General features: G+C 58.4%; 239 protein-coding genes, 4 tRNA genes, 1 other RNA gene and 3 pseudogenes (2 of these 247 only partly in view). 125 read left to right on the forward strand and 122 right to left on the reverse strand.

The window, feature by feature from the left end:
• A protein-coding gene (locus tag BCF46_RS05265) for a 2-hydroxyacid dehydrogenase (protein WP_170157864.1) crosses the window boundary here: on the forward strand, positions 1–183 show its final stretch. It extends 762 nt beyond the left edge of the window; the window shows 183 of its 945 coding nt (coding positions 763–945); the start codon falls outside the window, past its left edge; its stop codon occupies positions 181–183.
• A gap of 17 nt (positions 184–200) precedes the next feature.
• Here the strand turns inward: BCF46_RS05265 and BCF46_RS05270 are convergent, their stop codons facing one another.
• A complete protein-coding gene (locus BCF46_RS05270; protein ID WP_121022492.1) occupies positions 201–1256 on the reverse strand; it encodes a LacI family DNA-binding transcriptional regulator in 1056 nt (351 codons plus the stop codon).
• A 123-nt stretch (positions 1257–1379) separates the two neighbouring features.
• Between BCF46_RS05270 and BCF46_RS05275 the strand changes: the two genes are divergently transcribed.
• From BCF46_RS05275 to BCF46_RS05295, 5 genes are all read left to right on the forward strand, one after another.
• A complete protein-coding gene (locus tag BCF46_RS05275) occupies positions 1380–2462 on the forward strand; it encodes an ABC transporter ATP-binding protein (protein ID WP_121022493.1) in 1083 nt (360 codons plus the stop codon).
• A 29-nt stretch (positions 2463–2491) separates the two neighbouring features.
• Positions 2492–3829 carry an extracellular solute-binding protein gene (locus tag BCF46_RS05280; RefSeq protein ID WP_121022496.1) on the forward strand — a complete coding sequence of 446 codons (1338 nt, stop codon included), beginning with the start codon at positions 2492–2494 and terminating at the stop codon, positions 3827–3829.
• A 114-nt stretch (positions 3830–3943) separates the two neighbouring features.
• A complete protein-coding gene (locus BCF46_RS05285; RefSeq protein WP_121022498.1) occupies positions 3944–4858 on the forward strand; it encodes a carbohydrate ABC transporter permease in 915 nt (304 codons plus the stop codon).
• Complete coding sequence (locus BCF46_RS05290) at positions 4858–5730, forward strand: carbohydrate ABC transporter permease (protein ID WP_121022500.1); 873 nt, start codon at positions 4858–4860, stop codon at positions 5728–5730. Before BCF46_RS05285 ends, BCF46_RS05290 begins: the two co-directional genes overlap by 1 nt.
• Positions 5730–6434: a cytochrome b561 domain-containing protein gene (locus BCF46_RS05295; protein ID WP_121022502.1), complete on the forward strand. Its 705-nt coding sequence runs from the start codon at positions 5730–5732 to the stop codon at positions 6432–6434. Before BCF46_RS05290 ends, BCF46_RS05295 begins: the two co-directional genes overlap by 1 nt.
• Before the next feature lie 705 nt (positions 6435–7139).
• Here the strand turns inward: BCF46_RS05295 and BCF46_RS05300 are convergent.
• Positions 7140–7502: a hypothetical protein gene (locus BCF46_RS05300; RefSeq protein WP_121022504.1), complete on the reverse strand. Its 363-nt coding sequence runs from the start codon at positions 7500–7502 to the stop codon at positions 7140–7142.
• A gap of 413 nt (positions 7503–7915) precedes the next feature.
• Between BCF46_RS05300 and BCF46_RS05305 the strand changes: the two are divergent.
• Positions 7916–8065, forward strand: a pseudogene (locus BCF46_RS05305) (IS3 family transposase); the annotation flags it as partial.
• Positions 8066–8117: 52 nt separating this feature from the next.
• Here BCF46_RS05305 and BCF46_RS05310 read toward each other — a convergent pair.
• Both BCF46_RS05310 and BCF46_RS05315 read right to left on the reverse strand, forming a co-directional pair.
• Positions 8118–8396 (reverse strand): annotated as a pseudogene (locus tag BCF46_RS05310) (recombinase family protein); the annotation flags it as partial.
• Positions 8397–8619: 223 nt separating this feature from the next.
• Positions 8620–8695 (reverse strand) — tRNA-Thr (locus BCF46_RS05315).
• Positions 8696–8843: 148 nt separating this feature from the next.
• On the opposite strand from BCF46_RS05315, the gene BCF46_RS05320 reads away from it, so the two are divergent.
• On the forward strand, positions 8844–9716 hold the full coding sequence (locus BCF46_RS05320) for a hypothetical protein (RefSeq protein ID WP_121022509.1): 873 nt from the start codon (positions 8844–8846) through the stop codon (positions 9714–9716).
• A gap of 5 nt (positions 9717–9721) precedes the next feature.
• Here the strand turns inward: BCF46_RS05320 and BCF46_RS05325 are convergent, their stop codons facing one another.
• A complete protein-coding gene (locus BCF46_RS05325; protein WP_121022511.1) occupies positions 9722–9982 on the reverse strand; it encodes a DUF2312 domain-containing protein in 261 nt (86 codons plus the stop codon).
• A gap of 137 nt (positions 9983–10119) precedes the next feature.
• Between BCF46_RS05325 and BCF46_RS05330 the strand changes: the two genes are divergently transcribed.
• Positions 10120–10335, forward strand: a complete 216-nt coding sequence (locus BCF46_RS05330) for a hypothetical protein (RefSeq protein ID WP_121022513.1) — start codon at positions 10120–10122, stop codon at positions 10333–10335.
• A 3-nt stretch (positions 10336–10338) separates the two neighbouring features.
• On the opposite strand, the gene BCF46_RS05335 is transcribed toward BCF46_RS05330, so the two are convergent.
• From BCF46_RS05335 to BCF46_RS05345, 3 genes are all read right to left on the reverse strand, one after another.
• A complete protein-coding gene (locus BCF46_RS05335; RefSeq protein ID WP_121022515.1) occupies positions 10339–11088 on the reverse strand; it encodes an SDR family NAD(P)-dependent oxidoreductase in 750 nt (249 codons plus the stop codon).
• Positions 11089–11414: 326 nt separating this feature from the next.
• Positions 11415–13526, reverse strand: a complete 2112-nt coding sequence (locus tag BCF46_RS05340) for a 3-hydroxyacyl-CoA dehydrogenase NAD-binding domain-containing protein (RefSeq protein WP_121022517.1) — start codon at positions 13524–13526, stop codon at positions 11415–11417.
• Complete coding sequence (locus tag BCF46_RS05345; RefSeq protein WP_245989859.1) at positions 13523–14548, reverse strand: phosphotransferase family protein; 1026 nt, start codon at positions 14546–14548, stop codon at positions 13523–13525. The genes BCF46_RS05340 and BCF46_RS05345 overlap by 4 nt, the downstream gene beginning before the upstream one ends.
• A 103-nt stretch (positions 14549–14651) precedes the next feature.
• Between BCF46_RS05345 and BCF46_RS05350 the strand changes: the two genes are divergently transcribed.
• From BCF46_RS05350 to BCF46_RS05385, 8 genes are read left to right on the forward strand one after another with little or no spacing between them, the layout of a single operon-like run.
• Positions 14652–15872 (forward strand): acyl-CoA dehydrogenase family protein, encoded by a 1221-nt coding sequence (locus BCF46_RS05350; protein ID WP_121022519.1) that lies wholly within the window; start codon positions 14652–14654, stop codon positions 15870–15872.
• Positions 15872–16579, forward strand: a complete 708-nt coding sequence (locus BCF46_RS05355; RefSeq protein WP_121022521.1) for a dienelactone hydrolase family protein — start codon at positions 15872–15874, stop codon at positions 16577–16579. Before BCF46_RS05350 ends, BCF46_RS05355 begins: the two co-directional genes overlap by 1 nt.
• A gap of 32 nt (positions 16580–16611) precedes the next feature.
• The gene (locus BCF46_RS05360) at positions 16612–17022 is read left to right on the forward strand and encodes a protein tyrosine phosphatase family protein (RefSeq protein WP_121022523.1); all 411 of its coding nucleotides are present in this window, start codon (positions 16612–16614) and stop codon (positions 17020–17022) included.
• 3 nt (positions 17023–17025) lie between these two features.
• On the forward strand, positions 17026–17358 hold the full coding sequence (locus BCF46_RS20065) for an SH3-like domain-containing protein (protein WP_281272085.1): 333 nt from the start codon (positions 17026–17028) through the stop codon (positions 17356–17358).
• Positions 17355–17633: an SH3-like domain-containing protein gene (locus tag BCF46_RS20070; protein WP_281272086.1), complete on the forward strand. Its 279-nt coding sequence runs from the start codon at positions 17355–17357 to the stop codon at positions 17631–17633. Before BCF46_RS20065 ends, BCF46_RS20070 begins: the two co-directional genes overlap by 4 nt.
• Positions 17623–18264, forward strand: coding sequence for a nitrile hydratase subunit alpha (gene nthA / locus BCF46_RS05375; RefSeq protein WP_121022525.1), 642 nt, complete (start codon positions 17623–17625; stop codon positions 18262–18264). The genes BCF46_RS20070 and nthA overlap by 11 nt, the downstream gene beginning before the upstream one ends.
• A complete protein-coding gene (locus BCF46_RS05380) occupies positions 18264–19127 on the forward strand; it encodes a DMT family transporter (RefSeq protein WP_121022527.1) in 864 nt (287 codons plus the stop codon). Before nthA ends, BCF46_RS05380 begins: the two co-directional genes overlap by 1 nt.
• A gap of 3 nt (positions 19128–19130) precedes the next feature.
• Entirely contained in the window at positions 19131–20078 is a 948-nt protein-coding gene (locus tag BCF46_RS05385; RefSeq protein WP_121022529.1) for a lysophospholipid acyltransferase family protein, read from the forward strand.
• On the opposite strand, the gene BCF46_RS05390 is transcribed toward BCF46_RS05385, so the two are convergent.
• The 3 genes from BCF46_RS05390 to acnA form a co-directional block, all read right to left on the reverse strand.
• Positions 20030–20734, reverse strand: coding sequence for a DUF1223 domain-containing protein (locus tag BCF46_RS05390; protein ID WP_121022531.1), 705 nt, complete (start codon positions 20732–20734; stop codon positions 20030–20032). The two genes, BCF46_RS05385 and BCF46_RS05390, sit on opposite strands and share 49 nt — an antisense overlap.
• Positions 20735–20819: 85 nt before the next feature.
• Positions 20820–21266 (reverse strand): methyltransferase family protein, encoded by a 447-nt coding sequence (locus BCF46_RS05395; RefSeq protein WP_121022533.1) that lies wholly within the window; start codon positions 21264–21266, stop codon positions 20820–20822.
• Positions 21267–21370: 104 nt separating this feature from the next.
• Positions 21371–24139, reverse strand: a complete 2769-nt coding sequence (gene acnA / locus BCF46_RS05400) for an aconitate hydratase AcnA (RefSeq protein ID WP_121022536.1) — start codon at positions 24137–24139, stop codon at positions 21371–21373.
• Positions 24140–24304: 165 nt separating this feature from the next.
• On the opposite strand from acnA, the gene ccmA reads away from it, so the two are divergent.
• The 4 genes from ccmA to ccmD all read left to right on the forward strand — a co-directional run bounded on the left by ccmA (position 24305) and on the right by ccmD (position 26577).
• Positions 24305–24934, forward strand: coding sequence for a heme ABC exporter ATP-binding protein CcmA (gene ccmA / locus BCF46_RS05405; protein WP_121022538.1), 630 nt, complete (start codon positions 24305–24307; stop codon positions 24932–24934).
• On the forward strand, positions 24931–25587 hold the full coding sequence (gene ccmB / locus BCF46_RS05410) for a heme exporter protein CcmB (RefSeq protein ID WP_121022540.1): 657 nt from the start codon (positions 24931–24933) through the stop codon (positions 25585–25587). Before ccmA ends, ccmB begins: the two co-directional genes overlap by 4 nt.
• A 75-nt stretch (positions 25588–25662) precedes the next feature.
• A complete protein-coding gene (locus BCF46_RS05415) occupies positions 25663–26391 on the forward strand; it encodes a heme ABC transporter permease (RefSeq protein ID WP_121022542.1) in 729 nt (242 codons plus the stop codon).
• Between the two features lie 24 nt (positions 26392–26415).
• A complete protein-coding gene (gene ccmD, locus BCF46_RS05420; RefSeq protein WP_425454411.1) occupies positions 26416–26577 on the forward strand; it encodes a heme exporter protein CcmD in 162 nt (53 codons plus the stop codon).
• A gap of 7 nt (positions 26578–26584) precedes the next feature.
• Here ccmD and BCF46_RS05425 read toward each other — a convergent pair whose 3' ends face one another.
• The 3 genes from BCF46_RS05425 to BCF46_RS05435 form a co-directional block, all read right to left on the reverse strand.
• Positions 26585–27082 carry a MarR family winged helix-turn-helix transcriptional regulator gene (locus BCF46_RS05425; protein WP_121022546.1) on the reverse strand — a complete coding sequence of 166 codons (498 nt, stop codon included), beginning with the start codon at positions 27080–27082 and terminating at the stop codon, positions 26585–26587.
• An 84-nt stretch (positions 27083–27166) separates the two neighbouring features.
• Complete coding sequence (locus BCF46_RS05430; protein ID WP_121022548.1) at positions 27167–27445, reverse strand: succinate dehydrogenase assembly factor 2; 279 nt, start codon at positions 27443–27445, stop codon at positions 27167–27169.
• Positions 27442–27834 carry a helix-turn-helix domain-containing protein gene (locus BCF46_RS05435; protein WP_121022550.1) on the reverse strand — a complete coding sequence of 131 codons (393 nt, stop codon included), beginning with the start codon at positions 27832–27834 and terminating at the stop codon, positions 27442–27444. The genes BCF46_RS05430 and BCF46_RS05435 overlap by 4 nt, the downstream gene beginning before the upstream one ends.
• A gap of 92 nt (positions 27835–27926) precedes the next feature.
• Between BCF46_RS05435 and BCF46_RS05440 the strand changes: the two genes are divergently transcribed.
• A complete protein-coding gene (locus BCF46_RS05440) occupies positions 27927–29129 on the forward strand; it encodes a pyridoxal phosphate-dependent aminotransferase (RefSeq protein WP_073140631.1) in 1203 nt (400 codons plus the stop codon).
• A gap of 211 nt (positions 29130–29340) precedes the next feature.
• The gene (locus BCF46_RS05445; protein WP_121022552.1) at positions 29341–29871 is read left to right on the forward strand and encodes a GFA family protein; all 531 of its coding nucleotides are present in this window, start codon (positions 29341–29343) and stop codon (positions 29869–29871) included.
• Here the strand turns inward: BCF46_RS05445 and BCF46_RS05450 are convergent.
• Both BCF46_RS05450 and BCF46_RS05455 read right to left on the reverse strand, forming a co-directional pair.
• Positions 29868–30512, reverse strand: coding sequence for a glutathione S-transferase family protein (locus BCF46_RS05450; RefSeq protein WP_121022554.1), 645 nt, complete (start codon positions 30510–30512; stop codon positions 29868–29870). The genes BCF46_RS05445 and BCF46_RS05450 overlap by 4 nt on opposite strands.
• 229 nt (positions 30513–30741) lie before the next feature.
• On the reverse strand, positions 30742–31014 hold the full coding sequence (locus tag BCF46_RS05455) for a hypothetical protein (protein ID WP_121022556.1): 273 nt from the start codon (positions 31012–31014) through the stop codon (positions 30742–30744).
• 4 nt (positions 31015–31018) lie between these two features.
• Between BCF46_RS05455 and BCF46_RS05460 the strand changes: the two genes are divergently transcribed.
• From BCF46_RS05460 to BCF46_RS05470, 3 genes are all read left to right on the forward strand, one after another.
• A complete protein-coding gene (locus tag BCF46_RS05460; RefSeq protein WP_121022558.1) occupies positions 31019–31687 on the forward strand; it encodes a DUF6404 family protein in 669 nt (222 codons plus the stop codon).
• A gap of 71 nt (positions 31688–31758) precedes the next feature.
• On the forward strand, positions 31759–32163 hold the full coding sequence (locus BCF46_RS05465; RefSeq protein WP_121022560.1) for a hypothetical protein: 405 nt from the start codon (positions 31759–31761) through the stop codon (positions 32161–32163).
• 221 nt (positions 32164–32384) lie between these two features.
• Entirely contained in the window at positions 32385–33245 is an 861-nt protein-coding gene (locus tag BCF46_RS05470; RefSeq protein WP_121022562.1) for a CAP domain-containing protein, read from the forward strand.
• A gap of 40 nt (positions 33246–33285) precedes the next feature.
• Here BCF46_RS05470 and BCF46_RS05475 read toward each other — a convergent pair whose 3' ends face one another.
• Positions 33286–34647 carry an MATE family efflux transporter gene (locus tag BCF46_RS05475; RefSeq protein WP_121022564.1) on the reverse strand — a complete coding sequence of 454 codons (1362 nt, stop codon included), beginning with the start codon at positions 34645–34647 and terminating at the stop codon, positions 33286–33288.
• 199 nt (positions 34648–34846) lie between these two features.
• On the opposite strand from BCF46_RS05475, the gene BCF46_RS05480 reads away from it, so the two are divergent.
• A complete protein-coding gene (locus BCF46_RS05480; RefSeq protein WP_121022566.1) occupies positions 34847–35122 on the forward strand; it encodes a Flp family type IVb pilin in 276 nt (91 codons plus the stop codon).
• 35 nt (positions 35123–35157) lie between these two features.
• Here the strand turns inward: BCF46_RS05480 and BCF46_RS05485 are convergent, their stop codons facing one another.
• Positions 35158–35517: a hypothetical protein gene (locus BCF46_RS05485; protein ID WP_121022568.1), complete on the reverse strand. Its 360-nt coding sequence runs from the start codon at positions 35515–35517 to the stop codon at positions 35158–35160.
• A gap of 273 nt (positions 35518–35790) precedes the next feature.
• On the opposite strand from BCF46_RS05485, the gene parE reads away from it, so the two are divergent.
• Both parE and BCF46_RS20185 read left to right on the forward strand, forming a co-directional pair.
• A complete protein-coding gene (parE, locus tag BCF46_RS05490; protein ID WP_121022570.1) occupies positions 35791–37743 on the forward strand; it encodes a DNA topoisomerase IV subunit B in 1953 nt (650 codons plus the stop codon).
• 181 nt (positions 37744–37924) lie between these two features.
• Positions 37925–38329, forward strand: a complete 405-nt coding sequence (locus tag BCF46_RS20185; RefSeq protein WP_425454416.1) for a GmrSD restriction endonuclease domain-containing protein — start codon at positions 37925–37927, stop codon at positions 38327–38329.
• A 264-nt stretch (positions 38330–38593) separates the two neighbouring features.
• Here BCF46_RS20185 and BCF46_RS05500 read toward each other — a convergent pair whose 3' ends face one another.
• Entirely contained in the window at positions 38594–38989 is a 396-nt protein-coding gene (locus BCF46_RS05500) for a c-type cytochrome (protein ID WP_211332777.1), read from the reverse strand.
• Between the two features lie 130 nt (positions 38990–39119).
• The gene (locus BCF46_RS05505) at positions 39120–39506 is read right to left on the reverse strand and encodes a c-type cytochrome (RefSeq protein WP_170157867.1); all 387 of its coding nucleotides are present in this window, start codon (positions 39504–39506) and stop codon (positions 39120–39122) included.
• 106 nt (positions 39507–39612) lie between these two features.
• Here BCF46_RS05505 and BCF46_RS05510 point away from each other — a divergent pair, with 106 nt between their 5' ends.
• The 4 genes and pseudogenes from BCF46_RS05510 to BCF46_RS05525 form a co-directional block, all read left to right on the forward strand.
• Positions 39613–40296 carry a hypothetical protein gene (locus BCF46_RS05510; RefSeq protein ID WP_121022576.1) on the forward strand — a complete coding sequence of 228 codons (684 nt, stop codon included), beginning with the start codon at positions 39613–39615 and terminating at the stop codon, positions 40294–40296.
• A gap of 24 nt (positions 40297–40320) precedes the next feature.
• Positions 40321–41040 carry an SDR family NAD(P)-dependent oxidoreductase gene (locus BCF46_RS05515; protein WP_121022578.1) on the forward strand — a complete coding sequence of 240 codons (720 nt, stop codon included), beginning with the start codon at positions 40321–40323 and terminating at the stop codon, positions 41038–41040.
• Complete coding sequence (locus tag BCF46_RS05520) at positions 41037–41393, forward strand: hypothetical protein (RefSeq protein ID WP_121022580.1); 357 nt, start codon at positions 41037–41039, stop codon at positions 41391–41393. The genes BCF46_RS05515 and BCF46_RS05520 overlap by 4 nt, the downstream gene beginning before the upstream one ends.
• Before the next feature lie 144 nt (positions 41394–41537).
• Positions 41538–41924 (forward strand): annotated as a pseudogene (locus BCF46_RS05525) (DMT family transporter); the annotation flags it as partial.
• 32 nt (positions 41925–41956) lie between these two features.
• Here BCF46_RS05525 and BCF46_RS05530 read toward each other — a convergent pair.
• The 4 genes from BCF46_RS05530 to BCF46_RS05545 form a co-directional block, all read right to left on the reverse strand.
• Positions 41957–42931 carry an Ldh family oxidoreductase gene (locus BCF46_RS05530; RefSeq protein WP_121022582.1) on the reverse strand — a complete coding sequence of 325 codons (975 nt, stop codon included), beginning with the start codon at positions 42929–42931 and terminating at the stop codon, positions 41957–41959.
• Positions 42932–42934: 3 nt separating this feature from the next.
• Positions 42935–44752, reverse strand: a complete 1818-nt coding sequence (locus BCF46_RS05535; RefSeq protein ID WP_121022584.1) for an ABC-F family ATP-binding cassette domain-containing protein — start codon at positions 44750–44752, stop codon at positions 42935–42937.
• A 41-nt stretch (positions 44753–44793) separates the two neighbouring features.
• Positions 44794–45531 (reverse strand): GNAT family N-acetyltransferase, encoded by a 738-nt coding sequence (locus tag BCF46_RS05540; protein WP_121022586.1) that lies wholly within the window; start codon positions 45529–45531, stop codon positions 44794–44796.
• A 92-nt stretch (positions 45532–45623) separates the two neighbouring features.
• The gene (locus BCF46_RS05545) at positions 45624–46094 is read right to left on the reverse strand and encodes an outer membrane protein assembly factor BamE (RefSeq protein ID WP_121022589.1); all 471 of its coding nucleotides are present in this window, start codon (positions 46092–46094) and stop codon (positions 45624–45626) included.
• Between the two features lie 104 nt (positions 46095–46198).
• Here BCF46_RS05545 and BCF46_RS05550 point away from each other — a divergent pair, with 104 nt between their 5' ends.
• The 8 genes from BCF46_RS05550 to BCF46_RS05585 all read left to right on the forward strand — a co-directional run bounded on the left by BCF46_RS05550 (position 46199) and on the right by BCF46_RS05585 (position 51970).
• Positions 46199–46741 (forward strand): YceD family protein, encoded by a 543-nt coding sequence (locus BCF46_RS05550; protein WP_121022591.1) that lies wholly within the window; start codon positions 46199–46201, stop codon positions 46739–46741.
• 183 nt (positions 46742–46924) lie between these two features.
• Positions 46925–47131, forward strand: a complete 207-nt coding sequence (gene rpmF, locus BCF46_RS05555) for a 50S ribosomal protein L32 (RefSeq protein WP_073140558.1) — start codon at positions 46925–46927, stop codon at positions 47129–47131.
• 23 nt (positions 47132–47154) lie between these two features.
• Positions 47155–48270: a phosphate acyltransferase PlsX gene (plsX, locus tag BCF46_RS05560; RefSeq protein WP_121022592.1), complete on the forward strand. Its 1116-nt coding sequence runs from the start codon at positions 47155–47157 to the stop codon at positions 48268–48270.
• Between the two features lie 2 nt (positions 48271–48272).
• Positions 48273–49244 carry a beta-ketoacyl-ACP synthase III gene (locus BCF46_RS05565; protein ID WP_121022594.1) on the forward strand — a complete coding sequence of 324 codons (972 nt, stop codon included), beginning with the start codon at positions 48273–48275 and terminating at the stop codon, positions 49242–49244.
• 111 nt (positions 49245–49355) lie between these two features.
• The gene (gene ihfA / locus BCF46_RS05570; RefSeq protein WP_121022596.1) at positions 49356–49658 is read left to right on the forward strand and encodes an integration host factor subunit alpha; all 303 of its coding nucleotides are present in this window, start codon (positions 49356–49358) and stop codon (positions 49656–49658) included.
• Between the two features lie 26 nt (positions 49659–49684).
• Positions 49685–50647: a MerR family transcriptional regulator gene (locus BCF46_RS05575; protein WP_121022598.1), complete on the forward strand. Its 963-nt coding sequence runs from the start codon at positions 49685–49687 to the stop codon at positions 50645–50647.
• A gap of 96 nt (positions 50648–50743) precedes the next feature.
• Positions 50744–50820 (forward strand) — tRNA-Pro (locus tag BCF46_RS05580).
• Between the two features lie 58 nt (positions 50821–50878).
• Positions 50879–51970, forward strand: a complete 1092-nt coding sequence (locus BCF46_RS05585) for a 2'-deoxycytidine 5'-triphosphate deaminase (protein ID WP_211332778.1) — start codon at positions 50879–50881, stop codon at positions 51968–51970.
• Here the strand turns inward: BCF46_RS05585 and BCF46_RS05590 are convergent.
• From BCF46_RS05590 to BCF46_RS05625, 8 genes are all read right to left on the reverse strand, one after another.
• Complete coding sequence (locus BCF46_RS05590; RefSeq protein ID WP_245989865.1) at positions 51967–52878, reverse strand: DMT family transporter; 912 nt, start codon at positions 52876–52878, stop codon at positions 51967–51969. The genes BCF46_RS05585 and BCF46_RS05590 overlap by 4 nt on opposite strands.
• A 73-nt stretch (positions 52879–52951) precedes the next feature.
• Complete coding sequence (locus BCF46_RS05595) at positions 52952–53152, reverse strand: hypothetical protein (protein ID WP_121022601.1); 201 nt, start codon at positions 53150–53152, stop codon at positions 52952–52954.
• Positions 53153–53188: 36 nt separating this feature from the next.
• Positions 53189–53836, reverse strand: a complete 648-nt coding sequence (gene scpB / locus BCF46_RS05600) for an SMC-Scp complex subunit ScpB (RefSeq protein WP_121022603.1) — start codon at positions 53834–53836, stop codon at positions 53189–53191.
• Positions 53837–54631 carry a segregation and condensation protein A gene (locus BCF46_RS05605; RefSeq protein WP_121022605.1) on the reverse strand — a complete coding sequence of 265 codons (795 nt, stop codon included), beginning with the start codon at positions 54629–54631 and terminating at the stop codon, positions 53837–53839.
• Positions 54632–54634: 3 nt separating this feature from the next.
• Positions 54635–55627, reverse strand: a complete 993-nt coding sequence (locus BCF46_RS05610) for a glycoside hydrolase family 3 N-terminal domain-containing protein (protein WP_121022607.1) — start codon at positions 55625–55627, stop codon at positions 54635–54637.
• 61 nt (positions 55628–55688) lie between these two features.
• Positions 55689–56633, reverse strand: coding sequence for an SPOR domain-containing protein (locus tag BCF46_RS05615; protein WP_121022609.1), 945 nt, complete (start codon positions 56631–56633; stop codon positions 55689–55691).
• Between the two features lie 87 nt (positions 56634–56720).
• On the reverse strand, positions 56721–58463 hold the full coding sequence (gene argS, locus BCF46_RS05620; RefSeq protein ID WP_121022611.1) for an arginine--tRNA ligase: 1743 nt from the start codon (positions 58461–58463) through the stop codon (positions 56721–56723).
• Positions 58464–58599: 136 nt separating this feature from the next.
• Complete coding sequence (locus BCF46_RS05625; protein WP_121022613.1) at positions 58600–59772, reverse strand: deoxyguanosinetriphosphate triphosphohydrolase; 1173 nt, start codon at positions 59770–59772, stop codon at positions 58600–58602.
• A 149-nt stretch (positions 59773–59921) separates the two neighbouring features.
• Here BCF46_RS05625 and BCF46_RS05630 point away from each other — a divergent pair, with 149 nt between their 5' ends.
• Both BCF46_RS05630 and BCF46_RS05635 read left to right on the forward strand, forming a co-directional pair.
• Entirely contained in the window at positions 59922–60335 is a 414-nt protein-coding gene (locus BCF46_RS05630; protein WP_170157868.1) for a SpoIIAA family protein, read from the forward strand.
• Positions 60336–60410: 75 nt separating this feature from the next.
• Positions 60411–60740, forward strand: coding sequence for a HesB/IscA family protein (locus tag BCF46_RS05635; protein ID WP_121022617.1), 330 nt, complete (start codon positions 60411–60413; stop codon positions 60738–60740).
• A 62-nt stretch (positions 60741–60802) separates the two neighbouring features.
• Here BCF46_RS05635 and BCF46_RS05640 read toward each other — a convergent pair whose 3' ends face one another.
• The 3 genes from BCF46_RS05640 to BCF46_RS05650 form a co-directional block, all read right to left on the reverse strand.
• The gene (locus tag BCF46_RS05640) at positions 60803–60988 is read right to left on the reverse strand and encodes a hypothetical protein (RefSeq protein ID WP_121022619.1); all 186 of its coding nucleotides are present in this window, start codon (positions 60986–60988) and stop codon (positions 60803–60805) included.
• A 161-nt stretch (positions 60989–61149) separates the two neighbouring features.
• Positions 61150–61353: a hypothetical protein gene (locus BCF46_RS05645; protein ID WP_121022620.1), complete on the reverse strand. Its 204-nt coding sequence runs from the start codon at positions 61351–61353 to the stop codon at positions 61150–61152.
• A 179-nt stretch (positions 61354–61532) separates the two neighbouring features.
• Complete coding sequence (locus BCF46_RS05650) at positions 61533–61814, reverse strand: hypothetical protein (protein ID WP_121022622.1); 282 nt, start codon at positions 61812–61814, stop codon at positions 61533–61535.
• Between the two features lie 216 nt (positions 61815–62030).
• Between BCF46_RS05650 and xth the strand changes: the two genes are divergently transcribed.
• Complete coding sequence (gene xth, locus BCF46_RS05655; RefSeq protein WP_121022624.1) at positions 62031–62813, forward strand: exodeoxyribonuclease III; 783 nt, start codon at positions 62031–62033, stop codon at positions 62811–62813.
• Here xth and BCF46_RS05660 read toward each other — a convergent pair.
• Positions 62810–63400 (reverse strand): LysE family translocator, encoded by a 591-nt coding sequence (locus tag BCF46_RS05660; RefSeq protein WP_121023264.1) that lies wholly within the window; start codon positions 63398–63400, stop codon positions 62810–62812. The two genes, xth and BCF46_RS05660, sit on opposite strands and share 4 nt — an antisense overlap.
• Positions 63401–63476: 76 nt before the next feature.
• Complete coding sequence (gene dksA / locus BCF46_RS05665; RefSeq protein WP_121022626.1) at positions 63477–63899, reverse strand: RNA polymerase-binding protein DksA; 423 nt, start codon at positions 63897–63899, stop codon at positions 63477–63479.
• A 216-nt stretch (positions 63900–64115) separates the two neighbouring features.
• On the opposite strand from dksA, the gene BCF46_RS05670 reads away from it, so the two are divergent.
• The 4 genes from BCF46_RS05670 to BCF46_RS05680 all read left to right on the forward strand — a co-directional run bounded on the left by BCF46_RS05670 (position 64116) and on the right by BCF46_RS05680 (position 67959).
• Complete coding sequence (locus BCF46_RS05670; protein WP_121023265.1) at positions 64116–64955, forward strand: AAA family ATPase; 840 nt, start codon at positions 64116–64118, stop codon at positions 64953–64955.
• Between the two features lie 268 nt (positions 64956–65223).
• Entirely contained in the window at positions 65224–66588 is a 1365-nt protein-coding gene (locus tag BCF46_RS05675) for a DUF2927 domain-containing protein (RefSeq protein ID WP_121022629.1), read from the forward strand.
• A 7-nt stretch (positions 66589–66595) separates the two neighbouring features.
• Positions 66596–66769: a hypothetical protein gene (locus BCF46_RS19715; protein ID WP_170157869.1), complete on the forward strand. Its 174-nt coding sequence runs from the start codon at positions 66596–66598 to the stop codon at positions 66767–66769.
• Positions 66769–67959: a vWA domain-containing protein gene (locus tag BCF46_RS05680; RefSeq protein WP_121022631.1), complete on the forward strand. Its 1191-nt coding sequence runs from the start codon at positions 66769–66771 to the stop codon at positions 67957–67959. The genes BCF46_RS19715 and BCF46_RS05680 overlap by 1 nt, the downstream gene beginning before the upstream one ends.
• 60 nt (positions 67960–68019) lie before the next feature.
• On the opposite strand, the gene BCF46_RS05685 is transcribed toward BCF46_RS05680, so the two are convergent.
• On the reverse strand, positions 68020–68316 hold the full coding sequence (locus BCF46_RS05685; protein WP_121022633.1) for a hypothetical protein: 297 nt from the start codon (positions 68314–68316) through the stop codon (positions 68020–68022).
• Positions 68317–68607: 291 nt separating this feature from the next.
• On the opposite strand from BCF46_RS05685, the gene BCF46_RS05695 reads away from it, so the two are divergent.
• Positions 68608–69300 (forward strand): M48 family metallopeptidase, encoded by a 693-nt coding sequence (locus BCF46_RS05695; RefSeq protein ID WP_121022637.1) that lies wholly within the window; start codon positions 68608–68610, stop codon positions 69298–69300.
• Here the strand turns inward: BCF46_RS05695 and BCF46_RS05700 are convergent.
• From BCF46_RS05700 to BCF46_RS05710, 4 genes are all read right to left on the reverse strand, one after another.
• Positions 69297–69836, reverse strand: coding sequence for an RSP_2648 family PIN domain-containing protein (locus BCF46_RS05700; RefSeq protein ID WP_121022639.1), 540 nt, complete (start codon positions 69834–69836; stop codon positions 69297–69299). The two genes, BCF46_RS05695 and BCF46_RS05700, sit on opposite strands and share 4 nt — an antisense overlap.
• On the reverse strand, positions 69836–71047 hold the full coding sequence (locus BCF46_RS05705; RefSeq protein WP_121022641.1) for an RSP_2647 family RNA methyltransferase: 1212 nt from the start codon (positions 71045–71047) through the stop codon (positions 69836–69838). The genes BCF46_RS05700 and BCF46_RS05705 overlap by 1 nt, the downstream gene beginning before the upstream one ends.
• 197 nt (positions 71048–71244) lie before the next feature.
• Positions 71245–71403 carry an RSP_7527 family protein gene (locus BCF46_RS19720; RefSeq protein WP_170157870.1) on the reverse strand — a complete coding sequence of 53 codons (159 nt, stop codon included), beginning with the start codon at positions 71401–71403 and terminating at the stop codon, positions 71245–71247.
• 129 nt (positions 71404–71532) lie between these two features.
• Entirely contained in the window at positions 71533–72294 is a 762-nt protein-coding gene (locus BCF46_RS05710; protein ID WP_121022643.1) for an HpcH/HpaI aldolase family protein, read from the reverse strand.
• Positions 72295–72379: 85 nt separating this feature from the next.
• On the opposite strand from BCF46_RS05710, the gene BCF46_RS05715 reads away from it, so the two are divergent.
• The 5 genes from BCF46_RS05715 to BCF46_RS05735 all read left to right on the forward strand — a co-directional run bounded on the left by BCF46_RS05715 (position 72380) and on the right by BCF46_RS05735 (position 77171).
• Positions 72380–73390: a ligase-associated DNA damage response exonuclease gene (locus BCF46_RS05715; protein ID WP_121022645.1), complete on the forward strand. Its 1011-nt coding sequence runs from the start codon at positions 72380–72382 to the stop codon at positions 73388–73390.
• Positions 73387–74271, forward strand: a complete 885-nt coding sequence (locus BCF46_RS05720; RefSeq protein WP_121022647.1) for an alpha/beta hydrolase fold domain-containing protein — start codon at positions 73387–73389, stop codon at positions 74269–74271. Before BCF46_RS05715 ends, BCF46_RS05720 begins: the two co-directional genes overlap by 4 nt.
• Positions 74268–75863: an ATP-dependent DNA ligase gene (locus BCF46_RS05725; protein ID WP_121022649.1), complete on the forward strand. Its 1596-nt coding sequence runs from the start codon at positions 74268–74270 to the stop codon at positions 75861–75863. Before BCF46_RS05720 ends, BCF46_RS05725 begins: the two co-directional genes overlap by 4 nt.
• A 37-nt stretch (positions 75864–75900) precedes the next feature.
• Positions 75901–76806 (forward strand): amidohydrolase family protein, encoded by a 906-nt coding sequence (locus BCF46_RS05730; RefSeq protein WP_245989867.1) that lies wholly within the window; start codon positions 75901–75903, stop codon positions 76804–76806.
• Positions 76807–76877: 71 nt separating this feature from the next.
• Positions 76878–77171: an SCP2 sterol-binding domain-containing protein gene (locus tag BCF46_RS05735; protein WP_121022653.1), complete on the forward strand. Its 294-nt coding sequence runs from the start codon at positions 76878–76880 to the stop codon at positions 77169–77171.
• Here the strand turns inward: BCF46_RS05735 and BCF46_RS05740 are convergent.
• The 5 genes from BCF46_RS05740 to BCF46_RS05760 form a co-directional block, all read right to left on the reverse strand.
• Positions 77168–77944: a gamma-glutamyl-gamma-aminobutyrate hydrolase family protein gene (locus BCF46_RS05740; RefSeq protein ID WP_121022655.1), complete on the reverse strand. Its 777-nt coding sequence runs from the start codon at positions 77942–77944 to the stop codon at positions 77168–77170. The two genes, BCF46_RS05735 and BCF46_RS05740, sit on opposite strands and share 4 nt — an antisense overlap.
• A gap of 131 nt (positions 77945–78075) precedes the next feature.
• Positions 78076–78504, reverse strand: a complete 429-nt coding sequence (locus tag BCF46_RS05745) for a GlcG/HbpS family heme-binding protein (RefSeq protein ID WP_121022657.1) — start codon at positions 78502–78504, stop codon at positions 78076–78078.
• Between the two features lie 37 nt (positions 78505–78541).
• A complete protein-coding gene (locus BCF46_RS05750) occupies positions 78542–80701 on the reverse strand; it encodes a malate synthase G (RefSeq protein ID WP_121022659.1) in 2160 nt (719 codons plus the stop codon).
• 108 nt (positions 80702–80809) lie between these two features.
• Positions 80810–80953, reverse strand: coding sequence for a DUF2256 domain-containing protein (locus BCF46_RS05755; RefSeq protein WP_121022661.1), 144 nt, complete (start codon positions 80951–80953; stop codon positions 80810–80812).
• Between the two features lie 75 nt (positions 80954–81028).
• Positions 81029–81232, reverse strand: coding sequence for a hypothetical protein (locus BCF46_RS05760; protein ID WP_121022663.1), 204 nt, complete (start codon positions 81230–81232; stop codon positions 81029–81031).
• A 116-nt stretch (positions 81233–81348) separates the two neighbouring features.
• Here BCF46_RS05760 and pepN point away from each other — a divergent pair, with 116 nt between their 5' ends.
• The 4 genes from pepN to BCF46_RS05780 all read left to right on the forward strand — a co-directional run bounded on the left by pepN (position 81349) and on the right by BCF46_RS05780 (position 86104).
• The gene (pepN, locus tag BCF46_RS05765; RefSeq protein ID WP_121022665.1) at positions 81349–83901 is read left to right on the forward strand and encodes an aminopeptidase N; all 2553 of its coding nucleotides are present in this window, start codon (positions 81349–81351) and stop codon (positions 83899–83901) included.
• Positions 83902–83963: 62 nt separating this feature from the next.
• Positions 83964–84491 (forward strand): hypothetical protein, encoded by a 528-nt coding sequence (locus tag BCF46_RS05770; RefSeq protein ID WP_245989869.1) that lies wholly within the window; start codon positions 83964–83966, stop codon positions 84489–84491.
• Positions 84492–84614: 123 nt separating this feature from the next.
• A complete protein-coding gene (parA, locus tag BCF46_RS05775) occupies positions 84615–85250 on the forward strand; it encodes a ParA family partition ATPase (protein ID WP_121022666.1) in 636 nt (211 codons plus the stop codon).
• A 98-nt stretch (positions 85251–85348) separates the two neighbouring features.
• The gene (locus tag BCF46_RS05780; RefSeq protein ID WP_121022668.1) at positions 85349–86104 is read left to right on the forward strand and encodes an SDR family oxidoreductase; all 756 of its coding nucleotides are present in this window, start codon (positions 85349–85351) and stop codon (positions 86102–86104) included.
• 14 nt (positions 86105–86118) lie between these two features.
• Here the strand turns inward: BCF46_RS05780 and BCF46_RS05785 are convergent, their stop codons facing one another.
• Positions 86119–86862 (reverse strand): transglycosylase SLT domain-containing protein, encoded by a 744-nt coding sequence (locus BCF46_RS05785; RefSeq protein WP_245989871.1) that lies wholly within the window; start codon positions 86860–86862, stop codon positions 86119–86121.
• 263 nt (positions 86863–87125) lie between these two features.
• Between BCF46_RS05785 and gatB the strand changes: the two genes are divergently transcribed.
• The 4 genes from gatB (at position 87126) to BCF46_RS05805 (ending at position 90425) form a co-directional block, all read left to right on the forward strand.
• On the forward strand, positions 87126–88640 hold the full coding sequence (gene gatB, locus BCF46_RS05790) for an Asp-tRNA(Asn)/Glu-tRNA(Gln) amidotransferase subunit GatB (protein WP_121022672.1): 1515 nt from the start codon (positions 87126–87128) through the stop codon (positions 88638–88640).
• A gap of 99 nt (positions 88641–88739) precedes the next feature.
• Positions 88740–89180: a hypothetical protein gene (locus tag BCF46_RS05795; protein WP_121022674.1), complete on the forward strand. Its 441-nt coding sequence runs from the start codon at positions 88740–88742 to the stop codon at positions 89178–89180.
• Between the two features lie 465 nt (positions 89181–89645).
• Positions 89646–89915, forward strand: a complete 270-nt coding sequence (locus tag BCF46_RS05800) for a CBU_0592 family membrane protein (RefSeq protein ID WP_121022676.1) — start codon at positions 89646–89648, stop codon at positions 89913–89915.
• Between the two features lie 75 nt (positions 89916–89990).
• Positions 89991–90425, forward strand: a complete 435-nt coding sequence (locus BCF46_RS05805) for a DUF4177 domain-containing protein (RefSeq protein ID WP_121022678.1) — start codon at positions 89991–89993, stop codon at positions 90423–90425.
• Positions 90426–90436: 11 nt separating this feature from the next.
• On the opposite strand, the gene BCF46_RS05810 is transcribed toward BCF46_RS05805, so the two are convergent.
• The gene (locus BCF46_RS05810; protein WP_121022680.1) at positions 90437–90694 is read right to left on the reverse strand and encodes a BolA family protein; all 258 of its coding nucleotides are present in this window, start codon (positions 90692–90694) and stop codon (positions 90437–90439) included.
• A gap of 74 nt (positions 90695–90768) precedes the next feature.
• Here BCF46_RS05810 and BCF46_RS05815 point away from each other — a divergent pair, with 74 nt between their 5' ends.
• The 5 genes from BCF46_RS05815 to BCF46_RS05835 all read left to right on the forward strand — a co-directional run bounded on the left by BCF46_RS05815 (position 90769) and on the right by BCF46_RS05835 (position 96719).
• Positions 90769–91407 carry a J domain-containing protein gene (locus BCF46_RS05815; RefSeq protein WP_121022682.1) on the forward strand — a complete coding sequence of 213 codons (639 nt, stop codon included), beginning with the start codon at positions 90769–90771 and terminating at the stop codon, positions 91405–91407.
• Positions 91408–91517: 110 nt separating this feature from the next.
• The gene (gene cobS, locus BCF46_RS05820) at positions 91518–92504 is read left to right on the forward strand and encodes a cobaltochelatase subunit CobS (protein ID WP_121022684.1); all 987 of its coding nucleotides are present in this window, start codon (positions 91518–91520) and stop codon (positions 92502–92504) included.
• Positions 92497–94374 carry a cobaltochelatase subunit CobT gene (gene cobT / locus BCF46_RS05825; protein WP_121022686.1) on the forward strand — a complete coding sequence of 626 codons (1878 nt, stop codon included), beginning with the start codon at positions 92497–92499 and terminating at the stop codon, positions 94372–94374. The genes cobS and cobT overlap by 8 nt, the downstream gene beginning before the upstream one ends.
• A 158-nt stretch (positions 94375–94532) precedes the next feature.
• Positions 94533–96296, forward strand: a complete 1764-nt coding sequence (locus BCF46_RS05830) for an aminopeptidase P family protein (RefSeq protein WP_121022687.1) — start codon at positions 94533–94535, stop codon at positions 96294–96296.
• 81 nt (positions 96297–96377) lie between these two features.
• Positions 96378–96719 (forward strand): DUF427 domain-containing protein, encoded by a 342-nt coding sequence (locus tag BCF46_RS05835; protein WP_121023267.1) that lies wholly within the window; start codon positions 96378–96380, stop codon positions 96717–96719.
• A gap of 7 nt (positions 96720–96726) precedes the next feature.
• Here the strand turns inward: BCF46_RS05835 and BCF46_RS05840 are convergent, their stop codons facing one another.
• The 10 genes from BCF46_RS05840 to murB form a co-directional block, all read right to left on the reverse strand.
• Entirely contained in the window at positions 96727–98433 is a 1707-nt protein-coding gene (locus tag BCF46_RS05840) for a chloride channel protein (protein ID WP_121022689.1), read from the reverse strand.
• A 66-nt stretch (positions 98434–98499) separates the two neighbouring features.
• Positions 98500–100143, reverse strand: coding sequence for a DNA repair protein RecN (recN, locus tag BCF46_RS05845; RefSeq protein WP_121022691.1), 1644 nt, complete (start codon positions 100141–100143; stop codon positions 98500–98502).
• A gap of 38 nt (positions 100144–100181) precedes the next feature.
• Positions 100182–101057, reverse strand: coding sequence for an outer membrane protein assembly factor BamD (locus tag BCF46_RS05850; RefSeq protein WP_121022693.1), 876 nt, complete (start codon positions 101055–101057; stop codon positions 100182–100184).
• Positions 101058–101159: 102 nt separating this feature from the next.
• Positions 101160–102080 (reverse strand): UDP-3-O-acyl-N-acetylglucosamine deacetylase, encoded by a 921-nt coding sequence (gene lpxC / locus BCF46_RS05855; RefSeq protein ID WP_121022695.1) that lies wholly within the window; start codon positions 102078–102080, stop codon positions 101160–101162.
• Positions 102081–102327: 247 nt separating this feature from the next.
• Positions 102328–103902, reverse strand: coding sequence for a cell division protein FtsZ (gene ftsZ / locus BCF46_RS05860; protein WP_121022697.1), 1575 nt, complete (start codon positions 103900–103902; stop codon positions 102328–102330).
• Positions 103903–104272: 370 nt separating this feature from the next.
• Entirely contained in the window at positions 104273–104668 is a 396-nt protein-coding gene (locus tag BCF46_RS05865) for an ACT domain-containing protein (protein WP_121022699.1), read from the reverse strand.
• Positions 104669–106003: a cell division protein FtsA gene (gene ftsA / locus BCF46_RS05870; RefSeq protein ID WP_121022701.1), complete on the reverse strand. Its 1335-nt coding sequence runs from the start codon at positions 106001–106003 to the stop codon at positions 104669–104671. It lies immediately after the preceding gene.
• A 20-nt stretch (positions 106004–106023) separates the two neighbouring features.
• Complete coding sequence (locus BCF46_RS05875) at positions 106024–106911, reverse strand: cell division protein FtsQ/DivIB (RefSeq protein WP_245989872.1); 888 nt, start codon at positions 106909–106911, stop codon at positions 106024–106026.
• Complete coding sequence (locus tag BCF46_RS05880) at positions 106899–107813, reverse strand: D-alanine--D-alanine ligase (protein ID WP_211332780.1); 915 nt, start codon at positions 107811–107813, stop codon at positions 106899–106901. Before BCF46_RS05880 ends, BCF46_RS05875 begins: the two co-directional genes overlap by 13 nt.
• A gap of 83 nt (positions 107814–107896) precedes the next feature.
• Positions 107897–108814: a UDP-N-acetylmuramate dehydrogenase gene (gene murB / locus BCF46_RS05885; RefSeq protein WP_121023269.1), complete on the reverse strand. Its 918-nt coding sequence runs from the start codon at positions 108812–108814 to the stop codon at positions 107897–107899.
• Positions 108815–108982: 168 nt separating this feature from the next.
• Between murB and BCF46_RS05890 the strand changes: the two genes are divergently transcribed.
• Positions 108983–109546 (forward strand): hypothetical protein, encoded by a 564-nt coding sequence (locus tag BCF46_RS05890; RefSeq protein WP_121022705.1) that lies wholly within the window; start codon positions 108983–108985, stop codon positions 109544–109546.
• A gap of 94 nt (positions 109547–109640) precedes the next feature.
• Here BCF46_RS05890 and BCF46_RS05895 read toward each other — a convergent pair whose 3' ends face one another.
• The 4 genes from BCF46_RS05895 to BCF46_RS05910 form a co-directional block, all read right to left on the reverse strand.
• Positions 109641–109901, reverse strand: a complete 261-nt coding sequence (locus tag BCF46_RS05895; protein WP_121022707.1) for a DUF2484 family protein — start codon at positions 109899–109901, stop codon at positions 109641–109643.
• Positions 109902–109980: 79 nt separating this feature from the next.
• Positions 109981–111393 (reverse strand): UDP-N-acetylmuramate--L-alanine ligase, encoded by a 1413-nt coding sequence (murC, locus tag BCF46_RS05900; protein ID WP_121022710.1) that lies wholly within the window; start codon positions 111391–111393, stop codon positions 109981–109983.
• Positions 111390–112487, reverse strand: a complete 1098-nt coding sequence (locus BCF46_RS05905) for a UDP-N-acetylglucosamine--N-acetylmuramyl-(pentapeptide) pyrophosphoryl-undecaprenol N-acetylglucosamine transferase (protein ID WP_121022712.1) — start codon at positions 112485–112487, stop codon at positions 111390–111392. Before BCF46_RS05905 ends, murC begins: the two co-directional genes overlap by 4 nt.
• Positions 112487–113656, reverse strand: coding sequence for an FtsW/RodA/SpoVE family cell cycle protein (locus BCF46_RS05910; protein ID WP_121022714.1), 1170 nt, complete (start codon positions 113654–113656; stop codon positions 112487–112489). The genes BCF46_RS05905 and BCF46_RS05910 overlap by 1 nt, the downstream gene beginning before the upstream one ends.
• Positions 113657–113788: 132 nt before the next feature.
• Between BCF46_RS05910 and BCF46_RS05915 the strand changes: the two genes are divergently transcribed.
• Together BCF46_RS05915 and BCF46_RS05920 are read left to right on the forward strand one after the other, a co-directional pair.
• Positions 113789–114382: a DUF6151 family protein gene (locus tag BCF46_RS05915; RefSeq protein WP_121022716.1), complete on the forward strand. Its 594-nt coding sequence runs from the start codon at positions 113789–113791 to the stop codon at positions 114380–114382.
• A gap of 166 nt (positions 114383–114548) precedes the next feature.
• Positions 114549–114863, forward strand: a complete 315-nt coding sequence (locus BCF46_RS05920) for a hypothetical protein (protein WP_121022718.1) — start codon at positions 114549–114551, stop codon at positions 114861–114863.
• Between the two features lie 95 nt (positions 114864–114958).
• On the opposite strand, the gene murD is transcribed toward BCF46_RS05920, so the two are convergent.
• From murD to BCF46_RS05980, 12 genes are all read right to left on the reverse strand, one after another.
• Positions 114959–116362: a UDP-N-acetylmuramoyl-L-alanine--D-glutamate ligase gene (gene murD / locus BCF46_RS05925; RefSeq protein WP_121022720.1), complete on the reverse strand. Its 1404-nt coding sequence runs from the start codon at positions 116360–116362 to the stop codon at positions 114959–114961.
• Positions 116359–116694: a hypothetical protein gene (locus BCF46_RS05930; RefSeq protein WP_121022722.1), complete on the reverse strand. Its 336-nt coding sequence runs from the start codon at positions 116692–116694 to the stop codon at positions 116359–116361. Before BCF46_RS05930 ends, murD begins: the two co-directional genes overlap by 4 nt.
• A gap of 4 nt (positions 116695–116698) precedes the next feature.
• A complete protein-coding gene (locus tag BCF46_RS05935) occupies positions 116699–117355 on the reverse strand; it encodes an SDR family NAD(P)-dependent oxidoreductase (protein WP_121022724.1) in 657 nt (218 codons plus the stop codon).
• The gene (gene mraY / locus BCF46_RS05940) at positions 117352–118437 is read right to left on the reverse strand and encodes a phospho-N-acetylmuramoyl-pentapeptide-transferase (protein ID WP_121022726.1); all 1086 of its coding nucleotides are present in this window, start codon (positions 118435–118437) and stop codon (positions 117352–117354) included. The genes BCF46_RS05935 and mraY overlap by 4 nt, the downstream gene beginning before the upstream one ends.
• Positions 118438–118452: 15 nt before the next feature.
• Positions 118453–119859, reverse strand: a complete 1407-nt coding sequence (locus BCF46_RS05945) for a UDP-N-acetylmuramoyl-tripeptide--D-alanyl-D-alanine ligase (RefSeq protein WP_121022728.1) — start codon at positions 119857–119859, stop codon at positions 118453–118455.
• A complete protein-coding gene (locus tag BCF46_RS05950; protein WP_121022730.1) occupies positions 119856–121337 on the reverse strand; it encodes a UDP-N-acetylmuramoyl-L-alanyl-D-glutamate--2,6-diaminopimelate ligase in 1482 nt (493 codons plus the stop codon). Before BCF46_RS05950 ends, BCF46_RS05945 begins: the two co-directional genes overlap by 4 nt.
• A 38-nt stretch (positions 121338–121375) precedes the next feature.
• The gene (locus tag BCF46_RS05955) at positions 121376–123160 is read right to left on the reverse strand and encodes a peptidoglycan D,D-transpeptidase FtsI family protein (RefSeq protein ID WP_121022732.1); all 1785 of its coding nucleotides are present in this window, start codon (positions 123158–123160) and stop codon (positions 121376–121378) included.
• A complete protein-coding gene (gene ftsL, locus BCF46_RS05960; protein ID WP_073146243.1) occupies positions 123157–123531 on the reverse strand; it encodes a cell division protein FtsL in 375 nt (124 codons plus the stop codon). Before ftsL ends, BCF46_RS05955 begins: the two co-directional genes overlap by 4 nt.
• Positions 123531–124520: a 16S rRNA (cytosine(1402)-N(4))-methyltransferase RsmH gene (gene rsmH, locus BCF46_RS05965; RefSeq protein WP_121022734.1), complete on the reverse strand. Its 990-nt coding sequence runs from the start codon at positions 124518–124520 to the stop codon at positions 123531–123533. The genes ftsL and rsmH overlap by 1 nt, the downstream gene beginning before the upstream one ends.
• 4 nt (positions 124521–124524) lie before the next feature.
• A complete protein-coding gene (mraZ, locus tag BCF46_RS05970) occupies positions 124525–125037 on the reverse strand; it encodes a division/cell wall cluster transcriptional repressor MraZ (RefSeq protein ID WP_121023270.1) in 513 nt (170 codons plus the stop codon).
• A gap of 598 nt (positions 125038–125635) precedes the next feature.
• A complete protein-coding gene (locus tag BCF46_RS05975) occupies positions 125636–126076 on the reverse strand; it encodes a glyoxalase superfamily protein (protein ID WP_121022736.1) in 441 nt (146 codons plus the stop codon).
• Positions 126077–126254: 178 nt separating this feature from the next.
• Positions 126255–127313 (reverse strand): Mrp/NBP35 family ATP-binding protein, encoded by a 1059-nt coding sequence (locus BCF46_RS05980; protein WP_121022738.1) that lies wholly within the window; start codon positions 127311–127313, stop codon positions 126255–126257.
• Between the two features lie 337 nt (positions 127314–127650).
• On the opposite strand from BCF46_RS05980, the gene BCF46_RS05985 reads away from it, so the two are divergent.
• The gene (locus BCF46_RS05985) at positions 127651–127863 is read left to right on the forward strand and encodes a DUF1127 domain-containing protein (RefSeq protein ID WP_121022740.1); all 213 of its coding nucleotides are present in this window, start codon (positions 127651–127653) and stop codon (positions 127861–127863) included.
• Between the two features lie 229 nt (positions 127864–128092).
• On the opposite strand, the gene BCF46_RS05990 is transcribed toward BCF46_RS05985, so the two are convergent.
• Positions 128093–128545: an Lrp/AsnC family transcriptional regulator gene (locus tag BCF46_RS05990; RefSeq protein WP_121022742.1), complete on the reverse strand. Its 453-nt coding sequence runs from the start codon at positions 128543–128545 to the stop codon at positions 128093–128095.
• Positions 128546–128618: 73 nt separating this feature from the next.
• On the opposite strand from BCF46_RS05990, the gene BCF46_RS05995 reads away from it, so the two are divergent.
• Together BCF46_RS05995 and BCF46_RS06000 are read left to right on the forward strand one after the other, a co-directional pair.
• On the forward strand, positions 128619–129212 hold the full coding sequence (locus tag BCF46_RS05995; RefSeq protein WP_121022744.1) for a LysE family translocator: 594 nt from the start codon (positions 128619–128621) through the stop codon (positions 129210–129212).
• Between the two features lie 15 nt (positions 129213–129227).
• Positions 129228–130016, forward strand: coding sequence for a HalD/BesD family halogenase (locus tag BCF46_RS06000; RefSeq protein ID WP_121022746.1), 789 nt, complete (start codon positions 129228–129230; stop codon positions 130014–130016).
• A 6-nt stretch (positions 130017–130022) separates the two neighbouring features.
• Here the strand turns inward: BCF46_RS06000 and BCF46_RS06005 are convergent, their stop codons facing one another.
• The 3 genes from BCF46_RS06005 to BCF46_RS06015 form a co-directional block, all read right to left on the reverse strand.
• Complete coding sequence (locus tag BCF46_RS06005; protein WP_121022748.1) at positions 130023–132410, reverse strand: ATP-dependent helicase; 2388 nt, start codon at positions 132408–132410, stop codon at positions 130023–130025.
• An 85-nt stretch (positions 132411–132495) separates the two neighbouring features.
• On the reverse strand, positions 132496–133032 hold the full coding sequence (locus BCF46_RS06010) for a peptide-methionine (R)-S-oxide reductase (protein WP_147435960.1): 537 nt from the start codon (positions 133030–133032) through the stop codon (positions 132496–132498).
• Positions 133033–133147: 115 nt separating this feature from the next.
• The gene (locus BCF46_RS06015) at positions 133148–133465 is read right to left on the reverse strand and encodes a hypothetical protein (RefSeq protein ID WP_121022752.1); all 318 of its coding nucleotides are present in this window, start codon (positions 133463–133465) and stop codon (positions 133148–133150) included.
• 303 nt (positions 133466–133768) lie between these two features.
• On the opposite strand from BCF46_RS06015, the gene BCF46_RS06020 reads away from it, so the two are divergent.
• On the forward strand, positions 133769–134647 hold the full coding sequence (locus tag BCF46_RS06020; protein ID WP_121022754.1) for an AraC family transcriptional regulator: 879 nt from the start codon (positions 133769–133771) through the stop codon (positions 134645–134647).
• Here the strand turns inward: BCF46_RS06020 and betA are convergent, their stop codons facing one another.
• From betA to BCF46_RS06050, 6 genes are all read right to left on the reverse strand, one after another.
• Positions 134648–136306 (reverse strand): choline dehydrogenase, encoded by a 1659-nt coding sequence (gene betA / locus BCF46_RS06025; protein ID WP_121022756.1) that lies wholly within the window; start codon positions 136304–136306, stop codon positions 134648–134650.
• 68 nt (positions 136307–136374) lie between these two features.
• Positions 136375–137829 (reverse strand): betaine-aldehyde dehydrogenase, encoded by a 1455-nt coding sequence (gene betB, locus BCF46_RS06030; RefSeq protein WP_121022758.1) that lies wholly within the window; start codon positions 137827–137829, stop codon positions 136375–136377.
• Positions 137830–137866: 37 nt separating this feature from the next.
• A complete protein-coding gene (gene betC / locus BCF46_RS06035; RefSeq protein ID WP_121022760.1) occupies positions 137867–139375 on the reverse strand; it encodes a choline-sulfatase in 1509 nt (502 codons plus the stop codon).
• A complete protein-coding gene (gene betI / locus BCF46_RS06040; protein ID WP_121022762.1) occupies positions 139375–139944 on the reverse strand; it encodes a choline-binding transcriptional repressor BetI in 570 nt (189 codons plus the stop codon). Before betI ends, betC begins: the two co-directional genes overlap by 1 nt.
• A gap of 61 nt (positions 139945–140005) precedes the next feature.
• The gene (locus BCF46_RS06045; protein ID WP_121022764.1) at positions 140006–140905 is read right to left on the reverse strand and encodes a DMT family transporter; all 900 of its coding nucleotides are present in this window, start codon (positions 140903–140905) and stop codon (positions 140006–140008) included.
• A gap of 38 nt (positions 140906–140943) precedes the next feature.
• Entirely contained in the window at positions 140944–141546 is a 603-nt protein-coding gene (locus BCF46_RS06050) for a LysE/ArgO family amino acid transporter (protein WP_121022766.1), read from the reverse strand.
• A 92-nt stretch (positions 141547–141638) separates the two neighbouring features.
• On the opposite strand from BCF46_RS06050, the gene BCF46_RS06055 reads away from it, so the two are divergent.
• A complete protein-coding gene (locus BCF46_RS06055) occupies positions 141639–142514 on the forward strand; it encodes a LysR family transcriptional regulator ArgP (RefSeq protein ID WP_121022768.1) in 876 nt (291 codons plus the stop codon).
• A 77-nt stretch (positions 142515–142591) separates the two neighbouring features.
• Here the strand turns inward: BCF46_RS06055 and BCF46_RS06060 are convergent, their stop codons facing one another.
• The gene (locus BCF46_RS06060) at positions 142592–143332 is read right to left on the reverse strand and encodes a YebC/PmpR family DNA-binding transcriptional regulator (RefSeq protein ID WP_121022770.1); all 741 of its coding nucleotides are present in this window, start codon (positions 143330–143332) and stop codon (positions 142592–142594) included.
• 119 nt (positions 143333–143451) lie between these two features.
• On the opposite strand from BCF46_RS06060, the gene BCF46_RS06065 reads away from it, so the two are divergent.
• The gene (locus tag BCF46_RS06065; RefSeq protein WP_121022772.1) at positions 143452–145233 is read left to right on the forward strand and encodes an SLC13 family permease; all 1782 of its coding nucleotides are present in this window, start codon (positions 143452–143454) and stop codon (positions 145231–145233) included.
• A gap of 9 nt (positions 145234–145242) precedes the next feature.
• Here the strand turns inward: BCF46_RS06065 and BCF46_RS06070 are convergent, their stop codons facing one another.
• The 5 genes from BCF46_RS06070 to BCF46_RS06090 form a co-directional block, all read right to left on the reverse strand.
• Positions 145243–145584: a hypothetical protein gene (locus tag BCF46_RS06070; protein ID WP_211332781.1), complete on the reverse strand. Its 342-nt coding sequence runs from the start codon at positions 145582–145584 to the stop codon at positions 145243–145245.
• Positions 145585–145775: 191 nt separating this feature from the next.
• Complete coding sequence (locus BCF46_RS06075) at positions 145776–147554, reverse strand: SLC13 family permease (RefSeq protein WP_121022776.1); 1779 nt, start codon at positions 147552–147554, stop codon at positions 145776–145778.
• Complete coding sequence (locus tag BCF46_RS06080; RefSeq protein ID WP_121022778.1) at positions 147554–148459, reverse strand: DMT family transporter; 906 nt, start codon at positions 148457–148459, stop codon at positions 147554–147556. Before BCF46_RS06080 ends, BCF46_RS06075 begins: the two co-directional genes overlap by 1 nt.
• A 49-nt stretch (positions 148460–148508) precedes the next feature.
• Positions 148509–149324 (reverse strand): TIGR00282 family metallophosphoesterase, encoded by an 816-nt coding sequence (locus BCF46_RS06085; protein WP_121022780.1) that lies wholly within the window; start codon positions 149322–149324, stop codon positions 148509–148511.
• Complete coding sequence (locus BCF46_RS06090; RefSeq protein ID WP_121022782.1) at positions 149321–149908, reverse strand: 5-formyltetrahydrofolate cyclo-ligase; 588 nt, start codon at positions 149906–149908, stop codon at positions 149321–149323. Before BCF46_RS06090 ends, BCF46_RS06085 begins: the two co-directional genes overlap by 4 nt.
• 64 nt (positions 149909–149972) lie before the next feature.
• Here BCF46_RS06090 and BCF46_RS06095 point away from each other — a divergent pair, with 64 nt between their 5' ends.
• The 6 genes from BCF46_RS06095 to BCF46_RS06120 all read left to right on the forward strand — a co-directional run bounded on the left by BCF46_RS06095 (position 149973) and on the right by BCF46_RS06120 (position 153318).
• Positions 149973–150596 (forward strand): VOC family protein, encoded by a 624-nt coding sequence (locus BCF46_RS06095; RefSeq protein ID WP_121022784.1) that lies wholly within the window; start codon positions 149973–149975, stop codon positions 150594–150596.
• Complete coding sequence (locus BCF46_RS06100) at positions 150593–151084, forward strand: GNAT family N-acetyltransferase (protein WP_121022786.1); 492 nt, start codon at positions 150593–150595, stop codon at positions 151082–151084. Before BCF46_RS06095 ends, BCF46_RS06100 begins: the two co-directional genes overlap by 4 nt.
• Positions 151085–151116: 32 nt before the next feature.
• Positions 151117–151806: a molecular chaperone DjiA gene (locus tag BCF46_RS06105; RefSeq protein WP_121022788.1), complete on the forward strand. Its 690-nt coding sequence runs from the start codon at positions 151117–151119 to the stop codon at positions 151804–151806.
• A complete protein-coding gene (locus BCF46_RS06110; RefSeq protein WP_121022790.1) occupies positions 151803–152813 on the forward strand; it encodes an endonuclease/exonuclease/phosphatase family protein in 1011 nt (336 codons plus the stop codon). The genes BCF46_RS06105 and BCF46_RS06110 overlap by 4 nt, the downstream gene beginning before the upstream one ends.
• Positions 152814–152851: 38 nt before the next feature.
• Positions 152852–153163 (forward strand): hypothetical protein, encoded by a 312-nt coding sequence (locus BCF46_RS06115; RefSeq protein ID WP_121022792.1) that lies wholly within the window; start codon positions 152852–152854, stop codon positions 153161–153163.
• Positions 153164–153243: 80 nt separating this feature from the next.
• Positions 153244–153318, forward strand: a tRNA-Gly gene (locus tag BCF46_RS06120).
• Positions 153319–153406: 88 nt separating this feature from the next.
• On the opposite strand, the gene BCF46_RS06125 is transcribed toward BCF46_RS06120, so the two are convergent.
• From BCF46_RS06125 to BCF46_RS06140, 4 genes are all read right to left on the reverse strand, one after another.
• Entirely contained in the window at positions 153407–154531 is a 1125-nt protein-coding gene (locus tag BCF46_RS06125; protein WP_121022794.1) for a tyrosine-type recombinase/integrase, read from the reverse strand.
• A 1-nt stretch (position 154532) separates the two neighbouring features.
• Positions 154533–154946: a helix-turn-helix domain-containing protein gene (locus BCF46_RS06130; protein WP_170157871.1), complete on the reverse strand. Its 414-nt coding sequence runs from the start codon at positions 154944–154946 to the stop codon at positions 154533–154535.
• 139 nt (positions 154947–155085) lie between these two features.
• The gene (locus BCF46_RS06135) at positions 155086–155673 is read right to left on the reverse strand and encodes a recombinase family protein (protein ID WP_121022798.1); all 588 of its coding nucleotides are present in this window, start codon (positions 155671–155673) and stop codon (positions 155086–155088) included.
• Positions 155674–155881: 208 nt separating this feature from the next.
• Positions 155882–157060 (reverse strand): recombinase family protein, encoded by a 1179-nt coding sequence (locus tag BCF46_RS06140; RefSeq protein ID WP_121022800.1) that lies wholly within the window; start codon positions 157058–157060, stop codon positions 155882–155884.
• Positions 157061–157286: 226 nt separating this feature from the next.
• On the opposite strand from BCF46_RS06140, the gene BCF46_RS19725 reads away from it, so the two are divergent.
• The 9 genes from BCF46_RS19725 to BCF46_RS06185 all read left to right on the forward strand — a co-directional run bounded on the left by BCF46_RS19725 (position 157287) and on the right by BCF46_RS06185 (position 167979).
• Entirely contained in the window at positions 157287–157460 is a 174-nt protein-coding gene (locus BCF46_RS19725; protein ID WP_170157872.1) for a hypothetical protein, read from the forward strand.
• An 841-nt stretch (positions 157461–158301) separates the two neighbouring features.
• The gene (locus BCF46_RS06155; RefSeq protein ID WP_121022807.1) at positions 158302–158730 is read left to right on the forward strand and encodes a helix-turn-helix domain-containing protein; all 429 of its coding nucleotides are present in this window, start codon (positions 158302–158304) and stop codon (positions 158728–158730) included.
• A 97-nt stretch (positions 158731–158827) separates the two neighbouring features.
• The gene (locus tag BCF46_RS06160) at positions 158828–160828 is read left to right on the forward strand and encodes a type I restriction-modification system subunit M (protein WP_211332782.1); all 2001 of its coding nucleotides are present in this window, start codon (positions 158828–158830) and stop codon (positions 160826–160828) included.
• On the forward strand, positions 160825–162696 hold the full coding sequence (locus tag BCF46_RS06165; RefSeq protein ID WP_121022810.1) for an ATP-dependent nuclease: 1872 nt from the start codon (positions 160825–160827) through the stop codon (positions 162694–162696). Before BCF46_RS06160 ends, BCF46_RS06165 begins: the two co-directional genes overlap by 4 nt.
• Positions 162693–162839, forward strand: coding sequence for a hypothetical protein (locus tag BCF46_RS19730; RefSeq protein WP_170157873.1), 147 nt, complete (start codon positions 162693–162695; stop codon positions 162837–162839). The genes BCF46_RS06165 and BCF46_RS19730 overlap by 4 nt, the downstream gene beginning before the upstream one ends.
• Before the next feature lies 1 nt (position 162840).
• The gene (locus tag BCF46_RS06170) at positions 162841–163239 is read left to right on the forward strand and encodes a hypothetical protein (RefSeq protein WP_121022812.1); all 399 of its coding nucleotides are present in this window, start codon (positions 162841–162843) and stop codon (positions 163237–163239) included.
• The gene (locus BCF46_RS06175; RefSeq protein WP_147435966.1) at positions 163236–164558 is read left to right on the forward strand and encodes a restriction endonuclease subunit S domain-containing protein; all 1323 of its coding nucleotides are present in this window, start codon (positions 163236–163238) and stop codon (positions 164556–164558) included. Before BCF46_RS06170 ends, BCF46_RS06175 begins: the two co-directional genes overlap by 4 nt.
• A complete protein-coding gene (locus BCF46_RS06180; RefSeq protein ID WP_121022816.1) occupies positions 164555–164986 on the forward strand; it encodes a hypothetical protein in 432 nt (143 codons plus the stop codon). The genes BCF46_RS06175 and BCF46_RS06180 overlap by 4 nt, the downstream gene beginning before the upstream one ends.
• Positions 164983–167979: a type I restriction endonuclease subunit R gene (locus BCF46_RS06185; protein ID WP_211332783.1), complete on the forward strand. Its 2997-nt coding sequence runs from the start codon at positions 164983–164985 to the stop codon at positions 167977–167979. The genes BCF46_RS06180 and BCF46_RS06185 overlap by 4 nt, the downstream gene beginning before the upstream one ends.
• 330 nt (positions 167980–168309) lie before the next feature.
• Here the strand turns inward: BCF46_RS06185 and BCF46_RS06190 are convergent, their stop codons facing one another.
• On the reverse strand, positions 168310–169914 hold the full coding sequence (locus BCF46_RS06190) for a Hint domain-containing protein (protein WP_147435967.1): 1605 nt from the start codon (positions 169912–169914) through the stop codon (positions 168310–168312).
• 309 nt (positions 169915–170223) lie between these two features.
• Between BCF46_RS06190 and hisB the strand changes: the two genes are divergently transcribed.
• Positions 170224–170811, forward strand: a complete 588-nt coding sequence (gene hisB, locus BCF46_RS06195; protein WP_121022820.1) for an imidazoleglycerol-phosphate dehydratase HisB — start codon at positions 170224–170226, stop codon at positions 170809–170811.
• A gap of 51 nt (positions 170812–170862) precedes the next feature.
• Entirely contained in the window at positions 170863–171513 is a 651-nt protein-coding gene (gene hisH, locus BCF46_RS06200) for an imidazole glycerol phosphate synthase subunit HisH (protein WP_121022822.1), read from the forward strand.
• A gap of 3 nt (positions 171514–171516) precedes the next feature.
• Here the strand turns inward: hisH and BCF46_RS19735 are convergent, their stop codons facing one another.
• Together BCF46_RS19735 and BCF46_RS06205 are read right to left on the reverse strand one after the other, a co-directional pair.
• Positions 171517–171672 (reverse strand): hypothetical protein, encoded by a 156-nt coding sequence (locus tag BCF46_RS19735; RefSeq protein WP_170157874.1) that lies wholly within the window; start codon positions 171670–171672, stop codon positions 171517–171519.
• 131 nt (positions 171673–171803) lie between these two features.
• Positions 171804–172190 carry a DUF2147 domain-containing protein gene (locus BCF46_RS06205; protein ID WP_121022824.1) on the reverse strand — a complete coding sequence of 129 codons (387 nt, stop codon included), beginning with the start codon at positions 172188–172190 and terminating at the stop codon, positions 171804–171806.
• A gap of 118 nt (positions 172191–172308) precedes the next feature.
• Here BCF46_RS06205 and hisA point away from each other — a divergent pair, with 118 nt between their 5' ends.
• A complete protein-coding gene (hisA, locus tag BCF46_RS06210; protein WP_121022826.1) occupies positions 172309–173031 on the forward strand; it encodes a 1-(5-phosphoribosyl)-5-[(5-phosphoribosylamino)methylideneamino]imidazole-4-carboxamide isomerase in 723 nt (240 codons plus the stop codon).
• Between the two features lie 4 nt (positions 173032–173035).
• Here hisA and BCF46_RS06215 read toward each other — a convergent pair whose 3' ends face one another.
• On the reverse strand, positions 173036–173476 hold the full coding sequence (locus BCF46_RS06215; protein ID WP_211332784.1) for a DUF302 domain-containing protein: 441 nt from the start codon (positions 173474–173476) through the stop codon (positions 173036–173038).
• 123 nt (positions 173477–173599) lie between these two features.
• Between BCF46_RS06215 and hisF the strand changes: the two genes are divergently transcribed.
• Both hisF and BCF46_RS06225 read left to right on the forward strand, forming a co-directional pair.
• Complete coding sequence (gene hisF / locus BCF46_RS06220) at positions 173600–174364, forward strand: imidazole glycerol phosphate synthase subunit HisF (RefSeq protein ID WP_121022828.1); 765 nt, start codon at positions 173600–173602, stop codon at positions 174362–174364.
• Positions 174361–174669 carry a phosphoribosyl-ATP diphosphatase gene (locus BCF46_RS06225; RefSeq protein WP_121022830.1) on the forward strand — a complete coding sequence of 103 codons (309 nt, stop codon included), beginning with the start codon at positions 174361–174363 and terminating at the stop codon, positions 174667–174669. The genes hisF and BCF46_RS06225 overlap by 4 nt, the downstream gene beginning before the upstream one ends.
• Positions 174670–174673: 4 nt before the next feature.
• On the opposite strand, the gene BCF46_RS06230 is transcribed toward BCF46_RS06225, so the two are convergent.
• Complete coding sequence (locus tag BCF46_RS06230) at positions 174674–175726, reverse strand: hypothetical protein (RefSeq protein ID WP_425454412.1); 1053 nt, start codon at positions 175724–175726, stop codon at positions 174674–174676.
• Between the two features lie 144 nt (positions 175727–175870).
• Between BCF46_RS06230 and BCF46_RS06235 the strand changes: the two genes are divergently transcribed.
• Positions 175871–176278, forward strand: a complete 408-nt coding sequence (locus BCF46_RS06235; RefSeq protein WP_121022832.1) for a hypothetical protein — start codon at positions 175871–175873, stop codon at positions 176276–176278.
• A gap of 25 nt (positions 176279–176303) precedes the next feature.
• Here the strand turns inward: BCF46_RS06235 and BCF46_RS06240 are convergent, their stop codons facing one another.
• Positions 176304–176921, reverse strand: coding sequence for a TetR/AcrR family transcriptional regulator (locus BCF46_RS06240; RefSeq protein WP_342768419.1), 618 nt, complete (start codon positions 176919–176921; stop codon positions 176304–176306).
• Positions 176922–176973: 52 nt separating this feature from the next.
• Here BCF46_RS06240 and BCF46_RS06245 point away from each other — a divergent pair, with 52 nt between their 5' ends.
• Entirely contained in the window at positions 176974–177603 is a 630-nt protein-coding gene (locus BCF46_RS06245) for an NAD(P)-dependent oxidoreductase (RefSeq protein ID WP_121022834.1), read from the forward strand.
• Positions 177604–177798: 195 nt separating this feature from the next.
• Here BCF46_RS06245 and BCF46_RS06250 read toward each other — a convergent pair whose 3' ends face one another.
• Positions 177799–178506 carry a cupin domain-containing protein gene (locus tag BCF46_RS06250; RefSeq protein ID WP_281272087.1) on the reverse strand — a complete coding sequence of 236 codons (708 nt, stop codon included), beginning with the start codon at positions 178504–178506 and terminating at the stop codon, positions 177799–177801.
• A gap of 92 nt (positions 178507–178598) precedes the next feature.
• Here BCF46_RS06250 and gabT point away from each other — a divergent pair, with 92 nt between their 5' ends.
• A complete protein-coding gene (gabT, locus tag BCF46_RS06255; RefSeq protein ID WP_121022836.1) occupies positions 178599–179984 on the forward strand; it encodes a 4-aminobutyrate--2-oxoglutarate transaminase in 1386 nt (461 codons plus the stop codon).
• A 57-nt stretch (positions 179985–180041) separates the two neighbouring features.
• On the opposite strand, the gene mgtE (BCF46_RS06260) is transcribed toward gabT, so the two are convergent.
• Positions 180042–181424 carry a magnesium transporter gene (gene mgtE / locus BCF46_RS06260; protein WP_245989879.1) on the reverse strand — a complete coding sequence of 461 codons (1383 nt, stop codon included), beginning with the start codon at positions 181422–181424 and terminating at the stop codon, positions 180042–180044.
• Between the two features lie 396 nt (positions 181425–181820).
• Here mgtE (BCF46_RS06260) and BCF46_RS06265 point away from each other — a divergent pair, with 396 nt between their 5' ends.
• The 4 genes from BCF46_RS06265 to BCF46_RS06280 all read left to right on the forward strand — a co-directional run bounded on the left by BCF46_RS06265 (position 181821) and on the right by BCF46_RS06280 (position 188065).
• On the forward strand, positions 181821–182795 hold the full coding sequence (locus tag BCF46_RS06265) for a carbon-nitrogen hydrolase family protein (protein ID WP_121023277.1): 975 nt from the start codon (positions 181821–181823) through the stop codon (positions 182793–182795).
• Between the two features lie 66 nt (positions 182796–182861).
• The gene (locus BCF46_RS06270) at positions 182862–185603 is read left to right on the forward strand and encodes an aminotransferase class I/II-fold pyridoxal phosphate-dependent enzyme (RefSeq protein ID WP_121022838.1); all 2742 of its coding nucleotides are present in this window, start codon (positions 182862–182864) and stop codon (positions 185601–185603) included.
• A 23-nt stretch (positions 185604–185626) separates the two neighbouring features.
• Positions 185627–187084, forward strand: a complete 1458-nt coding sequence (locus BCF46_RS06275; protein WP_121022840.1) for a biotin carboxylase — start codon at positions 185627–185629, stop codon at positions 187082–187084.
• A 9-nt stretch (positions 187085–187093) separates the two neighbouring features.
• The gene (locus BCF46_RS06280) at positions 187094–188065 is read left to right on the forward strand and encodes a C45 family autoproteolytic acyltransferase/hydrolase (protein WP_121022842.1); all 972 of its coding nucleotides are present in this window, start codon (positions 187094–187096) and stop codon (positions 188063–188065) included.
• A 137-nt stretch (positions 188066–188202) separates the two neighbouring features.
• On the opposite strand, the gene BCF46_RS19740 is transcribed toward BCF46_RS06280, so the two are convergent.
• A tRNA-Tyr gene (locus BCF46_RS19740) sits at positions 188203–188286 on the reverse strand.
• Positions 188287–188380: 94 nt separating this feature from the next.
• Between BCF46_RS19740 and rlmB the strand changes: the two genes are divergently transcribed.
• The 3 genes from rlmB to BCF46_RS06295 all read left to right on the forward strand — a co-directional run bounded on the left by rlmB (position 188381) and on the right by BCF46_RS06295 (position 190113).
• Positions 188381–189157 (forward strand): 23S rRNA (guanosine(2251)-2'-O)-methyltransferase RlmB, encoded by a 777-nt coding sequence (gene rlmB, locus BCF46_RS06285; protein WP_121022844.1) that lies wholly within the window; start codon positions 188381–188383, stop codon positions 189155–189157.
• Positions 189158–189166: 9 nt separating this feature from the next.
• Entirely contained in the window at positions 189167–189454 is a 288-nt protein-coding gene (locus BCF46_RS06290; RefSeq protein WP_121022846.1) for an immunoglobulin domain-containing protein, read from the forward strand.
• Positions 189455–189639: 185 nt separating this feature from the next.
• The gene (locus BCF46_RS06295; RefSeq protein ID WP_121022848.1) at positions 189640–190113 is read left to right on the forward strand and encodes a CoA-binding protein; all 474 of its coding nucleotides are present in this window, start codon (positions 189640–189642) and stop codon (positions 190111–190113) included.
• Between the two features lie 5 nt (positions 190114–190118).
• On the opposite strand, the gene BCF46_RS06300 is transcribed toward BCF46_RS06295, so the two are convergent.
• Positions 190119–190532: a VOC family protein gene (locus BCF46_RS06300; protein WP_121022850.1), complete on the reverse strand. Its 414-nt coding sequence runs from the start codon at positions 190530–190532 to the stop codon at positions 190119–190121.
• Between the two features lie 80 nt (positions 190533–190612).
• On the opposite strand from BCF46_RS06300, the gene BCF46_RS06305 reads away from it, so the two are divergent.
• Both BCF46_RS06305 and BCF46_RS06310 read left to right on the forward strand, forming a co-directional pair.
• Entirely contained in the window at positions 190613–191905 is a 1293-nt protein-coding gene (locus BCF46_RS06305) for an O-acetylhomoserine aminocarboxypropyltransferase/cysteine synthase family protein (RefSeq protein ID WP_121022852.1), read from the forward strand.
• Positions 191906–192036: 131 nt separating this feature from the next.
• Positions 192037–194550, forward strand: a complete 2514-nt coding sequence (locus tag BCF46_RS06310) for a hypothetical protein (protein WP_121022854.1) — start codon at positions 192037–192039, stop codon at positions 194548–194550.
• On the opposite strand, the gene mgtE (BCF46_RS06315) is transcribed toward BCF46_RS06310, so the two are convergent.
• A complete protein-coding gene (gene mgtE / locus BCF46_RS06315; RefSeq protein ID WP_121022856.1) occupies positions 194547–195932 on the reverse strand; it encodes a magnesium transporter in 1386 nt (461 codons plus the stop codon). The two genes, BCF46_RS06310 and mgtE (BCF46_RS06315), sit on opposite strands and share 4 nt — an antisense overlap.
• A gap of 115 nt (positions 195933–196047) precedes the next feature.
• Between mgtE (BCF46_RS06315) and guaD the strand changes: the two genes are divergently transcribed.
• Positions 196048–197343: a guanine deaminase gene (guaD, locus tag BCF46_RS06320; protein ID WP_121022858.1), complete on the forward strand. Its 1296-nt coding sequence runs from the start codon at positions 196048–196050 to the stop codon at positions 197341–197343.
• Positions 197344–197351: 8 nt separating this feature from the next.
• On the opposite strand, the gene BCF46_RS06325 is transcribed toward guaD, so the two are convergent.
• The 4 genes from BCF46_RS06325 to BCF46_RS06340 form a co-directional block, all read right to left on the reverse strand.
• Complete coding sequence (locus BCF46_RS06325) at positions 197352–197837, reverse strand: CAP domain-containing protein (protein WP_245989880.1); 486 nt, start codon at positions 197835–197837, stop codon at positions 197352–197354.
• Positions 197838–197855: 18 nt separating this feature from the next.
• A complete protein-coding gene (locus BCF46_RS06330) occupies positions 197856–199199 on the reverse strand; it encodes an 8-oxoguanine deaminase (RefSeq protein ID WP_121022860.1) in 1344 nt (447 codons plus the stop codon).
• On the reverse strand, positions 199192–199989 hold the full coding sequence (hisN, locus tag BCF46_RS06335; RefSeq protein ID WP_121022863.1) for a histidinol-phosphatase: 798 nt from the start codon (positions 199987–199989) through the stop codon (positions 199192–199194). Before hisN ends, BCF46_RS06330 begins: the two co-directional genes overlap by 8 nt.
• Before the next feature lie 72 nt (positions 199990–200061).
• Positions 200062–200418, reverse strand: coding sequence for a helix-turn-helix domain-containing protein (locus tag BCF46_RS06340; RefSeq protein ID WP_121022866.1), 357 nt, complete (start codon positions 200416–200418; stop codon positions 200062–200064).
• Positions 200419–200566: 148 nt separating this feature from the next.
• Between BCF46_RS06340 and BCF46_RS06345 the strand changes: the two genes are divergently transcribed.
• On the forward strand, positions 200567–201526 hold the full coding sequence (locus tag BCF46_RS06345) for an NADPH:quinone oxidoreductase family protein (RefSeq protein ID WP_121022867.1): 960 nt from the start codon (positions 200567–200569) through the stop codon (positions 201524–201526).
• Here BCF46_RS06345 and BCF46_RS06350 read toward each other — a convergent pair.
• Complete coding sequence (locus tag BCF46_RS06350; RefSeq protein ID WP_121022869.1) at positions 201516–202400, reverse strand: LysR family transcriptional regulator; 885 nt, start codon at positions 202398–202400, stop codon at positions 201516–201518. The two genes, BCF46_RS06345 and BCF46_RS06350, sit on opposite strands and share 11 nt — an antisense overlap.
• Positions 202401–202523: 123 nt before the next feature.
• On the opposite strand from BCF46_RS06350, the gene BCF46_RS06355 reads away from it, so the two are divergent.
• Positions 202524–202727 carry a DUF1127 domain-containing protein gene (locus BCF46_RS06355; protein WP_121022871.1) on the forward strand — a complete coding sequence of 68 codons (204 nt, stop codon included), beginning with the start codon at positions 202524–202526 and terminating at the stop codon, positions 202725–202727.
• A 28-nt stretch (positions 202728–202755) separates the two neighbouring features.
• On the opposite strand, the gene BCF46_RS06360 is transcribed toward BCF46_RS06355, so the two are convergent.
• On the reverse strand, positions 202756–202992 hold the full coding sequence (locus BCF46_RS06360) for a DUF6356 family protein (protein ID WP_170157875.1): 237 nt from the start codon (positions 202990–202992) through the stop codon (positions 202756–202758).
• Between the two features lie 103 nt (positions 202993–203095).
• Here BCF46_RS06360 and BCF46_RS06365 point away from each other — a divergent pair, with 103 nt between their 5' ends.
• Together BCF46_RS06365 and BCF46_RS06370 are read left to right on the forward strand one after the other, a co-directional pair.
• The gene (locus tag BCF46_RS06365; protein ID WP_121022873.1) at positions 203096–203557 is read left to right on the forward strand and encodes an Lrp/AsnC family transcriptional regulator; all 462 of its coding nucleotides are present in this window, start codon (positions 203096–203098) and stop codon (positions 203555–203557) included.
• 133 nt (positions 203558–203690) lie between these two features.
• Positions 203691–204416: a Bax inhibitor-1/YccA family protein gene (locus BCF46_RS06370; RefSeq protein ID WP_121022875.1), complete on the forward strand. Its 726-nt coding sequence runs from the start codon at positions 203691–203693 to the stop codon at positions 204414–204416.
• Positions 204417–204530: 114 nt separating this feature from the next.
• On the opposite strand, the gene BCF46_RS19615 is transcribed toward BCF46_RS06370, so the two are convergent.
• Together BCF46_RS19615 and rpmG are read right to left on the reverse strand one after the other, a co-directional pair.
• Positions 204531–204950 (reverse strand): hypothetical protein, encoded by a 420-nt coding sequence (locus BCF46_RS19615; RefSeq protein WP_147435968.1) that lies wholly within the window; start codon positions 204948–204950, stop codon positions 204531–204533.
• A 231-nt stretch (positions 204951–205181) separates the two neighbouring features.
• Positions 205182–205349 carry a 50S ribosomal protein L33 gene (rpmG, locus tag BCF46_RS06375; protein ID WP_011454349.1) on the reverse strand — a complete coding sequence of 56 codons (168 nt, stop codon included), beginning with the start codon at positions 205347–205349 and terminating at the stop codon, positions 205182–205184.
• Between the two features lie 178 nt (positions 205350–205527).
• Between rpmG and ggt the strand changes: the two genes are divergently transcribed.
• On the forward strand, positions 205528–207276 hold the full coding sequence (gene ggt, locus BCF46_RS06380; protein WP_121022877.1) for a gamma-glutamyltransferase: 1749 nt from the start codon (positions 205528–205530) through the stop codon (positions 207274–207276).
• A 62-nt stretch (positions 207277–207338) separates the two neighbouring features.
• Here ggt and rnpB read toward each other — a convergent pair.
• The 6 genes from rnpB to BCF46_RS06410 all read right to left on the reverse strand — a co-directional run bounded on the left by rnpB (position 207339) and on the right by BCF46_RS06410 (position 211515).
• An RNA gene (rnpB, locus tag BCF46_RS06385) (RNase P RNA component class A) lies at positions 207339–207717 on the reverse strand.
• A 12-nt stretch (positions 207718–207729) separates the two neighbouring features.
• A complete protein-coding gene (locus tag BCF46_RS06390; protein WP_211332785.1) occupies positions 207730–208419 on the reverse strand; it encodes an N-acetylmuramoyl-L-alanine amidase in 690 nt (229 codons plus the stop codon).
• 4 nt (positions 208420–208423) lie between these two features.
• A complete protein-coding gene (locus BCF46_RS06395) occupies positions 208424–209131 on the reverse strand; it encodes a hypothetical protein (protein ID WP_245989881.1) in 708 nt (235 codons plus the stop codon).
• Positions 209132–209165: 34 nt separating this feature from the next.
• Entirely contained in the window at positions 209166–210653 is a 1488-nt protein-coding gene (gatA, locus tag BCF46_RS06400; RefSeq protein ID WP_121022881.1) for an Asp-tRNA(Asn)/Glu-tRNA(Gln) amidotransferase subunit GatA, read from the reverse strand.
• Positions 210653–210940: an Asp-tRNA(Asn)/Glu-tRNA(Gln) amidotransferase subunit GatC gene (gene gatC / locus BCF46_RS06405; RefSeq protein ID WP_121022883.1), complete on the reverse strand. Its 288-nt coding sequence runs from the start codon at positions 210938–210940 to the stop codon at positions 210653–210655. The genes gatA and gatC overlap by 1 nt, the downstream gene beginning before the upstream one ends.
• Positions 210941–211065: 125 nt before the next feature.
• Positions 211066–211515 (reverse strand): nucleoside deaminase, encoded by a 450-nt coding sequence (locus tag BCF46_RS06410; protein ID WP_121023281.1) that lies wholly within the window; start codon positions 211513–211515, stop codon positions 211066–211068.
• Between the two features lie 51 nt (positions 211516–211566).
• Here BCF46_RS06410 and BCF46_RS06415 point away from each other — a divergent pair, with 51 nt between their 5' ends.
• The 11 genes from BCF46_RS06415 to BCF46_RS06465 all read left to right on the forward strand — a co-directional run bounded on the left by BCF46_RS06415 (position 211567) and on the right by BCF46_RS06465 (position 222907).
• Positions 211567–212355 carry a pseudouridine synthase gene (locus tag BCF46_RS06415; protein WP_121022885.1) on the forward strand — a complete coding sequence of 263 codons (789 nt, stop codon included), beginning with the start codon at positions 211567–211569 and terminating at the stop codon, positions 212353–212355.
• Positions 212356–212449: 94 nt separating this feature from the next.
• Entirely contained in the window at positions 212450–213274 is an 825-nt protein-coding gene (locus BCF46_RS06420) for a TerC family protein (RefSeq protein WP_121022887.1), read from the forward strand.
• Between the two features lie 153 nt (positions 213275–213427).
• Positions 213428–214312, forward strand: a complete 885-nt coding sequence (locus BCF46_RS06425; RefSeq protein WP_121022889.1) for a 5-bromo-4-chloroindolyl phosphate hydrolysis family protein — start codon at positions 213428–213430, stop codon at positions 214310–214312.
• A gap of 3 nt (positions 214313–214315) precedes the next feature.
• Positions 214316–215503, forward strand: a complete 1188-nt coding sequence (locus BCF46_RS06430; RefSeq protein ID WP_121022890.1) for a toxic anion resistance protein — start codon at positions 214316–214318, stop codon at positions 215501–215503.
• 72 nt (positions 215504–215575) lie between these two features.
• The gene (locus BCF46_RS06435) at positions 215576–216454 is read left to right on the forward strand and encodes a DUF2927 domain-containing protein (RefSeq protein ID WP_211332786.1); all 879 of its coding nucleotides are present in this window, start codon (positions 215576–215578) and stop codon (positions 216452–216454) included.
• Between the two features lie 27 nt (positions 216455–216481).
• Complete coding sequence (locus tag BCF46_RS06440) at positions 216482–217606, forward strand: SPFH domain-containing protein (RefSeq protein ID WP_121022892.1); 1125 nt, start codon at positions 216482–216484, stop codon at positions 217604–217606.
• Between the two features lie 74 nt (positions 217607–217680).
• Entirely contained in the window at positions 217681–218790 is a 1110-nt protein-coding gene (locus BCF46_RS06445) for a TFIIB-type zinc ribbon-containing protein (RefSeq protein WP_121022893.1), read from the forward strand.
• Between the two features lie 16 nt (positions 218791–218806).
• Positions 218807–219727, forward strand: coding sequence for a carbohydrate kinase family protein (locus tag BCF46_RS06450; RefSeq protein ID WP_121022894.1), 921 nt, complete (start codon positions 218807–218809; stop codon positions 219725–219727).
• Positions 219724–220167 carry a D-aminoacyl-tRNA deacylase gene (dtd, locus tag BCF46_RS06455; RefSeq protein WP_121022895.1) on the forward strand — a complete coding sequence of 148 codons (444 nt, stop codon included), beginning with the start codon at positions 219724–219726 and terminating at the stop codon, positions 220165–220167. The genes BCF46_RS06450 and dtd overlap by 4 nt, the downstream gene beginning before the upstream one ends.
• Before the next feature lie 56 nt (positions 220168–220223).
• Positions 220224–221867 carry an AMP-binding protein gene (locus tag BCF46_RS06460; RefSeq protein ID WP_121022896.1) on the forward strand — a complete coding sequence of 548 codons (1644 nt, stop codon included), beginning with the start codon at positions 220224–220226 and terminating at the stop codon, positions 221865–221867.
• Positions 221864–222907, forward strand: coding sequence for a succinylglutamate desuccinylase/aspartoacylase family protein (locus BCF46_RS06465; RefSeq protein WP_121022897.1), 1044 nt, complete (start codon positions 221864–221866; stop codon positions 222905–222907). Before BCF46_RS06460 ends, BCF46_RS06465 begins: the two co-directional genes overlap by 4 nt.
• On the opposite strand, the gene BCF46_RS06470 is transcribed toward BCF46_RS06465, so the two are convergent.
• Both BCF46_RS06470 and BCF46_RS06475 read right to left on the reverse strand, forming a co-directional pair.
• Positions 222904–223518, reverse strand: coding sequence for an AAA family ATPase (locus tag BCF46_RS06470; RefSeq protein ID WP_121022898.1), 615 nt, complete (start codon positions 223516–223518; stop codon positions 222904–222906). The genes BCF46_RS06465 and BCF46_RS06470 overlap by 4 nt on opposite strands.
• Positions 223515–224056, reverse strand: partial view of an ATP-binding cassette domain-containing protein gene (locus BCF46_RS06475; RefSeq protein WP_121022899.1) — the 3' portion only. The gene runs 235 nt beyond the window's last position; the window shows 542 of its 777 coding nt (coding positions 236–777); the start codon falls outside the window, past its right edge; the stop codon is at positions 223515–223517. The genes BCF46_RS06470 and BCF46_RS06475 overlap by 4 nt, the downstream gene beginning before the upstream one ends.

A 224056-nucleotide genomic window follows, 5' to 3' on the forward strand; every position in this document is an offset into this window, starting at 1 on the left:
GCGTTAGACGTGTTTTTGAACGAACCTGAAATTGACCCTCGTTTCTTGGCACTGGACAATGTGCTGCTACAACCGCACCAGTCGTCTGGAACTATCGAGACGCGGAAAATCATGGGGCAGCTTCAACGCGACAATCTAGCTGCCTATTTCGCAGGAAAGCCCTTGCTGACGCCAGTTGTCTGAGTGTGGTTTCTGAATAGCTACGTGGTCTCGCCGCTGACAAATTCGACAGGCAACACAATGTTCCGTTCAATCGGAACACCATTGATGCGAGCCAGAAGATTTCTTGCACCGGTGACCCCCATCAAACGTCGCGGAGTGCGAATGGTTGTCAATCTTTTTGGCAGCACAGACGCGAGATCGAGCGAATTGAACCCAACAACCCCCATGTCGTCGGGAATTGAGAGTCCCAAGGAATTACACGCCATCATCCCGCCAAATGCCATGTGATCATTCAGAAAACAGATGATGTCTGGTTGCTCCTCGTTGATTAGCTCGGTGGCTCCTTGGAAACCGGCAGTGAACGCGCTTTGCAAGGGCGGGCGAGAAACCGGAACATGATTTTGGCCAATCTGCCTATAGATATCTCGTATTCCGGCAAGCCGGGCATCGGCGCGTATATCGTGACCTTTAGGGGTGCTAACAAAAGCGGGACACTTATACCCACGCTCGGTCGCATGCTGACCAATTGCCTGACCTGCTTTGAAATGGTCGATGCCAACACACAAGTCGATGGGATCATCCGTATGATCCCAAATCTCCAAAACCGGGAGCGGACTGGCCTTGAGCAATGCGTAGGTTTCTGGGTGATGATCCACGCCTGTCAGTATGACGGCAGCGGGCTGCCAAGACAGCAACCGCCGCACCCAGATCAGTTCGGCGTCTCTCGAATACTCGGTTGTGTCAATAACACTGGAATAACCGGCCTTCTCAAAGGTCTGTCGCATACCGTTCAGAATTTCTGCAAAAACCTCGCCTGCGAAGGTTGGAAGCGAAATTCCGACGAGATTTGAGTTGGCGACAGCAAGTGAACGCGCATTGCTGTTGGGAACGTAGTTAAGCGTCCTTGCGATCTTAAGAATCTCCGCGCGCTTCTTTTCCGAGACGCCTTCCACACCGCGCAAAGCCCGTGAAACTGTCATGATGCTGACATTGGCTTTGGCAGCTACGTCTTCGATTCTCGTCGCTTTTGCGCGGGGGGGGATGCTATTTCCTAACGCCAATTCATAATTCTTATCAGCAGCATAACCGCCCAACTACGTTAACGCTAACGTTCATTTTGCCTTTGGAGGCTTCTCGTGATGCCTTCTGTGGACGATCATGTGGAATAGCTATGGTTGGCCAGATAGACCACCAGCAGCGCTGTTTGGGAGGACGGAGTGCCGAAGATTACCTTCGATCAAGTAGCCAAAAGCTACGGTTCCGTTGAGGTTTTGCCGCCTTTCGATCTTGCGTTGGACGACGGCGAGTTCACCGTCCTTGTCGGACCATCCGGCTGCGGTAAATCGACGACTTTGCGCATGTTGGCCGGTCTCGAGACATTGTCTGGTGGTGAGATATTCTTCGACGAAAAACCGATCTCCAAGCTTGAACCGAAGGATCGTGATCTTGCAATGGTGTTTCAGGATTACGCCCTCTACCCGCACATGACGATTGCCAAGAATATGTCGTTCGCGCTGCGCCTCGCGCGCGCGCCCAAGTCCGAGATTGAAGAAAAAGTGCGGCGCGTTGCTGAAATGCTAAACATTGCGCCGCTATTGGATCGCAAACCCGCAGAGTTATCGGGTGGCCAACGTCAACGCGTCGCCATGGGCCGTGCTTTGGTCCGAGACGCTGGAACTTTTTTGTTCGATGAGCCGCTCTCCAACCTTGATGCCAAACTACGGGGCAAGATGCGGGCCGAGCTCGCGGAGATGCGCGACACGATCGATAAGAACATGGTCTATGTGACTCACGATCAGGTCGAAGCCATGACCCTTGGCGACCGGATCGTCGTCATGAGCGACGGTTTGATCCAGCAACAAGGCACACCTGAAGAGTTGTTCAAATCCCCGGTCAACAAATTCGTAGCTGGTTTCATAGGCTCTCCGAGCATGAATTTCATTGATGGCGAGCTGGTCGACGACGACGGAAAAACTTGGGTACATGGCGACGGCTTCAAGCTGCCGCTTGATTTGGACATCAGCGCACGGATGAACGATGTGCAGACGCGCGCGGTGACCGTCGGGCTACGCCCGTCCAGCTTAACAACCGATATATCGCGCGGCGCGCCGATAGAGTTGAAGGTCGTGGTGTCCGAATATCTTGGCGCCCAGTCCGTACTTGTTACCCGTTGCGGCGGGGCGGATGTGCTGGTCGAAACGCAAAGCACCTCGCCGGTACGGGCGGGCTCTGTTCAGACGTTCGGCGTGCTGACAAATGAAATCATGATTTTCGACAAAGCCTCAGGCTTGAGACTTTGAATAAGAATGGCATCTGGGAGGATTCAATAATGCTATCACTAAAAACAATTTTAACCGGGACGGCGCTTTCGCTCTCACTGGCCGGGGTCGCGGTCGCAGACGGTCATGGCGGGCCGTATGCGCCTTACGCCGGAACGACTCTTGTCATCAATGTTCCAGCACACCCGCACTACAACGCGATGATGAAAGTGCTACCTGAGTTCACCAAAGAAACCGGCATCGAGGTGGAAGTAGATCAACTGCAATACCTCAAAATGCGTGAGCGCCAAACGCTGGAACTGACAAAAGACGAAGGCGACTACGACATGATCGCCTATGTGGTTTTCTCGAAGGCTGATTACGTCTTTGCGGACCAACTGGAAAATCTTGCCAAATATTTCATGAACCCGAAGCTGTCTGATCCAAACTATGACGCAGAAGACTTGATTGACGGCTATGTCGCCAACATCGGCGTTGCAGGTGGTAAAAAGGGTTACCTGCCGGGTCAAACCGGATCGTTGTTCGGTATTCCATACGGCTCTGAGACATCGGTTCTAGCTTACCGCAAAGACATCTTTGAAAAGCACGGCATCGACGTTCCGCAAAACTACGACCAGCTATTGGACGCCGCTTGTAAAATTCCGGAAGTCGAAGAAGGCATGGGCGGCATGGCCTCGCGTGCAGCGTCCGGCCACCAAGCCTCGCACGCATTCTTGCTTCACCTCGCCCCGCTGGGTGGCCGCGTGTTTGATGACAATTGGAACCCGATCATCAACAACGAAGCCGGTGTGGCCGCCGCGAATGCTTTGAAAACCATCGTTGATTGTGGCCCTGAAGGTTCGCAAACCTTTGGCCCGGCAGAAGCAGCCGCGTCTTTCAGCCAAGGCACCTCCGCGATGTTCATGGACTCGATCGCATTTGCGGCTGGGTTCGAAGACCCAAGCAAATCCAAAGTTGCGGGTAAAGTCGGCTATGCCCTGCACCCCGAAGGTGTTCGTCGTGGTTCTCAAACCGGCGGGTTCGGCATCGCAATCCCGAAGAATGCGCAAAACAAAGAAGCGGCATTCTTGTTGATGCAGTGGCTGACATCCAAGAAGGGTGACTTGATGGCTGCGATGAATGGCGGCAACCCGTCACGGTTCTCTACCTACCAAGATGCGGGCCTGAATGCGAAATATCCGTATTCCGCGACCTTTGGGGAAGCGCTGAAATATGCTGATCCAGACTGGCGCCCCATCATCCCGACTTGGGGCAAGATCAACGCGGATATCGGCACTACTATGAGCCAAGTTCTGACCGAAGGTCTGGACCCACAAGAAGCGCTGGACGGTGTGGCAGCGCGTGCCAAGGATATCATGTCCGAGGCTGGCTACTACACTTGGCAATAGTCGCCTGAGGGAAAGCGGTAGGCCAATGGCCTGCCGCAACCTCACTCTTGAAAACCCGGGAGCTGGATAGGTCTTAACCAGCCCCCTACTCACCGTCCAATTCCGGATCATCCCATGCAAAGCGCGAATGTAAATCGGCTCACGCCATACTTGTTCCTCGCCCCTGCTGCGTTGATCATGGCTGTCGCGCTGCTCTACCCGATTGGGTACATGATCTACGCGAGCTTCCTTGACTGGAACCCCAGCCAACGGATTGGTGAGGCGGATTTCGTCGGTCTGCGCAACTACGTCAACCTCTTGAGTGATGCCGCCTTCCTCGAGAGTTTCTGGGTCACCATCAAGTTCGCGGCCATCGTCGTCTCCGTGGAGATGTTTATCGGTGTCGGTCTCGCTCTCCTGCTTGACCGCAATATTCGCGGCATGAGCTTGCTCCGCACACTGTTCATCCTGCCGATGATGATCGCACCTATCGTCGTGGGTCTGATGTGGCGCTATATGTATCACCCGACCGTGGGGATCTTTAACCGGACACTAAAGTCACTGGGCTTTGAGACTGTCCCTTGGTTGTCTGACGGGTCGTGGGCGTTTGCCTCGGTGGTTATTGCCGACGTGTGGCAGTGGACGCCGTTCATTTTCATTCTGTCATTGGCTGCCCTGCAATCTTTACCGCAATCAGCCATGGAAGCCTCTCGCATTGACGGGGCCACGGGCTGGCAGCAAATCATCCACATCAAGCTCCCGCTGATGATGCCGGTGCTGATCGTGACGCTGCTGTTGCGCCTTATCGACGCCTTCAAAGTGCTGGAGGTTATCTTGGTCCTGACCAATGGCGGGCCGGGTCTGTCGACCGAAATCCTGTCTCTTCGTATCTCTCGCACCGCATCCGAGTTCCGCGAGTTGGGAGAGGCCGCAGCCATGTCAAACTTCTTGCTGATCCTTCTGATGCTTCTGACCTTCGGCATGTTTTTCTACAATAAGGCCGTCGAGGTTCGTGCGGCCCGGTTACGCGCAGCGGCGGAGGAAGACTGATGTCGGATAAAACCTATGACAAGCAAAACCCCGCTTTCTACGCATTGTTGGTAGCCTTGGTCGTGATGGCAGTCGGGCCCATCGCGATGATGCTCATGACGTCTTTCAAGCTGAATGTAGACATCATGTCAGACACGTCGTCGCTGATCTTCATGCCGACGTTGCGGAATTACGAGACGGCCCTGTGCGACTTTCTTTGGTACGAAGCAGCCCATGTCGACTATTGCGACAAGACATTCGGGCGGGCATTGGTCAATTCATTGATCATCTCTCTGGTATCGACGGTCCTGACATTGGTCATAGGCTGCATGGCGGCCTATGCTCTGGTGCGCTTCCGGTTCATGGGACGCGACACGGTTTCCTTGTCTACACTGGCCATGCGTATGGTACCGCCCGCGGTATTGCTGGTGCCGGTCTTTGGCATCTGGACCTTCCAGTTTCAGATTGACGGCACGCGCGCCGGGATCATCTTAGTGTACGTGGCGATGAACCTGCCCTTCGTGATTTGGATATTGCAAAGTTTCATCGTTCAAGTGCCAATTCAGTTGGAAGAAGCTGCGCGCATGGATGGTGCAGGCCCCTTTCAGGTCTTCTTTCTTGTGGTGCTGCCTTTGATCAAACCCGGGCTTGCGGCGGCAGCGATCTTCACCTTCCGAGTGGCGTGGAACGAATTCCTGTTGGCCAATGCACTAGCGGACCGCAACTCCCGAACCGTTCCGGTAACCATCGTCAACTCGATGACCGAGTTTGACATTGATTGGGGAGTGATCATGGCAACGGGCATGTTGCTTGCCATACCACCAATCATATTCACCTTCGTGGCGTCACGGCAGATTATCACTGGCATGACCGCTGGTGCGGTCAAAGGCTGATGTTGGAGTGGCTGTTGGCTCCGATGGACGCTACGCGCGTCCACGAGGTAGGTTGGCATCTCAGTTGGCATGCACGAATTATGGTTTTGGCTTGGGGCATACTGGTCCCCTTGGGCATCATTGTCGCGCGCTACTGCAAGATTTCTCCGAAACAGAATTGGCCCGAACAGCTGGACAACCGGCTTTGGTGGAACACCCATCAATTCTGCCAATACAGCGCTTGTGCGCTGACGGGTGTTGGCGCGTGGTTCATTCTCAATGCGCCACCACTGGCGGGGGGCGGCGGGATACATTGGTATCTAGGTTGGACCACGCTCGCGTTGGCTTGCGTTCAGATCGCTGGTGGCGTGCTCAGAGGGTCAAAAGGTGGTCCCACAGACTCCGCTAAGAGTGAATCTGTTCGCGGAGATCATTTTGACATGACCACGCGGCGTTTGGTGTTTGAATTTGTCCACAAGGGAGCGGGTTATATTGTATTGGGCCTGTCATGTTTGACCATCTCTTCGGGCCTCTGGCAAGCCAACGCGCCGAAGTGGATGCTAGCAGTCATTGTCTTGTGGTGGATCACACTCATGGTCATCAGCGTTATACTACAGCGCAAGGGGCTGGCGTTCGACACCTACCAGGCGATTTGGGGACCGGACCCAAGTCTGCCCGGAAACAAGCGCAAGCCAATCGGGATTGGCATTTCGCGCAAGAAATAACAATTTAGCGGTCCCTATTTCCTTCACTAAGCAAAAGTGCCGCATTGTTGAGCAAACAATAGGTGCGCACACGGGCTCACATTAGGGGCTTAGATAATTGAAAATATTCCGATAGCTACATCACACAAACAATTGCCGTTAGACAATTCAACCGCCATTGATACCGGCGCTTTTACACGGATGCATGCTGCCGTTAGTGCGATCCAATTTGTCTGACGTCAGCGATTATGGGTCCATTTAGGGCTATTTGCTAAGAGAGTGTTTGTTGCTCACCGTACCACCGAGGAGTGGACGATGACGAGCAGGCGCATCTTATGGGCCATTCGATCGGTGCAATTCGTGGCAGACCCGTCTACGGCAGCGACTTGGACCTGCGTATCCGCGCGCTATTGCAGGAGATGATCTCGTTCGAGACGCCTACATAGAAGCCGCGTCCAATCAAGGTGCTGCGTCGCGAAATCGATATGATCTTGAATGAAAAAGGCCACCGAACTGAATGATTCAGTGACTCGTCGCCGCGGCAGTCAAGAGACCGGTGCGGATTGTGTCAAACTCGAGAAGCCTCGTCGCGCAAAGTCTGTTAAAGACATCCGCGCTGCAAAGTGTAAAGCTAAGAAGCTCCACATCAGCATTTGAATTAGTCCAACCCTAGGATAACAATTCACCCTCGGCCTGAGGGCCGAGGGTTTTTCTTTGTGCAGGTAATCAACTTCCAAGCAGTGCTTTGTCGTCACCCCAATTCCAATCAGCCGGTGCGCGACGAAGCACTACATCATCGCGTCTGAGCGTATCTGACTCGGCATCATAAATATATTTGCTACCCATATTGCCGTATTCCATCACGTTACCATCGACTTCTCCAGCGACCATGAAAGTCTCAAGCCGTCTGTTGAAATCAAGCGCTGTGGTCTCAATTTGTACGTTGCCCCCTCCGATATCGGATATCTGCAAGACTAATGCCTTTCTTGGATCAGCCCACCTTCCGACGAAATTTTCCGCGTCGTCTTCTCCGCACGCAGATAGAAGGACCAGTGGTAGCGACATTAGTAGTGTTTTGAGATAGAGCATAGTTTATTTCCGATTTCTGTATCCACAAGATGGGTGCGGTTCGTCCGCACTAACCAACTCAAGATAAAGCGATATTTTGTTAAGATTGAGTTTCCTCACTGCAGCAATCTTCGGATTTTTGGCAAAACCCCGTTTTGGAGCCCACGCCCAACCAACTGCTGCGGCGTGAGATTGAAGAGGTCCTCAACAAAAAGCCCACTGGCCGGGTAAATCTTTTACTCCGTAGCCGAGGCGTTCAACTATCAGGCCGCCGCTCGCTGGCCTCCTACGATCTTCCTGATCTCATCAAGTCGATCATTTTGCGATGACATCGCGATCGGCTCCGCTTGTCTGACGTCAGCGTTTATGGGTCCATTTAGGGCTATTTGCTAAGAGAGTGTTTGTTGCTCATCGTGACCACCGAGGAGTGGACGATGAGAAAGGCAACGACGAGCCCCGGCGAGAAGATCGTGAAAGACATCAAGCGAGCAACCCGCAAGCACTATTCATCCGAAGAGAAGATCAGGATCGTCTTGGATGGCTTGCGTGGCGAAGACAGCATTGCTGAGCCGTGCCGCCGTGAAAGCACACCCTAATATAACTGTTTAGCTTCCGTCCAAGTGAGTTCCATGGGGTCCCTTCCCTCTGACGTTCCAACATGATTGACCGCTCAAACTCAGCCACACCGCCCAAGACGGTCAACATCAACCTCCCTGTGGGGGTACTGGTATCAATCCCCATATCAAGAATACGCAACGCTGCACCCTTGTCAGTCAGGACTGCAAGGACTTCCAACAGGTGCGCAACAGAACGCGCAAGGCGGTCCAGCTTGGTGACCACAAGGGTATCGCCCTCCCTCACATAGCCCAGCGCTTCGTCCAGCTTGTGACTGGCTTTCACGTCCACTGAGGACAAGGGCCTTTTCCAGCGCCTCCCTGAGTTGCTCTAATGGATACCTTCAAGGACCTTTGGAACCCTGCGACGGTACTCAAAGCTGCCCGTTCTATTGTTCTCTCTTAGGTATTTCACTGTCACATTCCGCATCGCTTAGACCTACTTTGTGTAGCTAAACGTGTAGTTGGGTAGGATGCAAGAGGATCATTAATCCTTAAACATCAATGCCTTGTGAGTGAATTAGTGGTGCCCCCACACGGACTCGAACCGCGGACCTACTGATTACAAATCAGTTGCTCTACCAGCTGAGCTATAGGGGCACTGCGGGCGCTTATAATGCGAGAAAGTGCGCGTTCGCAAGGCTGTAAATGCAACTATTCCTACAACAATTCGCTTTCGCATTTGATTGCAAGATAATGGGTCGGTAAACAAGCGAGAACCTTTTTAAAGACGCAAGGCATCGCTCGCATGGAAATCGTCCTACACGTCGGCGCTCATAGCACGGATGAAGATAACCTTCTGAAATGCCTGTACAAAAACAAGGGTCAGCTCGGCAAAAGCGGAATAATCGTTCCAGAGCCCTCAAGGTACCGGCCCGCCATTCGCGAAACCATGCAAGCGCTGGACGGCGACATCGCACCCATTGAAACTCAGGAAGCGCTCATTGACAGTATCATGGACGAGGACCACGCAGAGCGGGTCATTCTCAGCCATGAGAGTTTTTTGTGTGTCCCCGGGCGCAGCATCGGTAAAGGTGAATTCTACCCGACGGCAAGCTTCAAGGCCTCTAGATTACGGAACTTGTTCTCTCGCGAAAACGTGCGGTTCTGCATCGCACTGCGCAACCCGGCGACCTTCATCCCGACGGTATTTGATCGGGCAAAAGACCCGAATTTCGAAAGCTTCCTCGATGGGACGGATCCCATGGACTTGCGGTGGTCAGGGCTTGTCACGCGCCTACGCACCATGGTGCCAGATGCCCCGATCACCGTTTGGTGCAACGAGGATACCCCCCTGCTTTGGCCGCAAATCCTAAAAGCGGTTGCAGGCACGGATGACGAATTTCGCTTTGACGGGGTGAACGACTTTCTTGGCACCATCATGGGCCGCGGTGGGCAAAACCGCTTGGAGAGCTACCTTGCTGCTCACCCGCCCCAAACTGAAAGCCAAAGAGAGCGCATCATCGCAGCTTTCCTAGACAAGTTCGGTGGCGATGCCTTGGAGCAGGAAATTGACCTTCCCGGCTGGACCGAGGCTTATGTCAATCAGCTGTCCGAGTTGTATGAACGGGATGTGGACCTGCTCGATGCAATGCCCGGCGTCACCTTCATGACGCCGTAAGCCAATTACATTCCAAGCGCTTCTTTATAAAGCTCCAACACAGCCTCTTCCTCAGAGATATCCTGCGGGTCACGTTTGCGAAGGGCCATGATCTTGCGCAGCACCTTGGTGTCATAACCACGACCCTTTGCCTCGGCCATTACTTCTTTTTGCGCCTCTGCGAGGTCTTTCTTTTCTTGGTCAAGGCGCTCGTAGCGCTCCACGAACTGGCGCAGCTCATCTGCGGTGACACGGTAAGTGCTATCGACGACGGAAGTGTCAGACATGGGGGCGGTTCCTTGGCGCTTGAGTGGATCAGAACCAACGAGATACTAAGCCCCGCCCTCACCTTCAAGGTCCAAACGGTTGCGACAGTCGCTTGACTGGGCTAGGCCACCGCCACAGACACAAAGGAGTGTGCGCCATGTCCAACCTGATCCCCCTTGGGGCCGTGATTACATTGATGGGCCTCGTTGGCCTGATCTGGTGCATCCTCAAAGTTGCGCGCGCGCGCAAACAGGGCCTCAGTGACGAGGAACTGCGCGCTGTTATGCAAACCACGGTGGGCCTGAACCTTGGCGCGTTGCTCCTGTCTGCGATTGGGCTGATGATGGTGGTCCTTGGAATTATCCTGGGCTGACGCTCAAACTGAGCCCGCTTCCACCATAAAGTTGTTCGCCGTGCACATCGCCGCGTCGTCAGATGCCAGAAACAGAATCATTCGTGCCACATAGATGGGGTCGATCAGGTCAGGCAGGCATTGGCGGTCGCGATGCTTCTCGATGGACTCCGCCGTGACCCACAATTCCTTTTGTCGCTCTGTCATGATCCAACCGGGAACCACGGTATTCACGCGAATACGGTAGTCGCCCAAATCTCGCGCCATAGTGCGGGTCAGTCCCTGCACGGCGGATTTGGCGGTGGCGTAAGCTGGAAAATTACCCCCCGCCTCCATCCATGAGTTCGACCCCAGATTGATGATGCTGCCCTGACCGGCCTCGATCATGCCCGGTGCCACCGCTTGGATCGCGAAGAACATGTGACGCAGGTTGGTCTGCATCCGTTCGTCCCAATACTCCGGTGTCACATCGCGCCAGTCGTGGCGGTCGTCTCGGGCGGCGTTGTTGACCAGAACTTCGAATGCGCCCATCTGATCGGCCAGCTTGGCGATGGCAGCTTGTGTTGCCGCAATATCGCGGAGGTCGCACAGCTCGTACATCGCGCCCGTGGCGTTCGACACGGCGGCGCTGGCATCAGCATCAAGGTCCAAAAACGCCACCTGTGCCCCCTGCTCCACAAACGCCTCTACTGTGAGTGCGCCGATCCCCGACGCGCCACCAGAGATCAGAACACGCTTGCCCTTGAGGCTTGGGTAGATGGCAAATTCGGGCATGCGAAGTTCCTCGTCTTGGTTGGTTAGGTGTCATGATTTGCTCAGCCACACTTCCGCGCAAATGGGGGAATTGCAATGAACAAAGAACGTGAAGGATGTGTTGGGGTCCGATGATGAGACATGGCATAGCCACGAGCATTCTGGCTACGACGATATCGCAAACCCTAGCCGTGTGGCAGTCGAAGGCCTTGTTGCGCGCAGCGCGTCCGAGGTCGAAACACCGACCGACATTGCACGCGCTTCGGTGTCATTCACATCTGCGTCCCCGGTTCCGCTCAGATCGAGGCAATCATTGCCGAAATGCTATCTGCGCTGTCAAAAAAGATCTAAACCGTATTCAAATCGGCAAACTTCTGGCGCTCGTTTGCAAGCATCGTAAGCACTGGTGCGGCCCCCCAAAGGGACGGATCTTCGGGGGCCAGAACGGACAACCGCGACGCAATAATCGACGGCGTGGTCGCATCTGCATCCATCATCGGCCCGCCTCTGCTGCGCGGGTAGCCAAAGCCATGCACCATGACCGCGTCGATGTCACTTGGCCGCGCGGCAACGCCTTCGCCCAAAAGGCGCGCGCCGGCATTCACAATCGCTAGCAAAATGCGATCCCGAATGTCACGGTCCGAGAACTTGCGCGGCACGATGCCCTTGTGCGCGCGGTGCTCTGCGATCATCTTCAGCACGTCGCCGTTCGGAACGCCCATATGGTGCCCACCGGTATAGATGTAATAACCGCGACCGGACTTCTGCCCCAACCACCCCTGCTCCACCATCTTGTCGGCAATCTCGACATAGCGGGCGTCGGGGCTGCGAGGTTTCAACTGGCGGCGCGCATAAGCAATATCAAGGCCCGACATATCGGCTATCTGATACGGTCCCAGCCGGAACCCGAACTCCCGCATCGCACCGTCAATTTGCGAGGGTGTCGCGCCGTCTTCCAGCATGATGTCCGCGGCGTGACGATAGGCTTCTAGAATGGAATTCCCGATATACCCTTCCCCGAACCCGTTATGAACATGAGCCCGCACGGCGGTTTTTCCCAAGGCACGCGCGAAGCCTAAGGCCGTCATCACCGCTTGGGCGGATGCGTCGTCATGCACCCCGACCTCGACAAGTTTGTTGGCCTGCGCGGGGGCAAAGAAGTGCAAGCCAATGGTATCCTCTGGCCGCCCTGTCGCCTCTGCCAATGCGGCAAGGTCCAGATAGGACGTGTTGGTGGCAATCACTGCCTCAGATTTCGCGAACACTGCGATGTCAGCCAACAGGTTGGCCTTCAGCTCGAAATTTTCTGCGACGGCTTCAATCACGAGGTCCGCTTCCCCGATCAAGTCCAGCTTGTTGGTCAATTGCAGATGCGTCAGCGCCGCAGCACCTTGGGCTTCCGACAACCGCCCTTTGGCAATCGAGCGTTCGTAATGCGCCCCGATCCGTTCCAGCGCCGAATTCACCCCATGTTCGTCTAACTCAACCAAGGTCACCGCAAGCCCGCTTTGCAGCGCGGCAATCGCGATACCCGATCCCATCAGCCCACCACCGATGATGGCTACGCGTTCTACTTGCGCGGGCTTGGCCTCGGCCGCCTCGGGAAATTTCGCGGCGGCGCGTTCTGCAAAAAACGCATGTCGCAACCCTTTGCTTTCGCGCGACGTGACGCATTCCTCAAATGCAGACCGCTCTACCTGCAAACCTGTTTCTATGGGCAGCAGTAACGCAGATTCCACACAGTTGACGATCTTGAGTGGCGCTAGGGCATTGGCACCCAGCTCTGCTTTAACCCGCGCCCGACGGGCAGCAACCGCCGCCATATATCCCGCACCATCCAGCAGATGTGCGCGATGTTCCGACGTTGGCCGGGGCTTCTTTACAGTCGAGGCATAAGTGACAGCCTCCACTCGTAAATCATCTTCTGCGACCAGATCAACAAGCCCGATCTCAGCCGCGATTTCGGCGCTGACCTGATTACCCGTCAGCATCATATCAAGCGCCAACTCAGGCCCGATCAGCCGTGGCAAGCGCTGCGTGCCACCCGCCCCCGGCAAAATTCCAAGCAGTAGTTCCGGCAGACCCATCCGCGCCGTTTTCGCCGAGACACGGTAATGCGCGGCCATCGCCAATTCCAGCCCGCCGCCTAATGCCGTTCCTTGGATGGCTGCAATCACTGGTTTGCGCGCACTTTCCACCAAGCTGCAAAGCTGGCCCAGAGACGGTTCCTGCGGAGCCATATCAAACTCGCGGATATCCGCGCCCACCGGGAACGTCCGCCCGTTGGCGGCAATAATAATCGCGTCGGTCTTGTCGTCGGCCAGCGCCGCGTTCAATGCCGCAGCAATCCCCAAACGCACGGAAACGCCCAGCGCGTTAACCGGAGGGTTGTCAATAACGACGAGTGCTACATTGCCTTGGCGCTCTAGTCGAACGGGGTGTTTTGGAGCCTGTTTCATATAGCTTTTTCGCTTGGTTCGTGCGCTATGTCCACTGCCTGATTGATAAGCACCGGTATCGCGGCTGCGTATTTCTGTGCAGTTTCGGGGTTAGAGGCATTTCCACCCTGCGCCCGTGCCACGACGCCCTGCAATATCGCTGCCAGTCGGAAATAGCTGAACACGAGGTAGAACGCCCAGTTGTCAGGCGGCGCCATCGCGCGTTTTTTACAATATCGGGCGATGTAGTCCTGCTCCGAAGGCAAGCCCAATTCCGTGCGGCTCAATCCGCCTAACCCCCTCATGCCGCCCTCATAGGGAAGTCGCCATTGCATACATTGATACGCCAGGTCAGCCAATGGGTGGCCCAAAGTGGACAACTCCCAGTCCAGCAAGGCAATCACCTCCGACGCATCGTGCGCAAACATCATATTATCCAGCCGGTAATCGCCATGCACCAGTGCCACTTCCCCGTCATCCTCTGGCAGGTGCAGTTCCAACCACGCCATGATGCCCGTCATGCCGCGATCCGGCACATCAACAGAGGCAAGATATTGCCGCGACCAGCGGTCGATCTGTCGGGCAAAGTAGCTCCCTGGCTTTCCAAAATCGTTCAGCCCGACTGCGGACACGTCAACGCTGTGCATTGCCGCCAATGTATCCGCCATCGCGTCATAGACCGCCCCGCGTTCATGTCGTGGCATCTCAGGCAAGCTTGGATCCCAAAAAATACGGCCCTCCAGATACTCCATCACAAAAAACGCGCGCCCCAGGGGGGACATCTCGTCTCTCGCCAAATGCAGCATCTTTGGAACTGGAACAGCTGTGTCAGCCAAGCCCGCCATCACCTCGAACTCCCGCTCTACGAGATGGGCAGATTTCAGCAAAGGTCCGGGCGGCTTGGTCCGGAGCACGAAACTGCCAATATTGGTGATCATCTTGTAGGTTGGATTTGATTGCCCCGTTCCAAATTTCTCAAGACGCCTGATAGCCCCCAACTCAGGCGCATGCGCCGCAAGGTAGGGGGTCAAGCTGGCAATCATTAAATCTGTGGTCCCGCCCATAACACCGACATTACCCCGCTTTGCGCGATTGACAAGCGCCGCTCTGCCGCCGACCCTCGCAACAACGACAAGGAGGCACATTATGGACTTAGGGATCAGCCCACGACTGAACCCCATTCGCGACGCGGTGGCAGAGATGGTGCGCGACGAAATCGCCCCCTTGGACGCAGAATATTTCGCCGAAGTCGAAGTTGGTGATCGCTGGGAATTCACCCCGCGCCAAAGTGAGATCGTCGAAGGGCTAAAAGCCAAGGCCAAGGCTGCGGGCCTGTGGAACCTGTGGTCGCCTGCCACAGGTCATGCGCTATCCACCGTCGAATACGCCTATTTGGCCGAGGAGATGGGCAAGGCCCACCTCGCCCCCGAAACCTTCAACTGCAACGCCCCCGACACCGGCAACATGGAGGTGTTCGAGAAATACGGCTCCGACGCAATGAAAGACCGCTGGCTTGCCCCGTTGCTAGCTGGCGAAATCCGTTCCGCCTACCTGATGACGGAACCCGATGTCGCCTCCTCCGATGCGACCAACATTGCGCTGTCCTGCGTGCGTGACGGCGACGACTACGTCTTGAACGGCGAGAAATGGTGGGCTACCGGCGCGGGCGATCCGCGCTGCGCGGTCTATATCGTCATGGTGCGCACAGTTCGGGATGGGCCGAAACATGCGCAGCATTCCATGATCGTCGTCCCCTCGGATACGAAAGGCATAGAAAAGCTCCGCGCGATGGAGGTCTACGGCGATGACGAGGCGCCGCACGGCCACATGCATATCCGCTTCACCGATGTCCGCGTCCCCGCTGAAAACATGCTTTTGGGCGAAGGGCGCGGCTTCGAAATTTCCCAAGGCCGCCTTGGCCCCGGTCGCATCCACCACTGCATGCGCGCCATCGGCATGGCCGAAAAGGCGTTGGCGCTGATGATCCGCCGCTCGCTGTCACGCGAGGCGTTCGGCAAGCCGCTTGCTCAGTTGGGCGGCAATTACGACTATATCGCCAATGCCCGCACGCAGATAGAGCAGGCCCGCCTGCTCTGCCTGAAAGCCGCATGGATGATGGACCAAGGCGACGCCCGTGCCGCCGCCCCGTGGATCAGCCAGATCAAGGTCGAGGCCCCGCGCATTGCGTTGGAAATTACCGACCAAGCCGTGCAAATGTTCGGCGCGCAGGGTATTTCCCAAGACACCCCCCTCGCCCGCCAATGGGCGCATCTGCGCACTCTGCGCCTGGCAGACGGCCCCGACGCCGTGCACCGTCGCCAAGTCGCCCGCGCAGAACTTCGCAAATACACGCAGGAGAAAGTTTGATGTCCGAACTTCGCTACACGGCAGAAGATACCACCTGCATAGGCTATGTCGCCTATCCCAAGGGTGCAGGCCCGCATCCCGTCGTCATCGTCACCCCCGCTTTCGGCGGTCTGGACGATTTCGCGCGGGGCAAGGCTGACTGGCTGGCAGGCTTGGGCTATATCGGCTTCGCGGTGGATTATTACGGCGAAGGTCGCACCGCTCGCGACGAGGCGCAGGCCACCGAGATGATGCACGTCTTGCAAAACGACCGCACGACGCTATTGGTCAGAATGCAAGCCGCCTTGGACACCGCACGCGCTCTGCCCGACGCGGACAAATCGAACATCGCGGCCATTGGCTTCTGCTTCGGCGGCAAGGCCGTGTTGGACCTCGCCCGCTCCGGCGCGACGCTGGCTGGTGTCGTCCCGTTCCACGGCATCTTCGACGCGCCGCCTTCCGGCTGCTCTAAAATGAACACCTCCGTGCTGGTACTGCATGGCTGGGATGACCCGCTCGCCACGCCCGATCAGGCAGTTGGTCTTGCCAAAGAACTGACCGAATATTGCGACGACTGGCAGATGCTGGCCTTCGGCCATACCAGCCACGCCTTCACCAACCCTGCCGCGCAAAGCCCCGAGGCGGGTATGGCCTACGCAGCCTCATCAAACGACCGCGCGTTTGCAGCAATGCAGGCATTCCTCAAAGAACGCTTCGCTCAACGCTAGACGCACCCCGTAACCCACAGTAATTGGTACTCATGGACATTCGCACACTCTCCCCCGACTTCGCCGTATCGCCACAAATCCATGTCTCGGATATGGAGGCCATCAGGGCCGAAGGCTTCACCCACGTCATCTGTAATCGACCATCGGCAGAAAGCGCCCCCGGCGACAAACCCGACGAGATTGCGGAGGTGGTCACAGCCGCAGGATTAACCTTTGTGGATAACCCCGTGGTCATGGGCCAACTCACCATGGACAATGTCGAGGCACAGAAGATCGACGGCAAGGCGCTCGCCTATTGCGCTTCCGGCACTCGGTCTGCCATTGTCTGGGCCTTGGCAGTCGCAGGCACGCAGCCGACTGCTAAAATCCTCGACACACTTGCTGACGCCGGCTTTCCGATGCCGCAGCTTGGCCCCCAGATCGACGCATTAGCGAAAGGCTAGAGCATGGAAAACCCCGAACACCGCTGGCACGACATGGGCGGCGACGCCGCCGGTCCCGTCCCGATGGACGGCCACGACTTTGCCATCTGGGAAAAACGCGTCGATGCGCTGGTGATCCTTGGCCAGCAACGCGGACATTTCACCGTCGACGGCCTGCGCCGCGCGCTGGAGGACATGGGCGAGCAAGCGTTCGAGAGCATGACCTACTACGAACGCTGGGTTGCGTCGCTGAACCAGAACCTGATCGAGGCGGGCGTTTATTCGCTGGAAGAACTCGGCACCAAGATGGAAGAAATCAAGGCCCGCGGCGACACCTACGGCGCGGTGCAGTCGTGACCCTAACGCCTGGCTCCACGGTCCGCATCAAGACCATGTCCCCCTTGGGCCACATCCGCACGCCGCATTATCTGCGCGGCAAAACCGGTGTCGTCGAACGCGTCCTTGGCCCTTTCAAGAACCCCGAGCAACTGGCCTACATGGTCCCCGCGCCCACCCGCACGCTCTACCGTGTCCGCTTTGAGATGGGTCATATCTGGCCCAACGCAGAAGCCCCGCAAGACACGCTGGACGCCGAAATCTACGAACACTGGATCGACCAAAATGCCCCATGATCATCACGACCATGACCACCTGTCCGCGTCCGGCCACCCTTACCGAAAGGACAATGATGGCCAACTAACTTACTGGCAAACCATGGAAATCGCCATCCGCGAGTTAATGGTTGAAAAGGGCGAGCTGACGCCCGCACAAATCCAAGCGCAGATCGACGCGATGGATGATCGCTCCCCCGCGAACGGGGCCGCAGTGGTGGCCCGTGCATGGACTGATCCCGACTTCAAGAAACGCCTGCTGGCTAACGGCTCCGACGCCGCCCGCGAAATGGGCTTCGACATTGGCCCGATGCATCTGGTCGCCGTCGAGAACACCATCGACACACATAACCTGATCGTCTGCACGCTCTGCTCGTGCTACCCGCGCAATCTGCTGGGCCTGCCGCCCGACTGGTACAAAACCCGCGAGTATCGCTCCCGCGCGGTGCGCGAGCCGCGTGCCGTCCTGCGCGAGTTTGGCGTGGACCTGCCCGCAAACATTACCCTGCGCGTCCACGACAGCACCGCTGACATGCGCTATATCGTGCTGCCCGCCCGCCCCGAAGGCACCGATGAGATGACCGCCGAGCAACTGGCAGAACTCGTCACCCGCGACAGCATGATCGGCACCGGCCTGCCTAAATCGCCCTGATGGTGGAAAACAACGTCGCGCGGGGCATCGCCCTGATGCTCGCGGCCACGCTTATGTTTACGCTGATGGATGTCTGCGCCAAGGCGCTCTCCACCCGCGTCGACACTGTGCAGACCCTGTGGGCACGCTACACGGTGCAGATGGTGCTGGTCACGCTGATCGTGTCGCCGCGCCTGCGCTCCGTCATCCACACAGAGCGCCTAGGCCTACAGGTCTTCCGCGCCATCGTGCTGCTGGCCACAACCGGATTTTTCTTCGTCGGTTTCAAAAAAATGTCGTTGATCGAGACCACCGCTCTCATGCAAATCGCCCCGATTTTTATCATGGTGGGCGCCGCGATTTTCCTTGGGGAGACCTTCGGGATACGTCGCGCAGCAGCGGCGGCGATCGCTCTCATCGGTGCCATGATCGTACTGCGCCCCGGCACCGAAGCCTTCACCCCCTATGCCCTGTTCACCTTGGGCGGCGTGGTCTGTTATTCGACCTATGCGCTTGCCACACGCTACGCGGGTCGGGGTGAAGACGTCTGGACCTCGCTTTTCTACACCGGCACCGTCGCCACGCTGGTTCTCTGCGTGATGGTGCCTTTCTTCTGGCAGCCGCTGGAGGCCTCCGACCTGCCCTACATGCTGGGCGTCGGCCTGCTTGGCACCATCGGGCAATTGCTGCTGATCCGCGCGCTGTCCATGGCCCCCGCGTCTGTTCTTGCACCGTTCACCTATGTGGCGCTGATCTTCTCCAGCGTCTGGGGCGTGGTGTTCTTCAACAACTATCCCGACGGGCCGGTCTATATCGGGGCGCTTGTTATCGTCGGGGCCGGGCTTTATGTCTGGCACCGTGAAACACGGGTTAAAACCAGCTAACACATGGCACTAGGCAGCACAGCACAAGGGCGTCGCGGCGCGGGCGAATACGTCACCTATCTGGTGATCCGCGCCATTATCGGGCTGGCGCTGCTGGTGCCCTATCGCTGGCGCGTGCCCATGGCGGGCTGGATCGTCTCGCGCGTCGTTGCCCCCTTGGCGGGCTATTCCAAACGGGTGCGGGAAAACCTTGCCTATGTCTGCCCCGACCTGCCTGAGGCCGAGGTGAGGCATCTCGTCCGTGCAGTCCCCGACAACGCAGGCCGCACGCTGATCGAGATATATTCCGGCGCAGGTTTCACCGACCGCTTCAAACACGCCCCGCTGACCGGCGCGGGCGTAGAGGCACTGCACGAAGCCCACGCGGAAGGTCGCCCCGTCGTCCTCGTCACCGGCCATTTCGGCAATTACGACGCCCCCCGTGCGGCGCTCATCGCAGCGGGCTTCAACGTCGGCGCGCTCTACCGCGAGATGAACAACGCCTATTTCAACCCCCACTACGTCGCCGCCATCAGCAAGGTCGGCACGCCGGTTTTTCCACGCGGGCGTCAGGGTTTGGCGGGGTTGATCAAGTTCCTGCGCTCCGGTGGCATGGCGGGGTTTCTGGTGGATCAATACATGTGGGACGGCGAGGATCTGACCTTCTTCGGCAAACCCGCGCCCACCGCGCTGTCCGCAGCTGAATTGGCATTGAAATACAAGGCTTTGGTAATACCCGTCTACGGAATACGCCAGCCGAACGGCTTGGATTTCGAGGTGGTCTGCGAAGCGCCCATCGAGCACTCGACAGCCAAGGAAATGACGCAGACCCTCAACGACTCCTTAGAGGCCTTGGCGCGTCAGCACATGGATCAATGGTTCTGGATTCACCGCCGCTGGAAACCCGAACAGGCGGAGGTCCGTCAGTCAATCCGCGCGGCTGCCAAGATGGGGCCAAACGATCCGTCCTGAATAAACACTACCGCCGGATGATCCCCTGGCGCCTCGGCTTCAATGCTCAGATCAGCATCCCCGTTCCAATCGCCAATAGAAACCAAACTCTCTACCACGTTGTGATAGGTGACGTCCTTGCCGGCATTCTCGCCAGAGCGAATGCTCACCTTCTGCTCTCGGATGTAGCGCGCAACCTGAATCAACATTTTACTGGGCACATCGCCCGTCCGCCGTGCCTTTATCTGGAGAGTCCCGCTGGCATCGCGGGTCAGTTTCAGCGCCACCGTCTCTGCCATGTTCTTGTGACGATCAATATGCTTGGCTAGCTGCATGGCCTTGGTTCCGACAATCTCGTCAGTACCGGCAATCACCATCTGCGGCGTGTAGATCATGGTGCTTTGCGACGCACGGGCATAGCCGCGTTGACGCTCTGTATTGGCGGGACTCGCGAACTCGTCGACCCAGCCAAGGTAATCCCAATAATCCACGTGCAGGCTCAGGGCGATCACGTCATCGCGATCCGCCAATTCGCCCAGCAACGCATCAGCCGGTGGGCAGGAGGAACATCCTTGAGAGGTGAACAATTCCACCACAACCGGCCCACCCGCATAGGCGGGAAATGCGGATGCCAGTGTTAAAGAGGCAATTGCTGCGGCAGTCAGGCGTTTGATCATGTCAATCTCTGTGTTCCATAAGGGTCTTTCTCTAACTTAGGGTGTCACTACCCCACACGCCAATCAAGCCTTTGCGAGCAATGCGTCAGAGCCACCGCCGCGTCGCTTGCAGGTATATCTCGGCCTCGTCGCCAAAGGTCGCACGAAGCGTCGCCTCCTCGGGGATTATAAAACGGCGGTTCATGACCATGATAAACAGCGGGACCAACGCGAGACACAACAGCTGGCCAAGCCAGACAATCACGCCGGCCAGTATCGTTGCCATGCCAAGGTAAATCGGGTTGCGCGACAGCTGGTACGGACCCTCGACAATCAGTGTTTTAGGAACGTGGTGCGGCTCGATGGTGGTGTTGCGACGCCAAAACCAAAAGGCTGACCAGCCTATCAGCACAAGGCCAACGGCAAACAGTCCCCAGCCAACAATGCTCAATAGGGCGATGTTCAAACGGGCGGGCAATAGCATCGCTCCGACCCAGCTTAGGCAGATGAAGCCAAGCATCCAGAGCGGCGGAAGGTCAGGAAATTTGTTCATGTAACGACACTACCGTCGGCCCCACCGAAGGCAAAGCGCCATATGCAATAAAAGGCCCGCCACGAGGTTATCGCAGCGGGCCAAATCTTGGTCAGATTTTAAATTTAGGCCACAGCCAAGTCACGTAGCACGTAGTGCAGAACACCACCATGCTCGATGTATTCCTTCTCGATCGCTGTATCGATCCGGCATTTCAACGTGATGTTTTTTACCGTGCCATCCGCCATGGTGATTTCGCAAGGCACGTCGGATAGCGGCTTCAGATCGCCCTCAAGACCGGTGATGTTCACCGTTTCCTCGCCGGTCAGACCCAGCGATTTGCGGCTGTCGCCACCGGTGAATTCGAACGGGATCACACCCATACCAACAAGGTTGGAGCGGTGAATACGCTCGAAGGTTTCCGCGATCACGGCTTTGACGCCCAGAAGTGCAGTGCCTTTGGCAGCCCAGTCACGCGAGGAACCAGCGCCGTATTGCTCGCCCCCGAAGACGACCAGCGGTGTGCCTTGCTCCTGATACGCCATCGCCGCGTCAAAGATCGACGCTTGCTCGCCGTCCGGCCCTTTGGTGTAGCCACCTTCGACGCCGTCCAGCATCTCGTTCTTGATGCGGATGTTGGCGAAGGTGCCGCGCATCATGATCTCGTGGTTACCGCGACGCGAGCCGTAAGAGTTGAACTCGCGCGGGGCCACTTGACGCTCGATCAGGTACTGACCCGCAGGGCTGCTTTGCGCGAAAGAGCCCGCAGGGGAGATGTGGTCCGTCGTGATCATGTCGCCCAGAACGGCCAGAACCTTGGCCCCTTTCACGTCCGCGATCACGCCCGGCTCTGCCGACATGTCTTGGAAGTAAGGCGGGTTCTGCACATAGGTGGACGTCGCAGGCCAGTCATAGGTCAGGCTGTCCGTCGTCTCCACGCCCTGCCATTTGTCGTCGCCTTTGAACACGTCCGCATATTTTTCACGGAAGGCTTCGCGGGTGACGGTTTGCTCGACCAGATCCGCGACTTCCTTGGAGGTTGGCCAGATGTCTTTCAGGTAGACGTCATTGCCGTCCTTGTCTTGGCCCAGCGGGTCTTTCGCGATGTCGATATTCATGTCGCCAGCCAGTGCGTAGGCCACAACCAGCGGCGGCGAGGCGAGGTAGTTCGCACGCACGTCGGGACTGATGCGCCCCTCGAAGTTGCGGTTGCCCGACAAAACAGAGGTTGCGATCAGGTCGCCCTCGTTGACGGCTTCGGACAGTTCCGGCGCGATGGGGCCGGAGTTGCCGATACAGGTGGTGCAGCCGTAGCCGACAAGGTTGAAGCCGATGGCATCCAGATCCTCTTGCAGGTTTGCGGCTTCCAGATAGGCCGAAACCACCTGAGACCCGGGCGCCAGCGAGGTTTTCACCCAAGGCTTGCGGGTCAGACCCAGCGCACGCGCCTTGCGTGCCACAAGCCCCGCCCCGATCATCACATAAGGGTTCGAGGTGTTGGTGCAGGACGTGATCGACGCAATCACGATGGAGCCGTCATGCAGGCGGTAATCCTGACCTTTAACGGCAAGGGATTTGTGGTGCCCTACATCTCCCGGGATGTGCGCAGGAGCCGGTTGTCCGCCCTCGCCCGTCCATTCTTTCTTCTCGTCTGTCGGTGCGCTTTTCTCGGGACGCTGGCCTTTGATGTACTCGCCGAATGCTTTTGCCGCTTGATCAAGCGCAATGTAGTCCTGCGGGCGCTTCGGGCCGGAAATAGCAGGTACGATGGTGCTCATATCAAGGCTCAAGGTATCCGTGTAGATCGGCGCGTAATCCGCACCGCGCCAGAAGCCGTTTTCCTTGGCATAGGCTTCAACCAGCGCGATGGTCTCTTCCTCGCGGCCGGTATTGGTGAGGTAGCGCAGCGTCTCGTTATCAATCGGGAAGAAGCCACAGGTCGCGCCGTATTCCGGCGCCATGTTGGCAATCGTCGCACGGTCGGCCAGTGGCAGATTGTCGAGGCCTTTGCCGTAGAATTCCACGAACTTGCCGACCACGCCCTTCTCGCGCAGCATTTCAACGACTTTCAGCACAAGGTCAGTGCCGGTGGTGCCTTCGACCATGGCCCCCGTCAGCTCGAAGCCGACAACTTCAGGGATCAGCATGGAAATCGGCTGGCCCAGCATCGCGGCCTCGGCCTCAATGCCGCCAACGCCCCAGCCCAAAACAGCCGCGCCGTTGACCATGGTGGTGTGGCTGTCGGTGCCGACAAGCGTATCGGGATAGGCCACCATCTCGCCGCTTTGGTCCTTGTCGGACCAAACGGTCTTGGACAGATACTCAAGGTTAACCTGGTGACAGATGCCGGTGCCGGGCGGCACAACGCGGAAGTTGTTAAACGCGGACTGACCCCATTTCAGGAAGGTATAGCGCTCCATGTTGCGCTCGTATTCGCGGTCGACGTTCATCTGGAACGCGCGCGGGTTGCCGAACTCGTCGATCATGACCGAGTGGTCAATGACCAGATCAACAGGGTTCAGCGGGTTAATCTTTTCAGGGTCGCCACCAAGGTTTTTCAACCCGTCGCGCATCGCAGCCAGGTCGACCACGGCAGGCACGCCGGTGAAGTCTTGCAGCAGGATACGGGCGGGGCGATATGCGATTTCCTTGGGGTTCTTGCCGCCTTGCTTGGCCCAGTCCGAGAACGCCTTGATGTCGTCGACGTGAACCGTTTTGCCGTCCTCAAACCGAAGCATGTTTTCCAGCACCACTTTCAGCGCGGCGGGCAGTTTGGAGAAGTCGCCGAGGCCAGCTTCTTCAGCCGCCTTGATCGAATAATAGGCGAAGGTTTTGCCACCGGCACTTAAGCTGCGGCGGGTCTTGGCGGTGTCTTGTCCGACGACGATAGGCATAGCTGGGACTCCCGAAATTGACATAGAATGGAATTGCTATGGCCGTCTTGCCCCAAGAAACACAGGCGATCAAGGGGGCATAACGTCCTTTAAGCGCTTTTTGTATACTATTGCATACATTTTTACCTGTTTTCGCCACGCAGCCGATGCGCTAGGCGTGTTTCGATGAAATTTGGTGTCGAAAATCTGGCCTGCCGACGTGGCGAGGTGACAGTGCTCACTGGCGTAACTTTCGAGGTCGCCGCGGGGGAGGCGCTTATTTTACGCGCGCCCAACGGTGCGGGAAAGACCACGCTGCTGCGCTGTTTGGCGGGCCTGACGCCACCCGTTTCGGGCAAGCTCGGCTTCTCGACCGAGGATGTCGCCTACGCCGCCCATGCGGACGGGTTGAAGGCGCAGTTAAGCGTCGAAGAGAACCTGCAATTCTGGGCCGATATCTTCGGCACCCGCGATATCACCCCCGCTGTTGAAACCTTCGATCTGGAAAGCCTGCTCACGCGCCGCGCCCAAGACCTCTCCGCTGGTCAAAAACGCCGCCTATCGCTGTCGCGCCTGATGCTCACCGGACGCGCAATCTGGGCGCTGGACGAACCCACGGTCTCGCTCGATACCGAAAACGTCGCCCGCTTCGCCGCCGCGATCACTGCACATATGGCAGCAGGCGGCTCCGCCATCTTGGCCACCCATATCGACCTCGGCTTGCCCTCCGCGCGCACGCTCGACCTCTCGCCCTATCGCGCAATCTTGCAAGACGCCCCGTCGGATGACCCCTTTCTGGACGAGGCGTTCCTATGATCGCCCTCCTCCGCCGCGACCTTAGACTTGCGATCCGTGCAGGCGGCGGCTTCGGCCTTGGCCTTGCGTTTTTCCTGATCCTCGTGGTGCTGGTCCCCTTCGGCGTCGGGCCAAACTCCGACATCCTGTCGCGCATCGCCCCCGGCATCCTATGGGTCGGAGCGCTGTTGTCCTGCCTGCTGTCACTCGACCGCATCTTCCAGCTCGACTACGAGGACGGCACGCTAGACCTGCTCGCCACAGCACCCCTCCCGCTGGAGGCGGCCGCAACACTCAAGGCCCTCTCCCATTGGCTCACCACCGGTTTGCCGCTAACAATTGCCGCCCCATTCCTTGGCGTTCTGCTCAGCATGCCAAGCGGCGCAACCTTCTGGTTGGTGGCCTCGCTGGCACTCGGCACCCCTGCGCTCTCCATGCTCGGCACTTTCGGCGCGGCCCTGACTGTCGGCCTGAAACGCGGTGGGTTGCTGGTCTCGCTGCTGGTGCTGCCGCTCTACATGCCAACGCTTATTTTCGGGGCCGAGGCCGTGCGTCGTGGTGCCGAAGGCCTGCCCGCCACCACCGCCCTACTCTTCCTTGCAGCCATCACTGCAGGCTGCGCGGCGCTGCTGCCCTTCGCCTCCGCCGCCGCCCTGCGGATGAACCTGCGATAGAACACGCGCGAATGTGACATATGGCCCGCCGCAAATCCCATTGCCCCGCACGAAAGCATCCCATAACAGTAGCCCATGTCGATCTGGGAATACGCAAATCCGACCCGCTTCATGCAGACATCTGGCAAGCTGTTGCCAACGGTGGCTGTGTTGTCTTTGCTGTGTCTGGTCATTGGCCTGATCTGGGGGTTCTTCTTTACCCCGGATGACTACCGCCAAGGCTCCACCGTCAAGATCATCTACCTACATGTGCCCAGCGCCCTGATGGCGATCAATGCGTGGCTGATGATGCTTGTCACCTCGCTGATCTGGCTCATCCGCCGCCACCATGTCTCCGCCCTCGCAGCCAAGGCTGCGGCACCGATTGGGCTGACTATGACAGTGATTGCGCTGATCACCGGCGCGATCTGGGGCCAGCCTATGTGGGGCACCTATTGGGCGTGGGATCCGCGCCTGACCTCTTTCCTGATCCTGTTCCTGTTCTACCTCGGCTATATGGCGCTTTGGGCCGCGATCGAGAATCCCGATACCGCCGCCGACCTCACCTCGGTCCTCTGCCTCGTCGGCTCAGTCTTCGCGTTGCTATCGCGTTATGCGGTCAACTTCTGGAACCAAGGTCTGCACCAAGGCGCGTCCCTTTCGCTGGACAAGGAGGAGAACGTCGCCGACGTTTTCTACCTGCCGCTGCTGGTCTCAATAGCCGGATTCGTGCTTTTGTTCCTTGCGCTGGTTTTGCTGCGCACCCGCACCGAAATCCGTATCCGCCGCGCCGGCGCCTTGGTCGCGCGCGAACGTCTTAGCTAACCGCAGGCCCGCAAAGGACGCATCATGCCCGATCTTGGAAAATACGCCGACACCGTGCTGTCCGCCTATGCCATCAGCATCGTGATCCTGATCGGCCTTGTCGCGTTGTCCGTCTGGCAATCGCGCCGCGCACTCACCCGCCTCGCCGAGATCGAGGCACGCCGCAATGCTGCGAAATCCCGTTGATTTCATCTCAATAGATATATCTGATCTGATCTGACCAATACCGCTCCATCCGGTGCAGCGAATGGTTGATGGTATCAATCCCGTCATTGCCGAGGATGCCGTTTTCTTCCAGACCAATTGCGTGACGCTCGAACAGGTCGGTCACATGATTGCGCACCGCACGCCCCTTTTCCGTCAGCCGTACGCGCACCGATCGCCGGTCAATCTCACACCTCTGGTGGTGCATATAGCCCATCTCCACCAGCTTCTTGAGGTTGTAAGACACATTCGATCCCTGATAGTAGCCGCGCGATTTCAACTCGCCTGCGGTCACTTCGTTCTCGCCGATGTTGAACAACAGCAGCGCTTGGACCGAGTTGATGTCTAGGACGCCCAACCGTTCAAACTCGTCCTTGATCACGTCCAGCAAAAGCCGGTGCAACCGTTCCACCAAGGCAAGGCTTTCCAGATATCCGGTCATAAACATGCGAGCCTGTGGGCTGGCAACGGGGTTGTGCATACTCATATTTCGTTCTCCGACTGCGGGTGCTCGCACAGCCGGAATAGTCGGAGAATCACCAATAAACGGTTAAATGCGCGAAAATCTTCGCTAAAAGATCTTCGATCCGTTAACCGCTTGCGCAATCAGCCCCGCGAACCGCTCCGGTGCGGCCGCCTGCCCGGACGCCCACTGATACATATCATGGTCGCTCTCGCTCAGCATCTCGTCATAGAGCGCCAGATCGGCATCGGACAGCCCATCCAGCCCATTGCTTGCAAACCCGCCAAGGATCAAATCCATTTCCTTGATCCCGCGCCGCATAGAGCGCAGTTTGAGCCGCCGAAGCTTGGTCTCTCGCGGCTCGCCCTTTGGCCCCAACTCTTTCATTCCGGTGTCCGCAGCAATTTGCCCAGGCGCTTTTCCAGCCGCCCCAGATGATCCGCCAGTCGGGCGAACTCTGCCTTGGTACGGCGCATTTCCAGCAGGATGCCCTTAACGTCACCCGACAAGTCCACCTCGCCCACAGGCGCGTCCAGACCTTCGCCTTCCGCCGTCAGGAGCCAGCGCATGGACACATTCAGCATCCCCGACATCATCGACAAGCGGTTCGCGCGCGGCTCGTCCACGTCATCTTCCCAGCCGCGAATTGTCTTCAGTTTCACGCCCAGTTTCTTGGCGAGGTGTTCCTGTGTCAGCCCTTGCGCCTCGCGTGCGGCGGCGACACGGTCTCCAAATGTGGCGTTCTCGTTGCTGAAATACATTTCGGGGTCGTCCATTTCTGGCTCCTTGCAAGGGCGTTATCGCTTGATTGCGTTCGGGCCTATCCGTAAGACCCTCATGTCCATTGTTCAACCTGACGAGGCGTCACATGTCCTTCCTTTCCGAGACCCTTTCCCGCGTAAAACCGTCGCCCACCATTGCGGTGACCCAAAAAGCCGCGGAGCTGAAGCGCGCTGGCAAGGACGTGATCGGCCTTGGTGCAGGCGAGCCGGATTTCGACACGCCAGACAATATCAAGGATGCGGCCATCGCCGCGATCCATGCTGGTAAAACCAAATACACCGCCCCCGACGGCATCCAAGAGCTGAAAGAGGCGATCTGCGCGAAGTTCAAGCGGGACAACGGGCTGGACTACACGCCCTCGCAGGTCAGCGTCGGCACCGGCGGCAAGCAGATCCTCTATAACGCCCTGATGGCCACGCTGAACGAGGGCGACGAGGTCGTGATCCCCGCCCCCTATTGGGTCAGCTATCCCGACATGGTGCTGTTGGCAGGCGGCACGCCGGTCATTGCTGAAGCGTCGCTGCAAACCAACTTCAAGCTCACCGCCGACCAGCTGGAAGCCGCAATCACCGACAAGACCAAATGGCTGATCTTTAACTCGCCCTCCAACCCCACCGGCGCGGGCTATTCGTGGGACGAGCTGAAAGAGCTGACCGACGTGCTGATGCGCCACCCGCATGTCTGGGTGATGTCGGACGACATGTACGAACACCTCGCTTATGACGATTTCAAGTTCTGCACCCCCGCGCAGGTCGAACCCGCCCTGTATGACCGCACGCTAACCGTCAACGGCGTCTCCAAGGCTTACGCCATGACCGGCTGGCGCATCGGCTATGCCGCTGGCCCAGAAAAGCTGATCGGGGCGATGCGCAAGGTGCAATCCCAATCCACCTCCAACCCCTGCTCTATCAGCCAATGGGCGGCGGTCGAGGCGTTGAACGGCACGCAGGACTTCCTCGCACCAAACAACGAGAAATTCGTGCGCCGCCGCAATATGGTGGTGGAGATGCTGAACGCCGCCGAAGGCATCGCCTGCCCAACGCCGGAAGGCGCGTTCTACGTGTACCCGTCCATCGCGGGCTGTATCGGCAAGACCACCGCCGCAGGCACCAAGATCGAGGATGACGAAACCTTCGCCACCGCCCTACTTGAGGAGCACGGCGTCGCCGTCGTCTTCGGGGCCGCCTTTGGTCTCTCCCCCAACTTCCGCGTCAGCTATGCGACCTCGGACGAGAATCTCAAAGAGGCCTGCACCCGCATCCAGACCTTCTGCGCGGCGCTAAAGTAACTATACCAGCGACCGCGCCCGGCGGGCGCGGTCTCTCTCTGAGTTGAACGGCAGCTTCGAGCCCTTAGTAACTGATGCTGAGGCTTGCGCGAAGGTCGGCTTTCATAGTTACATGCAGAGTGTGACAGTCCCGATTTTTATACGTAATGATTGCGGTAGGGAGATTGGGCTATTGCGGGCGGAAAATTCTCTCAGTGGGTTGGGGTAAGGCATGCAGTCAGGTCAATGTTTATGTGGTGCCTTGAAGTTTCAAGTGACCAGCGAACCCAAAGACATTATCAATTGTCATTGCAATTTCTGCCAGCGCGCGACTGGAAGTGCTTACCTTGTTGAGACAATCTTCGATGAAGCAAATTTTGATCAAGTTAGAGGAAAGCCGGAAGTCTACCAGCACCAAAGTGCTGGCAGCGGCAAGATAATTTACATTCACTTTTGCCGCAAATGCGGCACCAAAACACATATGCTATTTGAACGTTTCCCCGACATTGTTGGCGTTTTCTCGGGGACGTTTGAAGAAACGGATTGGTTCCAACGCACAGCAGAAAACTCGCTACATTTCTTTCTAAGCAGCGCGCCCAAGGGAACAGTTCTACCTGCAGGTTTTGAGGTTTTTGATGGTCACTATTGGCTATCTGAAGGGGTGTCAGATAAACCCCAAGTGTTCGACGAACCAACCATTGTGACCGACGAAATACGCCGCGATAGCCGTGACCGCCTTCGACAGCACGAAGAGCAGACTTAAGCTTTGTGCATTTGTATGACCTTTTGAACGGTCTGACGTTCAGAAACGGCAATGAAGAGGTCGTGCAGCTTGGGTCGATCCACCAACAGGCGCTCTCTTTCAGGAAAAAAAATGACCAACATAAAAGCATAGAAGTCTAGTGCAGTGACACCACTCGGCAGAAAGAACGGTGATCCGGAGATTGCGGAATCTATGGCATCAAACTGCGTGAGAAGACGGCAGCGTGCGTTATCGACAAGTGCGTCGTGGGCAGCGGTGTCATCGATAAAACGTTCGGGATGATTGAGCTGCACAAACGTCATGTAGGGACTGGCTGCCATGAAAATAAGCCAGCGCAGAAAGACTGGACGCTCCCGCCCATTGGGACGTGGGATATAGCCTGTCTCTGGATGCCTATCCCCCAAGCTCAAAACAATTGCCGCGCTCTCACCAATGATTGTTCCATCTGGAAATGAAAGTGCTGGAACTTGTCCTGTTGGATTGATTTTCAGGTAAGCTTTGGAACGATGTTCGCCTGCTGCCATGTCAACGGGTTTCAGGGAGTAAGGCAATCCCATCTCTTCTAGCAGAACCTCAACGACCAATGCGCCTGACATTGCTTCCCAAAACAATGAGTATTCCACTGATTCCAACTGGGCCATCCTCCAACACTATGCAATTTCCTTTCACAGGATAAGAGCCTAAAAGCACGCATTTGACGACCGCGCGCGTTGGCCAAAACCAATTTTGGAATTGGTGGGAGGCGGTCAGACAAAGCTCAAAGCGGACACTGATCAACTCGTGGCGAACGGCAACTAAGTCCCGCAAAGCAGACCTTCGACATTCGCCCACCGACGCCTTGCGTCGTCGAACATCTCGTTAGCGGCCTATCTAAACCCCCTCACCGCTTCCTCCCCAATTGCACCAGCGCAATCGCCGCCACAACAGCACGACCACCGATGTCAGCAAGCCGGCCCAGCTGGAACCCCGTCTGGTCCCCCGCCAAGGCCACACATAGGCGACCGAGACCGCCTGCCGCAGCACCTGATCCCCCGCAGCGGCAAATGCGCCCCCCGCCAGCATCACGGCAGAGGTCGGCACAGGCACGGCGAGGCAGGAAAAATATGCCGGCAAGGCGACGACCACCAAGCCCCATTTGGCCACAAGTTTGAAGAAAAATCCGTCACGGGTGCTTGGCCAGCGCGATGCAAAGAACTCCGATCAAAGCGTAACGCAGAAACTTCGTGCCGTGATCCGGTTCAGCCTGATCCTTACCATCGCCCGCGTCGCTACTCTGGCAATACTTGTCAGCACCAGCAAAGCGGAGCCTTGGTCAAACTTCCAGTGCCGTCCCTGCGGCCAATCTTCGCTGATGCCGCCGTTGGGTGTGTCCCCCGCGCTTGCCCTGCTGCAATCGCCGTCGCAAGATACTTTCCGAACCAAAGCGGAGGCCCCTATGTCCGACTACGAAACCCGTTTTGACGCCGCCCTGTCAGAGCTTGAGGTGGCAGGCATCTGGCGCTCCAACGCCCAGCCGCCCTATATTTGGGCAATGCGCAGCTTGGGCCTGCATCCGCGCCTGCCCCACTATCTTCCCTTCTGGCGGGCAGACTTGGGACAAGGTGTGTTTTTCGGCACATTCTGGGGTCTCATCATGTATGCCAGCACTTGGGGTCCACAAAACATGCCCGTAAGTGTGATGCTCTTTTCATCCGTGACCGCCGGAGTCTTCTTTGGGCTGTTTATGGGCTTGTATTACAAGCACTGCAGACGCCGCTACAGCCTTTCAAATTGGGAGGACCTGCGTTCAGCCCCTAACGGGGAATTTGCCGCTTAAATCCCTGTTTCCTCAATGCCCTACCCTGTGCTAGCGTCGACCAAACCAACAAGGCGGGTTAAACCGAGCAGATGTCAGCCGAGCTTCCAGAGTTTTATTTTCGTGTGCGCGACAACGGGGCAACCGTATTTCGGGTCGATACCGAGAACCGCCAACGGCGCATTGAGATGTCCGAAATCGCGGTGGTCAACATCCGCAACGGCCAGATCAGACCGCACGGCGACCACGAGCTAAGCGCTGACGAGTTAGAGGTTATCAACGATTGGATGGAGGAACGCACTGCCGTGCTTTCCACCCGCGAAATCGACGACATCTACCGCGCGATTGACTACCTCAACTTGACCACCCACTGGGCACAAACCCGCGCCGAGGAGGACCAATTGGACGAGGTCACCGACGCGCTGCTGCTGGCAATGCACGACCTGCGCACGGTGCTGGTCCGCAAGAAAGCCGACCGGCTGCTGAAGGACGACTAGCCGCCCTTCCCTCAACACTCCCGCATGCCGCTCGCCCGCTTCGGCAATCCGCCGCCGTGCCGGACCGCGCACCGTTGCATCGGCCAGTCGCCGCTGGCGCGGCCCGCCTTTGATCGCAAGGATTGGCTCAAAACGCATCGCCGCGCGCCAGCCCGTTCCCCCGCGCTCCTTCCTGCGTCATGCCCTCGGTCGAGGCAGATCGCAACTCAAGGAGACACACCATGGCAATTGCCACAGATCTCGAGCGCTACATGCTTGACCTTATCAACGACGAGCGCACGTCCCGCGGCCTCGACACACTTCAACTGGAGCAAAACCTGAACGCCTCTGCAGATGCGCATTCCGACTGGATGCTGAATGCGGACGTGTTCTCGCATACCGGCGCGGGCGGCTCGACCGCTACGCAACGCATACAGGCTGCGGGCTTCGATCTCGACGGAAGCTGGCAGACGGCGGAGAATATCGCCATCCAGTCCGAGCGCGGCGATCCCGGATACGAGGACGACGTGGCCCAGTTGCACGAAAACCTGATGGACAGCCCCGGCCACCGCGCCAATCTGCTGGACCCCGACCTTGACTATATCGGGATCGGGATTGATGTCGGCGACTTTGACTACGGCAGCGGCGAATACAATTCGGTGATCGTGACGCAGAACTTCGGCTCCACGCAAGGCGAGGTCGATCTGGACACAGGCAGCGCGCCCGCCCCTACGCCGACCCCTGAGCCAGCGCCAGATCCCGAACCAACGCCGGTTCCCGAACCAGAGCCAGCGCCCGAACCCGATCCCGAACCGGCACCTGAGCCAGAGCCGGAACCAGCGCCGGAACCCGAACCTCCCACCGCCCCCTCCGGCGGCTTCAACCTCGAAGAGCTGCTCGCCAGCCTACAGAACGGGGATTTCTTCCAGTTCGCCTTCGACTGTAATCCCGATGCAGACGACATGGCGGGCGAAACGCTTGCCCAGCCGGACACAGAGATCGCGAGTGCTCCGGCTGCGAACTGGCTCGACATGGCGGCTTTCGATATCGGCGGCGCGCAAACCATGCTCGACACCTTCGACTTCAATTTCGACTTTATCTAACCAAACGGGGGCAGGCGCAGACCAGCGGCTGCCCCTCCCGCTAGGCAACTTTCAATTCGGCATACCGCCGTGCAAAGCGCCACCAAAGCGCGCCCGCCGCAAACATCAACCCGATCACCAAGCCAAGCCAGACGCCGACGCCGCCATAGCCCAAACTCACCCCCAGCACGTAGCTCGCGGGAATGCCCAAGCCCCAATAGCTCAGCGCCGCCGCATACATCGGCCAACGTGTATCCTGTATGCCGCGCAACAAGCCCAGCGCCATCACCTGCCCCGCATCGACCAGTTGGAACAACGCCGCGACGACCAGCAAGCTGGCACCAATGGTCAGAATGGCCGTTCGGTCGGGGCTGTCGGGGTCAAGGAAGCCCGTCATCAACAGCTCCGGCACCGTCAAGAAGGCGATGGTTGCCAAGACCACGGCCCCCATCGACAGCATCACTACGGCGCGTGCGCCCAAGGCCAGCCCGTCCCAATCCCGCCGCCCCATGGCGCGCCCCGCGCGCACAGTGGCTGCTTGGCTCAGTCCCACATGGATCATGAAAGTCGCGGCGGTGATTTGCAGCGCAATGCCATGTGCTGCCAAAGGCAAGGTGCCAATCAGCCCGATGATCAGCGCGGAGGCCGAGAACATCCCACTCTCTGCCAGATTGGTCAGCCCAATCGGCCAGCCCAGACGGAACACTTCGCGAAAGGCTTCGGGGTCCGGTCGCCAGATGCGCTGGAACAATACATGCTCCCGCGTCGCCGACCCGCGCATCACGTAGACGCCCAGCACCGCCAGCGTCACGACCTGCGAGATGACCGAAGCAATCGCCGCCCCGCGAAGCCCCAGCTCCGGCATTCCCAGATTGCCGAAAATCAGCGCGTAATTCACCAGCACGTTCAAGAACACGGCCATGATGGTGACCCACAGAACAACGCCGGTGCGCTCCAATGCGGCAAGGTAGCTCTTGATCACCATGACCAGCAGGGCCGGGAACAATCCAAATCCCGCGATCCTTAGATAATCCTGCGAAAGTGCCGACAGTTCGGGGTCTTGCCCCAAAGCCCGCAACAACGGGTCCGACCAGATCATCAACGGCAGGAACGCCAGCGCGTAGAGCGACGACAACCAAAGCCCCATGCGGGTGACGCGGCGGATGCGGGTGCCGTTCTCCGATGCGGCGGCCTCAGCCACCATCGGCATCACGGCAAAGGAGAAGCCCGCGCCCATGATGAACACCACGAAGAAGAACGACGTCGCCAGCACGCTCGCTGCAAGGGCCGTGACATCGTACCAGCCCAGCATGATCGTATCGACCATATGCACGGCAAACTGCGCCAGATGCGAGCCGACCAAGGGCAGACCAAGAACCAAAACGGCGCGGAGATGCTGAGGAAACGTCATATATCCAGCCATAGAAGCAAGCGCGCGCAGGGGCAAACCAAATAGCGCGGCGGGCGCTTTATGATGTCACTGGGCGAATGTCACAGTGATGTCGCGATTTCGTCAAGCTGCGGCTCTAATCCCCTGTCAATTAACGCTAAGTTAACTTCAATTCAGATCAATGTGTAATGACCCGCTTTACCGAAGCGTCATCCGTAACAAGAGCAACAGTATGATACGCACTCTCACCACCAACAAAACACGCGGCGCACTCGCACGTTTCCTACGCGACACTTCAGGTGCCGCCGTCGTCGATTGGGTGCTGCTGACCGCCGCCGTCGCAGGCATCAGCATGGCCGTCGGCACAACCATCAATACGGGCATGGAAAACGCCTCGTCAGACATCAAGCGCTGCATGAAAATTCAGGGCAAAATGTGGACGCGCGACAATGGCGACGATTACGCCAGACGGATGAAGCGCATCAAAAACCGCTGTAGCAAACTGTAAGGCCGGAGTTTCAGGCCACCCCGCCCCCTTGCGACCTAGTACCCCATGCCCATTTCTTCACGGGTCTTTTTGGTCGTACCGCGAAGCTCTATACCGAAGACCTGTTCACAGGGTTTTTTCTCATGGTCCCAGCACACCGCGCGGATGTTCTCCGTCTTGATGCTTGCGCCGGCAGTTCCCGCAGGAAACAGCACCAAAGCTGACCGTTTCCAGTCCTCACCTTGATAGCTGGCATCCGCCGTGCCACGGTAGACATCATAGGATTTGCCTTCGTATTCGTAGACCTGTCCCGTCGGTTTAAACTCGCTCCAATACTCTTGGGTACCTTGAAGCTCGCTCAGCGTCGAGCAGCCTGAAATCGCAATCACGCAGGCCGCGCATAATACTCTCATCATAGTTCCGTCCCCTTCTTACTCGGTAATAGTCGGTCTGGTTTCACATGCTGCGTTCGCCACGCGATCTGCCGCTTGCTGTCGGCAGGCAGGGCGCCACGGCGACCATGCCCTCGTATGACAAAATAACTCACAACATCACCTGCCCCGTCCGGCAGGATGGGCTACGGTATCACAAATCCGCGGTTTTGTCCTGGATCCCCCCTATGACAGCGCTTCCCCCTCCTTCATCACTCTGGCATACTGCGTCGCAAACCAACAAAAACGAGCAGCGGTATGAGCGACCTTCTTAGTCAGGGCCAAGACGACTACAACGCCTCCTCCATCGAGGTGCTGGAGGGGCTGGAGCCCGTCCGCAAACGCCCCGGCATGTATATCGGCGGCACCGACGAGCGCGCGCTGCACCATCTGGTGGCCGAAGTCCTCGACAACTCCATGGACGAGGCCGTCGCCGGTCACGCCAACCGCATCGAGGTCACGCTGAACGGCGATTACTCCGTCACCATCTCCGACAACGGGCGCGGTATCCCGATCGACCCGCACCCCAAGTTCCCTGACAAATCCGCCCTCGAAGTCATCCTCTGCACGCTCCACGCAGGCGGCAAGTTCTCCGGCAAGGCCTACCAGACCTCCGGCGGTCTGCACGGCGTCGGGGCCTCCGTGGTCAACGCGCTCTCCGACAGCATGGTCGTCCAGGTCGCCCGCAACAAGGAGCTGTTCGAGCAGCGCTTCTCCCGCGGCATCCCCCTTGGTCCCATCGAAAAGATGGGCCCCACCCAGAACCGCCGCGGTACCACGGTAACCTTCCACGCGGACGCCGAAATCTTCGGCAACCACCGCTTCAAGCCCGCCCGCCTGTTCAAATCCATCCGCTCCAAGGCCTACCTGTTCTCCGGCGTGGAAATCCGTTGGAAGACCGAGATCGACGACGGCGAGACGCCAACAACCGCCACCTTCCACTTCCCCGGCGGCCTGTCCGACTACCTCACCGAAACGCTCGGCAAGGCCACCACCTATGCCGACGCCGCTTTCGCCGGCACCGTCGACTTCAACGAAAAGTTCAACGCCGCTGGCAAGGTCGAATGGGCCATCAACTGGACCCCCGCCCGCGACGGCTTCATCCAAAGCTACTGTAACACCGTGCCGACCCCCGAAGGCGGCACCCACGTGCAAGGCTTCTGGGCCGCGATCCTCAAAGGCATCAAGGCGTATGGCGAGCTGACCAACAACAAAAAGGCCGCGCAGATCACCCGCGACGACCTGATGTCCGGCGGCTGCGCGCTGGTCTCCTGCTTCATCGCGGAGCCCGCATTTGTCGGCCAAACCAAGGACCGCCTGTCCACTGAGGCCGCCGCCAAAATGACCGAAGGGGCCGTGCGCGACCACTTCGACAACTGGCTCGCCTCCGACACCAAATCCGCCGGCGCGATCCTCGACTTCCTTGTGCTCAGGGCCGAGGAACGCCTGCGCCGCAAGCAGGAAAAAGAGACCTCCCGCAAATCCGCCACCAAAAAGCTGCGCTTGCCCGGCAAGCTGACCGATTGCACGTCGAAAACCCGCGCAGGCACCGAGCTGTTCATCGTGGAGGGCGACTCTGCCGGTGGCTCCGCCAAGGGCGCGCGCAATCGGGTTAATCAGGCGCTTTTGCCCCTCAAAGGTAAAATCCTAAACGTGCTGGGCGCGGCGTCCGGCAAGCTGCACTCGAACTCCGAGATCAACGATCTATGCGAGGCGCTTGGCTGCGGCATGGGCACCAAATTCAACGTCGAGGATCTGCGCTACGACAAGATCATCATCATGACCGACGCCGATGTCGACGGGGCGCATATCGCATCCTTGCTAATGACCTTCTTCTTCATCCAGATGCGCCCGCTGATCGACCAAGGCCACCTCTACCTCGCCTGCCCGCCGCTCTATCGCCTGACCCAAGGCCCCAAACGGCTCTACGTCGCCGATGATGTCGCGAAGGAAGCCGCTATGGCCAAGGGCTTGGGCGGCAAGGGAAAAATCGACGTGCAGCGGTTCAAGGGTCTGGGCGAGATGGATGCGAAGGATTTGAAGGAAACCACAATGGACCCCGCCTCCCGCGTCCTCATCCGTGTGACCGTGCAGGAAGACGAGCCGGGCGAAACCTCCGACCTGGTCGAGCGCCTCATGGGCAAAAAGCCGGAACTGAGGTTCGAGTATATCCAGCAAAACGCGAAGTTTGTTGAGGATGTGGATGTTTAAGGAAATCGTGAGAACCGCGATTCTTATTTTATTTTTTTCTTCCCCGTCTCATGCGGAGCCCGAGCCGTGCGAGAGCCTTCCTTACACTCGCGCAGCATTCGGCGTGTGGGCCGTCGAGAACCAAATTAGTGTCAGGACAGACCTGCTGGTTCGACTGGCGACCGATCCCAAACTTGTGAGGATGCTCAGTAATAAGGTTGTTTCTGGGAAATGGTATGACCCATACTCTGATAGAAATCTGTACGATGCGGACGAAGTCGAGATTGATCACATAGTCCCTTTGAGTTGGGCTTGGGCACATGGTGCAAGTTGTTGGAGCAGAGAGAAGCGTCGAGAATTTCACAATGACCAAAAATTTCTTGTGCCTATGGCTGCTTCGTTGAACTCAAAGAAGGGCGCAAAAATTCCAGGGGAATGGTCGCCGCCTGTCACACGAGCGCGCTGTGGTTACATTATCAAGTTCGCCAGAGCGGTTCGCATCTATGGTTTCGACATCCCTCAAAGCGAACGCGACCGCCTTAACAGAGTTGGCAAAGATTGGTGTGGGGAACGATTTTCGACGACTTTCCTAGATGCAGGATCGTAGGGTAGATGCCTATATGTACCATCGTTTAAGGCTCACCCACCCAGCTCGATTGGTTTTGAACAAGTCGTCTTTTAATTGGGAGTCATGAGCCGCGCATCGCCGTCACGCGGGGTGGCGATCAAACCTCCGTGACGGCCACTTAATGGCAGCCAAGCACTTCCCCCAAAACTGACCATTCCCGATATGAGCAAAATCGCCGCCCCATGGGGCGTGACGGCGATGCGCGGCGGCCTGCGGCCTTGATTTCGCGCGGGGGAGTAACCCCTACTCCTGCACCCCTTCCAGATACGCCACCAGATCAATCACCGGCTGGCTGGTCATGATCATCACCCCGTCCTCGCCGCGGATGGTCTCGCCACGGCCCTCGAAGAACTGCCCGAAGATCGGCATCGGGCTACCATGCGACACCAGCGGATCGCGCCCGTCGATCCGGCTGATCGCACGAACACGCGGAAACACCCCGTCATTTTCGGATGCAAGCCGGGTCAAGTCGGTCGGCTGGATCACCAAGACCGAGTTCATCGGCCCGCCCCCCTTCGCGTCCACCCCGTGGCAGGTGGCGCAATACTGCATGAACAAGTCGCCACCCGCCTCCGCGTCCTGTGCTGCGGCGGTGAGCGGGGCCAAAATTGCGACGGCCAAAGCGATAGATCGGATCATGATGTGCACTCCTCTGCTGACACGTCCAAGTCTACAGGGCGACCGCGCCCCGCGCCTTGATATGCGTCAACCGCGCTTCAGTGCCCGACGCAAAGCCGACGCTTTGCCGACCGTCTGCAGACCGTCAAAATCACTCTGTTTGCAGGCTGCGCAGATACTCCGCCACCAGCAGCAACGGCTCCGGCACAGGCGTCATCACCCCGTCCAGTTCGATCTGGTCCATCGGCCCCGAGAAGAAGCTGCCAAACTCCGGCATCGCCGTCTCGAAGGTCGGATTCCGGTGGAAACCGTCAATTGTGCTCAACACCCGCTCCATCGGAAAAACACCTTTGTTACGGGCACTTAGGGTCGTCAGATTAGCTGGTTTGCGCTCCAAACCCGACGCCACCCAGCCCGATCCGGTGCCATCCGCGCCGTGACAGGCCGTGCAATTATCCGCAAACAATTGCGCCCCTGTGGGCGGCTCCTGCGTGCATCCTGCCAACAGGCCAAGTGCCAGTAAATAAACAATTTTCATCTGCGCCTCCATTCGTTTTGCGGTCAGATTAGCAGCTTCTGAAACCTTCGTCTTGCGCCAAGTCAAACCCTCTTGCCCTTGTCGCAAAGACTTGCCACTGTGCGCCATGCGTTCGCTAATTCTCCTTGCTTTCCTGAGCCTTACCGCCTGCGGTCGCCCCCTGTCCGAGGCCGAGATGCGCTTCGCGTCCGAGTTCCACGGTTCCGATCTCGACGCCTCCAAGGTGCGGATCCGTCAGGCCCCCGTCCTGAAGCTCTACAACGCGACCTACCCCGCGCCCCCTCGCACCACGTGCGCACAGAAACTGCTGCCTCCCCCCGAAGGCCCCACCGTGACCGGCGCGCCGGGGGCTACGGTTTTATTCAATACAATCAACGTGAACCCGGACTACATTGCCCGCGATTACCTGCCCGCCTACCCCGATGCGGCCTTGCTACTGGCGTCGATGTTTCTGGCCCATGAGCTGGTCCATGTGTGGCAATGGCAAAACCGCGCGACCACCGGATATCACCCGCTAAAAGCCGCGCGCGAGCATCGGACCCAACCAGACCCCTACCTGTTCGAGCTGTCAGAAACACCAAAATTCCTCGACTTCGGATACGAGCAACAAGGTGCGATCGCCGCCGAATATGTCTGCTGCGCCGCCCTTGCCCCCAAGGCCCCCCGCACCACGCGGCTGGAGCGCCTGCTGACCCCCCATTTCAATCTCGCCGCCATGACCACTCGTCTCGACAAGTCAAAAGTGCTTTTGCCTTGGAGCGGGGTGGAGTTGGACGGCATCTGCGACTAGCCTGAACATCTGGAGGGATTTTTGATGAACACATACGATTTGTCCGGCCGCGTGGCCGTGGTCACCGGCGGCGCCCAAGGTATCGGGCTGGCTGTGACGGAACGCCTTCAGGCCTCAGGTGCAAAGGTTGCGGTCTGGGACATGCAAGACGCGATCTCCGGCAATTTCAACACCACCTGCGACATCTCGGATATGGCATCGGTCAAAGCCGCACTCGCCGCCACGGAGGACGCTCTTGGCCCTGTCGACATTCTGGTCAATTCCGCAGGCATTGCAGGCCCAAACGCCCCGATCCAAGACTATGACGACGACGCATGGGCACAAATCGTCGCCATCAACCTGACCGGCACTTACAACACCAACAAAGCAGTACTGCCGGGCATGCAGGCCCGCGACTATGGCCGCATCCTAAACATCGCCTCGATTGCGGGCAAGGAAGGCAATCCCAACGCCTGCGCCTATTCGGCCTCCAAGGCGGGGGTCATTGGCTTCACCAAGTCCGCAGGCAAGGAAAACGCGAGCCACAATATCGGGGTGAACTGCCTCACACCCGCCGCCGCCCGCACGCCAATCTTTGACCAGATGAGCGAGGAGCATATCGGCTACATGCTCTCCAAAATCCCCCGTGCGCGGTTCCTGGAGGTAGAGGAAGCCGCCAGCATGATCGCGTGGATCGTCTCCGCCGAGAACTCGTTCACCACAGGTGCGGTATTTGATCTGTCCGGTGGGCGGGCGACCTATTGAGCGCAAGCCCACGGACCATTGTCAGCATCATCGGCTACACGCTTGTTGCGCTCTTAGTCGTGGTTGGTGGATCTGTTGCTATCCTGTCGAAATTCGAGCCGCAAAAATCCATTATGTACCAAACAGTTAACATCACAGCACGCGGCCCCTCGAGCGTGAGCGACACCTCTGCGGCGCGAAGCGAACCAATTATCGAAATACAGCTGGCAGATGGACAAACGCGCCACCTGCCCAACTTATACTATGCCTTGCACCCAGAGCTTGAGATCGCCTGTCTCAGCATCAGCGAAGGCAGCTACAGCGGTGCACGAAAGCTGGCGCTGGTTCCAATGAACATGTGCAACCCGCCCTGACGATACCCGATTCATAAAGCGGAAATTTGCACGCCATTGCACCAGTAATGTCGGCTTGCCCCACTCCAGCGCCCATGCTTCACTTTGGCACAAATATTCCCGCCGGAGGCTCCGCTCGTGAGCAACACATCCTACGCTATCATCATGCTCGCCGCCGGTATCGGCATCCCCGTGCTTGCGGCGCTGAACGCCAGCTTGGGGCGCACTATCGGCGCACCTGCCGCGGCATCCGTCGTGCTGTTCGCGGTGGCATTTTTAAGCGCGCTTGTGGTGGTCCTGATCACAGGCCCTGCAGCTATTGCCAAGGTCGCCACCGCCCCCAAACACCTGCTCTTCGCAGGTGTGCTCATCGCATTCTACGTGTTGACCATCACCTATATCGCGCCGCATTTCGGCATCGGCAACGCGGTGTTTTTTGTGCTGCTGGGCCAGCTTATCTCTGCCGCGCTAATCGACCATTTCGGCTTGTTCGGCGCGCTCCAAACGCCACTCACGCTGACGCGGGCGACAGGTATCGCAGTCATGGCAGCCGGCGTTTTTCTGACCCAGATAACAGGCCGCGCTTAGCCGAGCTTTGACAGCTTGCCCCAAAGCTCGTCCCCGACTTGAACCACCGTCGCCTCCGCGCGTGATGCCCCGGGGATGCGCGCGCCGGGCTGCTCTGCCACGGCATCAACAACACGCACCACGCGCGCGTCGAAAGCCTCCGTATAAGTTCCCGGATCAAGCAGCAGATAGAACTGCCCCAGCCCGTGCGGCGGGCCGTCTGCCAGCTTTAACCCACCGACATCCAGCGAGTTGACGGAGCCTGTCATGGCTGCCGCCATCACCTCGCCCATCAGGCCAAAACCCCAGCCCTTATAGCCGCCCGCAGAGACCAACGCGCCTTTCAGCGCGGCGTCCGGATCGGTGGTCGGCTGGCCTTCCGCGTCCACGGCCCAACCCGAAGGAATGCTCTCCCCCGCGGCCTTTGCCATGGTGATTTTGCCCAAGGCCACGGCAGATGTGGAAAAGTCGAAATGCATCACCGGAGCGTCAGCCCCCGGCACCGTCATGGCCATTGGATTGGTGCCGATCACCGCCTTGTTTCCCCCCGGAGGGGCCACAACGGGCGAGGCATTGGTGAAGCCGATCCCCACCAGTCCCGCCGCGGCAATCTGCTCGGTGAAATACCCCAGCGAGGTGCACGTATGCGCATGGGCGACCGCAAGCGACGCCGTGCCGTTTTCCTTGGCCGCGGCAATCGCCTCTGGCAACGCGCGAGCAAAGGCCGCTTGGGCAAAACCGAACTTGGCGTCGGCCTTGACCGATCCGGGGCGCGGGCGCGTCACGACAGGCTCCACATCACCTTTCACGCGGCCCGAGGCCAGTTGTAGGCAGTAGCTTTCCAGATAATACAGCCCGCAAATGACGTTGCCCGTTTCCTCGGCGCGGCGCACCGCGCGGGCGACTTCCGCAGCCACCCAAGGGGCGGCTCCGTGGCGGGTCAAGGCCGCGACACTTAGGGTTTCAATCTCGTCAAGTGTCACTGTCGCCATGATTTATCCTGCCTTTTCTTCCAGCATCATCCATTCTTCTTCGGCGGCGTCGAGGACGGCCTGCCGTTCGACCAGCGCATCCGTGGCCTTTTGGAATTTGGCCGGATGGTCGGTGAACAGGTTCGGATCAGACAGGAACTCGACCAGTTTGGCAATCTCTGCCTCCAGACGCTCCATCTCGGCGGGCAATGCCTCCAAGCGGTGCTTCTCGGTGAAGGACAGCCCCCCGTCGGATTTCTTTTCCTCGGCTGCCTGACGCCCTTTTTCACGGCGCGTTTGCGCGGGCTTGTCGGATAGGACGGTGTCGTCCCCGCCTTCGGTGGCCTGCGACTTGTAGTCAGACCAGCCCCCCGCATAAACGGTCGCCTTGCCGTCCTTTAGGGCCACAGTGGTCGAGGCCACACGGTCCAGAAAATCACGGTCGTGGCTGACCAAAATGACCGTGCCGTCATAATCCGAGATCAGTTCCTGCATCAAATCCAGCGTTTCAATGTCCAAATCGTTGGTCGGCTCATCGAGGATCAGCAGGTTGCTTTCCCGCGCCATGATCCGCGCCAACAACAGCCGCGCTTTCTCGCCGCCTGACAGGGATTTCACGGGCGCGCGCGCTTGCGCCTCGTCGAACAGGAATTCCTTCAGGTAGCCCACCACATGTTTCGGCGTGCCGCGCACCATGACGTGATCGCCCTGCCCGCGCACGCGGGTGGAGGGGTCTTCGGTCATCGCGGACCACAAGGTATCGTCGGGGTTCAGCGCGTCGCGGTTCTGGTCGAACACGGCCATTTCCAAATTGGTGCCCATCTTCACGGTGCCGCTATCCGGTGCAACCTCGCCCGTCATCAGTTTCAACAGCGTGGTTTTACCCGCGCCGTTCGGGCCGACCAACGCGATGCGGTCACCGCGGTTCACCTTCAACGAGAAATTTTTCACGATGGTCTTGTCGCCGAACGCCATGGAGACGTCCTCCATCACAAACACCTGTTTGCCGGATTTCGGCCCTGCCTCCAACGCCATTGCGGCAGAGCCTTGGCGTTTGATCTGGCTGGCTTTTTCCGCGCGCAGGTCTTGCAATGCCCGTACGCGGCCTTGGTTGCGCTTGCGCCGCGCCGAGATGCCTTCGACAGCCCAGCGGGCCTCCGCCTTGATCTTGCGGTTCAGTTTGTGGCGTTGCTGGTCTTCCTCTTCCCACATCTTGTCGCGCCATTCCTCGAAACGGTCGAACCCCGTCTCCTGACGGCGCACCTGTCCGCGATCCACCCACAGCGTCGCGCGGGTCAGCGCGCGCAGAAAAGCGCGGTCGTGGGAGATCAGGATGAAGGCGGCACGGGTCGAGGACAGATGCCCCTCAAGCCATGCAATCGCTTCGATATCCAGATGGTTGGTCGGCTCGTCGAGCAGCATCAATTCCGGCGCCTCGGCCAGCAGTTTCGCCAAGGCCGCGCGGCGACGTTCCCCGCCGGAGGCCGCAGAGACCTCGGCCTCAAGGTTCAGCTTCAACCCTTCAGCGGCGCTCAAAAGCTTGTATTCCTCGCTCGGGTCCATGTCGCTCAACGCGAAATCGCCCAGCGTCGCAAATCCCGTCAGATCGGGGTGTTGGTGCATATATCCCGTGGTCACGCCCGGGGCGAGGAACCGCGCGCCCGCGTCAGGCTCGATCAGCCCGCCCATGACCTTCATCAAGGTCGACTTGCCCGACCCGTTGCGGCCCACAAGGGCCACGCGGTCACCGGGCTGAACCACAAGGCTCAGGTCTGAAAACAAGGGATCGCCGCCGAAGGTCAGCGATATATCGGTGAGTTGCAAATGAGGTGTACGTGCCATGGGACCACCCGCTACGGCGTCGCGGCAATGGCGTCAACTGGTCAGCCCGCCACAACGCGCAAAAGCTTCTTGCGCGCGGGCGGAATGGCCTTGATTTCCAGCCCGGTGAACACATGCAACGTGTTCATGTCGCGATCCACCACCGCGTGATCACTGACCCAGCCGCCCATCAGCAGGTAGGTGCGTAGCAAGGGCGGCATGGCTTTCATCGCCGCCTTCAAGTCGGGACGACGCAGTCGAAGTTTGCGGGCGAAAGGAAATACGAACGGCGCTTTGACACGCGGCAGCCAGCGTTTGGGCCCCAGATGGCGGTCTTTCAACAGCGAAAACGCGTCCAGATAGGCATCCTCCGACGTGCCTTTGAACGACGAGCAACCAAACAACATCTCGATCCCGGCATCGTCGACATATTTGGTCAATGCTCCCCACGCGACACGCAGAATATCTGGATCAGCATAGTCTGGGTGAACGCAGAACCGGCCCATCTCCACCATCGCGCCGTCAAATTCCGCCAATTGGGCGAGGCCATAATGTTGTGCAGAATAGCTTTGCTCAATCCCGCGGCCATTATCGAGTGGCATGAGGCGAAAACTGCAAACCAGCGCGCCGTTAGACTGATCCTCGACCAACATATGCAGGCAAAGCGCGTCAAAGGCGTCTTTGTCCAGCCCCACGCGGGCGTCTCGAAACGCCAAGGCGCGCAGCCTTTGTGCCGCTTCGACATCGGCAGGTCCGTCCGCAAAGCGGGCGACATAGCGGCCTTTGCTTAACAGTGGCATAACATCGACCTCCGGACGCCCCGAACATGAGGCGGCTCCCTACTGATCACATAGGTATCATAGTCGTGCGTGCGCAAGGCCGCGGCAGCGTATCAGCCGCCCAGAGCCTCGCTCACGTTGATCCGGCCGAAGTTGCGGATAATCTGGCGAATGAAGGTCACGTCGCGCACGGTCGTTTCGGTGACACGGCGCGACAGCGTGATGACGCGGCCATTCTCCAGCCCGAAACGCTCGACGTTTTGCAACACATCATCATCGCTAAAGCGCAACGCGACGACCTCGCGATCAACCTCTTGCGGTTTTTTATACGCGAAGTGGCGCATCTTACTGCCGACATAGAACCAGTCGCCACCACGCAAAACGCCTGATGAGGATGGCTTGCCAATCAAATCTTCCACAGTTCCGCGCGTATCGACGCCGACCGTTAGGGTCTGCAAGTCTTCTTCGACAGGAATATATCCGTGGTTGCGGATGATCTCCGAGCAGCCTGCAACAACCAACAGCACCGTTGCTGCGACCAGCTTCACCAGCCGTGAGGCCTGCTTGTTCTCACCGTGCCGCATGCGCGACCCCCGTTTTTTGTTCGTGTCTTGCTCTACTCGGGCCCTAGGGCTTAGAGAAGGACTTACAGAAGGACGCGCAAGTGATCAAGAAAGATAGCTCCCCTATGGCCAAGACAACCGTGCTACGTTTGGCGGATCTCCCCACCCGTAAAGACACCCAGATCAGCTACACCCCCGACGCCGAGGCCATGAAACGGCTTGCGACCGAGATGGATGTGAGCGCCGTGCGTAAGATGCGCCTTGAAGGCACGCTCCAACCACTCGGAAAAAAAGACTGGCAATTGCAGGCCCGCCTTGGGGTCACCGTAGTGCAACCATGCGTTGTGACGTTAGAGCCAGTGACCACTCGCATCGAGGAGCCTGTTTTTCGGCAATACCTTTCTGACTGGGAAGCCCCGACAAGTGCCGAGGCCGAGATGGACGGCGATGACATCTCCGAGCCATTGCCGGATGCACTAGACCTTGCTGAAATCGCCGCCGAGGCATTGGCAATGGCTTTGCCCCGCTATCCTAGGGTCGAAGGGGCGACACTGGATCAAACCGATTTCACCGAGCCGGGAAAAGCGCCATTGACCGATGAGGATGTGAAGCCATTCGCTGGTCTTGCGTCGTTGAAGTCAAAGCTGGAAAACCCCAAGAAGAACTGACCTTGCGTATAACCGCAGCGAATCTCTTGCCAAACGCAACGGAATGGGTATTTTCCGCGCTTCTTTAGATTATGGCTCTGGACGTGCCGCACCTGAGGCGTTAGACGCCCACGGAACGCCGTCGACAGACGCTACATTGACACACGGGCCAACGATGGCCCCTTAAACACCAAAGGTTGAGACATGGCCGTCCAGCAGAATAAAGTATCCAAGTCGCGCCGCAACAATCGCCGCGCCCATGACGCGCTGGTGGCTGCGAATCCAAACGAGTGCAGCAACTGCGGTGAGCTGAAACGCCCACACCACGTTTGCCCGTCTTGCGGCCACTACGCAGAGCGCGAAGTTGTCGCTCTGGCGAACGAAGTCGATCTGGACGACGACGCCGCTTAAGCCTAGGCTGCGTCGCAACAATAATGCGACAAACAGGCAGGCTTCCGGTGGGTTCAACTGACACAGTCATCTCTATTGACGCTATGGGCGGGGACTTGGGCCCCGCCGTTGTCGTTGAGGGTATGGCAAAGTCTGCCGCAATAAACCCTGATCTTCGCTTTATCGTGCATGGCGACCGCGCCGAGCTGGAAAAGCATATCGCAAAACGCGGCATCACTGACCGCTGCGATATTCGCCACACTGATGATGTGGTCACCATGCATGAAAAACCGTCCCACGTGATGCGGCATGGCAAGAACACGTCAATGTGGTCGGCCATCGACGCGGTGCGCGCGGGCGACGCCACCGTCTGCGTCAGCTGCGGCAATACCGGTGCGCTGATGGCGGTTTCCATGATCCGGCTGCGCAAGGTGCCCGGCGTGAACCGCCCCGCCATTGCCTGCCTCTGGCCGTCACGCAACCCGTCCGGCTATAACGTGATGCTGGATGTGGGCGCAGATATCCGCGCCGATCAGGATGACCTGCTGCAATATGCCCTGATGGGTCTCAGCTATGCCCGCAACGGCTTCGGCCTTGCCCGCCCCCGCATCGGACTGCTGAATGTCGGCACCGAGGAACACAAAGGCCGCGCAGAGCTTAAAGTCGCCCATGAGATGATCGAAGCCGCCGCGAAATACAATGATTTCGAATATGTCGGCTTCATCGAAGGTGGAGACATCCCGTCCGACCGTGTCGATGTGATCGTGACCGATGGGTTTACAGGCAACGTGGCCCTCAAAACCGCCGAAGGCACCGCAAACCTGATTTCCGGCAGGATGCGTGAGTCGTTCCAACATTCACTCTTCTCGCGCTTCGCAGCCTTGCTGGCCTATCCGGCCTTGCAACGGCTTAAAAACCGTATCGACCCGCGTCAGGCGAATGGCGGGGTTTTCCTGGGCCTCAATGGCACCGTGGTAAAATCCCACGGATCAGCCGATGCCACTGGCGTCTCGGCGGCAATCAAACTGGCGGTGCAACTGGCGCAATCAGGATTCGGTGAGAAGCTGGCAGCGCGGGTTGCATCCATTTCCGAAGCGGGCCAATCTGCAGAACCAGCTTCCACAAAGCCAGATGCGACAAAGGGCAAATCCAGCACATGAGCATGATCCGTTCCGTTTTGCGTGGCATGGGCCACGCCCTGCCCGAACGCGTCGTCGAAAACGCCGAGTTTGAGACTTGGATGGAAACGACCGACGCATGGATCAAGTCCCGCTCGGGCATTGAGCGCCGTCATTTCGCCGCCGAAGGGCAAACAACCTCCGATTTGGCCACCGATGCCGCGCGCGCAGCCCTTGCAGATGCGGGCATGGAGGCCGAAACACTCGACGCGATCGTCGTCGCCACCTCGACCCCCGATACAACTTTCCCCTCCGTCGCGACCATGGTTCAGGGCAATCTGGGCATGAAAAGCGGCTTTGCCTTCGACGTCCAAGCCGTCTGCGCGGGCTTCGTGTTCGCCATGTCCAACGCCGACGCGCTGATCAAATCCGGTCAAGCCAAACGAGTGTTGGTCATCGGCGCCGAGACCTTCTCGCGCATCATGAACTGGGAAGATCGCACCACTTGCGTGTTGTTCGGCGACGGTGCCGGTGCCGTGGTTCTGGAAGCCGCCGAGGGCGATGGGACCCCGCAAGATGCAGGAATCCTCGCCACCGACCTGAACTCTGACGGCACCTATCGCGACCTGCTTTATGTCGATGGTGGCGTCTCCAAGACCCAAACCACTGGCGTGCTGGTGATGCAGGGCAAGGAAGTCTTCCGCCACGCCGTCGAAAAGCTGGCGAAGACGGCCGAAACCGCGCTGGAGAAGGCTGGATTAAGCGAAGCAAACATCGACTGGGTCGTGCCGCATCAGGCAAACCTGCGCATCATCAAGGCGACCGCAACCAAGATGAATATCCCCATGGATCGGGTCGTTGTGACCGTACAAGACCACGGAAATACCTCCGCCGCATCGATTCCCTTGGCCCTGTCCGTCGCCAAGTCACAGGGCAAATTCGTCCCCGGTCAACTGTTGGTTATGGAGGCTATTGGTGGCGGTTTGGCGTGGGGTGCCGTGGTTTTGCGCCTCTAAGGCGTGAAAACCCGCTCAAACGGCGCATAAAGCGCGCAATCCAAGCCCTTGATATTGACTCGGAAATTCCCCCAAGCCTATCGTCTTGAAAACAATGACAAGGGGGACGACATGACTGCCAAAACATTGACCCGCATGGATTTAAGCGAAGCCGTGTTCCGAGAGGTCGGCCTGTCGCGCAATGAAAGCGCCGATTTGGTCGAAAGCGTGCTTAAGCACATGTCCGACGCGCTCGTCACTGGCCAGCAGGTCAAGATCTCGTCTTTCGGCACATTCTCGGTCCGCGAAAAGTCCGCTCGGGTCGGCCGCAACCCCAAGACCGGCGAAGAGGTTCCGATCCATCCCCGCCGCGTGCTGACATTCCGTCCGTCGCACCTGATGAAGGACCGCGTGGCGTCGGGCAACAAGGCCTGACCCGCCGATAAGAAAGGTCTGATTTTATGGCGACCAAAGCCCGCGATGCGTTCCGCACCATTTCCGAAGTGGCCGACTGGCTGGATGTGCCCGCACATGTGCTGCGCTTTTGGGAAAGCAAGTTTAGTCAGATCAAACCGGTGAAACGCGCCGGTGGCCGCCGCTATTACCGCCCCGACGACATGCTGCTGATCGGCGGCATCAAGAAGTTGCTGCATGACGACGGCATGACCATTCGCGGCGTGCAGAAAATGCTCAAAGAGGACGGGATCAAAGCCGTCAGTGCCATTTCGCAATCTCTCGATAATGTGGACGAGGCCGCATCCCCGCGCACTCTACAACGCAAAGCTGCGATGCCCGATATCGAAGACGCAGTCGAGGAAACGGCTCCCGAAGAAACAGCCCCTGCGGAAGAACAGGAAGCCGTTGCAGCGTGGGAGGCCGACGCCAAGGAAGAGACAAAAACCCCAACCGAACGCGCTCCGCTGGAACTCGACGCTCCCGCGGCGCAAGGTGACACCAAGACTTCTGAGCCAGAAGTCGACGCGGAAGATGCCCCGGAGGCCCCCTTCATCGATGTGGAAGAAGAGCCGCAAGTCGGGGGCGATAACATCGTGGAGCTGCCAGCACGTACAGACTCTGAGCCAGAGATCGCGACCACGCCAGAGCCGGACGACGAGCAGCCACAGGCTGAACCCGACGATACTGATGTTGCAGTGGAGAAGGTTGAACCGGTTGCAGCTAAACTCGCACAAGCTGACGAGGCCCCAGCCGAGCAGACGCCACCCCAAGCCGCGCCGGACACCCCCTCGCCCGAGGCTGTGCTGGAGAACTTCAAGCTCTCCGAGGCGCAGTTGGCAGCTCAAGCTTTGAAACGAAAGCTGCGCAGCACCCGATCCGACAGGCTCAGCGCTCAGGGGCTGGCACCGCATGTTGCGCGCCTGCAAGCGCTGCGCGACCGGCTTGCTCGCGATCTGTCCGGCCAATAGGCGGCTGTGCGCCGCGATGTTTCCTTCGGCCCCGCAATATTCTGGCCAAAGCCCTTGCCACCGCTTGGAATTTGGCTATGACATGACGCCATTAGTCGGGCTATGGCGCAGCCTGGTAGCGCGTCCGTCTGGGGGACGGAAGGTCGCAGGTTCGAGTCCTGCTAGCCCGACCAATAACAAAACGCCCGTGTGCTCAAGCGCCGGGCGTTTCGTGTATTCAGGGGGACGATGATGTCAGAGTTCAATCGGGGCGTGCTCGCCGATCATCAGATGCAGGCGATGATAGCATCAGGTGCCATCACTGCCGAAGAGCCGATCACCGACGGTCAAATCCAGCCTGCCTCTCTTGATTTGCGCCTAGGCACCCACGCCTACCGCGTCCGCGCGTCGTTCCTGACGGGCCGCGATCATCCCGTGGAGCGTCGCCTCAAAGATTTCACCATGCACCGGATTGACCTGACCGACGGGGCCGTTTTGGAAAAAGGCTGCGTCTATGTAGTACCGCTACTGGAACACCTTGCCCTACCCCGCGACATGTCCGCCGCCGCTTCCGCCAAATCCTCCATCGGGCGTCTAGATCTGCTGACCCGCGTCATCACCGACCACGGCGTCGAGTTCGACCGCGTGCCTGCGGGCTATGTCGGCCCGCTCTACGCAGAAATCTGCCCCCGCTCTTTTTCTGTTGTCGCCCGCAGGGGGCAAATGCTGAACCAGATCATCTTCCGCGTTGGCAAAACCGTCATGGACGACGATGAGTTGCGCACGCTTCACGCGGCCTCTCCCGTCGTGTCCGGCGAGGCTGTGATCTCCGATGGATTGGGATTTTCCGTCGATCTGAAGCCGACCAAGGGTGACCTGGTCGGCTACCGCGCCAAGCCCCATACTGGCGTGATCGACCTTGATAAGCTCGCCCATTACGACCCGTCCGAATATTGGGAGGAGATGCACACAAACGAAGGCCGCATCATCCTTGATCCCGGCGCATTCTATATCCTCGTCAGCCAGCAAAGCATTGTGATCCCACCGAATTGCGCAGCTGAAATGGCCCCTTATCTGGCCATGGTAGGCGAATTTCGCGTCCACTACGCGGGTTTCTTCGATCCCGGCTTCGGGTACTCTAGCGCAGGCGGCACAGGCTCACGCGGGGTGCTGGAAGTGCGCTGTCACGAGGCGCCATTCGTGTTGGAACACGGCCAAACCGTTGGCCGTTTGGTCTATGAACATATGTCAGAGGTCCCGACCCAGCTCTATGGCGTGGACATCAAGTCAAACTACCAAGGCCAAGGCCTAAAGCTGTCCAAACACTTCAAAGCACCCGCCTAAGTGCGTTTTGCCGCCAGCCGCTCGCGGTTCAGCGTATATACACCCGTTGCCACAATGATCAGCGCGCCGACCCATGTCCACAAATCGGGCAGATCACCAAACACAATCCAGCCGTAGAATGTGCCCCAGATCAGCAGCGAATACATCACCGGCGCGACCACCACAGCTTGTGCAACCTCTAGCGCCTTGATCACCAAGACTTCCGCCACTGCCGCCATAAGCGCGATGCTGACAAGCAAGACCATCTCCAACCCCATCTGTGGGGTCTGCCAGACGAACGGCAGCGGAATGGTCAGCAAAGCACTGCCGACGATTGCGGTATAGGCGACCGTTGTTTGCACCGGATCGGCACCAGATAACGCCCGCGACAAGACCTGCCTGCATGCGAAAGCCGCCGCCGCAACGAGCACCAGACCAACCGCGGGATGCAGAACCCCCATCCCCGGACGCATGACGATGAGTGTTCCCGCAAACCCGATTACAACCGCGACCCATCGCCGGATGCCGACCGGTTCTCGTAAGATCAATGCGCCCATCAACGTGACGATAAACGGAGCCACAAAGCTGACCGCCACGGCATCCGCCAAAGGCACGTAACTCACTGCAACGATAAACAAAGTTGCCGAGGTCGCCGCCAAAACCCCGCGACCGATCTGAAGCAGGGGCTTTCGGGTGTGCAGTACAGAAACCCCTCGCAACGCGATTAAGATCAGGACGCCCAAAAACAGTCCGAGCTGGCGCGACCAGACGATCTGGACCGGGTGTAAGCTGTCGGTTAGAAATTTGGCCTGCGTATCCACCGCTGAAAACAAAAACATGCCGCCCGCCATGTAAGCAATGCCGCGCGTGGAGTCCCCGTGGGGCTTCAACGGTTTGACCGTGATCGGCGTCGCTGTGGGGATGGGCATGGAAGCTCCTTCGCCGTCACGCTAGGCGCGGATGGTCAGAGGGTCCAGCCAAATTCGCAAGTAAATGAGGGGTTTAGAACCGCCCGATCCGGCGGCTCATCCGCACCGCCTGTTTGGCGCGTTTAGAGGTCTTTCCAGCGGCTTGGCGTTGCTCCGGCGTCAGGTCTTTTCCGCCCTGCCCGCGCTTGGCCGCAACATCGATGCCCTTGTTGATCCCCATATTGATCAACCGGCGCGTCACCATACGGATCACCATGTTAATAATCTGGTTCATCTCACCACTCCTAATACGCCCCTCGATTGATAAGGCTTAATCCTCGAAAAGCTCGTTCTGGCCTTCCGGGCTTTCATCTTCGTCATCCTCATCATCGCCGTTCAACGCCGCCCCGGGCAGCGGACGATTGTCCAGCAATCCGGCAGAGCGCAGTTCTTTCAAGCCCGGCAAATCACGCGCATTTTCCAAGCCGAAATGATCAAGGAAGTTTTGAGTCACCACAAAGGTCACAGGACGCCCGGGTGTCATGCGACGGCGGCCAAACCGGATCCATTCCATCTCGATCAGCTGGTCCACCGTCCCGCGCGACACCGACACGCCGCGAATTTCCTCGATCTCCGCACGGGTCACCGGTTGATGGTAGGCCACGATCGCCAACGTCTCGATCGCCGCACGCGACAGTTTGCGCGTCTCGACGGTTTCTTTTTGCATCAGGAAGCCCAGATCACCCGCCGTGCGCATCGCCCAAGCATCCCCAACACGCACCAAATGCACGCCGCGCCCCTCATAGCGCTTTTTCAGATACACCAACGCCTCTGCGGGGTCGGCGCCATGGGGCATCCGGTCCGACAATTCCTTTATCGTCACGGGTTCTACCGAGGCGAACAATATTGCCTCTACCATGCGTTCCTGTTCGCCCATGGGAGGTGCTTCGAACAGTGACTCTTCTTTTGTTTCAGACATTTAACTGTCCTTCTTGCGAATTTGTATCGGGGCAAAGGCGTCACCTTGCCGTAATTCCAGCTGACCCTGTTTGACCATTTCAAGAGAGGCCGCAAAAGTCGCTGCTGTCGCTGAGCGGCGCTTCACCGGATCCGTTTCCCAGCCCTCCGGCAGCCACGAATTCAGATCCGACCAGTCACCCGCATAGCCGATCAGGCTGCGCATCCGGTCCAAAGCCTGCTCCATGGTGAACACTTTCTCGCGGTCCATCACAAAGGGGCGGAACTCGTCCTTGGTCTTGATCCGCGCATAGCCTTGCATCAGGTCCAGCAACGTCGCCGTATAGGTCACCTTACGCACCCGTGTGACGTCTTCAGGCAGGCCACGGGCAAAGAAATCACGCCCCATCTGGTCGCGTGCCATCAGCTTGGCCGACGCCTCGCGCATCGCGCTCAGACGCTCCAGTTGGAATGCCAGATGCGCAGCCAATTCTTCGCCCGACGGGCCGTCTTCGGTCGGATCGGGGGGCAGAAGCAGGCGGGACTTCAAGAAGGCGAGCCATGCCGCCATCACTAGGTAGTCCGCCGCCAATTCCAGTCGCAGCGCCTTGGCTTGCTCAATGAAGACCAAATACTGTTCGGCCAGATGCAGGATGGATATCTTGCGCAGGTCCACTTTTTGAGTACGCGAGAGTGTCAGAAGCAGGTCAAGCGGCCCTTCAAAACCATCAACGTCGACGATCAACGCCTCCGCCGCCAAGCGCGCCTCGACGGTGCCCTCAGTCCACTGGTTCTCGGTCTGATCCTGCTCGCTCATACGCTACCCTGCAACTAGGGTGCGAAACTCCGCTTCGAGCGCCGAAATGTCAATATCTGTTGGGTTTTTGCGGTGTTTTAGCGCCCGCTCCGCCCGCTCTCGCCCAGCCCTGGTCATCGGCCCGCAGGCATCTGCGACCGCCTGCATTTCTGCCATGTTGCCGTTACAATGCAACGCGACATCGCAGCCTGCATCCAGCGACGCGCGCGCGCGCTCGGCAACGGTGCCCGACAAGGCTTCCATGGAAATATCGTCGGTCATGATCAGATTGTCGAACCCGATATCCTCGCGGATCATAGTCATCGCCTTGGGCGAAGTCGTGGCCGGCAAGTCATCGATGCACGGGAACACAATATGCGCCGTCATACCCATCGCCATATGGGTCAGGCGTCTAAACGGCTCAAAGTCCAGCGCGTCCAATTCATCGCGCGGCACATCGACCCTCGGCAATTCCTTATGCCCGTCGACCACCGCGCGGCCATAGCCCGGAATGTGTTTCAGGACCGGAAGCACACCACCATCCAGCAAGCCAAGTTCTGCTGCAAGGCACATCTCCACCACTGTATCAACATCCGAGCCGTAGCAGCGATTGCGCAAGACAGGGTGGCTTTCGGGCCAAACTACGTCCGCCAGTGGCGCGCAATTCACGTCGATACCGACCTCAAACAACTCTTCCGCGATCATCCGGTTGCGCAGATACATCGCCCGCGCCGCATTTTTTCCTGCCATTGCCATCTGATCCAAAGCTGGCGGGTATTCCCGCCATACCGGCGCGCGCATCCTTTGAACACGGCCGCCTTCTTGGTCGATAAGGATCGGGGCATTCCATCCAACCGCTGCCCTCAACTCCGATGTAAGCGCCGATAGTTGGGCGCGATCTTCGACATTTCGGGCGAAAAGGATGAATCCCCAAGGATTTACACTTGCAAAAAACCGACGTTCCACCTCAGAGAGCCTTAGCCCCTCGCAGCCAAAAATATATGCGCCTGAGGGCATTGCAGTCACCTCTTAAACTTTGCGCGTCCTGTGCCCTTGCACAATACGAACATACAGCCTCTTAGCGGGCCAATACGGGGATACAGGCGGCTTTCCCTGCGACCAAAACTGCACAAAAGCGTCGGGAGGCATTCAAATCATCGAAACCGACCGCGCGCAGGCGATAGAATTTTCGTCCGCCCGAGGTGGCTTCCTGTATGACGCGCGACTTGCCCTCGATGTAATCTTCGAACCGTGCGGCGATCTTATCCCATTCCGCACGTGCGGTCTTGGCATCGTCAAACGCGCCCAACTGCACCAACCGGGTTCCCGAGGCGATGCTTGCAGGGTCGACATCTTGCGTCGCGTCGCCCCCAACCGCCGATGCGGCTGAAGCTGCCGCGGCCTGTGCTTGCAGCGCGGCCAGATCGACCTTTGGCTTGCGTGTTGGGACGGGCGAACGTTTCACACCCGGAACTTTGGGATCAAGGATCGGGCGCGCAAGGTCTTCGGTGGGGGGCGCGTTGTCCAGCGGCTCAACCCCTTCGGACACCCGATCCACCAATGCCAACGCTTCCGCAACGGCGTCATCCGTGTTGATTTCGGTATTGAGTGACACAACAGTGCCAACGGCTTCCTCGACCACACCCTCGGCTTCGACCTCAATCTCACTCGACGGCGCAACAATCGCGTCTTCCTGCGATAGGTCAATCGGCTCCGGCGCAAGGATCACTTGCGGTGTCGGCCCCTCGGCTTCGCCTTCGGATTGCACGGAATTTACAGCCAAACCAGTATGTTGCGCCAACTGGCCACCAGGATCAGCGGGCTGCACACGGGCCGGTCCTTCCAGTGCCCGGATCACAGGCACATCGGTGACGTCGCGCACGGTCAATTGATAGCCCCAGACGGCCAACCCAAGCACCAATACCACGGAGCTGCCAGCGCCCACGAGGTTCATCATACGCGAAAAACCCCCTTGTTGCGGGGTCGCAGGCGCCTCAAACGCGCCGAATTCCAGATCTGCCATACTCGCCTCTCCGCCCCCGAATTGATTTCGGGTGGTCTGTCTTTAAGCCTGCTCGTGGCTCCTGAACCGGGCGCGGATCATTAAACGTCAGCGCATCTCTTCGGCAGGAGCTACACCTAGAATACCAAGACCTGCGGAAATAACAATCGCCGTGGCACGTGCGAGGGCGATTTTTGGCAAACTCGCGCTTTCACTGTCCTGCAAAAAGCGCAGTTCAGGCACATCGTTGCCCCGGTTCCACAGCGCATGCAGCTCTCCGGCCAACTCATAGAGGTAGAACGCGATGCGGTGCGGCTCGTTGGTACGGGCCGCTATCTCCACCAAACGCGGCCATTCCGCCAGCTTCGTCGCCAGCTTCAATTCGGCCTCATGGGTGTTGCCCGACAGGTCCACCTTGGCCAGCGCCGCGTCGGACACATCCCAGCCTTCGGCCTGCGCCTTGCGCAGCACCGAACACACCCGCGCGTGCGCATATTGCACATAGAAAACGGGGTTATCTTTCGATTGTTCCAACACTTTGGCGAAGTCGAAATCCAACGGCGCGTCTTGTTTGCGGGTCAGCATCACGAAGCGCGTCACATCCGCACCCACCAGGTCGACCACATCGCGCAAGGTGACAAAGGTTCCGGCCCGTTTCGACATCTTGAACGGCTCGCCATTTTTGAACAGGCGCACCAGTTGCGTCAGCTTGATATCCAGCGACACGCGCCCGTCCGACAGTGCCGAGACCGCTGCCTTCATCCGCTTCACATAGCCGCCGTGATCCGCACCAAACACGTCGATCAGCTCGTCAAAGCCGCGTTGCACCTTGTCATAGTGATAGGCGATATCAGGTGCGAAATAGGTCCATGCCCCGTCCGACTTCTGGATCGGGCGATCCACATCATCCCCATGCGCGGTGGAGCGGAACAGCATCTGTTCGCGCGGCTCCCAATCTTCCGGCACCTTGCCCTTGGGCGGCTCCAGCGTGCCACGATAAATCAGGTCCTTGCCTTTGAGATCAGCAATCGCCGCCTCGATCTGGCCTGTGCCATAAAGCGACTTTTCCGAGTAAAACACGTCCATCTCGACGCCCAAAGCCGCCAGATCAGCGCGGATCAGCTCCATCATCGCGTCGGTGGAAAACTCACGGATGTCTTCCAGCCAGACCTGCTCACCCTTGCCCACATAGGCGTTACCCACCTTGGCTTTCAGGTCCTCGCCAACCTTGACCAGATAATCGCCGGGATAGGTGCCGTCCTCGAACGCCACCTCTTGGCCATGCGCTTCCAGATAGCGCAAATAGACAGACCGCGCCAAGACATCGACCTGCGCGCCGCCATCATTGATGTAGTACTCGCGCGTCACATCGTAGCCCGCGTAGTCCAGCAAGGACGCCAGCGCGTCCCCGAAAACCGCGCCACGGGTGTGGCCCACATGCAAAGGCCCTGTCGGGTTGGCGGAGACATATTCCACATTCACCTTCCGGCCCGCCCCCAACTCGGAGCGCCCGAAAGCCGTCCCGCTATCGAGTGCGCCCTGAACCACATCGGCCCAAACGCCGGTCTCCAAGCGCAAGTTCAAGAACCCCGGCCCGGCCACTTCCGCCAAAGCCACACGGGCGTCAGCCATCAGCTTGCCCGCCAAGGCTTCCGCAATCTCGCGCGGGTTTTTCTTGGCGGGTTTCGCCAGCACCATCGCGGCGTTGGTCGCCATGTCGCCATGTGCCGCGTCGCGCGGCGGCTCGACTGCCACATTGGCAAAATCCAAGCCCTCAGGCAGCAAGCCCTCAGCCACCATGGCCTCTAGCGATGCAATCACAACGGTGCGAATGTCAGAAAACAGGTTCATCGTCTTACCTCATTAGTCCCGCGCGGTTTACCACGCCTAGATGCGCGGTCCACCCCATCATTGCTTCAAAAATACCTCGGGGGTTTGGGGGCAGCGCCCCCATCAAACAAAAGAGTGCGCGCAGCGCCCATTTTGGCTACTCGCGCTCCACCACATAACTGTCGGCAGCCACCCCGCCAATCAGCCGCTCATGCTCTTGCAACGCAAAGCGATCCGTCATCCCCGCAATGTAATCCGCCACGATCCGCGCCAATGCGGTCTCGCCGTCCGCGTCTTCCACATCCTTGCGCCACTGCTTGGGCAGCAAATCCGTCTGTGTCATAAACAACGGGAACAACTCATCCACCACCCGGGTCACCTGCACGCGCATTTCCACCACGGCAGGCGCGCGGTACATGCGGGTGAACAGGAATTCGCGGATCACTTTCAACTGAGCCCACACATCCGGCGAGAACTGCACCATCGCGCGCCCTGCCCCGCGAATATCCGCCACGGATGTCGGCTCCAACGCGCCCAACCGCGCTTTCGCCACGGCAATCACATCCTCGACCAGCACGCCAAAGAACCGGCGCAACGCTTCGTGACGGCGGCGATAATAATTCAGCCCAGGATACAACTCGTCCACCCGTGCAAAACACGGACCAACCAAGGGCAATTCTGCTAATTCATCCGTCGAGAACAATTCCGCCCGTAGCCCGTCATGCAGGTCGTGGTTGTTATAGGCGATGTCATCCGCCAAAGCCGCCACTTGCGCCTCGGCGCTGGCATAGGTGCCCAGTTCCAGATCATGCCGTGCGGAGTATTCAGTCAACGCAAACGGCAAATCGCCGGTCACCGGCCCGTTATGCTTGGCGATCCCTTCCAGCGTCTCCCATGTCAGGTTCAACCCGTCCCATTCGGCATAGTGACGCTCCAGCGAGGTCACGATCTTCAGCGCCTGCGCGTTATGATCAAACCCGCCATAGGGCGCCATCAACGCATCCAGCGCCTCCTCGCCCGTATGCCCGAACGGTGTGTGGCCCAGATCATGCGCCAAGGCGACGGCCTCGGTCAGCTCCTCGTTCAACCCCAACACGCCGGCAATCGTCCGCGCCACTTGCGCCACCTCGATCGAATGGGTCAGCCGCGTGCGGAAATAATCCCCCTCATGCTCGATAAACACTTGGGTTTTATGCTTCAGACGCCGGAACGCGCTGGCGTGAATGATCCGGTCCCGGTCGCGCTGAAAGCAGGACCGGAAGGTGCTTTCGTCCTCGGGGTAAAGCCGTCCGCGGCTTTCACTTGGATGGCAGGCATAGGGGGCCAGCATTGGGGTTTCCTCGTTCTTCTTTTTCCATGTCCTACACCACCGTGCCCCCCGTGACGAGAGCGCGCACCCCGTTGCGGATCGCCGCAGCCAAGCCCATATTTATGGGGCGAACAGGACTTCCTTACCCCTGCCCGAAAGGACACGAGACCATGTTCACCGTAGAGACCCTTGCCCCCGACCTTCTGAAAGTTGAAATTGGTGGAAAGATCACCGCCGAGGAAATGTCGAGCGGCCTTGATACCTTGCTACCATTGACCTCCGCCATGGCCGACGGCCGGATGCTGGCGCTTTACCACGATATTGAATTTCCTGAGGCCGGTGCGATCCTTGAGGAAATGAAACGCCTGCCCCAGTTGTTCGGCGTGATCGGCAAGGTGAAAAAGGTGGCCCTTGTGTCAGACCAGAAATGGATCCGCGATATGGCAATGCTTGAAGGCAAGATCATTCCGGGCATGACCATCCGCAGCTTCGAGTTCAAAGACCGCGCGCAGGCCGAAGCCTATCTGGACATGGCCGACGCATCGGACGGCGACGATGACGACACCGAGAATTTTCCGGTCTGACGCCTGAACGTCTTGAGATACCCCGTCGCTCGCCTTACCTTCTAGACAAACGCGCACTCATATAGGATGCGAGCGATGGAACTCACCCTGCCCCCCAAAGTCACTGACCGCGCTTTCGAGCGGTTGGCCGAAATCGGTGCGTCCGGTCAAGGCCAAGCCCTGCGCGTCGCCGTCGATGGCGGCGGCTGTTCGGGTTTTCAGTATGACATCAAGCTCGACACACCCGCCGAGGACGACCTGATCCTGTCGAAAGACGGGGAAACGGTCGTGGTGGATTCCGTGTCGCTGCCCTTTCTGGCCAATGCAGTTATCGACTTCTCGGAAGAGTTGATCGGCGCGCGCTTCGTGATCGAAAACCCCAACGCCACATCATCTTGCGGCTGCGGCACGTCTTTTTCGATGTAGCCAAACGCAAAAAAGGGGCGCCGCTTTTCAGCGCGCCCCAACCGAATGGCAATTCCCAGCACTTACATCTCGCGTTTGTACTCTTCCAAGGCCGCATCCCATGCCGGAGAACTCTCCAACATTTCAGCGTCAAACGGGATGAAATAGAGCCCCTGTATGGCCCCACGTGAAACCTGTACGTCCTCGGATTCGGGAACTCCACAGGCTGTCAGCGCCAATACGGCGCCCAGTACCAGAACTACTCTCATTGTCTGCCTCATGCAGTGTTTTGTTTTTATTTATTATTTGTGTCTTATGTAGAATCAGAACACGCAAATGGGGCGCAAATGTGACTTTGCCCCCGAATCAGCTGGTCAGCTGTGTCTTCTCAGCCACAAAAGAATGGCCCGAGAAGCTATGAGTTTCGACCCTACCGCCGCATGGACCGCACTAAAGATCGCTGCAGAGACACACGTCTGACCATAATGTCCGTCGGCCTCGCAACCTTTGTGGTCATTACGACTTTCGATCCGTCTGCGCGTGTCACGATTTCAACATAGGTCACCGTCTTGGCGCTTACAGCGCCGGTCAGTGCCATTGTGGCAGCTGCAACGAAGGGGATCAGGCGTTTCATGGCGTCTACCTTACAATCTGGTCAACAAGCGTTCTACCCATCAATCGCGGCGCGAATGCGTCAGTCACAGGGTCATTTCAGGGTCGCAAGTTAAAGTATACCACAAAAGCCCGAGGCAAAAACGGCCACGCCGGTGCACCCTAACGCGGCCGTTTAGATATCGCCTGCAGATTAATCTGTCAGGCGACTTCGCCTTTCACTGCGTCAGTTACAGCGTCCGGTGTCTCTTGTTTCTCGTCGTTGATCCCGCCGGTCGGCGCAGGCAAGGCCAGCGCCTCGTCCGGCATTTGCTCAGGCAGGTGCAACTCAACATGTCCGGTCACGGGATCCAGTGTCACGCGCGGTTTAACCGGCAATCCGTCGATCGCACTGTTCAACTCCGAGATAATGCGTTCAAAGTTCTGACGTTGGGTTTCCACCACAACTTCTTTCTCACGACCTCGAAACAAAAACTTGAGCATTGCGCACTCCCCGCGTGACAGACATCGATTCCTTAAGAGTTATATTGGCGCTTTGCACCCGGCACTGCGGGGAAAACCCGCGTAATCGGCGCATATCCGCAAATACCCGATCCCTTGCGTCCGTTTTTACGCACCAGAGCCCCGCAAGCGGGCAGCGCGCCCCTTGCCCCTGACCGCGCCTTGCGGGATACCTTGGGCGCACAGGGGGCCACATCCATGAAAATTGCGACGTTCAACATAAACGGCATCAAGGCACGCATTAACGCATTGACCGACTGGTTAACCGAAACACAGCCCGATGTCGCCCTGCTGCAAGAGATCAAAACCGTCGATGAAGGCTTCCCCAGCCAGCATTTCGAAGACATGGGTTACAACGTCGAAACCCATGGCATGAAAAGCTTCAACGGGGTCGCGATCCTGTCCAAGCTGCCCTTGGAGGACGTCACGCGCGGCCTGCCCGGCGATGACACTGACGAGCAAGCCCGATGGATAGAGGCCACCGTCGTCGGAAATGAACACGCGGTTCGGCTGTGCGGGCTGTATCTGCCCAACGGCAACCCGCGACCCGGCCCCAAATACGACTACAAACTCGCTTGGATGGAGCGGATGTATGCCCGCGCGCAGCACCTCATGGCAGACGAGATGCCCGCGATGATGGCAGGGGACTACAATATCATTCCGCAAGCCATTGACGCCGCCCGCCCCGACGCGTGGCGCGAAGATGCCCTGTTCCACCCTGACAGCCGCGCCGCCTATCGTCGCATTCTAAACCTCGGCTTCACCGAAGCTTTCCGCACCCGCAACCCCGCACCCGAGCAATACAGCTTTTGGGACTACCAAGCGGGTGCGTGGAACAAAAACGACGGCATCCGCATCGACCATCTGCTGTTGACGCCACAAGCCGCAGACCTGCTGAAGGACTGCCAGATCGATCGCGAATATCGCGGACGCGAAAAGCCGTCGGACCACGTTCCTGTCTGGGTGGAGCTTGCCGCCTAAAAGGCGCTCCACGCGGCCAAACCAACAACCGCCAGCATGGCCAACGCCATCCCAACATTGATCACCCGCTGCGTCTGCGGCGGCAGCGCCATTCGCTTGACCGCACTCCCCGCCCAGAGCCACAGGAAGTGGATCGCCAGCCAGATCACGTTGATGATCGCAAACTTCGTGGCCACCTCCATCCCGTAGGCGTCGGGGAAGATCGGGAAGCCGGAAAACAGCGTGGTATTGACCACATATGCCTTCGGGTTGACCGCTTGCAGCAGCAACCCGTCGCGCACACCGGGTTGCCGGCTCGCGGGTGAAAAGGCAATATTTGACCCCGCCAACGCAATGCGCGCGGCCAGATACAGCAGGTAGCAAGTTGACACCCCCAGCAAGACCAAGCGGATTACCGGGTTTGCCAAAACCAACGCGCCCAGTCCGGTGACAACCGCCAAGGCAACAAGGTTCGTGCCGAAAAACAACCCCGTCAGATAGCGCAACCCCGAGCGGAACCCGAACGCAGCCCCCACACCGGCTAAGGACAACACCCCCGGCCCAGGGGTTATTATCAGTAAGAAGATGGCGGCGGCAAAGTTCAGCACGGCAAGCTCACAAAGAAAAACCGCCGGCACGTTGCTGTACCGGCGGCTTTTACAGTGAACAGATGTTCAAAAATGATCAATCGTCGCGATGGACTTTTTCGCGGCGCTCGTGGCGTTCTTGGGCCTCGAGGCTCATTGTCGCGATCGGACGCGCATCAAGACGCTTCAGAGAGATCGGATCACCAGTCTCGGCGCAGTAGCCGTACTCACCTTCGTCAATGCGGCGCAGTGCGGCGTCGATCTTGGAGATCAATTTCCGCTCGCGATCGCGGGTCCGCAACTCCAACGCCATGTCGGTCTCTTCCGACGCCCGATCGGCGACGTCCGGAATGTTGCGCGTGCCGTCTTTCATGCCTTCGATAGTCTGGGCGGTCTCTTCCATAATGGAAGCCTTCCAGTCTGTCAGTTTGCGGCGAAAATACTCGGTTTGACGATCGTTCATGAACGGCTCGTCTTCTGCCGGTCGATAATCATCGGGTAGAAATGCTTCGGCTTTCATCCCAGTTCCTCACTTTAGTGCGTGCAAAGTGTTTGAGTGCGACTCAATACCAAACACGCTTAAACTTCCCTGCGTCCTCGTAACCGAAGCTCCCCCCCTTGTCACGCATATAAGGACCGTTAAAAGAGCGTTAGCGCGATCAATTATTCGTTAATCAACTCCACGTCACAGAGGCTTGTTTTGCTTATGGATTCTACGTCGACCCCTGCCCGCCCGCTGAAGTTCACAGGCACAGACAGTTATGTGGCGACCGATGATCTGACCGTTGCAGTCAACGCCGCCGTCACGCTGGAGCGCCCGCTGCTTGTCAAAGGCGAACCCGGCACCGGCAAAACCGAGCTGGCGCGTCAGGTCTCGGACGCGCTTGGGCTGGAAATGATCGAGTGGCACATCAAGTCTACCACCAAGGCGCAACAGGGATTGTACGAGTATGACGCTGTATCGCGCCTGCGCGACAGCCAGCTCGGCGACGAGAAAGTGCATGATGTCGCCAACTACATCAAGCGCGGCAAACTGTGGCAAGCCTTTGAACGCGAAGAAAAATGCGTGCTGTTGATTGATGAGATCGACAAGGCCGACATCGAGTTTCCGAACGACCTGCTGCAAGAGCTCGATCGCATGGAGTTCCATGTCTACGAGACCGGCGAGACGGTCAAAGCCCGCCAACGCCCCATCGTCATCATCACCTCCAACAACGAAAAAGAACTGCCCGACGCCTTCCTGCGCCGCTGCTTTTTCCACTACATCCGCTTCCCCGATATCGACACCATGCGCGCCATCGTGAACGTTCACTTCCCTGGCCTGAAACCTGCATTACTCACCGCCGCGCTGACGCAATTCTACGAGATCCGCGAGACCAATGGTCTGAAGAAAAAACCGTCTACATCCGAGGTGCTGGATTGGTTAAAACTGTTACTGGCGGAAGACTTAACTGCGGAAGATTTGAAACAGAACGGAGCATCTGCGTTACCACGCCTGCACGGCGCCTTGTTAAAGAACGAACAAGACGTACATCTGTTCGAGAGGCTAGCCTTCCTTGCACGGGGCCAGCGGTAACGGCACTGCGAACGGAAACAATAGCCCGCAAATTGCCCAATTCGTCCCTAACTCGCGCCTTAAAGAGACGATTTACAGGACGCTAATCGAGCAATAGGCGGGATAACTCCGTGAAGATCAGATCAGTGCGCCAATTACGGGCCAGAGTTATCGACCATGGTGCTGCGCCGATACGTGGACTGTCGCGGAATTGTGTCCACAGCGCCACGATGCCGGCCCTATGCGCAAATTCCTCACCAGATCGTGAAAACGGGGGTATAACCCTCTGATGCGCCGCTTAGCGATTCCAATTCTGTGCCTCATGGCCGCCTGTGTGCCCACCTCTGATAACGAGGTGGCAGGACGCAGTGCCCCTGTGGCAACGTCACTGCCGCCGATGAAGACCTTTACCAGCCAACGCGCTGGCGGCGTTAGCAGACCTAATTCCCAAATCGTCCAAGATTTTCTAGACCTGACCTTCCAGATGGAAAGTGGCCGCCCGCTGCCTTGGCTGACCAAATTCGAAGGCCCGATCAAAGTTTCGGTCACCGGACAGGCCCCCGCCTCGCTTGAAGGTGATCTTGCCCGCCTGCTGGCGCGCCTGCGCTCCGAAGCTGGTATCAACATCTCCCGCGCTACGCGTGGCGAAGAGGCCCAAATCATCGTCGAGGCGATCCCGCGCAAGACGTTGCAAAAAGCTGTACCGCAAGCTGCGTGCTTCGTGGTTCCGAACGTTAACGGCTGGTCCGAATTCAAACGCAATCGCGGCAATGGCAAAACCGACTGGACCCGCCTGTCCAACCGGAAAAAAGCAACCGTCATCATTCCGAACGACGTGTCCCCACAAGAGGTACGCGATTGTTTACACGAGGAAATATCGCAGGCCCTTGGCCCGTTGAACGATCTCTATCGCTTGCCTGATAGCATATTTAACGATGACAACTTCCACACCATCCTGACCGGCTTCGACATGCTAATCTTGCGTGCCTACTACTCACCGCAACTCAAAAACGGCATGACCAGAGGGCAAACCGCCCGTGTTCTGCCTGGCCTTCTCAGCAGCCTGAACCCGCGCGGCAATCGCGCTACCAATGCAGGTGCCAACCGCACCCCCAAGCAATGGAACGACGCAATCACCTCCGCCCTTTCCCTGCGCACGTCGCAATCGCAACGTGCTTCCTACGCAGCGAAAGCGGTAAAAATTGCGCAAGCGCAGGGCTGGAAAGACAATCGCCTCGCCTTCTCGCTGTTCGTGCAAGGCCGCGTGTCACTGGCGACCAAGCCGGAAACCGCTATCTCGGCCTTCGTGCAGTCCGGCAACATCTACAAGCAACTCTATGGCGCGTCGGTCCATTCCGCCCACGTCAACACCCAGATGGCCGCTTTTGCGCTGTCTTCTGGTCAACTCGAAGTCGCGATCCGCTTGACCGATGAAAGCATCCCGTCCGCGCGCAACTCGTCCAACGCCGCTCTTCTGGCGACGCTTCTGATGATCAAGGCCGAGGCGCTCGAAGCTTCGGGCCGCGACGATCAGGCCCGCCGCGTCAGGCTCGACAGTCTGGGTTGGGGCCGCTATGGCTTCGGCTCGGAACGCAATGTGCGGGCGCGGTTGAATGAGATCAAAGCATTGGCCCCCCGCCGGGTACGGAGCTAGGCACTAAATGGCCCCTCTCATCGGTATGCTGATCGGCGCGCTACTTGGCGCGGCCTTGGCAAAACGCAAAGGCGGCAACCGCCTCGACATGGCGCAATATGCGGGCGGGTTCGCCATCATCTTCGGCCTGATCGGGCTGTTCGTCGCCATCTATCTGGCCCGCGCCGCCGTCGCAGCCTGATGTTTCTGCCCTTCTTCGACAACCTGCGGGCAGCCAAAATCCCCGTCAGCTTGCGCGAATATCTGGCCTTCCTCGAAGGCATGCAGGCGGGCCTCGTCACCTATGACATTGACGGGTTCTACTACCTCGCCCGCACCGTAATGGTGAAGGACGAGCGGCATCTGGACCGCTTTGACCGCGCTTTCGCCCATACATTCCAAGGGCTTGAGAAGATCAGCCCCGAGGACGTTCTGGAAGCGATGGACCTCCCCGAAGACTGGTTGCGCAAGATGGCCGAAAAGCATCTCAGTGCCGAAGAACGCGCGGAAATCGAAGCCTTGGGCGGCTTCGACAAGCTGATGGAGACGCTGAAAAAGCGTCTGGAAGAACAAAAAGGCCGCCACCAAGGCGGCAACAAATGGATCGGCACCGCTGGCACCTCGCCTTTCGGTGCCTATGGCTACAACCCCGAAGGCATCCGCATCGGCCAGGACGGCTCCCGCCACCAGCGCGCGGTCAAAGTCTGGGACAAACGCGAGTTTCGCAACCTCGACGACACCATCGAGCTTGGCACCCGCAACATCAAAGTCGCCCTGAAACGCCTGCGCAAATGGGCCCGCGACGGGGCGGCAGAAGAGTTGGACCTGAACGGCACGATCCAAGCCACCGCAGAACACGGCTACTTAGACGTCAAAACCCGCCCCGAACGGCGCAACGCCGTCAAAGTATTGTTGTTTTTAGACATCGGCGGCTCCATGGATCCGCATATCCGCGTCGTGGAAGAGTTGTTCAGCGCCGCGCGCACCGAATTCAAACACATGGAGCATTTCTACTTCCACAACTGCCTCTATGAAGGCGTGTGGAAGGACAACTCCCGCCGCTGGAACGAGCAAATCCCGACCCATGAAATCCTGCGCACCTACGGCTCCGACTACAAATGTATCTTCGTCGGCGACGCCTCCATGTCCCCCTATGAAATCGCCTATCCCGGCGGTGCGAACGAGCACATGAACGCAGAGTCTGGCCAAGTCTGGCTGGAACGCGCCCGCGACCAGTGGCCGAGCCATTTGTGGATCAACCCGCTGGAGCACCGCTTCTGGCGCTACACGCAGTCAATCAGGATGATCCAGCAAATCTTTGGTGCGGATCGCATGGTGCCGATGACCCTTCAGGGCATCGAGGCGGGCATGAAACAACTGACCCGCGGGTAACAAAAAAGCCCCCCCGTTTCCGGAGGGGCCTTTGGTCTCGGGAGAAGACCGTCGGGGAACTTAGTAGTTAACGCGCTCAGCTGCCGAGTCGTTGCCCAGTGCGAAGAAGGACAGCAAGTCGGTGCTCGTACGAGTTGCTTGGCCTGCGGACACGTCCACGGTGCTTTCAGCGACCGAGTCGTTGGCTTTTGCGCCAGCAAGTTGAGATTGGAAGATGTTGCCGGTCGAGGTCTCGCCAACAGTGCGTTCGGCGGCAGAGTCGTTACCAAGCGCAAAAAAGGCTTGTGCATTGCTCACGTCAGCGAAAGCTGGTGCGGAAACGGTCAGGGCGATGGCGGCTGCGATGATGGTTTTCATAGTATGTACTCTCTTTTGTTTGTTTTCAGACTGTTGTCTGATGTGTGTGTCGGCGTGTTGCCGTTTGATGAGACTAATATGGGGCATACCACTTCGCGCTTCAACGCAATTTTTTTGCCAAATATGTGAGTTTTCGTGCGAATACGCACACTAAAGTTCGCGCCCACGCGCAACAGGTAACGCCCGCGTGAGAAGCCGATCACAAACCGTGAGACGGGTGAAATACCGTGCGAATCCGCGATTCCCGGATAGGGCTTGCCTGCATGCATGTCGCGCCCCATATCTAAGCGTATGCTGAAGCTGACCCCGATCCTGATCGCCATCATCTACGCGCTGGTGATGTACAAGTTCTCCGCGTGGAACACCGCGCGGACGCTGGATCAGCAATCGTCGCTCCTAGATGATCCGGAACTGGACCTACTCAACCTCGACATGGCTGGTGCGTTAGACCTGCCCAAAATCAAGGTCCATATCTACGAGATCGAGCCGATCAACGGCCTCGCCGCCCCCGACGGGCGCATCTTCATCACCCGCGGTTTTTTCAACAAGTATAAAGACGGATCGGTCAGTGCCGCCGAAATGGCCTCCGTCATCGCGCATGAGCTGGGTCACGTCGCCTTGGGCCATTCGCGCCGCCGGATGATCGACTTCTCCGGCCAGAACGCCATTCGCGTGGCCCTTGCCACCGTGCTGGGCCGCTTCCTTCCCGGCATTGGCATCTGGATCGCCAATATGCTCACCACCATGCTCGCCGCTCGCCTGTCGCGCAGTGATGAATACGAGGCCGACGCCTATGCCTCCGCCCTGCTCACCAAGGCGGGTATCGGCACTGCACCGCAAAAATCGCTGTTTCTGAAACTGGACAAGCTGACGGGCAGTCTTGGCGCGGGAACCCCTGCGTGGCTCCTGAGCCACCCCAAGACGGCTGAACGCATCGCCGCCATCGAGGCACGCGAAGCCAAATGGGGCGTGACCAAAACCTAACCGATCGCCTTGCCCAGCCGCGGCAACCGCGCGCGCTTCATCAAGGCGCGCAGCTCCAGCGCTTCCCCCGACATCTCGCAGGCCACTTTATATACGCCTCGGACAACCTGCTCCACGGCTTCCGGCGTCTCGAACCACAGCTCCATCATGAACTCGTCGGGGCTAAGGCGCTTCAAGCCTTCAAAAGCCAGTGTCTGGCGTGGAAAGTCTTTGGCGTTCATCGTCACGATCACATCCGCTGATCCGGCAATCGCCGCCGCCAAAACATGAATGTCGTTCTCGTCCGGCAAATGCAGCCGCGCCATGTCCCCGTCACGGGGCCGCACGCAGGCATTTGGAAACTGCGCCTTCAGCACCGCCACCTCGCCCCGCGCTTGCACTTCCGCCCCCGGCCCCAGCTTGACCGTCGCCCGCGCCCATTCCTCCAGAATGCGTTCGGACCACAACGCCTCGTACAAGCCCAACCCCGCGCAGCCCACCAGCACTTCGCGAAGTACGGTGGGGTAGATCACGCAGGCGTCAAGCAGCGCGCGCATCAGTCGAGGCGCAGGAAAATGGCCTTGAGGTATCCGCTTTCCGCCAAGGCGGGATGCAGCGGGTGGTCCGCACCGGCAGAGCCTGTGTGGATGATCTGCGCTTGACGCCCTGCTTTGCCAACGCCGCGCAACGACGCTTGGCGAAACTTGGTCAGGTCCGCCGCGTGGCTGCACGAGCACAGCACCAGATACCCGCCCGGCTTTACCAGCTTCGCCGCCATAGAGCCGACGCGGCTATACGCCGTCAGCCCGTTCGACAGCGCCTGCTTGTTGGGTGCAAAAGCTGGCGGGTCGGCCACGACCAGATCATACAGCTCGCCTTCGCTGGCCAGCGCTTCCATCACCTTGAACGCATCGCCCTTACGGGTCGCAAACTTGTCCGCCACGCCGGACGCTTCCGCGCCTTTTTCGGCCAGTGCCAAGGCCGGCTCGGAGCCGTCAACGGCCAGCGCGGACGATGCCCCCGCCGCCAAAGCGGCCAACGAGAAGCCTCCCACGTGAGAGAACACGTCCAACACGCTCCCGCCGCGCGGCAACTTCGCCGCCCAAGCGTGGTTGTCGCGTTGGTCAAAGAACAGGCCGGTTTTCTGGCCGTCCACCACATCCGCCATATAGGTCGCGCCATTCATCGGGACTTCGATCAGCCCCTCATGGCCGCCGATCAAGGTTGTTGACACGTCATCCAACCCTTCCAGCCCGCGCGCACGACCCGCAGCGTTCTTAATAACAGTGGTAGCACCGGTAACCTCGACCAAGGCCGCGGCCAAACCTTCGCAGGCGGTCTCGGCCCACGCGGCGTTCGGTTGCATCACCAGCACGTCGCCAAAACGGTCGACGATCACCCCCGGCAACCCGTCGGCCTCGGCGTGGATCAGGCGATAGAACGGCGCGTCATACAGATGCTCGCGCAAATCAAGCGCGCGGCGCACGCGGGCCACCAGCCAGTCCTGATCCAGCACGGCTTCGGGGTCGCGGTCCATGACGCGGCAGATGATCTTGGACTCGTTGTTGATGGTGACCACGGCGATTGGCGCGCGGTCGCTATCCTCCAACACAGCCAGCGATCCCGCCTCAAGGCGGCGGGCGCGGCGGTCGGTGACCAGCTCGTCTGAATAGACCCAAGGGGCGCCGCCACGGATGGTCAGGGCGTTGGCCTTCGGCTTCAGGCGGATGACAGGATAGGGTGAGGCGGAAAAAGGGGAGGATGTCATATCCTCCCCTTAGTCGGTATTTTCGTCAGGCGAAAGCCCGTCTGTGCGTCGCATCTCGCCCAGCGAGCGCTTTGATATCTTGGGATGTGATCACCGACCGGCGTGCCAGAACGACAAAATCCCGGCCCGCCATAGTCGCGGAACCGGGATTTTGACCAAGCTCTTCCGGCCTTGAGTAAGGCCAAACAGCAGTGGAATTAGGCGGTTTTGGAGCCAGCCAAAGTAGGCGCGGAGAATTTTGCAACGACCCAAGCCCGGGCGGAAGCAATCATTTTGGCAGTATATTCAGCGCGCAGTTTGCGGGCTTCACGTTCAATGGCTTCAACATCGATGTTTTCAGAGTTTTCGAATTTCATTTCAACAGTCCTTCTTGATCCGTTCGTTGGATCATAGATAGGTCAGCCCTGTTGCAGTGACATCCGCCAAAACCCGTATTACCGCCATGCAACAGACGCATAGCTGTTGCGTAAGCCTTTGACCCTACGTCATTCGTCTTGCATGTCGGCTACAGCCGCCCGCGCACCCGCCAGCATCCATGCGTGTTCCGACGCCATCACGAACACGTTGAAGCCATAGCCCTCCCACGCTTTTGCCGTCTGCGCATTCGGCACCCAGGTCACATAAGCCACTCCGGCCTTGCGGGCCGCATCGCCCACCCGCGTCATCGCCTCTTTCAGCTCGTCGTTGTCCACGGAGGTCGCGCCATAGGCCACCGAAAGGTCCGCAGGGCCGATGAACACACCGTCAACGCCCTCAGCGCCCGCGATGCCGGCAATATCCTCGACGCCTTCCGGCTCCTCGATCTGTGCGATCACGACAGTCTCTGTGCGCGACTGCTCCAACACCTCCGCCATGGAACGTGTTGCGTAGCCCGCCCAACGGGTCGAGCCCGCGAAACCGCGTCCGCCGCGCCCGAACCGCGCGGCCTTGGCTATCGCGCGTGCTTTCTCGGCGCTGTCCACATGCGGCACCACGATGCCCACGGCCCCCGCATCCATCACCTTCAGGATGTCATCCTCACCACCTGCGGGCACCCGCACCAGTGTCGGAAAATCCAGCGCCCGCGCCACTGCAAGGCAGGCGTCCAGCCGCATCCGGTCAAACGGCGCGTGTTCGGCATCGAGACAAATGAAGTCGAGACCGGACTTAGCCAGTATCTCCACCATCTCCACCGAAGGCGTCTTGACGAACGTGCCAAGCAGGCGGTCCCCCGATGCCATCCGCGCTTTGAAATCAGAAAATCCCATGACCGTCCCCTTTTGACTATTCACACTATCAATACGCCAAAAACCAGCACTGGCAACCAATCCTGCCCCTGCTAAGTTGAGCGTCATGGTTTTGCAATTCCAACCCGAAGGCATCTACTGCCCCGCAGGCGATTTCTACATCGACCCGTGGCGTCCGGTCCCCCGTGCGTTGATCACCCATGGCCATTCCGACCACGCCCGCTGGGGCCATGGCAGCTACCTCGCCACCAAGGCCGCTGCCCCCGTCATGCGTCTTCGCTTGGGTGACATCTCGCTCGATACCGTCAACTATGGCGAAACACGCCAGATCGGTAAGGCTCGCGTGTCCTTCCACCCCGCAGGCCACGTCCCCGGCTCCGCCCAGATCCGCGTCGAAGTGGATGGGGAGATCTGGGTCGCCTCCGGCGACTACAAAACCACCGATGACGGCTTCTCCGAGCCGTTCGAGCCGGTTCCCTGTCACGCCTTCATAACCGAAAGCACGTTCGGACTGCCGGTGTTCAAATGGGACGCCCAAGACGACGTCATCACCCAGATCAACGCATGGTGGGCAGCAAACAAGGCGGCGGGGCGGTTCTCCATCCTCGGGGCCTATGCCTTGGGCAAGGCGCAGCGCATCCTAGCCAATGTGGACACCTCCATCGGCCCGACCCTGACCCACGGCGCGATCGAGAACACCAACGCGGTGCTGCGTGCGCAAGGCTTGTCCCTGCCCGACACAATCCGCGTGACCCCTGACACGGACATAAAGGCCAACGCAGGCGCATTGGTCCTCGCGACGCCATCGGGCATGAACTCCACATGGGTGCGCCGCTTCGGGCAGGCCTCCACCGCCTTCGCGTCCGGTTGGATGTCGATGCGCGGCCACCGACGCCGCCGCTCCGCCGACCGCGGTTTCGTGATGAGCGATCACGCCGACTGGGACGGGTTGAACGCCGCAATCAAGGCCACAGGGGCGGAGCGGGTTTTCGTCACACACGGCTACACGTCCCAGTTCGCCCGTTGGCTGAACGAGCAAGGCTATGACGCGGGCGTCGTGGAAACCGAATACGAAGGCGAAAGCCTCGACGCGGCGGATGCAGAGGTCGTCGAATGACGTCCCGCAGCCAAAAGCTGTTCAACGGCTTCGCCCGCTACATCGAAAAACCGCTGCTTGCCAAGATCAAGGACCAGCGCCAGCTGGCCCGCGTGCTGGACGGCCTCGCGGTCGGCGGGATGCGCCCCTTGCGCGGCACCAACAAAGCCTTCCTGCACATGCCGAACTTCTGCATCCGCCGGATGATCCCGAACACGGCACAGGGCAATCTGCTGCTCTATTTCCACGGCGGCGGGTTCACAATCGGATCGGCTTATTCCCATCGCTGGCTGGCCGCCCGCATCGCCGCCGGTATCGGGGCGGAGGCATGGCTGCCCGACTACCGCCTTGCGCCCGCCCATCCCTATCCCGCTGCCCCCGAGGACTGCATCGCCGCCTACAAACTGGCCCTGACCTGCTTCGAGCCGCAGCGTATCGTGCTCGGCGGCGACAGCGCGGGCGGCACGCTGGTGCTCAACACCGTGACCCGCATCGCGGCCCTCGGCCTGCCCCAGCCCGCCGCATTGGCGCTGCTGTCGCCGCTGACCGATCTGGCGCATACCAGCCCCAGCCGCATAGAGTTCCGCGACACGGATATGCTGCTGCCCCACCAATGGGTTAGGCGCTGCATGCCTGCCTACCTTTCAGACAGCGACCCAAAAGACCCCGACATCTCGCCTGCCTATGCGGACCTCTCCATGGCCCCGCCCACGGCGCTGCATGTGGCAGAGGGAGAGATGCTTTATGACGACGCGGCCCATCTGGCAAACGCCCTACCTGACGTCGATTTCCAGACATGGACAAACGTCCCCCATGTCTGGCAACTCGCCGCCGGATGGACGCCGGAGGCCGACGCATCCGTCCTGCATCTGGTCGAAAAGCTGCGAGCGCACCTGCCATGAAGCGCTTTGCAGACCTGTTTACCGCACTGGACCAGACCACCAAGACCAACGCCAAGGTGGCCGCCCTCGCCGCCTATTTCCGCGACGCCCCTGACAGTGATCGCCTGTGGACCATCGCGCTGTTGTCCGGTCGCCGCCCCAAGCGCGGCGTGACCACGACACTCCTGCGCGAATGGGCCGCGGAGGTCGCGGACATCCCGTTGTGGCTGTTCGAGGAATGCTACCCAATCGTCGGTGACCTGTCCGAGACCATCGCCCTCGTCCTGCCCCCCGCCACAGGACGCCGCGACCGCACCCTGACCGATTGGCTGGAAACCGTCCGCGACCTTGGCGTGCTGGACATGGAGGCCAAAAAACAAACTGTGCTGGACGCATGGTCCACCCTGCCGCCCATCGAGCGTTTCCTGTTCAACAAGCTCATCACCGGTGGCTTGCGCATCGGGGTCAGCCAGAAGCTGATGACCCGCGCGCTGGCACAGGCCACCGAGATCGAGGAAGCCACGCTCGCCCATCGCCTGATGGGTGACTGGACGCCCGCCACGACCACGTTCCACGACCTGATCGAGGCGCATGATCCCGAGGCCGACGCCTCCAAACCCTACCCGTTCTACCTTGCCTACCAGTTAGAGGACCTCGACGCCCTCGGCCCGCCCTCCGACTGGCGGGCGGAACGCAAATGGGACGGCATCCGTGGCCAGCTTATCATCCGCCAGCGCCAGCCCTATCTGTGGTCGCGCGGCGAGGAGTTGATCACCGACCGCTTCCCCGAATTTGCCATCGCCCCAGACTTCATCCCCGACGGCACCGTCTTTGACGGGGAGCTTCTGGCATGGGATCACGCTACCGACACGCCACAAAACTTCAACGCGCTGCAAAAACGCATCGGGCGCAAGACCGTGCCGAAAAAGCTGCTGAAAGACGCGCCGGTGATCCTCTACGCCTACGACCTGCTGGAGCAGGACGGCGAGGACCTGCGCACGCACCCGTTGGACGACCGCCGCGCGCGGCTCACCGCCCTGATCGACACGCTACCATCGGACGCGCCCCTGCGCCTGTCCGCCCAACTGCCGTTCCAGACATGGGACGACCTCGCCCAAATCCGCGCCACCTCCCGTGACCATGCCGCAGAAGGCTTGATGCTGAAACGCGGCGACAGCCTCTACCTGTCTGGCCGCAAAAAAGGCGACTGGTGGAAATGGAAGGTCGACCCGCTGACCATCGACGCGGTGATGATCTATGCGCAGGCGGGCTCCGGCAGACGCGCGGGCCTCTATACCGACTTCACCTTCGCGGTGTGGAACGGCAACGAGCTGACCCCGTTCACCAAGGCCTATTCAGGCCTCACCGATGCGGAGTTCCGCAAGATCACCGCATGGGTCAAGAAGAACACTCTACAACGTTTCGGCCCCGTGCGTCAGGTCACCCCCGAGCATGTGTTCGAGATCGCCTTCGAGGGCATTCAGGCCTCCCCCCGCCACAAATCCGGCGTCGCCCTGCGCTTCCCGCGCATGCTGCGCTGGCGGCACGACAAGCCGGTGCAAGAGGCCAACACACTGGACGATCTCAAGGAAATGTTGGACACCTACGGCTAACGACCAAATCCGCCAATCCAACGCCATCGGTTTCATCTTGGCAAAAATATTCCCCCCGGAGGGTCCAATGCTCCCCACCAGCGCCCCGCCCAACGCGGCCAACACACCCCGGCAAAAAGCCCCCCAAGGCGCGGTCGACAGCCATATCCACATGCTCGCCGCAGCATCCGAATTCCCCTTATGGGAAAACCGCGTCGAGAACCCCGCCGAAGGCCTCGACATGGACGGCTTCATCGCGCGCTACCGCGCTCAGATGGACACCCTCGGCATCGCCCGCACGGTGGTCGTCCATTCCATCCTCTATGGCGGCGACAATGCGGTCACACTGGAGGCCATCCGCCGCCTTGGACCCGACACCACCCGCGGCGTCGCCCTGCTGCCCGACGGCGCACCCGAGGCCAAACTGGACGCGCTGGCCGCCGCTGGCGTCAAGGCGCTGCGGCTCAACTATATCCATGGCGGCATCCTGACATGGCAGGGCGCAAAGGCACTGGCACCTGCACTGGCCGCGCGGGACATGCACCTGCAAATCCTCGCCTCCGCCAATCGCCACATCCCGGAGATTGCCGACGACATCCGTCGCTTGCCCTGCCCCGTGGTGGTCGATCACATGGGCTGGCCAGATCTGGCACGCGGCACGGATGATCCCGGCTTTCAAACCCTGTGTCGGTTGCTGTCGGAGGGCCACGCTTACGCCAAGCTCTCCGCGCCCTACCGCGTCTGCGCGCCGCCGTTCACCGAGGCCACCCCCTTCGCCGCAGCCCTTGCGCAGGCCAACCCCGAGCGCTGCCTCTGGGGCTCCGACTGGCCGTTCATCATGCTGGCGGATGCGGCGATGCCCGATGCCGGCACGCTGCTCGACCGCTTCCACGACGCCGTATCGGGAAACGCGGATCGTCAGCGCATCCTCGTGGACAATCCGGTGGCGCTTTACGGCTTCTGACGCGACGTCGGGCTTGCGCAAGACGGGGCTTGGTTCAAACTGACGCGCACGTCACTTCGAAAGGCCCGCCCATGTCCAGCTTCGACAGCTTCATCGACATCGTAAACACCAAGGCAAAGGGCGCTATCAAAGGCACGGCCAAGTTGGTGGTGATCGACCACGGCGCGATCATCCTGTCTGAACATGGTGCCGCCGAAAGCGCCACAGAGGCCGAAGCCGACGTCACCCTCAAAGCGACCGAGGCCGTCTTCCGCGCGATCCTGAGCGGCGATCAGAACCCAATCACTGCTGTCATGAGCGGTAAGCTGAAGGTGGACGGCAACCAGATGCGTGCGCTGAAGGTCAGCGAAATCCTGACCTCTTAGGCCAGTTTCAGAACCTGAGGACGCGCGCCCGCAGCCCATGCGGCTGCGGCATCGCCGAATGCCTTGAACAATACCTGCGACACCTGATCCTGCGCCGCGCGGTATTCCGGATGCCATTGCACCGACAGGCTGAACCCCGGTGCGTCCTTGATATAGATCGCTTCCGGCGTACCATCGGGGGCCAAGCCGTCGATCACCACGCGTTCGCCAGCGGTTTTGATCCCCTGCCCGTGCAGGGTGTTGGTCATAACCTCTTGCGCACCCAGCAATTGGTGAAACGGACCGCCTTCGGTGAAGGTCACCACGTGGCGCAGCTCGAATTTTTCGTCCAGCGTGCCGTCTGGTGGCATCCGGTGGTTCATCCGCCCCGGCAGATCACGAATTTCTGGGTAGAGCGTCCCGCCCATGGCGACATTCACTTCCTGAAACCCGCGACAAACGCCGAATATCGGCTGACCTCGCTCAATGCAGGCACGGATCAACGGGAGGGCGATCCGGTCGCGCGACCGGTCAAATGCCCCATGCGCCTCCGTTTCGGCCTCGCCGTATTCTTCCGGATGTACATTCGGGCGACCGCCCGTGAACAGGAAGCCGTCGCAGGCCTCCAACAAATCTTGGACATCGGTGAGGGAAGGGCAAGAGGGCACGATCATCGGCAACGCACCAGAGACCTCGGCGATCGCTTGGCAATTCATGCTACCCGCCGCGTGGGCAGGATATTCGTCATTGATCAAATACGAGTTGCCAATAATGCCAACTACGGGGCGCGCCATAACTCTTAGTCTCCGTTAACCCTTCAGCCTACATGTAGCCCAAGTCCAATCGCAGGTATAGACGCGCCCGCGCACAGACCCTCTGCATGCGGGCAAAAGCTCAAGTTTTATGCGCATTACCTTAGGGCAGCTTACCCGTCGCCGACCAATCCGGCAGCCTCGATCCCCGCCAACGCGGCAATCAAATCATTGTCGGAGCTGTCACCCGTGACACCGACGGCGCCGATCACGTCACCTTTTTTGTCACGCAACAGCACGCCACCGGGTACCGGTACGACCGCACCTCCGAAAACGCCATTCACTGCGTTCATGAAATACGCCTGCTGCTCGGCCCGCGCCATCTGCGATGTGCCGGACATGCCCAACATTACTGCGCCGTAAGCCTTACCGCGTGCGATGTCGAAACGTCCCGGAGACGCGCCGTCTTCACGCTCGAACGCCTGCACATGGCCACCCGCATCCAGCACCACGACCGAAAGCGGCTTTAGCTCCAACTCTTGGCCCCTTGCGATGGTCTTGCGAACAATCGTGCGGGCCTTGTTCAGTGAAATTCCAGCCATGGTTCTGCCTCCTGTTTTGGTGCGTTAAGCGAAAGTCTTAAAGGCTGGCCTTCAACTCCAGTCGGCGGGCATGAAGGACAGGTTCGGTATAGCCCGAAGGCTGAACGCGGCCCTTGAACACAAGATCACAGCACGCTTGAAACGCGATCCCGTCAAAGCTCGGGGCCATCGGCATGTAGCTCGCATCACCCGCATTCTGTTCGTCCACTACAGCGGCCATTTTCTTCATGGCACCCATAACCGCGTCCTCGGACACCACGCCATGATGCAGCCAGTTGGCCAGTGCTTGGCTGGAAATCCGGCAGGTCGCGCGGTCTTCCATCAGGCCCACATCGTTGATATCCGGCACTTTGGAGCAACCCACGCCCTGATCGATCCAGCGCACCACATAACCAAGGATGCCTTGCGCGTTGTTCTCGACCTCGCGCATGATTTGCGCGTCGTTCCACATCTGGTAGGTCGCCAGCGGGATGTCGAGGATCGTCTCCACATGCGCGCGCCGCCCACCCGCTTTCAGCTTCTCCTGCACCGCGAACACGTCGACCTTGTGGTAATGCAGCGCGTGCAGGGTCGCGGCCGTCGGTGACGGCACCCAAGCGCAGTTGGCACCGGCTTTCGGGTGCTCGATCTTCTGCTCCAGCATCGCGGCCATCTGGTCGGGGATCGCCCACATGCCCTTGCCGATCTGTGCGCGACCCGACAGGCCACATTCCAGACCGATATCGACATTGCGGTTCTCGTAGCCGCCGATCCACGCCTTACGCTTGATGAAGTCCTTGCGCGAGAAGGCACCTGCCACCATCGAGGTGTGGATCTCATCGCCGGTGCGATCAAGGAAGCCGGTGTTGATGAACGCCACGCGTGATTTGGCGGCAAAGATGCATTGCTTGAGGTTGACCGACGTGCGGCGCTCCTCATCCATGATGCCTAGTTTCACGGTGTTGGCGGGCAGGCCCAGAACTTTTTCCACACGGGTGAAAATCTCGTCCGCGAAGGCCACCTCTTCCGGCCCGTGCATTTTCGGCTTCACCACATAGACCGATCCGTTGACGGAGTTCCGCAGACCTTCGGTCTTTTGCAAATCATGCATGGCGATCAGCGTCGTCACTATCGCGTCCATCAGCCCCTCATAGACCTCGCCGCCATCACGGTCGAGCACGGCGGGGTTGGTCATCAGGTGACCGACATTGCGCACCAGCATCAAGGCGCGGCCTTTGACGACCACATTGCCACCATCGGGTGCGGTGTAGGTCATGTCGTCGCGCAGCTTGCGGGTGATAGTCTTGCCGCCCTTCTCCACGCTTTCAGCCAAGTCGCCCTGCATCAGACCCAGCCAGTTGGAATAGGCTTGCACCTTGTCTTCGGCATCGACGCAAGCCACGGAATCTTCGCAATCCATAATGGCCGACATGGCACTTTCAAGCCGCACATCCGCAAGGCCCGCCTGGTCGTGTTTGCCGATGAAATGCGTGCTGTCGAACACCATCTCCACATGCAACCCATGGTTGCGCAGCAGTATCGCGTCAGGGTTGCCAGCGTCGCCCTTGTAGCCCACGAATTTCGACGGGTCCGCCAGCTTTTTGCCGTCGGCCAGCAGCGCACCATCGCGCACTTCGTAGCTTTTCACGTCGGCGTGGCTGGTGCCTTCCAGCGGGAAAGCCTCGTCCAGAAACACCCGCACGCGCGCCACCACGCGAGAGCCGCGGCCCTTGTCGTATCCACCTTTCGGCGGCAGCGTTCCCATAGCGTCGGTGCCGTAGAACCCGTCATAAAGACTGCCCCAGCGGGCATTGGCCGCGTTCAGCGCATAACGCGCGTTGGTAATGGGCACCACCAGTTGCGGGCCGGGGACGGAGGCGATTTCGGGGTCCACATTGGCCGTGTCGATCTGGAAGTCCTCGCCCTCGGGCAGCAGATAGCCGATCTTGGTCAGGAACGCCTTGTAGGCGGCATGGTCATGCGGCTTGTCGCGATTCTCGATATGCCACGCGTCGATCTGCGATTGCAGCGACTCGCGCTTTTCCAGCAGCGCCTTGTTCTTCGGCCCCAACTCATGCGCAATGTCCGAGAAGCTCTTCCAGAAATCATCCGCCGCGATGCCGGTTCCGGGCAGTGCTTTGGTTTCCACGAAGTCAGCCAGAAGGCTATCCACCTGCAAACCGTGCTTGTCTGTGCGCGTGACGGAGGTCTTGGTCATCTCGGGGTCCCTTTCGATGGGCGGGTGGCGTGTCTGAATACAATCGTATGCTGTCTAGAAAAAAAGTTTCCGATAGGCAACAAGATTGGGCCGAAACACCTGCCGACCTCAGCCCTTGGCGTTGCGGCACCGCTCGGAGCAGTAGCGCACCTCGTCCCACACCAACGCCCACTTCTTGCGCCACGCGAAGGGTCTGCCGCAGGTGGCGCAGGTCTTCGTTGGTAGGTCTGATTTCTTCCGCATACGAGCCATATCCGGCACCCTGACAACAAAAAACCGGCCTGCCAATGGCAGACCGGCCCCGAGTTGCGTCGGTAGTCGAGGGGACTAGTCGGTCGCAACCGCGGAAGCGTCTCCGGTACGGCCGTCAACTTGAACCTCGGCACCCTGCGGCTCGCCGCCTTGGTACACGGTCCAGCCGATCAGCGCCGCAAGCAGCACACCTGCGAGGACAAGGGCGCCCGCGATGCCGGTCAGCGGCCCCTTGTGCTGGCGCTGCTGCTTTTCCAGATTTGTGTTTGGTGAGGACATTGATGTTCTCCTTCCAATATGGCTGTCGGGCGCGCGCAATCCGGTTGCGTGGCCCGCTTCACAGACCTAACGTGCCAGCGCGACATAAGTTCCCTGATTTGTCGAACGGAGCCCCCATGAAAGACGCCAGCCCTGCCACCGCCCCTTTGGAAATCTTCCTCAGCGACTACACCCCGCCCGCCTATCTGGTCGACACGGTCGAGCTGGTGTTCAAGCTGCACCCCACCGCCACGCGGGTGCTGTCGAAGATCGCGTTTCGGCCAAATCCCGATGCTGCGGACCGGACGTTCTACCTGCATGGCGAGCAGCTCAAGCTGATCTCCGCGACCATCGACGGCAAGGACGCGAACGCCAAGGTCACCGATCTGGGCCTCACCGCGCAAGCCCCCGACGCGCCGTTTGTCTTCGAGGCCGAGGTTGAAATCAGCCCGCAGACCAACACCGCACTGGAAGGTCTCTACATGTCGAATGGCATGTATTGCACCCAATGCGAGGCGGAGGGCTTTCGCAAAATCACCTACTACCCCGACCGCCCCGACGTAATGGGCGTCTTCACCGTGACCATCGAAGGCGACGAGGCTGTAAAGCTGTCCAACGGCAACGACCTTGGCGGCGGCAAGTGGCACGACCCATGGCCCAAACCCGCCTACCTGTTCGCGCTGGTCGCGGGCGATCTTGTCAACCACCCCGACAGCTTCACCACAATGTCCGGCAAACAGGTGGAATTGAACATCTGGGTCCGTCCGGGCGACCTGAACAAATGTGCCTTCGGTATGGATGCGTTGAAACGCTCGATGAAATGGGACGAGGAGGTCTATGGCCGCGAATATGACCTCGATCTGTTCAATATCGTCGCCGTGGATGACTTCAACATGGGCGCGATGGAAAACAAAGGCTTGAACATATTCAACTCTTCCGCCGTTCTGGCGTCCCCTGAGACCTCCACAGATGCAAATTTCGAACGTATCGAGGCGATCATTGCCCATGAGTATTTCCACAACTGGACCGGCAACCGCATCACCTGCCGCGACTGGTTCCAGCTGTGCCTGAAGGAGGGCCTAACGGTCTATCGTGACAGCCAGTTCACCGCCGACGAACGCTCCCCCGCCGTCAAGCGGATCGAGGACGTCATCGCCCTGCGCGCGCGGCAGTTCCGCGAGGATAACGGGCCTTTGGCGCATCCCGTCAGGCCCGAAAGCTTCGTAGAGATCAACAACTTCTACACAGCCACCGTCTACGAAAAGGGCGCCGAGGTGATCGGTATGCTGAAAACCCTGATCGGGGATGACGCTTATTACAAAGGCTGCGACCTGTATTTCACCCGCCATGACGGGCAGGCTTGTACCATCGAGGACTGGCTGGCCTGTTTCGAGGAGGTCACCGGCCGCGACCTGACCCAGTTCAAGCTGTGGTATTCACAAGCTGGTACGCCGCGCGTAGCAGTAAAAGAGTCATGGAAAGACGGCACTTACACGCTGACCTTCACGCAGCACACGCCGCCCACACCGGGGCAGGACATCAAAGACCCCAAGGTGATCCCCATCGCCGTGGGTTTGCTCAACGAGGCGGGCGAGGAAGTCCAAGCGACCCGCATTTGCGAGGTCACCGACGAGGTCCACGCCTTCCGCTTCACCGGCCTTGACGCCAAGCCGATCCCGTCGATCAACCGCGGCTTCTCCGCCCCGATCATTCTGGAGCAGGACCAAGACAACACCACCCGCGCTTTCCTTTTGGCCCATGACACCGACCCGTTCAACAAATGGGAAGCGGGCCGTGCGCTGGCCCGCGACGTGATGATCCGCATGGTCACCGAGGACGCGACGCCGGACCAAGCCTATCTGGACGCGCTGCTGGCCGTCGCCCGCGACGACACGCTGGACCCCGCGTTCAAGGCTTTGGCGTTCTCCACCCCGTCTGCCGACGACATCGCACAAGCGCTGTTTGACGGCGGCGTGACGCCCGACCCGACGAAAATCTACCACGTCACCCAGACCCTGCGTCAATCCGTGGCCCACGCGATGCAGGACACCCTGCCCCGCATCTATGCGGAAATGCAGGTGGACGGCCCGTTCTCGCCCGATGCAGAGGCCGCTGGCAAACGCGCTTGGGGCAATGTCGCGCTGTCCTTGCTGACCCGTCTGGACGGCGGCGCACAAGCCCGCGCGCAGTTCGAGAGCGCGGATAACATGACCCAGCAACTCTCTGCACTTGGGGCGTTGCTGCGGGCGGAGGTTGGCGAGGAGGCCAGTCAGGCATTCTATGACCAGTGGAAGGATGACCGGCTGGTGATGGACAAGTGGTTCGCCATGCAGGTCAGCTACGCCAAGCTGGACGCCGCCCCCGCGACTGCCAAGGCGCTGACCGACCACCCCGATTTCGACATGACCAACCCCAACCGCTTCCGCGCGGTGTTCGGGGCGTTGGCGGGCAATACGGCTGGGTTCCATTCGCCCGACGGCTCCGGATACGCGCTTCTGGCGGACTGGCTGATCAAGCTCGACGCCAAAAACCCGCAAACTGCCGCCCGCATGTCCACCGCGTTTGAAACGTGGAAACGCTATGACGCCGACCGCCAAGCAATGATGCGCGAGGCATTGGAACGGATGAAGGCCGCCCCGAACCTCAGCGGCGATCTGTTGGAAATGGTCACCCGCATCCTCAACGCCTAACAGTCATAGTTCAGCCCAAATCCGCATTATAAATGACGGGCAACAACAGCGAGCAGATCTCTATGCCTATACTTATCGCCATCATCGGGGCCTTGGGCGCCGCCGCCTACTGGTACTTCCGCATGCGCGATATTGGCGTGGCGGGACGCGATCTGGTCAATGTTGCCAATGACGTGCGCCTCGCCGCCCGCCGGTTCGGCTTCTCGCGCCGCTCCAACGTGCATCCTGCGGAAAGCATCGAAGACCCCAAGGTCGCTATCGGCGGGCTTGCAGTGGCGTTTCTGGAACTGGACGACCTGCCCTCGCAAGAGGCGCGGATCGCGATGACGCGCGAATTGCAGCAAGCGACACGTGTTGATCTTGAAGATGCAGAAGAACTGGTGATCCTCGGCCGCTGGCTGATGAGCGAATGTGGCGGGCCGGAGCCCGCGGTCAGCCGTCTGTCGCGCAAGCTCTACAAGTTGGGCGGGGGCGAGCAGCTTGCCCCGCTGATGCAGGTGCTCAACGCCATCGGCGCTGCTGGCAACGGCGCATTGTCGGATCGGCAACGCGGCGCGCTGGACGACATCAAATACGCGTTCAAACTCTGACGCGAGTGCTGAGTCGTCCCAGCCTACGCCTAACCGTAGGCAACCAAACAAGATTCGGACGCGTGCATCCTCTTGCGATCCATGACATGCTGCAACGCAGCAAATCTATGGACGGATAACGGCATGTCAGGCACGGCGATCACAATTGCACAGCAGAAGGGTGGCAGCGGCAAGACCACGCTGACGGCCAACTTGGCCGTAGCCTTCACCAAGCTCGGCAAGCGGGTGGCGATCATCGACACTGACCCGCAAGGCAGCCTTGGCCGCTGGTTCATGGCGCGGCGCGAGACGTTGGGGGACGCAGGCATGGAGTTCTCCACCGCCTCTGCGTGGGGGATCGAATACGAGATCGGCAAAATGCTGGACGATGTCGACTTCGTGCTGGTCGACACCCCGCCCAAGGCCGATAGCGACCTGCGCCCGGCCCTGCGCAAGGCAGCCCTGACGCTGGTGCCGGTGGCGACCAGCCATGTGGACCTGTGGGCGACCGAGGGCGTGCTGGATCTGGCACGCCGCGAGAAAACACCCGCGCTGATGGTGCTGAACCGCACACGCGCCGGAACGCGACTGGGTCGTGACATTGCCGAAGCCGCCGCCAAGATCGACGCCGGACTGGCCGAGGCAAGCCTCGCCAATCGTGTCGCCTATGCCGAGACGTTCGGGCAAGGTCTGGCCGTGCAGGATATCGCCACAAAAAGTCCCGCCGCACTGGAAGTCGCCGCCTTGGCCACGGAGGTGCTGGCCTATCTAGACCAATAAGCGCAGCTGCGCAGATTCTTACCGACTTGCGCATCGCGCCATAAATCCGCCAGACTTCGGCTGTTGAACGCCACTCAGGACTAATTCAGGAGACCCTCATGGCCCGCAAAACCAAAACCGTGCTTATCACCGGCGCAAGCTCTGGCATCGGGGCGGCAACGGCCGTGCTGGCCTCCAAGAGCGGCTATGACGTAGGGATCCACTTCAACAACGACATGAAGGGAGCGCAACTGGTCGCACAAATGTGCGAGCAAGAAGGCGCGATTACCCACATGTTTTCCGGTGACGTGGCGAACCCTGAAGATGTGGAGCGAATCTTTGTGGAGTTCGACGCCGCCTTCCCGCAGATGGACGCACTGGTGAACAATGCCGGCATCGTGGACAAACCTCAGCGTGTCGAAGAAATGTCATACGAGCGCCTGCGCCGGATGGTTGACGTTAATCTGATCGGCGCGATGCTCGTGGCCCAGCAGGGTGTGCTGCGCATGTCGAAAGCCTTTGGTGGCGATGGCGGCGTGATCGTCAATACCGGTTCGGCCGCAGCACGTTTGGGGTCCGCAGGTCAATATGTGGACTATGCGGCAACCAAAGCGGGCATCGACATTTTTACCAAAGGGTTAAGCGACGAGGTTGCGGCGGACGGCGTGCGCGTTGTCGCGATCCGTCCGGGATTGATCGAGACTGCAATCCACGGCAAAGGCGGCTTGCCCGACCGCTGCGACGACCTCGCGCACCTTGTCCCGATGAAACGCCCTGGCGAGGCCGAGGAATGTGCCCACGCCATCTTGTACCTGATGGGCGAAGGAGCGAGCTACATCACCGGCACCAGCTTGGACGTCTCCGGCGGACGGTAAATCTGGATGCGTGCCTAGTCAGCTAGAACCACGGGCCGCGCGGCGGGTTTTACGTCAATCAATCGCTGCTCCAGTGGGACGCGCAACGCGATCTCGCGCGGGCGCGGAATGGGTTTGGTGTCATTAAGCGGCTTGCAGTAATTCTGCTTGCGCAACCACGACGCCATCTCATTGCGCTTCGACGCTTTGGTCATCGGGCCCCAATCGGCACCGACGCCCCCAAGCTTGCCATTTGCCTTTCGCGCAACAGCGTTGTCGCGTTTTACGGTGAAGGCCATGATGCGCACCGCACAGCTGAGATTGGCAGAGCCATTTTTCAACGCCGCCCCAGTGCCAACGCGGCATTTATAGCCGCGGGCCGTGCCGGGTAGAATTTGCGTCAGCCCGTACCACCGACCGCCGCCGCCGACCGCACGGGGTTTCCACGTGCTTTCATGTTTGGCCAGCGCGCTGAGGAATCCGTTCCAGAATTCGGCACGTTTCTGCAGGTCGTTGTCCTCATAGCTCGGACACCAATCTGCCATGTCGCGCGGCACCATGGTCAGCAGTGGCAAGCCGTGGCCTTTCAAGGCCTCCAAGGTCGTGCGCGTCCAAAGACGCCCTTCGGGGCGGAAATCCCAGCGGGCGCGTGGAATGTGATCTTTACGGGGGATGGGGCGCACGATATCCGAGGTTGCAACCGTCAAGGCCGCAGGCACGACATTGTCGGCCCCCGAGATCGGGGCACCTTGATCCTGAGCAAATGCGGATCCGGCCACAATACAAGCGGCGATTATAAGTGCGTGGCAGCGCATGGCGATTATGACAATCAGAGAAAGCTAACACTGACAAGTTTAAGCGTTTGTTGGCACCCGATTGTTTCCATTACAGCAACAAATCGCAAAAACTCGCCTGACTGCGCCCCTCTTTCGGCGAAATAACGCTGAACGGGTGCGGCTAACAAAGCGGTCGAGCAGGGCTTTGTCACCTTGCCGGAGCTTCGGAATTTAACTAGAACGCGGACGACCTAGTGGAGACCCCCATGCTTGATTTGACCTACGAGACCCCGAAGCCCAAAGTGATTGCCGGTGCCAAGCAAGATTGGGAGCTGGTGATTGGCCTTGAGGTGCACGCGCAGGTATCCTCCAACGCCAAGCTGTTTTCGGGGGCATCGACCAAGTTCGGGGCGGAGCCGAACTCCAACGTGGCCTTTGTGGACGCAGGCATGCCCGGCATGTTGCCGGTGATCAACGAAGAATGCATCGCGCAGGCCGTGCGCACCGGCCTCGGGCTGAAAGCCGAAATTAACCTGTATTCCGCGTTTGACCGGAAAAACTATTTCTACCCCGATCTGCCGCAAGGCTACCAGATTTCGCAGCTGTATCACCCCATCGTCGGGGTCGGCGAAGTGCTGGTCGAGCTGGGCTCCGGCGTCGCACGCACCGTGCGCATCGAGCGTATCCATCTGGAGCAGGACGCGGGCAAATCCATCCACGACATGGACCCGACGATGAGTTTTGTCGACCTGAACCGGACCGGCGTTGCGTTGATGGAAATCGTCTCCATGCCCGATATCCGTGGGCCGGAAGAGGCCGCCGCTTATGTCTCCAAGCTGCGCCAGATCATGCGCTATCTGGGGACGTGTGACGGCAACATGCAAAACGGCTCCATGCGCGCCGACGTGAACGTGTCGATCTGCGCGCCGGGTCAGTATGAGAAATACCAAGAGAGCGGCGATTTCTCCCATCTGGGGACGCGGTGCGAGATCAAGAACATGAACTCGTTGCGGTTTATCCAAGCTGCGATTGAGGTCGAGGCCAAGCGCCAGATCGCCATCGTAGAGGGCGGCGGCACTGTGAGCCAAGAGACGCGGCTTTATGATCCCGACAAGGGCGAGACGCGGTCGATGCGCTCTAAGGAAGAGGCGCATGACTACCGCTATTTCCCCGACCCCGACTTGCTACCGTTGGAGATCGAGCAAGCTTGGGTCGATGATCTGGCCGCACATTTGCCGGAACTGCCCGACGAAAAGCGCCTGCGCTTTATGGAGGAGTTCGGCCTGTCGGATTACGATTCAGGCGTGCTGACGGCGGATACCGCTGATGCGGCTTACTTTGAGGAAGTGGCCAAAGGCCGCGACGGCAAGATGGCGGCGAACTGGGTGATCAACGAGCTGTTCGGGCGTCTGAAAAAGGACGACGACAAGGCGATTACTGAGTCCCCCGTTTCACCTGCCCAGCTTGGCGGGATCATCGACCTGATCGCGTCGGATACGATCTCCGGCAAGATCGCCAAGGACCTGTTCGAAATCGTCTACACCGAAGGCGGCGACCCCGCCGAGATCGTCGAGGCCCGCGGTATGAAGCAGGTCACGGACCTTGGCCCGATCGAGGCCGCGCTGGACGAGATCATCGCCGCCAACCCCGCGCAGGTGGAAAAGGCGAAAGAGAACCCCAAACTGGCGGGCTGGTTCGTGGGTCAGGTGATGAAGGCGACGGGTGGCAAGGCCAACCCGAAAGCGGTGAACGAGCTGGTGGCGAAGAAGCTGGCTGGGTAAGACTCATGTGACGAAAAGGTGGTCATCCGACGAAAATGTCGGGCGATCATTCCGAGGCCGAAGTAGCGCGAAGCACCGCTATCCGCTATGTGTCGATGAATGAAGATTAATATTCAATCGAAGCTGCTCCCCACCCTGTTGGCGGGAATTTGTCTTAGCCTCCCGACGCCGCTATATGCTCGGACGGAAATAGACTGCCAATCCTCGCTGTCGGAACTGACTTGGGTGCTTAAAAGCGAAGAGCAATACGGCCAACTTCAATCGGAAAAAGCTGGAAAGGCACTGCACGGTGTCCGCTGCTCCGAGTCAGATATCATCATTTGGTTCGAGCAGAACTCCTGGACTCTGCGCGAGAAAACTACCGCGAGCGGGCAGTATTTTGGCGCAGCCTCTAGGAGATATAGCGCGGATAGGGGGCTGATTTTCTGCCGCCCACAACCTTTTTTGCTTAGATGGTCCAAGGGGGGCTGCTCGGCGCAGGCTGCCGTAAACATGTTCGAGGGCCGGATCACCCAGATTTTTTCTGGACCAACCAAATAGACGGGCACAGTGAACGCCGGCTTCGGCAGCTTTCATACGGCGATTATTATAAACACCCGACACACCTCCACCCACCAACGGCTAGGATGCCGTGGCGGGGGAAAGCGTCTCGCATCTTGTTAGCGAAATGGTGGCGCCACCAAAGGCAGACGGCCATGATCCATGCGGTTCCCCGAGAAGGTTTCCCCTCCAGCGGCCTTTGTTTCGCGAAACGCCAGCAGCCCGAACGGACTGCCGCATGTTTCTGATGTCTTGAGTGCGGAGGGTGTCACGCCGCCGCGCGGTACCGGTGACAGGGTTTAGCCTCAAGCCGTTAGCAATTTGGAAAGGCAGCGTGCGCCGCCAAAGGAACGTTTCGTTCACACTTGTTTCACTCGCATTGACGCGCAGGGTCGCGGCACAGTGGTGGTGTAGTTGTTAACGAGTTGCCTAGTTACCTTTGTTTGTTTGCGGAGCGCGCGCCTGATGGATCAAGCCACAGTTTACCAAGTGATCGGCGTGTGCGGGTTTTTGTTTTATATGGCCGGATATGCCGGAGTTCAGCTTGGCTGGCTGGACGGCAATGGCTGTGCTTATTGTTTAAGCAACACCATCGGGGCGTGTTTGGTCCTTGTGAGTTTATGTCATTCGTTCAACCTTGCCTCGGCCCTGATACAGATCACGTGGATCTTTCTTGGGGTCTTGGGGCTGTACCGCAGGCGTGTCGCCGTGGCGTCCGCGCACCAGTTAGGCTGAGCCCACGCCGCTTTTGCTGGACTCAGTTGCGGGGCTTTTGTAACAGGAACCCTTCTGCTGAAGGGGATACGTGCGATGCCAACATTTGAATACCAAGTCGTTCCGGCGCCGCGCAAAGGCAAATCCGTGCGCAAAATTCGCGGCAATGACGCCAAGTTTGCCAATACCATCAGCGTGTTGATGAACGAGATGGCCGCCGAAGGCTGGGAGTACCAGCGCGCCGAGACCCTGCCCTGCGAAGAGCGTCAGGGCCTGACGGGCAAGACGATCAAATACCATTCCATGCTGGTGTTCCGTCGCGAAATCGCTGCCGAAGTTATGGCGGAGGACGCGCCGGTTGTACCCGTAGTGGCCGCACCCGTGGTCGAGCAAAAAATAACCGCCGAGCCTGAACCAGAGAAACGGCCGGAGCCGGTTCTGACCCGCACCGAAGGCCCAGCCTCCGAAGGGTTCTTGGGGGGCGATAACGTGACCAAGCCGGATGACGGCAAAGAGCTTGCCGCCGAATAAGCGTTGAAGCGTCAGTCCGAGATGTCCAAAGCCAGCGCGTGAATGCGCCCGATCAGATCGGGGCCAATGGCGGCATGCACCGCCCGGTGGCGCTGTATCCGTGACATCTCCGCAAATGCAGGCGCACGAATTGCTACGTTAAAGTGGCTCTCGCCGCCCTCTTGAAAGCCAGCATGTCCACGGTGACTTTCGCTGTCATCAACCACTTCAAGATGCGTTGGCGCGAACGCTGTGCGCAGTTTGTCGTCAATCTGTTGTGTTATACCCATATTTTTTCCAATCTGCCCTTCACCTCGCTGCTCAAAACCCTAAAGTGTGTTCTCCGAGTCTAAAAGGTTAAGTCATGGCGCGCCCCCCGTTTGATCCATTTGAATTCGACATTTCCGCGAAGACCGATAAAGCGCGTCGCGCCAAGGGGCGGCGAGGTATGTCCGGTGCCGTGGAGACGTCTCAACGCACCTGCGAAGCACCGGGCTGCGAAGAGCCGGGCAAATACCGCGCCCCGAAATCGCCGGATGTGCTGGATGACTTCTACTGGTTCTGCCAAGCGCATGTCCGCGAATACAACCTGAAGTGGAATTTCTTCGAGACCCACACGCAAGAAGAGATGGAGCGCCAGATGTCCTCGGACAAAGTCTGGGAGCGCCCCACAAAGCCGATGAAAAAGGGCGAGGAACAGCGCGCATGGTCCCGCCTTGGTGTGGACGATCCGATGGCCGTTCTGGGTGAGAACGCCACCCGAAATCCGGGCCGCAACCCTAACGGTGCTGGGCGCAAACTGCCTGCCAGCGAACGCAAGGCGTTAGAAATTTTGCAAGGCACCGTCCACATGAGCAAGCAGGACCTGCGTACCAAGTACAAGAGCCTGATCAAAGACCTGCATCCCGACATGAACGGCGGCAACCGCGCCGACGAGGAGCAATTGCAGCAGGTCGTTTGGGCATGGGATCAGCTTAAGGATAGCCGCAACTTCGCGGGCTGACAAAACGCGGCGTCAGGTCGCTTGTGAATTCAGAGCTGGCGCAGGCCTTTCCCTTGCCCTTCCCCCGAATATGTTGCATCCCGTTGGGGTTATTCTGAGGGAACGAAAATATGGCTGACGGCAGCATGGATTTGAACACGAAACCGACCGAGGACATCTCGGTTCGCGAAGTTTTTGGCATCGACAGCGATATGAAGGTCAAAGGCTTTGCCGACCGTACCGACCGCGTGCCAGAGCATGACAGCACCTACAAGTTCGACCGCGACACCACCCTCGCGATCCTTGCGGGCTTCACCCATAACCGTCGCGTGATGATCCAGGGCTATCACGGCACGGGCAAATCCACCCATATCGAGCAAGTCGCCTCGCGGCTGAACTGGCCCTGCGTGCGGGTAAACCTCGACAGCCATATCAGCCGGATTGACCTCATCGGCAAGGACGCCATCAAGCTGAAAGACGGCGTGCAGGTCACCGAATTCCAAGAGGGCATTCTGCCTTGGGCGCTGCGCAACCCGACCGCGATCGTGTTCGACGAATATGACGCGGGCCGCGCCGACGTGATGTTCGTGATCCAACGCGTGCTGGAAGTCGACGGCAAGCTGACGCTGCTGGACCAGAACAAGGTGATCAACCCGCATCCCTATTTCCGCCTGTTCGCCACCGCCAACACGGTCGGCTTGGGCGACACGACGGGGCTGTACCACGGCACCCAGCAGATTAACCAAGGCCAGATGGACCGCTGGTCGCTGGTTTCCACGCTGAACTACCTGTCCCACGATGCGGAGGCCGCGATCGTGCTGGCCAAGAATCCGTTCTACAACACCGAAGAGCGACGTAAGACTGTCGCCCAAATGGTCACCGTGGCTGATCTGACGCGAACTGCCTTTATGAATGGTGATCTGTCGACATTGATGTCGCCCCGCACCGTGATCGCATGGGCGCAAAACGCGTTGATATTCAACGATGTCGGCTACGCCTTCCGCCTGAGCTTCCTGAACAAATGCGACGAGCTAGAGCGTGAAACCGTAGCCGAGTTCTACCAGCGTTGTTTTGACGAGGAACTGCCGGAGAGCGCTGCGAGTGTGAGCCTTGGCTAACAACGACAACCCCGCCGATCCGTTCAAAAAGGCGCTGGCTGAGGCGACGAAGACGCTCGCCAATGATCCTGATCTGGGTGTGGCCTTTTCGGTCGACCCTCCGGGGATGACCAACGATCAGGTGCGTCTGCCACAAGTCACACGGCGGATGACCAAGGCCGAAGTACTGCTCGCTCGTGGCACGGCTGACGCGTTTGCGTTGCGCCGCCGGTTCCACAGTGACACCACCGCAAACCGCTACCTGCCGCAAGGCAACATGGCCCGAGAGCTGTATGACGCGATGGAAACCGCACGCTGCGAGGCCATGGGCGCACGCTCAATGCCCGGCACGGCAGGCAATATCGACGCCAAAATCGGCGCAGAGGCGGAACGCAAAGGCTACGGCCAAGTCACCGAGGCGGGCCAAGCCCCCCTGTCCGTCGCGGCAGGCTATCTGATCCGCCATCTGGCGACAGGCCGCGAGTTGCCGGCCGATGCGTCCAACGTGATGAACCTGTGGAAGGATTTCATCGAAGGGGCTGCGGGTGGCACGCTGGAGAACCTGCAAGACGTGCTGTCCGATCAGGCCAGTTTTGCAAAATTTGCACGCCAGATTATCGACGATCTAGGCTATGGCGACCAGCTGGGTGACGACCCTGACGACATCAACGAGGATCAGGAAGACGAAGCCTCCGAGGACGAGCAGGACCAGGATCAAAGCGACGACGCGAACTCCGACAAGGAGGACAATTCCGAGGATCAGGACGCCTCTGCCGAGCAGTCGCAGGAGCAGCAGGACGACGCCTCTCAGGCGACGGTGCAGCTTGACGACATGGCCGATGCGGAGATGGGCGACGAGGCGGAATTGCCCGAGGGCGAGGCCCCGATGGACCCGCCGCCCCCCGCGCCTCATTCCGACGCGGACCCAAACTATGTGGTTTATTCGACTGAACATGACGAGGAAATCCGTGCCGAAGATCTGGCCGAGCCTGCCGAATTGGAACGCCTGCGCGCCTATCTCGACCAGCAGCTGGAGCCGCTGAAAGGTGCTGTGTCGCGGCTGGCCAACAAACTGCAACGCCGCTTGCAGGCACAGCAAAGCCGGTCTTGGGAGTTTGATCTCGAAGAGGGCATGTTGGACGCTGGCCGCCTTGCGCGTGTCATCGTCAGCCCGACTACGCCGCTTAGCTTCAAGCAGGAAAAGGACATGGAGTTCCGTGACACCTGCGTGACGCTTCTGATCGACAATTCCGGCTCCATGCGCGGCCGCCCGATTTCCATCGCGGCGATTTGTGCGGATGTTCTGGCCCGCACGCTAGAGCGCTGTCAGGTCAAAACCGAGATTCTCGGCTTCACCACCCGCGCGTGGAAAGGTGGCCTCAGCCGCGAAGGCTGGCTGGCCGATGGCCGCGCGCAACAACCGGGCCGCCTGAACGATCTGCGCCACATCATCTACAAATCCGCCGACGCCCCATGGCGCCGGTCGCGCGACAATCTGGGCCTGATGATGAAAGAGGGCTTGTTAAAAGAGAACATCGACGGCGAGGCGCTGGAATGGGCCCATAAGCGCATGATCGGCCGCCCCGAGGCGCGGAAAATCCTCATGGTGATCTCCGACGGCGCGCCGGTCGACGATTCAACTTTGTCCGTTAACCCCGCGAATTACCTGGAAAAACACCTGCGCGACGTGATCGCTATGGTAGAAAAACGCAAAGCGGTGGAACTGATCGCCGTGGGTATCGGCCATGACGTGACCCGCTACTACGAGCGTGCGGTGACAATTACCGATGTCGAACAACTTGCCGGTGCGATGACCGAACAGCTGGCCGCGCTGTTCGACAGCGACCCGCGCGCCCGCGCCCGCGTTATGGGCATCAAGCGCGCCAGCTAACCCCCATCATTGCTTCAAAAATACCTCGGAGGGGTCCGGGGAGGCAGCGCCTCCCCGGCGTCGCGACGCGCCATAAGCGCGGCGCAAACCCTTGCTTTCCGCTTGCACCATGGCCTAATTCTAAGCACCCTCGCGCCAAACCAAACTGAGGGCCTCCCATGTTTCAAAGCTTCGACGACGCCACCTCCCCCGACCAAGGCCCGCCGCGCTTGAAGGCTTTGCAACAACAGCTTGAAAAAGAGGGTTTTCACGGTTTTCTGATCCCTCGCGCAGACGCATATCAGGGGGAATATGTCGCTCCCTCGGACGATCGTTTGGCATGGCTTACAGGTTTCACCGGCTCGGCCGGATTTTGTGCTGTTTTGCGCGACATAGCAGGTGTTTTCATCGACGGGCGTTATCGCGTGCAGGTTAAGGCGCAGGTGGATACCGACCACTATACCCCTGTTGCATGGCCCGAAACCAAGCCTGGGCCGTGGTTGAAACAGCATCTGCCTGAGGCGCATAAAATGGCCTATGATCCGTGGCTGCATACCAAATCCGAGTTGGAAGCCATTGAAAACTCTGGCGTTACGCTTGTGACGACATCCAATCTCGTGGATCGCATTTGGACAGACCGCCCCGCACCTCCCATGGGGAAGATTGCCGTTCAACCGCTTGAACTGGCTGGTGAGTCTCATGACGACAAACGCGCAAGACTGGCCGCGCAACTGCACGACGCGGGCCATGATGCCGCCGTGCTGACGCTGCCGGACAGCATCGCGTGGCTGCTCAACATCCGCGGCACGGACATAAAACGCAATCCTGTGCCACATTGCTTTGCTGTGCTGCACGCGGATGCCAGCGTTGATTTGTTTGTGGCCGCAGAAAAACTGTCCGAGATTGGAGATCATCTGGGAGGCGAAGTTCGCATCCATTCCCCCGACGCTTTCCTTGGGGAACTCGCGGGCTTGAAGGGCACCATTCGTGTCGATAAATCCTCGGCCCCTGCCATCGTGTCCCAGACGATTACGGCTGAAGTCGTCTGGGACGAAGACCCCTGCATCCTGCCAAAGGCCCGCAAGAACGCGGTTGAAATCGAAGGAGCACGGGCCGCACATATCCGCGATGCCCATGCGATGGTGAACTTCCTTGCGTGGCTGGACTCGCAAAAACCGGGTCTGACCGAAATCGACGTGGTCACAGCACTAGAAGGCTTCCGCGCCGAGACCAATGCGCTGCGCGACATCAGCTTCGAGACGATTGCCGGGGCCGGACCGAACGGGGCTATCGTGCATTACCGCTGCACCAAAACCACCAACCGCGCGGTGAAAGACGGCGAATTGCTGCTGGTCGACAGCGGCGGGCAATATGTGGACGGCACCACCGACATTACCCGCACGGTGGTCATGGGGACGCCCACGCGCGAGCAATGCGAATGCTACACCCTTGTGTTGCAAGGAATGATCGCGCTGTCCATGGCGCGGTTTCCGCGTGGGGTCGCGGGCCGCGATCTGGACGCGCTGGCCCGCGCACCGTTATGGCGGCATGGGTTGGATTATGACCACGGCACCGGACACGGCGTCGGCTCGTATCTCTGCGTCCATGAAGGCCCTGCCCGTATCAGCCGCCTCTCCGAGGTGCCGCTCAAACCGGGTATGATCTTGTCGAACGAGCCGGGATATTACCGCGAAGGGGCCTTTGGTATCCGCATAGAAAACCTGATTGTTGTGCAAGACGCGCCTGCGATGGGCGACAAGCGGGACCAGCTGAGCTTCGAGACGCTGACATGGGTGCCATTTGACCGCCGCCTGATCGCGGTTGACATGTTATCACCTTTGGAGCGGCAGTGGATCGACGGCTACCACGCGAAAATTGCTGAAAAATTGAGCGTTCAGGGCGGGGTGCGCGATTGGTTGGTCGCTGCGACAGCACCGCTGTAAGGTCACGGCTTCCCAAAGTGTCATGAACATGCAATGTTCCTCGTTCAGCATGAACTGACCGTATTAAAGGGGCTCGTCACCATGGCCAACAAGATCAAATTGCGCACAGCACCCGGCAAATACTCGATCCGCGCGGCAGGTGCCGTTCTGGGCGAAAGCAGCAATGTGATCGAGTTGTCCGAGGGCGATATGACGCCGGTTCTCTATGTTCCGCGCACCGATCTGGCCATGGCGTTTTTCGACAAGACCGACACCAGCACCCATTGCCCGCACAAGGGTGACGCGACCTACTACACGCTGGAAGCCAAGAGTGGACCGATCCCGGATGCCGCGTGGTCCTACGAGACACCGCATAAAGGTTTGGAAGCCATTGCGGGCCATTTGGCGTTCTACCCAGACAAAGTGACCGTCGAGGAAGTCTGACCCACCGTCAGGAATGCTCTTCAGCCGCCGTCGCGGCCAAGGCGCGGTTATATTGCTTTAACGCATCAACCTGAAACAACGCACCCAGAATGGTGGGCGGCTCACCCTCTTTGCCCATCGTGGCGACGGGGATAAAGACGTCATTGTTCAGCTCGAAGATCGGCATTGCCTCCTCCAGCGTGGCGTTCGGGCCAATATAAATCCCCTGCTCGATCATCACCCAGATGTCTTCTTCTTTCGCCGGATAGGCGTGATTTTCGTCGCGCATGACGTTGCGCACGCGGAACATCGACAGCAGATACGCCTGTGGCCCTGCGGCCAAGTGGACATCGCGGCGTTCCAACTGTGTCAGGAAGAACGACCGGTCCACCAGACGGCTGGCCAGCGCCGTGGAGAGTGACACGGCGACCATAACGGCAAGCCCGGTTTGCCAGTCCCCTGTCAATTCAAACACGATGAGCGTTGTCGAAATCGGTGCGCCCAGCACCGCCGCCGCGACCGCCCCCATGCCCGCAAGCGCATATAGCGTTTCGGAGCCGGAGACGTTCGGGAACACGCTTGTGGCGATGCCACCGAAGGCCAGACCTGTCAGTGCGCCAACCATAAGCGACGGCGAAAACACCCCGCCGCCCATCCGGCCAGCCATCGTAATCGCCACCGCCGCGACCTTGAGCATGGCGAAGATGATCGCTTCGTAGAGCAGCAATTCACCGGTCAGCGCCGCCGAAGTGGTGCCGTACCCCACGCCGATGATATGCGGAAACCAGACGGCCATGAGCCCGAGCAATGCACCCGCACATGCAGGCCGGAGCCAGCGTGGCATGCCAGTGAGCTTTTGGATGTGGTTGCCCACATCATCAGCCCAGAAAATCGCTCGCATGAGAGCGACGGCGATAAGGCCGCAGACCAAGCCCAGCAATAGGAAGGCTGGCAGCTCTACATAGAAATCAAGCGTGGTGTTGGTTGGCAGAATGAACTCGGTCACGTCGCCAAATGCCAGCCGGTTGATCACCGTACCCGCGACCGAGGCAATAACGATGGGCGCGAAAGCATGCACGGCGAAGTGGCGCAGAACCACCTCCAGCGCGAAGAGCGCACCCGCGATGGGCGCGTTGAACGAGGCGGAGACGGCGGCGGCCACAGCACAACCCAGCAAGTCGCGGCCTGTGATGCCGTTGGCCTTGATCAGCCCGCAGACCCAGCTTGAAATGACGGCGGCAACGTGGACGACCGGCCCCTCCCGACCGGACGAGCCCCCCGTGCTTAGCGTAATGATGGACGCGGCGGCGGAGGCCAGCCCCGCGCGCTTTTCCACCCGCCCGTCATGCAGCGCGGAGCCCTCGATCACGTCTGCCACGGAGCGCACCCGCCCGTCATCAGTGAACACATGCAATATCCAGCCCGTCAGCAACCCGCCCGCAATGGGGATCAGAACTATCCAATACCAGTCCACGTCAGTGACGAATTCCTGCAACGCACGCACGTCCTTGGCGTTGTAAAGCACGCCTTGAATGACCGAGATTCCCCACCGAAACAGCAGGGCAGCAAGACCAGCAGCAATCCCAACCATCAGCGCAATAAACCAGAATTGCAGTTGGGACGGGCCACGGTGGCGTAGAACATGAAAAGCACGTCGCAACTCGTTGACCGCAGTCGTGATTTGGTCGCGGATAAAACCGCGATCCTCGTCATTTTGTGGTGGTTGCTCGGCCATATGTCCCCGACGCCCCGCGCTGCGTTCATTCCGTCTTAGGACAATGGATGCAGAGGGTCTAGGGCGCTAGACCTTCAGCAAGGACCGCGCGGCATCTTTGGCGGCATCGGTCACCGTGTCCCCCGACACCATGCGGGCGATTTCGTTGATGCGGGCGGCCTCGTCGAGCGGGATGACGGTGGAGAATGTCTGCTCGTCGCGCACCTGTTTTTCGACGCGCCAGTGATGCCCGCCCAATGCGGCGACTTGCGGTGAGTGGGTGACAACCAGCACTTGCGCGCCGTCGGCCAGCGATTTCAGACGGCGGCCCACGGCGTCGGCGGTGGCGCCGCCGACCCCTCGGTCAATCTCGTCAAAGATCATGGTGACGCCTTCGGCAGTGCCGGACAGGCAGACCTTGAGGGCCAGCAGGAAGCGCGACAGCTCGCCACCGGATGCAATTTTGTTAAGCGGGCCGGAGGGTGCGCCGGGGTTAGTGGCGACGGTGAAGGACACATCGTCTTGGCCTTCCGGCCCTGCGGCCTCGGGGGTGACGTCGGTTTTGAATACCGCGCGCTCCATCTTAAGCGGCGCAAGTTCCGTCCCCATCGCCTTGTCCAGCTTGGCGGCGGCGGATTGGCGGGCTTTGGTGACTCGGTCGGCTTCTTCCTGATAGGTCGCGGTCGCATCATCAAGCGCTTTGCGCAGGTCGGCCAGTTCCACCTCGCCCCCGTCGAGCGCGGCAAGTCGAATGCGCAGACCTTCGGCAAACTCTGCCAGATCATCCGCCAAAACGTCATGTTTGCGGGCAAGGCCACGCAGGGCGAAGAGTTGCTCCTCGACCTCCTCCAACTCCATCGGGTCGAATTGCAAGCGGTCCAGCACAGCTTCGACCACTTGCTGGGCGTCGCTAAGCTCATTGACTGTGCGTTCCAACGCGGACAGCGCGCCGTCCAATTGCCCTTCCGCCTGATCGGCAACACCGTCGAGCCAGCGGGCGGCGTCGTTGACCAGACCCTCCGCCCCGTTCAGGCCAAGCCCTTGCAATGCCTTGGCAATATCATCGCGGATACGCTCGCCCGCCTGCATCTGACGGCGCTTCACGTCCAGTTCGGCCTCTTGGCCGGGCTGCGGGTCAATGGCGTCCAGCTCGGCCACTGCGTGGCGCAGGAATTCTTCCTCGGCGCGGATCTCGTCCAGCGCCTTCTGGGCGCGCTTCAATTCGCGTTTAGCGGCGGTGAGCGCCTGCCAGCGGGTGCCAAGTTTGGACAGGTCCAGCCCCGCAAAACTGTCGAGCATTTCGCGATGCGCTTTGGGGTTCAGGATGCCGCGGTCGTCGTGCTGGCCATGCAATTCGACCAGCGTTTCGGATAGACTGCGGAGCAATTCGCCGGAGGTGCGGCGGTCGTTAATGTAGGCCTGCTTGCGCCCGTCAGGGTAGTTGGTGCGGCGCAGGATCAATTCGCCGTCATGCTCGAACCCCGCGTCTTCCAACACGGCCCAAGCGGCATGGCCCGACGGCAAATCAAACTGCGCAGTCACTTCGCCCTTCTCGGCCCCTGCCCGCACCAGCTCCGCGCGACCGCGCCAGCCAAGGACGAACCCAAGCGAATCCAATAGGATAGACTTCCCCGCACCGGTCTCTCCGGTGAGCACGTTGAGACCGGGCTGAAACTCAAGTTCCAACCGGTCAATGATCAACATGTCGCGAATTTCAAGCGTGCGCAGCATCTACACCACCTGTGGCGCGGGGCTAACCCCGCCGCCCCTTACAACCACTTGCCGCGGATTACCTGACGATAGATGTCCTGCAACCAGCCTTTGCCCGCCGCCTCCGGCTCCAGACCACGCCCTTGGAGCAGGTTGTAGCTGTCCTGATAGAAGCCCGTGGACTGGAAGTTGTGGCCCAGAATAGCCCCAGCGGTTTGCGCTTCGTCGGTCAGGCCCAGCGACAGGTAGGATTCCACCAGACGGTGCAACGCTTCTGCGGTGTGGGTCGTTGTCTGAAATTCCTCGACCACCACGCGGAAGCGGTTGATGGCTGCAGGATAATGGCCGCGCTTGAGGTAATAGCGACCGATTTCCATTTCCTTGGATGCGAGGTGATCAAACGCGAGATCGAACTTCAATACGGAGGATTTGGCGTATTCGCTATCTGGATAGCGCTCGATCACCGTGCGCAGCGCTTGCAGGGCTTGGAACGTCAAACCTTGGTCGCGGCCCACTTGGTCGATTTGGTCGTAATAGCTGATTGCCAGCAAATACTGTGCATAAGGCGCATCTTCATCGGCGGGATAGAAATCAAGGAAGCGTTGCGCGGAGGCACGGGAGTTTTCGTAGTCGCGGTCCGCGTGGTACGAGAAGGCCTGCATGATTAACGCACGTTTAGCCCATTCGGAATAGGGATACAGACGCTCAACCTCGCCAAACAGGCGGACTGCTTCGTCGATATCACGACTCTCCAGTTCGAACTCTGCACGCTTGTAGATTTCTTCCGGTCCGAAGGTTTCCAGCGGCGCTTCTGCTTTCGAGCCCCAGAAGTTGGCCAAGAAACCATCGCCACCGCGATTTCCGCATGCGGACAGGCTTGCAATCAACGCAAGCGCCGTGACTGTTTTTAGGATAGACCTGCTGCGCCCTGTCATTGACCGCCAACCTCTTTGCTTGACCGTCCCGGTGTCCGGTTCACGGCCTCTTTGGGCTGGTCTAACACATCTCTTTGCAGGGCAAAACGCCTTTATGATGGTTTAGGCAACCAGTGCCAGATCGGCTTTGCGTACGCCAACACCGGGCAGACGCGCTGCTTGCTCTGGCGTGCAAGGCACAAAACGGTAAGACGACGGGTTGGCAAACAGCTTGCGCAGCAATTTATTGGTCATCGCGTGACCCGCTTTTACGCCCGTGTAGCGACCCAAAATCGGCGCACCAGCCAAGGCCAGATCACCCAACGCGTCCAGCATTTTATGGCGCACAGCCTCGTCCGAGTGGCGCAGGCCACCGGGGCTGAGAACGTCGTTGCCATCTACGACAACCGCGTTTTCGTAGGTGCCACCAAGGGCGAGGCCATTGTCATGCATCATGTCGATGTCGGCCTTGCGGCAGAACGTACGGCTGTCGGACAGCTCGCGCACGAATGTTCCGTTGCGCATATCAAGCGCCATGTGCTGGCGACCGATTGCAGCGTCAGTAAATTCAATGTGGAAGTCGATTTCGAGACCGCCCGCAGGGGTCAACATCGCCATGGCGCCGTTTTCCTCAACCATAACGGGGGATAGGACTTCGATCGCATAAAGACGCGCCGCTTGCTTGCGCGCGCCGACTTCGACGATGGCCCGAACGAAATCAGCGGAGCAGCCGTCCATGATTGGAACTTCAGGACCATCCAACTCGATCAATGCGTTGTGGATGCCACAGCCCGCGAGGGCGGCCATGATGTGTTCGACGGTGGAAACACCGATGCCGGCATCATTGGTCAACTCGCTGCACAGCGGCTTGGCCCCGACAGCGGAGTAGATCGCACGGATCATGTTGTCTGCATCGGTAACGTCGGTGCGCTTGAACCAGATGCCAAAGCGCGCGGCAGCAGGATGTACGTCCATATGCACCGGCTTGCCGGAGTGCAGGCCAACGCCTTCAAAGCTGATCGTCTGTGTCAATGTGGCTTGCACGCAAGGCCCCCGATAAAGCCGTCACTTGGCTTCGCTGTCTAAAGTCTACGCCATCGGGGCACTTTGCCCGTCTGGATTGACCATAAAATATGGGGTGGGAGCGCGTGTCACAACTCACTCTTTATGACCGTTTGCAACATAACTGTCACATTTCGCCGCAACGCAGCAAGTATGTTGAAAGCAAAGGATAAAAACGACCAAGGCCGGGCATCGCCCGGCCTTGTGACGTTGCGTTACAACGTTTTTCCTAGTTGGCTTGACGGCGCAGGAAGGCCGGAATCTCGATTTTTTCCTGCTCCGGGTCTGCCTCAGCTTGCTGCGGCTTCGAGGCCGGAGCTTGCGACATTGACGGTTGATGACGCTGCGGCGCGGCGTGGCTTTCGCCCTCTGCGGCGCCGGTCATCCGGCCGATCAATGAATTGATGCCAAAGCGTGGTCTCTCTGCTTGTGCCTCTTCGGCTTGGGGCTGCTGTTGTTGTGCAGGTTGCTCGTGGTTCGGGTTGCGACCAACGGCGGCGCGCAGACGCTGCATGGCTTCCGGTGTCGGTGTGCCGGGCTGTTGGCGCGACTGGAACACGGGTTGTGCTGGCTCTGCTTCGGCAACCGGCTGGAAAGCTGGCTGTGGTGCAGGCGTATAAACCGGCTGCGGCAAACCATCTTCGGAAACGGCCTCTTCTTCCTCTTCGGCGATGCCTTCGAACAAGGACGGCTCGGGGGCTGCGGTGGCGGTCTGCTCATATGCAGGCGTTGCGGCACTATGAGTTTCCGGCACCGGCTGCGGTGCGGGTTCCGCACGCTCAAGCGGCAATGGCTGCGCCAGCGATCGACGCGCAACTGGATGCGCCAGCAACTCTTCGGTTGCCTCAATTCCCGTGGCAACCACGGAGACGCGCATCTTGCCGTCCATAGTGGTGTCCAGCGTGGAGCCGACGATGATGTTCGCTTCCGGGTCCACTTCTTCACGGATACGGTTTGCGGCCTCGTCCAGCTCGAACAATGTCAGGTCGTGACCACCAGTGATGTTGATCAGCACGCCTTTGGCACCGCGGAGGGAGATTTCGTCCAGCAGCGGGTTGGCGATGGCTTTCTCGGCGGCTTGAACGGCGCGATCTTCGCCCTCGGCCTCGCCTGTGCCCATCATGGCTTTGCCCATCTCGTCCATCACGGCGCGAACGTCGGCGAAGTCGAGGTTTATCAGGCCCGGACGCACCATCAGATCGGTGACGCCTTTGACACCTTGATACAGCACGTCATCGGCCATGGAGAACGCCTCGGTGAAGGTCGTTTTCTCGTTGGCCAGACGGAACAAGTTCTGGTTGGGAATGATGATCAGCGTGTCGACAACTTTCTGAAGGGCTTCAACGCCTTCTTCAGCTTGCTTCATGCGCTTGCCGCCCTCGAACTGGAACGGCTTGGTGACGACGCCGACGGTCAGAACGCCAAGCTCGCGGGCTGCTTGTGCGATGATCGGCGCGGCGCCCGTACCTGTGCCACCGCCCATACCGGCAGTGATGAAGCACATGTGAGCGCCAGCAAGGTGGTCGACGATTTCTTCGATGGTCTCTTCGGCGGCGGCGGCACCGACCGAGGGGCGCGCACCTGCGCCCAGACCTTCAGTGACTTTCACACCCATCTGGATCTTTGCGGGGGCCTTGCCCTGCTGGAGCGCTTGCGCGTCGGTGTTGGCGACCACGAATTCGACACCATCAAGCTCTTTCTCGATCATGTTATTCACGGCGTTACCGCCTGCCCCGCCAACACCGAATACGGTGATGCGTGGTTTGAGATCTGCTTGTTCTGGCATCCGAAGATTAAGTGTCATGTGCTGGTCCGCCCGCTTAGAATAAAGGTGTATGTACTTTTCACGAATGAGCCGTTGCGGCTCTTATGGTTATGCCCCGTTTCGGCAAATCCTATCGACACTCTCACCAGAGGTCACGTGAAAAAGGCAATTTTGCCACAAAATATGGCATTTTTCGGTCCATTTTCGGCAGCATTTCGCTTAGTTGGCTATATCTCGCGGAAACCGAGACCGCAGACACAAGACAAAGCAAGAACACTCCATGCGCAAGCGATTTGCATGGAATCAGTCTCGATTTCTGGGGGCCAACTGCTCGGCCTGTCATGCCTCTTGCGGGCAATGATTGAAAACTAGCGCAATGCGCGGGATTTGTCACCCCTTGTTGTCAAACCTAGGCCCGCCCTGCCGCAATATTATGCAACACGTCCATCGCGTCATCGGCTCGGTTCTCGGGCACGAATAAGTGATCGTGATAGAAACCTGCGACCGGGTTTACGCCCATGTTCTTCGCCGCCAGCGCTGTAGATATGCGCGCCATGAAACCCACGGCCTCCAAAGAGGAGTGAACGTCGAGAGTGATCATACGGCTTGGAAACTCGTAGGGCAGCCCTAGGGTTTCCGCTTCTTCCCTTAACAAGATCAGGGTTACGCCTTCAGCTTCGCGAAAGACCATGCGCGGAACTAGCCCATCCGGGACAGCATCGACGGTCGCGAATACGAAGACGCCATCAACGAGCGCTGGCTTGAGTGTTTGGAGAAGTGCGTCGAGGTCAGTTTCACCTGCCATTTACCAGTTGTCCTTGAACCACTTCACCGCGCGTTTGAGAGAGCGTGCGGGGTACCCGTCGACCGGAATGTCGAAATCCCACCACTCGTCCTGCGGGTGCGCTGCGAAAAGGCACGTGCCGACGGCAGACGCGAAACCCGGACCGGTAACCGATTGCGGCAGGCCCTGCACCCGAAGTGGGCGGCCAAGGCGGACCTGCTGACCAAGGATGCGCGAGGCCAAACCGTCGAGACCCGGAAGCTGGGACGCGCCGCCGGTCAGCACGATGCGCTGGCTGGGCAGATGCTCGAACCCAGCGGCGTCGAGACGGACGCGGACCTCTTCGAGGATTTCTTCCATACGTGGACGCATCACCCCGATGACCTCAGCGCGGCTGACCGTGCGGCGGTCGTGCTCCCAATCGCCAGTATCCGAGCTGAGGTCGATCATATCGCGGTCATCCATGCCCGTGGCCTGCACACCGCCATAGAACGTCTTGATCCGTTCGGCGGTGGGCATGGGAACCTGCAAGCCTTGGGAGATGTCGGAGGTGACGTGATCACCGCCCATGCGCACGGTGTCCGCATAGATCATGTGTTTCTTGATGAAGATCGAAATGCCGGTGGAGCCGCCGCCAAGGTCGATACAGGCCGCGCCAAGCTCTTGCTCGTCCTCGACCAGCGAGGAAATACCCGCCGCATAGGACGACGACGCGATACCCGCCAATTCCAGATCGCAGCGCTTTATACAATAGAGCAGGTTTTCGATGGGTGCGCGGTCGACCGACAGCATGTGCATGTCGACGGACAGCGCGTTCCCCGCCTGCCCGCGCGGATCACCAAGGCCGGAGCGATGGTCGACGGCGAAATTCACCGGCTGCGCGTGGAGGATTTCGCGGTTTTCGCCATAGTCAGGGATATCGCAGGATGACAGGACGCGGGCCACGCAGTTGTCAGTGACCGCACCGTCATGCAGATCGACACTGCCCGCCAGCCCGTAGGACCGTGGCTTGGCCCCTGCAAAGCACGCGATCACGTGATCGACCCGAACGCCTGCCATTTTCTGCGCGGCCTGCACGGCGGTGCGAATGGCGCGCTCGGTTTCGTGCATGGCGTCGATTTCGCCAAAGCGTACCCCGCGCGACCGAGTGGTCGCCGCCCCGATGACGCGGAACGAGGACTGCCCCGCCATGGAACCAATGCCGTCGCTGTCACGAAAACTGTCAGGGCCGTCAAAGCGCAGAACCAGACAGGCGATTTTGGAGGAGCCCACATCCAGCACGGCGATCACGCCCCGCTGCATGGCAGCTTGACGTTTGTTTCTCATGGCGCGTTGAGATTGATACAGATCGGTCATGGGACGTTTGTCTCTCGTTATCAGTTGTTGTTCACTTTGATGCCCTGCATTTCGCGCATGGAGGCCAGCGCGTCAGAGGTCATGCGGAGTGTGGGACGGTCAGGGTTACGGATGTCGATATGGGTCACGTCGCGTTTCAGCAGGTCTTGCGCTTCGTTCAGGGCCAGCACGCGATCTAGCGCGGGCATGGGTTGCTCGGGCGGCAGCATGATGCGTTGCGCACGGTCGAGAACCAAATCCCAACGGCGCTCTGAAATGCGCACGATGCCGATCACACGGTCGCGGATCGGCGCAGCACGCTCCAGCAATGCCAGCGCTTCGGCGACGGTCGCGTTCGCGCCCTCGCCTGCAATCAAAGGCAGATCTGGACGCGCGGCGCGGCTTTGCAGCGCAGACACACGGTGACCACCAACATCGAGCAATTCCAACCCGTCGGGGCCGCGCCAGACAACCGCAGGCACGCGCTCTTCGACGTTAATCTGTAACAGGCCACCAGCCCGTACGCGTATTTCGACGCGCTTCACCGCATCAAGGCTTTCGACCTGTTTGCGCATGGCCTCAAGGTCCAGATCAAAGCTGGACAGCGGCAAGTCCACCGGCATCACCTCGCGGATAGCGCTATTGAGACCGGCCGATGCGCCGTCGATCGCCATAAGCTTGACCATGAATTCAGGACGTTCCTCAACGGAGCGGCGAATTTCGGCGTATTTATCAGCAATCGCCTGCTGGCGATCAGAGTCGGAAAAATAGACCCCGAGGGAGGCAATGACCAAAAAACTGGGCATTCCAACGCGCACAATCTTGCGAAAGGCGGGGGTCAACCACAGGCGTTCCATCCGGTAGGACCAGCGGCTTGGCGCGGGATCGCAGTTCGATTGTCTTTTGGAGAACGGGTTCAACGATCGCACGACGCGTCCTCCACCATCCATTTGCACAGCTCGGCCATGGACATTCCGGTTTTCAGCGCCTGTTCGGGCGTCAGCGACGTTGGCGTCATGCCCGGTTGGGTGTTGGTTTCCAGCAGGATCAGACCGGCGGCCCCTTTGCTTTCGTCCCAACGGAAATCGGTGCGGCTGACACCGCGACAGCCCAAGACATCATGGGCGCGCAAGGCGTAGTCCATGCAAAGGGCGGTGATCTCTTCAGGGATGTCGGCAGGGACCACATGGCGCGAGCCGCCTTCGGCGTATTTCGCTTCGTAGTCGTACCAACCGTCGGTCAGGATATCGGTCACAATCAAGGCGCGGTCACCGACCACTGAGGTTGTCAGCTCGCGACCGGGTGCGAAAGCCTCGACCATCACGGTGTCGGGCATATCATCGGAGAGTTTCGGCGGGCTGTTGGCCCCTTCTTGGACCAGATAGACACCAACGGAGGAGCCTTCGTTATAGGGCTTCACCACGTAAGGCGCGGGCAAAACATGGGCGGACATCACGTCGGCCTTGGAGGCCAGTACGCTATAGACGACAGGCAAGCCCGCATCGCGGTAAATCTGCTTGGTGCGCTCTTTGTCCATGGCGGTGGCCGAGGCCAGCACGCCGGAATGGGTGTAGGGAATGCGCATCCATTCGAGCAGGCCCTGCACGCAGCCATCCTCGCCCCAGCGACCGTGGAGCGCGTTGAAGACAACGTCAGGCTGGAGGTCAGACAAGCGCACAGCCAGATCCGGACCCGCGTCCAGTTCCGTCACTTCATAGCCCGCCTCGCGCAACGCGGTGGCGCAATCGCGCCCAGATGACAGCGAAACCTCCCGCTCTGCCGAGGGGCCGCCCATCAGTACCACCACTTTGCGAATTGTCCTGCTCGACATATCCGCCTCAAATGCCCCTTTTTGGGGCTTATTTTGTGTATGGGGTCTTTGTGACCCCTATATTTGGTTAGTGCCTGCTCAGGTTAGCGTTTACCTACCCGAAGCACCTCCCATTGTAGCTCTATTCCACTGTGTTTGAGAACCCTTTTCCGCACCAGCTCGCCCAAATCTTCCAACTCTGCCGCCGTGGCGCCGCCTGTGTTGATCAGGAAGTTGGGATGCTTCTCGCTCATTTGCGCGCCGCCTAGGGTGTGGCCGCGCAGGCCCGCCTCGTCGATGACCTTCCACGCCTTCAGCTCGTGAGTGTCGTCGTCGCGGCCTGTGGATGAGAAACCGGCGGGGTTCCGGAAGGTGCTGCCAGCGGTGCGGTCCTTGGTGGGCTGCGTCGCGTCGCGCTTGGCAAGCTGGTCTGTCATGCGTTGGTGCAGCGTTTCGGGGTCGCCTTTCGGGGCCTCCAGCGTCACCTCGGTGATCACCATGCCGTCGGGCAGATCGGAGGAGCGGTAGGCGAAGTTTAGGTCGTCCGCCGTCAGGGTGACCGTTTCGCCGCTGCGCGTGATAGCCGTGGCTTCGACGAACACATCGGCGATGTAGGAGCCATAGCAACCCGCGTTCATCCGCACCGCGCCGCCGATGGCACCGGGGATGGTCCGCAGGAAGGTCAGGTCCAAACCTTGGTCTGCGGCTTTACGCGCCACATGCGCGTCGAGTGCTGCGGGGCCGCAGATCACGCGGGTGCCGTCGAAGGAGATACCGTTGAAGCCGCGGCCCATGCGGATCACCACAGCGTCGAGGCCACCATCGCGCACGATCAGGTTGGAGCCGACGCCCATGGGGAACACGGGAATGGCGGGGTCGAGGTCACGCAGGAACGCCGCCAGATCGTCGTGGTCTGCGGGCTGGAACAATGCCTTGGCGGGGCCGCCGACCCGCAGCCATGTGAGGTCCGCGAGGGGGCGATCCGGCGTCAAGGTGCCGCGAGGGGTTGGGAAAACTGTCATGGGAGTGGTGCTAAATGCGAGGGTGGATTTGGGCAAGGAGAAAGGCACATCTGTTCTCGCCGGCATCAGCCCGCGCGTCGGTTCGTCGACAGAAATTGGCTTGAGCGCGGGTTTCGTGTACTCTTCGAGCATTCTAGAACTGATTTTTCATTTAATTTGGAGAAGCCAATGCCTTCTTTCCATTCCAAAGGATACCCTTGGATCAAGTATTTTCTTGAACATCGCCTTCCAGCGATTGCTCGTACGAAACCCCGGGTCTTTAAAGCCTTTCAGAAGCATAGCAATCTAACCGAGAAGGATGCCGCAACCGTATTAAAGCCGAGAATGCTGCCGCGCGTTGTCCTAAGAGATATGCCCGGCAAATACGGAAACACTCCACTGGGCATGGCGCAGATTCAAATCGAAAAGACGTTTGCAAAAGAGCTCGAAGAAGCACTTTCGCACACACGTATGCCTAGCGGAGACTACCATGCCCCCACTGACTTGGAGGTGAACGGTCTTTTGCTGCTGGAAGCCACCATTTTGCACGAAATGGTGCACTACTTTAGATTGAAAACACTCGAGTCAGCCCGCATCAATGCCACGTCCGGTGCCAAGGGCTACGGGATTGAAGAGCGTCAAGCACGCAGATTTGAAAAGGACGCCTATGGTTATCTACCAGGGGTTCGAAACACCATGATGTCGCGGCATCTGCCGAAAACGTCAGTCTATATGGGTGAAGAAGAGGTGTAGTGACCACCAAAGGGTGGGTACCTTAGCTTTTTCTGAGACCAAAGAGTGTGGGGGGGCCACATCGCCCACTCTGCGGATTGCGATCCAAATTGCCCTACTCCGCAGGTTCGCCCACGGTTTTGCGCTTCATCCAGCGGCCCAGATAGCGGACGGGCCAGCGTAGGACAGAGACGCCTGCGGCGAGACAGATCAGGCCGATCCATGGGCCGTTCTCGAACGTCACCCACCCCAAGAGCGGCACGCCAATGGCGATCAAGATGTACGCCCTGCGCCAGAGATTGTCGTTCGACGGCAGCATTGCCAGCAAGTTTGCGGCAATCACCCATACAAATGCTGCGACCAAAGAAAGGCTCATACCAACCCTGCCAAATACCTGGAGAAACACGTCTCGACTCTGCCTAGAGTGGCCCAAGGAAATGATAGATAAAAGTCAGTCATTTCCCACCTTTTGCGGTCAAACGATCAGGAAGGCCATTGGCCCAAGCACTGATCGTCCCCGCTCCCAAAAGCACCACCATATCGCCTTCGCGGGCTTGTTCGCGGACGAGGCGCAGCAGGTCGTCTTCATCAATCACAGCGCGGGCGTGGCGGTGGCCGTGGCGCAAAAGACCTGCGACCAGATCGTCGCGGGAGGCGCCCTCGATAGGCTCCTCGCCCGCGGCGAAGATGTCGGCGATACCCACCACGTCGGCGTCGTTGAAGCAGGAGCAGAAGTCATCGAACAACGAGTGCAACCGCGAGTAGCGGTGCGGCTGGTGGATGGCGATGACGCGGCCCTCGGTGGCTTGCCGCGCGGCTTTGAGGACGGCGGCGATTTCGACGGGGTGGTGGCCGTAATCGTCGATGATGGTGACGCCACCCACCTCGCCCACCTTGGTGAAGCGGCGGTTGACGCCGCCGAAATTGGCGAGGGCGGTTTTGATTTCGTCAGCCTTCATGCCCAAGTGGCGGGCGACGGCCACGGCAGAAAGCGCATTGGAGACGTTGTGGTCACCAGGCATGGGCAAACTACAGCCTTCGATCACGATACCGTCGTTTTGCAACGCAATGTCGAAATGGGCGACGCCTGCTTTGTAAGTCAGGTTGACCGCGCGGACGTCGGCCTGTGCGTTGAAGCCGAAAGTGACGACACGGCGGTCGGTGATCTTGCCGACCAGCGTTTGCACCTCGGGGTGGTCGGTGCAGCACACGGCGAGGCCGTAGAACGGGATGTTGGAGACGAAATCGAGGAAGCCCTGACGGAGCGTGTCGAAGTCGCCCCAATGCTCCATATGTTCGGGATCGATATTGGTGACGATGCCGATGGTGGCGGGGAGGCGGTTGAAGGTGCCGTCGGACTCGTCGGCCTCGACCACCATCCACTCGCCCTGCCCCACGCGGGCGTTAGAGCCATAGGCGTGGATGATGCCGCCGTTGATCACCGTCGGGTCGATGCCGCCCGCGTCCAGCAGGGCCGCGACCATGGTGGTCGTGGTGGTCTTGCCGTGGGTGCCTGCGACGGCGATGTTCGATTTCAGGCGCATCAGTTCGGCCAGCATCTCGGCGCGGCGGACGACGGGCAGGCCTTGCAGGCGGGCCTCGTCGAGCTCGGCATTGCCGGGTTTGATGGCGGAGGAGATGACGACGACGTCGGCGTTCTCCAAGTTTTCGGCGCGTTGGCCCTCGAAGATCACAGCCCCCAGCTTCGCCAACCGGTCGGTGATTTTGGAGGTCTTGGCGTCGGAGCCTTGGACGGTATAGCCAAGGTTCAACAGCACCTCGGCGATGCCGGACATGCCGATGCCGCCGATGCCCACGAAGTGGATGGCGCCAAGTTCTAACGGGAGTTTTGTTGCTGCTGCGTTCATGGGCTCTTCTTTGCGAGAGATTCTACGATGTCTACCAGCCGTTTCGTAGCGTCAGGGCGCGAAACAGACAAGGCGGCAAGGACCATTTGCAGCGCGCCGTCGGGATTGCCGAGAATAGTTTCGACGTTTGCGGCCAATGTATCTGTGGTGAGCTGGCTTTCGGGGATCATAATCGCCGCACCTGCGTTTACCAACCCGCGCGCATTCGCAGTTTGATGATCGGCGGTTGCTGCGGCGAAGGGGATCAGGATGGACGGGCGGCCGATGACGGAAATGTCGGCAACCGAGGACGCGCCCGCACGGGAGATGACCAGCTGCGCCTCGGCGAAGCGGGCGGGGACGTCTTGGAAAAACGGCTGCACGTCAGCGTCGATACCGGCTTCGGCGTAGGTCTGCTGGGCGGTCACGGCGTCTTCATCTCGGGCTTGGTGGGCCACACGCAAGTTGGCCCTTAAACCCTCGGGCAAGGCGGCAATGGCGGTTGGGACGACCTTGGACAGGATACGCGCGCCTTGGGAACCGCCGATGACGACGACGCTCATTGGATAGTCACCGGGCGAAATATAGGGGGCCTCGGCGCGGTCCAGAACGGCTCCGCGCACAGGGTTTCCGGTGAAGATACCCTCGACGCCTTCGGGCAATTCGGTTGGCCACGTGCCGCAGGCCACCGTATCAACGCGTTTGGCAAAGACTTGATTGACGCGGCCAAGCACGCCGTTTTGCTCATGGATCGCGCGCGGCAACCGCATGAGGTAGGCCGCCGAGATTGCCGGGAAGCTGGGATAGCCGCCAAAGCCGACGACCACCGTGGGCCGGTCGCGGCGGAACCCCATCATAGCGGAGAGAACACCAGCGGCCAGCTTGAACGGGGCGGTGAGTTTTCCGGCGATGCCCCCACGCGCGAAGGTGGCCGATTTGACCTGCTCGATTTGGACAGAGTGGGGAAAGCCGCCCGTGTAGCGCGCGCCGCGTGCATCGGTGGACAGCTTCACGCGCCAGCCTTTTGCCAGCATCGCCTCGGCCAAGGCCTGAGCCGGGAACATATGCCCGCCCGTGCCGCCCGCAGCGATGACCAGAAGTGGCGCGTCAGACATTACTGCCCCCTGCGGCGCAGAAGGATGTCGCGCATTTCATCTTGCGGGCGCTGGCGCGTGAAGGCCAGAAGCATGCCAAGAGCGATGCCCCCTGCGATCAGCGACGAGCCGCCGTTGGAAACAAATGGCAGCGTCATGCCCTTGGCGGGCAGCAGACGCACGGCGACGCCCATGTTGATCACCGCCTGCATGGCGAACATGGCGACGAGGCCGGTGCCTGCGAGGCGGATAAACGGATCACGTTCCTTCATCAGGCGGTGCAGGCAGCGCACCGAGAAGATCGCATACAGCGCAATGATCGCCAGCACCATGACGAGGCCGTATTCCTCGGCGGCGACGGCGATGATGAAGTCGGTATGCGCATCCGGCAAGGACCATTTCACCGACCCCTCGCCCACACCCACACCGAAAAAACCGCCTTCACGGATGGCGTTGGTGGCGTAGCCCAGCTGGGTGGTCGGATCGACCTCGGCACTCAGGAAACCATCAATGCGGCGGGCGAAGTGTTCGGACAGCGAATAGGCGGTGACACCTGCGAAGGAGACCGCCCCCGCCATACCGATCAGCAGGATCATCGGCGCACCGGCCACGAAGTAGACAACGCCCCAGCCGAACAGCACCAAGCAGGCTTGGCCAAAATCGGGCTGCATCGCGAGAAAGCCCACGACGATCAGCGTCAGGATCAGCGAATAGAGCTTGCCGGGGGGGCCGTTGATTTCCTGACTGCCGGCGATTAGCCACGCGGAGGTGACGATGAATACTGGCTTGAGGAATTCCGACGGCTGGAACGAACCAAAGCCCAGCGAATACCAGCGCGTGGCACCCTTGCCGAAATCAGTACCGAATACCGGCAACAGCATCAGCGCGACCAGCGTGACCATGAAGAACAGCGTGGCGAGGCGGCGGACCATATGGGTCGACATCATCGACACCGCGATCATCACGCACATGGCCACGCAGCCGAAGAAGGCTTGACGGGTCACATAGTGGAACGGGTCGAGCCCGTTCTTTTCGGCCAAAGGCGGCGACGCCGCGAGGCCCAACAAAAGTCCGATGCCAAACAGCGCAAAAACGCAGGTCATCGACCAACGATCCAAAGTCCGCCACCATTTGGGTAAAATTGGCTCGCCCGGATGTACCAGAGCGGTGCCATACACCATCTCAGTCATGAGAATTACCGCCTTAACTGCCTCGATCGCCCGATTGTTCGGGTCTATGCGCAGACTCTAACGGGAAATTGCCGTGCAATCCAGCCTCTAGTTGGTGCTATGATCGGCATAAATCGGCTTGGAGGCTGCGAGATGAGCGAAGATGTGACGGTGAGATGCCAATGCGGTGGGTTTCAGGCGCGGCTGCGCGGGGCGGATGCGACGAATGGCAACCACGGGTTGTGCTATTGCACCGACTGTCAGGCCTTCGCACGCCACCTTGGGCAGTTTGGCGTGGCGACGGATGCCAAGGGCGGGACGGAGATTTACCAAACCCAGCCTGCGCGGGTGGAGATCTTGGCGGGCAAGGATCAGTTGGCGCTGCTGCAACTGAAGGAAAAGGGCCTGTATCGCTGGTACGCCAAATGCTGCAACACGCCGATTTGCAACATGGTGGGAAACCCGAAGATCAGCTTTGCGGGGTTTCTGGTTGCCAATATCGCCGAGCCGGAGGGTCTTGGCCCGATCCGGTTCCGCTACAAATCGGAGCAGGCGTTGGAGCCTGTGTCGGAGCCGTCCGGCAGCATGATCGGCTTCATCGCCCGCACCGTCCGCGCGATCGCGGCGGAGCGGATTTCAGGGCGCTGGAAGAAAACACCGTTCTTTGGCGAGGACGGTCAGGCGATTGTGAAGCCGTATGTGCTGAGTGAGGCGGAGCGGGAGAAGGCTTATGATGGGGTGAGATAGCCACATAAATAGCCTTCAAGCCTGCACAAAATAACATGCTAAGCTATTCAAAACCTTACCCGCGTGCGGGTTTTGTCAAATCAGATAGGGCCACACGCCGAGTTTCCACATTTTGAGAATAACTCGAGCTGTGCTACGACTTTTCTAGCATTTAGGGGAAATTACGATGAAAAGTCAGTTTAAAACGTGCCTTGTTGGAATCGTGCTTCTGGTTGTGAGTGCATGCGCTGAACCGGGAATTCCGACACTTGTGAAAGCCAGCACCAAACCATTGCCGGATGGAAAGATTACGATCGAGGGTGCCGACTACCGCCTTAAGCGCGCGATTGCCTTGAATGGATACAAAAAGGGAGAAGAAGTCTGGGCCATCGTCGTGACCGGCGAGACCTATTCCTGCACCACGGCCACTCAAGCAGGTTGCGAATTTACGTTGGAGAGAGCCAAGAAGAAGCAACGCGCTGAACGCGACATGGGGTATTGACGCATGACAAAAGTCAGCATGTTTTTGCGCTAATTCTGTAAGGCTAAGTCCGGCTTAGAACTTGGGGATCAAATCGGGAGTCGAGCGCTAAACACTCAACTTTGGCTCAAAACCTCAACCTGCGCGATGAAATCCTCGCCGCGTTTTTCGAAGCTGTCGTATTGGTCAAAACTGGCGGCGGCGGGGGCCAGCAGGACGGTGTCGCCTTTGACCGCATCGGCGGCGGCGCGGGCGACGGCGGTGGCCATGTCGGTGCAGACCTCGTGGGGCAGATCGCCCAGTTGCATGGCGAAACTCGCGGCCTCGCGACCGATCACATAGGCTTTGGTGACGCCGCCCAAGTGGGGCAGCAAGCCGCCCAAGCCGCCCTCTTTCTCCAGCCCGCCACATATCCAGCGGATGTTGGTGAACGCCTGCAACGCCTTGGCGGCGCTGTCGACATTGGTGGCCTTGCTGTCATTGACGAATTTCACCCCGTCCTTCTCGCCCACCAGTTGCGAGCGGTGCGGCAGGCCGCCGAAGCTGTGGAAGGCGGCCTCAATAACGCGAGGGGCAAGCCCGACCGTGCGGCAGGCGGCGTAGGCGGCGCAGGCGTTTTGGTGGTTGTGGGCGCCGGGCAAGCCGGGGACCGCGCGCAGGTCGATGGAGGCCATCTGCTTGCCCTTGCGCCATTCTGCGAGGAAGCCCTTCTTGGCGAAGACGTTCCAGCCGTCACCCGCCAGCTTGCGCCCGCTGGAGACGCGGATCACGCGGTCGTCGGTGGCACCTCCGGCCATCTGGTTGGCGAGGTATTGCCCCTCGTCCTCGTCCACGCCGATGATGCAGCGGTCGGGGCCGCCTTCGGAAAACAGGCGGCGTTTGGCGGCGAAATAGCCGCCCATGCCGTGGTGGCGGTCCAGATGATCGGGGCTGAGGTTGGTGAACACCGCGACGTCCGGCGTCAGGGATCGCGCAAGGTCGGTCTGGTAGCTGGAGAGTTCCAGCACCACGACTTCGCCGTCGATGGCGGGGTCCATGTCCAGCACTCCGCGCCCGATATTGCCCGCAAGTTGGGTGGGGCGTTGAGCGTGCTCAAGGATGTGGTGGATCAGGGCGGAGGTGGTGGATTTGCCGTTGGAGCCGGTGACGGCGACGATCTTCGGGATCCGCTCGAAATTATCCCACTCGGAGGTGGCGAAGGAGCGGAAGAATAGCGAGATGTCGTTGTCCACCGGCACGCCCGCGTCCCATGCGGCGCGCACGACTTTGTTGGGTTCGGGGTAAAGATGCGGGATGCCAGGAGAGACGATGAGCGTGGCCACGCCGTCAAACGCGCCTTGCTTGGAGAGGTCGCGGATGGTGAAGCCTTCCGCCGTCGCCGCGTCGCGGGCCTTCTCGTTATCGTCCCACGCGGCCACCTCTGCCCCGCCCTCGCGCAGGGCGCGTGCGGCGGACAGACCGGAGCGGCCAAGTCCCAGAACGGCGACGGTCGTGCCGGAGTATCCTTGAACGGGGATCATGCGGTAGCCCCTTGTAGGTTGTCGGTGTGATAATACGGGCCGTTAAAGGCCAGCTCCAGCGAGAAGGCGCAAGGCTGGTCAACGATGGCTTTCAGCCCTGCCGACAAATCCCCCAAAAGCGCGGTCATGAAATCCGCGTTGCGATGCGCCTTTGGCAGCATCGTGATGTTGACGATCACATGGGTGTGGTGGAAGTCGCTGATCTGGAAGGCGCGGGATTTGACCGCCCCTGCCCCGCTGTCATGGTTGGCAATCGTGGCCTCGATCAGGCCCATCATCGCCTGCGTATCAAGTGTCATGTCGGCGGAGTATTTGATCTCGGCATGGGGCATCGGGCTACCAGTCTATCTGTTGGCGGTCGCGGAAGAAGCCGCCTGTGGGGCCGGTGTCCGGTAAGGTGGCGAGCCAGATTGCGGTCTCTGCCCCCTCCTCCGGAGAGCGGGTCGCGCTGGCGCCGCCCATGCGGGTTTTCACCCAGCCGGGGCACATGGCGTTGACTTTAATGGTCGCGGGCAGGTCTTGTGCCGCGCGCAGCGTCAGGGCGTTGAGACCCGCCTTGGCGACAGCATAGGCCCCGCCACCGCCGAGCCCTTCGGCGAAACTGCCCCAGCCTGACGAGACGTTGACGATGCGCCCGTAGCCGCGAAGTTTCATGCCCGGCAGCGCGGTGCGGATCAGCTCGTAGGGGGCTTGCAGCATCACTTGCATGCTCCGCTCGAAATTGGTGCCATCATCGAACAACGGTACATCTTCGAGGATGCCCGCGTTGTTCACCAGCACGTCGACATGGCTGACCCATGGCCGCGCCTCGTTAATAGATGTCGGATCGGCGACGTCCAGGCGCTTGAACTCGACCCCCAGTTCCGCTGCTGCGGCTTGGCCGTGATCCGGATCGCGGGCGCCGATGATGACGCGCAGCCCCGCATCGCGCAGACCAGCGGCAATCGCCTTGCCGATGCCGCGGTTTCCGCCAGTGACGAGCGCGCGCTTCACCGGACTTTCAGGGTCGCGAGGCCGATCATCGCGAGGATCAGCGAGATGATCCAGAAGCGGATGACGATCTGCGGCTCGGCCCAGCCCTTCTTCTCGAAGTGGTGGTGGATCGGCGCCATCAGGAAGACCCGCTTGCCGGTTTTCTTGAAGTAGAGAACCTGAATGATAACCGAAAGGGTTTCGACCACGAAGAGGCCGCCGACGATGCCCATGACCAGCTCGTGCTTGGTCAGAACGGCGATGGTTCCAAGCGCGCCGCCCAAAGCGAGCGAGCCTGTGTCGCCCATGAACACAGCTGCGGGAGGCGCGTTGTACCAAAGAAAGCCGAGACCACCGCCGATGAGGCCCGCCATGAAGATCAGCAACTCGCCCGTTCCGGGGACATAGTGCAGGCCCAGATATTCGGTGAAGTCGACGCGGCCCACGGCATAGGCGATCACACCCAAAGTTGCGGCGGCGATCATCACCGGCATAATGGCGAGCCCGTCGAGGCCGTCGGTCAGGTTGACGGAATTGGCCGCCCCCACGATCACGAACATCGCGAAGGGGATGAACATGAAGCCTAGATTGACCAGCGTGTCCTTAAAGACAGGCAGCGCCAGTTGGTTAACCAGTGCGTCAGGATGCATGATCGTCGCGAAATAGCCCGCGATGCCTGCAATGATGAAGCCGATAATCAGGCGAATGCGGGCGGACAGCCCTGCATGGGAATTGGAGGTAACCTTGGCGTAGTCATCGACAAAACCGATTGCGCCGAAGCCGACAGTCACCGCGAGCACGATCCACACGAAGCCGTTGTCGAGCCGCGCCCAGAGCAGCGTCGAGAAGATCAACGCGCCGAGGATCAGCACCCCGCCCATGGTGGGGGTGCCTTGCTTGGTCAGAATGTGGCTTTCGGGGCCATCATCGCGGATCGGCTGGCCGTTGCGCTGCTTGCGTTTGAGCAGATTGATCAGGGGACGGCCAAACAGGAAGCCGAAAATCAGCGCTGTGAAGAACGCCCCGCCCGCACGAAAAGTGATGTAGCGAAATAGGTTAAAGAAATCGCCGCCATCTGAAAATGCGGTGAGCCAATACAACATGTAGCGGTGTCCCTCTTAGTTACCTGCTACGGATTGGCCCAAATTTGTGATGGCGTCAACGATCAGTGCCATTTTCATCGACAATGACCCCTTCGCCATGACCACATCGCCTGCTTTCACCAAGGCCAGCGGGCTGTCGGCCAGCTCGGCGCTGGTGGCGGCCCACAGACCCTGCTTCGAGGTCGGTAGCGCCTCGTAGAGGTGCTTCATCAGCGGGCCGATGCAATGAACCTGCTGGATTTCGGCCATAGCCGGGTGAGAAGCAAAGCCTGCGTGAAGCGCAGTCTCGGTCGGGCCGAGCTCTTTCATGTCGCCCAGAATGGCAACGCGACGTCCGGCTGGTGCGGGCGGCATAGCGGCGGCCAGCACGTCGAGCGCGGCCCCGACGGAGGCAGGGTTTGCGTTATAGGCGTCATCGAACAGGTCAATCCCCTGCTCGGGCATTTGCGCATCCAGATGGATGAAGCGGCGCTGACCGCGACCGGAGGGCGGTGCCCAATCCCCAAGGGCCACCGCCGCACGGCCCAAATCCGCGCCCGCAGCGGAAGCCGCCGCAAGACAGGCCAGCCCGTTCATCGCAAAATGCCGACCGGGAGCGCCAAGCTTGAACACCAATGCCTCGCCGTTATGGCTGGCGCGGCACACGGTGGAGGCATCGCCAGAGGTCGCCTCTAGAAGATGCCAGTCGGCGCTGTCGGTTTCGCCGAAGGTTTGGCGATTGGAGGGCGCAAGCGAGAGGAGCAGGCCGCTTGTGGGCAGGTCCGCGTTGATGATGGCGGTGCCGCCGTCTTCCAAGCCGTCGAAGATCGCGGCCTTCTCGCGGGCGATGTCTTCGACTGAGGCGAAGGCTTCAAGATGCGCGGGGGCGACGATGGTGATCACCGCCACATGCGGGCGGGCCATTTTGGCGAGCGGTGCGATTTCGCCCGCGTGGTTCATGCCGATTTCGATCACCGCGAAGTCGGTATCTTTCGGCATCCGCGCCAAGGTCAGCGGCACGCCCCAGTGGTTGTTGTAGCTTTTCTCGGCGGCGTGGATTTTGCCCTGCCCCGTTAACGCGGTGCGCAGCATTTCCTTGGTGGAGGTCTTGCCGACGGAGCCGGTGACGCCGATGACGCGGGCGGAGGTTCGCGCGCGGGCGGCGCGGCCAAGGGCTTCGAGACCCGTTAAGACATCGTCAACGACGAGCAGCGGCGCGTCCGCTGCCACGCCTTCAGGGATGCGGGAGACCAGCGCGCAGGCGGCCCCGCCCGCCAACGCCTGCGCCACGAAGTCATGCCCGTCGCGCACGTCTTTCAGGGCCACGAACATGTCACCGGCTTGCAGCGTGCGCGTGTCGATGGAGACACCGGTGGCTTCCCAACAGGTGGCGGATGTGCCGCCTGTTGCCGCGACGGCTTCGTCTGACGTCCAGAGTGTCATAGCTGCCCCTCCAACGCGGCAACGGCCACGCTTGCTTGTTCCACATCGTCAAATGGCAGCACGTCGTCGCCCACCGTTTGGCCCGTCTCGTGGCCTTTGCCGGCGATGAGCAGCGTGTCGCCGGGCCCGAGCGCGTCGACGCCGCGCAGGATCGCCTCGGCGCGGTCGCCCACTTCGGTGGCACTTGGGACGGCGCCCATGATGGCCGCGCGGATCGAGGCCGGATCTTCGGTGCGCGGGTTATCGTCGGTGACGAACACCACATCCGCGTTGTCGCGAGCGGCGGCCCCCATCAGCGGGCGCTTGCCTGTGTCGCGGTCACCGCCTGCGCCGAAGACCACCACCAAACGGCCCATGACATGCGGGCGCATCGCCTTGAGCGCGGTCGCAAGCGCGTCGGGTGTGTGGGCGTAATCGACGAAAACTGCGGCCCCGTTGGCGCGGGTCGCGGCCTTTTGCATACGGCCCCGCACGGTTGTTAGCATCGGCAGGGTTTGGAACACCTCGGCGGGTTTCGCCCCTGCCCCGATCGCCAAGCCAGCGGCGACCGTGACGTTGGAGGCTTGGAAGCCCCCGATCAGATCGAGGCGGGCTTGATGGACCTCGCCACCGAAGGAGAAGCGCAGGTCCTGACCGGTTGCATCGAAGCGTTGGCCAAGCAGTTGCAGATCGCAATTGTCGGACGCACCGACCCGCAACAAACGGTGGCCGCGTTCGTTTGCGATGGCGGCCATTTCCGCGCCTTTGGGATCGTCCATATTGATCACCGCCACGCCGTCCTGCGCCAGAACGCGGCGGAACAGGCCCGCTTTGGCGTTGAAATAGTCCTGAAAGGTGGCGTGGTAGTCGAGGTGATCTTGGGTGAAATTCGTAAACGCGGCGGCCACCAGATGCACACCGTCAAGGCGGCGCTGCTCCAGCCCGTGTGAAGATGCTTCCATCGCGGCGTGGGTGACGCCTTGGCCCGCCATTTCCGACAGCAGTTTGTGCAGTGTGATCGGTTCCGGCGTGGTGTGGGTCATGGGTGCTGTGAACACGCCTTCGACGCCTGCGGTGCCGAAATTGACCGCCTCCAGCCCCAGTTCCAGCCAGATTTGGCGGGTGAAACTGGCGACGGAGGTTTTTCCATTGGTGCCGGTCACGGCGACCATGGTGCCGGGTTGCGCGCCGAACCAAAGTGCTGCGGCATAGGCGAGCGCTTGGCGGGGGTCTTCTGTGACGATGAGGGCGGCGTTCGAGGCGGCGATCTCGTCCTCGGCGATCGAAGCGCCTTCGGGATCGGTCAGAATCGCGGCGGCGTCCATGCGCAAGGCGTATTGGATGAATTCCGCGCCGTGCATGTTGGAGCCGGGCAACGCCGCGAACAAATGGCCCGGCTTGACCAGACGACTGTCCACCGACAGGCCCGTCACCTCGACCTCGGCCCCACCTTGGGCTGTGAGCCCTAATTCATTCAGGCTTGCGCGTGTACGTGCCATTCTGCCCCCCGGGTTGTCGTCCCAGTATGGCCTTCGGGCTACTCGGACGCCGTGTTTACGACTTTGCTCAATTCACCGCGATCAAGCTCTGGCCGCAAGCCCAAAAGGGGTGCGGTACGCCGGATCATTTCAGCGGCGACTGGAACAGCGGTCCAACCCGCCGTGCGACGCGGCTTTTTGCCGGAGTTTTCAGAGGGCTCATCAAGGGTGACGATCAGCACATATTTCGGGTCGCTCATCGGGAAAGCGGAGGCGAATGTCGCGATGACCTTGTCCTTGTAATAGCCGCCTTTTGGCTTGGGCTTGTCCGCAGTGCCGGTTTTGCCGCCGACCTCATAGCCCGGAACGCGCGCAAACGAGGCGGTGCCGCGCTTCACGACTTCGCGCAGCATGGTGCGGGCTTGGGCCGAAGTGCGTTCGGAGATCACGCGCGGGCCTTTTTCGACAGTCTGCTGCTTGAGGAGCGTTGGCTTCACCAAGGTGCCACCGTTGACCATGGTCGAATATGCAGCGGCCAGATGCAGTGGGCTCGCAGCCATGCCGTGCCCGTAAGACACTGTCATCGTGTGAATATCTGCCCATTTCTTGGGCAGGAGGGGCTTCGCACCATTTGCCTCGACCAGTTCCACAGGAGTGGAGTCAAAGAAGCCCAGCGATTTCAGGAACTCTTTCTGACGCTTCGCACCAATGTCGAGGGCCATGCGTGCGGTGCCGATATTCGAGGACTTCACGATGATATCGGTGACGCTGAGTTGCGGGCCATAATTATGGAAGTCGCGGATGCGGAAGCGGCCCTTTTGCATCGGACCTTTGGTGTTGATCATGGTGTTCGGGTTCACCAAGCCTATATCCAGCGCCTGCGCTGCGGCGAAAATTTTGAAGGTGGAGCCAAGCTCATACACACCTTGCACCGCGCGATTGAACAGCGGGCTGTCGGACGGATCGCCCTTGATCAGGCCATTGGGGCGGGTGTTGGGGTCGAAGTCCGGCAGGGAAATCATCGAAATGACCTCGCCCGTGTGGACGTCCATCAGGATGCTTGTGGCGCCTTTGGCGTTCATCAACTTCATGCCGCCTTCCAGCACCTGACGCGACGCGGCCTGAATGGTCATGTCGAGCGACAGCCGCAGAGGCGCGCCATCCATGGCAGGGTCGCGCAGATAATTGTCGAACGCCTTTTCCACACCAGCGGTGCCGATAACTTCGGCGGAATGGACACCCTCTCGCCCGAAACTTGCACCTCCCAGCACGTGTGCTGCGAGTTTGCCGTTGGGATAGAGACGCATCTCGCGCGGGCCAAACAACAAGCCGGGGTCGCCGATATCGTGTACGGCCTGCATCTGTTCCGGGCTGAGTTTCTTCTTGATCCACAGGAACTTGCGGCTGCCGCTGAAATCCTTGTTCAACCGCTCCAAATTCAAATCGGGGAAAATCGCGACCAGCTCTTTGGCGGCGCGTTCCGGCTCGATCATCAGATGCGGCTGCGCGTAGAGCGAATTGGTGATCAGGTTGGTCGCCAGAACGCGGCCATTTCTGTCCACGATATCAGAGCGTTGCGCGACGATGTTCGCGCCCGAAGTTGAGGCGCGTGGCTCCGCCGCCTCAGTCGAGGCCAGCACCGTCATCCGAGCGCCAATCATCAAAAAGGCGAGGACGAAAAAGACGCCAGTGAACAGCAAACGGCTTTCGGCGCGCTGGCGCATCTTGTCGCGCATTTCCTCGTGCCGCAGGCGAATGTTCTCACGCTCGATGCGGTCGGGGTTTTCGCCCTTCTGTCTTGCTTGCAGAATTCGCGCCAAAGGGCGCAGCGGGGTGCGGATCATGGGTATTGTTCTCCGTCCTCGGCAAGATAGTTGCCGCGCACATCGACGGCGCCGTTGATCTCGTTGATGTCCAATTCCACCTCGGGTGCGGGGAAAGTGACTTGCGCCACATCGCCGAACTGGTCGGGGGTGATTGGTAGAAGTTCCAGGTCAGGGAAGTTCAGGTCTGCCAGATCGCGCAGGCGTTCGGGGCGGTTCAGGTAGGCCCATTCGGCGGCCAGCACCGAGAGCGTTTCGCGCGAGGAGCCGATTTCGCGTTGCAGGCCGGAAGCCGTTCGCAGCGCGTCCTGCGTTTCGTAGTTTTCGTAATAGGCCCAATAGCCAAGGCCCATGACCGCGAGGGCCGATACGGTGTAAAAAAGTCCACGCATTACAATAGCTCCTGTCCTGTCAGTTTGGGCAGGCCCAGACCCGCCCTCCCCTTATTTGCTGCGGGGGCGTCGGTGCGCCGCCCTACTCTTAGTTTGGCCGAGCGCGAGCGCGGGTTGCGCGCCAGCTCGTCCTTGTCCGCAGTCACCGCTTTGCGGGTGATCAACTCGAATGTCGGAGCGTCAAATTGCTGCTCTGGCGCGTAACGCGAGCCGCCACTGGTTTTGCCAGCGCGGGCTTGGAGGTATTTTTTGACGATGCGGTCTTCGAGCGAATGGAAGGTCACCACTGCCAACTCTCCGCCGGGTTTCAAGGCACGCTCAGCGGCTTCCAAGCCGCTGATAAGTTGACCGAATTCATCGTTCACCGCGATGCGCAGCGCTTGGAAGCTACGGGTCGCGGGGTGGCTTTTGCTTGGGTTGCCTTTGGGCAAGACGCCCTCAATCACCTCCACCAGTTTGGCTGTTGTGGTGATCGGGCGGGCAGCGATGATCGCCTTGGCGATGCGGCGCGACGCGCGTTCTTCGCCGTATTGGAACAGGATGTCGGCTAGCAGCGCTTCGGAGCCTTCGTTGACCAGATCGGCGGCGCTGAGGCCGTCTTGGCCCATGCGCATGTCCAGCGGCCCGTCGCGCAGGAAAGAGAAGCCGCGTTCCGCCTGATCGAGCTGCATGGAGGAGACGCCAAGGTCCAGCACCACGCCATCGACCAACTCGCCTGCGAGGGTGTCGAGTTCGGAGAAGGTGCCGCGCTTGAGGATGAGGTCGGGGTAGTTGCCAGCCCAGTCGGCGGCCATCTCGAAGACCAAAGGATCGCGGTCGATGGCGATAACCTTCACGCCCTTGTCGAGGAATGCTTTCGTGTAGCCGCCCGCGCCAAAGGTGCCGTCGACCCACACGCCTTGTAGCGTCACATTATCAAGGATTGCGTCGATGAGGACCGGCAGGTGCGGCGCATCAGGGTTGGTCTCACGCGGCACTTTTGCAGACATGGGCCTACTCCGCTGTGGATGGCTCTGGAGCCATCTCCAACAATTCTAGAGGGTCAAAGTCGTCGCCCTGCTCGTCGAGCCAGTCTTCGATGTCGGAGTTACGCGCCTCAAACGCGTCAGGTGCCCAGATCTGGAATGTATCGCCCATCGCGACGAACTTCGCTTCGCCCTTAAGGCCGATTTTCTCACGCAGCTTCGCGGGCAACACAAGGCGGCCTGTGTCGTCGGTTTGCGTAGGCAGGGATTGAGCGTTGAACAGATGCTCCAGCGCGCGACGGGGCTTGGAGCCACGTGGCAGGCGAGCGATCTTCTCGTCGACTTCTTTGATGGCCTCTTGCGTGTAGGCCTCAAGATAATTTTGGGATTTGCCACCATATACGATGACGACGTTGGGGCTTAGACCTTCGGTCCAGTCGGGGTCGGAGGCTTCCAGAACACGGCGAAACAGGGCCGGGATAGACACCCTGCCCTTGCTGTCCACCTTGTGGACGCCTTCACCTCTGAACCGTTGTGCCACTGTCCGCGCCACCCTTTCTCAAACTCGGACCCTTAAACGGAAAACGGCAAGTTGATCTGCTGCCACTGATCAACCTGCCGCCCTCGTTCCCGTCTAGGGAGATGTTTGACCCGCGCCACCTGGGGGGATGTCTGCTCGCGCAGGGTCAAACGTAGTTAGATAAAGTCGGTGCCTGTATGAAACCTTATGGTCGCCTTGGGGTTCTTAGTTGCCCCTTGTTTTTAGTTGCCGTCTTTACCGTGAGAACTTTGTGCCATGGGACCATATGGTAATCAATGGGTTTTTACGGGAACAAATGGGATTGTGGCTTTACGCAACCCACACAATCAGTAGATTTTCTCAAAATTTTAGCCTCACTGGTGAGTGGGTCGATCAAAACCACTAGATGTAGTGCTCAAATTTTTGGAAACTTTTTCCCACAATTTCCCATGAATTCGCGATTTTTAGGCAGATTCCCACACGCATCCCATGAAATCCCATCCGAATCATCGTCTTTTGAGCCGATTTTGATTCGCAAAGCAAGTTATCCACAGGCGATACGCGAAAACCCGCGCGATATTGCCATCGCGCGGGTCTGTGGGGCTTCAAAGCGGGCTGCTTAGGTCTTCAGCACCAGATGCGGCACGCCATCGGACCGTTTGCCGGTGCTTACTCCGTGAGGGTCGACCGTCGCGTTGATCCGTTGCCGGAACGACGAGAAGCTGTCGAACGTCACCACATCTACCGCCTCGTCCAGATGCAGGGTCATGCGGTAGCGCCCGCCCGTCACGGCAGACAGCGACAGGATGCGCCCCGAACAGGGTTGGTCCAGGTAACGCCCGCGCACGAAGTCGCCCACAGCCCAAGGCGGGCGGTGGTTGGAGAGCGCGGAGGCACGGGCTTGGAGGGTGTTCCAGTCGCGCAATCCCATTTGCTGGGCCAAAAGCTCCAACGACTGGGAGTGAGAAACTGGGGTATTTAGAACAGCCATCTGCGTTCGTAAGCGCTTGGCTTGGGCCTTTAGGTCTTCGACCGAGGGCAATGGGTCAGGAGTGGTCATATAATCACCTTATACAAGATGACGCGGTTTCGGTTTGATGGAGCCCGCATTGCCATCACCCTGCGCGTCAATTGCAGATGTGATCTTGGTCGGTACAGGATTTCACCAAAGGCCAAGCCTTGCGGGCGGCGGGCATCCTGCTGCCCTGCCGCCTCCTACACCGCCCTGCCGGCTTAGGTCAAGCCATGCCGCCTTTAACCAACCCCTCGGCCAGCTTGGCGTAGGCTTGCGCGACGGGACCGTCACCTGCTGCGATGGGTGTGCCGCTGTCGCCGGACAGGCGCACATCTATATCAAGGGGGATTTCACCAAGGAACGGCAGGCCCATCTTCTCGGCCTCTGATTTCACACCGCCATGACCGAAAATATGCGCCTCGGTCCCGCAGGTGGGACATATATACATAGACATGTTTTCCACGAGGCCCAGCACAGGGGTCTTGAGCGTGTTGAACATATCAATCGCCTTCTTCGCATCGAGCAGCGCCACGTCCTGCGGGGTGGAGACCACGATAGCGCCGGTAAGTTCCGACTTGGTGCAGAGCGTCAGTTGCACGTCGCCGGTGCCGGGTGGCAGGTCGACGATGAGCACGTCCAGCTCGCCCCACTCCACTTGGCCAAGCATCTGCTGCAACGCGCCCATCAACATGGGGCCGCGCCAGACGATGGCCTTGTCGGGGTCCATCATCAAACCGATGGACATCATGGTGACCCCGTGCGCCTTCAGCGGGATGATTGTTTTGCCGTCGGGGGAAGCAGGGCGTTTGCTGACCCCCATCATGCGTGGCTGGGAGGGGCCGTATATATCGGCATCCAGCAGGCCCACTTTGCGGCCCTGTTTGGCCAGCGCCACGGCAAGGTTTGACGACAGGGTGGATTTGCCCACGCCGCCCTTGCCCGATGCAATCGCCAATATGCGCGCCACGCCCTTAGGTTTGGTCGGGCCGGCTTGGGGTTCGGGGTGTTTGCCGACTTTCAGCGAGGGTGGCTTTTTGTCAGAATGGGCCGTCAGCAACACGGACGCGTTTTTGACGCCGTCCATACGCTCTACGATCTGCTGGGCGGCGGCCCGCAAGGGTTCCAAGTGTTTGGCCACCTCTGGGGCGGCTTCGATCACGAAGCGCACGGTACCGTTGTCGACTGCCAAGGCACGGATCATGTCTTTGGCGACGACGTCTTCGCCATCCGGAAGTTTCAACACACGGAGGGCGTCAAGGATCGAGTCGCGGGTCAAGGTCATAGGGCATCCTGTCTTCGGTCAGATTTCGTCTGTGCTTAAGTGAGCGTCCGCGCCGCCAAGGGCAACCCCGCAAGCTAACTCGCCGCAATCGTTTTCGATCTGCACACTCTCTGAGCAATTCACCAACTCTGGTGGTGGCGCAAATTTCGCATCACGAAAATGTCATAATTTGACTGACGTAAGGTAACAAAAACAAAGTGTTAAGCCATGCATTTGCTGCATAGCAGCATTGTAAATCTATCTATTGTTGCGGCGCAGCATTTCCCTAAATTGAAGGCAACAGAGACAAGGGCGTCAGATCGCTGACAGAGAAGCCCTAGACTGAAAGGTAAATGAAATGGCTTACACAACGAGCATCCGCACCGCACCGACCCTGATTGAGCGTCTGGTTGCATTCAAGAACGACTTGGCTGAGCGCCACGCGAAAAACCGCTTGTACCGCGAAACCTTGGACGAGCTGCAAGCCTTGTCCAGCCGTGAACTGGCTGACCTGGGCATGAGCCGCGCCAACTTGAAGTCGATCGCACATGAGGCGGCATACGGAAAATAAGTTTGCGTTCCCGGCTTTCCTCCTCCCTTAGGCCGGGTTCGCTTTAGTGGCGGCACCTTCCTCCTCCCTTAGGTGCCGCTACTAACCAGATCGGAGCAACTTCACCTCCTCCCGAGGTTGCCCGAAATACGGCGATGATCTTCCTCCTCCCTGATCGGAGCCGCACATAAGAACGGTGATGCACCTCCTCCCGCATCACCGTTTTTTTGTGTCTACATGTCAGGTAAAATTAGGCTCGGTCGTCCTTGGGAGACCCCATCACGACGTATGAGGTAATTGCATGCACCGCCTCTAGAGCGCCCAATATATCTGTGTGGAAAATTTTATACGCAGCGAGGTCGGCGCATTCGACACGCAGAAGATATTCAATTGTTCCCGTGATGTTGTGACACTCCCGCACCTCGGGACTGCGCGAAATCGACCGTTCGAACGCTTCCTGCGATGCCTTTGAGTGATCCGACAGCCCGACCCCCACATAGGCCACGAAGCCCGCACCGAGCTGCGTGCGATCCAGAACCGCCCGATAGCCTTTGATCACTCCGCGTCGCTCTAGATCTTGAACGCGGCGCAGGCAGGCCGACGGTGACAACCCCGCCCGTTCCGCCAATTCAAGATTGCTGATCCGACCGTCGCGGCTCAGCTCTTGCAATATTTTGTCACTGATGGCGTCCAAGGTGATCATAAGTTGCAAAACTAGATGAAACGCGCCGCATTACGCAACTTCAAATCACAGCTTAGCGCATAATCTGGGTGGCATGACTTATGACATACTCAGCGCCCTGATCCTCTTCGCCTTTGTCTCCTCCATCACGCCGGGACCAAACAACCTGATGCTGATGGCCTCGGGCGCGAATTTCGGCTTTCGCCGAAGCATCCCGCATATGTTGGGGATATCTATCGGATTCATCCTCATGGTGTTTCTGGTCGGCGTTGGGCTGGTGCAGGTGTTTGATTCATATCCGATGAGTCATCTGATCCTGAAAGTGGCCTCTGCTGCCTATATGTCCTGGCTTGCGTGGAAGATCGCCAATGCCGCGCCGCCGAAAAAGGGGGAGGTTGGCGGAACTCCGATGACGTTTTTCCAAGCTGCTGCATTTCAATGGGTGAACCCCAAAGCATGGGCCATGGCGCTGACGGCCATCACTCTCTACGCGCCAGACCGTTCAATATACGCGGTCGCACTTGTGGCACTCATCTTCGGCGCGGTGAACGGTCCGTCAGTTTCTACGTGGACTATTATGGGGCAACAGATGCGACGTCTCTTGACCAACCCCGCTCGTCTACGCATGTTCAACATCGCAATGGCGGGTTTGCTCGTTGCGTCGCTTTACCCGCTTTTGGCGGACTAAATTTAGGGGCCGAGGATGCACACCTATCTTGATCTAGACAAGTTTCCCTTGGATCGCCCCGATGACCCCGCCTACGCGGACCTTGTTGCGCGCTGCAAATCTGAAATATCGAAGGGCGGAATGTTCAATTTAGACGCGTTCTTGCGTCCTGAATACGCGCTGGCAGAAGCGAAGACCCATACGCCAAAGATGGACACTGAGAGTTTCAATCACAAGCGCGCACATAACGTGTACTTCACGAAATCCGTTCCGGGTCTTTCTGACGACCACCCAGCCTTGAAACTGTTCGAGACGTCGAACAATACGCTCTGCAACGATCAGCTTTCGGGATCTGTGGTTGAAAAAATCTATACATGGGCACCACTCCGGCGTTTTCTGGCGGAGGTGATGAACAAACCAGCCCTGTATCCGATGGACGACCCTTTGGCCGCGTTCAATGTGATGCGTTATGAGGAGGGTCAGGCGCTGAACTGGCACTTCGACCGATCCGAATTTACCGTCACATTGCTGCTACAAGCCCCCAAGGAAGGCGGCCTGTTCGAGTACCGCACAGATCTGCGCACCATGGATGATCCGAATTATGACGGCGTGGCGCAGCTTCTGGCTGGAAAAGACCCGCAAATGCAGCAGATGAATGTCGTGCCCGGAACGCTCAACGTGTTTCGTGGCGTGAACACCCCCCACCGCGTGACGCCCGTGAAGGGCGATCGCGCCCGCATGATTGCGGTACTGACATATTATGAAACGCCCGGTGCGCGCTTTACGGAAACAGAGCAGCTTGGGTTTTACGGCCGGACCGCTTGAGGTGTTCTAGAACGGAACATCCCCTGCACTATCAGCTGACACGAGGAACTTGCCGACCACTTTCTTGTCGCCCGCCTTGTCGAAGGACACGTCCAGCTTGTCGCCTTCTACGGCCATGATCTCGCCATAGCCGAACTTCTGATGGAACACCCGCTCGCCCACGGTGAAGGACGACACGGCTTGCGCGTCTATCACCATGTTTTTGCTTTCGCGAGGCTGTGACATGCCGCGACTAGCCTGCCGCTCTTGCAAGCGTCGCCAGCCGGGGGAGTTGTAGACATTGGCCTTGGCCGCCGCCTCGTGCAGATCACTGCCACCAAGCGCGTCCATCATATCGCCAACAGTGCTTGCCTGATGGCCATAAAGTCCAGGTGGCGTCAAAATCTCGACATGGCGTTCGGGCAGCTCATCGACGAAGCGGGACGGCAAAGCACTTTGCCATTGGCCGTAAACGCGGCGGTTGCCTGCGAAGGAAATCGTGCACAACTCCTCGGCGCGGGTGATGCCGACATAAGCAAGGCGACGTTCCTCCTCCAAGCCCTTGAGGCCGGATTCGTCCATGGAGCGTTGTGACGGGAACAGCCCGTCTTCCCAACCCGGCAGGAACACGGCAGGAAATTCCAAGCCTTTGGCCGCATGCAGGGTCATGATCGAGACCTTTTCGGTCGCGTCTTCGCTGTCATTGTCCATGACCAGCGCGATGTGTTCCAAGAAGCCTTGCAGGTTCTCGAACTGCTCCAGCGCCTTGACCAGTTCCTTGAGGTTGTCGAGGCGACCGGGGGCTTCGGGGGTTTTGTCGTTTTGCCACATCTCGGTGTAGCCGGATTCCTCCAGCGCCATTTCGGCGATCTCGATATGGGACATGTCCCCGATACGCGCGGCTGCGCCCCAACGGTCCAGCCCGTCGACCAGCTTGGCCAGTTCCACCGCGCCTTTGCCGCCGAGGCCTTTGGCCTCCAACAGCAGACGTGCGCCGTCGAGCAAGGACACACCATTGCTGCGCGCCATGACTTGGATTTTCTGCACGGCTTTGTCGCCAAGTCCGCGTTTGGGGGTGTTCACAATCCGCTCGAACGCGAGGTCGTCGGCGGGGCTGGTGATCAGACGGAAATAGGCCATGGCATCGCGGATTTCCAAACGCTCGTAGAAGCGTGGTCCACCGATGACGCGGTACGGCACGCCGATGGTCAGAAACCGGTCCTCGAAGCTGCGCATCTGGTGAGAGGCGCGCACGAGGATGGCCATTTGGTTAAGACCGATGGGCTTCATCCCGCGGGTGCCGCTTTGCATGGCCTCGATCTCGTCGCCGATCCAGCGGGCCTCTTCCTCGCCGTCCCAATGGCCGATCAGACGGACCTTTTCGCCGCCTTTGGCTTCGGTAAATAGCGTCTTACCCAAACGGCCTTTGTTGCCGGCGATGATACCGGAGGCCGCCCCCAGAATATGCTCCGTCGAGCGGTAGTTTTGTTCGAGTTTGACAATTTTCGCGCCCTCGAAGTCCTTCTCGAAGCGTAAAATGTTGCCCACCTCGGCCCCACGCCAGCCGTAAATCGACTGGTCGTCGTCGCCCACACAGCAGATATTCTTGTGCGAAGCGGCCAGCAAGCGCAGCCACATGTATTGGGCGACATTGGTATCCTGATACTCGTCCACCAGAATGTAGCGGAACCAGCGTTGGTATTGATCAAGCACATCAGGGTGCTTTTGGAAGATCGTCACCATGTGCAACAACAAGTCGCCGAAATCGCAGGCGTTCAGGGTGCGCAGACGCTCCTGATACTGAGCATAGATCTTGCCACCCAGATTGTTGTAGGCCCCTGCCTCCGATGCGGGCAAAGCATCCGGTGTCCACGCGCGGTTTTTCCAGCTGTCGATCAGCCCTGCCAGCATCCGTGCGGGCCAGCGTTTGTCATCGACACCCTCGGCCACGATCAACTGCTTGAGCAATCTGATTTGGTCGTCGGTATCGAGGATGGTGAAGTTCGACTTCAATCCAACCAGTTCGGCATGCCGGCGCAGTTGCTTCACGCAGATCGAGTGGAAGGTGCCAAGCCATGGCACGCCCTCCACCGCCTCGCCCAGTAATGCGCCAACGCGGTTCTTCATCTCCCGCGCGGCTTTGTTGGTGAAGGTCACCGCCAGCACTTCGTTGGGCCGCGCACGGCCTGTTGTCAGCAGATGAGCAATGCGCGCGGTCAGGGCCTTGGTTTTGCCCGTGCCAGCACCCGCGAGCATCAGGACGGGGCCGTCCAGCGTCTCGACCGCTTCGCGTTGCGCGGGGTTCAACCCATCCAGATACGGAGCCGCGCGCGCGCCCATCGCAGCCCCCATGGCGCGTTGGGACAGGGGCAAGCTGGCGGCCTCGAAGGCATCTTCGTCGTTAAAACTGCTCATGGCGCGCAAGATAGCGCGAACCTATCTGTAGGGAAAGAGGTGTTCTTATTTCGTTCTGCGTTTTGTTGATTGCCCTCAGGACGGCCTACGCCGCTTCGGGCTTAAAATCCAGCGACGCCCCGTTAATGCAGTGTAGCATGGCGCCGTCGATGATGAGCAAATGCCCCAGATGGCTGCCACAGCGACGGCAATGTACTTCGGTGAACGCCGCATCCTCGGCCATCGCCCCGTATTCGGGCACTGGTCCATCAATGGCGGTAAGCACTGAATCCGATTGCGCGTGCTCGAAGAATACCCAGCCCTTGTCTAAAACCACCTTGAAGCTTGCGTCATAGTTGTGCAGATCGCAGCCTTTGCAATGATATGTGCCAACGCGGGTTTCTTCCCAAAGCGGGCTGGATTTGCGCGCTTCGGTGAAGCCTTCGCGCATGATGGCGTAGCTCTGCTCCCCCAGCTGGGTATACCATTCGTCGATGGTGCGTACGACTTCGTACTGGAAATCCGACGCGCTACCAGCTGCGACGCTGGCCGATGCGGGTGAGCTTACTACGGTGAGTGCCGCGGCACCGGTACTGGCGAAAAATCCGCGGCGAGTGAGGTCATGGGCTGCGTTTTGTGTCATGGGAAAGCCTTTCGGGTTTATCAGCGGTACACGCGCCTTTTGGTGGTCGATGTCGAAAAAACGGGCGAGCCACGTTTCCACGGCCCGCCCGGAAAGCTCATCGCGTGATGCGGGTTTAGTTTCCGGCGGACGATTCAATTTCGGCGGACATTTCTGCCGCACTGTTGCTGTCGCCGAACAGCTGGATGTTCTTCAGAATCCGTTGGCGAGAAACAGTGTCGGAGTCGAAGAATGTCTGGCGTTCAGCAGCGCTCATATTGCCAAGAGCCAAACGCACACGGGCGGCTGTCGTGTCACCCATGGAGGTTTCGCGGACGATGGTTTCGGCAGCTGAGGCGTTGCTCATTGCGAACAGTTCTGCGGCCGAGGTATCGGCAAAGGACGGGGCTGCAAAGGCCAGTGTCGCGGCGGCGGTTGTGAGAAAGAGTTTCATGATCGTTATCTCCGAATTATGCAGGGTTTGGCCCAGACCCGGTCTGGACATCTGCGGAGCCTCAGGTAATCGTCATTTCAGTCCGCTAGAGCTCCACCCTTCAAATCCTAAGCACACGGGGCTGGCGCGATAGTGCCGTCCGTCCGGCTTTACTTGCAGATCGTCCAAAGCGACGCGCATCGTCGCGCAAATGTGTAAGGCTTGACGCCAACGTGTTTAGGGGGCGCTTTTCCGTCGCGCCAACGTGTTGCAGGTCGCACCGACGTGTATAGCGCGTGATCAACTTCTTCGAGATCAAGGAGTATGAGCCATGAAGTCCCAGAACTCCTTGACCTGATGCGTGTTCGCAGCACCGCCTGCATTGGCGAACACCTCACCTATCCATGGAGCGTCCGTATGGACGAAGACACCGGCACGGCGTGCTTTTTGCTGGTCTTGGAGGGGCGGAGCTGGCTCAACGTTGAGGGCGTGACGAAGGACATTCAGCTCTTTGAGGGGGACATTGTGTTACTCCCACACGGGAAGGCTCATACCCATTCCGACAAGCCGGAACACGGTTTCAATGACGAGGGTTTGCCGCATAGGGATGCGCATATACTCAGCGGTCATTTCCAGTTTTCCGACACGACGCCCCATGCGATCATCTCGCGCCTTCCGGACATTCTGGTCGAACGCAGCAGCGACCGTCACCGTGCACACAAGCTCGATCTGTTGGTGCAACTCATCAACGTGGAACTCGGCAAGCACTCAAACCCGCTGCCAAGCGCTCTGAACCATCTGACGGAGGTTTTGTGCCTTCACGCCATGCAAAACTGGATGCAGCAGACCATAACCCATGACGAGGCATTGCAGGCTTTGGCCAGCCCACGCATTAAAGAGGTCATTGACTGCATCCATTCCGAACCGGCGGCGGCTTGGTCGGTCGAGAGCCTTGCGAAGGTCTACGGGCAGTCACGCACCGCCTTCGCGGCGCATTTCAAGTTCGCGACGGGACATTCGCCGATCAACTACGTCCGGCAATGCCGGATCAGGCAGGCCTGCAAGATGCTGGAAGACACGTTCTTGTCAGTGGGCGAGGTTGCGTATAATTCCGGCTATGCCGACGCCAATGCGTTTAACCGCGCGTTCCGGCGCGAGGTTGGCGCCTCGCCCGGTGCTTACCGTCGGATGCCACGCGCATAGCTATCGTTGCTCTGTGCGCCAGTTCGGGTGAATCCACGGCTCGGAATTATCCGCCGGTAGCGGGTCACGGCCAAGGATGTGATCAGCGGCCTTCTCACTCACCATGATCGACGGCGCGTTCAGATTGCCATTGGTGATCCGCGGGAAGATCGAACTGTCTGCGAGGCGCAATCCGTCGACACCAATCACCCGACAGTCCGGATCGACCACCGCCATAGCATCATTGGACCGCCCCATGCGCGCGGTGCCGCAAGGGTGATACGCGCTTTCGGCATGCTCCGCGATGAAGGCGTCGATTTGTGCGTCTGTCTGGACGCTCTCACCGGGCTGGATTTCATGGCGGGTGAACTCGGCGAATGCGTCTTGCCCGAAAATCTCGCGTGTCAGGCGTATGCAGGTGCGAAAGTCCTCCCAATCGTCGGGATGGGACATGTAGTTGAATTCGATCTTCGGCGCGTCCGCCGGATCGGCAGACCGCAATGTGACCTGCCCGCGTGACTTGGACCGCATGGGGCCGACATGGGCTTGATAGCCATGCCCCTCTGCCGCCGCCTGCCCGTCATAGCGCACAGCTATGGGCAGGAAGTGGAACTGGATGTCAGGATAGCGCACACCCGCCTTGGAGCGGATAAAACCACCGGATTCAAACTGGTTGGAGGCCCCGAGGCCCAGCTTTGCCAACAGCCATTGTGTACCGACCCAGCCTTTGCCGGGGATGTTCCAGTAGCGGTACAGGCTGACCGGCTTGGAGGCCGCCATTTGCAGGTAGATTTCCAGATGGTCTTGTAGATTTTGCCCGACGCCTTGACGATCTGCGACGACCTCGATCCCGTGGTCACGCAGGTGTTGCGCGGGGCCGATACCCGACAGCATGAGCAGTTTAGGGCTGTTGATGGATGAGGCAGACAGAATGACTTCTTTTCCGGCTTTGATCACCTCGGTTTTGCCGCCGCGAATAACCTCAACCCCCGTCGCGCGACCATTTTCAATCACCACCTTCTGAGCCAAGGCCTGAACAAGTGTGCAATTCTCGCGCTTCAGGGCGGGTCGCAAATAGGCGTTCGCCGCCGACCAACGCCGCCCGTTCTTGATCGTGGCATCAAACGGCCCTACGCCCTCTTGCTGCCTGCCGTTGTAATCAGGCGTGACTTGGTATCCGGCCTGCTTCCCCGCCTCAATGAATGCCTTGGTCAACGGATTCTTGCCCGGACCGCGCGTCACATTCAACGGGCCATTCTTGCCGCGCCAGTCGCGATCACCACCGCGTCCGCCATCCGACCAGTTTTCCATGCGCTTGTAGTAGGGCAGCACATGGGCGTAGGACCAGCCGTCCGCCCCCTGCTCTGCCCAGTGATCAAAATCGCCTGCGTGGCCGCGCACGTAAACCATTCCATTGATTGAAGACGAACCGCCAACGACTTTGCCCCGTGGCGTCACCAGTTCGCGGTTGTTGAGGTGCGGCTCGGGTTCGGAATGGTAGCCCCAATCATAGCGCGACATGTTCATCGGGTAGCTGAGCGCGCCGGGCATCTGGATGAACGGCCCCCAGTCGGTGCCGCCATGCTCGATCACCAGCACGGATTTCCCTGCTTCCGCCAAACGGTAAGCCATAGCACAGCCAGCGGAGCCGGCACCGACGATGACGTAATCTGCTTGCATAATGTTCCTCGCTCAAACTTTCATTGAAAGTTTGGGGCCAATTTCTCCAAGAGAAATTGGCTCCTTGATCAAAATTGCGCCTCGACCGGAGTCATCGCGACGTAGACGGTTTTAACCTCGGTATAGTGATTGATTGCCTCTTTGGAGTTTTCACGTCCAACGCCCGATGCCTTGGAGCCCCCGAACGGGGCCTCCACGGGTGCAAGATTGTAAGTGTTGATGTAGCAGGTGCCCGCCTCGAACCCCGCAACCACGCGGTGCGCGCGGGTCAGGTCGTTGGTGAAGACGCCCGCTGCGAGACCGAATTCTGTGTCGTTGGCGCGGGCCATCACCTCCTCCTCGGTATCAAAATCAAACACTGCCATGACAGGGCCGAAGATTTCTTCGCGGGCGATGGTCATATCGTCGGTGACATCTGCGAAGACGGTCGGCTCGATGAAGAAGCCGTCGCGGTCTGCCATCTTGCCGCCCGCCACCAGAGTCGCGCCTTCATCCGTGCCTTTGTTGATGTATCCCAACACGATATCCATCTGGTCGACGGAGACCATCGGGCCGAAATTCGTGGCCTCGTCTAGCGGGTCCCCCATCACCGCCCCTTGCAGTCGTTCTTTGAGACGTTTCAGGAAAGCCGCCTTAATGTCTTTCTGAACGAACACGCGCGTGCCGTTGGAACAGACCTGCCCAGACGAATAAAAGTTGCCGAGGATTGCACCGGACACTGCGTTGTCGATGTCAGCATCCTCGAACACGATCAGGGGTGACTTGCCGCCCAATTCCATGGTGACATGCTTCATACGCTCTGCGGCAGCGGCGTAGACTTTGCGGCCTGTCGGGACCGAGCCCGTCAACGACACCTTGGCGGCCCGCGGGTCGGTGACCAGCGACGCCCCGACGGCACCGCGACCTTGGATTACGTTGTAGACGCCTGCGGGCAAGCCCGCTTCGTGCAGGATTTCGGCGACTTTCAAGGCGCATAGCGGGGTCGTCTCGGACGGTTTAAACACCATGGAGTTGCCGCAAGCCAATGCAGGGGCACCTTTCCAGCAGGCGATTTGCGTGGGGTAGTTCCATGCCCCGATGCCCACGCACACGCCCAAAGGTTCGCGGATCGTGTAGACCCAATCCTGACCCAACTGGATATGCTCCCCCGTCAAGGTCGCGGCCAAGCCGCCGAAATATTCCAGTGCATCCGCACCGGAGGTCGCATCAGCGACCAGCGTTTCTTGCAGGGGTTTTCCCGTATCGAGGGTTTCCAGAATGGACAGCTCGCGGTTGCGGTCGCGAATGATGTCGGCGGCACGGCGCAGAATGCGTCCCCGTTCAGTGCCGGTCATTGCGGCCCAGATTTTCTGGCCCGCATGCGCGGCACTCAGCGCTTGGTCGATGATCGCTGGCGTCGCCTCATGCAACGTGGCAATCACCTTTCCCGTCGCGGGGTAGATGCACTCTATCGGCGCACCGGATGTGTCTTCGACATAAGCGCCGTTGATGAAGTGGCTGGCGTTGGGTTGTGCGTTTTGCATGGGGTCAGGCTCCTGCAGAGTGATCTTTGAAACGGGTTTATTCGCCCCGAGGAAAGCGCTGGCTTTCCTCGAGAATGTTGAGGTCCATGTGGTTGCGCATATACCGCTCAGACGCTTTTTGAAGGGGCTGGTAGTCCCATGGGTAGTAGCCGCCTTTGCGCAACGCCTCGTAGACCACCCAGCGGCCCGCTTGGCTGTGGCGAACGGCGGCGTCATAGGCATCCAGATCCCAGCGGGCCTCGGCCTTGGCTTGCAGGGACGCGAGCGTGCCAGCATGTGCCGGATCAGCGGCAAGGTCGGACAACTCGTGCGGGTCCGCCTCAAGGTCGAACAGCTGATCGGGGTCCAACGCACAGCGGTTGTACTTCCATTTTCCGTATCGCAACGACACCAGCGGCGCATAGCTGGCCTCGGCGGCATATTCCATGGCGACGGGGGCGTCGCGGCTTTCGCCTTTGCCCAAAGGGGCGATGGACTGGCCGTCTGTCCACGGCATGACCTCGGACATATCGACCCCCGCGAGGTCGCACAGCGTCGGGCAGAAGTCGATATTCGACACGGGCTCTGTCACGAGACCCGCCTTCATATCCGGCGAGGACACCATAAACGGCACGCGCGACGAGCCTTCATAGAAACTCATCTTAAACCACAATCCGCGATCGCCCAGCATGTCGCCATGGTCCGATACGAACAGGATTGTTGCCTCCTGACGCGTGGCTTCCAGCGCCTCCATGACCTCGCCGATTTTGTCGTCGAGATAGGAGATGTTGGCAAAATACGCGCGGCGGGCGCGTCGAATGTGGTCTTCTGTGATGTTGAAGTTATCGCGGTCATTGGCGTCGAGGATGCGCTTGGAATGGGCGTCCTGCTCCTCGTAGGGGATCGGGCCGACGTCGGGCATCAGATGCTCGCAATCCTCATAGAGGTCCCAGTATTTCTTGCGGGCCACATAGGGGTCATGCGGGTGGGTGAAGCTGGCCATCAGGCACCAAGGGCGCGCGTCCTTACCTCGCGCCAGATCATAGATTTTGCGGGTCGCGTGATAGGCGACCTCGTCGTCATATTCCATCTGGTTGGAGATTTCGGCTACTCCAGCCCCCGTGACGGAACCCATGTTGTGATACCACCACTCGATCCGCTCTCCGGGTTTGCGGTAGTCCGGCGTCCAGCCAAAATCGGCGGGGTAGATATCGGTGGTCAGGCGTTCCTCGAACCCGTGCAACTGGTCGGGGCCAACAAAGTGCATCTTGCCCGACAGGCAGGTTTGATACCCCGCGCGACGCAGGTGGTGCGCGAAGGTCGGAATGGCCGAAGAGAACTCCGCCGCGTTGTCATAGACACCCGTGCGCGACGGCAACTGGCCGGACATAAAGCTTGCCCGCCCCGGCGCGCATAAAGGCGATGCGGTGTAGGCGTTTTTGAAACGGGTGGATTTCGCGGCTAGTTTCTTAAGGTTCGGGGCGTGCAGCCAGTCGGCAGGGCCGTCGGGGAAGAATGTGCCGTTGAGTTGATCAACCATGAAGATCAGGAAGTTGGGCTGTTTCATCATTCGTCCTCAAGATGCGGCGCTGCGAACGCAAGGATTGTGGCGGCGGAATCGCGGGAGATGGGCGCACCAAGGGCCGCGCGGATATAGAGCCCGTCGATCAAGGCGGCGATGGCGTCGGCAAGTTCATCCGGTTGGCGGGCAATCGGACGCAAAGCATGGATCAGGTTGGAGCGTAGGCGGCGCTGGTACACACGCAAGAGGCGCATCGCGTCGGGGCTGCTATGGGCTTTGACGTAGAAATTCAGCCACGCAGAGATCACTTCGGGATCAAAGCACGATTGCGCAAAACTTGCCTCTACCAGCGCCTTGAGCCGATCGCGCGGCGTGCCGGCCAAACTCAGGCGGCTGTGCACCTCGACAGCAAACCCCGCAAGGATATGGCGCATGGCGGCAAGGAATATCTGGTCCTTGTTGCCGAAGTAGTGATGCGCCAGAGCCGACGACATGCCCGCCCGTTTCGAGATCGCACTAACGGTGACATCAAGCGACCCCGCGGCGCCGATTTCGGCAATCGCGGCAGTGACAAGAGCCTCGCGGCGTATGGGTTCCATTCCAAGCTTTGGCATGGTGTCAGGCTTGGTGGTTTTTTATTGACTCGTCAATCAATAATAAATTCGCGGATAAGGGCTAGACCTTTGTCGCCGGAACAGGCGGCGTGGTTGCGCGTTTTAAAACAGCCTCGCGCCACGTGATGAAACTGACGGACGCGAGGATGATCATACCGCCAAAAATCACCCAGCCGTCGATCCCTTCGCCAAAAACGAGCGCGCCCAGCAAGACCGCCCAGAACAGCTGCAGGAAGGTTACCGGTTGCGTGACCGTGACGGGCGCGGCCTGAAAGGCCAGCGTCATGGTGAAGTGCCCGGCGGTGGCAAAGCAGGCAAGCAGGAACATCCAGCCCAATTGTTCAATTGTCGGCGTTACCCAAACCATTGCGGCTAACGGAGCCAAGCCGATGGTCACAGTGATCGAGAGCATACCGACAACAACCGCAGGGCTGACCTCATCCGCCATAACCTTGGCCGTCAGGTAGGAGCCCGCGAACATCACAGCCGTGATCAACATGGCGATATGGCCCGGCGATAGCTCTCGAAAGCCCGGACGCAAGATGACCATGGCCCCCACAAGCGCTGCGACGACTGCCAACATCCGGCGCAAAGCCAGCTTTTCGCCCAAGAAGAAGGCCGCGCCCAAGGTGACATAAACCGGTGCCAAGTAGTTCATCGCGGTCACTTCGGCGATGGAGATTTGAGTCATGGCATAAAACCACAGGGTCACGCCAAGCGTGTGCACCACGCCGCGAAAGCCGAAAAATTTCAGGGCGCGCGGTGTAAGTTTTGCCCTGCGGATCGGGCCAATCATCGGGATCAGGAAGACCAAGCCGAGCAGATACCGCAAGAAAGCCGCTTCAGCTGCAGGAAGCTCGGAGCCCACGTATTTAACGATCGCCGTGACGGCCACGAACATAAGCCCGGTGATCAACATCCAAATGACGCCCGCGACGGGCCTGTTTTGCGATTGTGCCATTGCGCCACCTGAAACCCAAGCGCGCGCGGGTGCAAGCCCTATCCTTTGACGATCAAACTAATGGCGATCACCCACATGGTCGCACCGACCATCGCGTCGAGCAGGCGCCACGCTTTCGGGCGGGCGAACAAAGGCGCGACGAGGCGCGCGCCGAACCCCAACAATGTGAAGAAGACAATAGATGCGCTCGCAGCCCCTGCCCCGAACACCGTGCGTTGATCACCGTACTGTGCCGCGATGGACCCGAGCAGGATCACCGTATCAAGATAGACATGCGGATTGAGGAACGTCAGTGCCAGCAAAGTCGCCGCGACCTTGCGCCAATCGCTGCGGGCGCGCCCTTCGACATTTAGCGCCTCGGTGCTGGTTGCCGCGGACCAAAACGCCATCGCCCCGTACGCCAGTAAAAACAGCGCCCCACCGTATCGCATGATCGGCCCCAACCACGGCATCTGCTCGTTCAGCACGCCGAAGCTGGTCACGCCAAGAGTGATGAGCAATGCATCCGATACGCCGCAAATCGCCACGCAAAGCAACACATGCTCGCGCCTAATTCCCTGACGCAACACGAAGGCATTTTGTGCCCCAATGGCCATAATCAATGTAAAGCTGAGGACGAACCCCGAGAAGAAGACTGGCATATCACGGCCTTAAGTATAGATTTTGACATGTCAGTACCCAGCTTGGTCAGAACATACTAGCTAATCATTCTAAAGTAAGATTAGATTGTCTAATGTATGATTACAGCCAGCTAGAGGCGCTCTGCGCCGTGATCCGAACTGGCAGCTTTGACGCCGCCGCCGCGCAACTGGGTGTCACCCAGTCCGCGATTTCGCAACGGATCAAACAACTTGAAGAAAGGGTCGGCACGGTGCTTGTGAAGCGCGGCCAGCCTTGCACCGGGACGGACGCAGGGCTGAAACTGGCAACGCACACTGACCAAGTGCGCCTGATGGAGAAAGCGTTGGAATTCGAACCGTCCGGCTCGGAGCGGCATACGCCAGTACGTATCGCGGTGAATGCCGACAGTCTTGCAACGTGGCTGCTTCCCGCGTTGGCTGAGCATGACTACTTTCTTTACGACCTGATTATTGACGACCAAGACCATAGCGCGGATTGGTTACGCGCCGGCGAAGTTGCCGCGGCGGTCACGGGCCATCCGGGCCCAGTGCAGGGATGCGATAGTCATGCGCTTGGATCTATGCGTTATTTCGCGACGGCGTCACCGGACTATATGGCCCGCCACATGCCCAACGGCCCAACCCCGGAGGCGTTCGAGCGCGCACCCGCAATGACTTTTAACGACAAAGACCGCCTACAAACGGATTGGGCGAAGGGTATCGCTGGCCGCCCTGTTAATTTGCCAAAACACCGCCTCGCCTCTTCACAAGGCTTTGTGGAAGCCGCAGGTTTTGGTTTGGGCTGGGGAATGAACCCCGAGAGCCTGAGCCGGGACGCGCTGTCATCGGGCAAGCTTGTGGAGGTTGCCCCGAACGCCCCCATGGACGTGCCGCTGTACTGGCAAGTGTCGCGGATCACGGCGGACCCGCTTCGCCCGCTCACCAAATCGGTTATGCGGAGCGCGCGCGAAGCGCTTATCCAACACTGAACGCAATCGAGAAAGGGCGCAGCCACTGGCCACGCCCCAATAAATAATCGTGCCGCGCAGAAGGCGTGCCCGTTAGCTCAGAGTTGCTCCATGACCTCGTCGCTTGCCTCGAAATTGGATGTGACGGTTTGGATATCGTCGTCATCTTCCAGCGCGTCGATCAGCTTCATCAGCTTGGTCATGCCTTCCAGGTCCAACTCGGTCGTCATGTTAGGGGACCAGATCAACTTGGTCGAATCCGACTCGCCCAACTCGGCCTCCAACGCAGTGGAAACCGTGTTCAGGTCCGTATCTGCACAGATAATCACATGGCCATCTTCAGAGCTTTCGCAATCCTCGGCGCCCGCTTCGATCGCGGCCATCATCACGGTATCAGCATCACCTGCAGACGCTGGGTAGGTTACCTGCCCCTTGCGGTCGAACATGAACCCGACAGAACCGGTTTCACCCAGATTGCCGCCGTTCTTGGTAAACGTTGAGCGCACTGTGGACGCGGTGCGGTTCTTGTTGTCGGTCATAGTCTCGACAATAACGGCCACACCGCCCGGGCCGTAACCTTCGTAGCGGATTTCGTCATAGTTCTCGGCGTCGCCGCCTTGCGATTTCTTGATCGCACGGTCGATCACGTCCTTGGGGACGGATTGCGACTTGGCCTCTTTGACAGCCATCCGCAGCCGGGGGTTTTTGTCGGGATCGGGATCACCCATCTTGGCGGCCACAGTGATTTCCTTGGCAAGCTTCGAGAATAGCTTGGAGCGCAGTTTATCCTGACGCCCTTTGCGGTGCTGGATGTTTGCCCATTTTGAGTGGCCGGCCATGGGTGTCTCCCCTTAAATGCAGTATCGAGCCGCTTTTATGCAAGCACCTGCACCTGCGCAAGATGCTCGCGCATGTTTCACTGCTTTCCGCTCCCTGCAAAGGCCGATACATTGAGGACATGACACAAGATCAAATCATCCTCTTCTCGCTGTTCGGCGCTGTCTTCGCGCTCCTTCTTTGGGGCCGCTGGCGCTACGATCTCATCGCCTTCACGGCCCTTATGGCCGGCGTGGTATTGGGCGTGGTCGACACAAAACACGCCTTCGACGGCTTCGGGCATCCCGCCACATTGGTCGTGGCGCTGGTGCTGGTGGTTTCCGCGGGGTTGGTTCGTTCTGGCGCGGTTTTTTTGATCACCCGCACCTTGGTGGATAGCGCGCGCTCCCTTGGGGCGCATATTGCGCTCATGGGATTGATCGGCGGCGTTCTGTCAGCCTTCATGAACAACGTCGCAGCCTTGGCCTTGTTGATGCCAGTCGACATCCAAACCGCCCGCAAAGCAGGGCGTGGGCCGGGATTGTCGCTGATGCCGCTTTCATTCGCCACTATTTTGGGCGGAATGGCGACCTTGATCGGCACACCGCCAAACATCATTATCGCGGCGATCCGCGAGGACATGTTGGGCGAGCCCTTTAAAATGTTCGACTTCGCTCCCGTGGGGGGCGTCACTGCCATCGTAGGGTTGATTTTTGTAGCGCTGATCGGTTGGCGGCTTATCCCGCAAGGCAGCGACGAAGGTCTTCGAGGCGATCCAATGGATGACTATGCCGACTACATAGCCGAGCTCACGATTCCAGAAAAATCCAAGCTCGAAGGTAAGCGGCTACGAGAACTGCTAGAAGATGCGGAAAAGGCGGATGTGGCGATCCTTGGCCTGGTGCGTGATGGCAAGCGGCGTTATGGCACCGCACAAAGCGTAGGCTTAAAGGCAGGAGATGCGCTGGTCTTGGAGGCCACGCCAGACGCGCTGGACGAGTTCCGCAGTGCTCTGTCACTAGATTTTTCTGATGCTGTGCGAGAAGAGCATCTGCGTGCCGAGAACGACGGCCTCAAGGTTATTGAAGTGGTCGTGACGGAGCAAAGTCGTATCAACGGCAAAACGGCGCAAAGCATTGGTTTAGCGTGGCGGCAACGCTCGGTGCTGATGGGGATCTCCCGCAGAGGCAAAAGTATCCGCCAGCAAGTACGCAAGACGGTTGTGGAGACCGGCGATATCTTGCTGCTTCTTGTGCCTCAGGATAGCGCCAATGACGTCACCGAATGGCTGGGTTGCCTGCCACTTGCCGCGCGTGGTTTGGCGGTGACGGAAGACCGGAAAACGTGGCTTGCCATTGGGCTATTTGCTGCCGCGGTTATCGCGGCCTCTGTCGGGCTTATCTACCTGCCCGTTGCCTTGGGCATCGTAGTCGTAGCGTTCGTGCTGACACGCATTGTTCCCCTCTCGGAGCTCTATACCCATATCGAGTGGCCAGTAGTCGTCCTGCTGGGGTCAATGATCCCTCTCGGTGCCGCGCTGGAAACTTCTGGCGGGACCGAACTCATCGCAGAGGCACTCGTGTCACTCACAGGAGGTATGCCGGCTTGGGCGGTTTTGACCATCCTTATGATTGTTACGATGACCTTGTCGGATGTCCTCAACAACACTGCCACCGCGATTGTTGCAGCGCCCGTTGGGATAACCATGGCGCAATCCATGGGCGTAAACCCTGATCCGTTCCTAATGGCTGTGGCGGTAGCGGCCTCTTGCGCGTTTATGACGCCCATCGGCCACAAGAACAACACGCTGATCCTCGGCCCAGGCGGCTACAGCTTCGGCGACTACTGGCGCATGGGGTTGCCGTTGGAAATTCTGGTGGTCGCGGTGTCGATACCGGCTATTCTGACGTTCTGGCCACTTTAAAAATAAGGGCTAAAAGCCCGCACTGCTTTCAAAGCGGTAGGGTTTGCCATTCAGGTCTGTGACAGTGACCACAACAAGCGGCCGGAAGGGCACCTCGGCCTCGTCGATGAGCACGGCGCTTTGCACTTCTTGCAGCGGCACCTGCCCTGGTAAAGTCCCAGCGGCCAACACCACCTCGTAGGTGTAAGGATACGGACATTCCGCCAATGTCCCCGTCCAGCCATTGGCGCGGCCTGCGGCACCTGCTGCACCCAGACATTGCGACCCGTCGTCCATTGCCACAAGCACGGCGTCTGCATCCAACGCAACCTGTACAGGGCGCGTCTCGCGTTCGGGTCGTGGCTCGGGCACTTCGAAGGGTTCACCGCGATCAAACAAACCGCCCCGCAAAATTCCACAGCTGGACACGGAAACTACTATGAGGGCAAAAAGGCTACAAGTTGTGGCGCGCATGGGGCCTCCGCAGGATAACTCGCCAAATAAATACACAGCACTCAATCCGCATGGAATGCCCAAAGGCAACTTAGGCGAAAATGCTCTGGTCAGAGTGGCCAGATTATCGGAATCATGAAGGATGCAAGCAACCCGATGGACAGGTTCAGTGGGATACCCACGCGTAAGAAGTCGGTGAAACGATACCCACCGGGGCCATACACCAACATATTGGTCTGATACCCAATGGGGGTGGCGAAGCTGGCAGAGGCGGCCACCATCACCGCAATCACCAGCGGCCTTGGGTCCAGCCCCATAGCAGAGGCCAATCCGATTGCGATGGGTGTGACCACCACCGCCACAGCATTATTGGAGACCAATTCGGTCAACACAGACGTCAAAAGATAAATACCCCAGACCACAAAGAACGGCGGCAGGTTCATCATCCAAGGGGCAAGTGCCTCAACGATTAGCGTCACAGCACCAGATGCTTCTAGGGCCGCGCCAATCGCGAGCATCGCAAAAATGAGCGCCAGAAGGCGGCCATCCACATGGGAAAACGCCTCGTCTGCATCGATGCAGCGTGTCAGCAGGACAATGGCGACCGCTAGGACTGACAGGAGAAAAATGGGGGCAAGACCAAGGCCCGCGAGCGCCACAAGCGCCAGAAGAGCGACAATGGCAATCGGTGCGTGAGACCGTCGGAACGCACGAGCGGAGGGGTGCGAGACGTCCACCAACTCCATGTCGTTGGCGAGGCGCGAGATGTCCTCTTGAGCGCCCTCAAGCAACAACGTGTCGCCCACGCGAACAATCAGGTCATCCAGCTGACGTCCAATATTCTGGTTCCTGCGATGTACCGCCAACGGGTAAACACCATAGCGGCGACGCAGGCGCATGGAGCCAAGCGAGCGGCCAATCATTTTGCACCCCGGCGTGATCAACACTTCGACGGTCGACGTCTCAACAGCAGACAGCTGGTCCACGCGTTTCAGCTCTTTGTTGCTTTGCAGAGACAACAGCTCGGTCATCTCGGTGCGCAACACAACGCGGTCGCCTGTTTGCAGGGTCACGTCCTTGAGATTACGGCGCAGAGACGTATCTCCGCGGACCACATCGACCAATCGCACGCCTTCGCGTTTGAACAGCTGAACGTCGAGAACCTCTCGCCCGATCAAGTTGCTCTCGGGTGGGATCGCCGCCTCGGTAAAAAACTTCATTTTCGAGCGATCAGAGAGCATCATTGCCATGCTGTCACGGTCTGGCAACAAGCGTGGTGCAATGAAACGTAGGTAGACCATTCCCCAAGCGACCAACACAATACCCAGCGGCGTAACTTCAAAAATAGTGAACGCTGCCAATCCATTGGCGCGTGCAACGCCATCAACCAGCAAGTTTGTCGAGGTGCCGATCAGTGTAAGCGTACCGCCCAGAATGGCCGCGTATGACAGCGGGATAAGAAGCTTGGATGCGGAAACCCCCAAAGTTCGTGACAACTGCACAAACACAGGGATCATCACGACGACGACCGGCGTGTTGGAAACGATGGCGGAAGAGATAACAACGAAAGCGAACATCCCCACCAATGCCAACGCGGGCCGTTTTGCAGCATTTCTGTCTGCGATGCGTGTGAACCAGTCAAGCGCCCCGGTGCGAACCAGCGATCCCATGATGATAAACATAGCAGCAATGGTCCAAGGTGCCGGATTCGACAGCACCGACAGCGCGGCGTTATAGGGAAGAACCCCTGTCGCGAGCAGAACGGAAGCCCCCCCGATTGCCACGACCTCGGTCGGATAGGTCTCGCGCACGAACAGCGCAAACATTCCCAGAACGACCAACAATGCCAGAACGGCACGTGCGTTTTGGGACAGATCGAAAAGCTCCATCACGGCTCCAATGGTTCAGGTTCTGCGAGCGGGCGCGGCTGAACCAGCGCCAGCCCGACGAGCAGTATAGCGAACGCGGCCCAGACCCAAAGCGAATAGCGCTCGCCCAGCAGCCACATGGCCCAAACGACACCGAAAGCCGTTACCAAATAGCTGACCTGCACAGCAAATACCGGCCCTGCGCGCCCGACAAGCCACACATAAGCCGCATAGACGCCTGCGTGGATTACCGCCGATGCGATCAGGGACCACTCTGCCGCCCCATAGGGCCGAAGGGGGTTGATGAACTGCCCCTGCCAAATTGCCAAGGGACCAGAGATCACGGCAGAAATAGCGCTCGCGCCAAACAATAGCTGCAACGGGTCAAGGCCAGCGGTCCCCCAACGCGCTACGTAGTTGCCTTCGACGGCGTAAAATAGCGGGGCAATCATGGCGACAGGAATAAACACCACCATTGCCCGATCGGGTAGGCTGGCCTCAGGAAGTACGATCAGCAGCACTCCACAAAGGCCCAGCGCCAACCCTGCAAGCCGTGACCACACGAAGTTCTCGTTGCCCAACAACACCGCCACAGGAAAGGCGAGCATGGGCACCAGCGACAACAGGATTGAGACAAGACCCGAGGGCAAATAAACCAATGCGGTGTAAGAACCGGCCCCCGGCAAAACAGTGCCGATCAGCGCAATCACAAGGCAGGCCCAAAGTTGCGGGATGCCAAGACGCATGGGTTTGCCACGCAATGCGCATAACAATCCCAAGATCACGCCGGAGATCACCACCTGCCAAAACACCAGACCGAATTGGCGGTGACCGCCCTCCACGGCGAGTTTGCCTAAAGGTTGTGTCAATCCCCAGCCCGCGCCCATGACGAACAACGCGGCAAACAAACCATTCCGTTCGCTCATTCGCCTAAATCCGTTGGGATAGCTGCTATCCACGGCAGCATGAGTTCGATCACGCAGGCCCAGAGGGCGACAGCCACCCGCCTTGGCGCACCATCTCAATACGGGTCGCGGCGCCAGTGCGGTCGTCGGTTTCAACATAGAGGCCAGAAAGCGTTGCTTCTTCCATCGCGGGGGTGAAACGACCTTTGACCATCCCCGTCACGAAGCGACGCATCGGCTCCGCCTTCTCCATTCCAATCACAGAATTGTAGTCACCACACATTCCGGCATCTGACAGGTAGGCGCAACCTGCTGGCATTATCATGGCATCGGCTGTGGGAACGTGGGTGTGCGTCCCAACGCAAACGCTGGCACGCCCATCGCACCAGTGACCCATAGCCATTTTCTCGGACGTGGCTTCACAATGCACATCAACGAGCGACGCTTGCACCATGCCACCACGCGGGTGAGTCTTGAGCACCTGCTCAAGCTTGCCGAAGGGGTCCTCGAAGGGGCGCTTCATAAACACCTGCCCCAGCACTTGCGTGACCAAAATCTTACGTCCGCGACCGGCCTCGAAGACACCATACCCTCGACCCGGTGCGTCTTTTGCAAAGTTCAGCGGGCGGATGATGCGCGGCTCTTTTTCGATAAATTGCAGCATATCGCGCTGGTCGAAGGCGTGGTCGCCCAAGGTCAGGCAATTAGCCCCAGCATCCAGCAAAGATGTTGCATGAGCGGCTGTTAGTCCAGCGCCGGAACTGGCGTTTTCCCCGTTTACCACGACGAAATCCAAAGCCCAATCAGCCCGTAGCTTGGGCAACCGATCCACGATGGCCGCGCGTCCGGCACGCCCCATCACATCTCCAAGAAACAAAATCTTCATGCGCAAGACCTAGGCTGGATGTTTTTCATGCGCAACACGCCCTCGTCGGTGATAATAGCGTCAAGCGGCTGATCAGTTTGTTCCAGCGGTAAGCCCTTGGCCTCTTGCGCAGCGAAAGCGTAGCCGATTGCAGTAACATTGCCGCCTGCGCGCAACCCTTCCAAGGTTCGGTCATAGAAGCCGCCACCGTACCCCAAGCGCCCGCCCTTTCGGTCAAACGCCACGAGCGGCACGATCAAAACCTCAGGCACAATCACTTCGGCACTGGCCGGCACAAAGGTCCCGAATCCGCCATCAACCATTTTACAGCCCGGCTCCCAGCGGTGGAACTCAAGTGGCTGCCCCTTTGCCTTGATGACAGGTACACAAACCGGGCCCCAAGCAGCCATGGCGGCCATAACGGGAACCGGATCAATTTCCGTGCGGATCGGAAGATACCCCGACAAGGCGCGGCCTTTATAAGGCAGCACGACCTCCAAAAGATGTGCCACGGCGGCGGCATCCTTGTCAGAGGATTTCGCGTCCTTGCGACGGGCGAATGCGGCTTTGCGCGCGGCGGCTTTTGCTTGGGTCAAATCATCCATCTTTGTGTTGTTGCCCGCTACTGCTCTCTTGGCAAGACCCTGTCTGCGGACCTATCGTGGATCTATGAACCTTCTCAGATTAGATCATCTTGCGCTGGCCGCCGAAACCTTGGACGCAGCGCGTGCCCATGTAGAGAGCGCGCTAGGCGTCCAGCTTGCAACGCGGGGCGAGCATCCGCAGATGGGCACCCACAATCACCTGATGTCCTTAGGGCCAGATATCTATTTCGAGGCGATTGCAATTAATCCTGATGCAACTGCGCCCAATCGTCCACGCTGGTTTAACCTCGACCATTTCGATGGACCGCCACGCCTGACCAACTGGATTTTGGCGACTGATGACCTTGAGGCGGCCTTGGCGGAGCTTCCAAACGGGTTTGGCACCCCAATATCGCTTCAGCGCGGCGATTTTAGATGGTCGATGGCAGTTCCTGACGACGGCATTTTGCCATGGGGCGGCTGGGGGCCTGCGTTGATCCAATGGCATGGTGACCTGCATCCTGCACCATTGTTACCTGAACAGGGCATACGTTTGGGTACGTTTGTCCTTCATCATCCGCAAGCCACCGAAATTGCTGCGACCCTTGCCCCCCTCTTGCCGCGCGACACGGTGCTGTTCGCGGAGGCCGAGACCCCAGGCCTTTCGGCAAATTTCGACACACCGCACGGGCGACGGGTTCTGACATGACTCTTGTCCGCCCAGCTCGACCTGACGACGCCGCAGGGATTTTGGCCATTCTCAATCCGCTTATTTCCGAGACTACGATCACTTTCTCCGCTGAGCAGTTATCAGTGTCCAATTTGCATGAGGCGTTATCCGAGAATCAAAGGCAAAGTGCACCCTATCTCGTCGCGGATAGCAGCGGCGCTATAGATGGCTACGCCAAGTACGGCCCGTTCCGTGCTGGTGATGGATATGCCCGCACCGCCGAGATTACCGTGCATGTAGCCCCCGCCGCGCGCGGCCGGAAATTAGGCCGTCGATTGGTCAATGCGTTGAACGATCATGCCAGTAATGCCGGGATACATAGTCTGATTGCAGGCATCTCTGCAGAGAATGTGCCTGCGATGGAATTCCATAGAAAACTGGGCTTCGAGCAAGTCGGGTTGGTCCCGCAGGCCGGGTACAAATTCGGACGGTTCATCGACCTTGTGCTGATGCAGAAATTTGTCTGACAAGCTGAACCGAATAGTTTAGTCTACTTCCGATGTCAGTTTGGACCCGCATATCAAACGCACTTGCTGCACTGGCCGCAGGCGAAAGCCTGTCGGACGTTTTTTCGCACTTGCGCACCCCCCCCGAGCGGCGCGTAGGCTTCACGATCGCCGTCATCGCACTCGGTGCAAAGATGGCGAAAGCCGACGGACATGTGACCCGTGACGAGGTCACCGCGTTCCGCGAGGTGTTCACCATTCCGCCAGAGGACGAAGCACAGGCAGCGAAACTGTTTAACCTTGCCCGTCAGGATGTTGCCGGATTTGATGACTACGCGCGCAAGATCGCCGCGATGTTCGAGGACAACCACGCAACGCTTTGTGACTTGGTTGAGGGGCTGTTCCATATCGCGGTCGCAGACGGCAGTTATCACCCGCTTGAAGACGAGTTTTTGCTGAGAGTGGCGCGCATTTTCAAGATCACGGAACAGGAGTTCCGCTGCCTGCGCGCGCGGTTCGTCGCCGATGCAACGCCAGATCCATACGCGGTGCTAGACGCCTCTCCGGAGATGGCGCTTGAAGATGTCCGCAAGCGTTGGCGGAAACTTGTAAAGGACACCCATCCAGATGTGATGGCTGCAAGAGGCGTCCCTCATGAAGCCGTCAAAATGGCCGAAAAACGCCTGATCCGCATCAACGCCGCGTGGGCCGAGATTTTGGCAGAGCGTGAGCCCGTTGCATGAGGATTGCCACCTACAACGTCGAATGGTTCACCTATCTGTTCGATGACGCCAATGAGCTGATCCAGAACGGCACATGGTCGTCGCGCTACAATGTCACCAAAGCCATGCAAGCGCAGGCCTTGAGCGTCGTCTTTCATTCCATTGACGCTGACGTTGTGATGGTGATTGAGGCTCCGGACACCTCACCCAACCGATCCGGACGTGTGGCATTGGAAAATTTTGCAGAACATTTCGGGCTACGTACCACGAAGGCGCTCATCGGGTACGACAACGACACCCAGCAGGAAATAGCCCTGCTCTATGACCCGAACGTCGTAACCGCGGTTCATGATCCTCGCGAGAGCAAGGCGGCCCCACACTTTGACAACACCTTCCAGATGGATCTCGACATTGATGCAAAACTGGACGACGTGGTTTTTTCCAAACCGCCTTTGGAAGTCGCACTGACGACCAAGGCTGGTGCAGAGTTGCGGTTGATTGGCGCGCATCTGAAATCAAAAGCCCCGCATGGGGCGCGAAATGATGCGGATGCGATGCGGATATCCATTGCCAACCGGCGCAAACAACTAGCGCAGTGTATTTGGCTGCGCGCGCGAGTCACCGAACATCTAACCGCAGGCGACTCGGTGATCGTGCTGGGCGATTTCAACGATGGACCAGGTCTGGACGGGTACGAAAAGCTCTTTGGGCGCTCTGGAGTGGAAATCGTGTTGGGGCAATCAGGCGATCCCGCTCAGACACTTTTTGACCCGCATGCCCACCAGATCATGACCCATCCTTTCGGTGCGCGGCCCACCACATCACGTTTCTATGTACGCCATGAAAAGCGCTATCTGAACGCCATGTTGGACTACATCATGGTCTCGGCCGATCTGGCCGCCAGAACTCCGCAATGGCATATCTGGCACCCGTTCGATGACCCAGATTGCTGGAATACCCCAGAATTAAGGGAGGCGCTGCTCATTGCCTCCGACCACTTCCCTGTGACGCTGGACATTCAACTCTAGGGTTTGAATTGTTGGGGCTAAGACCCCATATTCTACGTATGAAGCAGGTGTTCTTGATATGCGCGGTGGCACTGGCCCCATTTTCAGCTTCGGCACAAGAGAACGAGCCGCCCTTCGGATTAGGCGACCTAGCCCCCTTGGCCGATAACTTTCGCGATTTTTTTGATGCGTTCACCGAGGACATGATGCCCCTGATGAAGCAATTGTCCGAGAAGATGTCCGACCTAAATGCGTTTGAAGCACCGGAAGTCCTACCGAATGGCGACATTATCATCCGGCGCAAGCCGAAAGTAGAGGAAGCACCGGACGTTGAACCTAAGGTCAATCCAGATGGTAGCATCGACCTTTAGGCAGGTTTTTTTGCCCTTGGCCTGAATTTCTCTCTTGCAGCCCACGCGCACCGTCGCTAAATCACGGCTCACCAACGGATGCGGGCGTAGCTCAGGGGTAGAGCATAACCTTGCCAAGGTTAGGGTCGAGAGTTCGAATCTCTTCGCCCGCTCCAGTTTGGTCCAACAAAAACAGTTGGTTACGTTTAGGGTCACCTTCGGGTGGCCCTTCGTCGTTTCAGGGATTGCCAAATATTGCCAAACTCATTCAGGTTTTTCTGGGATATCGAGTTCGAAAACCGTGTTCCGAAGCGAAGATTCGGGGATGTGAAGGTAGTGTGCTTCGGTCACCCGTGAGTTCGGAGAGTGGCCCACAAGCTTCTTGATCGTGCTGAGTGGCACCCCCCGCAGATACTGATAACTGGTGAATGCCTTCCGCGCATACTTCGGGGTGAACTTCATGGGCTTCCCATACCGTTCCACCCCAGATCGTTTGACTGCTGACTTCAACGACTTGCGATAATTGTCCATCGGCTTGTTCTTACCATCACGGTTCGGGAACACCCACTCCAGGTTGGTAGATCGCTTCAACTTCAGCAAATCAGCGGCCAGACCGTCACCGAAGGCCATTTCCCGATTGGACAGTCCCGTTTTGGGCGTCTCACCATTCACAACGCCGACCTTCAGCACTTTACGGTCAAGGTCGATGGCATCCCACTTTAGCCTCTTTGCCTCACTTGGACGCAACCCAGTCTCAATCATCAACCTAGTCAGCACTGCTGGCATCTCTGGTAACTGCTGAAGAATCAGGACGATTTCATCCTGCATGGGGACCTCTGTGTCCACGGGGACCTCATTCAGCATCGGCACCTTAGGCATGACTTCTATCAGTCGATGGTTGTGGCACCAGTTCATCAATGCCCGCAGCTTTCGGCATTCGGTGTTGATCGTCACGGGTTTTACCTGCTCACCCAGACGATGACGCTGGTAAGCTTCGATACGTGCCGCATTTATCTTTGAGATATCTTCGTCTTTGAAGAAGCCCATCACGTGGCGCAGCCCATTCAGGTCAGTGCGCAAAGAACTCTCTTTCTTTAGACCACTCGTGACCCGAAGTTGCTGACCCTCCAACCACCTTCCAAACACATCATGCAACCCCAGCCCGCATTGGCCCTGATTCTGCATCATCTCGCCAAGCTGCAAATCCTTGTTCATTTGCCGAGCAGCCATCATTGCTGCTGACTTTGATGGATGCCGATGCCGCCGACGCTTTTCGTTACCGTTGAAGTTTGGGGGAACATCTACGAACCAATTTCCAGTCCCCTGCCCCTTCACGACCTCAGCCCGAACCGTAAGCGCACCAACCTTTTGTGTGGTCTTCTTAGTCATCCTAAGCCCCCTTCATCGCTTTGAGGGCAAGGTCAGCGGGGTTCTGATCCACAACGAATGGGGTTGGCGCTGAACGTTCCTTGGGACACCCACGACCTGTGCCACGCTTGGCGACATTCTTTCGCCCAGTGACATAACTTTCGATGTCCGACCGAAGATAGAGAACAGAACGACCAACACCTTCGTAGGTTGGCAGTTCATCGATAGGAATGCGCCGCAGCGTATCAACGGAACAATGCAGCAGTTCAGCAGCCTGTTTGATATGCAGGATGGTAGCTGACTGAGCCGCCAAGGCGTTGATCGCTGTGGTCAGCGCCTCTTCATCAGCCTGAGGAGGCAAAGCTGGCAATGGGCTACCCTGCTGTGCTTCAGATAGTTGACGAATGAACTCGTCAGGGTTTGTAGTGATAGGCATGTGGGTCCTCATGGATCAAAACATCAATTTGTTTTGCCCAGGACCTCCCCGAACCTCGTAACTGTCATCGCCTCGATGACCCGATTGGCATGATAATTGGGAACGATCCTGTGAATTACAAGATGTGAGGTTTAATCAGCTAAGCGGTGTGCCGCAGTGCTTGATAATAACTGCTGCGCGATATCCCCAGAGATGCACAAACGTCTTTGACAGATACTTCTGGGTCATCGTGCATCGCCTGGACCTGACGAATGATCACTGGCGTGACTTTGCGCGGTCTACCAAGCTCAACACCACGTTCCTTTAGGACACGCAAAGAGCTTTTCGTTCGGTCCGATATCAACGATCTCTCGTACTGGGCGACCACCGAGAGAAGTGTCAGGAACATATCGGCGACCATACCTGTGCCAGTATCGATACCATCGGTGATGCTAACAAGCCTGGCACCCGCACCTTTGATTTTCTCGACAATGGTAAGCAGGTCTGATGTGGAGCGACCAAGGCGGTCAGTTCGGTAGATGTAGACGACATCGGTATCGGTAAGCTGGGCCAACAACTGGTGTAGCTTCGGTCTCTTGGTGTGGTGAAGCCCACCTGACACCTGCTCGACAAAGATGTCCCTGCGATCAAGCTGGTTGTCATTGGCCAGAAGTGCTTCGATTTGAACATCTATTCCATTGTGTTGATCCGCTGTGGATGTGCGGACATACCCGAACCGTTTCCCTATGGTCGCCTCCTATGATGAACCCGCCGAACATCACTCCGCAAAAGGGTGTCCAAAAATGGACATCCCTTGTTTTCGAAATGGACGGGTTTGATGCACAGTTTGTATAGCGGGATCGGTACGATTCTTGGAGTCCCTGACCCTGTGCAAAAAACGATGGTTTGTTGGACACCTGCTTCGTCAAGGACTGCCCCGATGGTCATTCTCACCTTCAGGGACCGAGTGCCCCCCGTTCCTGAGGTGGACCACGGCATCCATCGCAACCAGTCTGTTTGCGACGCGGATCATAGACACTGCTAGAATGGTGTTTCACTACGGTTGTGGTAACGCAAGCTACGTGCAGACCATGGACACGACGATATGATATCAGAGCGGGCTTCCTCATCGGTTGCCGTCGATCCTGATGATGGTCCGTCTTTACTGCTGTTTGTGCTCGTGCCTGAGCCTCTGCCTTGGCCTCTGCCAGTGCAACGGTCAGTCGCTCCCTGAGCCACCGCCGTGGACGGTGATAGCTGTCACGTGTGTAGTCCCAGGCCACTGGATCGTTCTTTCGCAATTGGCTGAGCCGCTGCGGAGTGTGGAAGCGTCCTTGCCCGGTGCGGAGACCGCGTTCGTTCATCTCATCACAGATATCTCGATACGGCGGCATATGCCCGCGTCCATCAATGACCATCTGCTTTACAACTTTCAGCACGTCAGACTGCCGATCCTTTGCCAACTGTCTGCTCTTGGCAGCGGCCTGCTTCGACCAATTGCCGATGTCCGGCGACCCCATGGTTCCTCCGGCAGCCTGATACCGTTTAATACCAATGTAACGGGCGTTGTGTTGTGCTTTTGTGTCTTTGTGAATCTTGATGTGATCACCCGACTCGACCACTTGATCCAGGCACAAGCCTGTTGATGCATCGAAAATACGATGCCCCAGACCCTGGCGTTGAATCAGTTCAAAGATATCTGGTCGTCGGGCAATACGGTCGATGTTCGATACCAAGATGATAGCGAATGGATTGCGCTGAAGCAGTCGAAGGCACTTGCCGAGACCTGACGCCATCCTGATCTCAGGGTCTGCAAGACCAGAAACATGTTCAGTGATGTTATCAATGCATGAGTGAGAAATACTGAAATCAGGATAAACTGATTTGATAATATCAAGCTGGCTACGATACTCTTGTTTCGATTGTTCTTTGGTGCTCACTCTTCGGTATAGAATGAAACCACATGAGGAAATCCTCGGATTGATCGCCATTGATGATACTGAGTTTTTATATGTAAAATCCGAACTAGAGGATGAACCACAGAAGCCCTGCTCTGCTTGGCCTGGAGCCGCCACTTCCGCCGGAACAATCTGGCCATCCGGCGCTCCGGTCGATCTGCCCCAATCGTATTTCATCGAATGATCAATGCCCTTAGTTTTCGTTAGTCCGATTGAAGATAGTGAAAAAATCGCGGAGGCGGTAATTCAGCCCCCGCAGATGATGATGCTGATCACACCATGACCTTCGGATTATGGTATTTAGTCGGACCGCTGTCTGACAGAGCCACTTGAGTCAAACAGGCAGCAAACTTCATGACTCCAAACGATGCCATCCGCCTAAATACTAGGAGGAGGATGACCCATGATGAAACGCTTTTCCGTGCGGAACCTGAACGAGGATGCCATCGATATGCTGGCAGAGATCAAGGCTGAGGAACGCCGTGAACTAGGCGCGATCCTGGAAGATTGTATCAACACATATTGGCAGGACCTGTTTGGAGACGACGACGTTGATGACCTGACAGAAGCGGCGTAGCGGCTTTACAATGTTAGCCCACGGCTGACGTAAACATCCATGAAGGCCGGAGGTTCGATCAAGGGCTTACGTCATTGTATTCATAATTTGTGTCTTCCTAGTTTTCTACTGGTGATTGGGATAACGGAGGGGGTCAAAGTCCGTTGGCCCAGTCGATGCAAGCGTCCAGGCGAGTGATATCGCGGCTCTGCACGTCACCTCGACTGATCGCACTGCCATGGTTCTGGCCCCGCCCCATCTCTCGGCGGAAGATGTTTGCATTCTCGGCGTCCCAGTTCACAGGGGCTGGGAATGAGCGAGACGCACGGTCGGCCACTCGTTGAAACGTGCCACGAGGATACCGAAGATGGCCACGTTGGATGGCCACTTCAGCGTGAGGGTAAATGCCAACGCAGTATCCATAGAAAATCGCATCGCTCTCAGTAATGGATGGCTGACAAGCTGCTAGGCCCGTGAGTGCCGTGGCGAAGGCCGTCGCCCTGATCGTCGCTATCAACTTGTGTGCCCTCCTTTTTCTTTTTTCGGTATCTCCACCAAATCGTTCGCGCTTACCGCTCCGTCCGTTGCTACGACAATTGCAGTGAGGGTGGATCGATGTGGAAACACCCGCCCCGTCCTGATCCGAAAGACAGTGGCTGGGTTCACGCCAATTCGCTCTGCGAACGAAGCGCCCGAAATTCCATTGATCTTCAGATACTCATCCAACTTCATTGATATGCATAGTAAGCATATCATGCATGATTCGCAATATATGGAGATGAACAAATGTCATTCTGCACCTGTCACCATTCATGCATATCGTGCATTATGGGTATAGCACTGGAGCAACAAAGGCCGCGAAATGCTGCACAGGAAACTCAAGGAAGCGCGATTAGGTGCTGGTCTCACGATGGAGGCCGCAGCAGAGAAGCTGAGCCTCACGCAGAGCACCATCAGCCGCATCGAGGCTGGCGACACGGGTGTGACTTCACAGCGGCTCGTAGACTTGGCCTCCGCCTATGGCGTGTCACCAAGTGCTTTGCTCGATGGGTCGGTAGTGCGCAGCATGTCTGAGACGGACCTGGACCGACTGGGGATGGTGATTGAGTTTGTCGAAGCATCATTGGCTGATGCCAAACCCCGCCCACAGCCAAGCCAAATCAAGGATGTTGTGGTGACCATCTTTAAACAGGAAACCGCGATTGCTTGGGAGACCGGAGCCTCGTTCGACCCATCAAGATACCAAGACCTCGTGGCTCTTCTATTCAAGCAAAAGGGCCAAGCACGATGAACGCCGTCGAGATCGAACAGGCCATCGTCCCGGCCGTTCAAGCAGAACAACCGGATGTGAATGCATCCCAAGAACAAGAATGTGAGTTTCTACCGTGGTGAACCATCAGGAAAAGACGACTTTTATCTGGTCCATCGCTGACCTGCTGCGAGGTGACTACAAGCAGTCAGAATACGGGCGTGTGGTTCTTCCATTCACAGTCCTTCGTCGTCTGGACTGTATCCAGGCCCACAGCAAGGATCAGGTGTTGGCCAGGGCCAAGATGTTGTCCGACGCAGCAGCCCCAGAGATGCGGGAGCAGGCGTTGAAGTCCGCGTCCGGTCACGGTTTCTACAACACGTCGCCCTATGATTTTGGCAAGCTGCTCGATGATCCAGATGACCTCGCTGACAATCTAAAGGCTTACGTGAACGCTTTTTCCACCGACATCCGTGAGACCGTCGGCGTTCATTTCAAGTTCTTCGACCAAGTGCAGAGGCTAGAGGATGCCGATCTGCTGTTCCGTGTCGTGGAACGGTTTGCCAATCTCGATCTTGATCCAGCCCGCGTCAGCAACATGCAAATGGGGTATGTATTCGAAGAACTAATCCGGCGTTTCTCTGAACAGTCGAACGAAACAGCAGGTGAGCACTTCACCCCCCGTGAGGTTATCCGCCTCATGGTTGATCTTCTGTTCACCGAAGACGGGGATGCCCTCACCCAACCAGGTGTGATCAAAACGCTATACGATCCTGCATGTGGCACTGGCGGCATGATGTCCGTAGCCGAGGACTATCTCCGCGACATGGCACCGGATGCAAAGCTCATCGTGTTTGGTCAGGAACTGAACGGTGAGTCATATGCCACCTGTAAGTCAGACATGCTGATCAAGGGCCAGCGGGCCGAGAACATCGCCCAGGGGAACACATTTACGACGGACGCACATGCAGGCCGCACCTTTGATTACATGCTGTCCAACCCACCTTTCGGCGTGGAATGGAAGAAGGTTGAGAAAACCATTCGTGACGAAGCAGCCCTTGGCTTCTCCGGCAGGTTCGGGGCAGGACTGCCACGGGTCAGCGATGGGTCCCTACTGTTCCTCCAGCACATGATTTCTAAGTTCCATGATGATGCACCGTCCAAGCTGGCTATCGTGCTCAACGGCTCCCCTTTGTTCACGGGCGGGGCCGGATCGGGCGAGTCCGAAATCCGTCGCTGGGTCATCGAGCAGGACTGGCTAGAGGCCATCGTCGCCATGCCTGATAACCTCTTCTACAACACAGGTATCAGCACATATGTCTGGGTCGTGACCAACCGCAAACCCAAACGCCGTAAAGGCATAGTTCAACTGATCGATGCATCTGCCATGTGGACCAAGATGCGTCGGTCGTTGGGCGAGAAGCGCAAAGAGATCACAGAGCCTGACATCCACCGCATCGCCCGAATCTTTGGGGATATGGAGGTGTCTGACATCTCCAAGGTCTTCGACAACACTGACTTCGGCTACCACCGGATCACAGTCGAACGTCCGCTACGTCTGAACTTTGCCTTCACACCGGACCGCATCGCCCTGGTGGAGGCCGCGAAGCCATTTCAGAACCTCGCCTCGTCCAAGAAGAAGGGTGCGGCCAAGGAGCAAGAGATCACCGACGGTGAACTTCTTCAGGCCGACATCCTGTCCACCCTGCGTGGCATGGAGGGCGGGGAAGTCTGGACCAATAGAGAGGCGTTCACGGCTCACCTGAAGGCCGCGTTCAAGACCACGGGCGTGACCCTCGCCGCAGCCCCCTTCAAGGCCGTCCTGATGGCCCTGAGTGAGCGCGACCCAAAGGCGGATATCTGCCGTGACAAGAAGGGCAACGCCGAACCGGATGCCGACTTGCGGGACAACGAGAACGTGCCGCTGAAAGAAGACATCGCCGATTACTTCGAACGCGAAGTTCTGCCCCACGTCCCTGACGCCTGGATCGACCATTCCAAGACGAAGGTAGGCTATGAAATCCCCTTCAATCGTCACTTCTATCGCTATGAACCGCCCCGCCCACTGGCCGAGATCGACGCCGACTTGCAGGTGCTCGGTCGGGAAATTCACGACCTTTTGTCGGAGGTCATCACATGAGCCTCCACGTAACGAAAATTGACATTCGAAATTTCCGATCCGTTCGTAACCTCACTTTGTCTCCAGCGAAGCTTGCCGTGCTTGTTGGAAAGAATGATGCTGGAAAGTCCAATGTGCTCAGGGCACTCAACTTGTTCTTCAATGGGCGGACGATGCCTGGAGATGAATTGGATTTCTCGACTGATCACAATGTATTCCACCAACCCAATCGTCGGGCGAAAGAAATCTCGATCAAACTCGAACTCGAACTCCCAGGGTCATATCGTGACACCAACGGTGACTTTATTCAGTGGGAACGTCGATGGCGGGCCGAGGGCCTAGTTCATGACCAATACGAAGGTAGGCGGAGGGTTGCTGGGCCGCGTGGCGGTGCAGGTCTGGAAGTGGTGGACATACCAGACCGCTCCAACGTTCACGCACTTCTGCGAAACATCAACTTCGTCTACGTCCCAGCCATCAAAGACTTGGAATACTTCTCCGAGCTTCGTGCAAGCATCTACGACGTGATCGCCGAGGTTGCTGATCGGCAGTTCAGGGACTCCAGTCACGAGTTCGAAAATTCAATTTCTGATCAACTTGGCGACCTGACAACACAGATAACTGCATCGTTGGGGCTCAGGTCTCGTTTGGCGCTACCTAAAGACCTGAGCCACATTTTCGAGAGCCTGGATTTCTTGAGTGAGGGGCAAGACATCTCACTGGATGCACGTGGTGATGGTATCAAGGCACGACACATCCCGCTGATATTGAAATTCATGGCTGATAAGAAGCGGAGCCTCCAAGTCAGAGGCGCACAACCCCACACGTTTATCTGGGGATATGAAGAACCGGAGAACAACCTGGAACTGTCCAGTTGTGTCGAACTGGCAGATCAGTTCTGGGACTTCATCGATGAGGGCGTGTCACAAGTCTTTCTGACCACGCACTCCCCCGTATTCTACAACCTACATCGCAAGCAGGAAGAGCCGGAACGCCGGATAACCTGCCATCATATATTCAGAGAAGCTGAGGAGGACGGAACGCAGCAGGCAACCGAGCTTGGCGACCTAGATGATCGTATGGGAACGACAGCACTGTTCGCCCCAATGATAACCGAGCTTGAAGACAAAGTTCGACGGAAAGAACAGGCGCGTATCGATGTCGAGCAACTGGCTCAGGCCAATCGACGGAAAGTCTTTGTCGAGGGAGACTCAGACCAACTGATATTGCGAAAGGCACTGGCGGTCTTTGCACCGGACAGGGCCGGTGAGATAGATGTTGAGACCAAAGTGGGCGGAGGGATCAACTATGTGGTGGACATGTTGCAGTCGTGGCGAAGCAGAGCAAAGCATCACCCCGAACTTCCAAAGGCGGCAGGGCTTTTGGACCTCGATCCTGAAGCGCAGGCGGCGATCACGAACTGGAACGGTGTGGCTGGCAACACCAAATCCGCCAAGTGCTTCAGGCTACCGACACCAACGCACTTGATACCCGCTCTGCAAGCAGGCTTCAGTGTGCCCATTGTTCTTGAGTGCCTCTATGACCGGGATGCATGGGAATGGGCTGATGGGCGCAATCATCTCAAGGTTCGCCATGTCCCAAGCGTCATCTCCAAAGAATTAAACAACCAGATTGTCACGGGGCAAACGGCGCTGGACGATCACCTCGACGATGCATGGGCGATCTTCGTCAAGAAAGACTTCGAGCAAGCGGGCAAGATGCCCATGGCACGGCATTTTTCAAACAAGTCAAATGATGATTTCAGGGCGCGATTGCCTTTCCTGGCCCCTCTGATCGACAGTATCGTAGACTATTTGTTCCCTGCCGCTGACGACGCGGCCCCAGCGGATGTCGCACAGGATGGTCAAGGCAACGAGGTGGCTGAATGAGTGTTGCAGCATTTTCAGTCTTGGAGAACCTACTTCCTGCGACGAAGGCAAGGCTTGCCAAGGCCGATCTGGATCAGCGGCAAGAGTTTTACACACAACTGACCAATCACTGCTGGTCACCTGACCGGCTGTTGGAGGTGTGATGTGACGAAAGATACCTTCAACGGGGACTTCCACAAGGCGGTCACGCAACTGATCCAGCACCATGACAACATCACACCGTGGAACACATATGACCTGATGCCCGAAGAGGGTGGCTTGGATACCTCGTCCATCAAATTCTACGAATGCGGTAACGGAAAGCCCTTGGTGCATCATACGGCCCCACGTCGTGGTGGGCTGTGGATTCGGTCAATCGATATGCACGAAGATGCCTATGTCGGTGAGGGCATGAACCCGTTGGCCGATGATCCGGCACGGGCAGCCATGGCACCGGCGTCCCACATCCTGAAGCTCCCAGCGATGCAGGAAGGGCGGCTGATGTCCTATGACGGTCGCGACCTGTGGCGAGTGGTCGATATCATCAGGGAGTTGGCCGGATGAATGTTCAATCCTCAGCCTACGTAAGCACAGCCTCAGAATGGCTACCCACGCCGCCTTCTCACTGGCAGGTAAAACCTTTCCGTCATTGTTTTCGACCAAGTGACGAACGCAACGGGCCAACGCCAATCGGTGAGATGCTTTCCGTGTCGGGCTATCGCGGTGTTGTCGTAAAAAACTATGAGTTCGAAGAACAGAAGCGCAGTGCGGAGGAACTAGAAACCTACCGCGTCGTCCGGCCTGGACAATTGGCCGTCAACACCATGTGGTTAAACTACACTGGCCTCGGTGTTTCTGAGCATCTTGGCTACGTTAGTCCGGCCTACCGAGCCTATTGGGTTCAGCCGGGACTTCATGGCCGCTACGTTCACCATCTTCTTCGTTCATCAGTCTACGTGGCCGGATACACGTCGCTGCTTCAAGGTATCCGCCCTAACTCACTTCAAGTGCCCACAGACTCATTTCATTCGATCCCGATCCTTGTTCCCCCCCTTGAAGAACAACAGATCATCGCCGGGTATTTGGATCGGGAAACGGGGCGGATTGATGCGTTGGTGGAGCGGCTGGAGCGGCTCATTGCGCTGCTGACCGAAAAGCGTCAGGCCGTCATCTCTCACGCCGTCATCAAGGGCCTCAACCCCGACGCCCCCATGAAAGACAGCGGCATCGATTGGCTCGGCGAGGTTCCAGCGCATTGGGATGTTAAACCACTGCGATATGCAATTTGGTATCAGGAGGGTCCGGGCATTCTTGCGGATGACTTTTATGAGGAAGGTGTGCCGCTTATACGAGTTTCTGGTGTTCGTGGTCGTTGGGCATCGCTGGATGGCTGTAACTACCTTGACCCTGAAAAAGTTGAAAGGCGCTGGAAACACTTCAAGGTGACATTGGGCGATCTTCTGATCAGTGCGAGTGCATCAATGGGTGTTGTAACTGAAGTAGGACCTGATGTTGTCGGTGCAGTCCCATACACGGGCATCATCAGAATGCGTCCGATCCTAGGTGAAACTACTCGCGATTTCATTAGGTCCTTTTTCGTTTCAAACCAGTTTATGACACAAGTTGATCTTCTGAAGGCAGGTGCCACCATTCAACATTTCGGTCCATCGCATCTAAGCCAAATGCAAATGGCGGTGCCACCTATCGAAGAGCAGGAGCGGATTACTAGTTTTGTTGATGCTGCAATCAACGAGTATATGGAAACGGAGGCGAAGGCTCAGTCGGTGTTGGATGCTGTAAAAGAACGCCGCTCCGCGATGATCTCCGCCGCCGTCACAGGCCAAATCCCTCTCGCCGATATGACCGAGGAGGATCCGGCATGAATGAACTTCACGATTTCGTTGATGGGCTGATGACCTTCCAAAGGCCAGACCACGGATCGCCCCAAAAATCCGCGTTCATGCTGGAACATCGGGTTGGCCTCTTCATCACGCTTCTGAACCTTCACAACGTCGGTGCCATCAGCCTTGGTGCCGAACATCCCGACCCACCAGAAAGCTGTGACTTGTGCAGCAAACTACTGTCCGGCCAGCCGGTTTTCATCGACGGCCAGACACAGCGCGACGGCAACACCCAGTTCTCACCATGGGCGAACATGTGCTCCGACTGCTTTATGCAGGAAGGGCGTGGGATCGGTTGGGGCGTTGGGCAACTCTACCGAGGGGTCATCACTGACGGACAAGAGGGATGGTTCTTACTGGGTGGCGGTGATCCCGATGGTGTTTCAACTCCAACGGAGCCTTGGTCATGAACATTCACACGGAACGCACCTTTCAGGATATCATCAAGGCCAGCCTCTGCGAGGGTGGAGGCTATACCGAAGGGGACAGGACCACATTTGACGCCGAACGCGGTCTGTTCCCGCCGTCGATCTTCCGGTTCATCCAGACCACCCAGCCCGACACTTGGGACGCCCTGCAAAAGGCATATGGCCCCAAGGCCGAAGCCCGCATCCTAGAACGGATCATGGAGACGAAGGCCAAAGACGGGACGCTGCACCTGCTGCGCCACGGCTTCCGCGATGTCACCGTGGGGCAAGTGCGGCTTGCCTATTTCCGACCCAACACGGGCCTGAACCCCGATACCGCCGCCCGCTATGCCGCCAACGTCCTCGAAGTGACGGATGAGGTGCACCACTCCCTGCGCACCCCCAAGGACCGTCTGGACCTTGTGCTGTCGCTCAACGGTATCCCCGTCGCCACGGCAGAGTTGAAGAACAGCTTCACAGGGCAGACCGTCGCCAATGCGGTCAAGCAATACAAGTTCGACCGATCCCCCAAGGATGCAATGTTGGCCTTCAAGTCCGGTGCGCTAGTCCACTTTGCCGTTGATGGCTCCGAGGTTTACATGGCGACCAAGCTGGCGGGGAAGGCCACGTTCTTTCTGCCGTTCAACCGTGGCCGCGATGGCGGTGCGGGCAACCCCGATCACGCTTCGGGCCACCGGACGGCCTATCTGTGGGAGGATGTGTGGTCGAAAGATCGATGGCTCGACATTATGCAACGGTTCGTATTCCTCGACCGCAAGGAAGAGAAGGACGATAAGGGCAAGCTGAAGGTTAAAGAGACGATGATCTTCCCCCGCTATCATCAGCTTGATGTGGTCACCGCCCTGATCGCGGATGCCAAGGCCAACGGGGCGGGTCAGAACTACCTCGTCCAGCACTCCGCAGGGTCCGGCAAGTCGAACTCCATCGCATGGTTGTCGCATCGTCTGGCGGGGCTGCACGACGCCCAGGACAGCCGCATCTTTGATAGCGTGATCATCATCACCGACCGGCGGGTGTTAGATGCCCAGTTGCAGGAAACGGTGTTCGGCATCGACCACAAGTCCGGCATGGTGGAACGCATTGATCCCGCCAAGGGATCGAAGTCCCCGCAACTGGCCAAGGCCCTGAACGAGGGCAAGCAGATCATCGTCTGCACCTTGCAAAGCTTCTCTGCCGTCTATGGCAGCGAGGCCCATGATGTGTTGGACCAATCCGGCAAACGCTTCGCAGTGATCGTGGACGAGGCCCACGGCAGCCAGCACGGCACCGCCGCTGAAGATGTGCGCAAGGTGCTGGGATCGGACGGAAAAGACGCGGTGGAGATCGCCGATGGTGACATCGACCCGCTGATCGTCAATGCGATCCGTCAGAAGGGCAAGCAGCCGAACCTAAGCTTCTTTGCCTTCACCGCAACGCCCAAGAAGCGGACCGTCGAGACGTTTGGCCACTACCCCGCTGGATCAATTGAACCGATGCCGTTCCACATCTATTCGATGCGGCAGGCCATCGAGGAGGGATTCATCCACGATGTCCTGAAGGGTTACACGACCTACAAGGCGTTCTATCGCCTGGAAAAGACCATCGAGGACGATCCCGAACTGGAGAAGAAGAAGGCCCAGAAAGCGATTGCGCGGTTTATGTCGCTGCACCCGCACAACTTGGCTCAGAAGACTGAAGTGATGGTAGAACACTACCGCACCCATGTCCGGCATCGATTGGGTGGCAAGGCAAAGGCGATGGTCGTAACATCCAGCCGTCTTCATGCTGTCCGGTATCATCAGGCATTCCAGAAATACATCACGGACAAAGGGTATGACCTTGGTGTTCTGGTGGCCTTCTCCGGTGCTGTGCCTGATCCTGACATCGCAGGGCAAGAGTATACCGAGCCTGGGATGAACGGCTTCAAGGAAACCGAACTGCCGGACAAATTCGGCAAGGCGGACCAGCACTTTTTGATCGTCGCCGAGAAGTATCAAACGGGTTTCGATCAGCCGTTGTTGCATACGATGTATGTAGACAAACGATTGCAGGACCTTGCGGCGGTGCAAACACTGTCACGCCTCAACCGGACGACATCGGGCAAGGACGATACCTTCGTGCTCGACTTCGTGAACGAGGCTGACGAGATCAAGGAAGCCTTCAAGCCATATTTCGAGACTGCCGAGATCGACGAGCCAACCGATCCTAACATGATCTATCGGCTGCATTCTGATCTGGTGGCGTTCCAGTATTTCTGGGCCCAGGAGGTCGAGGCATTTGCCAGTGCGTTCTACGACCCCAAACGTAAGCCTCAGGACCAGGGTAAGCTCTACGCCGCCACAGACCCTGCTGTGGGACGCTTCAGTGATGAACCTGATGAAGACCGACAGGAGACCTTCAGGAAGACGCTGACGCAGTTCCTCAGGCTCTATGCGGCGATCACACAGATGGTGCGGATCGAGGACACGGACCTCGAAAAACTCTACACGTTCGGGCGGTTGCTCAGGGCAAGGCTTCCCAAGCGCGAAGGCGGCGGTGCATTAGCCATAGATGGGGATGTGGGGCTGGAATACTACCGTCTCAAGAAAACGTCGGAGGGAGATGCATCGCTTAACCAGGGTGACTTGGTGCCGCTGTCTGGCACGACCAGCGTTGGCACCAGTGGGGCTGGTGAACCTGAGTTGGCACAACTGTCGGAAATCCTGGGGACGGTGAACCAACGGTTCAACTATGATTTCACGGACGCGGACAAGATCGCCGTGGACCAGTGGGCCGCAGACATGATGGCTGACGAAGTGGTGGTGGCTCAAGCTCGGACCAATAGCTACGAGAACTTCACCATGGCCAATGCTGATGCCGTCATGGAGAAAGCGTTCGCCAGGAATGAACGAAACCCTGAGGTGCTGGCAAAGCTACTGGGTAATGCGGAAGCCTGGGCCATGGTGCGGGATGCGGTGCTGAAGGCTGTGTATGACAGTTCGCAGCATAGGCACTAACTCATGTTTGGCATCACCGCGATGGATTGATGGTGGTGTTGCTTACGGACTGATTTTCTGCTAACATAACAGCAACCGTTGGAACTGGCGGAAAAAATTGCCAAAGTTGCCAAATGAAGGTTTTGGCCTCCCTTCATGAGCCACAACTCAAGCACATTTTTTTGGCAGCCCAATTTCGAAAACACCAATAAAATAAGGCATTTTAGGTAGGCAGCCCAATTGCCAAGGTTAGGGTCGAGAGTTCGAATCTCTTCGCCCGCTCCAATTGGTAAAAAGAAAAAGCCTCGGCGCAAGCCGGGGCTTTTCTACATCTGGAGCCTAAAGTCGGGACTAAGCCGCAAGAATGTGTGCCAATGATCCTGAAACGCTCGTTCGTACGGAACGGCCATATTGCGCCACGTTTGACCGCAATTCAGGGAAAACGTCGAATAATTCCTCACGCGCGCCGTCATGCAGACCCGGCAAACTGAAATCGCCGGGCTGGTAGCTTTCGGTCGCAATTCCGTTTGCGGTGATAACCTGGTGTCTGTCAAACATCAGGTGGTAATAACTGACCTGACCGCTTGGCAATTGGCGCACGTTAATCCCGTCAACCATGTGACGGGCGGCAATGAGAACCTCTTCGTGACCAAAATAAAGCTGTGGCAGATGTCCTTCGCGCAAGATGCGATGCTGCGGCGAAACACGTAGGGGCAGTGCGTTACCCATCGCCCCGGCTATAAATTCGATTGGTGCATGGCGGGCGCTTGCCTTCATGTGACGACTACCAACCCACCGAATAGGCTGCGGGCCGTCATCCCGCGTCAGAACCAGATCACCCACGCGCAACGCCTCGACGAGTCTAGGTCCGCTAGGGGTCTCGATTAGTGTTCCATCGCAAAAGCAGATCGGCGCCGCGTTGAAAGTCACGAAAGCGCTGTCGGTATTCCCGTCTGTGTCCTCGATCGTATAGCTGAAGGATGTCTGACCGGTCGCACCACCTGTGTTGACCAAGGTGATGGTGCCGTTGGCATTCAGCGTAACGTCCTGCCCTGTTGCCAGCGTCACTGTTTGCCCAGAGACAACGTTCACACCATTGATTTGGGTTATGGTTAGCGCTTGTCCAGTAGGATCAGAGTCATTGGCAAGGATATTGACCGTCTTGGGATTGCTGCCAAAGGTATTAATCCCCGTGTCATCGGTTGCGATCGGATCTGTGTCGGACGTGTCTGGCACATTGTTCGACGCTATGACGATAGAGCTGTCATAAGCAGTGTCACCGACATCGGCGATCCCGATCATCAAGTCGTAAGACACGCCCGGCGTGACGGGAATATCAAGTGATAGCGTAACCGTGAACCCGTCCATCTCGGTCGCGTAGGTTCCGCTGGCGTTGTCGACATATAGGTTCGGATTTGCGCTATCGAATTGGCCGTTGCCCGGATTGGGGTCGTTGGCCTCTGAGCCATTGGACGGGTTGAAGGTGCCAGCATTGTTGATCCCGTTCACCGATATCTCACCGGATCCCACCGAAATCGGCTGCGTTACGCCATTCAGTTGAACCAAAGCAATGTCGTTAAAGTTCGAATAGACGTACTCGTTATATTCTTCCGAGTAGAAGCGAAACTCTATGTTGATTGACGTTTGGCCAGGCTCTGGCGTGAAATTGATCTCTAGAAAAGACGCATCGAAGGTGCTCTGTCCCGCAGCCGCATTGAACGCGGCATTACCGTCAATACCCGCGGTGTTTGTCGTCGTGCCACCGCCCGTGTTGTTCGCACCGGTTGCATTGGCGAATGAGGCGACGTTGCCGGTCGAGAAAATAACACCGGAGTCAGACGGAAGGACACCCGGGTTCGTGGTATCCCCGTCGGTATATGTAGCCGACGATCCCGACGCACCAGAATAGGTCGCAGAGTTGATGGTAAACCCTGACCCCAAAATTTCTGACGCCATCGCTACTGCGCTGGCGCTGGTATCTGCGTTTAACGCCGCCACTTGGCAAACCTTTCTAAATACTCTTGTTGGAACAATCGCCTAGGGGTGTTCGAAATATGGCGCGAGGGTGGAGAATTTACGAAAACTGCACAGATTTGCAGCTTTTAAGCCAATCGCGGTCAACCTTATGCCACGTTATCCACCTCGCTAACGCTGCATCGAACTATTTCGGCATTTTCGCGACAGCTACTTTCCGGCCATACGCGCCCCCTTGGCCTGCACGACCGCCCTGCGTATAAGGCAGCCAATTGCCTGAAGGAGAGACCGATGCGGACAGCTAAAATCACCCGCAGCACTGCTGAGACTGATATTTCTGTCGAGATCAACCTCGACGGCACCGGCGTGTATGACAACCAAACTGGGGTTGGCTTCTTCGACCACATGTTGGACCAACTGGCCCGCCACGCGCTGATCGACATGAAAATCAGCGCCAAAGGCGATTTACATATCGACGACCACCACACCGTCGAAGACACTGGCATCGCGCTTGGTCAGGCTCTGGCGGAGGCGCTAGGCGACAAGCGCGGCATCCGTCGCTATGGAGAATGTCACCTTGCCATGGACGACGCTCAGGTGCGTTGTGCTCTGGACTTGTCCGCCCGCCCGTTTCTCATTTGTAATCTTGAAATTCCTACCCAGAAAATCGGCACCTTCGATACCGAATTGGTGCGCGAATTCTTTCAAGCGTTTTCGACCCATGGCGGTATCACGTTGCATATTGATCGCCTGCACGGGTTTAACAGCCACCACATCGTGGAAGCGGCGTTCAAAGCTGTGGCGCGGGCGTTGCGCAGTGCGGTCGAGACCGATCCGCGCAAGTCCGACGCTATCCCGTCCACCAAGGGCACACTTTGATGGCGCGTAGCCGCACCGTCGAAGCCTTTTGATCTTTATCGGAGCATCCCTATGCTGACCGTTCTCGTCGACTATGACAGTGGTAATCTGCACTCTGCAGAGAAGTCTTTTCAACGCATGTCCGCCGAAGTGAATGGTGGTGATGTTATTGTGTCGTCTAAACCTGAGGATGTTGCGCGCGCGGACCGGATTGTGCTGCCCGGCGACGGAGCATTTCCTGCCTGTCGCAACGCCCTAACCCGTGACCGCGCCGCCCTATTCGAGGCGATTGTCTTATCAGTGATCGACAAAGGACGCCCCTTCATGGGGATCTGCGTCGGCATGCAGATGATGGCCAGCTGGGGCCATGAATATGAAGATACCAAAGGCTTCGACTGGATCGCTGGTGATATCTCGAAGATCACCCCGTCTGACCCATCGCTGAAAGTGCCTCATATGGGGTGGAACGACCTGATTTTAAGTTCCACAGAGCCACGGCATCCTGTTCTGAACGGTATCGAGACAGGTAACCACGCCTATTTCGTGCACTCTTACAGTTTTCGGGTCGCAAATCCCGCACATCGCTTGGCGCATGTGGATTATGGGGGCGACATCACCGCAGTGGTCGGCCGTGACAATATGATCGGCATGCAGTTCCACCCGGAGAAAAGCCAACAAACCGGCCTTCGTATGATTGGTAATTTTTTGAGCTGGAAACCCTGAAGTCTACCAGTTCATTGCCAGCACTGGCACGCCTTTCGCGTCGCTGTCGGAGAGCAGTTGCACCCAACCGTCGACACCGGCCAAGGGTATCGCGACCTGAATTGGCGAACACCCCGCTGCAAGCGTGCAGCCGCATATCAAAGCAAACGCAAGTTTCATTGCCCACTCCCTATATCCACTGATTATTTGACCTAACCAAACCATCGGCGGCGGGAGCTAAAATTTGATGAACGGGAAAAACGAAAAAGGCCGAGACTGAATCCCGACCCTAAACTCGTGGACGATCCGTCTTACTTGATGCGTGTCCAAGTTTGCTTGGAACAAAGCAACCCACCCGCGATACAACCCGCGAGTTTCAGGCTATTCGCGGCCAGATCGATCTTGCCGATGTAGATCTTGTTGTTAGATGGGCGCCAGACTTTACCCTCGTATTTGCCACCACCGACGGGCTTCATCGAGCGCACAATCTGCTTGCCAAGATTTGGCGATTTGTATTCACCGGCCTCGTTGAACGTCCGCGAAATGGTGCCACATATCGCTGCCCCGCACGTCTTGATCGTAACATGTGCGTAAGCACCGTCATCAACCTGGGTTTTCCAGACACCTTCTGCCGGATCGGCCATCGCCTGCCCTGCAAATGCCACAGCAAACGCTGCTGCAAACTTAAGTGATTTCATGATTTCCTCCCTGTTCTGGGGACAATGGTGCGAAATACAGGGCGCAAATCAAGCGTGACGTTGGGGCGCGGATGTGGAATAGACCGCGCAAATACAGCTTACACGAAGGCCTGACGCTATGATCCTTTACCCTGCAATCGACCTCAAAGACGGCAACTGCGTCCGGCTCTATAAGGGGGAAATGGAGCAAGCCACTGTCTTCAATGACGATCCGGCAGCTCAGGCCTTGGCCTTTGTCGAGGCGGGGTGTGAATGGTTGCATCTGGTTGATCTAAACGGTGCATTTGCGGGGGAGCCTGTAAACGGTGCCGCCGTGGATGCGATTTTAGAGCAAACCAAGGTTCCAGCACAGCTCGGCGGCGGTATACGCGATATGGCGACAATCGAACGGTGGTTGGAAAAAGGTCTGGCCCGCGTGATCCTCGGCACCGTGGCTGTTGAGAACCCGGACCTTGTCCGTGAAGCGGCACGAGCCTACCCCGGTCACGTCGCAATCGGATTGGATGCGCGAAACGGTATGGTCGCAACCCGCGGTTGGGCGGAAGAAACCGACATAGAAGTCACGGCACTGGCCCGCCAGTTCGAGGACGCAGGCGTAGCCGCGCTGATCTACACAGACATTAACCGCGACGGAGCCATGCAGGGCCCGAACGTAGAGGCCACGGCAGCTCTGTCGCGCGCTGTATCAATCCCGGTGATCGCATCGGGCGGCGTGTCGTCGCTGGACGACTTGCGTGCGCTCAAAGCGACCGGCGCACCACTGAACGGCGCTATTTCAGGCCGAGCGCTTTATGACGGCGCGATCGACCTGAAAGAGGCGTTGGACTTGCTGAAAGCCTAAACCCCTACTTCGCAGCCGCGCCAGTAAGTTTACCCAGAGCGCCCTGCATCGTTTTCACAAACGGCGCGTCGGCTGGAATATCCAGATCAGCGAACATATCTACCGGATCTTCGTAGACAAGAACCGATCCGCCATCGGCCTCGTGCACAGCGACCTTCAACGGCAAATATAACGACGCGCGTATATCCGTATTCATAGCGGGCGTTCCAAGCTTGGGATTGCCAAAAATCAGCACTTGAGCCGCAGGCAATTTCAGATCAACGCTTGCGGCCCCCTTTTGGTGATCAATCCGCGCGAAGACCGTCGCACCCGCATTGCCCACGGCGGCCTCCAAGGCATCCATGGTTTCAGCCACTGATTTACTGGATTTTACAGTGATTAGATCGGCAAAGGCAGGCATAGCAACACTCACGATTATGGCCGCAGACATAATTATCTGACGCATGATAGGTCTCCTCATAATACAATGGCGATTACAACACGACACCTACACCGAAAACACCAATCACTTCGCTGGCATCGGCAAGGAATTGCCGTTACACCAAGCTCGCAAACCGGAGCCGCCATTATGCTGAAGACACGCATCATCCCCTGCCTCGACGTCAAAGACGGCCGCGTGGTCAAGGGCATCAACTTCGTTGACCTGATCGACGCTGGCGACCCTGTGGAGGCGGCGAAAGCCTATGACGCGGCTGGCGCGGACGAGCTTTGCTTTCTTGATATCAACGCCACCCATGAGAACCGTGGAACCATGTTCGACGTGGTCACCCGCACTGCAGAGGCTTGCTATATCCCGCTGACGGTCGGCGGTGGCGTGCGGAGCCATGAAGACGTGCGCAAGCTGCTGCTGGCCGGAGCCGACAAGGTGAGTTTCAACTCAGCCGCCGTCGCCAATCCCGATGTCGTGGCGGAAGCCGCAGACCGGTTTGGCTCGCAATGCATAGTGGTCGCTATCGACGCCAAAACCGTGTCGCCGGGCAAGTGGGAAATCTTCACCCATGGGGGGCGCAAGTCCACTGGAATTGACGCCGTCGAGTTCGCGAAAACTGTTGTGGCCAAGGGCGCAGGGGAAATATTGCTGACCTCCATGGATCGCGACGGCACACGCGCAGGGTTCAACCTGCCCCTGACCCGCGCCATTGCCGATGCAGTGTCAGTTCCCGTGATCGCATCTGGCGGGGTGGGCACGTTGGATCACCTTGTCGAAGGGGTCACCAAGGGTCACGCCGATGCCGTGCTGGCGGCGTCGATCTTCCACTTTGGCGATTTCACCATTGCCCAAGCCAAAGCCCATATGGCCGAGGCCGGGCTGAACATGAGGTTGGGCGCATGACATTAGACGAGTTGGAAACCATTATCATTTCTCGCAAAGCTGCGGACCCTGACGGATCGTGGACAGCCAAGCTGTTGGCCAAAGGTCCAGATAAATGTGCTGAAAAGTTTGGCGAAGAAGCCATTGAAGCCATCATAGCGGCCGCGAAGAACGACCGTAGCAACCTTACATCTGAAGCCGCCGACGTGCTGTATCACCTGCTGGTGATGCTCGCGTCACGCGACGTCGCTCTGAGTGATGTTATGGCTGTACTTGCGGCCCGCACAGGCCAGTCCGGCATTTCCGAGAAAGCAGCGCGCAGCTAGCGCGTCACCGCAACCAAAGCTTTGCCCGTTTGATCTGGTTTCGTATGGCCTGCTCGCGGCGTGGAAGATTGCTACGGTCAAACATATCGCGCACCTTGTGGCCCTTTCTCTGGTAGACGATGCGCCGGATCGGCTCGTATTGCTTGAGCACTTTTTTCAGCTTGTTAGGCGCAGCGGTCTCTTCCAACAAGCGCACAACCTCATCGCGTTCACGCGCATAAAGCAGCGGTAAAACTCGATAGTGACATGTCACTTCATGATCGAGCATGTCGGAAACTTCGGGTACGCGACCACCACCAAATGAGTGGATCGTCAGAGGCAGCGCCACCTGATCAAGCCACGGCTTCATCTCTTGGCACACAAGCTCTTCCGGAGGATCGTCGCGGATGAGGCGCGCGTAGTCCAAGAAACGGTCGCCGAACTCTCTTGGGCAACGGAAGTAGAAAAAGCCTGCATTGAAATAGAGGTAGCGGCGCCAGTATTCGTCAGGGTAGCTGGTATCAAGTGAGCTTTCAAAATCCAGACCGAACTTGTTGTAGAGCGACCCCCAGATTTGATTATACCCGGGGCCGTATAGTTCCTGCTGTGGCCAGGTATTCTCTCGCTTCATTGATGCTGTTGGGCGATCAAAATCGAACGGAACAGTGCTTAAGTCGCCCGTGATCAGCGTGTCAGTATCTAAAAACAGAAAGGGCTCATCTTCGGGCAATATCTGCAGGGCCTCGATCTTATTGCCATACGGATACGCCCCCCCAAAAACTTGGTTCTCGAATGGTATGATTTCCGCGCCAAGCGCACCAAGTGCCTCTCGTACATCATTGTTGGCCATGCGTGGATCGGTATCCCAACGATGATTATTCTGCGGCTCCGCGACAATCACACGGCCTTTGAAATTCGGATTAGTGTGGCGCAACGAGGCCACTTGCAAAAGCGCCTCGAATTGCAGCCGACCACCCTGCCCCACCATCATAATATTGAAGTCTTGGACTTTAGCCGGTTTCGTCTTTTTCGGCGTGGTCGCTGCCGTTTTGGATTTCGTCTTGCTGCTCTTCGCCATCTGGTCACTTCTTTTTGCTTGGTCGGAGCATAGGGTCAAAGTGTCCACGCCGGAAGTCATATGGCCGATGGTGTGCTAAAAGTTTGCGTCATCCCCGCAAGTTGCGCGATACTGGAGGCAAGCCCACAAACCGGAGCCTCACGAATGCGCGTTTTCCTCATTGCACTGTCACTTCTGTTACCTAGTCTCTGCGCCGCGCAAAATTTCACCACATCAGCTGGCGTGAAGCCAATTCTGGAACTGATCCGCCCGCAATGGATCGCAATCAGGCCCTATGACGGCCAAGACCTGCTTTATATGACGACCCTGCTGACCTATCGTTGCGGTATTGAGCAGATCCGGTTTTCCTACAATGGCGGAGAGTTACAGGTTTGGGACGGGGAGCCATGTTACTGGGACGAAGCCTCCCCCATGGCGTTGAAAGTTGAAACGCACCTTCCATATGCTGTCGCGCCGCTTGATAGCTTGCAAACCGTGACCATCAATCTGCTGTTCGACGACGGCACCACGATGGAGCAGAGCTATCAGCGCAAAGATGTCCAAATCAACTAACCGTCGGGATACCTAATCGGTCCAGTCAACTTGAAACCAGTGCCGCTGCTGCTGTCGACCTCATCACTTCGATGTAGCGATCCTGTGTCCAGCCACAGTCCTTTCTAAGCATCTCCCAATTGCGGACTGACAAAAGTGTCCAGAGGAAATCTGTGGCCTCAGCTTCCGAAAGCCCAACTACAAGTTTGCCGTCATCTTTAAGTGCAGAAACCGCAGCAGCACAGCCGTGGCGGACGGCGTGCATGCGGTCATTCCACGCCAACATCGCTTCTTCGTCACTATCCTTGATGGCCAAAAGAGCTTTGGAAACTCCGTAGACAGTTGGGATATATCCCCCCCAAAAATTGATCCATGCTGAAAGCCTTTCAATACCTGAATTGGCCGCCCTGCTTTCGATGAGCTTACCTTCGATTTCATGAAGTTCGTCTAGGTAACGCGTTGTGGCGACGAGCAATTCCGCGCGGTTCGGGAAGTGAAGATACAACGCTTGCCTGCTGATTTTCGCAGCCTTGGCAATGTCGGACATTCGCACCGCGCTACCACCTCCTGCTTCTAAAAGGTTCAGAGTGGCAAGAAGTATGCGATCGCGAGTTGAGTTTATTTTACTTGACATGATGTAAAGTTGCTCGTTATTTCGGCACATGTCAACTTGACGCCGTGTCAAGTTTCGAATCTAAATTTTGGAGGACGCAAAAATGAAAACGATTGTATTCGGCGCATCCGGCACTGTTGGAAAACTGGCGGTGCAGCAGATGTTGGACGACGGACACGAAGTCACCGCCTTTTCACGCAACCCCGAAAAACTCTCCATAGACCACCCAAAACTGTCCTACATCGCCGGAGACGCCCTTTCCGCGCACTCGGTCGCGAATGCGGTTAGTGGACACGACGCGGTCGTCATTACGCTGGGGTCTGGCATGTCGCGAAAAAGCAAAATCCGGTCCCAAGGAACGCTGAACATTATTCAGGCCATGCAGCGGCACGGTGTCCAACGGTTAATTTGTCAATCCACCCTTGGCGCACATGAAAGCTGGAGCAACCTGAACTTCTTTTGGAAGCGCATAATGTTTGGGGCACTCCTCCGACCGGTTTTTCAGGATCACGAGCTGCAAGAAAACTTCGTGCGCGCCAGTGGCCTGGAGTGGACAATTGTCCGACCCAGCGCATTTGCAGATGGCCCGGCTACCGGAGCCTACAAGGAAGACATCAAGCCGATGGATCGCGCCCTCACGCTAAGTATCTCGCGCGCCGACATCGCTAAATTTCTGGCCCGCCAGCTATCCGAACTTCAATACGCGCAGCGTGCCGTTGGAATTTCGAACTGAGTGTTTGGTAGCTTTGGAACGTAACCTCACGGCCTGAGCAATTGTTTTGGCGTGAGAGGTGAAATTCCAAAACCCGTCTTAGGACGGTGATCTCGAAGTAAACTTCCAGAGAAATTCAGCGACCAGTATTGGGAAATGAAGTCTCTTCAAACGTAACTAACTCAAGGCCAGAAGAGTTGGCCTGTGGGTCAAAAACTAGAAGGTCGGTGGCGTGCAGGCGCTGATAATTCGGCACATAGAGTCGCTAACATTGCGGAAACGGTGTGGTAATTGACTGTCGAACAGGTATCCTTCGCCAACGCGGAGCACCTTAACCTGATCTGCAACGGTAATCTCAATTTCGCCTTGGGTAACGATTCCCGCCTCTTCACCAATATGGGACAGCAGTTCGGGCCCGGTGTCGGCATTTGGTGGATAAGCTTCGTCGAGAATTTGCAACGCATGATGGCTGGCTTGCCCGAGTTGGCGCAACGACACCGTTGGGCCGTCAGATTGTGGGGCAATTTCGATGAACTCATCCGCAGCATAGAAATACGTAGCCTGTTGCTCTTGCTCGATATTCGCGAAAAATTCTGCAATGCTCATCGGAATTGCGTCGAGAAGACTTTTGAGCGAAGCGACCGAAGGACTGGTCTTGTTCTGCTCGATCAGCGAAATCGTTCCGTTCGTCAAACCTGCGCGAGAGGCAAGTTCCCGCTGCGACAGACCATGTGCCTTCCGGAGCGCTTGTAGTCTTTTTCCAATATCCACACGTGTGCCTTTGCCGATTTTCGGTTTTTTGTTCTTAATAACAACTCCTAATCCAACATCGTGCTTACCGAAATACCATTCGAACAGCAGATTGCCACCATTTTGGGTGGCCGGAGCAATAGGTTTGAACTGTACGATTGCATATTGACACATATAATAAACGTATTACTGAGAATTTTAAACGCTCGACCATACGGGGAAACCCCGCGAGATAAATTTCCTTCAGCCCTACAAGGACGCCAGAAATGACGAATACCGTGAAAAAGAAGCCTCGCAAAACCGCCGCGAAGATCAAGCCGAGCATTTCGATTGTTCCAGAATCCGTACAAGCCACCAAGACCAATGCGGATCTGGTGGCCCGTCGCGAAGCCGCGGTAGCACGCGGAGTTGCGTCCGCCGCGCCGATCTTTGCGAGTCATGCTGAAAACGCCGAGCTTTGGGACGTCGAAGGCAATCGCTTTGTCGATTTTGCAGGCGGCATTGCCGTTCTTAACACCGGCCACCGCCACCCGAAGGTTGTTGCTGCCGCCAAGGCGCAAGAGGACCTTTACACCCACACCAGCTTTCAGGTTGTCCCCTACGAGCCCTATGTCGCGCTCGCCGAAAAGCTGAACGCGCTGGCACCCGGAGATCACGCCAAAAAGTCGCTGCTTGTCACGACAGGTGCCGAGGCTGTGGAAAATGCGGTCAAGATCGCCCGCGCCGCCACGGGACGTCCGGGGGTGATCGCGTTTACCGGTAGCTACCATGGTCGCACCTTGTTGACGCTGGGCATGACTGGCAAAATCTCGCCTTACAAAAAGGACGTGGGCCCGTTTCCGTCCGATATCTTCCGCGCACCCTTCCCAAGTCTGCGTGATGGCATCACAGTGCAGGACGCACTGACGGGTTTGCAAAACCTGTTCCTGACCGATGCCCAGCCAGAGCGCGTTGCTGCGATCATCATCGAGCCCGTGCTGGGCGAAGGCGGCTACACTCCTGTGCCGTTCGAAATGCTCAAAGCCTTGCGAGAAATCTGCGACACCCACGGCATCATGCTGATCGCCGACGAAATTCAAGCTGGCTTCGGCCGGACTGGAACGTGGTTTGCAATTGAGCATTCCGGCGTGGTGCCTGATCTGATCACTGTTGCAAAATCCATGGCGGGTGGCTACCCGATCGCGGGTGTGATCGGTCGCGCCGACGTGATGGATGCGGTCATTCCGGGCGGTCTGGGCGGTACATATGGCGGCAACCCCGTTGCCTGCGCTGCCGCTCTTGCTGCGATTGAGGCCATTGAGGAAGAAGGTCTTCTGGCCCGCTCGACAGCCCTCGGTGCGTATTTCCGCGAGCGGTTTGCCGAAATCGGCGCACGTATTTCGCCCCTTCGCATGTGGGACATCCGTGGGCTTGGCGCTATGCTGGCCGTTGAGTTCGTGACCGATTTTGAAACAGCCACACCTGATGCGGCGCTAACGAAATCCGTGATAGCCCACGCCTTGCAGCGCGGCTTGATCTTGCTGGGTTGCGGTATGCACGGCAATGCGCTGCGGATCATGGTGCCGCTGACAGCTTCAGACGAGATTGTCGACGAAGGGTTGGCCATCTTTGAGGCATCCCTTGCAGCAGCGATTGCAGAGCAGCACGCCTAAGGTGAGACCTCGAGCTAACGAGGAAAGGGCGGACCAATGTGGTTCGCCCTTTTCGTTTCAATTTAGAAGTAGCGGCATCATCAGTGTCGCAAGACTAAGAACCAGAAAAAATCCGGCCATATCGGTGATGGTCGTTAGCAAAGGGCCGGACGCCACGGCGGGGTCTTGGCCGATACGCTTGAGCAACAATGGCACTACACCTCCAATAGACACGGCGATCATAGTGTTCAGCGCCAAGGCCAAACCTATCACGAGGCCCAGATAAGCGTTGCCCTTCCAAACCCAACACACAATGCCGATCAAAATGCCCAGCACCACCCCATTTATCACGCCGACAGAAACCTCCTTGAGCCAGACGCGCATCGCGTCTTTGGGCCGTACAAGCCCCAAGGAAAGCTCTCTCATGGTGACACCGACAGCTTGATTGCCCGAACAACCGCTCATGTCTGACACCATGGGAAGGAAGACGGCGATGGCGATGACGGCCGCAAGGGTTTCTTCGTAGGCGGAAATAACGCTGGCCGCGACGATATTGAGAACGATGTTGGCCGACAGCCACGCCAGTCGCCGCCGAGATCGGATAGCAAGCGGCATGGTTCGCAACTCGTCCCCGACGATACCTTGCATACGCAAGTTTTCGGTTTCGGAGCGGGCGAGAATGGCCGCGTCGACGGCTGTACGCGAAACCACGCCAACAAGCGCACCATCCTCGTCGACCACTGGAAAGCCGAGGAAGTCGTAGTCATTAAACAGGTCTTGAAGTTCGGTCAGGGAGGCGTGCACAGGCACTGTCATCGGCTTGACCATAATGTCTTCAAGCCTACCACTGCGCTTCGCGGTCAATAGTCCGCGAAGTGAGACCACACCGACCGGATGGTTCTTGTCGTCGATAATATAGGGATGTTGCCCGTTGTAGCGCTCAAGATCTTCATCATCGCTGGCGAGGCTACGCAGAACGGCCCCAACGGTTTGGTCGCGCCTGAACTGAAAGGCATCAGCTAGCATCAAGCCACCCGCCGTTTCCGCCGCATATTGGGTCAGGCGACGCACTCCGGCGGCGTCTTCGGGGTCGATCCCGGCTAAAAGCGCTTCGGCGTCCTCAGCGTCCAGTTCGGCGATGACATCTGCCTGCACATCGGAGTCCAGCTCGTCGAAAATCTCGACCGCCTTCGCCGGGGCCTGCCCTTCCATCAGGTCGCCCGCGACCTCCAATGGGGCTTCGTCGATTAACCGAGAAGCCAATTCAGGCGTTAGAAGCGAGATAATGCTGTCTCGGTCTTGCGGTGAGAAGTCCAGAACGACCCGCAGCGCCTCGCTAATTGTGACACGTTCAAGGATTTCATTGAGTGACGTGGCGTCTTCTTGCGCGAAGGCTACTTCGACCGCATCTGAGATGTCGGTCTCTCGCGTTTCGCTGTTGTCCAATAAAGGTGTGTTCACTTGGTGCCCTTGTGTCGTGGCTTGCGAGGCCGGTTTGCATCGTCGCCAATCACACTAACTGAACTCAGCACACGTAACTTCGGTGGGTCAGAGGGCTCCAGCGTCGCGCATTGTCACGGGTTAGCTTACATGGTTTCATCAGAATACACGCGCTTTGATCGAAATATTAAACATTTTTACCCGCATTTCATGAATCTTGTTGCAAGAGAAGGTCGAGTTCGGCAGACTTTTGAATTCTTGTTGCCTAAGTTTTTTTGGCCCTTGCTTGGTCAAACCAAATTGTGGCGTACGCCGATCACCTGTTTCCGTTCCGGATGTTAGGGCTTAGAAGATGCGTGAAACAATGAGATGGACGACCCCGATGGGACGCCTCTGTTTTCACGGAGTATTCAAGACATGACCCCTTTCGCAATTGCAGGCGTGCAGATGTACGTCAACGCCCTTCAGCCCAATGTTGAGGGCATGATGCAGCGCCTCGACGTTCTGATGATGCGCTTCCCGTGGACCCAAATGGTGTTGTTCAGCGAACTCGCGCCATTTGGCCCTTTGGAAAAATTCAAGCTGCCACCCGAGAACGACGTCATCGACCGGTTTTGTGAAGCGGCCCGTCGCCACAAGATCTGGCTGATCCCCGGCTCGATGTTCCTGACGAATCCAGAGGATGGTAAGGTTTACAATACGTCTCTGGTTATCAATCCAGATGGCGACATCATTCGCCGCTACGCCAAGATGTTCCCATTCCTTCCCTACGAGGCGGGTGTCGCCGCGGGCACGGATTTTTGCGTCTTTGATGTGCCAGATGTGGGCCGCTTTGGGCTGTCGATCTGCTACGATATGTGGTTTCCCGAGACGACGCGCCAACTTACGTCGCAGGGCGTGGAGGTGCTGTTGCACCCGGTCTTGACCGGCACAACTGACCGCGACGCGGAACTTGCCATCGCGCGGGCGACCGCAGCTCAGTTCCAATGTTATGTCATTGACGTCAATGGATTGGGCGCCGGCGGTGTCGGCAAGTCACTCGTCGTTGATCCAACATCTCTGGTTTTGCACCAGTCAGCGGGTCAAGAAGACATGTTCCCGATCGAAGTCGATCTTTCGATGGTTCGCCGCCAACGCGAGACCGGCATGAAAGGTCTGGGTCAGGTCCTCAAAAGCTTCCGCGACCGACCCACAGATTTCTCTGTCTATGATCGCACCAGCGGTACCGACGCATTCTTGAACACGCTTGGGCCTCTTAAGGTGCCTCATCAGGGCTCCCGTGCAGGGCTGCATGTAGATGTACCTGCCAGCGCTGAGGCCGAAGTATTTGACCGCGAACCGAAACTAGGGTTCGGGGTTTCGCCCGCCATGGGCAAGACACCAGGTAACTAAAACAGAGGGTCTGCGGCATACAGCTGCGGGTTCATCGTGTTTTAGCCCTAATTGGGAGAACGACCGATGGATTCCGTCAGCGACTACTATTCCGCGACCCAACTTCGCGCCGACAGATGGAGCGCTTTGCGTGAGGCCGTGACGTCACTGTGCCGTGAGCAAAATGCCAAGAAAGCGGCAGCCACCAAGGTTCGGATCACCGATCTATTCAGTTCGCTTGCATTGATCGAACCCTATTGGGCGTTTCCAGGAATGGCTGCGTTCGACCACATGCGCCGCCAATTTGAACATGGAAACTTTGACGACCTGTCATTTACCGTGAATCGGGTCAAGCGCGCGCTGACCTCGGGGGCGTATCGCCGCCGCAGCATCCCGCTGGACCGTGACAGCACCGACGACGAAGAACACAACGACGAGGCACTGCTGTCGCCCGAAGCGCGCGCGATGGCCCGCCCCTACTTCGAGGTTTTGATCGTAGACAACGTCAACGACCAACAAGAACGCTGGCTAAAAAGCAATGTAGCACGCATGCGCCGCCCCGAGGACCCCTTTCACTATGAAGCTGTGGTCGTCCCCAGCCTTGAGGACGCGCTGATCGCGGTGCTTTTCAACCACAACATTCAAGCTATCGTGGTACGCCCCGGTTTGGCTCTGAAATCCAAGAACGAGAACGAAATCCTCGGAAAATATATCACCAATGCCAGCGAGACTGGCGAAATAGAGGCCATGTTGCCCGAGGACTACGGACCGGAGTTGTGCCGCCTGATCGCCCGCGTCCGCCCCGAATTGGACGCCTATCTCGTGACGGAGCGGTCTGTCGAAGACATCGCGGGGCTTGATCTGGGAATTTGCCGACGGGTTTTCTACAATCAAGAAGACTTTATGGAGCTGCACCTCAACATCCTGCGCGGCGTGGCCGCACGCAACAAGACCCCGTTCTTTACGGCCTTGGTGGAGTACTCCAAACAGCCAACCGGCGTGTTCCATGCGATGCCGATCAGCCGCGGTAAGTCCATCACCCGATCCCACTGGATTCAGGATATGGGTGCGTTTTATGGCCCCAACATCTTCCTCGCCGAAACCTCAGCCACGTCCGGTGGTCTCGATAGCCTGCTGGAACCGCAGGGGCCCATCAAAGAAGCTCAGGAACTGGCCAGCCGTGCCTTCGGGTCCAAGCAAACCTTCTTTGCCACCAATGGCACATCAACCTGCAACAAGATTGTGGTGCAAGCCGTGGTGCGTCCGGGCGACATCGTGCTGGTGGATCGGGACTGCCACAAGTCGCATCACTACGGCATGGTTCTGGCGGGCGCCGAAGTTGTCTATCTCGACAGCTATCCGCTGAACGAATATTCCATGTACGGTGCCGTTCCGCTTAAGGAAATCAAGCACCAGTTGCTGGCTTTAAAAGCGGCGGGTAAATTGCACCGGGTTCGCATGCTCTTGCTCACCAACTGCACTTTCGATGGTCTGGTTTACAATGTAGAGCGGGTAATGGAGGAATGTCTGGCGATCAAGCCCGACCTTGTTTTCCTGTGGGACGAGGCATGGTTTGCGTTCGCCCGCTTTAGCCCCACATACCGTCAGCGCACTGGAATGCGCACTGCCAACAACCTACGCGTCCGGCTACGGACTGACACGCATAAGCGGGCCTATGAGGCTCAACAATTGGAACTGGCTGACGCGACGGACGAGACGTTACTCAATACGCGGCTAATCGCCCCGCCCGATGCTAGGATCAGGGTTTACGCCACACAGTCGACCCACAAAACTCTGACGTCTCTGCGGCAAGGCTCGATGATCCATGTCAACGATCAGGACTTCAAAGGCGAAGTGGAGCAGTCATTTCATGAGGCGTATATGACCCATACGTCGACCTCGCCCAATTACCAGATCATTGCGTCGCTGGACGTGGGCCGCCGACAAGTGGAACTGGAAGGCTTCGAGTTTGTGCAACGCCAGATCGAAGCGGCCATGTCGATGCGCAAAGCAGTCAGCAGTCATCCGCAGTTGCAAAAGTACTTTAAGGTTCTGACCGCAGGCGAAATGATCCCCGAAGAGCACCGCCAAAGCGGTGTGACCAGCTATTTTGACAACGATCAGGGCTGGACGGACATGTGGGACTGCTGGGAGCAGGATGATTTTGTGCTGGATGCGACCCGTGTCACCTTGGCCGTGGGGGGGACCGGGTGGGATGGCGATACATTTAAGACAAAGATATTGATGGATAAATACGGCATTCAAATCAACAAAACCTCGCGCAACACGGTCCTGTTCATGACCAATATCGGCACGACCCGCTCCTCGGTGGCCTATTTGATCGAGGTCTTGGTCGAGATCGCTAACGAATTGGATGACTTGCTGGATGATGCGTCCAAGATGGAACGGATATCGTTTGATCGCCGAGTTAAAAATCTGACGGAAAACCATCCACCGCTGCCTGACTTCAGCAGATTCCACGACGCGTTCCGGCCTGATCAAGTGACGCCGGAGGGTGACATTCGCACAGCCTATTACCTCAGTTACGAGGAAACCAACTGCGATTATCTAGAATTGGACGGCTCGCTACAGGAGGCTCTGGATGCAGGCCAAGAGGTCGTGTCGGCCGGATTCATCATACCCTATCCGCCTGGCTTCCCGATCTTGGTGCCGGGTCAGGTCGTCAGCCAGGAAATTCTAGCATTCATGCTGGCGCTCGACGTCAGCGAAATCCACGGCTACCGCCCCGATCTGGGGCTACGGGTATTCACGCCGGAGGCATTGGCCGCCTTGCCGAAGGCTAAATCACTTCCAGCCACCGCCAAATAAACAAGAACAAGAAAGGGAAAACTATGCCAACAGTGCTCAAGAATATCTCGGAGATCCGCCGGTTCTTCCACCGCAACGAGGATCCCATCTACTTTATTTCGGCCACGAACTTCAACCTTCTGGGCCTTGATGAATGGGTCAAGAACTTCAAATATATCTGCTACATCGACTGTTACGGTGGCAAGCATCCCAACGTGTTCTGCCCGTCCGAGCAGCCCCATGCGGAGTTTCAGTCCATCGAGGACATCAACAACTACCTGCTGCAGCACAAGGAAGTCATCGACTTCATCAAGCGGCGCGGTGGCAAACCCAAATTCGTGTTTTTGATGTTTGACGAAGAGACCGAACGGCTGTCCAAAGAGTTGGGAGCGGACGTTTGGTTCCCGAAAGCCAAGCTGCGTACGAGCATGGACAACAAAATCGAGACTGTACGCATCGGCAACAAGGCCGGTGTGCCATCGGTGCCGAACGTGCTGGCGGAGGTGAAAGATTACGACGACCTACGCGCCACCTGCGAAAAAGCGGGCATTGGGCATGATCTGGTTTTGCAATCGGCGTTTGGCGACAGTGGACACACGACGTTCTTTATCAAGTCCGAGGCGGACTTCCGCCGTCACGAGCACGAGATCGTGGGCGAAGGTGAGATCAAGATCATGAAGCGTATCGACTGCCGTGGCTCTGCCATTGAGGCCTGTGCCACCAAGGAAGGTACGATTGTTGGCCCGCTGATGACCGAGTTGGTGGGCTTCAAGGAATTGACTCCATATCGTGGCGGCTGGTGTGGCAACGAAATCCTGTCCACCGCCTTTCCACCCAAGGTGCGCGAAAAGGCCCGTGACCTGACCTTCAAGTTCGGTGAACAACTGCGCAAGGAAGGCTATCGTGGCTATTTCGAGCTGGACTTCCTGATCGACAAAAAAACAGGCGATTTGTGGCTGGGTGAGTTAAACCCGCGCATCACTGGTGCGTCGTCCATGACAAACCACGCGGCGTTCGCCCATGCGGACGCGCCGTTGTTCCTGTTCCACCTGCTTGAGTTCTCGAAGAAAAAGTTTGATCTGGATGTGGACGAATTGAACGATCGCTGGGCGGACCCCAACATGATTGATAGCTGGTCGCAGATGGTGATCAAGCACACCAATGACGGCGTGGACATCTGCACCGAAGCGCCCGAGACGGGCATCTACAAGATGCTCGAAGATGGCAGTGTCGTCTATGACCGCTTTGACTACCACCGCCGCGCGGTCGAATCCGAGAACGAAGCGTTCTTTCTACGAATCTTGCAACCGGGCGACTACCGTTACGAGGGCGCAGATATTGGCATTCTAGTGACGCGTGGGCGTTCTATGACCAAGAGCTTCCAGTTGAACGAACGAGCCAAAAAATGGATCCACGGCATCAAGAGAACCGTGGACGGCAAGCCTCTGCCCGTGGCAAATGCCGGTCCTGCACTGGCAGATCCGGCATTCAAGATCCTGTAAGGAGACGGCATGCATTGGCGCGCCCTCAAAGAAGAAGTGCCCGGCCCTAAATGGGCCGGGCTTTTCGCCGAATATTGGCCCGACTACAAGCGTTGGTGGCTCAAAGAGGGCGATACTGCGCGCGCCAGCTATCTGGAAAGCAGGCGCGCCCTCAAAAAACACATGCCCGAAATCGTGCCGTTGTATGACGAGCTGTGCGATTTGGCGGGGGGCGGTGATCAGGCCGCCCGGTTCCTCAGCTTCTATTGTCCGCCGCCGTATCTAGCGGGCTGCAGTCAAGCGATATGGCCGGGCAAGGAGCCGGTCATTGTACGGAATTACGACTACAATCCTAACGCGTTTGACAGCTTGATACTGCACACAGGTTGGCAGGGTCGACGAGTAATCGGCACCTCCGACGGGCTGTGGGGCTTGGTCGACGGCATGAACGATGCGGGCCTTGCGATTTCCCTGACTTTTGGCGGGCGGCGCGTTGTTGGTGACGGCTTCGGCGTCCCACTGATCTTGCGATACGTATTACAAACCTGCTCGACGGCGGAAGAGGCTGGTGCTGTGCTGGCCCGCGTTCCCACCCACATGAGCTACAACGTCACCGTTTTGGATGCCAAACGCCGCTATTTAACAGCGATGATGGCGCCGGACAGACCTGCCGTCATCACCCATGCCGCTGTGGCAACAAACCACCAAGAGCACGTTGAATGGGTCAGCCACGCCCGGTTCACCGCCACGGTTGAGCGGGAGCGGTTCTTGCTGCAGCGCTTGACCCTCCACCGCGACCCAGAGGAGAAGTTCATCAGCGCGTTTCTCCAACCTCCGCTCTATTCCACAGCATTCGATGCTGGCTTTGGCACGCTATACACTGCCGTATACCGGCCTCGCCTTCAACAGATGGAAGTCCGATGGCCCGGCACCACATGGAGCTTTGCAATGGATGATTTTAACGAAGGACGGCGGCAGGTCCAAATACCTGGTGCGGCTTAAAGAGCGGGCATTCCGTTGCTGCACTTTAGTTCATCCATGCGGTGTTGAGAGAGACAACATCCCGATAACAGACAGTCATGTTTAGTATGGTGTGCTTGGTGCAGCTTGCAGCCATAAAAACAGCATGTTGAGTATGATGGTGGGCGACCCTGGAATCGAACCAGGCGTGCGTCTCCGCGAGGGAGTTACAGTCCCCTGCCACACCTTGCGGCCTGTCGCCCACTGCAGCGCTGGATATTAGTCATCCACTGCCCCGTCAACACGAAAACACGCCGCCGCTTGCGCTTTTCTCCATCAGGTGATCTAGACCACCTTATGAAACAGAAAAAACCCACTTGGGTCGTCCAGAAAGAACGCGACCGCCGCGCCGCTGCTGCCGAAACCGTTTGGCTCTTTGGCATTCATGCCGTACGCGATGCGCTTTCCAACCCGATGCGCGAGCGCTTGCGTCTCGTGGTGACCAAGAACGCAGCAGACCGTTTAGCCGAAGATATTGCATTATCCGGCATGGAGCCGGAGATTAGCGATCCACGTAAATTTGCAGCCCCAATTGATCCGCAATCCGTCCACCAAGGTGCGGCTTTGGAAGTCAAACCGCTGGACTGGGGCAGTCTTAGCAACCTGTGCGCGCCACGCGGGAAAAATGCCCGTGTCATTCTGCTCGACCGCGTGACCGACCCTCACAATGTTGGAGCTATCTTGCGCTCGGCTGAAGTGTTCGGTGCTCGCGCGGTGATTGCTCCGCACCGGCATTCAGCGCCGGAGACGGGCGCATTGGCCAAAACGGCCTCCGGTTCGCTTGAGCGCCAGCCTTACCTGCGCATCAAGAACCTCGCAACAACCATGGAGGCGCTGCGAGAGATGGGCTACCACCTGGTGGGTCTCGATGCGACTGGCGAAAGCGCGCTGGAAGATATCCCGCAAGACCAGCCTATCGCGCTTGTTTTAGGTGCCGAGGGCCCCGGATTGCGTGATAAGACCAAGGAAACTTGCGACACACTTGCCAGAATTGATCCGGCAGGTGAATTTGGGTCCCTTAACGTCTCGAATGCGGCGGCAGTCTCCCTATATGCAGTGGGACGCCCTAGTTAAGAGGCCCCTATGCGCCCGAACATCAAGATTGCCACCTGTTGCTACTGCAGCAGCCGCACGATTTTGAAGCCAACCGCCCGCGACGGCCATGAGTTGGCATGCGGCAGCTGCGGCGCGCCTTTGCACGAGATGAAGTGGCTTAAAGCCCCAAAGCCCGCGCGCAAAAAGCCTTCGCCGCTCGTGAGCACCCTCTCACCCAGGAAGAGCAAGCCAAGGCTTAAGAAAAGGCGGAGCACACCGTTCTGGCACCGCGCCTTGGAAGAGATATGGGACGAGGTCGAAGACATCTTCGACTAGTTCACGATTTTGTAAGAAAGCTGGAAATGAGCAGATTCCGGCCCCATCTATTCGGCATGGGCATAGCAACGGAACTGCATGCTCAAATTCACTGTCCCTCGTTCCGTGACTGCGCCCGTGGCCCCCCGCCATGGGCGCTTTTTTATAGGCTTGCCCAAGGCGCTTGGCACTCCCATAAATCCAGTATGGATTACACCGATGAGCATCTTAGCCGAATTTTGAAAACCACGAAGGTAGTTGCATGCGTTGGGGTTTCGACCAACCCCGTTCGGCCCAGCTACTATGTGGCCCGTTATCTGACACTCAAAGGTTATACCGTTATCGGGGTCAATCCCGGCCACGCTGGTAAAATGCTGTTTGGGCAGACCATTGCCGCAAGCCTGTCTGATATTCCAAAAGATGCCGGCATTGATATGGTCGACATATTTCGCAGACCCGACGCCGTACCCGCGATTGTGGAAGAAGCGCTTGAAAGCCTTCCCCGATTGCGGACAATTTGGATGCAAATCGGAGTTATTCATACGGAAGCTGCTGCACAGGCGGAAGCCGCGGGAAAAATCGTCATTCAGGACCGCTGCCCAAAAATTGAATATCAACGCTTGTTCGGAGAACTCCGCATGGGCGGCTTCAACACTGGAGTCATTTCTTCAAAGCTGTGATCAGCTTAGCCTGCAAACACGCCTGACAAGTCGCGAAACCCTTTGATCTCTATCGGGTTTCCAGATGGGTCGCGGAAGAACATCGTCCACTGCTCGCCCGGCTCGCCCTCGAACCGCACGGACGGGGCAAGCACCCATTCGGTTTTTGCAGCCTCCAACCGATCTGCCAAAGCCCGCCAGTCGTCATAACCAAGCACCAACCCAAGATGGGGCATCGGCACCATGTGATCGCCAACCTTACCGGTCAGATCATTTGCGAAAGGCGTCCCCAGATGTAGCGACAACTGATGCCCAAAGAAGTCGAAATCCACCCAAGTGTCAGTCGACCGCCCCTCTGCGCAGCCAAGAAGCCCGCCATAGAAAGCGCGCGCCTCGTCGAGGTCGGTTACGTGATAGGCGAGATGAAATGGAGTCAACATGAAGATGATTTACATACCATTGTGGCGGGTCTGCCAACCCACTAGTGTCCCCGACAACAAAAATTCTCAGGGAGACCAAAATGTCCGACACAGCAAACTACGGCTTTGACACACTGCAAATCCACGCAGGTGCCCGCCCCGATCCGGCAACTGGCGCACGCCAAACCCCAATTTACCAAACAACCGCCTATGTATTCCGCGACGCCGAGCATGCCGCCGCGTTGTTTAACCTGCAAGAGGTCGGCTACATTTACTCCCGCCTGACGAACCCCACGGTTGCCGTGCTGCAAGAACGCATCGCGACCCTTGAGGGTGGCGTCGGCGCGGTCTGTTGCTCCTCCGGTCACGCGGCGCAAATCATGGCGCTGTTCCCTTTGATGCAGCCGGGATGCAATATTGTCGTCTCCACACGCTTGTATGGCGGTTCGGTCACGCAGTTCTCGCAGACCATCAAACGCTTTGGCTGGGAAGCCAAATTTGTGGACATTGACGATCTGGCAGCGGTCGAAGCGGCCGTCGATGACAACACCCGCGCAATCTTCGGTGAAGCAATTGCCAACCCCGGCGGTCACGTCATGGACGTGCGCGCCGTCGCCGACATCGCGGACAAAGCAGGCATTCCGCTGATCATCGACAACACCACGGCCACGCCGTACCTGTGCAACCCCATCGCACTGGGTGCGACATTGGTTGTGCACTCGACCACCAAATACCTGACCGGCAACGGCACGGTCACCGGTGGGTGCGTCGTAGACAGTGGCAAGTTCGATTGGACAGCATCCGACAAGTTCCCGTCCCTGTCGCAGCCAGAGCCCGCTTACCATGGCCTCAAATTCGCCGAGACCTTTGGCCCCCTCGCCTTCACCTTCCACGGCATCGCAATCGGTTTGCGTGACCTTGGCATGACCATGAACCCACAAGCCGCGCATTACACACTGATGGGCATTGAAACCCTGTCACTGCGGATGGAGCGCCATGTCTCAAACGCCGAGGCAATCGCCGAGTGGCTGGAAAATGATCCGCGCATTGACGCGGTGACCTATGCCGGCCTGAAGTCCTCGCCCTATAATAAGTTGGCGAAACGGGTTTGCCCTAAAGGCGCAAGCGGTCTGTTCACCTTCGCAGTCAAAGGCGGTTACGACGCCTGCGTTAAGTTGGTTGATAGCCTAGAGATTTTCTCTCACGTTGCAAATCTGGGCGACACTCGCTCGCTGATCATTCACTCCGCCTCGACGACGCACCGCCAGCTAACGCCGGAGCAACAAGAAGCGGCTGGCGCCGGTGCAAATATGGTGCGGGTTTCTATCGGCACCGAGAATGTGGAAGATCTGATCGCTGATCTGGATCAGGCGTTGGCAAAAGCCACGGCCTGACCCATTTCCGCCTCCGGCATTGTTGTCGGGGGCGGTTTAACTTTCTTCCACCTCGAATGTGATATATCCTTGGCGTATCAGAGGTTTTGCCTTTGATGTTGCTGGATAACTGACGAGATGGCTCGCTCCGCATGACACCCAATTTTGCCCTCAATCTGTCTGAGGACGGCATCGTCCTCTTGCACCGCCATTCTTCTGGCGCTGGTTGGGCTGAAGTCGGGGAAGCCCCGCTGAATAGCGATGATCTTGGTGCAGCGCTTGCAGCATTACGTGACAAAGCGGAGGCGCTTGAGGGGCCTGACTTTTCGACCAAGCTAATCCTACCACCATCACAATTGCTCTACGCGACGATTGTGGTCGAAGAAGACGTCAAGGCTGATGTAGAGCACGCCTTGGAAGAACGTACGCCCTACACGGCCGCACAACTCAACTATGACATTTGCGGTGAACCGCCCGAAGTTATGGTCGTAGCTGTCGCTCGCGAAACGCTAGAAGAAGCTGAAAGCTTCCTTGGCCCGTATGGGTTTAACCCTGTGGGTTTCACGGCCCTTCCCGACCCGTCCCATTTTAGCGGCTCGCCAGACCTTGGCCCTCTGCCGTCCGTTGGCGGTAAGGTTGTTTCAGCCGACGACGATCCAATCAAAGTTTTGTCGCCTAAAGAAATTGCGGTGCTTGAGCTTCCAATCGTGGAACCGGAAGAGGAAATCGTCGAGACCGAAGCAGCGTCGGATCTGGATGAGCTTCCTGACGAGGTGATGCAAGACGATGATCCGGAGGCTGACGAAGAGCTGACCGACGTATCCGCTTCAACGCTGGTGTTGCCGACCCCACCTCCGGCGGCGTTTTCTTCGCGTCGCAAGCCGGTTTTGGGCCCAGCAACAAGTGAAACAGGTGATCTTGTCACGTCACGCGCACCGCGCATTGCAATTCCAACAGACGAGCTGCGCAAAGCGCCTGTGAGCAAAAAGCCGCCGAAGGTGGAACCCCGCATCAAAACGGGTGAAGCTGCAAAACAAAAAGCGGCCCCGCCCATTGTTCCACCACCTGCAACCAAGGCAGCAGACTCAAAGTCAGAAGAACCTAGAACCACCAAGTCCACTCGATTGGGGCAAGGTGTCGCTGCGCTTCGGGCAAAGGCGAGAAACGCGAAAGATCGCAAAGCTAAAGCAGAGCCTGCCAAGCCCATCGCTGCGCAGGCCATCCCGATCGCGAAGCCTGATCCTATCGCGGAGCTTGCTGCCCGTCAGGCAGCGGGCAAGCCTCGCTTCTTGGGATTGATCTTAACCGGCATCCTGATTGTAGTGTTGCTGCTTTTCGCAGCGTTATCTTCCTTCTTGTTACCCGACAACGCAGTGACGCGCTTCTTCGGAGGCGACACACCCGAAAGCGAAACGGTCGAGCCTGCCACTGCTCAGGCAACTGCACCAGCAATCGAAAACAACGAACGGCTTGCGTCCCTTCCACTCCAACCGGAGGGCGATATATTTACGATTCCGTCAGAGGAGGAAATCGCCGAGTCCGAGACCCCAGAGCCGGAAATTCTTCTCATCCCTGCGATGACACAAACCGACGCCGAAACCGCTTATGCGGTATCAGGCGTTTGGCAAATGGCACCAGATTTGCGTACAGAGATCTCGCGGCAGGATCTCGACGACCTTTACGAAAGCTCTCTCGATCCTGACCTGGCCTTTGAAGACGCACCGGCCTTGGCAAATTTCGATGCGACCGCGCAAGCACTGGAATTTCAGATACCAGCATCACCGCCTTCAGCATCCATTCTGTTTAGCTTGGATGAGCGCGGACTTGTCCGCCCTTCACCGGAGGGTGCCGAAAACCCAGATGGAATTTTAGTGTTCTCGGGCAAGCCACCAATTGTTCCGCCCCAACGGCCGGATGGATTGGCTCCGAACGCAGCTTCCGCTACCGAACCGGCGGTCGCCGAAATCGTTACTGCCACTAACCCTCTAGCGGGTTTCAAACCGACGCAACGCCCGTCTGATCTTCAAGAGCAGTTCGAGCGCGCGACACAGGGTGGGCGGTCCATCGCTGAGCTTGCCAGTATTCGCCCGCAGGTTCGTCCGGACTCTGCACAATTCAAAGCCCGCGAGGACGCAATTGCGCGCGCACTCGCGGAGGCTGATGCGGGCGCACAAGAAGCAGAAGCACGCGCTGCTGCCGAAGCGGCAGCACAGGCGGAACTAGACAAACCGACCGCGCAGGCAGTCGCCCGCTCGCTACGCCCGGGAAGCCGTCCGCGCAACTTTGCCCGTGTCGTTGCACGTGCCCGACAAGCCCCGTCTGAGGTACGTAATCCCGCAGCGGCAGCGTCTACCGCCGCAATCTCGCGCGGTAGCGGACCAGCTGTCGCACGAAACAGCCGCGCCTCACCGACCGGAACCACCCGTGCATCAGTTGCCCGCGCGGCAACGGACAATAACGCAATTTCCCTTGGTAAGGTTGCCTTGGTTGGGGTGTTTGGCACCTCGTCGAACCGCCGCGCGCTGGTCCGGATGCCGAACGGTCGGTTCAAGAAAGTGGGCATCGGCGATAGGGTCGATGGCGGTCGCGTTGCGGCAATTGGCGAAGGCCAGCTCAAGTATACCAAAGGTGGGCGTACAGTGACGCTGGCGATGCCGAAAGGCTAGACGAGCAGCACCGCAGCAAGGCCAAGGAAGGCAAAGAAGCCGACCACGTCTGTTACAGTCGTCACAAACGCACCAGACGCCAATGCTGGGTCAACACCGAGTTTTTCCAAACCGATGGGGATCAGGATACCGGCCAATGCCGCCACAACCATATTCACGACCATCGCCACGGCAATAACAACCGCAAGCATCGGTGTTCCAAACCATAAGAAGCCAACGACGCCCATAATCACCGCAAAGATCAGCCCATTGAAAAGTCCTGCAAAGGCTTCCCGCCGGACAACCCGCCAGACGTTGGACCCTGTAAGATCCCGTGTTGCCATCGCACGCACCGCCACAGTCAGCGACTGGGTGCCGGCGTTCCCTCCCATGGAGGCGACTATCGGCATCAGGACCGCCAAAGCGACAATCTGCGTCAGAATTTCCTCAAACTGCGCGATCACGACGCTGGCCAGAATCGCAGTAAGCAAGTTGACCCCTAGCCACGGCAGTCGTTGCCGCACGGTTTCCAGCGTTCTATCCGACAGGCTTTCTTCGCCACTCACACCTGCGAGGCGGAGGATGTCTTCTTCGGCCTCGTCGTCCAGAACGACCATTGCATCGTCGATGGTAATAACCCCGACAAGGCGTTCATCCTCATCAACGACAGGGGCGGAGATCAGGTGATATTGGTTGAAGGCGTAAGCGACGTCCTCTTCCGGCTGTTTGACCGGAATGGTGCGGAATGTCTCTTCGACGATGGATGTCAGCTTGGTCGCGCGCGGGCTGCCCAGCAGCTTTCCCAAGGTCACATTCCCCGTTGGATGGTAGGCAGGATTTACGAGAATGACGTGATAAAACTGCTCGGGCAGGTTATCCTCGCGACGCAAGAAATCAATGGTTTGCCCTACATTCCAATGCTCCGGCGCCACAACAAGCTCGCGCTGCATGAGACGACCGGCAGAGTATTCAGGGTAGCTGAGTGCCAATTCGACCGCGACGCGGTCTACGTCCGTCAATGCCCCCAAGATCCTCTCTTGGTTGAGGTCTTCCATATCCTCGACAAGGTCGACCACATCATCGGAATCCAGCTCCCGAACAGCCTCGGACAACACCCCTTCCGGCAGGTAGCCAATAACCTCTTCGCGCAGGTTCTCGTCCAGCTCCGATAGAACTTCGCCGTCGATCCCCATCGACCACAGCCCCAATAGGGCACGCCGCTCACCAGAGCTGATCTGCTCTAAAAGATCGGCGATGTCGGCAGGGTGAAGTGGGTCTAGCGCAACGTCGATAGCATTGGCATCCATGGCTTCAATCGCGGCATATACCGCAGAGATCACCGAACGCTCCAGCTTGTAGTCGTCTTCAGCGGGCTCGTGCGCCTCTATCAAATCATCGGCCATGATGAAGGTCCTGTAGCTAAAGATGCGACTAAACCCGTCATAACGAACGCTGAGCGTGAGCAACAGCCGCAATCTTCAATTCACATCCTCTGGCGCGGGCGCTACCACCGTGAGAATGAGCAAACCAACACATATCCTGCTGGGCCAGACTCTCAGCTTCTCCGGTGATCCGTTTCTGACCCCATTTGCGGATTCCGTCACTGTTGAGCAACGAGGTGCAGTCGTCCTTGGCGATGGCAAAATTCTGGCCATCGGTCCGGCGGATGAAATTGCAGCCCCTGAAGGTGTTAAGGTGGACGACTATGGCGATGGGCTGATCATGGCCGGCTTCGTCGATGCGCATCTACATTATCCCCAAACTGGTATTATCGCCAGCTGGGGCAAGCGTTTGATAGATTGGCTGAACAGCTACACGTTCCCCGAAGAAGCGCGATTGGCCGATCCCGACTACGCAAAAGAGATAGCGAAGCGCTATTTCGACCTTGCGTTGGCGAACGGGACTACCACGTCGCTCAGCTACGCCACAATCCACCCGTCCAGCGTTGACGCTTATTTCACCGAGGCGCAATCGCGCGGTGTGCGGGCGTTGGCGGGTAAAACCTGCATGGATCGCAACGCGCCCGACAATCTGCTCGACACTGCGCAAAGTGCTTATGACGACAGCAAGGCGCTGCTGGAAAAATGGCATGGGGTTGATCGACTAGGCTATGTCATCACACCAAGATTTTCCCCCACCTCAACACCGGAGCAACTGTCCGCGCTTGGTGCCCTGTGGGCCGAGCATCCTGAATGCCTGATGCAAACCCACATTTCGGAGCAACATGAAGAGATTGCTTGGGTTAAAGACTTGTTCCCCAACGCCCGCGACTATCTCGACACCTATGAGGCGCACGGACTTTTGGGCGAGAGGGCAGTTTTTGGGCACGCAATCCATCTTACCGAGCGCGAGCAGGCCCGTATCAAAGAGGTTGGCGCGGGGCTGGTGCACTGCCCCACGTCAAACACCTTCATCGGGTCTGGCATTTTCGAGACTGCGCGCATGAAAGCCGACGGTCAACGCGTTGGGCTTGCCACGGATACCGGCGGCGGGTCGTCCTTTTCAATGCTGCGCACAATGGCCGCTGCCTACGAATTGAGCCAGTTGAAAGGCAGCCCCTTGCACCCCGCTCAACTGATGTGGCTTGCCACTTGCGGCTCCGCGGGGGTGCTGCATTTGGGCGATAAGATCGGCAATCTCGCGGTCGGGATGGAGGCTGATCTAGTTGTGCTAGACCTCGCCTCGACACCCGCGATCGCGCAGCGCAGTCAGCGAGCTGGCGATATTTGGGAAGCCATTTTCCCAACGATCATGATGGGCGACGACCGCGCGACCAAAGCCGTTTGGATCGGGGGCAAGGCTGTGCGGCCTTAGCATCTTGTTCAGCAGCCGGATCGCCCGAATACCAGTACCCAATAGTCGCCCTCGGCGCGTGCCGCGCCGTATTCGCTGGCTTTCACCGATAAGTTATTTTTGCGGTGACCGGGGCTATCCATCCAACCTTGCATTACCTGTTCCGGCGTCTTCCACCCCTGGGCAATATTTTCTGCGGCAAAGCAATAGCTATACCCTTGGGCAATAACCCGCTGCGACGGCTTGGATTTATCCGAGCCAACGTGACTAAAGAACCCGCCGCTCGCCATGTCTTGCGCGTGAACACGAGCCGCGGCCGCAAGCTTAGGGTTCGGATTAAGCGGAGGTAGGCCGTTTTCGCTACGTGCCGCGTTGAGCAGCGCGCCGACATCTGCACGCGAAGCAACTGTAGCCGTTGGTGCGACAGCCGTTGGTGACAAGGGCGCGGACTCCTCCGGCGTGCAAGCCGCCAAAAATCCAACCGCAATCAAAGTCGCCGCATATGCTCGCGCCATTTTTCTGCCTCCCAAAGTTTAGCTCCGCTCGGCCAATTTCTGCGCCAGCCTGTTCTGTTTTGCCACCGCAGCAGCAAGGTCAAAATTCGCGAATTGGCCATCGCGAATGACGTCACGGCCCTCAACAATCAGATCGCGCACGCGTGTGGGACCAGCGAGCAGCAACGCAGCCGGATCCCAAGAGCCCGCACTTTCGACACCTGTCACATCCCAAATCGCGATGTCTGCACGGTAGCCTTTGCGGAGTTGCCCGCACTCACTGCCACGCCCCAGCACCTGCGCGCCGCCGCGCGTAGCAATCTCCAGAGCCTCGCGCGCTGACATCGCGTCTGCTCCACGGGCGACCCGCTGCAACAGCATTGCCTGCCGCGCTTCACCAATTAGGTTTCCGGCATCATTGGATGCCGATCCATCCACACCTAGCCCAACGGGGACGCCAGCGTCGCGCATAGCGCGAACCGGCGCAATGCCCGATCCCAGACGGCAGTTGGAGCACGGGCAATGCGCGACCCCCGTGCGGGTCCGTGCGAATAGGTCAATCTCTGCACCATCAAGTTTCACGCAATGTGCGTGCCAGACGTCGTCGCCTACCCAGCCGAGGTCTTCAGCGTATTGGCCCGGACGGCACCCGAATTTCTCAAGACTGTAGGCAATGTCTTCGTCGTTTTCTGCCAGATGAGTATGCAGCATCACCCCTTTGTCGCGCGCCAAAAGCGCGGCATCGCGCATTAGCTCTCGGCTGACAGAAAACGGCGAACATGGTGCCAATCCAACGCGCACCATGGCTTCGGGGCGCGGATCATGAAAGCGGTCCACAACGCGGATGCTGTCTTCCAGAATGGCGTACTCAGCCTCAACAAGCGTGTCTGGGGGCAAGCCACCATCGCTTTCGCCAATGCTCATCGCCCCGCGTGTCGGGTGGAACCGCAAACCAACTTCAGCAGCCGCCGCGATAGTGTCATCCAAGGTTGATCCGTTGGGGAACAAATACAGGTGGTCGGAGGTCATCGTGCATCCGGACAAGGCCAACTCCGCCAAACCGACTTGCGCTGACGTAAACATCTCCTCAGGGCCAAATCGTGACCAGATTGGATAGAGCGTTTGCAACCACCCGAATAACAGAGCGTCCTGCCCCCCCGGCACTGCGCGGGTCAGCGTTTGGTAGAGGTGATGGTGCGTATTAACCAGCCCGGGCGTGACCACACAGCCTTCCGCGTTGATGGTTCGGCCTTTCGTTATAAGGCCCTGCCCCAAATCAACAATTTCGCCATTCCGGATCAGAATATCTGCGCCCTTCAATTCGCTCCTGGCGTCATCCATGGTCAAGGCGATACGCGCATTTTTAATAAGTAATTCAGACATATGCTACCAACACCTCCAGCGCTGCGCGGTGCAATTCGGGCGTTGCAGCTGCGATAACTTGTCCACCTTGATCCGCCGGCCCTCCTTGCCAATCAGTGACGATACCACCGGCAGCCTCCACAACCCCAAGTGGACCTTGGATGTCGTAGGCCGCCAGACCTGCCTCAATCACTAGATCTACCTGCCCGATTGCCAGCAACGCATATGCATAACAGTCCATGCCGTAACGCGTCAGTTGACATTGCTTGGCGACGGACTGAAAGGCACGGGCTTCGTCGTCAGTTCCGACTTCGGGAAAAGTCGTGAACACCTTAGCTTGCGCCAGCTCTATTACGTTTGATGTCTGCAATACGCCCGCGCCATGTGGGCCGGAAAAGCTGGACTGCCCCAGCCCGCCAATGAACCGCTCTCCGATATATGGCTGATCGATCAAGCCCATGACCACGCCCGTACCATCGTGCAGCGCAATCAAAGTACCCCAAGTGGGCGTGCCGGAGATATAGCCCCTGGTCCCGTCAATCGGATCCAAAACCCAAGTCAGTCCTGACGTGCTGACCTTGTTCCCTAGTTCCTCGCCCAAAATTCCATCATCGGGGCGCTCAACCTCGATCAAGTCGCGTATCACGCGCTCAGCGCTGCGGTCTGCGACGGTGACCGGATCAAACCCTTCAGTAAGTTTGTTTGCCGTTTCCAGCCCACCGCAACGAAAGTAGCGCATGGTTTCATGTCGCGCGGCATCTGCCAGCCGGTTTGCCAATGCCACCAGCTCATTTTGTAATGTCTCGTTCATGGTTGCCCCGTGCTGCGCGACTTAGCGGTGTCACCCCTTGTCGCTTGGTGAGGCAATAGGATCAAGTATGGATCACAAGGAGGCAGACACCGTCTCACGAAGTCCCGCCGCCATTTCACGCAATAGGCGACGCTCTGCATCCGGCATTGTACGGTAGAAATGGATCAATGTTTCTGCATCCAGGAAATCATCCGGGATATCGGAATCTCTCGCGTCCAAACCGTAAAAAAAATAAGCAATCGACACCTCCAGAGCTTGCGCAGTATCCCACAGGCGTGATGCGGAGATGCGATTAGCGCCAGACTCGTATTTCTGTATCTGCTGAAAACGGATGCCCAAGGCAGAGGCCAACTCACCCTGCGTCATTCCGACCATCCAGCGTCTATGGCGCAAGCGCTTACCTACGTGAATATCAACTGAATGCGCCATGTCGCATCTCTCCCGATTTTTTCGCTCAGTCTGTACGCAGTGTGCAAATAAACTGTTAATTGAGCCGCTCCCGGCATGAACCAGATTCGCGATGGCCTCTTTTGCTGCGCCTCGTTAGGTTCGGCCAACACGATCACAGGAGCCATCGATGCGCGCATTTCAGGTCACAGAATTCGACACCCCTCCGGTTTTGCAAGACGTTCCTAAACCTGCCCCCGGACAGGGCGAGGTTCTGCTAGAAATCGAAGCATGCGGTCTAAATTTCGCGGATTTGCTTATGGTCAAAGGCACATACCAAGAACGGCCGCCTTTGCCTTTCACGCTTGGCATGGAGGTTGCAGGCACCGTAGTGGCTCACGGCGAAGGGGTTTCCGCGCCAGCCATAGGCACTCGCGTCGCTGTCTTCGGTGGCAATGGAGGCTTGGCGGAGTTCGGTACCTTTCCAGCCGCACTGTGCGTACCTCTTCCCGACATGATGAGTTTCAAGGATGCAGCCGCGTTTCAGGTTGCGTATTCCACATCCCACGTGGCGCTCGACTACCGCGCGCAGCTCAAAGCAGGTGACATACTCTTAGTCTTGGGCGCAGCCGGCGGTGTCGGACTGACTGCGGTAGAGCTTGGCAAGCTTATGGGGGCTACGGTCATCGCGGCCGCGCGGGGCCAAGATAAGTTGGCAGTTTGCAAGAATGCCGGTGCCGATCACGTCATCGACACCGGCTCCGAAGAGTTGCGAGAGGTGGTGAAGTCCTTGGGGGGCGCGGATGTCGTCTATGATCCGGTCGGGGGCGATCTATTCACCGCCGCCTTGCGCGCCTGCAACCCAGAAGCGCGGGTACTGACGATCGGCTTTGCTTCCGGCACGATCCCGCAAATTCCCGCCAACCATCTGTTGATTAAGAATATCAATGTGATCGGCTTTTACTGGGGCGGATATCTTCGGTTCAAACCCGAGGTGCTAACCGACAGCCTGAAGCAGCTGTCCTCGTGGTATGCTGAGGGTAAGCTTCATCCGCATATCAGCCACACGCTGCCGCTTTCAAAAGCTGATGAAGGGCTTGAGCTGCTACGCTCGCGCCGCTCCACCGGTAAGGTCGTGATCACGCCGTAAGCTGGATAGTATCTTGCGGGGACCATTCTGACAGATACGCTTGGCGGATCATGTCACGCAGCGTTGTCAGAATAGGGTCGTCATCGGCCTGTAGATACAAGACAATACGCGACTGACCGGGGTCGGGAAGCACACCATCATGCGCGATTGGCCCAGTTTGGCGCGGATAGACTCCTTTGATCGCGGCGTGGATGGCCAGATCGGCACTCACAACCGCCTCAACCGCGTTGTCGAGATCCGAGTCCACAACCATATCCCAATCAAACTCGGCATCATCCAGTCGCTTTAGAACGCCAGATCGGAAGATACAGTTTTTGCAGAATGCGACCGGCAGAGGTCTTTGTTTCCATGCTGAGCCACCAGCCGCCCCGATCCAGACCAATGGCAATGTCACCAAGGCTTCGCCCCCCGGCCCTGGGTGCTCTTCTGTGGTCAGGATAACATCGCACTCTCCGCGCCCGAACATCTCGCGCAGGCGCGTGGTCGGTGCGGAGACCATACGGATCTTCACACGCGGAAAGTCCGCCGCAAACGCGCGCAGGATGGGCGGGATATACGGGTAGATAATGTCATGGGGCACACCAAGAACAATTTCACCCTCATACTCTTTAGCTGTCAGTCGAGTATATACTTCGTCATTCAACGCTAACATGCGACGTGCGTAGCTGAGTAACTGCTCTCCTTGCGCGGTAAGAGAGACCGAGCGGTTCGAGCGGTCAAGCAGGGAGACATCCAGAGACTCCTCCAAACGCTTGAGCTGCATGGAAACCGCCGATTGCGTCAGGTGAAGGTAACCAGCCGCTTTGGTGACGCCGCCGCTATCCGCAACAGCAACAAATGAGCGAAGCGAGGTGATGTCCAAATTTCGGGCCATATCAATTCCTGTGATGCGTTATCTCAAAACCATTCATTTTCCATATGAACCACAACGTGGCACACATATCAACATAAATGATCTTAAAGCGAATTCACATCACACAAAACGAAGGCTCAACCAATGACCGACTGCACCTCATCCGCCGCACTCACTCGCCCCGCTGACCGCAAAACAGGGCTGTTGGGCTACCTCGACCTGTACAGGCAACGTCGCGCGCTGGCTGCGCTGGATGACACACGTCTTGCGGATATCGGCCTAAGCCGCCAAGAGGCTGAAGCTGAAGCAAGTCGCCCCGTTTGGGATGCGCCCGAATACTGGAAATAACCTCAGAGTGTTTGACGCCCGCCGCTTATCAGTGGCGGGTTTCAATCATGGTGTACATACGCCGGATCATGTTTCCAGCTGTAGTTTCAAACATCGCAGGAAGCACCGCATGGACCAACGCGGCCCCACCTGCTGCAAACAGCAATCCTGAAAAGCGCAGCGCAAAGCGCATATGACCGAAATAGGTTTCACCAACTGATGCCGGATGTGACCGCATGGCCTCAATAAAGGTTTGCTTGGATTGCGCTTGAGTGCTGCCGGACATTGAACTCTCCTGAATGATTTCAGCAAATATCGCACCTTCTCCTAGGTGGGATCATCCCAAAAATTATTGCTCTTTCGTAATATTGTGAGATATAATCCCACAAATGGCACAACACATAGATAATACAGACCGCGCAATCCTGAGATACCTGCAAAAAGATGCCACATTAAGCATTGATGCGTTGGCGGAGGCCGTCCACCTGTCGCGCAATGCGTGCTGGAGGCGGGTCAAGAGGCTGGAAGAAACAGGGGTCGTGCGCGCGCGCGTCGCACTGGTTGATCCAGCGAAGCTGGGATTGGGGCAATTGGTTTTCATTCTGATGCGCGCCGCAGATCACAGTCCCGATTGGCTAAAAGCTTTTGACCATGCGGTTCGAACGCTGCCAGAGATTACGGGTGCCCATCGGATGAGCGGCGATCTGGACTACGTTCTAAGGGTTCAGGTGGCGGATGTGGCCGATTACGACAGGTTTTATAAGCGTTTGATTTCCATGGTCCCCGTCCGCGATATCTCGGCAAGCTTCGTGATGGAGAACATCAAGGACTCCACAGCAGTGCCAGTTTAGTCGAAGCGTCGTAATTTATGACCAAAATACTGCGGAATAACTTGAAAACGGGGGCCACCTGCCCCACTTTAAGTGCATAACCTGCCGGATTGTGTCCGGCTTTGTATCAACCTGCCTGAAAGGGAGTGTTTTCATGGCTGAATATGAGACGATGGGGGCTGTCGGCGCTGGTAGCCGCTCTAACGCCGCCATCGATGCGGGCCTCAAGGCCCATATGAGCAAAATCTACGGCCTGATGTCGTTCGCGATGCTAATCACGGGTGGTGTGGCCTTTGCCGTCGGCACCAACGAAGCGTTGCTGGCCGCCATCTTCGGCACCCCATTGCGTTGGGTTGTCATGTTTGCGCCGCTGGTCGTTGTGTTCGGCATGGGTGCGATGATCAATCGCCTATCCGCTGGGGCAGCACAATTGGTGTTCTGGGCATTCTCCGCCCTGATGGGATTGTCGATCAGCTACATCTTCGCCGTCTACACCGGAATCTCGATTGCGCAGACCTTTATGGTCACAGCGATCGCGTTCGCAGGGCTTAGCCTGTGGGGTTACACCACCAAGAAAGATATCTCCGCGTGGGGTTCCTTCCTGATTATGGGCGTGATCGGTCTGATCCTGGCATCAATTGTGAACATCTTCTTGGCGTCTTCTGCCGTGCAGTTCGCGATATCGAGTATCGGTGTGCTGATCTTCGCAGGTCTGACGGCCTACGACACGCAACGCCTGAAGAACGAGTACATCCAGATGGCGAGCCATGGTGAAAGCGAATGGCTTGCTAAGTCCGCCATCATGGGCGCGCTTAGCCTGTACCTGAACTTCTTGAACATGTTCATGTTCCTGCTTCAGTTCATGGGCGGCCGCGAGTAAGCCTTCACTCTTTAGAGAATGAAAAAGGGCCAGCGCTTTGCTGGCCCTTTTTTCTTGCGCCGACGTTGCACTTTGCAATGCGACGACCGGCAAAATCTGAAATTGTCACCCGATTTAGTTGGATGCGGCCCGTGTTACATACTCGGTCTCTACCGTCGCCTTACGGGGCGGTGTGCCATATGTGTAAGTCTTGACTGTCGTATTCCCGACTTTGCGTATCTTAACAGTCTCGGTTGCAGAAACCTGCACAACTGCCTCGGTCTCGCTGTAAAGCCCCGTGCGCGACGACGCCGTACCTTGACGGATCACACCATCACTTGCCGCCGCACCAGACGCAATGCGCTGCCGCTCTGTATATACAGAGTAGCCAGTTGGTGCCGGAAATACACCCGGCTCGCCGCGTTGAGCACGGGCGCGGAATTCGGTAGCTGTATTCGGCGAAAAATGTGCCCCTTGAGCCCAATCGCCATGGACACCGCGCGCTTCAGTGCAGGCTGCAAGTCCTAACACTGACAGTAGTAATAGATTCTTCACGTCAAACACCCCCAATATGTTGTGGGTAGGGTAAAGGCGCGCCCTGAGTCCATCAAGGGAAAATCCCTTAAACTTGTCGTCTCATTTGAATATCGAAAATTTCAATGCCCCGACGACATCTCTAGCACTGCAAATCATTAGCCCAAAGTTTCGCATCACGGCTACACTCTAAAACGCAAAAAACCGCGCTTGACGGCGCGGCTTCTCAAGTTTCGTCAAAGGTACCCGATCTTATTTGATCTTGCCTTCTTTGTATTCGACGTGCTTGCGCGCAACGGGGTCGTACTTGCGCACGACCATCTTCTCGGTCATGGTGCGGGCGTTTTTCTTGGTCACATAAAAGTGGCCCGTGCCAGCGGACGAGTTTAGGCGGATTTTGATCGTGGTTGGCTTCGCCATCTCACTTCTCCTCTGGGTCGAGCACTCAATATCCGAGCGCCCGGAAATTCGGTTGAAGCCGCCTTTTACGCGCTTGGCGGCCCGAGTCAACCGCGAAAGAGGGTCAGTCCATGCACACTTGCAAAACAGCGACGTAAAGTCATGATTGAGGCAGTATTACCCAAAAAGGAACTACCCCATGCGCCTCCTACCGCTCGTCCCTATACTCATCGCCGCTCTTCCCGTCTCAGCACAAGACGCGGCAGACGCATTCGCCCCGGAAGCCGCGACTGCGCAAACCACGAAGGATAGCGGCGCGTCAATTGCCGCCTCAGAATGGATGGTCGCTGCTGCGAATCCACTAGCGGTCCGCGCCGGCGCGCGGGTCTTGTCGGACGGCGGAACTGCCGCGGATGCCATGGTTGCCGTGCAGTCCGTGCTCGGCTTGGTAGAACCGCAAAGCTCCGGTTTAGGTGGCGGTGCCTTTCTTGTCTGGTACGACGGCGCAACAGGTGAAATGACCACGCTCGACGGTCGCGAAACCGCGCCAATGGCTGCAACGCCACGCCTATTCCAAGACGAAAACGGCGAGCCGCTGAAATTCTTCGATGCGGTCGTTGGTGGATTGTCGGTTGGCACACCGGGCACGCCAGCGTTGATGGAGAAGGCCCACGCCATGTGGGGCCGCGCAGATTGGCCTTCTCTGTTCGCAGACGCAATAAATTTAGCCGAGGGCGGCTTCAAAGTGTCACCGCGGCTAGCGGCACTTGTGGCTTCAGATCAAGAACGGCTTAGCCGCTTCCAGCGCACTGCGTCCTACTTTGTCCCAGAAGGGCTGCCACTGGCAGAGGGAAGCACGCTAACGAACCTTGCCTACGCCAAAACACTGCGCGCGATCGCAAGTGGCGGCACCAAGGCGTTTTATACCGGGCAAATTGCGCAGGACATTGTCGATACCGTCGCGAACGCGCAAGGCAACCCCGGAGTGCTGTCCATGACAGATCTTGCTGTTTACAAGGTCAAGGAACGTGCGCCGGTTTGCGCGACATACCGTGACCACGAAATCTGTGGCATGGGGCCTCCTTCCTCCGGCGCGCTGACGGTCGGGCAAATCCTTGGGATGCTTAATGGTTACGACTTAGCGGCATTGGGTAAGGACAACCCCGAGGCGTGGCGGCTAATCGGCGACGCCTCTCGCCTCGCTTTCGCGGATCGCGGGCGCTACATGGCCGATAGTGACTTTGTGCCGATGCCAACCAAAGGTTTGGTGGATGACGCCTACCTAGCGGCACGCGCAGGTCTGCTGGCTACGGATAAGGCCCTAAGCGAGGTGTCGCCCGGCGAGCCACCGTTCGACCACGCCCTGCTTTGGGCCGACGACGAAAGTATCGAGCTGCCGTCTACATCGCACATCTCAATTGTCGACCAGTATGGTAATGCGCTTAGTATGACCACGACCATCGAGAACGGCTTCGGCTCTCGCCTCATGGCACCCGGCGGGTTCTTGTTGAACAATGAACTGACCGATTTTTCGTTCAAAACGCACGCCGATGGCGTACCGATTGCGAACCGTGTTGAGCCGGGCAAGCGCCCGCGGTCCTCTATGGCGCCAACAATTGTGCTGAAAGACGGCAAGCCCACATTGGTTGTCGGCTCCCCCGGTGGGTCACGCATCATCGGTTACGTTGCCAAGACAATCATTGCGCATCTCGATTGGGGTCTTGACCCTCAAGCGGCCGTCGCGCTGCCACATCTAGTGAACCGCTTTGGCACTTATGACGTCGAAGAGGGCACGAATGCAGTAGATTTAGCAGAACCGCTGACGGAGCTTGGGTTCGAGACCAACGCGCGCGCTCTGACTTCTGGATTGCATGCTATCGCAATCACGGATGAAGGTCTCCTTGGGGGTGCGGATCCGCGACGGGAAGGCATCGCACTGGGGAAATAACACCACCTCTTTGCCAAACTCAGATCGGGCCGCGACAGCGGCACGATCTTGACGAAAAGAATATGCGCGGAGGGCCTGTAAGCCGGATTCTGTCCAAGGGGTTGCCCCCTCTGGATGACCATTCATCTTAGGCCACGGTTGCCCGTGGCCCTCTAGCTGCCAACCCGAACCTGCTGGGGACAAAGCATCCCCGAAGGCCGAAGCCTCCACGCGGTTCCTATTTGGCATTGCTCCCGGTGGGGCTTGCCGTGCCACCCCTGTTGCCAGCGGCGCGGTGGGCTCTTACCCCACCGTTTCACCCTTACCCCCGCATGCGAGGGCAGTTTCTTCTCTGTGGCGCTTTCCGTCGGATTGCTCCGCCCGGGCGTTACCCGGCACCGTTGCCTTGTGGAGTCCGGACTTTCCTCGAACCCGAAGGCCCGCAGCCATCCAGCCCTCCGCGCGATGCCCCGCCTACGCGCCTACCCTGCGTTGGTCAATCCCGAAGTCATCCGCCAAGGCCTCCGCCATGGACACGTCGCGTGCGGTGACAGGACCTTGAGCCGTCGGGTTGAACCTAAGCCGGAAGCTTGCCAACAGTGTTTCAGGTTCCGTACTATCGGGATAGCCAAACGCAATTGCGGCGCGCACGAAGCGCGCTAGATCAGCCTCCGCGTCTTTCATGTTCTTCGGCCAAATAGCCAGTCGTTGCCGGACCAGCCGTTGCCAATCAAAACGCCGACCCGGATCAATTTTACGACCTGGGGCGAAATCGGAATGGGCGATCACGCCCGCTGCCGGAATATCCCAGCGTGCCATTATTCCGCTCAGCAATATCTCTAAAGTGTCAACCAATGGAGCGGCGAACGGCACAAACCCGGTGTTAGACATTTCAATCCCGATGGATCGGGAATTCACATCCCCCTGCCCTTGCCAAGTGCCGGTACCAGCGTGCCAAGCGCGCTTGCTTTCCTCGACCATCTGAATGACGTGGCCATCCTTACGGATCAGGTAGTGCGCCGATACCTCATTGTCCGGGTTGCACAACGTCCTGCAGGCGGCATCACAACATTCCATCGCCGTGTAGTGCAACACGACCAGATCAGGGCGCGCGCCATCCTTACGTTCGCCAAAATTGGGCGAAGGTCGCCATTCCGGCGTCATGAAGCTAGCCCTTGTTTACCAGTTTACGGTATTTCCCGGGATTCCAGCCGCAGGCATATCCGTCCCCATCTGGGTCCACAGCCAGCTTGTCTTTCTGCGGACCACCAGACTTAAGGAAGGCATCCTGCGCCAGCTCGGAAGAGCTATAAGTAGCGCAGGCCTTGGCCGTCTTGCTCTTGGAGAAGACCGAGCGGCGATAGACTTTCTGGCCAACCGGGTGACTGGTCTGCAGGGCGAACTCAACGGGGGTTTGTGCCCCACCTCCGCCCGGACGGCTTGGAAGCGCTTTCGGCGCGATTACCTGATACTGCGCGCTTTGAGCCTTACGGCGTTGCGCGTCGCTTTCGATGCTTTGGCGGCTTGAGACCGCTTGGAAATCCTGCTCGTCAGAAATCGACGGATTATTCAAGTCCGGCACTGGTGCATTGGGCGAGGTGTTCTGAATTCCAACTGGCACGCTTTCACCGCGGGCGGGTTGCCCAGGCGAGCCACGTACTGCGGCCACAGCGTCGCTGGCGGTCTGCTCCTCAGGAGTCTGCGGGGCAACAGTCTGTTGGCCAGACCTCTGCGCACGCAGTTCCGCGTCACGGGCCTGCTTTTGCGTCAAATAGGTGTCGTAATCGTCGAACCCGACGCCTGCACCGCTATCCGGCACAGCCGGTGCACACGCTGCCAACCCTGCCACAACCAAAACCGCACATATACCACGCATGAAAAGCCTCATTTCTTTTTAGTTGCGGATGAGATTACCACCATTTGGCGGGCTTCGCCACAAAACCGGCCGCCTGCTCAAGCGCGTAGGCGGTGTTGAGTAGATCACCCTCTTCCCATGGGCGCCCAATCAGCTGCAAACCCAATGGAAGCCCTTGTTTATCAAGACCCGCAGGAACCGCGATGCCCGGAAGGCCAGCCAAATTAACTGTGACCGTAAAGACATCGTTGAGGTACATCTGAACCGGATCAGCGTCCGCCATCTCTCCCAAACCGAACGCCGCCGACGGCGTCGCCGGCGTCAGGATCGCGTCAACGCCCTGAGCGAAGACGTCCTCAAAATCCTTCTTGATCAGCGACCGCACCTTGCGGGCGCGGTTGTAATAGGCGTCGTAGAAACCGGCACTCAGCACATATGTGCCGATCATCACGCGGCGCTGCACCTCCGGGCCGAAGCCCTCGGCGCGGGTTTTCTCGTACATTTCGGTGATGCCGTCGCCTTGGCCAATCTTGGCACGATGGCCAAAGCGCACGCCATCATAGCGCGCAAGGTTGGACGAGGCTTCCGCCGGAGCGACCACATAGTAGGCGGGCAGCGCGTATTTGGTGTGCGGCAAGGTGATGTCGACAATCTCCGCGCCTGCGTCTTTCAACATGGCAGTGCCGTCGGCCCAAAGTTGTTCAATCTCCTGCGGCATGCCTTCCATGCGGTATTCCTTGGGGATACCGATTTTCTTACCGCGAATGTCGCCGGTCAACGCAGCCTCGAAGTCTGGCACGGCCAGCTCGGCGCTGGTCGAATCCTTCACGTCGTGACCGGCCATCGCCCCCAGCATGATCGCTGCATCTCGCACGGATTTGGTCATAGGGCCCGCTTGATCCAGCGACGACGCAAACGCCACAACACCCCAGCGCGAGCAACGACCATAGGTTGGCTTCAAGCCGGTGATGCCCACGAAGGCCGCAGGTTGGCGGATCGAGCCACCCGTATCCGTGCCCGTCGCCGCCATGCACAAGTCCGCCGCCACAGCCGATGCTGAACCGCCCGACGAGCCACCAGGTGTCAATGGAGTGTCGTCATTGCCCCGACGCCAAGGGTTCACGACATCGCCATAGATCGAGGTCTCGTTGGACGAGCCCATGGCGAATTCGTCCATGTTCAGCTTGCCCAGCATAACCGAACCCGCATCCCACAATTGCTGCGTGATCGTGCTTTCGTACTCCGGCTTGAAACCTTCCAAAATGCGCGACGCGGCTTGTGACGGCACGCCCTTGGTGCAGAACAAATCCTTAATACCCAGAGGGATACCGCACATATCTGGCGCATCGCCTGCTTTTATCCGCGTATCCGCGGCGGCGGCTTGGGCGCGGGCAATCTCAGGCGTGTTGTGCACAAACGCGTTCAATGCTCCTGCATCTTCAATCGCACCGAGGCAGGCATTTGTCAGCTCGACAGACGTCACACCGCCTTTACGCAGCGCGTCGCGAGCTTCGGAAATTCCCAGTTTGTTTAGGTCAGACATTACTCAACCACCTTCGGCACAGCAAAGAAGCCTTCCCGCGCATCGGGGGCATTTTTCAACACAGCTTTTTGTTGGCTGCCGTCTGTCACGACGTCTTCACGGCGTTTTAGACGCTGGGGCGTCACCGATGTCATCGGTTCAACACCTTCCACATCCACCTCATTGAGTTGCTCCATAAAAGCAATAATCCCATTCAGCTCGCTTGCCAGTTTGGGCAAGTCTTCCTGAGGCACAGCAATGCGCGCCAGCTTGGCCACGCGGGCGGCAGTTTGGGTGTCGATGGACATCAGACAGGCACTCCTAATTTCGTCTCGCCCCGTTTACCCTCGTGCCCGCACAGCTTCAAGCGCAACCGCATGCTTCATCTTGGGTCACGTTTTCTGGGGCCCAAAAGCACGGCAAGGCAGCACTGCTACCGTTTCTTGGCAAAGAACGATTTCAACAAGGTCTCCGATATCTCCGAGGCAATCCCGTCATACACCTCAGGCCGATGATGGCTCTGCGCATGGTCAAACACCCGCGCACCTTGGGCAACACCCCCAGATTTCGGGTCAGACGCGCCGTAGTAGACACGTGCCACCCGCGCCGCAGCAATGACACCCGCGCACATGGCGCACGGCTCCAGCGTCACGTAGAGATCGCAGCCAATCAGGCGTTCCGATCCGATGGTTTCACATGCCCTGCGAATTGCCAGCATCTCTGCATGAGCGGACGGGTCGCTCAACTCACGTGTGCGGTTGCCTGCTTTCGCCAACACATCCCCGCCCTTCGAGACGACGACGGCCCCCACCGGCACTTCCCCACGCAGCGCTGCAAGTCGCGCCTCTTCCAAGGCCAAATCCATATGCGAGGTAAACACCATGACTTCGGATACCCCCTTCACAAGACCAAGCCAAGGGCGTAGGCCCACCACATGAGCACTGATACACCCAAAGGCGATCGTATCGCCAAAGTTCTCGCCCGCGCTGGCGTCGCATCGCGACGTGGCGCTGAGGCAATGATTGAAGCTGGCCGCGTGACTGTGAACGGCAAGCAGATCCTGTCTCCCGCCCTTAACGTGACCGAGGCCGACGAGATCGTGGTGGACGGCAAGCCCTTGGCCGAGCCGGAACCCACACGCCTATGGCGCTACCATAAACCATTGGGGCTGGTGACGAGTGAGTCGGATGAAAAGGGTCGCGACACGGTTTTTGACGCGCTACGTGGCACCCTGCCCCGTGTGGTAAGCGTCGGCCGGCTTGATATCAATTCCGAAGGTCTGTTGTTGCTGACCAATGACGGTGCACTCAAGCGTCAATTAGAACTGCCCTCAACCGGCTGGCTGCGTAAATACCGTGTGCGGGTGAACGGCACGCCAGAGGATCATACCCTAGAGCCCCTGCGCCGTGGTGTTGTTTCCGAGGGTGAGAAATTCCAAGGCATGGAGGTCGCCTTTGACCGCCAACAAGGCGCCAACGCTTGGCTCACCGTGGGCCTGCGCGAAGGCAAGAACCGCGAAATTCGCCGCGCTATGGACGAGGTCGGATTGAAGGTGAACCGTCTGATCCGCATTAGCTACGGCCCGTTCCGCCTGAACGACCTGAAGCCGGGCGAGGTCGAGGAGGTCAAGGGTCGTGTATTGCGCGAGCAGCTTGGCATGCGGGAAGACAACGAAAAGCCTATGCTGAAGAAAAAGCCCCCCCAAAAGCGTCGCCGCCAGTAGCGCCACACTTGCCGCGACACGTTGAGGCAATCTATTGCCCCCTTTGGATTGTTCTGTATTCCTAGCGACAACGCGAACAAACGGGGGCACACACATGGCCGATCTTCTAACTGCTGAAAATTTCATCAACCTTCTTATGCTATGCTTCCTGCAAGCGGTGCTGGGCTTCGACAACCTTCTATATATCTCCATCGAAAGCCAACGCGCGCCGGTTGCACAGCAAAAGGCGGTGCGCTTCTGGGGCATCATCATTGCGGTCGCCTTACGCATTGTCTTGCTGTTTGTGATGGTCAGGCTACTCGGCGCCCTGACGGAGCCATTTTACATCTTTGAATGGGACGGCATCCTGACCGGCGGCGTCAATTTTGCCACCTGCGTGTTCGTTTTCGGTGGTGTGTTTATCATGTACACGGCGGTCAAAGAGATCAGCCACATGCTCTCGGTCGAGCATCTTGGCCACGACGTCGAAGGCAAATCGGGCAAGTCGGCCTTCAAGGTCGTAGCGTTAATCATCTTCATGAACCTCATTTTCAGCTTCGACTCGGTCCTGTCGGCCATCGCTATCACCGAGGTCTTCCCGGTCCTCGCCGCCGCAATCCTGATTTCAGGCATTGCGATGCTGGTACTGGCGGACGGCGTCACCGAGTTCCTGCAAAAAAACCGAATGTACGAGGTACTGGGCCTGTTCATCCTGTTGATCGTCGGTGTCGTGTTGCTGGGCGAGGCCGGCGTGGCCGCATCTCATGCCACACACAATGAAGAACTGGCCTTGAAGGTGTTTGGCTACCCGATCATCCCGATGTCCAAATCGACCTTCTACTTCTCGGTGGTGGTTCTGTTCGTGGTGGAGTTCATCCAATCGGGCTACGCGAAGAAGCTGGCCGCCGAACGCAGCAGCGCACAAACCGGAACGCACTGACTTCTGGTAAGTTGCACGGCGAATGCCTATGTTTGCCGTGCATGATTTTTCTAGAACGACCATCGGGGGTGGTATGTCTGCCAGCGCGCTTCAAAAGATTTCATACGTTTTGCTCTTGGTGCTCGTCGCCATGGCATCGGCGGGCATACTCTGATGGCGCAGAAATTTGGCGGGCAATACAGCCCGGATGGGAGCAGCCCAGAGGCTCCTAAGGCTTCCCCGTTTGCGGGCAAGAAGCCTGCGATAGGGCGCACTCGTGCCAATCTTCTTTTCGTCGCCGGCCTTCCGCTTTTGTTTTCATCTATTGGTGATGGCGCACGCGACATGGCTTTGGCGTTGGTGGCATTTGCGCTTGTAGCACTTGGCGCATGGCTGACACGGGAAGGCATTGATGCGCAAAATGCCTATGAAGCGCGCACCATCGCGCGCCGCCCTGCGATCCCGCGCAAGCTGTTCGGCGCAATTGCACTGGGACTAGGGGTAGGCCTCGCAACCTTGGACACAAGCCTGATGGACGGTATTTTGTACGGTGTTATTGCCTTGGTCTTGCACCTGACCGCTTTCGGGTTTGACCCAATGCGCGACAAAGCCCTTGAAGGCGTGGATACTTTCCAAACCGACCGCGTTGCGCGCGCCGTGGACGAGGCGGAGCGTCATTTGCGCGCGATGACCGATGCGATCGCAACATCGGGCGACCGCACCATGATCGCCCGTGTCGAGCAGTTCCAAGCCACCGCGCGGTCCTTCTTCCGCACGGTGGAGAACGATCCACGTGACCTGACCACCGCGCGCCGTTATCTGGGCGTGTACCTGCTGGGGGCCAAAGACGCGACGATCAAGTTTTCCAAGCTTTATGCCCAAGGCCGTGATCCGTCCGTCAAAGCGGACTACACGTCGCTTCTTGACGACCTTGAGGAAAATTTCACCGCGAAAAATCAGGCACTTCTGTTAGATAATCGCACCGATCTAGATATTGAAATTGACGTACTGCGCGACCGTTTGCAGCGCGAAGGCATCCGCCTGAACGAAGGGGAATAACTTATGTCCGATACTGTCCGCCAAAAGGCCGAACAATCCACGCAAGCTCTGGCAGAGCTGACGGCGGTGGTGCTCAAGGAGCCCTCAACCGACCTTGTGCCATTGGCGAAAGCCGAAGCGCCCGTGGCCGCCGAAATCCGCCGCCGCATGGACGAGATCGACATGACCGACACGAATTCCATCGTGTCCTTCGGCTCTGGCGCACAGGCCGGTTTGCAAGAAATCAGCCAATCGATGCTGGCCGACGTGAAAAACAAGGACGTTGGCCCCGCAGGCGGTAGCTTGCGCGACATCGTCACCACCATCCGCGGGTTCTCGATCTCCGAGATGGATATGCGTCGCGAACGCTCGTGGTGGGAAAAACTGCTGGGTCGCGCAGCCCCTGCGGCGAAGTTCATGGCCCGCTATGAAAGCGTCCAAGGTCAGATCGACAAAATCACCGACAATCTGTTGTCGCATGAGCATGTATTGCTCAAGGACATCAAATCGCTCGATGTTCTTTACGACCGCACTTTGGATTTCTACGACGAACTGGCGCTCTACATTACCGCCGGTGAGGAGAAGATCGCAGAACTCGACAGCAAGGATATTCCGGCCAAGGAAGGTGCCGTGAAAAAGGCCAAAGAGAATGACCAAGTCATGGTGGCCCAGGAATTGCGCGACCTGCGTGCGGCCCGCGACGATCTGGAACGCCGCGTCCACGATCTGAAGCTGACCCGTCAGGTGACCATGCAATCGCTGCCCTCCATCCGGTTGGTGCAGGAAAACGACAAGTCGCTGGTGACCAAGATCAACTCCACCCTCGTGAACACCGTACCACTGTGGGAAACTCAACTGGCACAAGCGCTGACCATTCAACGCTCCTCAGAGGCAGCCGCCGCCGTGCGTGATGCGAACGATCTGACTAACGAGCTGCTAACCGCCAACGCCGAAAACCTGCGCACCGCCAACAAAGCCGTCCGCGAAGAAATGGAGCGCGGTGTGTTCGACATCGAAGCCGTCAAGAAAGCGAACGCAGACCTCATCGGCACGATCGAGGAAAGCCTGCAAATCGCCGACGAAGGCAAGCGCAAGCGTGCCGAGGCCGAAGTGGAGTTGCAGCGCATGGAAGGAGAGCTGCGCGATACGCTGGCCTCCGCTTCCGCGCGCGGCACGGCGTCAGGTCACAACGTCGGCTCGTCCGCCGGTTGATTGATGCGGGGCGCTTTTCATATTGCACTTGCGGGGCTGATGGCGGTGACGCTGTCAGCCTGCGAAGCGCCTGTGAGCAGTCCCCGCCCGGCGCAACGCGAGGCACCTGCGCCGGAGCCCAGCCAGAAGCAAGTTGAACCGTCGGCGCGCTCCAAGGAGTTGTCTGCTTACTATGCGCAAGTTCAGCGCAGCTTGATTTCCCAAGGGCTGTTACGGACCGATGGCGGTGGCTACGACACGCCATTCTCCAAACGCCAGTTGGTCAATAATTTCATTCAGATCGGGGTGTTCAACGAGTTCACGCTTGTTGATGGACTCTATACCGAAGAACGCTCCGAAGGTCGTGTGCAACGGTGGGAGAAGCCCGTCAGCATTTCGATGCAGTTCGGCGCAGCCGTATCGACAGACATCCGATTAAAAGATCAAAAGACTGTAGCGAGCTATGCCAACCGTCTGTCGCGGGTATCGGGCGAAAAAGTCGGGGTCACGCGCGGCAAAGGCAACTTTCACGTCGCAGTCCTGACCGTCGATGAAATCGAAGATTTCGGGCCGGAATTGATGAAGCTGATCCCCGGTTTGGATGCAGGTATCGCCCGCCAAATCACGAACATGTCCAAGCCGATCTACTGCGCGGTCTATGCATTCTCGGATGCGAGCAAACCTGACAGCTTCCATTCCGCAGTGGCCATCGTGCGGGCAGAACATCCTGACCTATTACGTCAAAGCTGCTATCACGAAGAAATCGCGCAAGGGCTAGGCCTCAGCAACGACAGTCCCGCCGCGCGCCCTTCGATTTTCAACGATGACGACGAGTTTGCGCTGCTCACGCGTCATGACGAGTTGCTACTCCAAATCCTCTATGACGAGCGCCTGCCGCTCGGCTCCACCCCTGCTCAAGCCCGCCCGATCATCGAAGTAATCGCGTCGGAGTTATTGGGCGGCGAAAGCTAACCTGAAGACCATTTTTGTGAGGACCACATGGGTATTTTTGATTTTCTGACCGGCGAGTTCATCGACGTCATCCACTGGGTTGATGACACCCGTGACACCATGGTTTCGCGCTTCGAGCGTGAAGGCCACGAGATCAAATACGGTGCCAAGCTGACAGTGCGCGAAGGTCAGGCGGCGGTGTTTGTGCATGAAGGCCAACTGGCCGACGTGTTCACGCCGGGGCTGTATATGCTCGAGACGAACAACATGCCGATCCTGACGACGCTGAACCACTGGGATCACGGCTTCAAATCGCCGTTCAAATCCGAGATCTACTTCGTCAACACCACCCGTTTCAACGATCTGAAATGGGGCACCAAAAACCCGATCATGCTGCGCGACCCCGAATTCGGCCCCCTACGCATCCGCGCCTTCGGCACCTACTCCGTCCGCGTCACGGACCCCGCATTGTTCCTTCGTGAGATCGTCGGCACTGACGGCGAATTTACCATGGACGAAATCAGCTACCAGATCCGCAACATCATCGTGCAGGAGTTCTCTCGTGCGATTGCCAGCTCCGGCATTCCTGCACTGGACATGGCGGCCAACACAGGTGATCTGGGCAAGCTCATCGCCGCTGCCATCTCGCCTATTGTCGCCCAATACGGTCTGACCATCCCAGAATTCTACATTGAAAACATCAGCCTGCCCGCCGCTGTTGAAGCCGCCCTCGACAAGCGCTCCTCCATGGGCATCGCGGGCGACTTGGGCAAATTCACCCAGTATTCCGCAGCCGAAGCGATGACTGCTGCCGCGTCCAACACAGGGGCCGCCGGTGGCGGCATGGGCGCAGGCATCGGGGCTGGTTTGGGCATGGCAATGGCCGGTCAAATGGGCCACGCCGGTCCTTGGGGTCAGGCCCCGCAAGCGCCTGCGCCCCACGCGGCAGCCCCGCCACCACCACCAGTGGAGCATGTCTGGCACATCGCCGAAGCGGGTGAGACCAAGGGGCCGTATTCCAAAGCCGCCATGGGCCGTATGGCGGCTGATGGTACTTTGCTGCGCGAAACGCTTGTCTGGACCGCAGGTCAGGACGGTTGGATGGCAGCTGACGATGTGCAAGAATTGGCACAACTCTTTACCATCCTGCCGCCCCCACCCCCGCAAGGTTAAGCACCATGGCGGCGTTGCTCTAAGGTGGACGCCGCCAGAACACTCCAAACCCATCATGCGGAATTTCCAACGTCATGAGTGACAACCCCCTCGACAATACGGCCCCAGAAATTGAGCACAGGTTTCCTTGCGACACCTGCGGCTCCGACTTGCGGTTCGATCCGGACGATAACGCGTTGAAATGCGATCATTGCGGCAATGTCGAGCCGATGCTGGAGGCCGTTCATTCCACCATTCGGGAACTGGATTTCCAATCCGCCGTTCGCGGCACACTTCAAGACTCCGAGATGGAAGAGATCCGCGTCTCCAAATGCCCCAATTGCGGCGCGCAGGTCGAGTTTGATCCCGACAGCCACGCCGCGGAATGCCCGTTCTGCGCAACACCCGTCGTGACAGACACCGGCACCCACCGCCACATCAAGCCGCGCGCAGTTCTCCCCTTCGAGATCGCCGAGCGCGACGCCCAAAAGTCCATGGTCGACTGGCTGGGCAAGCGGTGGTTTGCCCCGAACGGGTTGCAGGAATACGCCAAGAAGGGCCGCAAGCTCGACGGTATCTACGTGCCCTACTGGACTTATGACGCGGACACCAAGACCAGCTATACTGGTCAGCGCGGCAAGATTTACTATGAAACCCGCACAGTCGTACGCGACGGAAAACGCCACCAACAACGGGTCGCCAAAACGCATTGGTCTGCGGTCGGCGGGCGCGTGGCGCGGTTCTTTGATGACGTGTTGGTTCTGGCCTCCACCTCGCTGCCCAAAAGCTACACTGACGCGCTGGCCCCTTGGCATCTGTCGCAATTGGCCCCCTACACACCCGAGTACCTCGCCGGTTTTCGCGCAGAAGGGTACACCGTCGATCTGGAGGACGGCTTCCGGGAGGCCCGCGCCAAGATGGACGCAATGATCACCCGCGATATCCGTTTTGACATCGGCGGGGACAAGCAGCGCATCACGTCTGCCAACACCACAGTGAAGGACGTGACCTTCAAGCATATCTTGCTGCCCGTCTGGATGGCCGCCTACAAGTACCGCGGCAAGACTTACCGCTTCGTCGTCAACGGCCAGACTGGTACGGTTAAGGGAGAGCGCCCATACTCGTCCATCAAAATTGCGATTGCGGTCATCATTGGCTTGCTCGTTGCCTTAGCGGTTGGGTATGGCATGGCTTTGAACCAATAGAGAAAAGGTGGCGAGCATGATTCTGTGTTGCGGCGAAGCCCTTATTGATATGTTGCCCCGCACCTCCCAAGAGGGAGAGGCCGCCTTCGCGCCCTTTGCCGGCGGCGCGGTGTTTAACACGTCAATCGCCTTGGGGCGAATGGGCGTTGAACCGGGCTTCTTTTGTGGTCTGTCCACCGACCTGTTTGGTGAAACGTTGGAGGCCAAGTTGGACGAGGCGGGTGTCTCCTCTGACCTCGCCTTCCGCTCCACGCGTCCAACCACGTTGGCGTTCGTGCGCCTGACGGACGGCCACGCATCCTATACGTTCTACGACGAGAACAGTGCCCTGCGGATCATGACAGAGGCTGATTTACCCACCCTGCCGGAAAAGGTAGCTGCCTTGTTCTTCGGCGGCATCTCCTTGGTTGGCGAGCCTTGCGGCTCCGCCTATGAAGCCTTGATGGCACGCGAGGCCGACTCCCGCGTGACCATGATCGACCCCAACATCCGCCCCTCCTTCATCACCGACCGCACGGGCTATGTTGCCCGCATCACGTCGATGATGGCGATGTCCGACGTGGTGAAGCTCAGCGATGAAGACCTGCACTGGCTGGAAGGCGACGGCGATCTGGACGCGCTGGCGGGGGCGCTGATTGCACGTGGCACCAAGGTTGTCTTGATCACCCAAGGATCGGACGGGTCGGTTGGCTACACCGCGCAGCACCGCGTTGTGGTCCCTGCGAATAAGGTCGAGGTCGTTGATACCGTCGGCGCAGGCGACACCTTTAACGCGGGCTTTCTTGCGGGGCTGCAACACGCAGGCGCGCTGGACAAAGCCACGCTCGCAAACTTGTCGGAAGACACGCTGCGCGATGCTTTGGCCATGGGCAGCCGGACCGCCGCAATCACCGTTTCGCGCGCGGGCGCCAACCCGCCATGGGCTCATGAGCTGTGAGGGCGCTGCTGCAAAGGGTGTCCCAAGCCTCCGTCTCGGTGGATGGCGAGGAAGTAGGCCAGTGCGGCCCCGGATTGCTGATCCTGATCTGCGCCATGGCGGGCGATACGCCAGAACAAGCCACGCGCATGGCGGCCAAAATATCCAAACTGCGCATCTTCAAGGACGAGGCGGGTAAAATGAACCGCTCGCTGCTTGATACTGTTGGCTCCGCGCTCGTTGTCAGCCAGTTCACACTGGCCGCTGACACACGCAGCGGCAATCGTCCCGGCTTCTCCACAGCGGCACGTCCTGACGAGGGCCGCGCGCTGTACGAGAAGTTCGCCGCAGACCTGAGCGATCTTGGCATCGCCGTCGAAACTGGCGATTTCGGCGCTGACATGGCGGTCAGCCTTACCAATGACGGCCCTGTCACCATCTGGATGGACGACGCGCAATAGTCCCATTGGCGGCGCGGTTTCAAACGCGTAGGCTCCCGCATAGGGAGGAGACTACCATGACCAACAGGCACCCCATCGGTGGGCTATCGCATGTCAAAGGCACGACAGATACACCGCTTCTGGACCTGACTATTCCTGCGCTGCTGGCCCAAACGGCCACCCGCCTTCCGGACCACGACGCCTGTGTCTTCCCCAAGCAGAATATCTGCTGGAGCTATGCTGAGTTCGCGCGCCAGGTCGACCGCCTAGCTGCTGGCTTCCTCAATCTTGGCCTCGCCAAAGGTGACCGCGTCGGCATCTGGTCGCCAAACCGCGTCGAGTGGCTGCTGACACAGTTTGCCACCGCGCGCATCGGGGCAATTCTGGTCTGCATCAACCCCGCCTACCGCCAGTCAGAACTGGCCTATGCGTTGAAAAAAGTGGGCTGCGCCGCGTTGGTCACCGCCCAAAACTTCAAGTCCTCGGACTACATCGCCATGATCCGCGCGGTTGATCCCAAACCCGCATCCCTGCGCCACCTCATCGCAATGGGTGAAGCGCCGGAAGGCTTCTTGGTATTCGACGACATCTTGTCAGATGAAACCGCTCAATTGGACGCGATCACCGCAACGCTCGCACCTGATGATGTGATTAACATTCAGTACACCTCTGGCACGACCGGCCACCCCAAAGGCACCTGCCTGACGCACCGCAACATCGTCAACAACGCCTATTTCACCACCGCTACGATGGCTTTCACCGAAGCCGACCGCCTGTGCATCCCCGTGCCATTCTATCACTGCTTTGGCATGGTCATGGGCACGTTGGGCTGCGTGGCACATGGGGCCACGATGGTGGTCCCCGGTGAAGGGTTCGAGCCGCACGACACCTTGCAAGCGGTTCACGACGAGAAATGCACGGCGCTTTATGGAGTGCCGACCATGTTCGTGAACGAAATGGCTTTGCCGGATTTTGGTTCGTTTGACCTGAGCCACCTGCGAACAGGTATTATGGCGGGGGCGCCCTGCCCCCGCGAGGTCATGAAGAAGGTGCAGCGCGACATGCACATGACCGGTGTGACTATCGCGTATGGTATGACCGAAACCTCACCTGTTTCGTTCCAATCCGGACTCGACGATCCGTTGGACAAACGCGTCGGGACGGTAGGGCGCATCCATCCTCATGTGGAAGTCAAAATTGTTGATGATGCCGGGGACACCGTGGCGGTGGGCCTACAAGGGGAGCTACTGACACGTGGTTACTCTGTCATGCAGGGCTATTGGGGCGAAGACGCCCAAACCTCTGATGCTATCCGTGACGGCTGGATGCATACCGGTGATCTCGCAACGATGGACGACGAGGGATATGTTAAGATCACCGGTCGGGTCAAAGACATGATCTGTCGTGGCGGAGAAAACATCTATCCGCGCGAAATAGAGGAATTCTTGTTCACGCATCCAGACGTCGCGCAAGCTCAGGTTTTCGGCATCCCAGATGACACCTATGGCGAGGTGGTCTGCGCATGGCTCGTGTTGCACGAAGGCAGGCAAACTACTGGCGATGACATTCGTGCCTTTTGCAAAGATCAAATTGCCCACTACAAGCTTCCCCTTCATGTCCGCTTCAAGGAAGAACTACCGATGACGGTTACGGGAAAGCCCCAGAAATTCGTCATGCGAGACGCAATGATGGCTGAACTTGAAAAGATGCCTCCTCAATGACCAAGCGCGAACCTTTTGAAATCGGCGACACCAGTATCGAAGCTGGGACCCGCGTAACGGTGAACTTGCCAATTTCGACGCTGTCGGATCACACCCCCGTGACGATGTCGGTGCATGTAATCCACGGCAAAAAACCCGGGCCAACTATGTTTGTGTCTGCAGGTATTCACGGCGATGAAGTAATCGGCGTCGAGATTTTGCGCCGCCTGTTACGCACCAAGTCGCTTGGTTCCCTGCGGGGAACTTTGTTGGTGGTTCCCATCGTGAATGCCTTTGGTTTTCATAATCACTCGCGCTATCTGCCTGATCGTCGCGACTTGAACCGCTGCTTTCCCGGCTCGCCTGCCGGCTCGCTCGCGTCGCGTCTAGCACATGACTTTATGAACCATGTCGTCAAGAGATGTAGCTTCGGCATTGATCTTCACTCTGCCGCCATCCACCGCACCAATCTGCCGCAAATACGGGTCTCCGGAGTCTCACCTGAAAAGATGAAACTTGCTCAAGCTTTTGGGGCACCCGTCATCCTCACGTCCGCGCTACGCGACGGGTCACTGCGGGCTGCAGCGCGTGATCTTGGTATCGACGTGCTGCTTTACGAGGCGGGCGAAGGGCTGCGTTTTGACGAAATGTATGTTCGGGCGGGTGTGGCTGGCATTCTGCGGGTTATGGCTACCCGTGAGATGTTACCGCGCAAAGCGGTGACGCCCGCCAAGGCCAACTCCATCCTGTGCAAGTCATCGAAATGGGTGCGTGCGCCAGCGGGTGGGTTGCTCCGCGCGTTCAAAAGCGAGGGGGACGTTGTGACAGATGGCGAGGTACTCGCCGCTGTGTCCGATCCGTTCGGTGAGAACGAGGTGGAGTTGTTCGCATCCTTCGACGGCATCATCGTGGGGCGTGCCGTCATGCCAATCGTCAACGAGGGGGATGCAATCTATCACATCGCCGAAGTCGTCTCGAACGCCCGTGCTGAAACGGCGGTCGAGGACTTATCTGTTCAACTGGAAGAAGATCCGCTGTTCGACGAAGACGAAATTATTTAGGCCCCGTTTACGACATGTGTTGCGTTGGCCTTACTGTTTAACACCACTCGCGCGTTGGGGAGATCATTGGATTCGGCTTTCGTTAGCGCTTCCGCTTCGGAGTATCCGTGGTCGTGCCAACGTTGCAACAGGCGTTCGCGCAGGACGTTGAACGGAACGTCGAGGAAAATACTTAAGCTCCAAAACTCGCGCAACTGATCCCACGGCGCCGTGTTAAGCAGCAGGTAGTTGCCTTCGACAATCACTGTTTGACAATCAGCTTCGACCCTGCCGCCGTCCGGAACCACGCAATCGTTGCTGCGATCAAATGTCGGGTAAGAGATCGCGAGGGGTTCGCGGAGCGCTTTGACAAGCGCCACGAAGCCTTTCGCGTCGAAGGTTTGAGGAGCACCTTTGCGGGCGAGTAGGTCGCGTTTGATCAGCACCTCGTTATCCAGATGAAAGCCATCCATTGGCACCACTGCCGCATTCGGCAGCGTCTCTGCCAGCTGCTCCGCCAAAGTCGATTTTCCGCTGGCGGGAGCACCCGCGACGGCAATCAGACGGCGGTTTTGCGTCGTGGGTAAACTCTTGAGCAGCGCAAGTACGTCTGACGAGACCGGTCGTGTCACGCGGCCTCCGTTTGGGTCGGTGCCTCCTTAGCGCCGGTCATGAACGCCACTGCATCCGACATGGTATAGTCCTTGGGGTTGATAACGCAGAGACGCTTGCCCAAGCGGTGAACGTGAATGCGATCCGCAACTTCAAAAACGTGCGGCATGTTGTGGCTGATCAAGATAATCGGGATGCCGCGCGACTTCACGTCCTGGATAAGCTCCAAGACCTTCCGGCTTTCTTTGACACCCAAAGCAGCGGTCGGCTCGTCGAGGATGATAACCTTGGACCCAAAGGCAGCGGCCCGCGCGACAGCGACACCTTGGCGCTGGCCGCCGGAGAGAGTTTCAACAGCTTGGTTGATGTTTTGAATTGTCATCAATCCAAGCTCGGTCAACTTGTCACGCGCCCGACGTTCCATTTCTGGACGGTCCAGCTGACGCATCCATTTGCCCATGAAGCCCGGCTTGCGTAACTCGCGCCCCATGAACATATTGTCGGCAATCGACAGCGCCGGCGACATGGCAAGGGTTTGATAGACCGTCTCAATCCCTG

The sequence above is a fragment of the Litoreibacter meonggei genome (genome assembly GCF_003663885.1).
Classification (GTDB): domain Bacteria; phylum Pseudomonadota; class Alphaproteobacteria; order Rhodobacterales; family Rhodobacteraceae; genus Litoreibacter; species Litoreibacter meonggei.

Bases quoted from the DNA above. Each gene is read 5' to 3' on its own strand.
- BCF46_RS19720 (WP_170157870.1), bottom strand. From the start codon at position 71,403: ATGAAATTCGAAAACTCTGAAAACATCGATGTTGAAGCCATTGAACGT.
- BCF46_RS05650 (WP_121022622.1), bottom strand. From the start codon at position 61,814: ATGCTCAAGTTTTTGTTTCGAGGTCGTGAGAAAGAAGTTGTGGTGGAA.
- BCF46_RS06015 (WP_121022752.1), bottom strand. From the start codon at position 133,465: ATGAAACTCTTTCTCACAACCGCCGCCGCGACACTGGCCTTTGCAGCC.
- murC (WP_121022710.1), bottom strand. From the start codon at position 111,393: ATGAACGCAGCAGCAACAAAACTCCCGTTAGAACTTGGCGCCATCCAC.
- BCF46_RS06080 (WP_121022778.1), bottom strand. From the start codon at position 148,459: ATGAGCGAACGGAATGGTTTGTTTGCCGCGTTGTTCGTCATGGGCGCG.
- BCF46_RS06140 (WP_121022800.1), bottom strand. From the start codon at position 157,060: ATGAAATACGATTGGGGCAGATCGACCGGAGCGCCGGATGGCCAGATT.
- argS (WP_121022611.1), bottom strand. From the start codon at position 58,463: ATGAACCTGTTTTCTGACATTCGCACCGTTGTGATTGCATCGCTAGAG.
- ccmA (WP_121022538.1), top strand. From the start codon at position 24,305: ATGAAATTTGGTGTCGAAAATCTGGCCTGCCGACGTGGCGAGGTGACA.
- BCF46_RS06155 (WP_121022807.1), top strand. From the start codon at position 158,302: ATGCTGCACAGGAAACTCAAGGAAGCGCGATTAGGTGCTGGTCTCACG.
- BCF46_RS05320 (WP_121022509.1), top strand. From the start codon at position 8,844: ATGGAAATCGTCCTACACGTCGGCGCTCATAGCACGGATGAAGATAAC.
- BCF46_RS06390 (WP_211332785.1), bottom strand. From the start codon at position 208,419: ATGACGCCGGAATGGCGACCTTCGCCCAATTTTGGCGAACGTAAGGAT.
- BCF46_RS05955 (WP_121022732.1), bottom strand. From the start codon at position 123,160: ATGATCCGCACCCCGCTGCGCCCTTTGGCGCGAATTCTGCAAGCAAGA.
- BCF46_RS05795 (WP_121022674.1), top strand. From the start codon at position 88,740: ATGAAGATTAATATTCAATCGAAGCTGCTCCCCACCCTGTTGGCGGGA.
- BCF46_RS06020 (WP_121022754.1), top strand. From the start codon at position 133,769: ATGAGCCATGAAGTCCCAGAACTCCTTGACCTGATGCGTGTTCGCAGC.
- BCF46_RS06050 (WP_121022766.1), bottom strand. From the start codon at position 141,546: ATGCCAGTCTTCTTCTCGGGGTTCGTCCTCAGCTTTACATTGATTATG.
- BCF46_RS19725 (WP_170157872.1), top strand. From the start codon at position 157,287: ATGATGAAACGCTTTTCCGTGCGGAACCTGAACGAGGATGCCATCGAT.
- BCF46_RS05280 (WP_121022496.1), top strand. From the start codon at position 2,492: ATGCTATCACTAAAAACAATTTTAACCGGGACGGCGCTTTCGCTCTCA.
- nthA (WP_121022525.1), top strand. From the start codon at position 17,623: ATGCCCCATGATCATCACGACCATGACCACCTGTCCGCGTCCGGCCAC.
- BCF46_RS06060 (WP_121022770.1), bottom strand. From the start codon at position 143,332: ATGGCCGGCCACTCAAAATGGGCAAACATCCAGCACCGCAAAGGGCGT.
- BCF46_RS05395 (WP_121022533.1), bottom strand. From the start codon at position 21,266: ATGAACAAATTTCCTGACCTTCCGCCGCTCTGGATGCTTGGCTTCATC.
- BCF46_RS05830 (WP_121022687.1), top strand. From the start codon at position 94,533: ATGTTTCAAAGCTTCGACGACGCCACCTCCCCCGACCAAGGCCCGCCG.
- BCF46_RS05770 (WP_245989869.1), top strand. From the start codon at position 83,964: ATGCCTATACTTATCGCCATCATCGGGGCCTTGGGCGCCGCCGCCTAC.
- BCF46_RS06425 (WP_121022889.1), top strand. From the start codon at position 213,428: ATGGCGCAGAAATTTGGCGGGCAATACAGCCCGGATGGGAGCAGCCCA.
- BCF46_RS05750 (WP_121022659.1), bottom strand. From the start codon at position 80,701: ATGACCAAGACCTCCGTCACGCGCACAGACAAGCACGGTTTGCAGGTG.
- rsmH (WP_121022734.1), bottom strand. From the start codon at position 124,520: ATGTCTGCAAAAGTGCCGCGTGAGACCAACCCTGATGCGCCGCACCTG.
- BCF46_RS05610 (WP_121022607.1), bottom strand. From the start codon at position 55,627: ATGCCCTCAGGCGCATATATTTTTGGCTGCGAGGGGCTAAGGCTCTCT.
- BCF46_RS05685 (WP_121022633.1), bottom strand. From the start codon at position 68,316: ATGAAAACCATCATCGCAGCCGCCATCGCCCTGACCGTTTCCGCACCA.
- BCF46_RS05675 (WP_121022629.1), top strand. From the start codon at position 65,224: ATGCGCCGCTTAGCGATTCCAATTCTGTGCCTCATGGCCGCCTGTGTG.
- gatA (WP_121022881.1), bottom strand. From the start codon at position 210,653: ATGTCTGACCTAAACAAACTGGGAATTTCCGAAGCTCGCGACGCGCTG.
- BCF46_RS05330 (WP_121022513.1), top strand. From the start codon at position 10,120: ATGTCCAACCTGATCCCCCTTGGGGCCGTGATTACATTGATGGGCCTC.
- BCF46_RS05590 (WP_245989865.1), bottom strand. From the start codon at position 52,878: ATGCCCATCCCCACAGCGACGCCGATCACGGTCAAACCGTTGAAGCCC.
- BCF46_RS05635 (WP_121022617.1), top strand. From the start codon at position 60,411: ATGGAACTCACCCTGCCCCCCAAAGTCACTGACCGCGCTTTCGAGCGG.
- BCF46_RS06280 (WP_121022842.1), top strand. From the start codon at position 187,094: ATGCATTGGCGCGCCCTCAAAGAAGAAGTGCCCGGCCCTAAATGGGCC.
- BCF46_RS05340 (WP_121022517.1), bottom strand. From the start codon at position 13,526: ATGAAACAGGCTCCAAAACACCCCGTTCGACTAGAGCGCCAAGGCAAT.
- acnA (WP_121022536.1), bottom strand. From the start codon at position 24,139: ATGCCTATCGTCGTCGGACAAGACACCGCCAAGACCCGCCGCAGCTTA.
- BCF46_RS05850 (WP_121022693.1), bottom strand. From the start codon at position 101,057: ATGACAGGGCGCAGCAGGTCTATCCTAAAAACAGTCACGGCGCTTGCG.
- BCF46_RS20065 (WP_281272085.1), top strand. From the start codon at position 17,026: ATGGAAAACCCCGAACACCGCTGGCACGACATGGGCGGCGACGCCGCC.
- BCF46_RS06085 (WP_121022780.1), bottom strand. From the start codon at position 149,324: ATGAAGATTTTGTTTCTTGGAGATGTGATGGGGCGTGCCGGACGCGCG.
- BCF46_RS06430 (WP_121022890.1), top strand. From the start codon at position 214,316: ATGTCCGATACTGTCCGCCAAAAGGCCGAACAATCCACGCAAGCTCTG.
- BCF46_RS06230 (WP_425454412.1), bottom strand. From the start codon at position 175,726: ATGGCGAAGAGCAGCAAGACGAAATCCAAAACGGCAGCGACCACGCCG.
- guaD (WP_121022858.1), top strand. From the start codon at position 196,048: ATGAGCAAACCAACACATATCCTGCTGGGCCAGACTCTCAGCTTCTCC.
- BCF46_RS06365 (WP_121022873.1), top strand. From the start codon at position 203,096: ATGGCACAACACATAGATAATACAGACCGCGCAATCCTGAGATACCTG.
- BCF46_RS05760 (WP_121022663.1), bottom strand. From the start codon at position 81,232: ATGTCCTCACCAAACACAAATCTGGAAAAGCAGCAGCGCCAGCACAAG.
- BCF46_RS05535 (WP_121022584.1), bottom strand. From the start codon at position 44,752: ATGGCACGTACACCTCATTTGCAACTCACCGATATATCGCTGACCTTC.
- BCF46_RS05745 (WP_121022657.1), bottom strand. From the start codon at position 78,504: ATGGCTGGAATTTCACTGAACAAGGCCCGCACGATTGTTCGCAAGACC.
- hisA (WP_121022826.1), top strand. From the start codon at position 172,309: ATGATCCTTTACCCTGCAATCGACCTCAAAGACGGCAACTGCGTCCGG.
- BCF46_RS06290 (WP_121022846.1), top strand. From the start codon at position 189,167: ATGCGCCCGAACATCAAGATTGCCACCTGTTGCTACTGCAGCAGCCGC.
- BCF46_RS06395 (WP_245989881.1), bottom strand. From the start codon at position 209,131: ATGCGTGGTATATGTGCGGTTTTGGTTGTGGCAGGGTTGGCAGCGTGT.
- BCF46_RS06465 (WP_121022897.1), top strand. From the start codon at position 221,864: ATGACCAAGCGCGAACCTTTTGAAATCGGCGACACCAGTATCGAAGCT.
- rpmF (WP_073140558.1), top strand. From the start codon at position 46,925: ATGGCCGTCCAGCAGAATAAAGTATCCAAGTCGCGCCGCAACAATCGC.
- BCF46_RS06090 (WP_121022782.1), bottom strand. From the start codon at position 149,908: ATGGATGATTTGACCCAAGCAAAAGCCGCCGCGCGCAAAGCCGCATTC.
- hisH (WP_121022822.1), top strand. From the start codon at position 170,863: ATGCTGACCGTTCTCGTCGACTATGACAGTGGTAATCTGCACTCTGCA.
- BCF46_RS06310 (WP_121022854.1), top strand. From the start codon at position 192,037: ATGACACCCAATTTTGCCCTCAATCTGTCTGAGGACGGCATCGTCCTC.
- BCF46_RS06275 (WP_121022840.1), top strand. From the start codon at position 185,627: ATGCCAACAGTGCTCAAGAATATCTCGGAGATCCGCCGGTTCTTCCAC.
- betI (WP_121022762.1), bottom strand. From the start codon at position 139,944: ATGCCAAAGCTTGGAATGGAACCCATACGCCGCGAGGCTCTTGTCACT.
- BCF46_RS05295 (WP_121022502.1), top strand. From the start codon at position 5,730: ATGTTGGAGTGGCTGTTGGCTCCGATGGACGCTACGCGCGTCCACGAG.
- BCF46_RS06165 (WP_121022810.1), top strand. From the start codon at position 160,825: ATGAGCCTCCACGTAACGAAAATTGACATTCGAAATTTCCGATCCGTT.
- BCF46_RS06190 (WP_147435967.1), bottom strand. From the start codon at position 169,914: ATGGCGTCAGAAATTTTGGGGTCAGGGTTTACCATCAACTCTGCGACC.
- plsX (WP_121022592.1), top strand. From the start codon at position 47,155: ATGCGACAAACAGGCAGGCTTCCGGTGGGTTCAACTGACACAGTCATC.
- BCF46_RS19735 (WP_170157874.1), bottom strand. From the start codon at position 171,672: ATGAAACTTGCGTTTGCTTTGATATGCGGCTGCACGCTTGCAGCGGGG.
- BCF46_RS05475 (WP_121022564.1), bottom strand. From the start codon at position 34,647: ATGGCTGGATATATGACGTTTCCTCAGCATCTCCGCGCCGTTTTGGTT.
- BCF46_RS06095 (WP_121022784.1), top strand. From the start codon at position 149,973: ATGAACCTTCTCAGATTAGATCATCTTGCGCTGGCCGCCGAAACCTTG.
- BCF46_RS06325 (WP_245989880.1), bottom strand. From the start codon at position 197,837: ATGGCGCGAGCATATGCGGCGACTTTGATTGCGGTTGGATTTTTGGCG.
- BCF46_RS05810 (WP_121022680.1), bottom strand. From the start codon at position 90,694: ATGGGTATAACACAACAGATTGACGACAAACTGCGCACAGCGTTCGCG.
- BCF46_RS05290 (WP_121022500.1), top strand. From the start codon at position 4,858: ATGTCGGATAAAACCTATGACAAGCAAAACCCCGCTTTCTACGCATTG.
- BCF46_RS05440 (WP_073140631.1), top strand. From the start codon at position 27,927: ATGTCCTTCCTTTCCGAGACCCTTTCCCGCGTAAAACCGTCGCCCACC.
- BCF46_RS06235 (WP_121022832.1), top strand. From the start codon at position 175,871: ATGCGCGTTTTCCTCATTGCACTGTCACTTCTGTTACCTAGTCTCTGC.
- BCF46_RS05865 (WP_121022699.1), bottom strand. From the start codon at position 104,668: ATGGCAGGTGAAACTGACCTCGACGCACTTCTCCAAACACTCAAGCCA.
- BCF46_RS05780 (WP_121022668.1), top strand. From the start codon at position 85,349: ATGGCCCGCAAAACCAAAACCGTGCTTATCACCGGCGCAAGCTCTGGC.
- BCF46_RS06185 (WP_211332783.1), top strand. From the start codon at position 164,983: ATGAACATTCACACGGAACGCACCTTTCAGGATATCATCAAGGCCAGC.
- mgtE (WP_121022856.1), bottom strand. From the start codon at position 195,932: ATGGCCGATGATTTGATAGAGGCGCACGAGCCCGCTGAAGACGACTAC.
- BCF46_RS06225 (WP_121022830.1), top strand. From the start codon at position 174,361: ATGACATTAGACGAGTTGGAAACCATTATCATTTCTCGCAAAGCTGCG.
- BCF46_RS05840 (WP_121022689.1), bottom strand. From the start codon at position 98,433: ATGGCCGAGCAACCACCACAAAATGACGAGGATCGCGGTTTTATCCGC.
- BCF46_RS19730 (WP_170157873.1), top strand. From the start codon at position 162,693: ATGAGTGTTGCAGCATTTTCAGTCTTGGAGAACCTACTTCCTGCGACG.
- BCF46_RS05950 (WP_121022730.1), bottom strand. From the start codon at position 121,337: ATGGCACGTACACGCGCAAGCCTGAATGAATTAGGGCTCACAGCCCAA.
- BCF46_RS05700 (WP_121022639.1), bottom strand. From the start codon at position 69,836: ATGCGCGCGCTGCTTGACGCCTGCGTGATCTACCCCACCGTACTTCGC.
- BCF46_RS05510 (WP_121022576.1), top strand. From the start codon at position 39,613: ATGCGTTCGCTAATTCTCCTTGCTTTCCTGAGCCTTACCGCCTGCGGT.
- BCF46_RS06350 (WP_121022869.1), bottom strand. From the start codon at position 202,400: ATGGCCCGAAATTTGGACATCACCTCGCTTCGCTCATTTGTTGCTGTT.
- ftsZ (WP_121022697.1), bottom strand. From the start codon at position 103,902: ATGACACTTAATCTTCGGATGCCAGAACAAGCAGATCTCAAACCACGC.
- BCF46_RS05585 (WP_211332778.1), top strand. From the start codon at position 50,879: ATGTCAGAGTTCAATCGGGGCGTGCTCGCCGATCATCAGATGCAGGCG.
- parA (WP_121022666.1), top strand. From the start codon at position 84,615: ATGTCAGGCACGGCGATCACAATTGCACAGCAGAAGGGTGGCAGCGGC.
- BCF46_RS05575 (WP_121022598.1), top strand. From the start codon at position 49,685: ATGGCGACCAAAGCCCGCGATGCGTTCCGCACCATTTCCGAAGTGGCC.
- BCF46_RS05465 (WP_121022560.1), top strand. From the start codon at position 31,759: ATGTCAGCCGAGCTTCCAGAGTTTTATTTTCGTGTGCGCGACAACGGG.
- BCF46_RS05300 (WP_121022504.1), bottom strand. From the start codon at position 7,502: ATGCTCTATCTCAAAACACTACTAATGTCGCTACCACTGGTCCTTCTA.
- BCF46_RS06125 (WP_121022794.1), bottom strand. From the start codon at position 154,531: ATGACTAAGAAGACCACACAAAAGGTTGGTGCGCTTACGGTTCGGGCT.
- BCF46_RS06115 (WP_121022792.1), top strand. From the start codon at position 152,852: ATGAAGCAGGTGTTCTTGATATGCGCGGTGGCACTGGCCCCATTTTCA.
- betB (WP_121022758.1), bottom strand. From the start codon at position 137,829: ATGCAAAACGCACAACCCAACGCCAGCCACTTCATCAACGGCGCTTAT.
- BCF46_RS06410 (WP_121023281.1), bottom strand. From the start codon at position 211,515: ATGGTGTTTACCTCGCATATGGATTTGGCCTTGGAAGAGGCGCGACTT.
- BCF46_RS05910 (WP_121022714.1), bottom strand. From the start codon at position 113,656: ATGACTGAGATGGTGTATGGCACCGCTCTGGTACATCCGGGCGAGCCA.
- BCF46_RS06055 (WP_121022768.1), top strand. From the start codon at position 141,639: ATGTATGATTACAGCCAGCTAGAGGCGCTCTGCGCCGTGATCCGAACT.
- BCF46_RS06360 (WP_170157875.1), bottom strand. From the start codon at position 202,992: ATGTCCGGCAGCACTCAAGCGCAATCCAAGCAAACCTTTATTGAGGCC.
- BCF46_RS05920 (WP_121022718.1), top strand. From the start codon at position 114,549: ATGAAAAGTCAGTTTAAAACGTGCCTTGTTGGAATCGTGCTTCTGGTT.
- BCF46_RS05360 (WP_121022523.1), top strand. From the start codon at position 16,612: ATGGACATTCGCACACTCTCCCCCGACTTCGCCGTATCGCCACAAATC.
- BCF46_RS05515 (WP_121022578.1), top strand. From the start codon at position 40,321: ATGAACACATACGATTTGTCCGGCCGCGTGGCCGTGGTCACCGGCGGC.
- BCF46_RS05640 (WP_121022619.1), bottom strand. From the start codon at position 60,988: ATGAGAGTAGTTCTGGTACTGGGCGCCGTATTGGCGCTGACAGCCTGT.
- BCF46_RS05615 (WP_121022609.1), bottom strand. From the start codon at position 56,633: ATGGCAGATCTGGAATTCGGCGCGTTTGAGGCGCCTGCGACCCCGCAA.
- BCF46_RS05880 (WP_211332780.1), bottom strand. From the start codon at position 107,813: ATGTCGAGCAGGACAATTCGCAAAGTGGTGGTACTGATGGGCGGCCCC.
- BCF46_RS19715 (WP_170157869.1), top strand. From the start codon at position 66,596: ATGGCCCCTCTCATCGGTATGCTGATCGGCGCGCTACTTGGCGCGGCC.
- BCF46_RS06460 (WP_121022896.1), top strand. From the start codon at position 220,224: ATGACCAACAGGCACCCCATCGGTGGGCTATCGCATGTCAAAGGCACG.
- BCF46_RS06205 (WP_121022824.1), bottom strand. From the start codon at position 172,190: ATGAAATCACTTAAGTTTGCAGCAGCGTTTGCTGTGGCATTTGCAGGG.
- BCF46_RS05930 (WP_121022722.1), bottom strand. From the start codon at position 116,694: ATGCCCCATGCCGAGATCAAATACTCCGCCGACATGACACTTGATACG.
- BCF46_RS05545 (WP_121022589.1), bottom strand. From the start codon at position 46,094: ATGCGGCACGGTGAGAACAAGCAGGCCTCACGGCTGGTGAAGCTGGTC.
- ftsL (WP_073146243.1), bottom strand. From the start codon at position 123,531: ATGCGTGGACTTTTTTACACCGTATCGGCCCTCGCGGTCATGGGCCTT.
- BCF46_RS06130 (WP_170157871.1), bottom strand. From the start codon at position 154,946: ATGCCTATCACTACAAACCCTGACGAGTTCATTCGTCAACTATCTGAA.
- BCF46_RS06100 (WP_121022786.1), top strand. From the start codon at position 150,593: ATGACTCTTGTCCGCCCAGCTCGACCTGACGACGCCGCAGGGATTTTG.
- BCF46_RS05355 (WP_121022521.1), top strand. From the start codon at position 15,872: ATGTCCGAACTTCGCTACACGGCAGAAGATACCACCTGCATAGGCTAT.
- BCF46_RS05895 (WP_121022707.1), bottom strand. From the start codon at position 109,901: ATGAGCCTTTCTTTGGTCGCAGCATTTGTATGGGTGATTGCCGCAAAC.
- BCF46_RS05550 (WP_121022591.1), top strand. From the start codon at position 46,199: ATGGCCAAGACAACCGTGCTACGTTTGGCGGATCTCCCCACCCGTAAA.
- BCF46_RS05755 (WP_121022661.1), bottom strand. From the start codon at position 80,953: ATGGCTCGTATGCGGAAGAAATCAGACCTACCAACGAAGACCTGCGCC.
- BCF46_RS05335 (WP_121022515.1), bottom strand. From the start codon at position 11,088: ATGCCCGAATTTGCCATCTACCCAAGCCTCAAGGGCAAGCGTGTTCTG.
- BCF46_RS05390 (WP_121022531.1), bottom strand. From the start codon at position 20,734: ATGATCAAACGCCTGACTGCCGCAGCAATTGCCTCTTTAACACTGGCA.
- BCF46_RS05485 (WP_121022568.1), bottom strand. From the start codon at position 35,517: ATGATGAGAGTATTATGCGCGGCCTGCGTGATTGCGATTTCAGGCTGC.
- hisF (WP_121022828.1), top strand. From the start codon at position 173,600: ATGCTGAAGACACGCATCATCCCCTGCCTCGACGTCAAAGACGGCCGC.
- BCF46_RS06415 (WP_121022885.1), top strand. From the start codon at position 211,567: ATGAGCACTGATACACCCAAAGGCGATCGTATCGCCAAAGTTCTCGCC.
- BCF46_RS05435 (WP_121022550.1), bottom strand. From the start codon at position 27,834: ATGGACGACCCCGAAATGTATTTCAGCAACGAGAACGCCACATTTGGA.
- BCF46_RS05905 (WP_121022712.1), bottom strand. From the start codon at position 112,487: ATGTCTGACGCGCCACTTCTGGTCATCGCTGCGGGCGGCACGGGCGGG.
- BCF46_RS05385 (WP_121022529.1), top strand. From the start codon at position 19,131: ATGGCACTAGGCAGCACAGCACAAGGGCGTCGCGGCGCGGGCGAATAC.
- BCF46_RS06340 (WP_121022866.1), bottom strand. From the start codon at position 200,418: ATGGCGCATTCAGTTGATATTCACGTAGGTAAGCGCTTGCGCCATAGA.
- BCF46_RS05680 (WP_121022631.1), top strand. From the start codon at position 66,769: ATGTTTCTGCCCTTCTTCGACAACCTGCGGGCAGCCAAAATCCCCGTC.
- BCF46_RS06245 (WP_121022834.1), top strand. From the start codon at position 176,974: ATGAAAACGATTGTATTCGGCGCATCCGGCACTGTTGGAAAACTGGCG.
- BCF46_RS06300 (WP_121022850.1), bottom strand. From the start codon at position 190,532: ATGTTGACTCCATTTCATCTCGCCTATCACGTAACCGACCTCGACGAG.
- BCF46_RS05710 (WP_121022643.1), bottom strand. From the start codon at position 72,294: ATGGGATTTTCTGATTTCAAAGCGCGGATGGCATCGGGGGACCGCCTG.
- BCF46_RS05505 (WP_170157867.1), bottom strand. From the start codon at position 39,506: ATGAAAATTGTTTATTTACTGGCACTTGGCCTGTTGGCAGGATGCACG.
- BCF46_RS05595 (WP_121022601.1), bottom strand. From the start codon at position 53,152: ATGAACCAGATTATTAACATGGTGATCCGTATGGTGACGCGCCGGTTG.
- BCF46_RS05735 (WP_121022653.1), top strand. From the start codon at position 76,878: ATGTCCAGCTTCGACAGCTTCATCGACATCGTAAACACCAAGGCAAAG.
- hisN (WP_121022863.1), bottom strand. From the start codon at position 199,989: ATGAACGAGACATTACAAAATGAGCTGGTGGCATTGGCAAACCGGCTG.
- murB (WP_121023269.1), bottom strand. From the start codon at position 108,814: ATGACAGTTTTCCCAACCCCTCGCGGCACCTTGACGCCGGATCGCCCC.
- BCF46_RS06065 (WP_121022772.1), top strand. From the start codon at position 143,452: ATGACACAAGATCAAATCATCCTCTTCTCGCTGTTCGGCGCTGTCTTC.
- xth (WP_121022624.1), top strand. From the start codon at position 62,031: ATGAAAATTGCGACGTTCAACATAAACGGCATCAAGGCACGCATTAAC.
- rpmG (WP_011454349.1), bottom strand. From the start codon at position 205,349: ATGGCGAAGCCAACCACGATCAAAATCCGCCTAAACTCGTCCGCTGGC.
- BCF46_RS06265 (WP_121023277.1), top strand. From the start codon at position 181,821: ATGACCCCTTTCGCAATTGCAGGCGTGCAGATGTACGTCAACGCCCTT.
- BCF46_RS05740 (WP_121022655.1), bottom strand. From the start codon at position 77,944: ATGGCGCGCCCCGTAGTTGGCATTATTGGCAACTCGTATTTGATCAAT.
- BCF46_RS06305 (WP_121022852.1), top strand. From the start codon at position 190,613: ATGTCCGACACAGCAAACTACGGCTTTGACACACTGCAAATCCACGCA.
- BCF46_RS05500 (WP_211332777.1), bottom strand. From the start codon at position 38,989: ATGATCCGATCTATCGCTTTGGCCGTCGCAATTTTGGCCCCGCTCACC.
- cobS (WP_121022684.1), top strand. From the start codon at position 91,518: ATGGCTGACGGCAGCATGGATTTGAACACGAAACCGACCGAGGACATC.
- ggt (WP_121022877.1), top strand. From the start codon at position 205,528: ATGCGCCTCCTACCGCTCGTCCCTATACTCATCGCCGCTCTTCCCGTC.
- ccmD (WP_425454411.1), top strand. From the start codon at position 26,416: ATGCCCGATCTTGGAAAATACGCCGACACCGTGCTGTCCGCCTATGCC.
- BCF46_RS05985 (WP_121022740.1), top strand. From the start codon at position 127,651: ATGGCTTACACAACGAGCATCCGCACCGCACCGACCCTGATTGAGCGT.
- BCF46_RS06330 (WP_121022860.1), bottom strand. From the start codon at position 199,199: ATGTCTGAATTACTTATTAAAAATGCGCGTATCGCCTTGACCATGGAT.
- BCF46_RS06370 (WP_121022875.1), top strand. From the start codon at position 203,691: ATGGCTGAATATGAGACGATGGGGGCTGTCGGCGCTGGTAGCCGCTCT.
- pepN (WP_121022665.1), top strand. From the start codon at position 81,349: ATGAAAGACGCCAGCCCTGCCACCGCCCCTTTGGAAATCTTCCTCAGC.
- dksA (WP_121022626.1), bottom strand. From the start codon at position 63,899: ATGAAAGCCGAAGCATTTCTACCCGATGATTATCGACCGGCAGAAGAC.
- BCF46_RS05915 (WP_121022716.1), top strand. From the start codon at position 113,789: ATGAGCGAAGATGTGACGGTGAGATGCCAATGCGGTGGGTTTCAGGCG.
- BCF46_RS05835 (WP_121023267.1), top strand. From the start codon at position 96,378: ATGGCCAACAAGATCAAATTGCGCACAGCACCCGGCAAATACTCGATC.
- BCF46_RS06215 (WP_211332784.1), bottom strand. From the start codon at position 173,476: ATGCGTCAGATAATTATGTCTGCGGCCATAATCGTGAGTGTTGCTATG.
- BCF46_RS05285 (WP_121022498.1), top strand. From the start codon at position 3,944: ATGCAAAGCGCGAATGTAAATCGGCTCACGCCATACTTGTTCCTCGCC.
- BCF46_RS06250 (WP_281272087.1), bottom strand. From the start codon at position 178,506: ATGTGTCAATATGCAATCGTACAGTTCAAACCTATTGCTCCGGCCACC.
- BCF46_RS05380 (WP_121022527.1), top strand. From the start codon at position 18,264: ATGGTGGAAAACAACGTCGCGCGGGGCATCGCCCTGATGCTCGCGGCC.
- BCF46_RS06010 (WP_147435960.1), bottom strand. From the start codon at position 133,032: ATGACACAAAACGCAGCCCATGACCTCACTCGCCGCGGATTTTTCGCC.
- BCF46_RS05800 (WP_121022676.1), top strand. From the start codon at position 89,646: ATGGATCAAGCCACAGTTTACCAAGTGATCGGCGTGTGCGGGTTTTTG.
- parE (WP_121022570.1), top strand. From the start codon at position 35,791: ATGAGCGACCTTCTTAGTCAGGGCCAAGACGACTACAACGCCTCCTCC.
- gatB (WP_121022672.1), top strand. From the start codon at position 87,126: ATGCTTGATTTGACCTACGAGACCCCGAAGCCCAAAGTGATTGCCGGT.
- BCF46_RS05625 (WP_121022613.1), bottom strand. From the start codon at position 59,772: ATGCTGGCCCCCTATGCCTGCCATCCAAGTGAAAGCCGCGGACGGCTT.
- murD (WP_121022720.1), bottom strand. From the start codon at position 116,362: ATGATCCCCGTTCAAGGATACTCCGGCACGACCGTCGCCGTTCTGGGA.
- BCF46_RS05325 (WP_121022511.1), bottom strand. From the start codon at position 9,982: ATGTCTGACACTTCCGTCGTCGATAGCACTTACCGTGTCACCGCAGAT.
- BCF46_RS06450 (WP_121022894.1), top strand. From the start codon at position 218,807: ATGATTCTGTGTTGCGGCGAAGCCCTTATTGATATGTTGCCCCGCACC.
- BCF46_RS05725 (WP_121022649.1), top strand. From the start codon at position 74,268: ATGAAGCGCTTTGCAGACCTGTTTACCGCACTGGACCAGACCACCAAG.
- scpB (WP_121022603.1), bottom strand. From the start codon at position 53,836: ATGTCTGAAACAAAAGAAGAGTCACTGTTCGAAGCACCTCCCATGGGC.
- betA (WP_121022756.1), bottom strand. From the start codon at position 136,306: ATGCAAGCAGATTACGTCATCGTCGGTGCCGGCTCCGCTGGCTGTGCT.
- ihfA (WP_121022596.1), top strand. From the start codon at position 49,356: ATGACTGCCAAAACATTGACCCGCATGGATTTAAGCGAAGCCGTGTTC.
- BCF46_RS06355 (WP_121022871.1), top strand. From the start codon at position 202,524: ATGACCGACTGCACCTCATCCGCCGCACTCACTCGCCCCGCTGACCGC.
- recN (WP_121022691.1), bottom strand. From the start codon at position 100,143: ATGCTGCGCACGCTTGAAATTCGCGACATGTTGATCATTGACCGGTTG.
- BCF46_RS05605 (WP_121022605.1), bottom strand. From the start codon at position 54,631: ATGAGCGAGCAGGATCAGACCGAGAACCAGTGGACTGAGGGCACCGTC.
- BCF46_RS05345 (WP_245989859.1), bottom strand. From the start codon at position 14,548: ATGATTGCCAGCTTGACCCCCTACCTTGCGGCGCATGCGCCTGAGTTG.
- BCF46_RS05430 (WP_121022548.1), bottom strand. From the start codon at position 27,445: ATGAAAGAGTTGGGGCCAAAGGGCGAGCCGCGAGAGACCAAGCTTCGG.
- BCF46_RS05425 (WP_121022546.1), bottom strand. From the start codon at position 27,082: ATGAGTATGCACAACCCCGTTGCCAGCCCACAGGCTCGCATGTTTATG.
- BCF46_RS06240 (WP_342768419.1), bottom strand. From the start codon at position 176,921: ATGTGCCGAAATAACGAGCAACTTTACATCATGTCAAGTAAAATAAAC.
- BCF46_RS05705 (WP_121022641.1), bottom strand. From the start codon at position 71,047: ATGACATCCTCCCCTTTTTCCGCCTCACCCTATCCTGTCATCCGCCTG.
- BCF46_RS05815 (WP_121022682.1), top strand. From the start codon at position 90,769: ATGGCGCGCCCCCCGTTTGATCCATTTGAATTCGACATTTCCGCGAAG.
- BCF46_RS06345 (WP_121022867.1), top strand. From the start codon at position 200,567: ATGCGCGCATTTCAGGTCACAGAATTCGACACCCCTCCGGTTTTGCAA.
- gatC (WP_121022883.1), bottom strand. From the start codon at position 210,940: ATGTCCATCGACACCCAAACTGCCGCCCGCGTGGCCAAGCTGGCGCGC.
- BCF46_RS05975 (WP_121022736.1), bottom strand. From the start codon at position 126,076: ATGACCACTCCTGACCCATTGCCCTCGGTCGAAGACCTAAAGGCCCAA.
- BCF46_RS05945 (WP_121022728.1), bottom strand. From the start codon at position 119,859: ATGACACTCTGGACGTCAGACGAAGCCGTCGCGGCAACAGGCGGCACA.
- BCF46_RS06105 (WP_121022788.1), top strand. From the start codon at position 151,117: ATGTCAGTTTGGACCCGCATATCAAACGCACTTGCTGCACTGGCCGCA.
- BCF46_RS06000 (WP_121022746.1), top strand. From the start codon at position 129,228: ATGCACACCTATCTTGATCTAGACAAGTTTCCCTTGGATCGCCCCGAT.
- BCF46_RS05445 (WP_121022552.1), top strand. From the start codon at position 29,341: ATGCAGTCAGGTCAATGTTTATGTGGTGCCTTGAAGTTTCAAGTGACC.
- BCF46_RS05470 (WP_121022562.1), top strand. From the start codon at position 32,385: ATGGCAATTGCCACAGATCTCGAGCGCTACATGCTTGACCTTATCAAC.
- BCF46_RS06270 (WP_121022838.1), top strand. From the start codon at position 182,862: ATGGATTCCGTCAGCGACTACTATTCCGCGACCCAACTTCGCGCCGAC.
- BCF46_RS20185 (WP_425454416.1), top strand. From the start codon at position 37,925: ATGCTCAGTAATAAGGTTGTTTCTGGGAAATGGTATGACCCATACTCT.
- BCF46_RS05415 (WP_121022542.1), top strand. From the start codon at position 25,663: ATGTCGATCTGGGAATACGCAAATCCGACCCGCTTCATGCAGACATCT.
- BCF46_RS06440 (WP_121022892.1), top strand. From the start codon at position 216,482: ATGGGTATTTTTGATTTTCTGACCGGCGAGTTCATCGACGTCATCCAC.
- BCF46_RS05540 (WP_121022586.1), bottom strand. From the start codon at position 45,531: ATGCCACTGTTAAGCAAAGGCCGCTATGTCGCCCGCTTTGCGGACGGA.
- mraY (WP_121022726.1), bottom strand. From the start codon at position 118,437: ATGTTGTATTGGCTCACCGCATTTTCAGATGGCGGCGATTTCTTTAAC.
- hisB (WP_121022820.1), top strand. From the start codon at position 170,224: ATGCGGACAGCTAAAATCACCCGCAGCACTGCTGAGACTGATATTTCT.
- BCF46_RS05630 (WP_170157868.1), top strand. From the start codon at position 59,922: ATGTTCACCGTAGAGACCCTTGCCCCCGACCTTCTGAAAGTTGAAATT.
- BCF46_RS05720 (WP_121022647.1), top strand. From the start codon at position 73,387: ATGACGTCCCGCAGCCAAAAGCTGTTCAACGGCTTCGCCCGCTACATC.
- BCF46_RS06005 (WP_121022748.1), bottom strand. From the start codon at position 132,410: ATGAGCAGTTTTAACGACGAAGATGCCTTCGAGGCCGCCAGCTTGCCC.
- BCF46_RS05645 (WP_121022620.1), bottom strand. From the start codon at position 61,353: ATGAAACGCCTGATCCCCTTCGTTGCAGCTGCCACAATGGCACTGACC.
- BCF46_RS05530 (WP_121022582.1), bottom strand. From the start codon at position 42,931: ATGGCGACAGTGACACTTGACGAGATTGAAACCCTAAGTGTCGCGGCC.
- BCF46_RS05565 (WP_121022594.1), top strand. From the start codon at position 48,273: ATGATCCGTTCCGTTTTGCGTGGCATGGGCCACGCCCTGCCCGAACGC.
- BCF46_RS06175 (WP_147435966.1), top strand. From the start codon at position 163,236: ATGAATGTTCAATCCTCAGCCTACGTAAGCACAGCCTCAGAATGGCTA.
- BCF46_RS06075 (WP_121022776.1), bottom strand. From the start codon at position 147,554: ATGGAGCTTTTCGATCTGTCCCAAAACGCACGTGCCGTTCTGGCATTG.
- ftsA (WP_121022701.1), bottom strand. From the start codon at position 106,003: ATGACCGATCTGTATCAATCTCAACGCGCCATGAGAAACAAACGTCAA.
- BCF46_RS06295 (WP_121022848.1), top strand. From the start codon at position 189,640: ATGGATTACACCGATGAGCATCTTAGCCGAATTTTGAAAACCACGAAG.
- BCF46_RS05890 (WP_121022705.1), top strand. From the start codon at position 108,983: ATGCCTTCTTTCCATTCCAAAGGATACCCTTGGATCAAGTATTTTCTT.
- BCF46_RS05350 (WP_121022519.1), top strand. From the start codon at position 14,652: ATGGACTTAGGGATCAGCCCACGACTGAACCCCATTCGCGACGCGGTG.
- BCF46_RS05450 (WP_121022554.1), bottom strand. From the start codon at position 30,512: ATGGCCCAGTTGGAATCAGTGGAATACTCATTGTTTTGGGAAGCAATG.
- BCF46_RS05995 (WP_121022744.1), top strand. From the start codon at position 128,619: ATGACTTATGACATACTCAGCGCCCTGATCCTCTTCGCCTTTGTCTCC.
- rlmB (WP_121022844.1), top strand. From the start codon at position 188,381: ATGAAACAGAAAAAACCCACTTGGGTCGTCCAGAAAGAACGCGACCGC.
- betC (WP_121022760.1), bottom strand. From the start codon at position 139,375: ATGAAACAGCCCAACTTCCTGATCTTCATGGTTGATCAACTCAACGGC.
- ccmB (WP_121022540.1), top strand. From the start codon at position 24,931: ATGATCGCCCTCCTCCGCCGCGACCTTAGACTTGCGATCCGTGCAGGC.
- gabT (WP_121022836.1), top strand. From the start codon at position 178,599: ATGACGAATACCGTGAAAAAGAAGCCTCGCAAAACCGCCGCGAAGATC.
- BCF46_RS05480 (WP_121022566.1), top strand. From the start codon at position 34,847: ATGATACGCACTCTCACCACCAACAAAACACGCGGCGCACTCGCACGT.
- BCF46_RS05980 (WP_121022738.1), bottom strand. From the start codon at position 127,313: ATGACCTTGACCCGCGACTCGATCCTTGACGCCCTCCGTGTGTTGAAA.
- BCF46_RS05990 (WP_121022742.1), bottom strand. From the start codon at position 128,545: ATGATCACCTTGGACGCCATCAGTGACAAAATATTGCAAGAGCTGAGC.
- BCF46_RS06180 (WP_121022816.1), top strand. From the start codon at position 164,555: ATGAATGAACTTCACGATTTCGTTGATGGGCTGATGACCTTCCAAAGG.
- BCF46_RS06445 (WP_121022893.1), top strand. From the start codon at position 217,681: ATGAGTGACAACCCCCTCGACAATACGGCCCCAGAAATTGAGCACAGG.
- BCF46_RS05695 (WP_121022637.1), top strand. From the start codon at position 68,608: ATGCTGAAGCTGACCCCGATCCTGATCGCCATCATCTACGCGCTGGTG.
- BCF46_RS06110 (WP_121022790.1), top strand. From the start codon at position 151,803: ATGAGGATTGCCACCTACAACGTCGAATGGTTCACCTATCTGTTCGAT.
- BCF46_RS06045 (WP_121022764.1), bottom strand. From the start codon at position 140,905: ATGGCACAATCGCAAAACAGGCCCGTCGCGGGCGTCATTTGGATGTTG.
- BCF46_RS05715 (WP_121022645.1), top strand. From the start codon at position 72,380: ATGGTTTTGCAATTCCAACCCGAAGGCATCTACTGCCCCGCAGGCGAT.
- BCF46_RS05805 (WP_121022678.1), top strand. From the start codon at position 89,991: ATGCCAACATTTGAATACCAAGTCGTTCCGGCGCCGCGCAAAGGCAAA.
- BCF46_RS06420 (WP_121022887.1), top strand. From the start codon at position 212,450: ATGGCCGATCTTCTAACTGCTGAAAATTTCATCAACCTTCTTATGCTA.